We start from the raw sequence: 230,686 nt of genomic DNA, 5'->3' as shown, positions 1-230,686 counted from the left end.
CATTAAATAAAAAATGCGGATGAACCTGTGCCTGCAACGCTTTAATTTCAGCATCCTTTAATAATTTTCGTTGCTGTTCCGCCTCTGCAAATTCTAGTTGCGAGGAAAAAAGCTTTCCTAGTCCCTCTACCAGCTCTTCGTCTACAGCACTTAAACCGTTGGAGCTTTTAAAATAAAGCTTTAAAGTTCCGATTACATGATTATTTGCTTTTAAAGGCAGAACAATGGCAGAGTTCAGCGGACAGTCCTCACGATAACATTGAATTTCCTCCTTTGTTGTCGCCTTTTGAATTTCCCCCTGCTCCAGCACCTTTTGTGTAAGCTTCGTTGCCATGCTTTTTAACGGGATATGATGATCAGAAGCCAGTCCTACATGAGATAATACTTGATTGCGGTCGGTAATCGAAACTGCATCTGCCCCAGTATGTTTTAAGATAATTTCAGCTACTCGTTCACATGATTCTTTGTTTAAGCCCTGCCTAAAATACGGCAAAGTTAGTTGAGCAATATATAATGCCCGGTGAGTTTGAAGGGTTCTAGTACGGTCCTCTTCTAATAATATCGTTTGAATAATGAGCATGAAAATAAACGTCCCGAATCCATTTACCGTAATCATCGGAAATGCAATAATTTTTACAAGCTCCAAGGCAGAGCCAAATGGCTTGGCAATCAACAAGATAATCCCCATCTGAACACATTCCATTAAAATTCCAATAATGACCGCCTTCAAATGAGCATTTTTTTCTCGTATATTAAAACGCTTTCCTAAAAGGCCGGTGATAATCCCTGCAAGAATCGTGGAAATACCACAAGCAATACTCGTATATCCCCCAAAGGAAAGCCTATGCAATCCGGCAACTAGTCCAGCACCTAACCCAACAACAGGACCTCCGAGTAGTCCACCGATTGCAACACCCATAATCCTCGTGTTTGCAATAGCACTGCTTCCGGATAACCCACCTATATGCCACTCTTCTGAAATAGATCGGTGGTGAATCTCTATACCTGTATAATTACTAATAATTCCAAACACACCAAATATCGTGATTAAAATAATCTTTTCCTTCATCACATGCTCATGATCAATAATTCGGCGAAACGACTTCAGCCGTGATAATAGAAACGCGACAATTATCAAAATCCCAGCTCGCTCCAACATAACAGGAAGTAATTGTGCCAATGATGCTCCCACCCTTCGTTACTTCTTATTATACAAAAGATTGGGAGAGACATTTACATTTTGTTGATTGACTAAACGTATTATAAAATAAGTAAATAATATGCTGAAAAAATGAAGGTTTCTGCAGAATTCCAGAAAGAATGGGAAATCCCTCAATTTTTATAGAAAATAGCCCAATTCAATAAGCAATGACCATAAATAGTGGTATAACTCCCAACAATAGATACATTCTTCCTAACTTTCAAAGAAGATCGCTAAACTTCTTAAAAAGTTCTACAACATCAAAAAAAGACACCCCAAAAAGGTGTCTTCAAAATTAAAATTGAACTTTTTCTTCTAAGAACTTTTTCAATTCACTAATTGGAAGTCTTGTTTGTTCCATTGTATCACGGTCCCTTACTGTGACCATTTTATCTTCCACAGAATCAAAGTCATACGTGATACAGAATGGTGTTCCGATTTCATCTTGACGGCGATAACGTTTACCGATAGATCCTGTTTCATCGAAATCAACCATGAAATCCTTAGCAAGCTCAGCAAAAATCTCGCGAGCACCATCAGATAATTTTTTCGATAATGGTAAGATAGCAGCTTTATACGGTGCTAAAGCTGGATGTAAATGCATTACTGTTCTAGATGTACCATCTTCTAATGCTTCCTCTTCATAAGAATCAATTAAGTAAGCAAGCGTAACACGATCTGCACCAAGTGATGGTTCAATACAATATGGAACATAGCGTTCATTTGTTTCTTGCTCATGATAAGTAAAGTCCTCACCTGAGTATTCCATATGTCTCTTTAAATCAAAATCTGTTCTGGATGCGATACCCCAAAGTTCTCCCCAGCCGAATGGGAATTTATATTCAAAGTCTGTTGTTGCATTACTATAATGAGATAACTCTTCTTCTGAGTGATCGCGAAGGCGAAGATTTTCTTCTTTCATCCCTAATGATAAAAGCCACTTCTTCGCATAGTCCTTCCAGTAATCAAACCATTTTAGTTCTTCGCCTGGCTTGCAGAAGAATTCAAGCTCCATTTGTTCAAATTCGCGAGTACGGAATGTGAAATTACCAGGTGTAATTTCATTTCGGAAACTCTTTCCAACTTGGGCAATACCAAACGGAAGCTTCTTGCGCATCGTTCTTTGGACATTTTTAAAGTTAACAAAAATACCTTGTGCTGTTTCTGGACGAAGGAAGATTTCATTTGTGCTTGATTCCGTTACACCTTGGAAAGTTTTAAACATTAAATTAAATTGGCGAATGCCTGTAAAATCTTTGCTGCCGCAATCAGGACAAGCAATGTCATACTCTTTAATAAGCTCTTCCATTTTGGAAAACGGAAGTCCATCCACTACCATCTCGATGCCTTTTTCTTCGAGAGCATTTTCAATCAGTTTATCAGCACGATGTCTTGCCTTACAATTTTTACAGTCAATCATCGGATCGTTGAAATTGCCAATATGTCCGGAAGCTTCCCATGTTCTCGGGTTCATTAACACGGCAGAATCTAAACCTACATTATAAGGAGATTCTTGAATAAACTTTTTCCACCAAGCTTTTTTCACATTATTTTTCAATTCTACGCCTAGCGGACCGTAATCCCATGTATTTGCTAATCCACCGTAGATTTCAGATCCCGGGAAGACAAAACCTCTATGTTTGGCATGGGAAACAACTTGTTCCATGTTTGCACTCATCTTAAATCGCTCCTTTTATTGTAAAAATAATAAAAGCCCTCATCCTCAGACTCTGTTCGAGTCTGGGGACGAGAGCTGTACTCACGCGGTTCCACCCCAGTTGATGCACAATATGTACATCCACTTTCCAATGTATGACTCCAGATTGCCGTTTCACTAAGTATCTTATTGGGCTTACACCATCCCCAATTCGCTTGAAAGATTATTCATTAGCTACTATAAATCCTTCGACGTCACAATATTATTTTTAATGATTATAATACAAGATGGTTTCAAGGAAGTCAATGTCCCAGGAATGATGAAAATGTCTATTTTTATCAAAAAAATGTTATTGACATCTCGGACTCAAGATATTATACTTACTTACATAAAGTTACTTGATGAATATTTCATCGTTATTTATAGAAATAATAGTTAAAATAAATCATTAATAAACGGAGGTAAACCAAAATGACAAAAAGCAAATGGGTAGTAGACACAACACATAGTGGAATCGATTTTTCAGTAAAACATATGATGGTTTCAAAGGTAAAAGGTGCATTTCATTCCTTCAATGCAACAATTGAAGCAGATCCAGCTGACTTAACAACAGCAAATATTGACTTTACCGTAGATGTTGCAAGCATTGATACACGTAATGCTGACCGTGACGGACATCTTAAATCTGGAGATTTCTTTGATGCAGAGAAATACCCTACAATGACATTTAAAGCAACAAACATCGTGAAAAAAGACGAAGATGAGTACGCAGTAACTGGTGATATGAGTATTCATGGCGTAACTCGCCCAGAAACATTTACTGTAACATTCGAAGGTGTTGCAAAGGATCCTATGAGCGGAGCAGAAAAAATCGGCTTCAGCGCTGAAGGAAAAGTAAAACGCAGTGATTATGGTTTAACTTGGAACGCAGCACTTGAAACTGGCGGCGTACTTGTTGGTGATGATATTAAAATCAATATTGAAATCGAAGCTGCAAAAGAAGCTTAATATTTTTTTAAATAATATTAGCTAATTGAAGAATTATTTCGTATAATCAAATAAGTGAAATTATCCATTAGGGAAGGAGTGGATTTGTATGAAAATGAAAAAATCTTTTCAACAGCCATTTCTTTTCAATATTTTAGGAGCAAGGCATTAGCCTTTGCTCCTTTTTATTTGTCTTAAAACGGGGGAGGAATTGGAATGTTAAAATATCAACGCGTTTTACTTAAGCTTAGCGGTGGTGCACTAGCAGACCAAAACGGGAATAATTTTGATTCTAACCGCTTAGAACACATTGCGAATGAAATTTTATCCGTCGTTCAATTAGGGGTGGAAGTATCCATTGTTGTGGGTGGAGGAAATATCTTCAGAGGAAAGCTTGCAGATGAATGGGGTATTGACCGTGTGGAAGCAGATAATATTGGAACACTCGGAACGATTATTAACAGTCTGATGCTAAGAGGTGTCTTAAAAAGCAAGACCGATAAAGAAGTTAGAGTTATGACATCGATCCCAGTGACAACTGTTGCAGAACCGTATATTCGGTTAAAAGCGATGAACCATTTAGACAAGGGGTACGTTGTTATTTTTGCCGGCGGTAACGGGCAGCCCTATGTGACAACGGATTATCCGAGTGTTCAAAGAGCATTGGAAACCAACTGTGAATCCATTCTTGTTGCAAAACAAGGAGTGGATGGAGTTTTCACTGCAGATCCAAAACTAGATCCAAATGCAAAAATGTATGCGAATCTTAACTATAACGATGTCGTACAAAACAATCTGAAAGTGATGGACCAATCTGCTTTATTACTTGCTCGCGACCATCATTTACCTGTTCATGTATTTAATTTTGATGAAATCGGTGTAATGCAGAAAATCTGCATGGGCAAGCATTTCGGGACGTTAATTAGTCATGAAGAATCCAGTTTAAAATAGATCTGTTGAAAAAACAGGTCTTTTTTTATTGACATATTTAGTACCTGGTACTAATATTAGTTATTATTATTAGATAATAAATAGGATGGTGAAATTTTATGAACTCAACTGCTCGTATTACAGCCATTGGTACTTATGTACCGCAGAAAATATTGCAAAATCAAGATTTAGAGAAAATGGTTGATACAAATGATGAATGGATCGTCCAAAGGACAGGGATGAGAGAGAGAAGAATCTCCGGTGAAGAAGAATTTGCTTCTACTCTTGCCTTTAAAGCGATTGAAAATTTAATGGAGACATATAATAAAAGTTTACAAGATGTTGACTGTATCGTTGTTTCCACCACAACACCAGACTATGTATATCCTAGTGTTGCTTGTCAAATCCAGGATTATTTTCAGATTCCTCACACAGGTGCCTTTGATTTAAATGCAACCTGTGCAGGTTTCACGTATGCTTTACATGTTGCAAACAGCTTTATCACATCAGGCTTGCATCAAAAAGTTTTGGTTGTCGCAACCGAGACTTTAACAAAAGTAACCGATTATACGGACCGCTCCACTTGCATCTTATTCGGAGATGGTGCAGGAGCCGTTTTAGTGGAAAAAGATGAAGGAAAGCCAAGTTTTATAGCTACCCATATGGGGACAAATGGAGATGGCGGTATTCATGTTTATCGAAGTAATCTAGCTACTACTATGTTCGGACATTCTATAAAAGCAGATAGAAAAATTGTTCAAAATGGACGCGAAGTTTATAAGTGGGTATCTAGAACGCTTCCTCCATCCATTGACAAGCTGATGCAAAAAGCAGAAATCAATCCTAATGATATTGATTGGTTTGTTCCACACAGCGCCAATCTCCGAATGATTGAGTCGGTTTGCGAACGCTCTGGAATCCCAATGGAGAAAACATTAACAAGTGCAGAGTTCTATGGGAATACCTCTTCTGTTACCATCCCACTTGCTTTGGACCTTGGGATAAGGGAAGGGAAAGTCAAAAATGGAGATATTATGATGGTGTATGGATTTGGCAGCGGTCTTACACATGCAGGTCATATCATCCGCTGGGACTTAGATTAAAATATAAAAGGGGTGCCTCCTTCTACGAGACACCCCAATTCTATTTTTGCAAAGGAATTAATGTGTTTTTTCTTAATAGGTCTAGGAATACTTCTAAAGCCTTTGTCTGAAAAGGTGTTTTCGTAATAACCGAAAATTCACGTTTAATTGGAAGCCCTTTGATATCGATGATTTGTAAGGAATCTAATATAAGCTCTTTTTGAATAGTCCAATTGGAAAGCAAGCTAATCCCTAGCCCCGCTTCCACTGATTCTTTAATTAGCTGTGTACTTCCAAACTCCATTAATTTTTTGGGGGTAATGTTAAACTTTTGAAAAAATGATTCTTGTGCTTCTCTTGTCCCTGAACCCGGTTCACGTACAATCCATGTATCTTTTTCTAAATGGTTTTTATTTATATTAAGAAGCTTAGTTGAAGCCACAATCACCATTGAATCTTCTGCAAGCTTCTCAACGATCAAGTTTTTTTCCTTAAAATGTCCTTCTACAATTCCCACGTCCAACTGATGATTTGCAACTAGCTCCGCAATCTCCTTCGTATTTGCAATCGTTATCGTCGGATCAATATCCGGATACCCAGTCTGTAATTTTGCCATGATATGCGGCAGAACATATTCCCCAAATGTATAGCTTGAACCAATGCTTAAGGCACCGCTCGCTTTATTTGTAAGATCATCTACAATTCTTTGCATCTTCGTATACAGTCCTAATATTTCCTTCGCATGATGATAAACAGCATCACCTGCTTTATTCAACCGCACATACTTATTTGTTCGCTCTAAAAGCCGCGCTCCAACCGTTCTTTCAAGTGTTTGGATGTATTGGCTGACTGCAGGCTGCGTCATATGTAACTCTTCTGCTGCACGAGAGAAGTTCCCTTTTTCCACAACCGTCACAAAAACATGTAAGTATTGATCCATCCCCATTCCCCCTTTTACTTCTATTATATAACTTTACTTATGATTACTATCATAATGATTTATTTTTCTTATTCATAAATCTGTTATATTCTTGAGTTACTAAGAAGTAAACAGGAGTTGATTAGATGAGTTCAGAACATGCAAGAGTACTGCAGGCAGAACCTCAGAAGAAAGGATCGTCCGGTTTTGGGTTATGGATTGGTGGAGTTGCCTTCACTTTTTTTATCGCCCTTCTAGGATATTTTCTTGCAAAGATTCCGGGATTTGATCATATTGGACAACTGGCGTGCTCAATCATTATCGCTATTATTTACAGACAATTTTTTGGTTATCCGGAGATTATTCGAAAAGGAATTACTTTTTCCTCTAAAAGACTTTTAAGAGTAGCAATTATTTTATATGGATTGAAGCTTAACATTGATGTTGTTTTACACGATGGATTAGGCTTACTGCTGCGGGATGCTTGTGTTATAGCTTTTGCAATTTTTCTTACCATTTGGTTAGCAAAAATATTAAAAGCAGACAAAATGATTTCTCTCTTGTTAGGTGTAGGAACTGGAGTTTGCGGTGCCGCGGCAATTGCTGCTGTTGCCCCTATAGTAAAATCAAAGGATGAAGATACCGCTATTGGTGTAGGGATTATCGCTCTTATCGGAACCATTTTTGCTATAGTGTATACGATTTTACGCCCGTTTCTTCCTCTAAGTCCCGTCGAATACGGAGCTTGGACGGGAACAAGTCTTCACGAAATTGCTCAGGTTGCATTAGCGGCAGCACCAGGCGGCCAAGATGCACTCGCAATCGGACTTCTTGCTAAACTGGGTCGTGTATTCCTGCTTGTCCCATTGTGCTTCATTTTTATGTACTGGATGAATCGTAAAAATAAAGGCAAGGGTCAATCGGATACGAAAATTGAATTCCCTTGGTTTTTAGTTGGATTTATTATTTTAAGTATTTTAGGAAGCTATGTGTTTGGTCACTCTATCCCAGTTTCTACTGGTGTCATGAATGGGGTTTCCACCGCAACTACATGGTTGCTGACTGCGGCAATGGTTGGACTTGGTCTGAACGTTAGTCTGAAAGATTTACGGACAAAAGCGTTGAAACCACTGATCGCGATGGTGATTACTTCGATTGTGTTGTCTGTGGTTACGTATTTGATTGCGTTGTAGTGATTAGTAGACTGATATTCACGGAGGGTTCGTGGGTATCGGTTTTTTTGTTTTGAATTGGATTTGGTTTGAAAGCAAGGTTTGCGGTATTCAATGGATTTCCTTGGATTATGTGTTTACTATAACGGTTCCGCGTTTCTACTTTTTAGTTCAGCGTTTTCCTCCCCTATTTCAACGTTAATCTCCAATTTTTCAGCATTCCCCTGGTGGTTCCGCGTTTCCACTCTTTAGTTCAGCACTTTTTCCAAAAAGTTCAGCGTTTTCCTCCCCTATTTCAGCGTTAATCTCCAATTTTTCAGCATTCCTCTGGCGGTTCCGCGTTTCCACTCTTTAGTTCAGCACTTTTTCCAAAAAGTTCAGCGTTTTCTTCTCTTTTTCAGCACTTCCCCAAGAAAGCTCAACACTTTTTACCAAATTATTATAAAAAGTATTTAAAATAAGCAGGAATTCTACATCCCTCTAAGGAAATTTACATAAAAAAGGAGGAATTATAATTGATTAAGAAAGAGCTAACTATTCCAATGAGGGTTCTTCACTACCTAGCTTTGCTGGAACGTCTGCCTCAAACTCATCCACAAAGGAGCAAGGTGGAAAGTGATTTTGCTAGGCTTTTAGCAGGTTACCGAGGAGAAAAGAATTTGCGGTATCACTTAAGTTTTCTTCCGGAAAATGAATATCAAATCTTCTTCGATCTTCATCTCAGCGTCAATAATTTAGAATTTCAAATTGATTGCCTTCTGTTATCACCCCACTTATCCCTTATTATTGAATCTAAAAACATCGCCGGTACTTTAATTTTTGATACCAGGTCTGAACAATGCTTACGAATCTATAACGGGAAAGAAGAAGGATTCCCCAATCCAATTCTTCAAGCTGCTCGCCACCGCATATTATTTCAAAGGTGGTTGAAGCTGCATAAGTTCCCACTAATCCCCATTGAATCTTTTGTTTCCATCGCTTTCCCGACAACCATCATAAAATCCGCAAATGATGATACCTCCATTTATGAAAAAGTGATTCTGGCTGAAAGTGTTATTCATAAAGTGGAAAGTTTAAAACAGCTGTATAAAAAGGAATTTATTAAGTCTAATCAGCTAAAATTTTTATGTAAAGCGCTGCTCGAAAAGCATTCACCATCTGAATTTAATATCCTTGAGAGACTTGAAATAAATAACAAAGATATAATCAAAGGCGTAAAATGCCCTACATGTCCCTCCTCCATTATGAAAAGAAAATACGGTACATGGTTTTGTCCGCGTTGTGAGCTCCATTCTAAAACAGCCCATGAACAAACCCTTCTAGATTACATTCTTTTATTTGGACCCAATATTACAAATAAACAATTCAGGGATTTCACACTTTTATCAAACCGTGGTACTGCGGCCTATTTGTTATCTAAATCAACTTTACTTCCTATCCAAAAGGGAAATAAATTTTTATATCAACCACCTTCCATCGATTGGTTTTATGAAGATCCTCGGATAAAGAAACTCCTATAACATGACATTTGTCACCTGACATTCATGACATCTCATACTAATCATTCAAATCTATCGATAATAAAATAGTCTTATAAGTGATGGAGGTGTCGTGCAAATGACGGAGATTATTCGTGTTCAACATGTTTCGAAAACATTTCATGATAAAAAGGCAGTTAACGATGTTTCTTTTTCGATAAAAAAAGGAGAAGTGGTCGCGATTCTTGGACCGAATGGGGCTGGTAAAACGACAACGATTTCGATGATGCTGGGGTTAATGCACCCGACAAACGGTGATCTTAAATTATTTGGTTTAGATCCATCTGACAAAAAGGTTCGTGAAAAAATTGGGACCATGCTGCAGGAAGTTAGCGTGATGAATGGGTTAAAAGTGAAGGAACTGTTGGAGTTAATCAGAAACTATTATCCGAATCCTCTTTCTCTAAAAGAGTTAATACAACTGACGGGTTTAACGGAGACTGATTTGAAAACTCGTGCGGAAAAATTATCTGGTGGTCAAAAGCGCAGGCTCAGCTTTGCACTCGCTCTTTCTGGAAATCCGGATTTAATTATTTTTGATGAGCCAACTGTTGGGATGGATATCACCTCGAGGAATCGTTTTTGGAAAACGATTAACCAGCTTGCCGATCAAGGGAAAACGATTATTTTCACTACTCACTACTTGCAGGAAGCGGATGATGTTGCGGAGAGAATATTGTTATTTCATAACGGAAGTATTATTGCAGACGGAACTCCGGCTGAAATTAAGGCTAGACTCACAAAGCAAGCCGTTTCTTTTACAACAGACGACCTATTCCTGCCAATCGAAAGGTTAAGCAAACATGACGTCGTAACGAATATTTATCGAAAAAATGACCGGGTAATCGTGCAAACCGAAGATACAGATGCGGTTTTAGCTCTCCTTTTTGAGGAAAAAGTGGGAGCAAGGCAAATTCAAATTGAGAACGGAAAATTAGACGAAGCTTTTGAACAGCTGACAAATAAACATCAGGAGGCGATGTAAAATGAAGATTTTGCGATTGCAATGTAAAGCGGAAATTTTACGCGTGTTGCGAAATCCCTACTTTGTATTTTGGTCCTTATTAATGCCAATCGTATTCTATTTTATTTTTACAAAGGTTGTAAATACAAGTTCACCAGATAAAACTGAATGGCAAGCACATTATCTTATGTCCATGACCTCCTTTAGTGTGATGGGGTCATCGATTATGACGCTTGGTATTAGGATGGTGCAGGAACGTCAGCAAGGCTGGGCAACTTTTATGAGGCTAACCCCACTATCTGATACGGTTTACTTTTTTGCACAAATGATGGGCCAAACGGTTATCCACTTATTTTCGATTATTGTTATTTTTACTGCTGGGGCAATTATTAACGGTGTCACCCTGTCTTTCACACAATGGATATTCAGCGGCCTTTGGATTTTACTTGCTTCGATTCCGTTTCTTGGATTAGGAACACTTATCGGCTTAATGAGAAGAGTGGAAACTGCTGCAGGAGTTAGCAATGTCCTTTACATGGCAATGGCTGTTGCCGGAGGGATGTGGATGCCGCTCGAAATCATGCCGAAAATCATGCAGAATATTGGAAAGTGGCTTCCATCCTACAATTTTGGGAATGGTGCGTGGGAAATTGTGCAAGGCAACGCCCCTGAATGGCGAAATATTTTGATTCTAATAGCTTATCTCGTCTTGTTCATGCTACTATCAAAATATATTAGAAGAAAACAAGAAGCGGTGTGATAAGCAATGAACAAACTGAAGAAAATCCGGATTTTTCCTGAAAGATTCGGATTTTTCCCCTATGTATTTTTATTTTATCTTGTCTTACCTGGATTCTCTTTATTACAAGAAACAGGGATAAAAATGGGCATCGGATACGCTTTACTCATTGTATTCTCCATTACGTATCGTCAGCTTTATTTTTGTATGCAAAAAAACAGTTATACGTATTGGCTTGCAACAGAGTTAGTCATTATTCTTATTTTTGGTTTGTTTTACGATCCTAATTATCTATTTATGGGATTCTTCCCAGCTCATTTTATCGGTTGGTATAGTGACAAAAGGAAATTTAATATTGCTTTAATTGGATTTATCATAGTTGAGGTCCTTCCTATTTTCCTTTCAGGAGTTCTTACAGACCTAAGTAGATACTTATATTTTGTACCATTTATCATCGTTATGCTGATATCGCCATATGGTGTTCGGTCTATGAACAAAAGAATGGAACTGGAAAAACAACTGGATCAGGCAAATGAACAAATTAAAGAGCTGGTGAAACGGGAAGAAAGAGTACGAATCGCCCGTGATCTTCACGATACACTTGGGCACACCCTGTCATTAATTACATTAAAAAGCCAGTTAGTTGGGAAATTAACAACGATTAATCCTGATCGTGCACAATTGGAGGCAAAAGAAATTGAGCAAACTTCCCGCGCAGCATTAAAGCAAGTTCGGGAGCTTGTTTCCCAAATGAGAGCAATAAGAGTAGCCGAGGAGTTAACGGAGGTTCAAGAGATTTTTCAAGCAGCGGGCATAGCCTATCATTTTCAGGGTGATTCCGAATTACAGGATGTCCCTCTCCTTACACAAAACATGATAAGTATGTGTTTAAAGGAAGCAGCGACAAATGTAGTGAAACATAGCCAGGCACGGAATTGTTTTATTACCATCTCTCTTACTCTGGAAAATATAAAAATTATGATAAAAGATGATGGAATTGGACTTGCGAATCGATATACAGGTGGGAATGGCATCAAAGGTATGGAAGAGCGATTAGCCCTCATTGATGGAACGATTACTTTAACGAATGTAAATGGAGCTGTTTTAGAAATGGTTGTTCCACTTGTACAGAAAAAAGAGAAAGAAGGTGCTGCCATATGATTCGTATTTTTATCGCCGAAGACCAGCGAATGCTGCTAGGTGCTCTAGGTTCTTTGCTTGATTTGGAAGAAGATATGGAAGTTGTAGGCCAGGCCTTAAACGGGGAGGAAGCGCTGACCTCTATCATAAAGCATCAGCCCGACATTTGCTTAATGGATATTGAAATGCCTCTTAAAAGCGGACTTGAGGTCGCCGAAGCAATAAAAAAATTGAATCTAGGATGTAAAATCATTATCCTAACAACATTTGCCCGCCCTGGCTACTTTGAACGCGCCGTGAAAATAGGAGTAGATGGTTATTTATTAAAAGATGGCTCCATTGAAGAACTTGCAGAGGCTATTAGGAATGTGATGGTTGGAAAACGTATTTTTTCACCTGAACTTATGTTTGATTTAATTCGCGAGGAGAACCCATTAACTGCGAGAGAACAGCAAATACTAAAATTAGCTGCAGAAGGAAAATCCACAAAGGAAATCACGTCTATTCTCTTTCTTTCATCCGGGACAGTCCGAAACTATATGTCAGAAATTCTGCAAAAGTTAGAGGCAAAAAACCGAATTGAGGCTATTAGTATTGCAGAGGAAAAAGGGTGGATCTAAAAAAGACTGATGAAGGTTAAACTTCATCAGTCACTGTTTTTTTTGAGTCTCCTCAACCTAAACATCGTTAAACAGGCGCTTCCGCTTTTCATTTGTCCAGCTTCAGCGCCTATCGGCTAGTGGATTTCTATTTATGATGCATTTTAAATTCGAGAAACAACTCATTATAATGAGCTAACATCTTCTTCCCAAGGTTTTCATATACCTCAAGATTCTCCGTTTTGGTTAGATCCGGGTAAAAGCGTTTATCATTCGCCACTTCCTTAGGCAAATACTCTAGAGCTTTTTTATTCGGAGTTGAATACCCTACATATTCTGCATTCTTTGCGGCATTTTTAGGATCTAGCATAAAGTTGATAAATTTATGGGCTCCATCTATATTTTTTGCTGTTTTCGGGATGACCATGTTATCAAACCAAAGATTCGATCCTTCCTTAGGGACTACATAATCAAGCTTATCGTTCTGATCCATGATTTCAGATGCATCTCCAGACCAAACAACACCTACCGCTGCCTCTTCATTAGCAAGTAACATTTTAATTTCGTCCCCAACTATCGCTTTAATATTAGGAGTCAACTTTGCCAACTTACGCTTTGCTTGCTGAAGATGGGCTTCATTCGTGTCATTCAAGGAGTAATGCAAGCTATTTAGCCCCATACCCATTACTTCCCTGGCTCCATCGACTAGCAAAATTTGATTGCGAAGATCCTTATCCCATAAGTCATTCCAGCTCGTTAATTTTTTGCCGCCGAGCATGGAAGAATTATAGACAAGACCAACCGTTCCCCAAAAATAAGGAATGGAGTATTTATTATTCGGATCAAACGATAAATTCATAAAATGCGGATCGATATATTTCAAGTTCGGCAGTTTCGATTTATCAATCGGCAATAGCATATGATCCTTTTTCATTTTATCAACAGCATATTCGGAAGGTACAGCTACATCAAATGTGGTACCCCCTTGAGAAATCTTTGTCATCATCGCCTCATTGGAATCGAAGGTTTGATAAATGACTTTTATTCCCGTTTGCTTTTCAAACTTTTTTATTAGTGCCGGGTCAATATAATCTCCCCAGTTATAAATCGTTAACGTATTTCCACCTGAAAATCCTTGTGTCGCATTTAGTCGCGACACCAAAAACATCAAGGCGAACGATACAACAAAAATAATGATAAAAAACCGTGTGAGCGACTTCATTTTTTAACCCCCAATCCACTTGGGCGATTATTCCGTTGATTAATAAAGTAATAGCCTATTACTAGAACAATAGTAAACAAGAATATAAGGGTTGAGAGGGCATTGATCGATAAAGAGATTCCTTGTCTTGCCCGTGAATAAATTTCAACGGAGAGCGTCGAAAAACCATTGCCTGTTACGAAAAAGGTAACCGAGAAATCGTCGAGTGAATACGTAAGAGCCATAAAGAAGCCGGCGAAAATACCTGGTGTAATAAACGGCAGTATGACCTTTGTTAACACCTGCCAGTGGCTTGCACCTAAATCCCTTGCCGCATCAATTAACGTCGAACTCATCTCCTGTAACTTCGGCAGCACCATAATGACGACGATTGGTACGCTGAAAGCAATATGGGAAAGCAATACCGATGCAAAGCCTAATTTTATCCCGACAATCGTAAATAAAATCAAGAAAGATGCACCGATAATAACATCCGGACTTACAATCAATACATTATTCAGAGTCAGCAACGTATTCTTTGTCTGACGTCTTTTTACATAGGAAATAGCAAGGGCCCCCGCAACTCCTAATATAGTAGAAATCGCTGCAGATAAAAGAGCGATAATAATCGTATTGATCACGATAATGATAAGACGGGTGTCTTGAAACACCTCTTTATACCAATCCAGTGTAAATCCCTTGAAGTTATGCATCGTTTCCCCGCTATTAAACGAATAGAACATTAAATAAAATATTGGAGCGTAAAGGATAATAAAAATGATAACCAAATAAATATTGGATAATTTTCTTTTGCTTTTCATTTCTTATATCCCCCGCTTCCGTAAACCTGTTACCGCCATAATAATGGCCATCAAGATGATGAGGAAAACGGCAATGGTGGAACCCATCCCCCAATCCTGTGTAACAAGAAAATGTTCTTCAATCGCTGTACCCAATGTAATAACACGGTTACCCGCGATTAATCGAGTAATCATAAATAGTGAAAGGGCCGGTATAAATACCGCTTGGCACCCGGACTTTACTCCATCAATGGTCAACGGGAAAATAACCCTTTTAAATGTTGTCCAAGCTGAAGCACCAAGATCCCTTGAAGCATCAACCAATGACGGATTCAGTTCTTCCAAAGAATTAAAGATTGGTAATATCATAAATGGAATAAAGATATAGACCGAGACAAAAATAAAGCTAAAATCGGTGAATAGAATTTGTTTTGCCCCAATTCCAAGGAGTTTTAGCAATGAATTGGCCGTTCCATACGTTCCAAAAATACCGATAAACGCATAGGCTTTTAAAAGCAAATTAATCCATGTCGGTAAAATAATTAGTAATAGCCATAGCTGTTTATGTTTCGTTTTTGTTAATAAATACGCAGTCGGATAAGAAATCAGCAAACAAAAAGCTGTAATCAGTAAAGCATACCAGAAGGAGCTCAAGGTCATTCTCATATAAACGACTGTAAAGAAATGTCGATAGTTTCCAAGTGTAAAATGCCCCTCTATATCAAAAAAGGAATAATACACGATTAAGACAATCGGAGCTACCACAAAAAGCACAATCCAAAGTACATAAGGAATCAAATATATATTTCGTGTTCTACTTTTCATGGCCAGCCTCGTTATACGCTTCGAGACGTTTATCAAATTCTTCCTCTGTCTCTCCAAACCTCATGACATGAATAGCTTCAGGGTCAAAATTAAGACCGATTTCGTCTCCTACTACTGCCTTTTTCGTCGAATGTACTAACCATTCATTTCCTGCTTCATCAAAACAGCATATCTCATAATGAACACCGCGGAAAAGTTGAGTATCAACACGAACCTGCAGTTTTCCTTGCTCTTTCTTCGTAATCTCCAAATCCTCAGGACGAATAACGACCTCAACCGCTTCATTTGATGTAAACCCTTGGTCGACACATTCAAATCGTTTGCCTACAAATTCTACTTCGAAGTCCTTGATCATTTTACCAGAGACAATATTGGACTCTCCGATAAAATCGGCCACAAAACGGTTAATCGGTTCATCATAAATATCAATCGGTGTCCCGCTTTGCTGAATTCTCCCTTTATTAATAACGAAAATTTCATCCGACATCGCGAGCGCTTCTTCTTGATCATGTGTTACGAAAATAAAAGTGATTCCTAATCGTTGCTGTAATTCCCTAAGCTCATACTGCATTTCTGTACGAAGCTTCAAATCCAGCGCAGATAATGGCTCATCCAATAAAATCACCTTTGGTTCATTCACTATCGCACGAGCAATTGCAACACGCTGTCTTTGTCCCCCGGACATTTCTCTGATTTCGCGATTTTCGTAGCCTTCAAGATTGACGAAACGAAGCGCTTCTTTCACCTTTGTGGTGATTTCACTATTTTTCATCTTTTTAATTCGCAAACCAAATGCCACATTTTCAAAAACATTTAGATGCGGAAACAGCGCATAATCCTGAAAAACAGTATTTACTTGGCGCTGGTTGGCAGGAAGACGGTTAATGATTTTCCCATCAAAATAGATATTTCCTTTAGATGGCTCTATAAATCCCGCAATCAAGCGTAGAATGGTAGTCTTTCCGCAGCCTGAAGGACCTAGTAACGTATAGAACTTTCCCCGCTCAATTTCAAAGCTTACATCATCTAATACAGCAGGATCATCATCATATTGTTTTGTTACACCTTCAAAACGAATAATCGTTTGTTCTGCCATATAAGACACCCCCTTATAAATATGAATCAGTTGCTACAAGAATCAATTCAGATTCTCCATTGTAATCATTGCTAATTTGATGCTTATCAGAAGCATGGAAGTAAATTACTTCCCCTGCTTTGGCATAATAAATTTTTCTGCCTAGTTGTACTCTTATTTTCCCTTTCAAAACATAAGCAAACGTTTCAGAAAGAGACGGTTCAAACTGCTTGAATTCCCCATTTTCCTGAAAGGTAAGGCGAATTGGCTCCATTTCCTTCTCATTGGATTCAGGAACAAGCCATTGAATATGATAGCCCCGCTCCTCATCAAAATAATCCGTAAAGTCTTCTTCTCCATATACAACCTTTTGCTCTCTTTCTTCATCATCAAAAAATTGTTTAGGAGTACACCCAAGAACCTCTAAAATATTGAAAAAGGTATCAATGGAAGGTGAGCTTAGGTTACGTTCAATTTGCGAAATATACCCTTTACTCAAATCGGTGCGCTCCCCAAGCTCCTCCTGTGTCAAACCCTTTTTTAAACGAAGATTTCGTATCTTTTTACCAAATTGCATCGTATGACCTTCCATCATGTTTATTTATACTAAACTTGGAGTCAATAAAGTTTATAAATAGTAAACTTAGAGTTTACTATTACCAAATGATATTATAACTAATAATCTAAAAATTACAATGACCTTTTGAAAAGATTTTTAGAAAGCCGAAGAACTTTTATATGAAAGTATTTATTGCGTTACATTTTTTATTCTTTGATACCCTTTCCCTACTTTTTCCACACCTTAATTCCGCAACAATAACTTTTTAATTCCCCTATTTTTGGCAGGAAACTTTATTTAGTCAATCGAATACTTTCCATTAAAACACCTAAAGGAATTAATATAACAGATAAAGGAGATATATAATGAACGATAAGGAATTATTTGATTTATTTGTGTTAGAAGCGGAAAAGCCCTTCTCAGGATGGGATTTTTCCTATATAACGGACACCGGAAGAATGGCTAGTGAACCAATGAATTGGAACTATACAAGTGAAATTTTAGCAAGTATCAGAAAGGCGGACTCCCTACTTGATATGGGTACTGGCGGTGGAGAATTTCTATCAAAATTACAGCCATATCCACGCAATACGTTTGCAACGGAAGCGTATGAACCAAATGTTCCGATCGCCAGAAACCGCTTGGAACCATTAGGGATTAAAGTTGCAGAAGTAAAGGATGATAATCAATTGCCTTTTGATAATGAACAATTTGATTTGATTATCAATAAACATGAATCCTATTCAGTTTCTGAGCTTTATAGAATATTGAAACCGGGCAGCCAATTTATTACCCAGCAAGTTGGTGGCCAAGATCATTTGGATTTAAACAAAGCTTTAGGGGCAAACGAAGACAATGGTTACCCGCATTGGAATTTAAATTATGCTGTCCAGGAGTTGGAAAGCGCCGGGTTTAAAGTGATTAAGAACCTGGAGCAGTTCCCATATACAAGGTTTTATGATGTAGGGGCTCTGATTTATTATTTAAGTGCCATCCCTTGGCAAGTTCCAGACTTCACTGTTGAAAAATACTTTGACAAGCTATTACAGATTCATTATCAAATTCAGGAGAAAGGATTTATTGAGTTTAAGGAGCATCGATTTTTTATAAAAGCGGTGAAATAATCGTTCATATTTATAGGAAGTTTACTTGCGAAATTCATAGTCAGAGAAAAGTATCCTTTATAGGTGCGACAACTTTTGTAAGAAAAGTAGTTTCAGTTAAAGTGTCTATTGGATACCTGATTCAGTTTCTGACAAAGTTTTGTCCTTCATCTCCCCTGTGAAGGACACCTTGCCTTTCTTTTCTTTCCATTTTGGTCTTCATCTGCCTTATGAAGGACACCTTGCCTTTCTTCCCTTTCCATTTTGTCCTTCATCTGCCTTATGAAGGACATCTTGCCTTTCTTCCCTTTCCATTTTGGTCTTCATCTGCCTTATGAAGGACATCTTACCTTTCTTTCTAATTCATTTCGTCCTTCATCCCTTGGTTTTGGAAACATTACTTTTTTTCTTAATAAAACTCGTTTTTTATAAATCAAAAAAACACACAAGATCGCAACAAGACCTCGTGTGTATTTATAAATTATTTATGTTTATCCTTTAACCCCATTGCTGTTTTGACCGCTTCAAAAATATGCGTATTTTCATAAGTTCCCGATAATAATTCGGAACCAGCCCCCATTGCTGTCAGTGGTACATTGACACCACCATGTCCGGTTGTTGTCCAATCAATTGTAAATTGGTCGTTACTGTTCGCAACTTTAAATGGTCCATCCTCTTTGGAAATTCCGTCACCGGATTCGTCCTTATCATTTACTTCCTCAATTGTTAAACCGCCGCATTCGTGATCCGCAACAACCAACACTAGTGTATCAGGATGCTTTTTTGCAAAATCCTTTGCAATTTTAACGGACTTATCCAGTTCCTGGCCTGCCTTCAGCATTTTTTCAGCGTTATTTTCATGGGAAAATTCGTCGATTCCCTCTTCCTCCACCATTAAAAAGAAACCTTTTTTATTAGCGGAAAGTGTATCAATTGCTTTCTTTGTCATATCAGGCAATGACACAACTGGATTGTATAGATCGCCTTCTCCCTCTGGCCTTTGTTCGAACATTTCCTCATTCGCAAAAAGTCCCAAAAGCTTTTTACTTTTTGATTTCTTCAGTTCCTCTGTGCTTGTTACATATTGATATCCAAGACTTTTTGCCTTTTCCACAAGATTTCCTTGCGTCCCTTTACTTTGTTCAGATGGATCTTTTGCGGGATGATCTTCAAACGCTCCAGGAATTCCCGCAGGATACCAGAAATCTTCCCCGCCCCCTAGTAGTACATCGACTTTGCTGTTCTCTAAGTATTGTTTGGCAATCTCACTTTGTTTAGACCGATCCGTTACATGCGCCCCAAATGCCGCCGGTGTCGCATCGGTAATTTGACTTGTGGTAACTAATCCTGTTGATTTGCCAGCTTCCTCCGCCATTTCTAAAATGGTTTTGACGGATTTTTTATTTCCGTCTACTCCGACTGCTCCATTATATGTTTTAACCCCGGATGCCATCGCAGTTGCAGCAGCTGCCGAATCGGTAACAGGTGTTAGGGAACTTGTATGTACTAGACCTGCTACTGGCATGCTATTCATTTCGAGCTCACCCTTCAATCCAACCGTAGCCAAGCGGATAGCTTCACGATGAGCTGCTCCCATTCCGTCCCCTACAAAAAGAATGACATTTTTCGCTTTAGGTTGAACGTGACTATTATTAGTTTCCTTGGCACTGGAAAAATGACTGAATCCAACACCAGACAATACTGCTAGAGATAATGCAGCATTCACTAATACTCTCTTTTTCCCCACTAGTACCACTCCCCTAAGTTTTTTCCTTACAATCACAAATATAAAGGAAATTAATTAAGGAAATTTTGAAAAATTGTAAAAATATGATGGTTTTATTGTAAAAAAACTATTCACATTTTGCCTCATAGCGTTGAATTAATTCAAATGGTCTTACTTTAAATACCTCATAAGGTAAATAGTTTGGTTTGATAGCATCTAACAATCTTGTTTTAAAATGTGGCCGTATAATCCATTGATCCACGTTCTCTTTATCCACTTTCTTGGCAGCTTTCCTCATTATTACCTTCAAACAATGAAAGGAGCGGAATTCCGCTCCTTTCATTATTTATTCTAATTTGCAGGGGCATGATGTTGACGATTCACTTTTTTATCATGCATCCAATTTTTTATTCTAGGAATAATAATCCGATCCATTCCGTAATAATATCCGGCTGTACCGGCAGCTAATAACAGAATCTCAATGGTATATAAAATAGGATTGGTGCTTGTTGTTCCTGCAAGCATAAAGTTTAAATTCATAAATGCAGCTGCTATAAGAGCTGGAATAGTAGCGACCCCGAGAATTAATCCGACACCTACTAATAGTTCACCAATTGGGATTAAGTGATTGAACAACTCTACATTAGGGATTGCAAAGTGTTGTAAAAAGTTTGCATACCATCCTTGCACCGCAGGATGATCCCCTTTAGCATTTGCCATTGCACCTTGCAGAAATCCTAATGCATCAAATCCATGTGTTAACTTTTCTATTGCAGCTTCCGTCCATTGTAATCCTAGCCAAATTCGCAGAACTGTCCATACTATTGCCATTTTGGGTCCTCTTAACCATTTCATGACTAACATCTCCTTTTTTGTGAATAATTTCACAAATTAGTGTAAAAAAATATAGACATTTTATACAAGCCAGCTAGCTTTTTGAAGAAAGTTTGTGAAGTATTTCACTAACTTTCTATATCTATAATATATACCCAACCAACTCCTTATACAATACCGTTCACAAAATATTCAACAAGAAAAAATCCTTGCCAGTATCGATATTGAAGGCACTGCCCTTTTATGATAAGATTTCACTATAACAATGGATTTTTAAGCACAGTAACTGACGACAAACGTGGAATCGACCACATGGGAGCTGTGTTTTTTATAGAGTCGGGTCGTCTGGGCAGAGATAAGGGGGTAGTACCATCCTTATCTCTTTTATTATTTTAAGGGGGATTTTGACGTGGAAAACCTTATTTTAGACGGAAGAGTAGTGGCCGGGAATGTAAAGGATCGTTTAAAAGAAAGAGTAGCAACTCTAGTGAACAAAGGGGTAACACCTTGTCTTGCAACGATTTTAGTAGGGGATGATCCCTCTTCGGAAACCTATGTAAGAATGAAGGGAAATGCCTGTGAAAAAATTGGGATTAAATCAATGAGAATTCATCTGCCAAAAGAAACTACTACAGAAGAACTTTTGGAAAAAATTAATGAATTAAATGCGGACGAAACCGTTCATGGCATTCTTCTTCAGCATCCGGTTCCTTCTCATATTGACGAACGTAAAGCGTTTGAAGCCATTGATATTCGCAAAGACGTAGATGGTGTAACAAGCCTTGGGTATGGCCAAACCGCTTTTGGCTTCGGAAAATATCCTTCCTGCACTCCTGCCGCCATTATGGAAATTTTAGATTATTACAATATACCAGTTGAAGGCAAACATGCCGTTGTAATTGGCAGAAGCCCTATTTTAGGAAAACCTGTCTCTGCTTTACTTTTAAATAAAAATGCTACTGTTACAACTTGTCACTCCCGAACTACTAATTTAGCGGACGTTGTTAAATTAGGTGACATTGTGGTGGCAGCGGTTGGAAAACCTAAATTTATTCAAGGAAATTGGATTAAAAAAGGTGCTGTCGTACTAGATGCGGGCTATAACAAAGGCAATATTGGAGATGTTGATTATGATGCCTGTCTGGAAAATGCCAGTGCTATCACACCAGTTCCCGGCGGTGTTGGGCCAGTGACGATTTCAATGTTGCTTAAGCATACGGTCGATGCTGCGGAGGAAATGATAAATAAGTAAGGGGTTCATCTTGTGTTACTGTTTCCTGAAAAATATTAATCGATTTGACATAGGTTTTTACAATTTAAAAAGCAAAACTCGCCAATGGCGAGTTTTCTTATTTGTAATGCTTCTGTAAGAGTCCTCCTAAACTTATTAAACATACCTACCGCGCAAGCAAAAAGGCGTCTCTACTAATGTAGAAACGCCACCATAAAACTAATAAAGATTTAATATAAAAAAGTTACTACTACAGCTGCATTAATATTTATTAAGAAAATTTAGTTGCCATGATACTCCGAACCGATCATTTAACCACCCAAACTTTTTACTAAATCCATAGTCGCCAATTGGCATAAGGGCTTGTCCATCCACAATAAGTTTTTCATAAAGATTGTTAATTTCCTCTTCAGTATCACAGGTAATATAGATTGAGAATGAAGGGGTAAAGGAAAACTGATGTTTCACATTACTGTCAATGCACATAAATTCTTGCCCTTTTAAGGAAAAAGTAGCCTGCATCACTGTTCCTTCATCACCAGATTCATTGGCTCCATATCGAACGATACTTATAATCTCTGAATCATCAATTATGGATGTATAAAAATTCATTGCCTCTTCCGCTTTTCCATCTTGAAACATTAAAAATGGTATAACCTTTCCCATTAAAAATCACTCCTTCAAGTACTTAATTAAAAAATAATTAGCCTTAAGCAATTTAATATGATGAACAGATTATGCAAGATTGATTTCCTTAAGTATGAACTTATCATACAGATAAATCAATCATTGTCATATTTGTTCTTCAATTAACAGGTCATGTGCTTGAAGCCTTCAGTGGCTTTTAAAATTTTCTGGATATACCGAGTGTTTTTTTGTAAATAATAAGAATGTGAAATACTATATTGAGGAGGATCTGTATGCAACAGGATCAACAAGCGAAACAGAATTTGGATTCTACTACGAAATCGGAATTATCCGGAACTAATCCACAAAAAGTTAAACAAGAAATTCAAAAAGATGTGAGCGCAGGACAAGGTGCAATGACTTCCCGAGAGGCAGGAGCAATGCGCGATTAAAATCAGCTCTGAGTGTTTTTAAAGGTATACACTTTCCATCCTTCAATTTGATTGAATGGAACAAACTAATGAAACGATGGGAAATATAGAGTAAAAAGCAAATCCCACTGTTACTGTCCAAATTATCGGCAGCTGGAAAATTCAAATTCAGAAATATATGCTGAAATTTCTAGTTTATCATCCCAACTGACTAAGCGGCGAATAAATTGAAATATGGTCGTAAAAGATTATACAACTGGTGTCCTTCACCTACTACTATCACGAGAAGAATCAGAGGGTGCATTTCATACTGCACCCTTCTTTTATTATTTAAGAAATAGCAATAACTTACTTCGGTCTCAGATTCTGAATATCATCATATCACCACTGCATCATGAGCAATTTATAAAAAGATTGTTAAGAATTTGTGAAAATAAACTGACTATATGGTTTATTTAGATTTTTTATATTATAATAAATTATAGAAAAATAATTTGATTTTTTTATAGATTGGAGAAAGCTATGAAAACAAGACTTCGTAAACTGCACAATACAAAGTTTTTCAACTTACATGATTTAATAGATGAAAATAAAAAAATGATGGTAAAAGATGAGAAATTCATTAGTGAATTAGAAAAGAGATTGGATGAGAAGTTAGCGAAGAAATAAATAATGCTCTTACATTTTAAAGCGGGAGATTTTTCCCGCTTTAAAATGAAGGCAAGTTGTCTAAGTTATTTTCTTCAATCCCATCAGGTTCACTGCGAATGATATCACGACCATATTTATGAAAAACATCAATGTGAGCAATTTTTCCTGCTTTTGCTTCGTCCAAGGCAGTAATATAATCTAGTTCGCGACCAGTATTTGTTTTAAAAGCAATAATATCTCCATCATCATTTTTCCTCACTGCCACGACTTCTTCTTTTCCCATTACATTCTCTCCGCCAGCTTCCATTTTTGCTTGCTGCATGGTTTGCTCACGATACTCCTGATAGATTTTCTCAAAATAATTATCTTCCATAAAAAACACCTCCATGTACACTATTATTCTTCGATAGGGTGTATTTTATGTGAAGTTTTCATATCGCTAAAATCACGATTTTTGTGTGGAAATTTAAAAAGTTCCTGATTCAATGAACGAATGTCCATTCTGTAATCCACTTTCTTTTGAAAATCAAAAAATCGTATTGGAAAACGAGCATAGCATTCAATAATTATAGGTTCTGGACTTATTCTACATTCCTACCTGTACCTCTCTTTTATAAAATTCACCTATTTTAAGGCTATACTTTGATGGAAGTAATTTAAGAAAATAAAAAACCCTAAAGCCATTACTTTAGGGGTGTTCCATTTGTATAGGGGTGAAGGAGTGAATAGATTGCCCGGACGACTGGTACTTGAATTCCATGCTTCGTTGCTTGGTCCAAAATATATCCTTGCAGGCTTTCTACTTCTATAGGCAAGCCTTTTTCAAGGTCACGATGCATAGAGGATGTCATAGCTGGAGGAAGTCCCTCGGCTTTATTTATAATTTTTCTTACCGTATCCTCTGCCAATGGAATGTGAAGTGAAATGGCAATTTGATAGATCTCCTGAATTAAATCTACTAACAATGCCTTAGTTGCCGGATCATTCATAGCTACGCCAATTGGCTGCCTTGTTGCAGAAGTAATTCCACTTAATGTAGCTAAAAAGATAAATTTATTCCACATTTCACTTACGATATTTTCAGTCTGTATAACATTCACGTTCGATTGCTTGAACATATCTTCCATTTGATTCAGAAATGGTGTTTTCCCGTTATTTAAGGCACCAAAAACAATATCATGCATTGGGCTTGTTTGAACAATGTCCCCTTCTTCGTTTAACGTGGATTCTATGTAACAAACTCCTCCCAAGATATTCTCCTCACCGAATTGATTCGTTAATATCTCCATATGTTGAACACCGTTAAGCAGCGGTAATATTTTGGCACCTTTTTTTATCAATGTCTCTAGCTGTGGAAGTGCCCCCTCTAGATGATAGTTTTTCAATGCTAGAATAACTAGTTCCGGATGTTCAATTTCATTACTGCTTACTGCGAGATTAGGAGTGATGGTAAAATCTCCATGAAAGCTTAAGACTCTTAAATTACGTTTTTTCAGTTGCTCAAATCTCTTTTCACGGACTAGAAAGGTAACTGGATAACCAGCACATGCCAATTTCCCTCCAAAATAACCACCGACAGCGCCTGCACCAAATACGACCGTATGCATAATATTCCCCCTTTTTTTGACTCAATTTTATTCTATACCATTTCTAATCAATTTGCTCATTATTCTGACTCTTCCCATTTTGCTATTTCACAAAAATAAAAGTTGGGTTTTTTTACAGATAAAATCAAATTTTCCATTGTAAGCGTTTAAAATATAAATATTCTAATAAAATAATTTCGTGTATTTTTATGATATAATTCTATTAAAACAATTGTACGTGAGGGATGGACATGAGCAATGAAACACATTTAAAGAAAAATGTTGGATTTTTACTTTCTGTATCCATTGTCATCGGGACAGTTATTGGTTCCGGAATTTTTATGAAACCTGGAATTGTTTTATCCGCAACCGGGACAACAAGTAAAGCTCTTCTTGCATGGGTGATTGGCGGAATTATTACACTTGCCAGTGGTTTAACGATTGCGGAAGTTAGTGTAAAAATTCCAAAAACAGGAGGATTATACGCTTACTTAGAGGATGTTTACGGGAAGCTTTGGGGCTTTTTATGCGGGTGGGTTCAATCCATTATTTATGGACCTGCCATTATTGGGGCACTCGGTCTTTATTTTGGTACATTAATTGCCGGTTTTTTTGGATGGCCGGATCATACAAAAATTGTGATTGGGATTATGACCGTTATCCTTCTTTGTGTATTAAATTTACTCGGAACACAATATGGGGGTATCATTCAAAATATTTCTACCATCGCTAAATTGGTGCCAATCGTGCTGGTAGCTGTTTTTGGGATTTGGAAAGGCGGACACCCAATTTTTGCAGGGTCGATCCATTCGGATACCATTAATTTTGGGGCAGCCGTTCTGGCGACACTTTATGCATATGATGGCTGGATGAATGTCGGTTTCATGGCTGGAGAAATGAAGAACCCTGCTAAAACATTGCCGCGTGCAATTATTTTTGGAATTGTTATAGTTATCATCGCGTATTTAACTGTTAACATGGCGATGTTTCACACGTTATCTGCTCAGCAAATTATTGATTTAGGTCCGAATGCTGCTAAAACAGCCGCAACGATTCTGTTTGGAGGTTTGGGAGGAAAACTGATCGCAATTGGGATTATGATCTCCATTTTCGGTTGCCTTAATGGGAAAATCCTTACTTTCCCTAGAATTACGCTTGCTATGGCTAATACAAAACTGCTTCCCGGTTCCAAGGCAATTGCAAAAATTCATCCTAAATACCAAACACCTATTGGTGCAACAGTAATACAAGTTCTAATTGCCATTTTGATGATGCTCTTTGGAAACCCAGACCGATTATCCGATCTTGCTATTTTCACAGTATTTATTTTTTATAGTTTAGCATTTTATGCTGTTTTCCTCTTACGGAAACAAGATAAAGGAAAAGAAACAAAAGGTTTATATAAAGTACCGTTATATCCTATTACTCCAATACTCGCCATCATCGGTTCTGCTTATATTGTCATTAATACCTTAATTAGCAGCCCTTTGGATGCAGTGATTTCTATTGGGATTACGTTAATTGGTTTAGTGGTATATTTGATTAGAAAATCAAAGGTTCAATCATGATGAAATGCAATATTGTTCGCTACTTTTGTCCATGAGATCACTTCTTCTCATGGACATTTTGCTGCCGTAATCACTTGCTTATGTCCTTCACACCGTTTATGAAGGACATTTTGCTCCCGTGCTCACTTGCTTTTGTCCTTCACACCGCTTATGAAGGACGTTTTCCTCCCGTGTTCACTTGTTTTTGTCCTTCAGACCGCTTATGAAGGACATTTTGCTGCTGCACTCACTTGTTTTTGTCCTTCAGACCGCTTAACCAAGGACATTTTCCAATGCCCCAAAATGCTACCCTCCTAGGCCATTACGAAAACATAAATGCTCAATCCAATTTTTTAAAATACTCCACCATGAATTCTCGGAATTCCCGGACAACCTTTGAAGTATACCGCTCCTTTTTCCACGCCATACCGATTGTCCGCTTACAAATTGGCTGGTCAATGTGCAAAGCGACAATTTTATCATGATGGGAATAACGAAGAGTATGTTCTGTTAAAAAGGACACTCCCAACCCTGCTTCCACATAGTTTTGAATGGAGCCCGGTTCCTCCAATTCAAAGGCAATATTCGGAGTAAAACCTGCTTTCTCACAAAAGCGGTCTGTTAACATTCTGAATGGGTTTGTTGGTTCCATATGAATAAATTGTTCATCGGCCACTTCTAATAAATGAATGCTCTCTCTTTTCGCCAAAGGATGACTATCTGGAACGATGATGAAAACCTCGTCCTCCATTAGATTCACCCAACTGATGCCTTCTGTTTCAATCGGAAAATAGGTGACACATAAATCAATTTCCCCTTTCTCTAATTGATCCACAATCCTGAAGGGTGAATGCATTCCTACTTGAAACTTTGCTGATGGATATTCTTGTCGAAATTCGCTAATAATATTCGGCAGTAATGGGGTATGCATGACGGAAAGAGATATTCGGTTCTCACTTTCCCCTGCGAGTTCTTCCATTTCGAGTTTTGCGGAATCTAGTTCTGAAAAGGCTCTGTCCACTCTTTTTAAAAAGATTTTTCCATACTCGTTTAATTTAATATTCCTGCCCTCTCGATCAAATAGAGGAAATCCTAGCTCGTCCTCTAATCGAGAAATGGTTTGGCTCAGAGAAGGTTGGGCAATCGTTAGTTTTTTAGCTGCCTTGGTCATATGTTCAAAATGCGCTACGGTTTGAAAATACCTTAATTGCAATAAGTCCACTTTGTCCACCTCTATTGATAGTTCTAAACCTATAAGCAAATAGTAATACATATATTAGTCATTATCAATTATTTGGAGTATGATAAAGGGTATCAATTATTACGAAAGCCGAAATAAAATGAAACTTCAATCATGTTATTATCCAACTGATTGTTAGGTGAAGTAATCGGGCGTTTACAGGCAGTTAGGTTTTGAAGAGAGGAACTTCCTGTCCCTTAACCCGAGATAAATTTCAAATTATAAGAAAGGTGTTCATATGGAAAACTGGAAACGTAATTTATTTGTTTGTTGGTTTGGATCATTTGTAACGGCCGCGGGAATGAGTCAAATCGCACCAATGTTACCTTTGTATATAGATGAACTAGGAGTACATGCTAATTCAGATATTGAAAGATGGTCCGGATTAATTTTTGGCTCGACCTTTTTACTCTCAGCAATCGTTTCACCTATTTGGGGAAAGCTTGCGGATAAAAAGGGAAGGAAATTAATGCTATTACGCGCCAGCCTTGGAATGGCGATCGTTGTTTTTTTCATGGCATTTGTACAAAATGTTTACGAATTACTTGCATTACGAATGTTAATGGGGGCTGTTTCTGGTTATATATCCGCATCCGTAACATTAGTCGCTACGCAAACACCGAAGGAAAAATCAGGATGGGCACTCGGAACACTTTCAACGGGGTCGGTTAGCGGCGGGCTTTTAGGACCGTTATTAGGAGGATTTATTGCAGAATTCTCAGGGATTAGAAGCTGTTTTATTTTAACAAGTGTTTTACTGTTAATCGCCTTTTTTGCTGTTCTTTTTCTAATAAAAGAAGAATTTACGCCTGTTCATAAAACTCCATTGCCATTTAAACAGGTATGGAAGCTTGTTCCGGATACTAGATTATTAATTTCTTTGTTTGCTAGTACGTTTATTTTACAAATTGCCAATATGTCTATTCAGCCGTTAATTACGGTGTATGTAAAAGAATTGTCGCCGCATATTGCACACTTATCCATGGTTGCTGGAATGGTCGTCGCTGCTTCTGGACTTGCCAATATTATTGCAGCACCTAGATTAGGCAAGCTTGCGGATCGCATTGGATCCCAAAAAATCCTTATCGGTGCATTAATTGTCGCTGGGATTATCTTTATTCCTCAAGCCTTTGTCAAATCACCTTGGGAACTAATGGGGCTCAGGTTCTGTCTCGGACTTGCAACAGCAGGATTGTTGCCATCGATTAACAACCTTGTGAGAAAAAGCGCACCGGATGAAGTAGTGGGTCGTATTTTCGGCTATAATCAATCTGCCCAATACATTGGAACCCTTGGAGGATCTGTCTTAGGAGGGCAAATGGCCGGATTATTTGGCATTCATTATGTGTTCTTCAGCACAAGCGCTTTATTACTGCTTAATGCATTATGGGTGTACAGTATTAATCATATCGGTTCTAAAAGAGGGACGATGTCACATAGTCATTAAAAAATAGCACGCTGAAAATCAGCGTGCTTCTTCTTTTTGTTTTTCAAACAAATAAAATATGTAATCCGTCGAAGCGCCAGAATATCCTAATTGTCTTAACATAGCAGTAATATTCCCTCTGTGATAAGTTCCGTGATTCGAAACATGCTGCACCAACTCAGATACGGTGGACTCTAATTTTCCGAACTGAGGATGCTCCGTCACAACAGGTTGGTCCTTGTAACCTAAGCTAGAAAAGAATTCTTCATATTGATTTGCTAAACTTTGATAGGCATTTTCAAAATCGGCAAGATTCATCGTTTTTATTTTCTCCGTTACCCCACCCATTAATGCCACAATTTCGTCGAAGCTTTTCCCCATCATCACATTTAACCAAACCACATCCACTCTATAAGTATGTCCGACAGCATCTAATATAGTTGGGAATACGCTTTGAATTTCCTTTTGTAATAATTGCTCAGGTACTTCCTTTAGCTTCGCAAATACTCTTTTATTCGCCCAAACATGATAATCATAAATCTTTGTAAATTGTTGGTCCATATATACCCTCCTCAACTTTTATCCTATTATTTTAAAAAAATGGCAGCCTTTCTACACCAATCATCCTTACAATGGTGAATCTCGTGGTCTCTGGCAATAAAATCATTCTATGGTCATCATATCCCATCTCCCCTGACAATTTCAGTCAGTGTAATTTATGATTGATAAAAATTATTTAATTCAGAGGTGATATTTATTAATTTCTCTTTCAAAAAACTTGGCTCCTGCACTTGAATGGATTTTCCAAAGGATAAAATTAGATACGGTAAATAGAAGGTAATCATATCTCTATCAAGCTTAAAATGTACATCATGAACAGATCTTTCTATTAAAACATGTCCTAATAACCAATGCTCACAAAGGTTATCAATCGCTGATTTGTGCCCTCTTATTCGAACAGAGATTAATTCTGCAGGGTCCTGAATACCAGGCAAAATACTATTCATGAAAAATTGCCGTGCGGAAAAATCCAATGGTCTCTCAAACTTTTGATCTGTCTCTGCAATAGTAATAATTCTATCAACCCGAAAACTCCTAACCTCATTACGAAGATGACAGAATCCTACAACATACCATCGATTTTTCCAGAACAATAGCCCATACGGATCAAGTTGTCTGCTTGATTGTTCCTTGCCATTCCCTTTAATGTACTCAATGGAAAGGGTTGTTTCATTTGCAACAGCTTCTTCTAACAGTTGGAGAGTTTTCGTTTTAGGTGTATGAATAGGTGAATGAATTACATCAAATCCTATGGAATGACGATTTATTTTCTCTAGTTGTTCTTCATTTGTATAAAGCTTTAATTTTGATATGGCAGATTCTAAGGCATCACCAAAAGGATAACCTGCTTCTTGTGCATATTTTGCTGCATGAATAAGTGCCTTTTGCTCCTGCAAATCAAAAAATAAGGGAGCCTCATTAAAGTGTTCCAATAAGCTATAACCGCCATTATGACCGGAATCAGCAACAATAGGCACCCCGCTTGCACATAATGAATCGATATAGCGGTATACAGTCCGAATACTAATTTCCAATTCCTCTGCAATCTGTTTTGCCGTCATTTGCTTTCTTGATTTTAACAGCCATAAAATAGATAGCATGTTATCCGATTTGGACATTACTCTTATCTCCTTTTATTAGTTAGTACCCATCTACCCAAACACAAATTAGTATGTACCATGTTTATATTCTCATCTTCCCACTCAATTTCCTCCCACCTGCATTTTAATCAAATGTTTGATTAAATCGCGTAGGCCTTGATACAAAAGAGATTAGCCAATTAATCAAACGTTTGATTAAATTATTTTTTCATCAATCTACCCATCAAAATAAAAAAATTTTTTATACCAAAAACACATTGCAAAATCTCATAAATTTCCACAACACAATTCAAAGTATTTTGCACAGTCAAAAAGGCTTAGAGATGCAAATCTCCAAGCCTTTTTTAATTTTCTTTTATTTGCTAAAGCGCCTGTAGTATACAAGTCATTAGACGCTGAAGCTAGTTTGATAAATAAGCGGAAAAATTCCTCTTAATTAGGAAATAGCACTGAAAATGGCTTAAATAGACGGAAGGATTCCGACTATTGACTAGAAAAACGGAAAAATGGGTAAATTTGCTTTTCTTAATCGGAAAACCTCCGCTTATTTACCCCCCTTTTATAAGATGTTTTTTTAAATCAACATTTTAAGTGTTGTTAGCACCAATCCAATAATAAACCCACAAACCGCACCGTTAACCCGAATCCATTGCAGATCCTTGCCAACATTGGTTTCAACCAATTCCACCAGTTTATCATTATCGAGCTTATCCAAGTTTTCTCTTACAAGGTTACCGATTTTGGAATGATTTTTTTCAACAAGATCCATTACTTGTTTGTGAATCCATTGTTCGATTTGATCCACTTTAGTTTGATCTGCCTTTAAATCCTCTAATAGCCTTGTTAAAAGCGGAAAAATATACGGATCTAATTTATCATCTTCAATAAATGTTATGAGCTTTTCCTGTGTTTCTTTTAAAATACCCGCAATTTGCTTTTTGGCATCCCATTTTTCCAGAAAGCTGATTTTCCAATGATTCAGTTCTGAAATAACCTGTTGGTTTTCTTTTAAGTTTTCCAAAAATGTTCTTGCCTTCGCAAGCAAAACAGCCCGATTTTTACTGTCACTATTCCGAAGATCATCAATGCCTTTTGTAACAAGCTTATAAATAATATTCCCAAGCGTTTCTTCATTAATAAGATTGCGGAATGACTTGATTGCAAATTTAACAAAACCATCTACATCCGCGTTATCGATTAATTCTACAGCTAAGCTTCCCAACTGCTCGCGAGTGCTTTGCTTTGCAATCCATTTCTCCACTTCTGCCAATAGATAATCAAACGTTTTCTCATCGTATTGTCCTGCGAGCGTTTTATCGATGACTAATCCAAGCAGGGCCTTCACATCAATCGAATGAGCTTTATTCTTCACTTCTTTTTCCAGAATGCCAGCTAATTTATCCACGTCTATTTGTGCTACTATTTTTTTCGCAAAGCTGGATATGCCTTTCCGCACTATCCTGGAATCCAAATTCTTTTCAAGCTCCTGCAATAATTTTTCCGTAATTTGAACTTGAGCCACCTTGGATTTAATACTTTCCTTCGAAAGCCAATTGTTCTCTACCAAATTCGTCGCAGCTTCGGTCATACGCTTTCGATTATTCGGCAAAAGTGCGGTGTGTGGAATCGGAATGCCTAGTGGGTGGCGAAATAACGCAGTTACCGCAAACCAGTCTGCCAGTCCTCCTACAACACCGGCCTCAAATGCCCCTTGTAAAAGTCTGCCGATTATATAATCATGAAATGGCATCGTAATAAAAAAACCTAATGCCATCACAATTAGAAAAAGAGTTGCTAAATATCTAGAATTTCTTTTTTGTTTCACCAATCATCGTTCTCCCTTAATCATGAGGATATAATTAACATTATCTCCAATTTTCGAGTTTCTTCTTCATTTATTGTTATGTTATTTTGCAGTTAAAGTCAATCAAAAAACCGCCTAAGTTAACAGACGGTTTTCATATACACTATTATTTTTTTGCTAGTTTCATAAAATAGTACCCGATTAAAAGAAGGATAAACCAAACCGGTGTAACAAATAACGCCACTCTTGTATCAGCGGCAAAGCCAAGTAAAACGAGTACGAAAACAAAGAATGCTAGTACAATCCAGTTTGAAAAAGGTGCCAATGGCATTTTAAAAGGATTTTCTTTTGCATTATCCGGCATTAATTTGCGATAACGCAAATGGGACACGATAATGACTCCCCATACCCAAATAAAACAAATCGTTGAAATACTCGTCACTAATGTAAAGACTTTATCCGGCAATAGATAATTTAGCAATACCCCTACTAATAATACCAATGTCGATCCAATTAATGCCGGTGCAGGTACATTCCGCTCATTTAAATGTTTTAGCATTTTTGGCGCTTTTCCTTCATTGGCAAGAGTATAAAGCATACGGCTTGTACTAAAAATACCGCTATTACATGAAGATGCCGCAGAAGTTAGTACGACAAAGTTTATGATTCCAGCTGCTGCAGGTATCCCAATTAAAGAGAACACCTTTACAAATGGACTGCTGGCAGGATCTACCCCATTCCAAGGATAAATCGACATAATCATGAACAAGGCACCTATATAAAAGATTAAAATCCGAATTGGAATACTATTTATCGCTTTCGGGAGTGTTTTCTCCGGATTCTCTGCTTCACCCGCTGTAACCCCTACAAGCTCAATACCGACAAAGGAGAAGACAGCCATTTGAAAGGCCAGCAGAAATCCAGAGGATCCATTCGGGAAAAATCCGCCATGATTCCAAAGATTCGCAAAGGAGGCTTTTGTTTCGTGACTTTCAAAGCCCATAAAGACTAGGACAAAACCAATGACGATCAAAGCTACAATCGCAATAACTTTAATTAAAGCAAACCAAAATTCAATTTCACCAAAAGCCTTCACTGTCGCTAGATTAATAAGAAGTAATACAAGAACGCATATTAGCGCAGGTATCCATTGCGGAATACTTGGCACCCAAAATTTCACATACATTCCGACAGCTGTGATCTCCGCAATTCCTGTCACGATCCAGCAGAACCAATACGTCCAGCCTGTAATAAAACCAGCCCACGGTCCTATAAATGTTTCTGCAAATTCCGTAAAAGAGCCTGTAGTAGATTTATATAATAATAATTCTCCTAAGGCACGCATGACAAAAAATAGAAAGGCACCAATAATTAAATAAACAAGCATGATGGAAGGACCGGCAAGATGGATTGATTTTCCTGCCCCAAGGAACAATCCGGTTCCTATTGCCCCGCCAATTGCAATTAATTGAATATGTCTGTTCTTCAGTCCTCTTTCTAAATTTCTTTCCTTCGTCAACTGTGTCATTTCATCACCATCTCACCTAATAATTCTTGTACATTTGTGCAATAGTCTAGCTTTTCAGAAAAATATTTTTAGAATTGTTCATTATTATACATTTTTCGATAAAAAAACACAAATGTCCTTTTTATAGGTACAAAATACCTATTTAAATTATTATAAAGGTTGATAAAAAATTTAAGAGGAATTTTCTAGCGAGATATAGAATTAAGAATTATGTATGTTATTGTCGATTAAGGAGAACAGAACATGGATTTTCACTACCAGAACATCTTACTGCAAGTACTAATGGTTCTTTTTCCATTTATTATCTATTTGGTGCTTGTAAAAGAAAAGATAAGTGATATAAAACATAGAGTCATGTTCGGAGTTACGTGCGGTATTGCTATTACGTTGTCGCTTTCATTTGCGATTCAAATCAATAATGGAAGATTACTTGATTTAAGGCTTGTTCCTTGGTATTTGGCATTTATATACGGAGGAAATATAACCGGCGTGGCGGTTACCCTATTTTATGTCCTTATTCGTATTATTCATGGCGGAATGGGCATGTATCCAAGTTTTATTATTTTATTAATTGCCAGCATCATTCTCTTTAAATATAAAAACAAGTTTTCTACTTTTTCATTAAAGAAAAAACTGTCCTTTTCCATTTTATTCATTGGAGTTTCTTCTGCTCTTATTCCCATTCTAGGCTCTATCTTCCTATCGGAAGGTATGACTTTTAACAAATTTATTATTTACACTTTATATGTTTTAGAAAACGTGATTCTAGTTTGGATCGTCATTTACTTAATGGAGTTACATATTGAAAAAATAGATTTATTTAACGAAATTCAACATGCGGAGCAATTTAATGTCATTGGACAGCTGGCAGCAAGTGTTGCTCATGAAATCCGCAACCCTATGACAAGTATTCGTGGGTTTATGCAAATATTGCAATCTTCAAGCAGAATATCCCTATCGGAAAAAGAATACATTAAAATTTGCATCGAAGAAGTGGATCGTGCAAATGCCATTATAGCCGATTATCTTGCGCTAGGGAAAAATCATTCTTCTGAAAAAGATATTCCATTAGATGTAACCATTGAAATAAAGAATGCAATCAGGTCTTTATCCTCGTTTGCAACACTTAATAATGTAAAAATCGATTTTCAACATAAATTACCTGTCCTTGTTAAAGGAAATACCACTCGGGTACAGCAGCTATTTATTAATCTCATCAAAAACGGAATTGAAGCATCTGGCGGAAATGGCGTGATTACGATTCAGGTACAACTCACTCAAAAAAATGTCCAGATTTCGATTGCGGATAACGGAGAAGGGATGAGTCAAGAAACAATCGACCGATTTGGGCTGCCCTTTTATTCTACAAAAGAAAAGGGTACGGGACTTGGCTTAATGGTATGCAGACAAATTACAGAGGAAATGGGCGGAAGAATTAACGTTAGCAGCACAAAAGGCGTAGGAACGATTATTTATTTGACGTTCCCGAGATTCTTAAAATCATAAGGTTGTTTTCTTCTGACGCTGGCAGCGGGTTCTGCCAGCCTTTTTCATACGAGCTACCTAAGCTTTTATATTTTATAAACTTTGTTAGGCCAATGACGAGTAAAACCCGGGTGGTGGAGATGTCTTTTATGAGCATTCAAAATCCTTATAAAATCGGAGTTGAGTTGTCCTTTATAAGCATCCATAAGGCCAACATTTTCATAATTGCAACCCCGATTCTATTTCTCTATCAAAGCCAATGGTCAGATATTATTCATCTTTTAAATTCTTTTCAAGAACAAATAATGTGTATATCCTTCAGGAAAGTCTTCCACCGTACCATATACTTCATAACCCTGTTTTTTATAAAATTCGGGTGCCTGGAAACTAAAAGTATCCACTCTTACCATCTTGCAGCCCTTTTCACTAGCAACTTCCTCTGCTTTTTTTAATAGCTTTGCCCCAATGGCTTGACCTCTTAGCCTTTCATCCACCCATAAGAATTGAATAAATAGACAGTGAAGTTTCGTGTTTCCCGTAATACCTCCTATTATATTTCCTTCTTCATCCTTAACGGTAATGCTAATATCCTCATTATTAAATGCTATTTCTCTGTCTGAAAGGTATTGCATATTATATTCTGATAGTCTTTGTCGAATGTAGGAAGCGTCTTCCTGACTCGAATTAGTATGAAAATATAGCTTCGTCATCTTTGTAATCTCCTTTGGTACAAGTAGTTGCTTTTAAATTATTCGCCAACTATTTAAAATGTCCTTGTTATTAATCGAAAGAGGATAGCGGGTATACTAAAATAGAAGAATTAAATAAGAGGAAATTTCTTGATTAAGGTAATCTATGCGGTTTTAATTTGCCTACGATATCCCAGATTGTTTTATACAAAATAAATTCAGGCATGGAGTGTGCTTTCCCCATGCCTGGATAATATATTAAAACTTAAAACTAACCATGAAAATAATAGATAAGATTAAGATGATAAAAATTGTAAGCCACACAAGATAAGTAGATAATCCTCTTTGAACAACTGCTACATCCACATTTGCAGCTTTTAATGGTTTCTTGATTTTTTTGCTGCTAACAATACTTAACACAATAATGGACAAAAGAATGATGAGTAATCCGCCCTTTTCCATAAAGTGCAGCCATAGTGGCTTTTGTGATTCGGAAATATTCATGCTGATAATCATAAAGACACCGCTTATTAGTACGATAAAACTGCTCGGATGAAGCCATCTGCTGAATAAGCCAGGTATTTTTCGCAATAAATTCTGGATATCCTTTGAACCGGCTTGTTTTTTTAGTACGGAAGTAATAATGGCAAGAGACAATAAAGATCCGAGCCAAATCGATAAACCTGTTAAGTGGAAAAATAACATTGTTGTAAACATTTCGTATCCTCCCCTATTTGAATAAAATTTCAGGGCCGATCCAAAATCGACCCAAAAACAGAATATATAAGTAATATGAACAACAGATGAACATAACGTTACATTTTCAATTGGTTTGACATTACATGCTTCGATTGTTTCGTCTTGAAAAAAGTTAATATCGCTGGTAATAGCATGCCGCGGACAAGGAAAGTGTCCATTAACACACCTATTCCCATAGTCATTCCGAATAGGAAGAGCTCCTGCAATGGTTGCGTCATTAACACACAGAATGTAGCCGCTAATATGATTCCTGCTGATGAAATAACTCCTCCGGTAAGGGAAACGCCACGAGCAACCGCTTCCTTCCACTCATAGTGCTTCGCTTCCTCCCTAATTCTCGAGACCACCATGATATTGTAATCAACACCCAAAGCAACGAGGAACACGAAGGTATACACCGGCAGACGATAACTAATAGCGTCATATCCTAAAATATAATGAAACACCATCCAGCCAATTCCAAGGGTAGCTGTATAAGACAACAGCATCGTTCCAATCATCGTAAAGGCCATTAAGATCGATCTTGATTGAAAAGCAAGCATAATGGTAATAAATACAGCTATTAAAGTGAAAGTTAAAATAGTATCGCGCATGTTTAGATTTTTCACATCCAATTGTTGAGCTGTTTGCCCAGCATAATGGATGGAAAATTCTTTTGTATTGAAGCCGCTATCCTTCAGCATAGACTCGCTATTTTCCCGCAGTTTATTTAATGCCTTTAATGATGATTGGTCATAAGGATTATCATTTAAAATCAATTGCAGTTTTACGGCATGTTTATTTTCTGATAAAAAATTGTTTGATGACATGCCCGGAACGACTTCTGGAGAAATATCACCGACTCCACCTTGGGCTTTTAATGCTTTTTTCAAAGCGTTGATTTTTTCGGCAAAAGTAGAATCCAGCACTATCTCTTTTTCTGATTTTAAAATCACGGAGACCGGCGCTAATTGCCCTTGTGGGAAGTGCCCTTCCAAAATCTCAAATCCTTGTCTGGATGAAATATCATTCGGAAATGATTTCATAATATTAAACGAATATTTCATGGATCCTACATTAAGGGATGATAAAACTAGCAACAGTAATAGAACTCCTGCCGTAATCCCTGGCTTTCTGGTGATAAACTTTCCTACCCTTGACCAAAATCCTGGATGCTTCTTTGTTTCCTTTTCTTCTATTTTTGGGATGAATGGCCAAAATGCTTTTCTGCCAACCAATGCGAAGATGGCAGGTATCAGTGTCACTCCGCCTAGCAAAATAACCACCATTGCCACCGAAAAAACTGGTGCAAAATAATGATAGGCTTTGAAATTCGCAAAAAATAAGACCAGCATCGCAACAAGCACAGTACCGCCGCTGAATAAAATCGGCTCCATGACTTGTGTGAACGCTTTTTTCATGGCCTCGTATTTGGACTCATTTTTCTTAAGCTCCTCGCGATATCTTGCAAGAATAAACAAGCAATAGTCGGTTAAAACGGCAAAAAGTAAGATCATCATAATCGAAAGTGCTTGTTTATCAACAGAAAACCAATCATACTTTGCAGCCAAACCTAAAATCCGGTCAACAACTTGATACACCAATCCTGCAATAATTAATGGAATAATCGCAAGTAATGGCGACCGATAAATAATCATTAAAATAACCAAGATTAATCCAACGGTTGCAAACATTAGAACTAAATCAGCATTTTTAAACAATGCAATCGTATCGGATGAAATTCCCGCCGGACCTGTGATTTCCAGCTTCATGTTCCCAAGATCAGTTTTACTCGCATGATTTTTGATTTTTTGAATCGTGTCGTAGATTTGGTCTGAATCTAATTCTTTCTTTAACGCTATATTTAAAATGAGTGTAGTATTATCTTTGGAAAACATTTTATCCTGAACTTCTTTTGGCAATTGATGAAATGGCAATGCACCGGATACATTTTTCGGTTTCTCGTTGGACGACAGCCATTTGCTGAGTTCCGTGATTTTTGCACGATCTTGTTCAGATATTTTGTTTTTATCATAAAAAACAAGCAGTGCTGTTAACCCATCCTTCGTTGGAAAATATTTATCCATAATTTTAGCAGCCTCTGCAGATGGAGTGTTTTCATGAATACTGCCTTCTCCACTGCTGATGGAATATTGCTTTGCACTTGGCGCCACAATACTTAATAAGATAATGACCGCTAACCAGCCAATAAGAATCGTTTTAGCTCCTTTAGAACTGCTAATGAAATGAGCGATTTTTTTCATGTTCAATCCTCCTGTTCATCCATCTATATGGAGATTGTAAAAAAGGAATATGAACGATAGATGAACAAGAGATTACAATTGGTGGACAGTGGCTTGGGGTATAAAAAATTTGTTGGATGCAGGTTCGGGTGCGAACAATCTCCTATAGGACAGAGATTCCGTTATCTGTGACAAAAGGGGCGATTTCAGAAGTTTATCGGACACTCGTTCCGTTATAATGGCAAATGACGGCTATTTTCGAATGAATTTCATATTATAACGGAATTTGTGTCCTCTAATATGATGAAAATAAGGTTTTTTTAGAGAATAGCGTATCCTGTGTCCTTGTAAAAATGGGAATGCTCAACTTTTCCTTTCTAGCGTTATTACTAGATGATCGTTTTCCTAGTTAATTAAAATATTTCTTTAAGTTAAATGTTGTTAGTATTTTGTATGCTCTTCAATTTAATGTTACAGTTAGGAAGAAAATTTTTAGAGTGGGTAGGCGAATAACATGATTGAGATAAAAACATCTCTCCTAAGTGATGGAGAATTCAATAGAGGGGTATTTGCTACATGCGATATCAAAAAAGGTGAGCTTATACATGAAGCACCTGTCATTGCTTATCCAAACGACCAGCATCAATACATCGAGAAAACCTTACTCGCTGATTACGCCTTTGAGTATGGGATAAATCATTCTGCGATCCTTCTAGGTTATGGAATGTTGTTTAACCATTCTTATGAACCTAATGCGAATTATGAGATTAATTTTAAAAACCACACATTTGACTTCTATGCTTACACAGATATAAAAGCAGGGGATGAGATTCTAATCAATTATAATGGCGATGTTGATGACAAAGATCCACTGTGGTTTAATCAGGACTAAAAAGGATAGTAAAATATTCAAAATAACGCAGGTTAGGACATAATGAAGATGCTCATAATGGAACGGACGCCATAAAAGCTCCGTCTAGCGATAAAATATGGAGGTGTAGAGAATGAATAAACGATGGACAATCGATAAAATTAAAGAATTTGTTGAGAACAATTCAGACAGCAAGTTGCTAACGACGGAATATCATGGCTTTTCTCAAAAGCTATTATTTAAATGTGCATGCGGTAACAATTTTGAAAAAACATTTACGAAGTTTAAAAATAATCACCAACGTAAATGTGACGTTTGCCAACCGCCAAAAGCGTCCCGCTAAACGTATAGCCCCCATACGAGATTGCGTTTATGCTTGATTATTAAAAATCACCTTGCTCCTATTGTCTTATTAGCAGTAAGGTGATTTTTTTGATAGAAGAATACACTTAAGGAAAATCCCAATAAATTGACCTTATATTATTATGCAATATCAACATTAAGTTTTAAGAGAGGCATTATAAATAGCCTGATTTCACCAGGCTTTTATATTGGAAATACAAATTCCTCAACCGGTACATATCATAACAATATTTTTATCAGGATCACTAACAGTAAAAAATGCAAAATCCTCAAAACGAACAATATCCGATTCCATTTTGTATCCTAACTGTTTAATATATTCATATGCCTCATCAATATCATTTGTATGAAAATTAAATAGTGGATTCCCAGAAGGATTGATTTGTTTTGCTGTTCCAGACGGACCTGCATCTAATGTTAGACCAGTATGATGATTGATCTTCATGTTATAAACGGGCCGATGAACCTCTGCTAAATTATATTCCTGATCAAGTAATTTTGAATACCATTCTACAGATCTTCCCAAATCACTAACATGAACAAAAATCGTGTTGATTTGATTTACTATCGGACTTTGCATCACTCATCGCTCCCTTATTAAAAGAAATATTGTCGATAATAATAAAAGGTAATAATAATTGCTACTAGAGTATAAGCAAGTGATGTAAAAAAAGCCGCATTGGGTGAAAATTTATAGGTGTCTGCCTTTAATTTAAAATTCGTTGATTCCATTTGGACGATTCCATCCGTTATACGAGAGGTTAGACCGCCTTTCGATGTGAAAAACCATATGATAATGCTAAAGACTAATCCCACACCAAATGAATAATCTATGAACTTGGTATTTGTATAGTATGCTACAGCATAATTAATGCCCAGCAAAATTAATAATGTAACAAAAATACTTATGATCCGTTTCATGTTCCCCCCAACCCTTCTTTATTTACAATAAGAACTCATCCTTCAAAATAGAATACACCTTTAAATCTTGATGCTCCCCTTTAATGAAGGCCACTTTTCTTAATATCCCTTCGAAAGTCATCCCCGCCTTCTCCATTACGCGGCTGGAACCGATATTTCCTACTAGGCATCTTGCTTGAATACGAACTAAGTCCATATTTTCAAATCCATATTCAATGACTTTCTTTGTGGCTTCGGTACCAATCCCCTTCCCCCAATAATCCGGAGAAATTACGTATCCGAGTTCTGCACTTTTATGTTTTGGCTGCCATGAAATAAAATTGATGGTTCCTATCAATCTTCCATTTTCTTTATATTCGATTCCCCAGGGAGCAACTTGTTTGTTGTATTCATACTGATTAAGAATGAACTGAACAAATTCCATTGTGTCTGATAAAGTACGATGGGGATCCCAAGTCACATATCTTGTTACCTCTTCTATTGAACCATATGCGAAAATATCCTCTACGTCGTCTAACGTTATCCTCCGTAGCAAAAGCCGCTCCGTTTCTAAAACAGGTAAATCTTCATTTAGTTTTTCTGCTCCCATCCAATCACCCCTATCAGTTAATATTGCCATTATATATCATTTTTTCGAACTATAGGGAAAAATGAAACAATTACACCGTTAACTTGTATCTATTTATTCCATTATTTGTTAACATAAACTTAAGAAAAATTTTCTGGAGGGAAATAATGAAGAGAATCCACCATCAACCACAATCTGATTACTATGACGAACGAATTGTTCCTATTGACGAAAAAATTTGTGAATTGTTGAAGCAAAGAAAGGAAATCTCTAACAACCGCCCGGGTATGCCATTTAATGAATACATCTCTGCTTGGGCAACGAAATACGGCTTTTATGAGAATTTTTTACATTCCATATTTTGGTCATTGAAAGTAGAAGAGCATTATCGGCCTATGGTTGAACCAAATGGTTTCCGAAAACTCATACCGGTTCAGAAATCCGTTGAAAAGGATGGGAGATTTTATTCCGTTACTTCTATTCATCAATATACTAATGCCAGTGTTGTAAAATTAATCATTGAATGGGATAGCACAATGGATTCACCAACAGACACTCGTGAACATACCTTTTTTGAATTATCTATTGGAGAAAAATACGATTGCCGTATGAATAACGGGAGTGGTTCAACAGGGTTGAATATCCGTAATTTCGTAGTTTCGCCAGCATTACATGATGATATCTCCGGACTAGACTTTATTTTTAAAGAATTTAACGAACCGTTTATGGAAAATCCGACAGGCCTTGAAATTATGATCCATGTGGATTAACTACCCTGATGGAACTATTGGAAAAATCAATGGAAAAGTGATAAATCTAAGAAAAGGTGAAACCTACGATTTTAGTAAGGATCCGAATTGGGTTTCGGAGTATCATTGAGTACAGGCTAGTGAGATTACAATATGAAAAAGGGATGCTCACTCATCCCTTTTTCATATTAGATACTATTCATCCAAATAATATTTTGCTCAGGAAGCCGCTTTTTCAATCTGTAAAACCATTCTAACTGTTTTAAGGTCATACCCTTCAAAATGATCAACAAACTCAGAAACTACCTCGAATCCCTTCGCATGATAAAAATTTTTTCCGATTATATTATCCTTTTCTACGTTTATATAAATCTCTTTAACACCTTCCAAATATTTGATTCCCTCATTTAATAAGGCTGTTCCTATTCCTTCCCCTTGATATTCCGGGTACAGGTAAATTGCGCCAAGCTCCGCCTCCCCGTTCTCTTTTAAAGGAGAAAAGTTTGCAAACCCAATGACTTTCCCTTCTACTTCTGCAACAAAAATAAAGGACCGCTCGTATCTCCTTTGCATCATTTCATCATTGTAGGCATATTTTAAAAACTTTTCCTGAACATGTATGGGGATAATGCCTTTGTACGTTGCATTCCAGCTTACCTTTGCTACGTTTTGAACATGAGGAATATCCTCTAATTGCATTTTACGGATTGTGTATTGCATGATTATTACTTCTCCAATTTTTATAAATTTCTAATACATTCATTAAAAACTGAAAATCATAACCTGTTTTTCCATGTATTAAATTCGCCCAATCTTCTATTCTTGTAAGTTTGGAATCATGGAATATTCCTTCTGTAGTGCTTAAAAAGCTTTCCCAATTGTAGAATTCCCAATGGGCAATTTCCGATTTATATGGGATTCTGCATTCTAGCAATGGCTGCGGCTTTAATAGATTTTGAGAGAACTCGGCTGCCTGTAAAAATTCAGTTTGGTCAATTGGGGCAGTGTCATAAACCTGTTTTGAAATTTTTCCGTTTGGACGGTGATAGAGAATCTCTACTTCCCTTTCCCTTGGCTTCACTTGTACGTCAGCCGCAGGGAAAAATCCGGGCAGCTTTTCCTCTGTAAACTCATCATGATGTTTGTCGATTAAAATGGGCTGAAGCCATTGGTCCCCAAGATCACATAAGAACCGATTTCCATATGCATCTAAAGCAATAATCGCAACATGGGCATGACTCGTTCCTAAATGATGACCAATTGGATATGCCTCTATCCCGTCTTTATGAAATTCATCCAGAATCCAGATGGCAAGATCAAAGCAATTTCCGGAAATCCCATACTGTTCCCGATGCTCTTTCATCAAGGATACGTCTCTTTGTTTCTTTTTCGTATCCTGATGATAAAACCATGCTTTCGTTAATGTCTCCATTGGGAATTGATCAAATTTCCTCCAAGTGGAAAGGATACTCTGCGATGCAAACATTTTTTCACACCCACCTAAACTAGTTATAACATTGGATTCTACTATTCTGTACGAATATCCTTCTTATGCTGCTTCCCTTTTCTCAACTGATTGATCAAGAAATCGAAAATAAGGCAGCAATATTCCTAGTAAAGATACTGCGGAGATAATGGACCCTATCAATATATATAATGGCCGAATTCCCCAGGCATCACTTAATACACCGCCTAACCCCACACCGATTGGCATGACACCTCTAATAATCAATAGTCTTACGGAAAAAACTTTTCCCATTAAATGATTAGGTACTGTTTGTTGGCAAATGGTGATATTGTATACACTGAAAAATGCCATGACAATTCCTGCTACCGCCTCCGTTATACAAGCAAAATAAATATTATAGTTAAAACCTAATGATACATATGTTAAACCGCCAATCACTAACGAGCCTAACATGAGCACCCTTCGACTTTTTAGTCTTATTTTACCGACAAGCATAGAGCCAATAACATATCCCAATGGGAAACCGGCCATAAAATAACCATACTCCGCATAGCTGCCTGATAATTCATCTGTTATGTAAGGGAGATTTGTCACCATCGTAACCCCTACTCCAAATTGAACAAAAGCAAGAAAGATTCCTAACCAAACAATTACAGGTTGAGTAAAGAAATAAAATAGTCCTTCTTTAAATTGTTCCAGCCAAGTTTTCCGCACATTTTGGTGAACTCTTTTTTCTTTTATAAAAAGGAGCAGTGATCCGCTTAGAATCAGCAGGATACTAACAAATAAAAGTGTTAGTTTTTCCCCTATATATTCGACTACAATACCTCCTAAAATTGGTGCAAGGAACGTCATCAATCTGACAGTTCCATCAATATAGGCATTTGCCTTACTAATTTGTTCTTTCGCTACAATAGTCGGAGTAATAGCCTGGTTCGCCGGAGTGTAAATAGGAGTTATTAAACCAACTATTATTTGGACTGTGTAGATATGCCAGGATTCAAGTTGGCCATTTAATAATGAAACCAGTGGAATCAGAAAAACTATTCCCCTTGTCCATTGTGAGAAAATCATAATTCGCTTTCTGCTCCACCTGTCAATGTACGGTCCGATGATCAATTGTATGACGAGGGATGGGATGAAGTATAAAAGCCACATGCTGCTGAGTGCCATTTTAGAGCCAGTTAGCTGATAGATTAGAATCGAATTGCAAAAGGTTCCAAATGCTCCTCCTATTTCCGAGACGGCATTTCCCATCCAAACAGATAGAAATGAACGATTTTTTAGTAGAATGTTATTCAATTTGAACACACCTTTGAAAGAATTTTTTATTTAGGTGCCACCCTTTAATCAATTCGGTGATTCTCCAATTTTTCGGTACTCCACTTTGAATTTCATCAATTGCGGACACCAGATCCCTTATGTGTGACAAAACTGCCTATTTTCATATGTTAGCGGACACAGATTCCGCTTTTTGGTTAAAATGCGGTGATTTTCATGTGTTTTTATGCAATTAACGGAACCAGTGTCCGCTAATTTATTCCATTCTTGATAATTTATTAAAATAACGGATTCAGTGTCCGCTATTGCTATTACTTCATAAGTTGGGAGATTCTCCCCTATTTTCGGTAACCACCTACCCTTTCAAAAAATACTCCAATTCCTTCGCTAGCATATCAAGTGACTTTCTCTTTAATGAATACTTCGAATCAATGATTTCTACTAATTTTGCAGACCTCAATATTTTTAAGTGATGATGAATAGTAGATTTTCCTACATCTAAATGTTCGGTGATTTCCTGTAGAGTCCGATCTCCTTCATACAACAACTTAACGATTCTTAACCTCGCCTCATCACCGAGAGCTTTATGTTTTAATACTAAAAAGTTATTGGGAGCGTAACGATCGTTTGGATAAATGCTTTCGTTTGCAACTGGATAATAGTACACCTTTGTATCCTCTAAATCTGCAGCAATGTTCCAAGGCCGATAAGTATATTGCGGGATTAAAAGTACATAATTCACACTAGGCTCAGGGTTATAGGTTACTCCACCAGTTGCCCATTCTACCAGTTCCTCCGGCGTTAATTTATCCGCCATCCTTTTTTTCGATTCGTAATCTGTTTTTAAGATGGATTGGATTTTTTCCTCATCTTTTTTTAAAACAAATTGATACCAACCGCTCACCACCGCAATCAAATGTTCTTTTAACAGGTCGCCATCCGCATTACAGATGAATTCTATGTAATCCGGAAAAAATGGATTATCACTCGTTAGATTTTTCATCTCTTTCACAGATGCAGCATCCCCTAATACCGACTGTTGTCTCATTTCCTGAAATTCACTTCCGATAAAAGGGAGACAAATAAATTTCAGCTCTAAATTGGAAAGTTCTTTTATGTAAGAAATAAAGGAAGGTAATTCTGAGAAGTCTTGTTGATGCAGTAATTGAAGCAATGCTTTCCATGTATTATGTTCTTCTACAAAATCTAGTTGTTGTCGCATTTCTTGTGATAACCCACTACGAATCTCCTCCCAAACACTGGCCGGCTTGTCCAAGGTATGCAGTAAACGAGCATTGGTAATAGCCGCAATCCCCAGTGCACATTCCCAGAGAATGGAGTATTTTAATTGAATCTTATATGTCTTTCTTTTTCGGCTTGTCAGATTTAGGACATCCATTTTTGCACCTCATTCGAAATTTTTCATTAATTTTATTCTATATTTATAGAACGAAATATTCAATATTTTTAGAATACAAAATTTCATTAGTGGTAATTAAGGTAAAATTTCCTTGCACCACAGCAACGAATAGTGTAAAATTACACCAATTACCACAAAATGTAACTAAAAAGGATATGATTGTATGAATCGAGATCAAGTCATTGAACTTATTTCTAACAAATTTAGGCTAATTCGTTTGGAAAAGGGGTATTCACAGGAAAAAATGGCGGAAGTAATCGGCATTTCCAAAAAAACTCTGGTGCAAATTGAAAAAGGCAGAACTTTATCGGGATGGACAAATGCAGTGGCAATATGTGCACTGTTCCAAGACAGCGAAGTGTTGCAATCTATTTTGGGAAATGAACCGTTAGAGGTGATGGAAACCATTGCACATAACGGAATTAACCGTCCTAAGGAAAAATCATTGGGCGGAAAAGTTTGGTGGAAGGAAATAGTTACTAAAGGAAGGTTCCGTTTGCAGCAAAATTTAATCAGTCAGCATTATCGTATTTTAGATGACAAACATTATCGTTGGTTTAGCTCATTTGATAAAGAAGAAACTTTAAGACGTTTAAACGAATTAGATAATCAAGGATAATTCGGAGGGGCTACTTATGAAAAATTTCATTATATCTCCATATAGTACCGCTTTAACCTTCATTTTTTCCACAATAGGTTTTATCTTCAGCATGCTTTTCCAAGACATGGCGTATTGGGGAAAGGATACAATGGTCTGGTATAACGTTGGTGCAATAATGTCCTATGTCTCATCCATACTGGCATTAATTTTTTTAGTATTCCTAGTTATAAGGATTAAACATCTTGTTTTATATTTGATTCCTTAAAGTATCGTGATTTTTATAATAAATAGGCGTAATAAAATACAGGAGGTTGTTGTATGAGAAAAAGGCTTATTGCATTATCTTACTTATTTTTTTCTATTTCTGTTATGGCTAAAATGGTAGAATCTCTTTTTTCATCCTCACATTATTTTTATTATCATTATTTAAACCTTACACTGATCATCGTTATGATCTTCCCTCTTATCGGGTTTATTTTAGCTTGTCTTGGAGATGGAGGAAAAGCAAAAAGGAGGGCTATTGCTATAATTTTAAACGGTATCTGCATATTTCTCTTTTTACCCTTAGCATTGCTGAACTTTTGGATTATTAATTTTGGAAAGTAAGTGGTGGGGGGTAGTGTTCTCCTCAAAAAGCAACCTTTTTCGCATTCATATCCTTAAATATAACCTTTAATACTAACGATTCAGTCAATTTAATCAAACGTTTGATTAAAATTGCATGTGTCGAATAAGTGTGGAACGAGTAGAATATCCAAATCAATGAATCATAAAAACGGTTGGAACTTACCCCCAACCGTTAAATTTATTTATCTTTAAGGATGTAATCTTATCTATTAGCTTCTAAAAGATAACCCATTTTCCTCTAAAGCAGATCTAAGTTTGGGCAATGAAGCTGGTCCCATCCCATGAAATTTCAATATCTCTTTTTCTGTATACTTTGCTAGCTCTTGTATAGAGGTTATCCCGTTGTTTTCTAGCGCTCGTCTTGCTGGTGCAGATAGGATGGAAAGAAATCCATTTTCAGGTATTGGTTCCCGCTCACAAATCGGACAAGCCGGGCAATCACTGCTTTTATAATATTTGTGTCCTTTTTCGCAGGTTCTTAAATTTTTATTTGAAGTTGTCATTCTAAAAATACCTCCTTCTCCGTTAAATATATACCTTCATGCCTTCACCTGAATCTCCTGCAAAACATTTCTTGCAAACTGATAATACGCAGTGTGCGGATATTGACGCAGCCTTTTTATAGCCTCCAGAGCATATTCCGTGGCTTTTTCTGGTTGACCAAGTTCCTTATAACATATAGCTTGGTATGATTTATTTATCTCCCGAATCGCAATGTCCATTGGAGAGTACTCAAAAACATGTTTATTGTCTTCTTTTAGTAATTCTCTGAATAAAGGTAATGCTTTTTCCGGTTGTTTCAGCTTTGTATAACATCTGGCTTTCATATCTACTGCGGAATCTCCGTATATGATTTTCCAGTTTTCGTTTAATGACTCCATGTTTTGCAGTTTCTTTTCATACTCCATTGCCATTTCAAGCGCTGTTTCAGGGTCGTTCTCATAAAACTCTGCATAGTGCGTCAAAATGATTTCTTTTTCAAGATACAGGTGATCATTATCAACGATTTCGAAAAACTTATTGATTTTATCCACATATTCTCTTGCAAGCGAAAAATTATTGATATTGTAGTACATTAAAGCTCCGCGGTTATGGATTTCAAAAAAGCGATTTAGCATAACATGTTTATTGGAGAATCGTATAATTTCATCAAGCAGCCGAACCGTTCCTTCAAAATCACCTAATGAATCCAGTATGTCCATTTTCAATAGCATTAGGTCAATTTGAACGGAAATCGTTTCATAATCCGTTCCTGTTACATTGTTAAGGGCCGTATTAATGAGTTCCAATGTTTTTTGGTAGTTCCCATGAAAGGATTCAACATATGCAAAGAAAAAGCGCATTTTCAATACTCTGCTTTCCATTTGCAGATCTTTATATAATTTCTCCGCTTGTGCAGCATGTATTGCCCAATCCCTATCATCTAGCAGATCATATTGCGATTTGTAATACAGATAATAAGAAAATAGACTGCGAGCGTAAATTTCATAAATTCTTGCAGACGCAAAATCACTTCCTAACTGAGGAAGCAACTTTTTAATATGAGTAATAGCTTTTTCTAATTTAACGGAATCAGCCATACCATCCAACATATCCAATAGATAGGTTAACTCATTCCTTAACTCCTCTTTTGTTAGTCCTCCACCTAACAAATCCGAAACGTTTACCCCTAATTGATCAGCAATATGCTTTAAATTTTCAGCTGATGGCTTGGATTTTCCATTTTCTATTAAACTGACCATTGCCGGAGACATTTGGTCTTTTGCCACATCCGCTAAAGTAAGCTTCTTTTCTTTTCTCAGTTTTTTTATTTTTTCCCCTATATGAGTCATTTGTAAACTCCTTTTCGGTTCAATCGATAACCATATTGTATCACATTTTAAATATATTTAATTTTATTTTTAAAAATTTTTAAAAATTTAGTTGCATTTATTTTTAAATATATTTAATATTATTTTTAAATAAATTAAAGAAAGGGACATAAACATGGAAACAGAAATTGCCCAAATTAAACAAGAAGCACCTAACTCGTTTATAAAAAGAAACATGTCTCTAATTGTAAGTACATCCGCAATTGGGAGCATTGCCGAAGCGATTTATACGCTTTGTGTTTCATGGTATGTGCTGGAACGTACTGGGTCTGCCTTTTTAACCTCAGCCATTGCCGCTATTTCCTTTATTGTGAATGTATTTGCGGGGCCATTTATAGGGGTGCTTGTAGATCGAACCAATCCAAAGTCAGCTATGCAAAAAGCGTATATTGCGATGGCGTTGATTGGAGTAGTATTAGCTTTATCATATGTTTTTTTCATTGATTACATAGTCTTTTCTGTTATGGTGATGGTTATCCTTAATGATGTAGCTCAATTATTTATTTTTCCATCACGAAACCGTTTGTTGCCTTCTCTTATAGGGAAAGATCGCATTCCAATAGTGAGTGGATATTTGTCTTCAGCAAACAATACTGCTTCTTTACTAGGCAATGCTATTGCAGGATTTTTGCTCTCGTTAATTGGGTTTATCGGAGTCTTGTTGACACATTCTGTTTTATTCATCCTTGCAGCCGCATTGGTAAAATGGTTGGTACTTCCTAAATATGAATCAAAGAAAATACAGCAAAACCAAAAGAAAAAGGAATTTTGGAAAGAGTTTAAGGAAGGAGTAAAAATTTTACGGGGACATAATGCATTACTTGCACTTACGTTTATGAATATGGGTACAAATATTGTTTCGATTGGATATTTATATATTGTTCTCCTTAAAACACAATATGGAGCTACTTCGTCACAGTATGGCTTTTTTGAGGCTATTGGTGTAGCTGTCTCCATTGTGACTGGCCTTTTTGCTGGTAAAGTAGTAAAAAAAATCAAACCTGTAATTATTCTATCAGGTGCACAAATTATATCTTGCAGTTGCATGGTCTTATTGGGAACCGTAAATGAATTGGTATTTGCTTTTATTTTATTCGCTATACAAACATTTTTTAGTATTTTTCAAGGAGTTGTAGTAGGCACCCTTTTTATTACACTTGTGGATGCAAAATACCGTGCTCGGGTGGATTCTCTTGTTACTAGTATTTCCGCATTCATGATGCCCGCTACCGTCTTTCTCGGCGGCTATTTAGCCGATCATATTCCAATTCGGTATATTTTTTACTTCGCAGGTACATGGGCGATGTTAATGGGATTGGCTCCGTTGTTTAGTAAGGATGTAAGAGGATTGAAAAAGATATAAAGGAAAATTCTTCGTCAATTAATATCATGTTTTTCGATGTAATAAATCGGAAGTCCCTCATAAAACAATGGTTTTCATTGATTTTAATCAAACGTTTTATTAATATACTTTTTTGTCACTATTTGTTGTAATGTGGAAAATGTTACTTTGAAATAAATCAAATTATCTAGAAGGATATATTTTACAAATATAAAAAGAATCCATTTTTGATCAAAATGGATTCTTCAATATGGCGAAAGCTAAATTTACCTTTATTCTTTATTACTCGCAATCGCTTCAATCAATGGTTTCAACCAATCATGTAAATTAGTAAATTGGAAACCACTGTTTGTTGCCTTTTCATTTGTCATATACCAAGAAGCAGGAATCGCATAAGGTGAGCGTATTTCATCGTTTCCAACTAAGGAGATTTTTGCTGATTTTCCAGTAGCTTCTTCGACCAATTTTATTAACTCAGATAATGCAATCTTCCCGCTTGCTGTTGCATTATATGGCCCCTCCACTTCTGAGAAGCCAGCCCATTTTAAAAACCGTGCTGCCTCTGTTGCTTGGATAAAGGACATTTCTGCGTCCATATTTAAAAATCCGATTGGCTCTCCATTTGCTACACGTTCAACGTGGAAATGTAAACGGCGTGTATAATCATTTTCTCCCATTACGATAGGGAAGCGAACTGCTACAACCGGGAATTTCGCATATTTAAAGAAAACAGCTTCCGCTTGACGTTTTCCTTCCCCGTAAGAGAAATCTTCACTATTGCCAAAACGAATTTCATAATGATAAGGATTAAAATCATCCTCATTTTTTACTTTCCCATCCATTTCATATGTAGAAAGTGTAGAGGTGAAAACAAGCTTGCCAATTTTTCCATTGAAAACTTCACAAAACTCATAAGCTTCATTTGGGGAAAAGCAAATATTATCATAAACAATATCAAATGTACGATCTTCTGCTATTTTTGCCAGTTCTTCCTTATTGGAACGATCTCCGACAAGATGTTCTACCTTGTCACCAAATGGATTGCCGGATTTACCCCGAGTCATGATCGCAACATTATGTCCTTCTTCAATCAGTAACTCCACCAATTCACGGCCAAAAAAACGTGTACCACCTAGTACTAAAATATTTTTCATTAATTCGTTCTCCTTTATATTTGCTTTGATAGTTTAATAAGACTTCACATTACCTTTTCGTCTATCACTTTTAGACAATGTATCTTATTAAAAGAGTTACTGTTAAGGTTCTATATTAATAGGCATAATCCTTCTTTCTCCAGAACAGTGCAGACCGAACTTGATTTTCAATTAGGTGTGGCAAGAGACCGGCCCCCTCATTTCGCTTCATCCCCTATACACAACAGCCATTGTTTTATACGGTCTTCAAAGTCTTCCTCTTTCCAGGCTATAATCGCCCCTATTTCTCCCAATCTATCAATCTCTTCTTGAAAAAACATCTCCCCAATAAAATAGGCTAATCTACTATAGCCAAATTTATTACCGCCATTGATGGAGAACCATTCAAGATACAATTCCTCCGTTGTGAGAGATTGATAGTCTTCCGCAAATGCGCTTTTAATTTCATTTGCGTTTTCATTTGCAAAGTCAAGCCATTCCTTCCCTTCGTCGTTATACGAAAAGTAAATAGACGGATGTAAGCCCGGAGCAATTTTCCTCGAAAAATGGGTTGCCACTCCTTCCCGATAAGACCAAATCAGAGGGCTGTTCCACTTTGCTTTTGTCCAATCCATCCCCGCATTATCAGTCAAAATATTTTGGGCAGCGTGTCCAAATTCATGGGCAACTATTACTCTTAAGTGATCTGGATCTGGTGATAATTTTTCTAAAGCGAATGTAATGTTAGGAATGATTTGCCGATAAGTATATGCGTTGGAACCGAATCCTCCAACAATCAAGTGAACATCAATCGGAAACGTAACTTGATACAGTTTAGAATATTCTTCTGTTACTTCCTTTATGATTGGAATAACATTTTGATGAACTTCTTTTATCGTTGAAAAATATTGTGGGTACTTTTCAATCGATGCGGTGTGTCTTTCATCTGTATCTTTACAATGGGAAGAAAAATACACCTCGAAAATATCTGGGTATTCGGCATAATAGCTTCTTAAGAAAGGAATGCTAGGTTCATAGTTATTCAAAAAGAATGGAGTGGTATCAATTAGTTTCATATGTATTTGCCTCCCTTTTCCGCAATTTTTTTTAATTCGTTTGCGCGAGAAATAATGAATTTTCTCATATATTTTTCCAAAATAATTTGTCGGCTAAAACCCCAATGAGACCTAGTGGAGATTTATACTGAAACTGGTCAATCATGATGGTTCCTTCCCCCTGGTCCATAAATTGATGTGTATGAACAAATGAGTGAAAGGCACCCTTTACCATAATATCTACAAATCTATTTGGCTTTTCCATTTCGATTATTTGAGCAGTTAATCTTTGCTTGATTCCGAAATGAACTGCCTCCCAAGTTACTGTATCCCCCAGTTCAAGCAGGCCTGAGGTGATGCCTCCCACTGCTCTTTCGTTTGTTTTACTTGTCGTTTTCGTATGTACCTCTACATCTCTTGCAAGGTCAAAGCATTTTTCAATCGGTGCCTTGATGAAAATTTTATACACAATTAATGGCATTTTGATTTTCTCCCCGAATTAGCACTTATATAGGTAATACTACAATTTTCCGGAAATTCCTTTAATCCGCTTCCTCTATTAAAATATGGAATTTTATGCTAAAATCAATACAAATTGTTTGAATATTCCGTCTTGTAGAGGAGGGTTTTTATGAAGCAAATAAACACAAATATCGTTCAAGGTTACAAAGAAAAAGATATTCCTTTTTCTTTGTATGCGGATGAAAATAAATCTAGTAATTTAGCCATTTTCCTCCCAGGGGGAGGATATTCCGTTGAAAGACCGCTTTTTCATTATGCAACTAAGATTTTTTTAAACAGATCATTTGACATTTTACATATAAATTATCAATACAATGATTCATTTTATGATGATTTCAGTAATGAGGAATTAGCAGAAGCGGTTAAATATGATGTAAGGACCGTTATTGATAAGATTTTTGGAGACTCACCTTACGAAAACTATTATCTAGTCGGTAAGTCCTTAGGAACAATCGCTATGGGCACTGAATTAAAAAGGGAGATTTTTAAGAATGCTAAAGCCGTGTGGTTAACCCCGTTGCTTCATAGGGATGATGTATTTAATGCAATGATCAGTAGTGAAAATAGTGGTTTGTGCTTTATTGGTGACAATGATTACTGCTATATTGAGGACAGATACAATCAATTGCTAAAGAATCCAAATATCCTGTCTACATTATTTCCAAAAGTGAATCATGGCTTAGAATATGAAGATGATACACCGGAGTCAATTGAGGTTTTAAAAAAGATTATGAAAGAAATGGAACAATTTTAAAGCGTGGTAAACGCCACGCCTTTTCCTGTTAATGACTTTTTGCTCACAAGTACTGAGGTGATTCTTCTCACCGGTTTTTCCTTCGTTTTCGTATGTACTTTTTTACACTTTAAAATTATTATTCATAACGAATATCCTCAGAATAAAGATCTAGTTTTGCAAAATCTATTATTTTAATCCCTTCTGTTGTTCGAGTAATAATATCTTGTTCACCCCAAGTTTTGATAATTCGATTTAAGTGTCTTTTGGTTGTTCCGATTAATGAAGCCACCTCATTTAAATTAGATGTAAAAATATAATCTTTTGTAGAAGAATCCGAGTAAATTGTACATAAATAAGCTGCGAAACGAGCTTCAACTGATGCTAGTGCATTCACTCTTGAGGAAATAGTACAAGTTTGCAATTTATATGCAAGTTCTTTTAATAGAAGCTTTGTAAATGTACCATCCATTTGCAAATATGTTATATAAACCGAAAGTGGAATGAAGATAAAAGTACACTTACTTGAGGCGATGCAATCCGATTGAATCGTACAGTCTTGTAAAATTTCAATATCGCCCAAAACAGACAGAGGATTGCAATAACGTAGTAATAATTCTTTGCCGGTTACTTCCCTTGTTGTTACATAATACCGACCTTCTATTAACAAGTATAACCCGTCTATTTCTTTTCCCGATTGAAGAATAATTTCTTTTTCATGGAATGTGCGTAACATCAATAAATGCTGAATAGATAAAGGAATTGGTAGATTAAACTGTTCGCATGCTTGCTTTAAATTTATGCTCATATTTTACCTCCGGGACATCTGTCCTCTACATTCTATCAAAACTTTTGTAACATATGTAAAAAGGGGTGAGCATAATGAATTTTGTATTTGATATAGACGGCACTATTTGCTTTACTGGAAAGAATATAGAGGAAGAAATTTGTTCTGCTTTGGATGAATGCTTGGATAAAGGGCATGAAGTAATCTTTGCTTCCGCCAGACCTATCCGTGATTTATTACCGGTACTGCCCAAGAGATATCATCACGTAAAGATGGTTGGTGGCAATGGCGCATTTACTTTTAAAAACGGGAAAATTGAAGTTATCTATTTCAAACAAGAAATAGTGATAGCATTAAAAAAATTGATAGAATCATATCAATTAAAATATCTAGCAGATAGTGATTGGGATTACAGTTTTACGGGTGAAGAGGATCATACGATTTTTAAAAACCTAGATTCCCATAAAACAGCGATGAATAAACCACTTGAGGGATTAAATGGAATTTCAAAAATGGTGATTTTTTCTCCGCCAGCGGAGGTGAAACAGGCTTTACATAAAATGCCGGTTTCTTTATTTGAACACCATTCAGAGGAGTTAATTGATATAAGTCCCCTTGGCATAGATAAACAAAAGGGGTTGCAGCAATTAGGTATTACAGAATTTATTGCATTTGGGAATGATGCAAATGATAAGCAGCTTTTTCAGCATGCTAAGCATAGTATTTGTGTGGGGAATCATCCAGTTTCTGTGTATGCAAATGAAATTGTTAATAGAGAGAACGTCGCTAAAAAAATCAAAGAACTAGCGAAACGATATGTAAATGAGGAGAGCGTTTATTCATGCAACAACTAAAAAATGTCCTTCAATTGATTAAATTAGGTGAAAAACTAAAAATGGAACTGCGTCATAGCTGGCTTTCAAATGGGAGGCGAGAAAGTGTAGCAGAACACACTTGGCGGGTTGCACTTATGGCCATGGCAATAGAACCTTATCTGCATCAAAAAGTAAATAGTGAGCGATTGTTAAAAATGATCATCATTCATGATCTTGTAGAAGCATATGCAAAAGATATCCCTGCCTTTCATACCATGGATAACGCTGAACAAAAAGCATTAAAAAGACAAAATGAAATAGAAGCAATTGAAAAAATTCGCGATATATTAGGCGATGAAAATGGCCAAGCTTTTTATCATCTGTGGTTTGAATTTGAGGACAAAATAACATATGAAGCTAAAATTGCAAATGCATTAGATAAATTAGAAGCACAAATTCAACATAATGAAGCGAATATTGACACTTGGCTGCCTATAGAGCATGAAATGACCTTTATGCTTCAAAAACATACTGCATTTGATCCTGTGCTGAACGAATTAAAAGATTTAATCGAGCAAGAAGGAGAAAACAAACTGCTCGCAGCAAACATAGATATACAAAGGTTAAAAGAAAATCTTAATTAAAAAATTATGTTTTTTGTGGGCTATTGCATAAGCATAAAAATTGGGAGAGGGGGACCCGCCCCTTCACCCCATTCCAATTTGGTTAGGACAATTTTTCTAAAGCTTTCTTGATATATTTATATAAAGGACCATCTATACCGAATTGAATCGGATTATTAGGGTTTTCCGCATGGAAACGTTCCGCTGCTTCCACAATTTTTGGATCTCCCCCGGAAAATATATTGGTTAGTTCTCTCCAGCGTTTTGCTAATTCCTGCACTTCATCACTCTCAACCGGAGTATTCTTCTCCATAAGTTTCCTTACCCTTTCAATTAATGTTGACCACTCATTTTGCACTTCTTTTATTTTTTCAGGCCCAAATTGTTCGCTTCTTTTCTTTAAATTCGCCAATTGTTCTTCTGTAAAATATTTATTAGTAGTCATCTTCATCACCTCAATTAATTTGATAAAACGCTCAACCGACACATCTCTTTGTTGGTTAAGAAATTCATATAGTTGTTCTAATTCCCTTCGCAGCTCTTCTTGAATACGAATGTCCTCATTCAGCTTTTCTAGTTGGATTTTAATAACCTCCAATGGTCTGAATGTCGGGCTTGTAATAAATTTTTTAATTTCATCCAATCCGAATCCTAATTGCTTCAAGGATAAGATTTGCTGCAGTCTTTCTAAATCAGCATCCGAATATAGCCTATGGCCTGTTTCTGTATGCTTTGAAGGAGAAAACATTCCTATCTGGTCATAATGGTGAAGTGTACGGACCGTAAGACCAGATAGTTTCGCCAGTTCTCCTACTTTCCAATGTTTCTTTTCCATCATCATCTCCTCCTAATTCGTACGAATAGTTTTTACCGGTAATTAAACTATACAACCTAACGTTACGTTGGGTTCAAGAAAAACATTATATTTTTTTAAAGGAGTTTTAGTAATTGGAGAAGAACCATATAATTTAGAAAATACTGGTCTTAAAGGGGGATAAAATGAGGGCACGATCTATACCATTGTTTGCAATGTTATTTCTTTTCCTGTTAACTCCTTTAAAATCATTAGCCGATTGGGCATATCCCTTTGTTGTTTGGAATGGATATATTTACGTTGTAAGTGAGGAGAAGGTAGAAAAGGTAGATAAGGAAATCGGGCATGTAACAAAGTACTCAGATAGGGAAGGAACGTATTCCGGAAACTTTTCAAATGTCTTTAAGAAAGGAACGAAATATTACTCTATAAAAGGAATTAGTACGGACGAGGCAATTGCCGTTCAAGATGGGAAAGGAAAGTTTGTAAAAGCAACAAGAGAAGGAAAATATGAAGGCGATAAAAAGTCATCTGAAATAAACTTTATAAAGTGGGCTGCTGTTTTTTTGGTAATCATTATCATCATTGCGACTGGGGGCAATTTTGTAAAGAGAAAGAAGGAACGGTAGTATTCCTTTTCATTAAAAAAGGGACAAGGATCTGACCCCTTATCCCACTGAAGCCTGACTAACCCATGAAACTAGCTGCTCGGAATCAAATGTGTCCCCTTTTCGCAGCTTTAATGTCTTTCTTTCCGGTGGCCCATCGAACATGCCTTCCCGTAGATCCAGTGAGGAAGCATTAAAAATCGTAAAACTAACAGCCTCTTTCGATGTTGAGATAACAGCAGCATATTTTCCATTTTTCAAAAAATGTGGCTTTTTATATTGGATACGTTCATTTACATCTGGGATAGCTTGATGGACAACTTTACGTAAACTGGTGGCTAATTCTCCTTGCCAGGGTTCTTTTATGGAATGAATAAAATCGGTTACTTCTTGATTCATTTTGACATCATCTCCTTTATTTATAGTTGGTTTTCTTAGTTTGCATTATAATTCTTTCAACATATTGAGCTGATCATGCAAATCAGCTTCTAATGCTTTAATTCCAGGTTCTTGTAAAGATTCTCTTTTCTCTTTAAGCCTTCGCAATTCAATCTCGAACTCACCGTACCCCACTGGAACCGGCATTTGTAGAGCCCAGTTTAGAGCCTCGTCCTCCGATTTCACGTCAATCAAGGTATATTCCGCTATGAAATCCTGATTTAACGGAAACGGACCGACCTGCACCTGTGGTTTTGCTCCACTCATTGGATACCTTACTTTTATCCCATTTGAACTTGGATAAAGTTCCTCATCTGCAAGAAGTGCGCCAATCTTAGCCAAGGACTTCTTATACGCATTCATTGCATCATGGAGTTCCTTGCTGTAAGCCACCCCAGCTTCCGTGTAAGCTGTAGCCTTCACAATCAACAAAAATCTCATTATTTTTCCCTCCTAGTAAGAAAAGCGTAAGTGCCTTGATCATCGGCGTACGGATTTCGTAGTCTTCGACTGAGATAAAGGAAACACCGCGAGGTCGTTCACGAGTGATGTTGACTTATCGTAGGGAGAAGACGGAGAAATCCGCTAGCCGATAGGCGCTGCAGCTAGACAAATACTAAACTTGTGAAATACTTTATATGATACAAAGCTTGTAAATACTAATAGTTTAAGGAATATAGACTCCCAAAACTCCTTCCTTACTATTACGACGAATAGGAAACTATGTAATCGACAAGAAGGTTAAAAGATATTTATATCGATGTTTTTTTCTCACATTCTGCCGCTCTGTTTAGTAAAAGTGTTCGTTCGCGCTCATTTTGAGTTAGAGACGCTGCCCGTTCAAATTCTACCCGGGCTTCATCGTACCTCTCTAGTTTCATAAGGAGATCTCCGCGGACACTTGGCAACAAATGATACCCCTTTAAGGAAGGATTAGTATTCAACTCGTCCACAATCTGAAGTCCAAATGCAGGTCCAAATGCCATAGATATTGCCACCGCCCTGTTTAATTCTACGATTGGCGAAGGCATTACTCTTGAAAGTGCTTCATAAAGTGCAGCGATTCGGACCCAATCTGTCTCTTTGGGAGTCGGTGCCTGTGCATGGCAAGCAGTAATTGCAGCTTGCAAAGAGTATGGTCCAAGTGAATGTCCAAGACTGCGGCTGCGTTCAAGTGCTGCCAAGCCGCGACGAATAAGCAGCTGATCCCACAGTGCACGATTTTGGTCCATGAGAAGAATGGGTTCTCCTTTAGAGTTCACCCTTGTTTTCAGGCGGGAAGATTGAATCTCCATTAGCGCAACTAATCCATGCACTTCCGGTTCATGCGGTGCAATCTCAGCAAGTACCCGTCCAAGTCTTAGCGCCTCCTGACAGAGCAACGGTCGAGTCCAGTTATCCCCGGCTGTTGCTGAATACCCTTCATTGAACATCAGGTATATTACCTCAAGCACCGCTGAGAGACGATCTCTCAGTTCATCCCCGACGGGCACTTCAAAAGGAACATTTTTAGCATTAAGCGTTCTTTTCGCTCGGACAATTCGCTGTGCGATGGTTGATTCCGCGGTGAGAAAGGAACGTGCGATTTCTTCTGTAGTTAGACCACAAAGCAGACGGAGGGTTAAGGCGACTCTAGCATCCTGAGAAAGCACTGGGTGGCACGTCATAAAGATGAGACGAAGGAGATCGTCACCGATCTCCTCATCCAAAGCATGGTCTATGTCCTCTTCTGTATATAAAGTTGTATGTTGGGCGACCTCAGCGTATTTCTGATCACGCACTTTCGTTCTCCGCAAAAGATCGATTGCACGCCGCTTCGCCGTTGTCATTAGCCATGCACCCGGATTTTCTGGTATCCCAATTTCCGGCCATCGTTCAAGCGCAATGACCAAGGCATCTTGAGCCAGGTCTTCTGCAAGCGCAACATCCCGTACCATTCCGGTTAACCTGGCGATAACCTTTGGCGATTCTATTCTCCATATCGCATCAATCGTTCGATGTGTTTGGGACAAACTCACGCCTTTTGCTCCTCTACACGCTTTCGAAGTGCTGCTTCTTTTTCCAGTAATTCAGGATTATCCGTTAAGTCTTCCGCCTCAAATACCTGTCTAAGTTCAATTTCTCCCTGTCCATATCCGTGTGGGTCCGGCATCCTCAGAGCCCATTCAATTGCCTCTTCTCTAGATTTAACTTCGATCAGTGTATATCCCGCAATTATTTCTTTTGCCTCTGTAAAAGGACCATCTATAACCTTTGGTTTACCTCCCGGTTCTGGGTAGGAAATTCTGATTCCAGTTGAACTAGGCTGAAGTCCATCCGCAGCTAGTAAAACACCTGCTTTCACCAATTCCTCATTATATTTTTGCATCGCTTCCATTAGCTCCTTGCTTGGCAGTGCACCTGCCTCTGAATCTGTAGTCGCTTTCACAATCATCATAAATCTCATAGTATTACCTCCTGTTTTTTAATGAAGCTTTGTATCACTTCTACATATACAACGAATAATAAATGGATATATCGACATCAAAATAAAGTTTTTTAAAAAAGAATTACCTTGTAAAGAATGCACAAAGTTCCGATGAAATCATTTTTGAATTAAGTTTCTTGGTGTGGCCAAGACCTTTTTTACTGAGGAGCTGTGCGTTTGGCAGAACACCCGCTAATTCCTTGGCGCTATTGCGAAGAGAGGCAGGGCTTTCCGTTCCTTCCATCACTAGTGTTGGTACTGTAACTTTCCTCCACTGTTCGGAAGGCAGTGCTTTTCCTTCCATAAAACCATCTAACAAAGCGGCGTCATAAGGAAGCGTGTGAGCAACATCCAATAGCTTTGACCATACACCTGGCATTACGCGCATCATCGTTACAACAAACGAAGGTGCACCCATACCTTTTGTCATAAAAAACTTAACTGCTTCCGCTCGGTTATCAGCGGCAATAAGCTCGGTAGTTTGCTTCAGAAAATTTCCCGGTGGCTTTGGGTCTTCAGCGTTAACCACAAAAGGAGGTTCGTGAAGAGCTAATTTCGTAATGTTTGCTCCTTTCTCTGCTGCCTGCAGGGCAAGAGCCGCTCCAGAAGACAATCCCCAAACATATGCCGATCCGCCGGCTTCATCCATTATCGCCTGAAGATCTTCTATTTCACGTACAATGTCATATGGCTGTGTATCTCCGCTGTCACCTCTGCCCCTGCGATCATAGTTATAGACAGTAAAATACTCCGCTAACAAATTTGCCAGTTTTACTTGAGCTGGAAATTTTCTGTAGCTAAACGCTCCTGTTACTAAAATAAGTGCCGGTCCTTGACCCACTTTGTCATATGCAATCTTCGTGCCGTCTTTTGAGATTACGGAATACATACAATGGCCTCCTATTCAAAATCACTTCATTCGGATTTTCATTTCTTAAAATATCCTGCATTTATTAAGACAACGAATGCGCTAATGACAAATCGACACATCTATAAAAATATTTTTTTAAAATTTTATAACCGAATAAAACACATTTTAGATAAGTATAAATACTCTCACTGTATAGTAAATTCCTTTCTATTTTCAGCAAATTTTCCAAGACCGTTCAATAAGAAAAAAAGGGCATCCATCAAAATTGAATGCCTGTGTAGATCTCAAAGTTCAATGACCGTTTTAAAGAAAGTTATGTCGTTAATAAAAAAGTTGCACCGTTATACCCCTTATGGATAATATTGTCTAAAAAGTGTTCTTATGTCTCAGAGGGGAATTTTTAAAGCTGAAAAATTATATATCGTAAAATACCGAATTGGGGGCATTTTGATAAATTTTCATTTTAGATCTACTGCTCGTAAATTAATTTAATAGATACAATATCTTTTCAAAGTTCTCTTCATAAAAAAGGGATAAGGGAATCTTCCCCTTATCCTGCTTAAACAAAATTTCTGACATTGTTGTTACGGCTGATTTTATAGATTGCTATTAAGAAAAACGCTACAGCAAAAGCCAACAGAATCATGAAATTCAATGTTACATGCCCTAATTGTGCGCCTTGCTGTAATTTCTTAATAGTTTCCAATACCCAGTGCTGCGGGAGGAAATCAGATATTTTTTGCAATGCTTTTGGCATAATCTCGGCTGGGAAGAAACAGCCAGATAATAAGCAGGTTGGAACGATGAATAAGTTTTGCATTGCGCCTGATGCGCCTGTACTGTTTGTAAAAGCTACCGTAATTTGTGCAAATCCAATTGCCACTAATCCAAATATCAGCAGGATTAAGCCCAATTGCCAAACCGGCATATTGATGTTGATGTGAAATATCCACTTAAGGCAAAGTAATGTAATAATAATTTGAATTACCATCACAAAAAGATTCACGATGATATTGGCCGAAATATATTTTTTGGCATTAATAGGTGTTGATAGAAGTCTGTAATAGGTTCTATTTCCTTTTTCTTTTAAAATAATTTCCGCAAGGGTGCTTGCACTGATTAGCATAATCATTAATAAATATCCGATCGTTTGGTTGGTCATATCTTTATACTTTGACGTGTCCTTTAATACACTTGCGGACATCTTTACTTGTGGCTGATGGTAATCGGCATACATTTTATCGAATTTGTTTTGATCACCATTAGAAGCCTTACTGATTGCAGAAATATTATCAATATAATTATATTGATAGGATTTGATATAACTTGTAACCGTTGCGCCTTTTATGGAAGAAATGCTGATATGATTTGGATTTCCTGCAAGAACACTCTCAGCAAATCCCTTATCAAGGGTAATAACACAATCGAGTTTTCCTTCCGTAATTTGATCCGATACATCAGATTCCTTAATGTTTTTCACCTTCACATTCTCTAAGCCTTTTATAAACTTAATGGTATCTGTTGTTACAGCTTGATGATCATGATCGACAATTCCAACTTGTAGTGTCGTTCCACCTGAACCCCCATAGGAAAGGAAGGAGATAAATATTCCAATAAGAGGAGTGCATATATATAACAGAATTCCTTTTTTACTTTTAAACGTTACTCTCAGCATATTTTTCACTAACCAAAATATATCCTTCATATTTATAACCCCTCCCGTCTTTGAAAAGATACTACCGCTATCAGCATCATAATAATCGTTATCCCGATATTCAAAGTTATCGAAGGAATGGCTGCCGCAAGATCATTCGCATAAATCACCTTGGTAATTCCTTCAATTGCCCAAGATAACGGTGAAAGTTTTGGAATATTGCCTGCATAGTCGATTTTATAATAAGCACCACCAATGAAGGAGGCTATTTGAATGACAATCATCACAATGGTTCGGGCCGCTCCGCCTGTTTTGGTGATATAGCTTACACCAAGCCCGAAGCTGACAGCCATCAGCACTTCTGTTAACAAAATAAGGAGCACAACCCCCAAATGGTCTCCCCAATTTGCTTTAAAAACAAATTTGCTAAATAAAACAACGATGACAATAAAGATAAAATTTATTGTGATACTTCCAAACACTTTTCCTAAAAATATGTCGCTTTTACGAGCAGGAGATACTAAAAGTCGGTCCCCCGTTTTCCTTGCTATTTCCGTATTCATTAAGGAACTACCATTCAACGCAGCATAAAGAGCAATCATGGTCGTCATGGCAATCGCATAGTAGTCCATCGCTCCAGGAGATTTTGTAGCATGTAAGGAAGTTTCTTTTATATATTGGTTGGAGTGATTTGATGCAAGAACCATATTCACTTTACTCGGATCGACCTTTGCTACCGACATGGCAACATTGTATTTATCTACAAAAGCGGTCAACATTCCTTGAATAATGTTCCCCTCAATACTATTCCGGTCACTTTCATATAATTTGATTCCAGTGTTTGAAATCTCCACATAACCGTCAACATCATTCTGTTTTACTGCTTTCTTTCCATCTACATTCCCTTTTGTCTCTTTAAAGTGAATCCCGGATTTATTTGTTTCTTTTTTAAATGTTTCAAAGGCTTGAGCTAATTGATTATTCCCCTGATTTTTATATAAAACATGAATGTTATCGATTGAAATCTTATTCGTACTGAATGCATTTGATAATGCCATCCCAAGTACCAACATAAACACAATTGGAAATGCAATCATGAACACAAACATCCGGAAATCCCGAAAAGTTTGCTTTAACTCTTTTAAAAAGATGTTCACAATGTTCACTCATTATCCCTCCCTTCTATTAATCACGCAGGTTTCTCCCTGTTAACGTCAAGAACACTGTTTCCAGATTTGGTTCCTGCTCTTCTAATGAACGTATTTCTGCACCGTTCTTCATTAACTGTTCAATGATCTTATTTAAATTGTTCACTCCGGCATCACTATTGATTTTAATTACATTGTCTTCTATTTGAACTGCTTCCACTCCATTGATTGCTTGCAACGTGTTCGGATCAAGACCCTCCGCCGATTTCACTTCAATCCAAATATCCTTTGTATTCGTGATGATGGATTTCAATTGCTCCTTTGTTCCTTCCGCAATGATCTGGCCGTGATCCACAATAGCAATGCGAGTACAGATTTCCTCTACTTCTTCCATGTAATGACTTGTGTAAATGATCGTACTTCCCATTTCATTAAGCTTGCGTACTGAGGTAAGGATATAGTTTCTGGATTGCGGATCAATCCCGACAGTTGGTTCATCCATAATAATCAATTTTGGTCGGTGGGCAATGGCACACGCAATATTCAGGCGCCTTTTCATCCCGCCGGAAAAATTCTTTGGATAGCCTTTATGCTTATCACTTAATCCGACAAACTCGAGCGCCTCCTTTACACGAGCATCTAATTCCGCCCCACGCAGGCCATACAGCCCCGCAAAAAAACGAACATTTTCAAATGCGGTTAAATCCTCGTAAATGGCCAAATCCTGAGGAACAATCCCGATATTCATTTTTGCAAACCGGCTATGTTTTGCGGCGTTTTTCCCAAGGATGTTAATAACCCCTTCGTTGCTTCTTAATAGTCCGGATATCATATTGATAGTCGTGCTCTTACCTGCTCCGTTTGCACCCAGAAATCCGAAGATCTCACCTTCTTCAATTTTTAAAGACATATTATCTACCGCGATAAAGTCACCGAATTTCTTCGTTAAATTTTTTATTTCTAACACATTCATGTTTTTTCTCCTCTCGATTAGAAATCCGCTAGCCGATAGGCGCTGCAGCTAGACATCTATTAATGCGCTTATGATGTTATTATAGAAAAAGGAACACACTTCCATAAGTGCATTCCTTCACTGTTTTCACATGAGAATTTTCATGTTTTTCATATGAGTTTTTTCGCGGGAGTTATTTGCCTAGTTCACAGGCTTTTATAAACTCAGCAAATAGTTGATCCATCTGGTAATTGGTCCCCATTTCCTCCGGATGCCACTGAACTCCCAAAATCCAACCTTCTTCCATATTTATTGCTTCGATAGCTTCTAATATTCCATCATGTGCCCGCGCCGTGACCTTTAATCCGAGAGCAAGGGTGTTCACTGCTTGGTGATGGAAGCTATTCACCCTCACTTCCTGTGTCCCAAGTATAGTGGATAAAAAGCTATTTCCTTCTATTTTAACGGAATGAGAAGGGGTTTTACTGGATGCCTTTTGCGTATGCTGAATACAATTAGGAACAATACTTTCAATATCCTGCAAGATGGTGCCGCCCAGTGCTACATTTACGACATGCACCCCTCTGCAAATCGCCAAAATAGGTACCTTTCGTTTTCTTGCAGCGTGTACTAATCCTATTTCAAACTGATCCCGTTCTATTATGGTTTTTTTCAGCTGCGGATGAGGTTCCTCATGGTAGGTATACGGATCCATATCCTCTCCCCCGCTTAAAATAATTCCATCGCATACATCTAACCATTGTTCTGCCATTTCTTCTGGCGCAACAGCAATAATAACAGGGATGCCACCCGCATTAGTTATTGCATCACAATAACTAATAGGCAGCATTGAGCTTTCATGACCATTATAATGAACGGATGAACTAGTAATGCCGATAACCGGTTTTTTCATCATCTAAGAATATACGCTCCTCTTCACAAAAGTAAATTTATGTACAGTATTTCCTTTAGAAGAGGGAGGTATTTGTTTTAATAAAATATTAAATATAAAAACAAACGGACACTGGTTCCGTTATCTTTATAAAATCACCCTAATTTAATGACTAAGCGGACAGAGATTCCGTTATTTGCGTAAAAAAAGAGAAAATAACCTCCCTATTGCAAAAATAACGGAATCTCTGTCCGCAAACATAAGGATTCAGCCCGTTTTGTCACACATAAAGGAACTGGTGTCCGCTATCCTAAAGCTACTAATTAAATAGGCAGCAATGTCGTCACCGAAAACCCATTCATCCCATCCACTATCACTTTTCCGTTAATAGCGGCAGTCCGTTCTTCCATTCCCCTGATTCCAAGGCCTTTTTTCACCTTTTCAGCGCCTTTGCCATTATCCTTCACTTCGACTCTTATGATTTTATTTAAAACATTAAGTTCTATAGAAACATGTGTAGCATCCGAATATTTTAAGGTGTTCGTCAAAGCCTCGGTAATGTTCTCCTGTATGATTTTCCAATGAATTGGGGCGATAACCTCCAGATTCCCCTTGTAAATAAAGGAAGTGTCCAGCTGATGTTTCGATGAAAATTCATCAATTAATAGCTTCATTCGGTGAATACCCATCTGTTCGGTGGGCGGCTTCATATTTTTCAAGGTAACTCGAATGCTTTCAATTCCCTCCTTCGAGATATTGATGGCATTTTGCAATAATTCCGTCGCTTTTTCCTGATTTATGCCCATCAAACGCTTAGAGGCTTCCATTTGAATAAGAGCGCCAGTCATGGAGTGGCCAATTTTATCATGGATTTCTTGGGAAAGCCTGTTCCGCTCCTCCAGCTTAAAAGTATATTCTGATTGCCTTATGTATTCTTGATTTTCATTCAAACTTTTCGATAGCTTTTGCAGACTTCTTCGCATCGTATCCATCTGATGTTCGTATTTTATCAGTTTGTTGGTAAAAATAACTCCCATTCGAAATACCATATAGCTCAGTAGGGTTACCATTCCGTATGCAGGGTACATATTCCCCTTCATATATATAACCGGAATAAGGGTTATGAGTAACAAATATGGCTTTTTTTCCATAAAGTAATTCCCTAACTCAAAGATACTGATAGGCAGAAGCAGCATAAAGTGCGGATCGATTTGGATACAGAAAATAACTACTAATATAATGGACACTAGCATAAGCAGCTTTTTAACTATATCCCTTTTAAACAAATAGGTCACAATGCTCACACTAAAATAAACAAGCAGGGAAAAAACAACCCAGGGCAAATGAGGGCTGCCTGATTGAACATAGACTGCAGCAATATACCCCATAATAATTAATTTGCTGAAAATCATCCATAATTCCATTTTAATTCCCTCATTGCTCTACTTTGCCTGTTAAATAATAAATGGCAATTTGCGTACGGTGCCCAAGACCCGTTTTATTTAAAATCGACGTAATATAATTCGCAATCGTCCCTTCCGAAATAAAAAGCTGCTTTGAAATTTCTTTATTGGAAAGTCCTTTTGCAATAAGTGACATAATACTAAGCTCTCTTTCCGTAAACAAACTCGTATCAATTTTCGATTCCTGATTTTTAGACTCTGCCAAATTGGACTTTATTTTCTCCAGCACCACATCCTGTATAATACTATTTCCTTTATACACACCCTTGATGGCATCCCGAATGACTTCCGGTTCTGTATTTTTTAGCAAATACCCCTTCGCTCCGTTCTTTATCGCATCCATGATATATTCATCATCATCAAAGGTCGTTAGAATTAAAGGCTTTGTGTTTGTTTGCTCTGTTAGGAGCTTCGTTGCCTCTACGCCATTCATATTCGGCATTCTAACATCTAGTAAAGCAACATCAACTTCATTGTTTTTACAATAATCAACTGCTTCTTTCCCATCATCTACGGTCGCTAAAACCTCGAACTCATCATACGTGCTGAGGATGATTTTCATCCCCTCCCGAATAAAAGAATTATCATCGGCAATAATTAGTTTTATCTTCATTCTATAGAGTGCGCACTTCTCGCACTTTTCACATCCTTTATAAAAAATTACCCTTAAAAACGTATTCTCTTTCTTTCAAACAAAATCCTTTCTAAATTATTCTTACTTAATGTATTACAGGAAAAGCGCAATCGCCTTGCTCATCTGCTAGCGGATAGGCGTTGCAGCTGGACAGTGACTACACTGTTAAATAATTTTTATACTAATAAAGTTTACACATTCTTATACTTACAAATGAAAATAAAATTTCCAAAAAAAGCTTAAAACTTTTTATCCTCACCGCACGTCTATTTTCCGTAACACCAAACAGATACGTATCTTAGAAAAAGGAGCTCTTTTTTCAATGAAAAGCAAGTTGGACCACTATTTTATACAGTTCGTTACAGAAAATAAAGAAGACTTTTATCGACTGGCTTATAGTTATGTCAAAAATTCAGAGGATGCTTTGGATATTGTTCAAGATTCTATAAAAAAGGCGATTCTGGCGAAAGATTCTATACGGGATGCCCAGTCCGTCAAAAGCTGGTTCTACCGAATCGTTGTCAATACATCCTTAGACTTTTTGCGTAAAAAGAAAAAGGTTACCTTCGTCGATGAAGAAACTTTAGATTATTATAGCTCAGGCAAAGAAGATGTTTACAAGCATTTGGATTTGGAAAAATCGCTGGAGGAATTGCCCGTTAAGTATCGCAGTGTCATCATCTTGCGATTTTTCGAGGATTTAAAAATTGAAGAAGTCGCAGAAGTCCTTGGTGAAAAGGAAAGCACGGTCAAAACAAGGTTATACAGAGCACTGGATATGCTGCGAATTAAGTTACAATAACACGTTACTGGAGGAATTTTGGATGGATAAGAAATTGGAGCAATTAAGAAGTGAATATAAAAATATCCCTATTCCGGCTGAACTTGATGAGATTGTGCAAAAGGCACTAAAACAGCCGAAACAACCCACACGCACCTATAAATGGATTTTAGGAGCAGCAGCCGCTGCAGCCATTTTCATTGCCAGCGTAAACACAAGCCCTACATTTGCAAAAACATTATCCGACATACCAGTAGTTGGAAGCGTCGTGAAGGTAATTACGTTTAAGGAATGGAATGTGGACGACAAAACATACAATGCACATATCAAAACACCGGGTATTAAAAATCTGGAAAATAAAAGTCTAGAGAATAGCTTAAATCAAAAATATTTAGAGGAAAACAAAAAATTATATAAGGATTTTAAAACGGAGGTTAGCGAATTAAAAAAACAAGGTGGCGGTCACCTAGGAGTTGATAGCGGTTATGTTGTAAAAACGGATGACGAACAAATCCTCTCCATCGGCCGTTACGTTGTCAACACAGTAGGGTCGTCCTCTACAACATTTAAATACGACACCATTGATAAAAAAAATCAAGTGCTAATCACCTTACCAAGCTTATTCAAGGACGACAGTTATATAAAATTAATCAGTAATAATATTCAGGATCAAATGCGTCATCAAATGAAGGAGGACCCGGATAAAATTTATTGGGTAAGCGGCACAGGAGACAAAGATATTATGCCAGGAGATATGTTTAAGAAGATTTCCGCTAATCAAAACTTCTATATAAACAAGGATCATAAACTGGTCATTTCTTTTGATAAATACGATGTTGCACCTGGATATATGGGAGTAGTGGAATTTGTCATTCCGACTGATGTTATTTCAAAAGTTTTGGTTGGACATGAGTATATTCGATAAACCCACATTTACAGGGATAGATGGAAAAGTTTATCCCTGTAAAAATATGTTGTTACAACTGCCTAACATTACTCTCATCATTTTCAACCCGCATTTGTAAATAATTTTTGTTTGAAATAGAAAACTAGTAAAACTTTAACAAAAACTATTGATACATCAGTAATATAAATGTAATATTTGTAATATACATGTCTTAATTTGAGCAATATTCGTGGAGAGATGGATGAAAGGAATCTATTAATATAGAAAATAAGCATTTTCGGCTTTCGTTGAAAAATGTAAAGTATTTTGAACGGCTTCTTTCATTATCGTTTCCCTTTATTGTCCATACATACAACTTGTTTTACTTCATAAAGGAGGGAACTCATTTAATGAATACTAAACGATACATTCATTCACTTGATGGTTTACGGGCGTTAGCCGTATTCGCCGTCATCTTCTACCATCTCGGTTTTGGATGGGCATCTGGAGGCTTTCTAGGAGTCTGTGTTTTTTTCGTACTTTCCGGATACCTTATTACCGATCTTCTTGTCACAGAAAAAGACAGAAAAGGAACAATCGATTTAAAAAACTTCTGGTATCGCAGAGCGAGGCGTCTACTGCCAGCTATGTTCACCCTTCTTATCGTGATTTCATGCTGGGTCATCTTATTTGACCGCCATTTTTTAGATACTTTGAAGGGAGACATTATTGCAGCGGCTTTGTATTTCAGTAATTGGTGGTATATTTTTCACCATGTTTCTTATTTTGAAAGCTTCGGTTCTCCTTCCCTGCTTACTCACTTTTGGTCATTAGCTGTGGAAGAACAATTTTATTTACTTTGGCCATTATTCATTGTAATCGGGTTAAAGTTTTTATCAAAACGGTCCGTACTAATATTAACTTTACTTGCTGCCGTCCTTTCCGGTATAGCAATGGCCATCCTTTATCAGCCAGGTATGGATCCTAGCAGAGTATACTACGGAACGGATACCCGCGCCTTTTCTTTATTAATTGGATCTGCTCTGGCCCTATGTTGGCCTAGCCAAAAATTAGCTGCAAAAGTACCTTTAGCATCACGCTTTTTTCTCAATTTAGTTGGGGGACTCGGACTTTTTGTTTTACTTTGGATGCTAGTACGAACCAACCAATATGAAAGCTTTTTATATTTAGGCGGAATGGTTCTATTGTCAATCGTAACTGCGTTTTTGCTGGCTGCCCTTGTCCATCCTGCAAGCAGCATCAGCAGAATTTTTGATGTGAAAGCCCTGCGATTTTTAGGAGTGCGATCCTATGGCATTTATTTATGGCATTATCCGGTTATTATGCTAACAACACCTGCCGTCAATACAGAGGGAATATCTATCGTTAGAAGTATATTTCAAATTGGACTTATTATTTTACTTTCATCCCTTTCCTATAAATTTATTGAAAATCCTATCAGAAAAAATGGATTTGGTGTGATGTGGAAAACGCTGGGCAAGATGTCCTTCAGACGTGCGTTTGCTTTTATAGGAGTATCCGCAGTATTGCTTATTTCATTACTCGTGATTTCGAATGAACCGAGTGCGAAAGCGAATAGTAAAACGGTCGCTCCCCCAAAACACACAAAAGTCCATACTGAAAAGAAGAAAATGACTGTTGTTGAAAAACCACGGAATAATCATGATGTAAAACAGAAAGTGGATGTCGCCAGTAAAGAAACTTCTACTTCGCCATCAACGGAAAAGAGAAAAAGTCCTGTACAGATAAAACCAAGTGATAACAAAGTCAATCAACCATCACAAAAAGTTACAGAAAACAAAGTGACTAAGAAAGAAGATCAGAAAGTAAATCAACAAACTGTCCAAAAAAGCAATCAAAATACCCAAGGCACACCGCCTCCAAAATCAAATTCAACCATAACAGCTATTGGGGATTCCATTTTGGTCGACGTAGAACCTTATTTAAAAAAAATGTTTCCATCCATGAAGATAGATGCAGAAATAGGCAGGCAAATGTACCAAGCGTTAGACGTAGTTAAACGAATGAAAAATAACGGGGAATTGGGCAATGTAGTAATTATCGAGCTCGGTACAAATGGTCCTTTTACAAATGGCCAGTTAGAAACCATGATTAAGACCATTGGAGTGAATAAGAAAATCATATTTGTGAATACTCGGGTTCCACGACCTTGGCAAAACGTTGTGAACACTACACTGAACTCGGTAACTGCAAAATATCCTAATACATCTCTTGTAAACTGGTTTTCTGCTAGTGCCAATCATAATGATTACTTTGAGCCTGATGGTGTTCATCTTAATCCAAAAGGTGCAAATGTGTATGCATCTTTAGTGGCTAATACGGTTAAATAAGTAGCTAAAGGGCTGCTGAATGGGGCTGCAATATTGTTCAAATGTCACTTAATTGTTACTCGAACAGATTGAAGGACACATTCAGCATGCTATGAACCATCGAAATTATAAAAAAACCATCGCCAAGAATTCATACCTGCATTCTTGGCGATGGTTCTTAAAATTGCATTGCTTCTTTTACTTCCTTAATTTGCTCTAAATGGCGCTGTTCATGATATCCTATTAATTTAACCCATTGTTTCAAACTTAACATTCCAAATAAACGATGAGCCATTGCTCTATTCGCCAAATCATCCTCAGATGTATGCGAAACAAAATTTATTAAAGCCTCACGAGATTCATCAAGCTTGCTTTTCATTTCTTTTAATGAAGTAAATTCGTTGGAAGGCTTTAAAAATTCTGGCGCATCGATCTTTTTTGATCGATTTAACAACATATTAATAGGTACTTCCGAAGTTGGTTCAGTATTGTACTTCAATTCTTGAGTCATTCTTTGTACAACAACCTTCTCCATCAAATATAGATGCTCCAAATTCTGCATAATAGACCATTTGCCTTCTTCAGGCGTTGTATTTAACTGCTGATCCGATAAGTCACTTACACTTTCCAATAATTCTTTTCTAATCTTATAGTTATGTTCCATGAAAACCCACCCCCACTTATCTCTAAAACTATTTATTTATATAATCTAATGTAGAATAATATGCAATCGGGAACTTTCTTATGGTGAAATAACGTTGAAGAAATTTAACACAGGTGATTTTACTTAACATGTTCTGCAGATGGCATGGCATTTCCATTGTCATCGGTACACCAGGATTGTGATTGGAAAGCTAGAAATATCGCCACCCACCTATTTTCTTGTTCAAAATGCAGGAGAATTCCCCCATCTTGCCATATCCCATTATCCTTTTTCCAATGGCCCTCATTTCCTTGGTTCATATGAATATCATGAATCCCATTTCCAGGTGTAAATCCAAAATACTGATCGGGCTGATTTTGCTCCGGACCCCATCTTTGCCCAAATGCGTAAACAATAGCATTTGTATCAATAGCTTGTTTAAAATAATACTGAAATTTATCGTTTAAATCATTATTAGGACCATCTTCATCAGTTGGCAGAGGGATCATTTGGGATCGATCTAATAAATGACCTCTTATATAATCGAGTCCAATATCAGGATGATTATTTTGTATAGGGGTAAAACCAAACTCTAAATCTGGTAACTTTGTAATTTCTTCCGATCTGAAATTCTCACCTACAAAATATAATACTTCTGAGGGATAATCTTGAGATTTTGTATTAATGGCAATCCGGTACTCTATTCTATTTTCATCCACAATAAGCACTTGAAAATGAGGCTTTTCGTTGCTGCCCAACATCGTTTTGACTGCTTTTCCTTTTAAAACTCCATAGTTTTTTATAGGCAATTTCCATTCCTCCATTTGTTTTAGAATGTTAAGAGGATGAAAACATCCTCTTATTTTACTCTTCATCATTTTCAACAAATTCTTTGAGTGCCGAAAGTCTATCTGCCCAATATTTTTCGAAAAAGCTTAGCCATTTTTGAAGTTCCTTCAATGGTTCAGGTTGGAGCTTGTACCTTATTTCACGCCCTACTTTTTTACTTTGAACAAGACCTGCATCTGCCAGAACATGCAGATGTTTATTGACCGCGGTACGGCTGAGAGGAAATTGTTCGGTAATGGAAGCAATCGGCATTTCCTTATCAGCAAGCAATATCAACATCTTGCGCCGGGTTGGGTCGGCAACCGCTTGAAAGACATCGTGTTTTATAACGGTATCTTTCATTTTAGTGATTCTATATAAGATACAAGTTTACCTTCTTTAATTTTAGCCCAACCTTCATCCATAATGCCACGGATAACCGTATGCGGTTGATTAAATTCGGTAACCTTGTTTTCATCCCAGCCAGAGTGAATAAGTGTAAACTCTGTTTTCCCATCTACCTCTTTTAATTCAAACGTTAGATGCCAATCCTTTCCCCAATCAAATCCAACTTTATAGGGAGGCTCAAGTTCGGTTACTTTACAAGGAGAATCCCCATATGGTCCTGCATGCAAAACAAATTCTTTTCCAAGGACCGGCTCAAATGTATTGTCCATCCACCACGCTGCAATTCCCTCTGAAGTTGCAACTGCTTTCCATACCTTATCAATTGGTGCATTTAAAAGGACAGTGTGTTTAATATCTGGTAATGTCATGAATAAAACCTCCAAAGAAATTATAACACTAAAAGGTGTCACGTTCATTATAACACCTTTTAGTGTTATTTCAATACTACTTATTAATTAGAGTTTGATTTCTTGAAAGTTTTAATGCAATATTTTTCAATCTTGGGTCTTCTTCCATAAGTCCACTCTTCTCTAAAACCGCCATCATAAATTCGAAATGGGCGGATCCTTTACTAGTAATCAGCTTTTCACCGACCACAATGTCGGTATCCGTGTAATTTCCTTCAGTAAAGTACTCTGAAAATATTTCTTTAATAGGAGGCATCGTAGTAAAATCACCTTTCACTAAGCCAGCACCCGCTACGATTGCTGAAGAGGCACAACTTGCAGCAATAAATCCATTAAACTCTTGTAAAAATTGTTTCAGATGTTGATTATCTACCAATTCCTTGGTCACCCTCCCTCCAGGGAACAGTAGGAAGTCATATTCATTCGGATTTTTATGCCCAATACTTTCTGTATGAACCAAAACTCCTCCATCAGTAGATACCAAACCGCCATTATTCGATAGAGTCTCAATCTGATAATCGGCATCTGTTAAAAACTTTAGTAGCAGCGAAACCTGCCATATAGCAAAATCATCATATACGAAAAATCCAACCTTTTTTTGCATTTCTTCACCCTTTACTACGCATATTTTCATTATAGTGGCAATATTTAAAATATACCAGTCTTTAATTATAAATGGAAATATTGTATAGAAATTCCTCATTACTACTCATTCACTTTCCTTTTACAAGGAGTTCCTTATGGAAAAATACATTATTCTTTGTATCTCCTTTTGTATGATTCTGATATCTCTCATTTCTATGTACGAAATGAATAAACCTAGATTGGGACCTGTTGGTAACGGAACCTTTTCCACTCTCTATTGTGTTACTTTTATTTCTATACTCATTGCAGGCATGTGTTACTTTTTCTATTGTATATTGTTGTTTAAAAGGGAGCGAAAATAATTGAAGCAAAACAAAACGAAGATGCTTGTTTTATCATCGGAACCATGGCAATTTTGGCTTTTTTCGTAACGGAGATTTTTCAAATTCGAAGTAATCATCTAGCAAACTTACTTAAAATAAATCAGTGTTTTGATAATGATCGGACAACATTAATAGAAGTAGAGACTTCTTTCGGTTACACCAAAGTTATATGTAGTGAAAATTAAACCTGTTTTTGAATATATTTTATAAAAATATAACTCTTTAAGACAATACCACCGAAATTTTTTTATGATTCATTATTTCACAATTTTAAAATCACCCTCTGCCACTATGTCATCCCAGTCATCTTGTATTCTCATCGTATATTCACCTTCATCAATGGGAGTAAAGAAACCGAAATATACAGCAGGAGCCTTTTGTAAAATTTCATTTAAAATAAGATCAAAGGAATCATATATACTTTTATCCTTTCCTCTGAAAATAGCTACTTTGTAATGTTCTGTTTCCTCCATTTGATCAAAACTAAAATATGATATTTGATTTGTTTTTAAAACATTGGATTCATCCATTAATTGATGTGTTTCATTATCTATATTATTTGCAAAATCAATTTTTTCTGGTGAATTAACCCACCAAATAAACCAAAAGATACAAGCTATTATTAAAACTAATATGATTCTTGCTTTATTCCCCCTAATAAATTTTTTCATTGAATTGATTTTTCCCCTTATTTTATGTTTTACTGCCTAATTATATCTGCTTTTGGAATATTTTAATATGGGAAATAGAGTGGAAAATTATTACCAAAATTCAATTTATATATAAAACAAAAACCTGTTTTTACATTTCAAAAACAGGTTTTTTTATCGGTTAATTCTCCTTTTTAGACAATGATCCTAGCTCCAAATTGTAAGTCACCGTTCCTCCATGCGACATCAGCACTTGATGGTAGGATCGGTCGTTGGAGTCTTTAAAATCAACAACTGCAGTAGTGGCGCCTTGAGCTGTATCCGATTTTGAACGATAAAGTGATGCATATCCTTGTGTGTTTAAATATAGGGTGCTTTCGTATGGAGACTTCCATTCAGGTCCATTTAGGACATTGTATACATGCAAGGATTGTGTTAAATTGGACGGCAATAAGAAGGAAGAACCGTCCTGCGTTGGCATGTAGCCTGAACCACAATCAAGTGTGTACACTTCTTCTGTATGTTTCGTGCTTGCCTTTTGACCTTTCTTTGCAAATGATTCATCCATTGTGACAACTTGTGCGTTGTGAACAATCTGGACCCCGCCCTCATTGTAATTTGTTTGATCACTTGTATTATTGCGTGATGCCTGAATGGTAGATGTATAGTGCTCTCCCTTTGCATCAATTACCCCTTGAATTTCATAACTCTTATTTGCGTTCTCTCCAAATAAATTATTGTCATTACCAAATAGATCCGTTTTTGTTTTATCCGATTCTGTCGGGAATGTTAACGTGTTTTTCACAATTTTTCCGGTTGTAGGCTTTCCATTATTTTGATATAAAAATAACGATCCGCTCATCAACCAGTAATCAATATGCTGATTCACTTTGATACTCAGTGTATGTTTTCCGCCCAGCAGTCCTGCAAATGGTGTTAGATTCACACGGTACGCCGTCATATCTAAAGTATGGATCCCTTGAATAGGACGCCATAAATATGGATTCACCCCGCCTGTATATAATGTCGGCTCAGGCCAAACTGCTCCTGCTGGCTGCCCATCAATATACACCTCAATTTCACGGAAGTCCGGCTGCAACGACCACCAAAATTCATCATTATTTTGTGGTACAGCATATAAATCCAGATAAGCTCCTTTGATGTCTTTCGGTAAATCTAGCGGAACATCCATGGAGGAATTCTTTTCGTACATATAAAAAGGTGCTGCATCCTTTGTGATTGGAATGATTTTATCCGGTGTTTTTATTTTCAACGGATCTGCTTGCTTATTCTTTTTGCCTTTTTCCTCAGGATAGTATTCTAACTGAATAGACATTTCAGGAATTCCAGTGTATGTATCATTTACGTAGTTTTCCAGCTTTGTAGTTAGCACTTGTTTGCCTTGCAGAACCGGCAGATATTCTGTTACATCCTTTTGAATTTTCCACTCTATCCCGTCCTTAGTTGGTTCAGGTGTCACGCCGACAAATATTTGCGAGGAACCCGCCCAAATTTGAAAGAGTCGATCATACTGTCTACCCTTTTGCGTTCCCGTAATCGTTAAGATGACCTTCCCCCACTTACCGGAAGGAAGCTTCACTTCACTCTTCACAGGTGGTTTCGCATTTCCGAACTGTTCCTTATTCAACACTTTTACAACGGTTGGTTTTGTAGAAGGAACCGTAATAGGTACACCAATCGAAATAGGATTATCCGTTTTGCTGAATTGCTCCGTCTTCGCAACAGCTAGTGTGTTAGCGAATGGTTTCTTTTGAATACCCTGCTTTTCTGCAAAAGTAGATTGGCTGCTTCCTAACGTGAGCAACGCTAAGGCAATACCTGTGCACGCAAGCTTCATTCCTGTTTTTTTCATAAAATAACGCGCCTCCTGGATTTTTGACTATTATGATAATTTCGAAGCACAAATGTTATTTCCTTCCAACTTTTGAACCAATTATTTAGTAGTTCAAAAGTTGGATAATTAATGAGGAAGGGGTTGATGAAATAATTCATCAAGTATCGTGACCACGAATGAGGATAAAGTTGCTGAACAGGAACAATTCGCGAAGTATCGTGACCGTAATCGGGAATAGTATTGATGTACGGGAACAATTCACGATGTATCGTGACCGCAATTGTGAATGGTGTTGATGTACGGGAACAATTCATCGAGTATTGTGACCGCTATCGTGGATGATGTTGTGGAACGGGAACAATTCACGAAGTATCGTGACCGTAATTGTGGATGGTATTGATGAATGAGAACAATTCATCGAGTATTGTGACCGCTATCGTGGATGACGTTGTGGAACGGGAACAATTCACGAAGTATCGTGACCATAATTATGGATGACGTTGATAATCGGGAACATTTCACGATGTATCGTGACCGTAATCGGGAATAGTATTGATGTACGGGAACAATTCATCGAGTATTGTGACCGCTATCGTGGATAATGTTGTGGAACGGGAACAATTCACGATGTATTGTGACCATGACTTGACTTTTATATCAGTTTAGTTATAAACTGATTCAACAAGAGGTGATGTTATGCAAGAAAAACTCAGTTTAATGATTTGGTTCCGATTATCGCGAATTTATAACAAAAGCATCCGGGAATCAAACCAATACCTGAAAAAATGGAATTTATCTATCGCCCAATTTGATGTGTTAGCACAAATTGGATCACACAAACGTTTATCCCAACAAGAGCTGGCAGATAAACTCTTGGTTACAAAGGGAAACATCACACAACTTTTATCGAAATTAGAAGATCTTGACCTTATAAAAAGAGAACAGGAATGGAAAACAAAATATTTATCCTTAACGGAAAAAGGAAAAACACTTTTTAATGAGGTAGTCCCAAAACAAGAACAATTCCAGGCATCACAGTTTAGTAAATTAAATCAGGAAGAGAAAAAGCAACTATTAGAGTTACTTAGAAAAATACAAAATTAATGGAGGAAAATCATATGGAATTAAAAGGGATTCATCATGTTTCAGCCTTAACAGCGAAAGCCCCTGATAATTTTGACTTTTATACAAAAGTACTAGGCCTTCGTTTAGTAAAAAAGACGGTTAATCAAGATGATATTTCCGTTTATCATTTATTTTATGGCGATGAAAAGGGAAATCCGGGTACAGAACTAACGTTTTTTGAAATTCCTCATGCTGCGCGCACACATGAAGGGGTGAACAGTATTTCTGCACTTTCTTTACGTGTCCCAGATGATCAGGCACTTGTATTTTGGAAAAAACGCTTTGAGGAATTGCATATTGAGCATGAAGAAATTAAAAATCGTGCCGGCCGCTCCACTCTTGCATTTAAAGATCATGAGGGGCAGCGTCTAATTTTAGTATCGGATGAGAATAATGTTGGAGTAAAAGGCGGAAAACCTTGGGATAAAAGCCCGATTCCGCAAGAGTACGGAATGCTGGGATTAGGTCCTGTAAAGCTAACTGTTCGGTATGCTCCAGCTACTGTTAATGTATTAACAGATATATTAGGATTTCGCATGAAGGGACAATATTCTTCCGAAGTCGAAGGTCAACCCGATATTCTTGTGTTTGAAACAGGTGAAGGTGGTACGGGTGCAGAAATCCATGTCGAAGAAAGAAACGACCTGCCACCGGAACGTCTTGGACGCGGCGGGGTTCACCATGTTGCATTTCGGGTAGAGGATGAAGAAGAGTTACGGGAATGGATTGCCAAAATTCGAGCAGCAAGATTCCCGAATTCCGGATTTGTTGATCGTTTTTATTTCCGATCTCTTTATTTCAGAGAGCCAAATGGTATTCTTTTTGAGCTTGCGACAGATGGACCTGGGTTTGATACAGATGAAGATTTGGCTACTCTTGGCGAATCGCTTGCCCTCCCGCCATTTTTAGAAGAGAAGCGCGAACAAATTGAAGCTAAATTAAAACCATTAGATACAAAGCAATAGAAAGGTGAAGAATGATGAGACATATTTTTGAAAAAGGGCAAAATCCTGATGCCCCTACCCTCCTTCTTCTGCACGGAACAGGAGGAACCGAACACGATTTAATTAATGTAGGAAAAATGATTTCCGCAGAATCTTCTTTATTAGGTGTGAAGGGAAATGTATCCGAGTTTGGAATGGCTCGTTTTTTCCGACGTCTATCTGAAGGGGTTTTTGATGAAGAGGATCTTATAATTCGCACAAAAGAACTAAATGAGTTTTTAGATGAAAGTGCGAAAGCATATGAATTCGATCGGAATAATATTGTTGCAGTTGGCTATTCGAATGGAGCAAATATTGCAGCAAGCTTGCTATTTCATTATCAAAATGCGTTAGCAGGAGCTGTCCTTTTCCACCCTATGGTGCCAAGACGCGGGATTGAATTACCTGATTTGAGCGGAACTTCCGTTTTTATTGGAGCTGGTGAAAATGACCCATTGGTTCCGCTTCAGGAAACAAAAGAGCTTGCGGAGCTCTTGAAAGATGCGAAGGCAAATGTAGAAGTGCTTTTTGAGCAGAATGGACATCAATTATCCGGCAATGAAGTGTATGCTGCTCGGGATTGGTTGCAGAAGAAGTTTTTGAAAGATAAATAAGGTATTGCATTGACCCTGCTATGGTTTTAGCGGGGCTTTTATTTTGGGGAAATTGGATGGTTGAGGTTTTGGATTACTTTTGGTATTTGTTGATAGACTCAGCGGTTTTTCCATCTTTATTAGAGTTTCAAACCTGATTAATTTACCAGATTTTCTGCCTAATTCAAACACCATTTGGGTTTCATTATCTTTTTCCACACTCTATTTTATTTTCCACAGTTTTCTCATTTTTCACAGGGTTTATATCCATTATTTCAGAGAGTTATATCTTTCATGTTCAGCAGTAGCTTTGCTGTGTTCTTACCCATTCAACGTGAAGCTCCGTTTTCCAAAGCAAACCATTCCACATGATTTTCCCTCGCTAAATGTATTATGATGAACATGTAAGTCAATGATAAATAGGATAATAATCAAGGAGGAATAAGAATGTTTCAATCTATTGAAGAATTTTTGAATCTGTGGGAGCATGAGAGCAACTCTACTCAAAAAGTTCTAGAAGCATTAACCGATGCATCGCTTAAACAGGAAGTATCCCCTGAAGGACGTAATTTAGGAAGAATCGCTTGGCATCTTGTGACTTCACTTGAGGAGTTCGTTTCACAAACAGGTTTGCAATTCGAGGGAGCAAAATCTGACCAAGATGTGCCGACTTCTGCAACAGAAATTGCCAATCATTATCGGAAATCTAATGAGGCAATGGTTGCTGCTATCAAGGAGCAATGGACAGATGCGTCTCTAAAGGAAGTTCACAACATGTTTGGTCAACAGTGGCCAAATGGTTTCACTCTATTAAACTTAATTTTGCATCAAACTCATCATCGCGGACAAATGACGGTGCTTATGAGACAAGCAGGCCTTAAGGTTCCAGGTGTATACGGTCCTGCTCGAGAAGAGTGGAGTGCAGTTGGCATGGAGCCCCCTAAACTTTAATATCAAAAAGCCCTTAGCTCTCTATTCAAGCTAAGGGTTTTCTCATTTAGTTAATCTTTTGTATTCTATTTTGAATCTCCATCGTAATCGGGCCAGTTTGCTTTTTCACATAATCCACTAATGCATCTAAATCAACTGGTCCATTTACTTGATTCTTACCATTAGCAAATTCCGTGAACCCATCTCCACCACTTGCCAAGAAATTATTCATAGCAACTTTATAAGTTTGATTTGGTTCAATTGGTGTACCATCTTCTAAAGTTAACGAAACGATTTTATCATTCGCTTTTGTACTATCCCAAGTATATTTCATACCGGAGATTTGCAGCATTTTGGAAGAACCGTCTGTACGCCATTGTTGATTCAATGCTTTACGAATTTGATCACCAGTTAAGTCCATCGTAATCATAGTATTTCCAAATGGTTGAACAGTGTAAAGATTTCCCCAAGTAATGTCTCCGCTGTTAATGTCCGCACGTATTCCACCAGGGTTCGTAATAGCAATTTGGGACTTTGTAATATCACGCTGTGCATCCGTGATAAAATCACCTAAATTGGATTCGCCACTTTCATTTTGTTTGCCAGTTAATGCAGTCGTTGTCTTTCCAAGTACTTGATTAATTAATGGGGCAACCCTCTTCTCATCCTCGTCAATCATCGCTTTAATTTGCGGATCTGGAGTGATTGAATCTTGATAGGTTGTTACAATTTCTGCGCTGTCTTTTACAACATCTTTTGTTCTCGGATCGATCCAAAGATGGACATCGGCAAACGCTGTTCCATATGAATAGGCTTGTACAACTCGCTTCCCGGCTACTTTCGTATTAATATACGCATGGTTATGACCGCCGAAAACCACATCCACTTCAGGATCAATATTCTTTGCTATATCAATCACTTTACCAGTTGCATTTTTTCCGTCATAATCGGAGTTTCCTGGATCATGCGCCAAAACAATAATGGTTCTAACCCCTTTTTTCTTTAACACCTTTGCATATTTATTGATTGCTTCGGTTTCGTCTGTAAATTCAACATCCTTCACATTTTCTGGCATCGTAATACTTGGTGTTTCGGTTGTATCAACACCAATAAATCCAATGTTTACTCCATGAACCTTTTTGATTACATAAGGTGGTAACAACGGTTTCTTTGTCTTTTTATCTATTACATTGGCACAAACATACGGGAAGTTTAATCCTTTAAAATATTCCCCAGTGGTAGGATTCTTCCCTCCATAAATTTGCCGCATCATTTCTTTTACACCGTGATCAAATTCATGATTACCAAGTGTTCCAACATCAAAATGAAGTGTATTTAAGATGTTTAAAGTAGGTTCATCTTGAAATAATGCCGATACCGGTGCAGAAGCGCCTACTGCATCACCACTTGTAACTAACAGGGTATCTTTCACTTGTGCTTTTCTTTGTTTTAAATAGGCTGCGAGTACATCCGCTCGTCCAACATTTCGTCCACTAACAGTACGAGTGACATCCAACTGTCCATGTAGGTCATTTATCCCTAGGATCTGTACCTCAATTGGATGTGGATGGTCTTTTTTTATATTCTTTGCTGCCGCATCTACTGATGAGAACGGTAAGGTCAATAAAGATGCCAAACCTACTGATAATAATAGATTTCTTTTACGCAAAATCTCCCACTCCCCCAAGTTTAATAGTTTACAAGATTCAGTATAAATAACGGACATTGGACACACAACGAGCAATAATATGCGTATTTTTTACAAAAATTGTGTTGCAAATTTATCCAATATCGTTAATTTGAACCATAAAATGAATAATCAAAATTACCTACTCGGACAATCACCATGTCTATAAAAATCATAATACTTGAATGTTAATTTCATATTTTGGGAGTGTGAACCTCTCCAACTAAATCATAGATTTTGATGGAGCATCCCTTATCTTAAATACGGTACAAAATTTGCGGTTAAGACACCTTTAGTGTCTCTAGTGCATCATTAAGACTAATGAATGAAGACAAGGTTTGTTCTGTTCTTTTTGACAATTCAGGTACTTTCGCCTGAAGAGCCAACCATTTCTTTTCAGAAATGGATTTTTGAATGCCACGTATAAAATAGCGAGCACCAATATTATAGGTCGCCGATAAATCGGCATGATACACCTTTCCTGTCCGAAACGTTGCGAGGTCTTTTTTATGATTTCGTTTCACTTTCCCAGAGCCATCAAAAGCCAAAGCACTTGTATTTCGTGCATTTACTTTCGACATTCGCATACCTAGATAATGTGCCATTTCTTCCACTTTATTTTGGATCCCTTTTTTTCGCCAATATCGTAATTTGAAACGAAGCTTCTTGGCACCCCAAAATCCTTTTGGCACTTTCATTTGATCAAGGTACTCAAATACAATAACATCACACCTATGTTCTTTTGCGAATGTTACTATTTCATGCGAAGTATGATGGACAATATGCATTTGTAGCCCATTTATTCTTCTCCAAAAATTTGGTGCTGTAATGGTACCGGAAACAGATTGCGCTTTTCTTAATTTGTTTGTGATGGTATACAATTGGTCTTTTTCTATTGGCTGATGGATAAACTTTCGAGCCAAGACAGTTCCTTTTGCATTCATCACAGAACAAACGGCAGAGTTATGGATTCCTAGATCTACTGCACAAATTTTCTGATCCTGTATTTTTGTATCGTTTACTTTCACTTTTGATTCGTAACTTATGTGTAGAAAAAACTTTTTCCCCACTTTCACAAGCTTAGGATTATTTTCCTTCCAATTCCAAACACCACGTTTGTATTGGTCTTGCGGTTTAAATTGGATATCGATCCAGACCCAATCATTTCGATGAAATACTTTTATTCTAGCAGTTTTTTCAGATGTTTTTTCGAACATGTTTCCTTGATAGAATACCGGAAACTCTTTATGTTCCAATTGCAGTCTAGGAGGTTTTTTCTTAAAGGTCTTGCCTTCTAAAAGAGCCATTTCCTTCTCCTTTTCCCAATTTTTTAGATTGGAGCGATAACTTTTGACCTTTCCAAAAGCGGAAGCAATGGCACTTCTTCTGAAGTAAGAAGGGAATTTAAAAAAATGAGAATCGAATTCTTTGTATTTCGGTTGAGGATTTGATTTTGTGATATGAATTAGCTTTTCCACTGCGGGAACGATTGTTTTCACCTGAAACGTATCCATATCATCAAACTCTTTATCTATGACATTCATAATAAATGATAATGCTTCATTAAAAATATCTAGAGTGCGATGAAAGACAGTGGAATGGTTGGTAATTTTATGACGTAATGTTTTCATCATCTTCATCATCAAATCCCCCTACCGAAAGTATGTTCCCATCTATTATTAAGCATATCATATAAATTGTTCATTGTATAAAATAATGAAAGAAATACTCGAATTTAATGAAAATTAGATATACTACTTTTACATTAAAACTTCCGTTTAGTTGAGGTTACAACCGGTGGACAAAAATGTATGACAAACGAAATCTTACAGAGACTAAAAATTTATTCCCTTTTAAAAAAACGGAATTACAAAGTAATGGAAATGAATGAGGAAGAAGATCATACACCACCGAAAATTAATTTATCCAACACCATGAATGGTTATAAAACAGTAACTTCTATACATATCAGAAAATGATTTATGGAGAAACCAAAATAAAATTATTGGAAACCTTATTTTTGAAGTAGAAGTTATATGGTTTTAACTACCGGAGGATCAACAGTAGAAATAATAAAAAAGTATATAGGAAAGTAGGGAAAGAAAAAGAAATAAGAGCCTAACCCCCACTAAATTATAGATTTTGAAGGGGAATGCGGCTCTAGTATTTGTTCAATTTATGGTTAATTTAACGTAAAAAAAGAGCATTCCTACCCAGATAGAAATGACCCTTGATTTTTTGATTAAGGAATTAATAATACCTTTCCAGTACTTTTTCTGCTTTCAATGAATTCGTGTGCTTTTGCACCTTCCCTTAATGGAAACAAGGTGGGTTCAGAAATCTTTAGTTGACCGCTTTGAATCCATTTAAATAGTTCTCCGGATCGCGCAACACGTTCTGCACGTGATGTCAGCACATTCCAAAGATCTCCCCCTGTCAACGTTTTGGAAGTATCCATCAGCATTCTAGGATCCACTGGTGCTGGATCCCCGCCTGCCATTCCAAAAAATACAACTGTTCCACCGATACGTGTTACATCAAAGCTATCTATTAGTGTTGCTCCTACCGATTCATATACAACATCTACGCCACAATCATTTGTTACATCTTTCACTTGTGCTTTCCAATCCTTAGCATATAAAAACACATTATCTGCCCCTGCTGCTATTGCTGCTTGACGTTTTCCCTCCGAGGACGTTAAACCAATAACTTTTCCCCTAAGCAATTTGATGATTTGAACCAACAGCTGTCCAACTCCTCCGGCAGCGGCGTGTACTAAAGCTACATCTCCATTTTTAATGGAATAGCTATCTTTCGTTAAATAATGTGCGGTTAAACCCTGCAATAACAAAGAAGCCGCTGTTTCATACGTAATACCAGCAGGAATAGGAATCGCTTTATCCTGAGGTACTGCTACTAGCTCTGCATTAGCGAATGGAACGTCAGCGAAAGCTATCCTATCTCCTACCTTAATACCTTCAACCTTACTGCCGACTTGTTGCACAATACCAGCACCCTCGTATCCCAAAATATAAGGGGGCTGACCGACTAAATGATAATTGCCTTTTCTTCGGTAAACATCTGCAAAGTTCAATCCAATTGCTTTCATTTCTAATAAAACTTCTTCAGAACCAATTTGCGGATCTTTTATATCTCGATATTGGAGAACTTCGGGTCCGCCAAACGATTCAAATATGAGTGCTTTCATAATGTTCGCTCCATCTCTTTAATAAAATCCTGTTTTAAAAAATAAATCCATTTTTGTTATTTTATCAACCATTTTTTCCTTTATTATAGACTATTGTGATTTTACAATGAATAAGTCGAACAGCTCCAATGTTTGGTACCAGACCTTTTATGCCCCTTCCAGCCCAGCTTATGCAGCTCCTTTGCTATGAATAAATTAAAAACCCTATGTCCTACTAGCTACATAGGTAATAGCATTCGTCCTTAACATAACATCTTTGCCATCTCTACTAATTATATATTCTAGAGGCTTAACCACCTTCGTTAAAATATCCCATCCTCTATAATGTTCCTCCAGTTTTTGCAGCATTTTATTCGTGGATAAATTAACTTCCATATATGCTTCCAGCGATTCATTCGAAGTCCTGTCTATTTCCTGGACCTCCGAATTAACAACTAAACAATGAAGTCCGTATCTCTTTGTTCCTTTCGTCATTCTTTCTAAAAGATGATCAAGTACTTCCTCCGACCGAACATGCTCTAAACTCGAAACTGCTACTATTAAATCATACTCCTCCAGCTTAATATTAAACTCTCCAATATCTGCGTGAACCGTTCCGATTACCTCACTAACATCATATTGCAGGCTATATTGTTCTAAATGTTTTAAAGCAGACTCTAGCAAGTCTACACAAATAACCTTGCCAGCCTTGTTTTTTATTTTTTTCGCGATAGGAATACTGTTTCGGCCAACTCCGCACCCTAAATCCAGAACCTTTACATTTTCTTTTTCTTCTAGCACAGGTATTAGGTCCATAACGGTTTTTACTGGTTTATACAGCCACGAGCCTTCCTCAAATAATCTATAATTGTCATAGCAATAGTCGTGGTATTTTTTCTCTCCTATCCGAATAGAATTAATTCTTTCCACAAAATCTTCTTCTCCTTCTTTTACTACAATTTTTTTATTCCTTTTAGCTATGTAAGTAGCAAAGGTATTTATATATATAAATGTGATAATAAGTTTATATAAATTTTATCTTAAGGAGGTGTTTAATATTGGGGTTGTTGATTATTATCATGATTGCTTATTTACCTTTATTTTACAACATCCATAAAAGATTAAAAAATATCGAAGAGCGTATTAGAGACATAGATCACCCAAATTAATAATGTTATGAGAATAGTTCCGTCCTTAATGGAACAAATTCATTATCCTGCCTCTCATTATCAGTTCAAAATTATGATACGTTTTAGTTTTGAGCAAAATTAAACTTAAATAGAAATAACCCTAAATTTAATATTTCCACTTAGGGTTATTTATCGTTGATAAATATACTTTCCAAATACATTTTGTAGTTAATAAAAGACAACAGGGCCAATTTTTCTTAAGCTAAAAATGCTATTATAGGTCTTGAGACAATCTCACCATATCAATTACTTGGATTCCATTCTCGTATATTTCTTCATCATAATGTCTGATAAAAAAATCCCTATCTACGCCAACAATCCGAAAGCCACATTTTTGATAGAGTGCCAGCTGACCTACACTTGAGTTTCCGGTTCCAATTTCGATAGTTTTATAGCCTCTTTCCTTTGCCCGCTTTATTGCATCGTTTACTAATTTTTTGCCGATTCCTTTGCCATGGCAATGTTCAGCAACTGCAATATTTACAATCTCTATTGTTTCTGGCCGTGTTGGAAGCAAGACATATTCTCCAAGGATACTTCCTTCTTCCTCGGCAACAAAGCATTCGCCCCGACCAATGTAATCCTCCACTAGTTTTTGATTAGGGTCTGCTAATAAAAACAATTCCAGTGGGTACTGTTCCTCCGGTCTTAATTCTCGTATTTTCATGGTTTCACTCCTCACAGTATTTTATTATTCGTCATTTATATTCCCATTACCTTTAATTTTACATTTTTATTATGATATGTTATATTACCCAATGAACCAATCATCCTACAAATTTAGAGGTGCCATATGGATATTGCAAAAACAAACCGATTATCGCTTGTCGAACAAATCGTTTCACAAATAGAATCTCTTATTGAATCTGGGGCATGGTCTGTTGGGAGCCGAATTCCTCCAGAATTAGAATTAATGCAGCAGCTGGATGTAAGCCGCAATACTTTACGTGAGGCAATTCGTGCTCTTGTTCATGCAGGACTTCTGCAGACTAGACAAGGAAGTGGTACATATGTATGTTCCTCTAGTACTCTTGGAGCAGCACTGCAAAAACGGATCCAAAAGGCAAATCTTATAGAAATACTGGAGGTTCGCCATGCATTAGAAAAAGAAGCAGCACGGTTGGCAGCAATAAGAAGAAACCAAAACGATCTTGAAAATATACAAACCTATCTAGAGGCTTGTCTAGCAGCTGCAGAGCATAATGACAGTGAAGCATATGTGGAAGCGGATATTCAATTACACAAAGCGATTGCTGTGGCAGCCCACAATAGTATGCTGATGGATCTTTATGAGCAAATGTCCGTGCCCTTGCACGAATCTGTTCATAATTTATCCGAAATGACCTGTCATACCGACTTTCACCATCATGTACATTGGAAATTAGTAGACGCTATAAAGGAACAAAATCCCGAGCAAGCCATAGAAGCGGTTACCGAGTATATTGAACAATTTATGGAAATTTTATAATTAGAGCGGAGGAAGAAAGTTGAATTTACAACCGGGAACGTTACAACAAGAACAAACAAAGTTGGACGTAAAACCAAAAGTACTTTTATTAATTATCGGAATAATATTTATCGGAGCGAATTTAAGAGCTCCTTTAACATCAGTTGGACCATTGGTGCCTTCCATCCGTGAGAGTTTAGGAATATCAAGTACACTTGCAGGAGCATTAACAACGGTTCCTCTCCTTGCTTTTGCGCTAGTGTCACCATTTGCACCAAAATTAGCGCGCCGCTTTGGAATGGAATCCGTTCTTTTTCTCTCCTTAATCCTTTTAACCATCGGAATTATTCTGCGTCCTCTCTCTGGAGTAGGAACGCTTTTTACCGGTACGATTTTTCTTGGTTTGGCCATTGCTATTGGCAATGTATTAGTACCAAGCATTATTAAGCAAAACTTTCCACAAAGTGTAGGGACTATGACGGGAATTTACTCTGTTTCTATGAATCTATGTGGCGCTATTGCATCTGGACTAAGTATTCCAATTTCCTCTAACTCAGGATTTGGGTGGCAAGGCTCCCTGGGATACTGGGGAATTATTTCGATCGTTGCGATACTTTTTTGGATTCCGCAAATTCGTGCAAAACGCAAGCAAGACGTACGGGTATCTGAAAAAACGCAATCGGTAAACATTTGGAAATCTGGCCTGGCTTGGCAAGTAACAGTCTTTATGGGACTGCAATCCTTAATCTTTTATACGATTGTCGCTTGGCTGCCAGAAATTTTGCAACAGCAAGGATTAAGCTCCAGCACAGCCGGTTGGATGCTATCCTTAATGCAGTTTGCGGTTCTACCCTTTACTTTTATCGTCCCAATAATAGCGGGACGCATGAAAAACCAATATCTACTCGTCACCATTACGGCTCTTTTATTTATTATTGGTATGATTGGTATTCTGTATGGAAATCTTTCGCTCATACCATTGTCAGTAATATTTTTAGGTATTGGGGGAGGCTGTGCTTTTAGCTTAGCGATGATGTTCTTTAGCCTCCGTACCAAAAACTCTTATCAAGCAGCGGAATTATCCGGTATGGCTCAGTCCATTGGATATCTTCTTGCAGCCGTTGGTCCAACTTTATTTGGAGTGCTGCATGATATCACGCACAATTGGGCAATTCCTTTATGGATGCTTGTTATAACTTCTGTGCTTATTTTTATATCTGGTATTGGTGCTGGGAGAAATAAATATATTGAGGGAAAATAAAATGGGATGGCTTATTGGCCATCCTTTTTTTATCCCCTAAATTATTCCAAAGAACGCTCTCGGGGCAAAGCGTTGTTAATAAACCACACTTAAGGACAACTTGTTCGCCTTCTTATACAAAGGTATCCTTTACAATCCCAATACAGGACATCTAACTAAAGAAAATCCTATAGCTTGTCCTTCATTTCATTGATGAAGGACATCTGACAGTAGAAAACCTTGTAAATTGGCCTTCATTTCACTGATGAAGGACATCTGACTGAAGAAAATCCTATAGCTTGGCCTTCATTTCATTGATGAAGGACATCTGACAGTAGAAAACCCTATAACTTGGCCTTCATTTCATTGATGAAGGACATCTGACAGTAGAAAACCCTATAACTTGGCCTTCATTTCATTGATGAAGGACATCTGACAGTAGAAAACCCTATAGCTTGTCCTTCATTTCATTGATGAAGGACATCTCGCTATGGTTTATCATGCCACAATGGCCTTTATAACCTTTCTTAAGGACATCTCACTCTCATTCTCAAGCCACAATGGTCTTTATAACACCATTCTAATCTCAATCTAAAAAAAGTGGTAAAACCATAAAAAAGCGAAATGACTCATATTTCTTGAATACCAGTCACCCCGCTTCTATTTCATTTATTATCCAAACTAAGTTCGGTCGATATTTTCACTTTTGCTAGTTTACTAGCAAAAGGCACGAATACAACAATAGCCATTCCAATTAGGATTGCCATAATAATCCCTATAAATGGAAAATTAAAATGCAGCCTACTGCCTGTATCAATTAGACTGATGACATACGTTAATGCTGTTCCGGCAAGGGATCCTAAAGCTATTCCAATTAGGATATAAAGAATAACTTGTGTCATAATGACGATAATGACCCCTCTTTTGTTAATGGACAAGGTGCGTAAGATCGCAAACTCCTTCCGTTTGGAGTGAATATTATTGATTAGCGTATTAAATACTCCAACCATCACGCATACTACCATAATCGCGATTACGGCATAGAAGATGTACAATCTTTGATCAATCATTTTATTTGCCTTTTTCAATGATTGTTGATAGCTATTGATTTCTAATTCAGGATATTTCATTTTTAATGCTTCTAATTGTTTCAACGTATGTTTTTCGTTATCGCTGCTAATAAAAACTCGATCCAATGCTGTATGTTGGTTTCTATATTTGCTGCTCCAATCCATCATTACATCAAATGAAAGCGGCAGCTTATCGACAATTGCCGCTATCCTTGCCTTACCAATTGGTTTTTGCTTTTGTTCTGCTTCAAAGAAATTTCCTAGACGGATTGTATCTCCAGCTTTCACTTTAAACTTTTTCGCAAAATTTCTGCTAACGATAAGTTGATTCTTTCTAAACTTAATGTTCTTTGATATCAACCCCTGGCTTGCCATTTCTTTTAAATCACCTAAAAAATAATCAAACGAATAATAATTATCTGCTTTTATCAGATCCAATTGCGTAGGCGTGCTGACAGTACTTGCCCCTTTAATACCAGATAATTTCACTATCTGTTTTTTTATTTCCATAGGATCTAATTTCGAATCATAATTCAATCGGCTTGTGACAACGATATTAGTTTGATACTCATTTTTTAAATACTGTTCTTGATTTTTCTTGATTGTTTCCATTAACGTGGAGCCAAAAATAGTTATAATCATTAATGTACTGATGGTCAGCATCACAAAGGTGTTCTTTCTCACCTGCGGAATCACATTTTTTATAGATACAAAAGAGGTCCTACCTAATATACTCCTTATAAGAGGCAATAACTTATGTAAAAAAGGAGCCAGGTAAACCGGAAACAATACAAAAATTCCAAAGGTTATAAGGATGCCTGCAAAAAGGAAGGAAAATACTTGGTATGTATCCCCTTGAACAACAAGCTTTCCGAACAAGATAAAGAATAAGCCACCAATGATCATGCTATATCCTATTACTTTACGGAATTTTGAATTGGCAAAATCGTTCCGCTCATTTTCTTGCATGATTTTAAGCGGCAGTACTTTTGAGCTCCGATAAGCAGGAATTAGCATGAAAATCTCAATTAAAACAAAGCAACTAAATGCCAGCAAAAGGGCGAGTTTTGGATGGAAATCCATTGTATCCACGTGGATCGCAAACCATTTTTGTATACAATTTTGGATAAACTGATTGCTAAGAAAAGCTAGAAGGAATCCTAATACAGCACCAACCATCACCATCAAGCTAGATTGAATAAACACAATATTAAACATTTGCTTGGACGTTGCACCTAATGACCGCATGATGGCGAATTGATTTTTATACTTATATAAAAAGACTTCAAAGTTGGCGATGATTAATAAAGAAGAAACAAATAACATTAGAACCGAAAGAACCGTCATAAAAATTTGATGTGATGTGAGATTGGTCTTTAGATATACATTCTCCTCTGCTAGATCAATACGTAAGCCTTGGTCCACTTTCCGTATTTCATTTGCCAACACAATTGGATTATCACTTTTTTTAGCCTTTATTAAGATATAAGTCGCCTCTATTTGTTTACCCGTTTCTGCCGCAATAAATTTCTTCGCATCGTCACGAGAGATAAGAAGAATATCGGGTGCTACCCCGGACGCATCTAAGTTATCTAATAGCTCTTTTATTTTAAAAGTTTCATTTTCAATCGTTATCTTTTCCCCAGCACGGACCTTTAAGGCTGCCGCTAACGATTTATTGATCATCGCTTCGTTGGCAGAAAGGTCCTGATGAAAATGATATTTACTTTTAACAAGCGAATCATTCTCAACTCCAACTGTATAAATATCGTTATATGTATGGTTGATGTTTAAATGTGTAAGCACCACATTGGAGTAGCTTTGTATACCTGGTTGATCCGTTATCCTCTGTAAAAGTACTCTATCAATAATCTTATTCTGTTCAGGATTGTATCCTACTGACAAATCCATATTTCCGTACATTTTCTTTACTTCATTATGCAGTGTTTGTTTGGCATTAATCGAGAATATGGCTAATGTGATGATGAGTGAGACGGACAATATAACACTAATAATGGACGAAATAGCAATAAATTTATTCCGGTAAAAGAAACGCAGCGATACCCCTTTAATAGACTTTATCATTAGACATCTCCATTATTTCTTGAAAGGTATGTAAAATATTCGCCATATTATCTTGATTGCTGGCACATTTATATTCGTTCACTATTTGTCCATCGTGAAAGAAAAGCACTCTGTCTGCATAGGTTGCCACCTTTGGATCGTGGGTTACCATGATAATACTTTGTTCAAATGTTTTTTTCATATCGATTAATACATGTAAAATCTCTGTAGAGGTATTGAAATCCAAATTTCCCGTTAGCTCATCCGCTAGTATAATCGGAGGAGCAGTAATTAGGGCTCGTCCAATTGCAACTCTTTGCTGCTGCCCTCCGGAAAGCTGAAATGGCCGATGTCGTCTCCAGTTAGATAGTCCGACGAGTTCCAGCATGCCATCCACTTTTTGTTCCAGTGTTTCTTTTTCCACCCCTTTGAGGATTAGCGGAAGAGCAATATTTTCTTCCACCGTTAAATCCTTTAAAAGGTTAAAAGATTGAAAAATGAACCCAATATTATCCCTTCTAAACTGAGCAGCATAGGGCTCTATAAACATATTGCGATCATGCTTTCCGTTCAGCCAGATTTTCCCCTTATCAGGCTCATCCAACGTACCAAGAATATTAAGGAGTGTACTCTTACCTGAACCGCTTGTTCCCATCACGGCAAGCAATTCGCCCTTTTGAAGATCAAAGGAGACATTTTTAAGTGCCTGGACTTCATACCCGATTCCTTTATACGTTTTCCAAAGACGCTCTACGGTTAACACGATTTGGTCGTTTGCCATCTTACACCTCGATTGTATTGGATAATAGTTTCTTAGAATACACTTCCGGTGCTGCTATACATCGGCCATCTGTTAAAATCGTTTCTATCAACGCAACCTCTGTTATCCTTGCGTCGATTGTGCTTAGTTTTTTAGAACAGTTCTTAAATGCTTCACATAATTTGTCGTGGGATAACCGATTGGCTAATGTACAATGCGGAACCCATTTTCCCGGCAAGTAAAGAGAATCAGGATTATCATTAAACCTTTTGAAAAAATCGTGATGTGTTCGATGAAGATTGGACAGAGATGTCGACATGGTTGGGGATAAAAACAATGTTCCTGAGTTTAAGAATGTTCCTAATGAATTAAAAGTTATTTCTACTTGAAAAGTAGAATCGTAAAATTGATCCATCGATTGGATCATTTCATCTTTATCAAGATGATTATAGCTTGCGATGGTGATATGCGGTTTTCGGTCCTCAACCTCCTCCGCATAAAAAGAAATGGATTGTTTCCTTAGGTCTTGCCATATTTCTTTTATTAGGTTTTCCGTTTTCTTGTCCAACAGTGCGATAATTGCGAACATATACCTCTCACTCTCCATGAATTAGAAAATCAATCCTCATCCGTTTCAATCCAATCCCCTTAGCTATGTGGTTGTGAGATGACCAAAAACTCTATGTCATTGGGGATTCATTCTTCATTTGGTGAGGATTGCAAGGAGAAACCTCCACTCCTTCACCTGTATGTAAGATAATTCTCTCACCATCTTGTTCTAATATCGCAGTTCCGGATAAAACATAGAAAAACTGCCGAGAATGCTGATGGTAATGGCGAACCTCTGATGTATACGGAGGCATTCTTTCATGAATGACACTTAGGTCTTTATTCTTCACTAGGTGCCATCCGTCACATTGCTCTCCCCATGTATAATGTTCTGAGTTATGTTTACTTACCTTCATTCATACTTCCTTTTTCTCTTTGGAATACCTCTTTTTAAGATTTATAGGATATAGATGTCATATACTCATTCGAACCCTACAATCATCCATATTTTACAAGAACATGCCAAAGCTGTTTTAAATGCTGGAATGTTTCCTCCGGCGTTCCCCAATCCTCCCAATATTCTGGTTTATGATAGAAAGATGCAGCTGCATTGCCTATCGTAACTGCATCGAGCAGACCGGAAGTATGTGCATAATTTTCATCCACTCGCTTAGCAAGAGGCGGCATCGCTGGACCTCGAAAATCATCGGGTACAGCGGAAATAGCTAATTGAAATCCAGGATGCCACAAAAGTGTGATGGAATACTTTTCACAGAGTTTTTCCATTAAAACACCCAGTTGTGTATCCTTAAAGGATGGGTCGGCTACCAATGCCTCAACATCTTTAGATAGGTCTATATCGCCATGGATTTGTGCTTCGATATAATCATCTAGAGAGCGTCCCAATTTACTTAGCTGTCCGCTGCATGATGGAAGGGTAAGAAGTTGCTTTACCACATCGGCAACATCCATATCAGACTTACCAAGGGCCTCTCGATTTATTTCAGCCACTTCTAATAATGCAGCCATGATTGGTTCAAATGTGTCAATTGTTCCCATCACATCAGGTCCTGTATGACTGTCCCCAAAAGTAAAGGTGCAACACTCCAACATATGTGGTTTTAATCGAAAATGACATGAACCAAAACGTGGTGAAGCACCATCTGCATAATTCATTAAGTTCAATCCGCCATACTTAGGACGTTCCACATTTCTTACGGAGGGATTTTGATAAGCCGCGCCAAACAAAATCTTTTCCCACTGATCCCGATCGCCACCCGCAAAAGCTGTCTTACTTCCGTTTGTAACCTGGGTGACAAATTGACTGTAGTACATTCCATCTTCTATAAAGCACTCCATAATGGTATGTCCATTTGAAAGAATTCGATCAGGATGAAAATTGAGCGTTACTCTCCCATAAGTGCGAATAATGGACAGCAGTTCCTTGATCGAAACAGATATTCTGTTCCGGTTAAAAATATCTATAATCTTTTCAATCGATTGACTTTGAGACTCTTTCGCTTTCAACCTCACATGGTCGATTGCAACGGATTGAGCATGAGTCAATTCCATCTAGTACACCTCCATCCACTATTATCTCAGTGGTTTTCCAAACACAATATGCCAATGCAGATGTTTGGAATCCTGATAGTTTCCTATATTCGTAATGACTCTGCACGCACCGTTTTCTTCGGTTACCGTTGCGGCAACTTTTCTAATAACATCGAATAACTCCATAAGTAATTCGTTATCTTCATCTTGAAGGGTGATAAGCGACGAAATATGCTTTTTCGGTATCGCTACGATATGAACTGGATAAAAAGGTTTTGTATGATAATAAGCTAAAACATTCTCTGTTTCCATTACCTTGTTTACGGCTGTCTTGCCGCTTAGTACCTCTTCACAGTAAAAATCCTCCGTCATAATGTCACCCCTTTTTTAGATAAACGCGGACTCAGAATCCGTTATTTTTAATAAATGCCCTAAATTTGAGGACTAATCGGACACTGAGTACGTTAATTGTGTAAAAACACAATGAAATCACTGCTTTTTTCTTAAATAACGGCTCCTATGTCCGCAAACAGAAGGAATAAGCCCATTTTGTCACAGATAACGGAACTGTTGTCCGATAACGGGGAGATTTGGTTATCATAGATTCCTATCTTTTACCCAATCAGTCTTTAGAATTGAAAAAACAAAAGTATCGTATGAAACCCCACCTTGATAGATATAACCTCTTAGCAGTCCCTCTTTTTGAAATCCCAATTTTAACAATAGATTGGAAGACGGGTCGTTTTCCGGAAAGGTAACGGCACCGATTCGATATAAATCCAATTCCTCAAAGCTGTATTGCAGAACTGCTTTTACCGCTTCCGAAACGATTCCCCTCCTCCAGAAATCCGGATGCAGCTCATATCCAACTTCTGCACGTTTGCTCGTGATAACAAGATTATTTAATCCGACACTTCCTATGTATTCACCTGTTTCTTTTAAAATCATTCCCCAGCGAATCCCACGCTTTTCTTCAAAATTCCTTGAAAAGGAATGTACCATCTTTTGAGCCTGTTCCTCTTCCTGAAAAGGTATCATTCCATAATAACGAGTTACCTCTTCCCGTGAAAAAATATCATAGATTGCCCCTGTATATTCTTCGGTGATTTCCTTAAGCATTAATCGTTCTGTTTCTAAAATAGGAAATGACATAAATAACACCTCTTTTCTTAAACTTTGTTGCATTTGTATAGGGAAGTCCTTGGTTATAAATGGAGAAACTTTATAAGAAAAGATTCCCTAAATCCTGACCAGCTTAGAATTTATATTGTGAAAACAGCTTTTATTTAAGATACCGTTTCAAACGCAGGTGGATATTTCACCTTCCCCTTGATTCCCTGTAAAGAATCTTCCTTCAACTCGATCGCCATAAAATATGGGTCCTCCACATTATAAGGACATTCAATTCCGAACGAGGTTTGCGAAGGAACAAACCCAAATTTAGGATAGAAATCCGGATGTCCGAGTACAAATACATGACAATAGCCTAGCTCACCGCAAGCCCGCAACCCCGCCTTAACAAGTTCCAACCCAATTCCGATTCCTTGGTATTCCGGTTTTACCGACATTGGCGCAAGCCCAATAGTCGGAATCTCCCCTTCATTTGTTTCTATGAAAATTTTGCTAAACAAAATATGTCCAATGACGTCTCCGTCTTTCACCGCAACGAGAGATAATTCTGGTATAAATAGTTCACTTTTCCGGATAGCTTGAACTAAATTTGCTTCATTTAGTTTATTTCCGAACGCAAAATAATGTAGTAAGCGAATTTTTTCATAATCAGCTGGCGTTTCCGAGCGAATGATATATTCAAAATCCAATTTCGCTCCCTCCTTTGATGGTAAAATTTTACTACAATTGTTTTTGTATGTATAGTGAATATTATAAACAAAAAATATTTTATAAATTTTACGATTTTAATTTGAACAATTGGAAAATAAATGAAATAATAAGACAAAATAATGAGGAAGGATCCCTGCGTCGAAGAGGGAAAGCGAAGCAACTACAAATCATTTTTTCAAGCAGTATAAGAAGGATTTTGCAGATGGATTTCGAGTGGTAAAGAGGCAGAAAATGTCTAGATACATTAAAGTTGACTACTTTACATTAAAGTTCGCTACTTTACATTAAAGTAAGTTACTAATGTACACCCAAAATTAATGTACTGAAACATCTATGTAAATCCTTAATTAAAAAAGTTTGAACTAGGTCGAAGGAAAATCAGGTGAATCCTGGTTGCCCTTCGGTCTTTTTTTTATGGACAGTAGATTGTGAAGAAATGCACTTAAACTCCAATGAAAATAAAAAGTGAAAAAAGGCATACAACCCAGAAAAACATTTTTTTAAAAATGCTACTGAGCCTCCTGAAGATCATTATAAAGTTGAAAAAACGCTTAGAATAATCCACCTTTCTATATATATTAAACATTAAGGTTCAGCTAGCGCAACGATCAGAAAAGGATTAATCTCCCATGAGTGCTACCCATCTAGGGCGCGACAGTCGGTGGTACACCGTGATCGTTGGAGTCAGACTAACGGATGGGCTCAAAGGCACCATAGTGTATCGACCTTCTTCGCCAGCCATTAAACATTATGGACTTGGAACCCCATTTTCATCCTCTGTGGTGCAGCGCTGATTTATGTGCTGCATGGGTGACTAACGGGGCAGATTAGCATTCCTGTAGATAGTTAAATATCAGGTTTGAAAAAATAAGAGCTCCTCCTTAGATTTGAGTTTTAGAGTGGTGTCTATACTCTTATCTTACTGAGGGGCTCTATTTTTTTCAAAGTCGAGATTAACGCACTACAGGAATGCTATAGGTGCAAGAGTTAAAGATCCAGCTGCCATATCGGCGGCTTTTCTTATTGAACAAAAGGGGCGGATTAGTAAAATAAGGAAGGAATTATGGGTGGGGTGTCGAATTACATTTTTATCCGATATTGGATAGGGTGATTGAAACGTGTTAAAGGGCAAAAATTTGAAGAAAGAAGTTTTTAGCATTTTACTTTTACTTATTATTTGTTTTGCATATGCATACCAAAAGCCAATATTGACAGCTGGGAAAGCCACAGATTATGCAGCTTTGTGTTTGCAATTTCCACCAAAAAGATTGGGAATAAAAGCCGTGGATATTAATTGGGATGACATTACCCCAAAGAAATTTTCCATTGATAAAAAGAGTGGCTTTTTAAATCAAATCACTAATCAACGTGAGTTAAGTGTAACGCTGAAAGCTAAAAATGGAGAAGAGCTAAACGTTAGGATGGACGCATATAATGGAAGGTGCCTTGAAGTGACTGGTCCATTAAATTAACGGGAAGTCCTGCGGCTTATTGAACTAATGGGTGCAAGAGTTAAAGATCCAGCTGCCAATTAGGTGGCTTGTTCTTATTTGACTAAAGGGGCAGGTTTGTAAAATAAGACTTGCCTTACCAGATTATGTTAAAATAAAGCTATTATTACCTTGGAGGAGAAAAATATGAAGAGAATGCCATTTGAACCACCAACAGAACACTATGATGAGCATATTGAAGCAATTGATGAACAAATATGCCATTTAATTAAGCAACGGAAAGAACTTTCAAAAAATAATCCTGGTTTTCCAACTAAACAACTTATAGCTGATTGGTCTATAAAATATAATTTTTATGAGGATTTTCTAAATAGTGTTTTTGGACATCTCTTAAATGAAGAGATATATAAACCTGTTGTAGAGCCAAAAGGTTTTCTGAAAAATATACCAATATTAAAGTCATTTGAGAAAGATGATGTATTTTATTCGGTAACATATGTAGGTCAATATGAAAATGCCAGTGTTGTTCATTTTAATATTGATAGAGAAGATGTTGATGATGAAATGCCCAGAAGTTTTCGAGAGCCTACCTTTTTTAACCTTTCCATAGAAGGTAATGAAGTTGATTATGACTGCCGAAATGAAGGAGGTGGCGGCTCAAGAGGGCATGTATCCTATACTTTCATCGTATCACCAGCTTTACCCGACGATTTTTCCGAACTAAAATTAGTCTTTAAACAATGTAAAGTACCATTTCAAAAACCAACGGGTTTTGAATTTGTAATTTAAGGGGGCAAAATTTACTTAATTAACCCGTAACCTTATTCAACTAAAGGGTGCAAGAGTTTAAGATCCAGCTGCCAATTAGGTGGCTTTTTTCTGTGAAAATAAAATGGGCGAGCACTGGCAAAGGGTTTTGAATAGATACGACACATGTGCAATTTAAATTGGCGAACATGAGATTTGGGGCTTGTAAACGTGATTTTTTAGAAAAAAGACAACACTAAATAGAGGGTAGGATCTCTACTTTTTTTAAAAGATCATAACCTTGAGGAGTATTGTATTGTTGGATGACTAACTGGCTATAGATGGTTCAGAGAAGTGTTGCTTATTGAGAAATAAGGTATAAATAATTCTTAGAATTTTGTGTGCTATTGCCTGTAAAGCTTTTTTCTTACCCCGCCTTGCAGAAAGAGACCAAAAAACATTTGCCATTGAAGTATTTTTCGACCTTGATATTGCCCATGCGACCTCACATAAGGCTGATTTTATATGTGGATTTCCCGGCACACTTTTAGAACTTTTTTTTTACCAGCACTTTCATTATTTCCGGGTGAAACACCAGCCCAAGAAGCTAAATGTCTAGACGAAGGAAATTGGCTCATGTCTGTTCCAATTTCAGCAATAATACAAGCTGCCGTATGGTCTTTAACTCCAGGTATAGATAATAGAATTTCTTTTTCTCCTTGGTAAGAACTTAGAATTTTCTCCATGCGGGTTTCCAGTTCTTGTATAGATTTTTCCATGTACTCTATATGACTCCATGAGCTTTTGATCATAAACATTTGATGTTCATTTAGCGTTCCAAAAAGGGATTCAGATATAGTATCTGCTTTTTTTCGAAGTGAATGATGTATATTATTATCGATATCTGTTTTATCAAGATACCCTTTTTCCACCAGCTGATTTAAAAGTTTACGACCTGAGACTCCAAAGATATCAGAGATAACGGAGCCAAGTTTTATGTTAGAACACTCAAGTACTTTCGAGATTCTATTTTTTTCCGCAGTTAAGTTACCAATCCATTTCTTTCGTAATCGAGTTAAATCACGTAACTCTCTAAGATCTTGTGAGGGAACAAAACTTTTCTCAATTAAACCATGACGAAGAAGTTTGGCAATCCATTCTGCATCGGAAACATCAGTCTTACGACCAGGAACATTTTTGATTCGTTGGGCATTGGCAATGGTAATGTCAAAATATCCTTCAAGGATATTAAAGACAGGTTTCCAATAGATGCCCGTACTTTCCATAGCAATGTGAGTGATTTCTCTTTCCTCTAACCATTTCAATAATTCAAAAAGACTTTTGGTTAGGGTTGAAAAGGTCTTGATTTCTTTTTGGATGACTTCATCATTAGAGCCTGTTAAGGCACAAACAACAATTTCTTTTTGATGAACATCCATTCCAGCACAATGAGTTAATAAAATGTCCATAAGGAAAAACCTCCAAAATAATGTCTATGGAAAGTGGAATAAGCTTGGTCAAACAGCATTTTTCTGTACGTGATCATCTTCAAGAGTTGAAGAGTCGACATAGGGGTGTACACAAGGCAAATTCCAAACAGTTTCTTATACAGGGTTGAACCACCACAAAAAGCCACGTAAAGATTACTTTCCATAGCATTAACCAGTATGGAAAAATGGACAAAAATAAAAACCCCAGCATTGAAATAATTTTCATGCCGGGGTGTGAGTGTAAAATCATGTATGTTTCTTATTTAAGCCCTTATGTTACAGCTCATGTTAATCGGTTTGGTAAATACCGCATTGATCTTAACCGTATACCACCTAAACTTCCGTTTGAGGTACCAGTAGCAAGGGAAAAAAGTATGGCTTTATCAAAGTGAAGGAGTGACCTTACGTGCTAGATATTGATAAGATTCGCTGGATGATGAACAGGAGGGATTCAAGGTGGTGGGAAGAAGACTCGTGGGAAGTTTATACGAAGCTTCGTTACGATATGTATGAGACGATGGATTTTTTAATCACCTGTTCTACCTATAAATGTCAACACAAATATGTACACTTTCGCTTGTATAAGAATGTACAAAATTACTCATTTTCTTTCGCTAAATGATTCTTTAAACGATACGATTCTCCCACGATTGTAACGACAGTCGCGTGATGTAAAATTCGATCTAGAATCGCGTTTGCTAACTTCGGCTCTTGAAAGATTTCATCCCATGATTTAAAGTTCACATTCGTTGTCAATATGGTACTTCGTTTTTCATAACGCATGTCTATGAGCTGGAAAAAGAGCTTCGCATCTTCGGCATCAATAGGTAAATAACCTATTTCATCAATTATAAGCAGCTTGTATTTTGTATAATGCTTTAAACGGGCTTCTAATCGATTTTCTAGGCGTGCTCTCTTTAGATTTTGAATAAGGTCATGACACTTTATAAAATAAGTACTAGTTCGTTTCTTTGCTGCCGTAATTCCGATGGAAGTGGCCAAATGGGTTTTCCCCACGCCACTTGGACCTAGAAAAACGATATTCTCATTCTTTTCAATAAAGCGAAGCGTTAAAAAGTCTAAAATCTGTTGCTGATTGACGGACGTTTGAAAACTAAAATCAAAATCCTTTATTTCTTTTAAGTGCGGAAACGCACCCACTTTGACCATCGATTGAATCATATTTTGCTCGCGTACATCGATCTCATAATTCGTTAATTTGATAAGTGTATCAATGAACGACATTTGATTATTCACGCTGAAATCGATGACTTCGTTTAAATGCAATGTCATTTGCTTTAACTTTAAATACTCTAAATTTTGTAGGAGTCGTTGGTAATTCGTTGTCATTGGATTCATTTTTTATACACCTCTCCAATCGCTGCTAAATTTCGTTTGGCCAAATCATTTATATCTGGAAAATAAGGCATAGATACACCAAGTGCTTCTTGATAATGAGCCTCCTGATAATTTAGCTTCTTGTTACTTATAGGGTGTTGGGCGATCAGCTCTGTGTTATAATAAATCCATAATTGATCATCATACACTTGTAAGCCTACTTTCTTTCCTTGGTACTTTGCGGGTACCGAGTATTGATTCGATTTGTAGGAAATCATGTTTGAGGCATTGACTTTGACAAGCGTATGTTTGATGCGATAAGAATCTCTTACTTTCTCAGTTGGTAGCTGGTGTAAGAGGTTCTTTTCTTTTTTAAATTCAAAAATAGGAATCTTCCCCGTACCTTGATGCATTTCATGATTTATCCGATTACTTAAATCTTGCACAAACTGATGTAACTCTTCGAGGGTTAGCTGTCCCTGATAAGCATGGATTTCATCCAGTAGCTTCATTGTTGTTTCTACTTTTCCTTTTGTTCTTGGTCGACCAGCTATACATGGTCTCACTTTAAAGCCAAAGTCTTTCGCAAATTGAGCGAACTTAGGATTTACTTTTCCAGCGAAATACTCTGTTCGTGCTTCATCCATTACGGTTTTCATGTTATCCGTCACAATTTCATCAGGTACTCCCCCAAATGTTTCAAATGCATCCGTTAGAAAGGATAGAAGCACACGTTGAGATTTTGAGACACTTAAATGAAAAGCACGGAATCGCGAATAAGAGAGAAGAAAAACTGCCACATTCACCTCTACTTGTTCCCCATCCTTTGTTTCAAATAGGATACTTTCTTTCCAATCCAACTGGGCTTGTTTTCCTGGTGGTGTTTCATATCGAACCACTCCTTTAGGTGAGGCAATCCGTTTATCTTCCTCAAAATAAGCTTTAAATTCTGGTGTACGTGCAATATAAGCACGAAATGCAGAGTCTGAACATTGTAATCCATGATTATCTTTTAAATACTGCCAAAGTACCCGTCGGTAATAGAAAACTTGTTTAGAATCCTCGGAGAGGAGAGCTGCAATGATCTCATAATACTCATCTATTTTGGATGGCTTTTCTCTCTTCCGTTTCGGCACAAATCCCTTTAGGTATTTGTCAATTGTCCTACGATCTACACCTAACTCTTCTGCTAATTTACTCTTATTGATTTTCATTTTTAAATGCTCCATTAGTTGTTTGAATTTTGGTAAGTCTGAAAGACTAGTAATCTCAAAATTGGTTTCAACATTTAGCGCCATATACATACTAATCACCCCAAGATTAGTATGAAATGAGCAATCCATTTTGTACATCTTTATTCAAGCACGATTGTACATATTTAAATTAGCATTTCTATTCTACCCAAGAATTAGAAATTATTGAATGGGAACTTAATGACTTAATGAACGATTTTAGTGATAAAAATGGCGAGGGAGAATTTATTTACTTTCTTGAAGATCTTGGAGAAAGAAGGTCAGAAAGTTTGCTAGAATCAGTTAGGGAGTTCAAAGATAATAAAAAGGGAGATGTCGTTGATTAACAGAAACGTATTTATGGCCTTGTTCAGCAATCAGGAGACCAGATTGTTGAGGAGGTAGTTTAGCATTAAAAGTGGGGAACCGTATCATAAGTAACAGTAAACTTTATCCTAATAGATTATTTAAAGTTAGTTAGATTATAAGGAAAAGGGAAATCATCTGTTGTTGATTTCCCTTTTCCTTTTTTGATGGATTTTAAATATAAGCTATTTTGTCACAATTGCTGTATATCATACATGGGTGGCCTTTCTTTCGGTTTATCCAAAGACTCAGCCCTAAGCATCAAAAGATCTTTCTTCCATCCTTTTATATTCTTTAGCAAAATTTTATGTTTATAATGCGTTGATAGTCCAAATTACCCAAATTGATAAAATTGTGTAAAAATTTGCAGAATTGCATGGATAAAAATTGAAAAAAATGTTATTATTTGTATTGCAACAAAAAAAGGGGGAATTAAAATGAAGATTGGAAAGAAATTAGGATTAGGAATTGCTAGTTCAATGATGTTAATTGGGCTTGCGGCTACAAACACATTTGCAGCTACTGGAAATACGACAGACAAAAACTATTATGGGGAATTTGATAGATCAGTTCTATTGCCACCAGAGATGGACCTTGATGTAGTTGATTGGAAATATAACGATTCATCTGTCTATCAAAAGAATGAGTTTATTGGAAATGATTATAAAATGAAGCTTAATGTGTTTTCTACCTACGGTAATGATTCAGGGGGAAATTATGTATGGGTATCTTCCGGAGAACATAAAAATGTTCCTAGTGTAGCTTATGAAAAGCATGGAGCTTGTGAGGTTAGCTTGCATGCTGAATTAAGTACTGCATCGCTAGTACACGTTGCTACTAAGGGTGTTTGGAGTCCGGATTCTAGGAAATAAAACAATAAGGAAGGAATATCCTTTTAAAAAGGATATTCTTTCTTATTTTTAAAATGGAGGATGCCAATGTTTATACGTTTTTTAGGGATTGAGTTAAAGAAGGCACTGTTTAATAGAGTATTCGCTTCAATTATATTATTACTAAGTATCTGTTTTTTTATAGATTTTTATTTTAATTTTTTAAAAGTAATAAATGATCCGTGGTATGATAAAAAGGCTATGTATTTTTCCTTTAATTATTATATAGGTACCGGTCCTAGTCAGTTTAGAATAATTTTTTTATTATTGCTACCATTAATTGTATGTATGCCTTATGCTTTAAGCCACCTAAATGATCGAAAAATAAACTACCAATTATTCTTGCTAACAAGAATATCCTTTTGGAAGTATTATTTAGGGAAAATGATTGCAGTTTTTTGTTCCGGAATATTAATAACTGTCTATCCATTTATTCTATCTTTCATTATTATAAATATATTAATGCCTATACGTATAACAAATCTAACAAATGTAGAAGGCCTAGTGGTACTTCGTTCTTTGTTACCTGAACATCCTTTAAAATATATGGTCATTTATATGGTAATAACAGGATTGTTTGGAGGAATTATAGCTGTATTTACAATGTGTACATCTATGTTAATAAATCATAAATTTATTGCAATGATTTTTCCATTTCTTTTAAGCTTAATTTATGGTTTTATAGTAGAGACATTTGGAAAACCAAATTATGAACCTCATATATTAGCTGATCCATCTCAACCAATTGTAACGATTACATGGAATTGCATAATAGGTGTCGGAGTCGTAATGTTTATAATATCTATAATTGGGAACTATGTAGGGATGAAAAAGCATGCACGTATTTAATAAGTTTTCCGCTTATAACAGATTAAGATTAAGTTTCCAAATTATCCAAATTAGAATAATAATATGTATTATTACTATTGTTTTTTGTACTGGTTTCACTTCTTTTGAATCTATAAAATACTTTGATTCGACTAGGAATGTAGTTCCTAACTTTTGGGAGTTTTTTATTATTACTTTTGTTTCTAATGCTACGATTATATATATTCTTCCGTTTTTTTTCTTGTTTATCAATAAAAAGATAAACCATTACGAAATATTAAGATTAAGCAGTAGAGAATCTATATTTTCCTTATATATCAAACGTGGTATTAAAATCTCAGCATTTTACGTCTGTACTTTATTCCTTTCAGGATTATTTTGGTTATTAACGTTTCACTCTAGTAGTTTCCATTTTTCAACGCATAATAGTATTCTTAGTGAAATAAGAACACCTATGAATTTAGATATATATATAATTGTGCGCTTTTTCTGGGTATTTATAGGCTTTTTTCTATATTTGATTATTTGCTACCTAATTTGCTTAGTAGCATCATTCATAGTAAATAAGGTCGGCGAAGGAATAGGGATTTTTCTCGTCTTATCAATATATACTATAGATGTTTTTGTTACTAATTTTTCATTGATTACTAAACAAACCTTTTTCCAACTAGAGCAATTAGTAAGCCTTAAAGGACTTGCAATTGATTTTATTTATCTAATTGCGTGGATTGCTGTATTGTTATTTATTTTATTTAAACGAATAAAAGAAGCGAATTTTTTAGAGTAGGGGATTGTATGATAAGGTATGATCTTTTAAATGTATGGAGAAAGAATAATATAAAATGGTTTTTTTTAATTTTCATCTATTTGATTCTAACCAGTATAACATCTTGGAAATTAAAAGGTGAAAATACTACATTCTTAGATATAGGGGGGGGGGGTTTTTGGAAAGGGAAATTCTGCAATACCTTTATCATGGTTGGCAATCATTGTTATGCTTTTAATGATAAATGGAAATTATGCTTCCGGGGAACTTAAAAATTCATGTGCTGTCATGCTTAGAAGGGGGAATAAACATGAGTGGTTAATAGGAAAAATTCTATATTCTTTTGTGGTTTCGGTTCTTCATGTAACTCTTTTGTGTGTAACCCTAATGATTTTTAGCGAAAAATCATATAATGGATCCTCTATTTATATACTTGGTAATCTTATAATAACAAGTATTTATATTACGCTTTTTCAAACTTTTATTCAAATCTTGTTAACTTCTGCGCTAAGTTTTATTTTTTGTTTTATATTGTTGATACTATCACTCTATTTGAACACTCCTTATCTTCCGGGAAGGCATTTAATGATTGATCAAATACATGAACCATTTTTAATAAGCGACCTAACATTTATCTTATGCTATGGAGTAATTCTTTTTATTTTATATATTATTACGACGGAATATATAAAGAAAAAGGATTACATTTAAAGGGGGATTCATTATGATTGAAGTTCGAGAAGTCTCTAAGAGCCTAAAAAACTCAAACATTTTAAAAGATATCAATTTATCTTTATATAAAGGAAAAATTTATGGGATTAAAGGAATTAATGGTTCGGGGAAAACTATGTTATTAAGAGTAATTTGTGGATTATTGATACCTGACAAAGGAAGTGTAATGATAGATAGTAAGGAGTTGCATAAAGTTATTTCATTTCCTCCTAGCGTTGGAGCTGTAATTGAAATGCCGGAATTTCTACCCCAATTTACTGGAAGGAAAAACCTGGAAATACTAGCAGGCATAAATAATAAAATAGATGACAATGCAATAATTCAATCCTTAAAGGTTGTAGGGTTGGATCCGAATGATCGAAGGAAGTATAGAAAGTATTCATTGGGTATGAAACAACGTTTATCTATAGCTCAGGCAATCATGGAATCACCAGACTTATTAATTTTGGATGAGCCTACAAATGCTTTAGACCAAAATACTATAACAGGGTTGACTCAGTTTTTGTTAGATTATAAAACAAAGGGGAAATGTATTATTGTATCTAGTCATGACTTTCAATTTTTAGAAACAATAAGTGATGAGATTTTCCATATAGAGAATGGAAAGATTATTAATCATTCGATTATCAAATTTAACACAAAAACAGTACTAAAATAAAATGCCAGCAAATATTGTGTAGAAAGCTTTAGTTGATAATTGGGGTACTGTCCTAACTTTGAACTTAAAATATTTATTTTTTTAATTGACTATTAGATTGAATTTAATATGCAGGAAAAGGAAAACAAATTAAGAATAGGAATGGGTTATTCTAAGCATACCTTAAAACAAGCTTCGGTGTACAACGATAATTTAAAGGTGAACGATGTTATTTTCTGCTAGGACCCCAATATTAGAGTCATTCTTTTTATTGATATAACAACCATATTTATTGGAACACCTATTTATAAAGGGAATAAAGTAACGGAAATAATCATATATAAATAAACAAAATTCTTTTTAAATCTTTAAACCACACAAAAGCCTTTGTTCTAATACCAGTGGCAACTGATATTTTGGAGGATAAAATGATACTCCCTCTAAAGACGAACAATATACTTTATATCAAGTTGGCAAGAATGCAATTCCTTTAATAAAATAATGAAGAAAGCCGAATTTTCCTATTCTAAGGAACTTCGGCTTTCTTCATGTCGAATTTTGCGATCGAGCACTTTAATGGCGCAATCAATTATTTATTCACTGATTGATTTTTATCGTTCAGTCTATTTTTTATCAATAAGGTCACCCTATTGATAAGAATTTACCCTCTTGATATTATTAGGTTTGTAGACTCTCAATAACACCTATCAAAAATATATACTAAAAGAGGACAAAATATGATTTATGGATATGCCCGAGTAAGTACACAAGATCAAAACCTTGATACCCAAATCGAACAACTTACAAAGTTTGGAGTAGACGACATTGTAAAGGAGAAAATCAGTGGTGTTTCTAAACAGAAGCAACAATTGGACGAACTTCTTTCCAAGATTACAACTGGTGATACCTTAGTTGTAACTCGAATGGATCGCCTTGGTCGAAACACTGTTCAGTTGCTACAGCTAGTTGAACAGCTTCGAGAAAGGAACATCCACTTTGTTATCCTTAATTTAGGAATTGATACAAGGACACCTACTGGTAAATTCTTTTTAACTGTGATGGCAGCATTTAGTGAACTAGATCGAGAAATGATTAAAGAAAAGCAACGTTCCGGGATTAAATTGGCCAAGCAAAAGGGCAAATATCGAGGAAGAGTAAAAAAATATACGGATAAACATCCAGGAATGAACCACGCAATTGAATTACGAAATACAACGGATAAAACGGTAAAGGAGATATGTGCCATTACAAAGGTTAGTCAGGCTGCGTTTTATCGCAAGCTAAAGGAAATAGAGGAAAAAGAGGGGATACAATAGAATGTAAATTATTCCCTGTGTGGCCCCTCAATCCTCGAATCGTTTCCGTACCCCTTCAAGGCTTCTACTCCTAACTCAGAGTCACTATTCGATAATACTTTTTCAATGGTTCCCTCTTTCGGAGTTGAACTTATTAAAGTCAGTTTTTAGCATTCCGAATACAATACTATCGGTCCACTCATTTTTATTCCAAAAGTCTTGTATAAAGTGAGCTTCTTTTCTCATCCCACCCTTCTACATAATTTTTCTTATGCTGTATTTCGTGCATCTAGATTCGCTTGAATACGGTGGACTTTTACAGCTTTAAATAAATGGTTTATTAGTGCAATAAATGCCTCTGTTGCATATCCTTGTCCAGACACAGATTTTGACAATGTATAACCAATTTCAACAGTATCTTTCATATCTGTGTACCAAATAGATAAATCGCCAATTACTTTATCGTCGATTAAGACCGCTAAGCTCAAGGCATTTTCTTTTGTTAATTGATTATTATTTAACTTCTTATTAAATTCCCTTTCTTTATTTTCATGGGTCCATTTAGCATGCAAAAGATATTGACATGTTGAGTCATCATTATAGATTTCATAAACGTCATTCAGATGATGTTTTTCAAATGTTTTAATCAGTCGCCGGTTAGTTTCAATTTTCATTAAATCACCTCTTTAAGACAGGAATATCCATATGAGTAAACGGCACAACTTTTATATTCAATTATGCAACAATCTGGAATTTATTGGAATAAAACATTTGAAGTTTTTAAACAACTTTATTGTAATTAAACAACTTTATTGTCATTCAACAGAAAGAACAGTGCTTTTTAAAATAAGTCTTATACGCAAGCTTAAAAGCTATTATCTACAATACATGCTCAAACAACATAGAAAACCGGAGAAAAAAGAAGAAAACAAGAGATTGGGATTCTTATTATTCCACCGATTTTTGGACTATTTCCCAAAACGAAAACCCCCGAATTTGACCAAATTTGGCCGAATTCAGGGGTTTGTTTGTAAGACTGCTTCCTGGATTGGATGTTATGTTAATTTGGAAAGTTTGCCCTCATTATAAACAGCTTTTACTATCATTAATTTTTATTTTTTCTAAAAGCAAGAGCAGTCAGAATTAATGCAATTAATATTAGAAGATAAACAGGAATCATCCATAAATGATAGATTGAACCAGGATCACCTTGTTGAAACCCCGTGTTAATATCTATGTAACTCCAATGAAAACTTACAGGATTGTCAGCTTTTATAGAAAACTTAGGAAGGTATAACAATTTTTTTGTAACCTGAACAATTACGTAAATTAAACTAATTAATAACAGTAAAACCGCAACTAATAATTTTTTCATATTTATTCAACTTCCTTATATTGTGTTATTATCGCATTCTACCACCAGATGAAGTTGCAATAAATTTTCCTTCAGATTTAGTTTTTACTCCGGCAACAATATCTTCAGGTGCAGCATAACCTGAAGTATAACTACGAATACGTACCTTTTTACCATTGGATATTGAATCGGCTATTTTATCCGATACAACAGAATCACCATACGATTTCCAATCCGTTCCATCCACTCGGCCACGATAATTATTTTCTATATCCATCTTAATATCTAGATCAATAGTTTTTTGTCCTGGATTTAAGTTTTCATGAGCATACCCTACTTGATAAGCCCAATCTCTATTAATATTTTTCGTCATTAAAGCGTTCCAAAACGAATGTCTAAAAGCATCTCCATTTCCTTGCCATAACGTATATCTACTAAAACGTTTTTCGGCTTCTGCACTTGCTACATTTGCAATATTTTTCGTTTTTGCAGCCCAAACGGGATGATCGGAAAAAAGCTTAATTTCCTTCGAATTTAATCCAAGTTTACCTAATCCATATTCTACAGGAGGATAAGTACTTTGTATCATCATTACAGTACTATCCGATTTTTGTTCACTTATTACAAAAGCCATTTGTTGTTCTTCGGTTGCTAAATTTGGAGAAATATTATTTTGAATTAGATCTGCAAGTTCCTGTTCTGTAATCTCTCCATTATCAAATTGATCAAAGTAATTTACCATTTTATTTCTAATACCATCAAAAAATTTACCATCTGAAGCTTTTTGTTGTGCATCGAAAGTTTTAAGTTTACTAGGATCTGGTGATGGTGTTATAGGGATATTTGCTATTCCCCCTACATCACTATCAAGTTCACCGGCATCTTCCGCTGGTGAAACCGGATCAAGTTCCTCTGCTAGTGCAGGAGAACAGATAGCGAAAATAACGATTCTTAAAATTGATAGTATTGCAAGTTTCATTTTCTTCATTTAATCACCGCGATTATATTTTATAAAATCATAACATTTAGATATTTGGGAAACTACCTTTTTTTGAAAATATATCTATAATCATAGTTCGATTGTCTCGGTAGAATTGCTATTAAAAATAGAGTGAGATAGAGAACTTACTAGAATATTGATATATCAAGGTTTTTTAACATTACCAAAAACATAATAGATGTTATGTAAACAATAAAGAATTATAACTTTCACTTCAAAAATTGCATTTCGAGCGTTATAACGTATCAATTAATGAAATTTGTAGGTAATTTTGAAATGAAAAATAAGGAGGATACGTTTCTTTTTGTAGGGGAAATCAAACATTTTAACATTTTTATACGCTAAGAATGCAAGAATGATAAAACATTAGTTTTTCAAAAAGTAAGCTTTATGACATTACTGAAATTGTTCAAAATTGCCGTGTCAAATAGTTCCTTTTTTTAATATGACATATAACACTTTAGAATTATACATTTTGAAACAGTGATGTTCGGCTTAGAGTATGGAAAATGTACTTTTTATGCTTCTAAAGATGCTTAGCGTATATTTTCGTCAAAATGTTGGCGGTTCCCCGTAAATTGTGGATTATGTTTATTAATACATAATAAATTTTTCATATTAATGAAAAATCACCCAAATATGGATGTAAAAATCTGTATTTCATACTTTGGACATAATTTATAATCAAAATGCAAGGCTTGGTGGTCTTAGCAAACAATGGAAGGAAGAAAGGAATGAAAACAAAACTGAAAAATGGGTTAATTGTATTATTAACCTTATTAGTCGTATTCGGTAGTATACCTATATCGGGGTTAGCGGAAACAACCGATGGGGATTCTCCGAGTAAAGATGTTCAAGGAGTCACCACTACCCAATCAACTCCTCCTGAACTAGAAAAAGGGGAGGTGGTGAGTGAAAGAACGGCCAATACAAGAGTCTTTTATGATGGTAATGGTAAGTTTACTAAGCAAATTTTCTTTGAGCCAATTTATAAAAAAAATAAGGCGAAGAAATGGGAAGAAATTTCATCAACTATTGATGAAACAACAAATAATCAACTTCAAACCGAAAATGCTTTACTTACCTCTACCTTTAATGAAAAAATGACAAATGGCGAGTATGCCACGTTTAATTTCGATGGGAATGTAGTTCATTATTCCCTTCTCGATGCCTCAGGTGAAAACGGGAGTATATCTCCTAATGATGTATCAGCAGAATTTACTGAAAATACAAATAAAATTGTACATCCAAATGTATTTCCGGGTATCGACCTTAGAAATATAACATTCAATCAAAATATTAAAGAAGATCTGATACTACATAAATATAATGGGTATCATCTTTTCAAATTTAAACTGCAAACGAATTTACAAGCAGAACCACAAAAGGACAGAACCATTAGGTTTATTGACTCTGAACAAAAAACAGTATTTGAATTGCCAAAACCTTTTATGACCGATTCCAATTATGATGAACATTCTGGGGAAGCAGCACGTTCAGATGATGTGTCATATGATATTCAAAAGGTGGATGATGGTTACATATTAACAGTAGATGCAAATGATGATTGGCTTAAATCTTCCGATAGGGTATACCCTGTTTATCTAGATCCAACTACATCTATTAACACAGCCTCTGACACCTTTGTCATGAGTGCTTATCCTACTACGAATTACAGTTCTACTTCCAGTAAGTGGGATGAAGGGTTAGGGAAATATATTTTAAAAGTAGGCTATTATGATAGTACTACGGGAACAAACTATGCTTTCTTAAAACAAGAACTATCAAGCTTAAATAATATGAATATTAGTAGTGCTAGCTTTAATGTATATGTGGCACATTCTTATTCAAGTACTGCAACTGGCTTATGGTTGGATAAGAATAATTCCTCTTGGTCACCCAGTTCCGTAACATGGAACGATAAACCATCCTCTACTAACCTTGATAAGGTGGATGTAGCCAAAGGACAATGGGCTAAGTTTGATGTCACTAGTACAGTGTCCAGTTGGATAAAAGGAACCAGTCCAAATTATGGTTTTAAACTACATACGAATGGAAATGGGCAAACCTACTGGAAGAAGGTAGTATCCGCTAGCAACTCTACGGATAAACCTTATTTATCTATAGATTATACGATTCCAACACCAAATGCACCTACAGGAAAAGCATATAGTAATGGTGATGGAACAGGTTATGTCGATTTGCATTGGGAGCAAGCTACTGGTGCAACTGGGTACAAAGTTTGGATTTATGATGGAAAGAATTATCGTTCTATTAATGTTGGGAAAGTAACATCCTGGTCAACTAAAGACCAAAAAATATGGCCCACCCCGGATGAAGTGAAAAATGGTCAATATACTTTATATACGGATGATAAGTTAGCTAATAGATTAGGGGGAGATTTAGCAATTGATCCTTCGCCTGTCTATGCGAAGTCCGGAGGAGATTATCCAACTAATACTAATTATTGGTTTAGGGTAAGTGCAACATACCCGCAAGGGGAAAGTGATCCTTCTTCCTATTATAAGCCAACATTACCGAATTTGAAGGTCCCAGATGCACTATCCGGTAAAAGTTTTTCTAACGGGGACGGAACTGGTTATGTGGATTTAAGTTGGTCACCTGTTACAGGAGCAAAAGGGTATAAGGTCTGGATATTTAACGGGAGCGATTATCAATCTGTTGATGTTGATAACGTGACTTCATGGTCGACAAAAGGGCAAAAAATATGGCCTGCTGACTCAGAAATCAAAAACGGTGGTTTCACCCTTCATACTGAAAAAAATCAAAGTGATAGAACAGGGACGGAATTTCCAGTTAATCCATCCTCCGTATACAAAAATGCAAAAGGAGGATACGAAACCGCCACGAATTATTGGTTCAAAGTAAGTGCTTATAATGATCTGGGCGAGACCATTAACTCCACTTTTGTGAAACCAAGAATTCCAGATTTAATGATTCCAACACATTTTTCAGGAACTGCTGAAAGTAATTTAGAGGGTAAGAATACAGGCTATATTAGTGTCCACTGGGACGCAGTAACAGGTGCTAAAGGCTATAAAGTCTGGATTTTTAATGGACAAAACTATCAATCGTTTGATGCAAAGGATTCCTTAACATGGACAACGCAAAACAAAGGTATTTGGCCAACCCAATCGGAGATTATTAATAAGAGATATCAACTCCATGATGATGGAAAAGGAGCAGATTTGCCGCTGGATCCATCTCCAGTGTATCGAAATTCCGGAGGAGCATACACAACCAATACGAATTATTGGGTAAAAGTAAGTGCATATAATGATCAGGGAGAAACTATCCAATCTTCTTTTATTAAACCTACCATTGGTGCTCCGTCTGCGTTGTTAGGAAAGGAAGATTATTGGTCTATTATTGATGTTCCTTATGGTAGTGTTAACGCGGCAAATTGTAATTTAATCATCGATGAAGATGATATTTCCATAAGTGGATTAGGCGCAGGTCTAAGCTTATCCAGAACCTATAATAGTTTATCCACCACGGATGGTATTTTTGGATTAGGTTGGCATTCGGATGCCGAGATGAGTGTAACGGCTGACCCTGATGGAAAACATATAAATTACATGGATGAGGACGGTACGTTACATGCTTTTACATTGAACAGTGATAAAACGTATGATCCTCCAGCCGGCGTTTATCTTTCGCTTGAAAAAACGACGGACTATTATAGTTTAACCAGTACCGATCAAACGAAATATTACTTTGATGTAAATACTGGTAAACTATTAAAAATAGAAGATGGATATCAAACTAAAACAAGCTATGATTATAATGACCAGAATCAGTTAACCACTATAACGGATGCATCAGGTCGAAAGTTAGTCTTTCATTATAATAATGATGGTAGAGTAAGTTCGATTGATTTAGAAAATAGTGAAAAACATAATCGAACCATTTCTTACCATTATAAGGAAGATTTACTTACCAGCGTTGTTCAAACAGATGGTTCTGTTACAACCTATGACTATAATACAGATTACAAATTAGAAAAAGTATATGAACCCAATCATACAGATAAAAATCCAGTAGTAGACCAATTTTTCTATTATCCTGATAATAATAAACTAAAAGAAGTAATCGATGCTCAAAATCATAAGTACGAACTTTCGTATGATAAGGCACAGAATCAATTATTATTTACGACACCTACTGGCAAAAAAACATTATACACTTATAATGATGCAGCCAATCCTTCCGCCATGATCGTGGATCCGGATCATTTGAAAATTACCTCCAGTTACGTGTATGAAGGAAATAATCTAATTGAATCATACGATCCTGAAGATCAAGGAAATTCTGCGACTGAAAGTTATCAATACGATAAAAATGGTAATGTACTAACAGCGAAAGATAGTTATGGTTCTGAATCGTTTAGTTATAATGATAACAACGATGTAAAAAGTTCCATAGATACAGAAAATCAAAAGACAACCTATGCATATGACGGTTTGAATCCCGTATCGGAAACAGATGGTAAAGATAATAGCTCCTTGGTATCTCAATTTGATACACATGGGAATGAAACGGAATCAAGCGATTCTTTAGGGGCAGCGACCAATCTTATTTTAAATAGGGGCATTTCTGGGTATATCAAAAGATCCGTAAATGATAATGGATCCATTAGTGAAACAAATTTTACTCAAGAGTCCGATCGTGCTGATGCAATCTCAGGCTCTATTGCCATAAACTTAAATAGTGAATCCTCGTCGGGAGATTCGACTCTTGGATATATTGCAGCAACCCAAGATATTGATGTGAAGCCGAATACTCCTTATACATTAAGTAGTAAAATTACAACAAAGTTGAGTCAATCTAGTGCTTTCTTAAATATCAGGTATTTAGATTCAAATAATAATCCTATCACTTATGTAGATTCAAAAGGGAATACCACCAGTTGGTTTGATAATCGCTTTAGTGAATTATCTGGTTCAACCCCCTGGACTCAAAGGCAGCTAACCTTCATTACGCCGAGTAATACAGCAAAGGTAAGAATCTATTTAGAAGTGGATCATCATGATCCCACCGCAAAAGGGGAAGCATGGTTTGATTCGGTTCAATTAGAACAATCCAATGTATCGTCAAGCTATAACCCGATCATAAATAGTAGCTTTGAAGCTTCCTTGGATAGTTGGACCGGAACAGGAGGTACGATTGATTCAGAGCCGTTTGATGGGGAACATTCACTTAAGATGACTAGTTCTTCTACCTACACGCAAAGTATCTCTCTTAACCAAAGGTTAAACGATACTCCGGTTCCCTTTACCTTAACAGGGCTCTCGAAGGCAGAGGATGTGAGTGGAACGGGAAAATATTCGATATCCGCGTTCATTCATTATACGGACGGTAGTACGGATACAAAAGAAGCGAAATTCCCAACGGGTACACAAGAGTGGAATCGTTCTGCGGTCACCATTCCTGCCACAAAGCCAATAAAAAGTATAGATGTTACATTATCCTTCAGCGGTTATAAAGGAACGGTTTGGTTTGACGCCATTCGTTTCATTCAAGGTAGTATTATTACAAAATATGAGTATGATCCGTATGGAAATAATACAAAACAAGTGGATGAAATGGGGAATATAACCAAGAGAGAGTATGATTCGTTTAATAACCTATTGAGTGAAACAGATGCAAAAGGAAATGTAAAATCTTATCGTTATGATGAGGCTGATCGTCTTAAGTCGGTAACCTTAGTAAACGGTACGGTTATATCCTATGACTATGATAAAAACGGTAATATTACTTCTAAAGAGGTAAAAGATCCGCGGGATGTACTAGAGGCCTATTCCTATCATTACAGTCCTACGGGTAAAGTAGAAAAAACGACTGGACCTTTACAAGATGTAATGCAAAATGATTACGATGAGGATGGAAATTTAGTCAAGACCACTCTTCCGAATGGCAATATCATGGAATCTAAGTACGATGAAGCTGGGCGAGTGAGTTCCGTTTCCTATAACGGCAAAGAAAGCTTTGCACATATGATTTGAATGGAAATGAGAAGACAGTTACAAATAAGGAAACAGGAGAAGTAAAATCAAAGACTTTCGATAAAGCTAATCGTATGACATCTCTAGTCGATCGTGGAGGAACACAAAGCTGGAAATATCCACTAAACTCAGATAAATTAACTTCCTTCACCTTTACACAAGGAGATTTTTCTCAAAGTAATACATTCGAATATAATCCATCTGATGAAAATACCAATGTTAAAGACGGAAGCAATACCTATAAATTTGATTACGATGAAAGAGGCCATATCAGAACCTTTACTTCTGGGGACAATTCAGGAGCCACTTACAACTATGATGACCGAGGTTTACTGAAGGATCTCACCATTGGTATTTCTAATGGAGATACTATTTTGTCAGAGTCTTATGATTATGACGCGAATGGAAATAGAATAGCCATACATTACCCAGATAAGCAAACGGTAATGTATGACTATGATGGTCTAAACGAATTGACAAATGTAGTCTTAAAAGACGGAACCACCTTTACGTATGGTTATGATGGATTTGGAAACCGAACACAAGTAAAGAAAGTCACAGCAGATGGACAAACTTCCATTATTGACGCGAAATACAATAGCGAAAATGAAATAACTCAATACGGAGATGAATCCATTAAGTATGATGCGAATGGAAATCGTATAGAAGATGGAAAGTATAGTTATGAGTGGAATGAAAAGGACCAGCTTGTATCCATCATCAAAAAAGGAGAGAACACTCCATTTGTAACATATAGCTATGATGAAGATGGAAAGAGAATCCAAAAAAATGTCAATGGAACCGTTACGAATTATCATTATGATGGAGATGGCATTAACGTTCTATATGAAACGGATGCCCAAAACAATGTTGTGCGATCCTATACGTATTCAGCAAATGGACAGCTCCTTTCCATGAAAAAAGGAAGTAAAACATACTTCTATCATTTTAATGCGCATGGTGATGTCGTTTCCATTACTGATTCTTCCGGCTCTATCGTCGCAACTTATGATTATGATGCTTGGGGAAATCCAACAAAGGTGGAAGAAAAAGATGAAGTAAAAGACAATCCTTTCCGTTATGCAGGGTATCAATATGATCAAGAAACTGGCTTGTATTATCTACTTGCCCGTTACTATCAGCCACAACAGGGAGTATTCTTATCATTAGATCCAAGCCCTGGACAAGATAATGATTTTATTACCCAAAATGGTTATACTTATGCAGGTAATAATCCAATAAAATATATTGATCCCGATGGAAGCATGTTTAGGTCTATAGAAGAGGAAGGTCTTGAATCTGGATCGATTGCTGACGGACAATACCGAATGGGTAGGGGGGGAGCTGCTGCTGGAGGAAGGTCATATTCGAGTAGGACTACTCCTAAGGGTATAAATAAAACTAATCCATTAGCAAAAATCAAATATACTGATAAAGTAAAAAGTCAAATGTCAAAAGGCGATTATCATAGTTTCCCGCGAAGTGTAGAAGCATTCGGTAAGAATGGAAAAACAACCAAATTTAAGGGTGGAGATGGTGTAACTAGGACAAAAGTAGAGATAAAGGGAAGTTATAAAGGGAAAAAAGGAGTATTTGAATTTATTATTGAACCGGATTGTTTTTTGCAAGCAGAAAGTGCAGAAAAATGCAGCGAAATTTACATAGGCTTGCAGCGGTTTGTTTTACATTAAATTTCATCCAATGTTTTTACCGATGAAAGAGCATTTTTTAACCTATAACTTTCTCCCGTAAACGCTATTACGTGGGCATGATGTACTAATCGGTCCACAAGGGCTGATGTTAGGCGGTTATCTCCAAAAACCCGGTTCCATTGACCGAATTCTAGGTTAGAGGTTACTATCACGCTCTTGTGTTCATAACAGTCTGCGATAATATGAAACAATAATTCAGAGCCTTCTTTTTGAAAAGGGACGTATCCCAATTCGTCCAATATAAGTAGGTCGCACTTTTCGATTTGACGTTTTAACCTGTGTAAAGTGCCTAATTTCATTGCTTCTTCTAATTGTCCTACTAAATCAGCTACCCGAAAGAAACGGACTTCATATCCCATTTCACAGGCCTTAACACCTAAAGCCGTTGCTAAATGTGTTTTCCCCGTACCCGGTGTCCCCATAAGTAGTAGGTTCTGTTTTTCCTTAATAAAACGAAGGTCACAAATTTCCTCTTTCGAGGTTGTGGCTGGTAAATGTAGCTGCTCATCCCATTCATAGCCATTAAGCCATTTAAGTTCCCTAAATTTAGCCTTTTTTATTAGTCTAGCTATCTTTGTTGTCTGCCTAGAATTGACTTCAATTAATAGAACATCACGTAAATACTGTTCTTTACTTTCAAAAGGGATATCCTCAAACTCTTCGATAATATGGGCTAAGTGAAGTGTTTTGCAAATTGCCTTCAAGTCGGCCATCAGGAAACACCTCCTTCCAGAGAAGGACAAAGCATTTTATCATAAGTATTCAAATCGGTTTCATAGTTAAGCAAAATCTTAGGCGTATGTACCTCGTTTAATTTTTCCGGATAGGATGCTTTTTTTGCTTCTAAAATAAAATCAAGTTCATGTGGATCCCTCTCAAAACGTTCTTCTTTTTCCAAAGCCATATGAATATCATTCAGAGTATGTTTTTCTAATAATTTTTTTACCCCCTTGACCCGGGATCTGGTCTCTTCTGATCGTATCGTCAAATACGTTTGAACTCTTTCCGGCAAATACTTAAAAAAGCGTGAATACCTCACGGACCGCGGTTTCTTCTCCCAATCTATTAAAATATCATTCCATGGAATCGCTCTTGTGGCATTCATATAAGGGCGGTTTTCTTGATAAACAATTTCTCCGTCATTCGTAAAACAGGTAAATCGATCCCATTCCATTTTAAGGACTAACGCCTGTTTCATTCTCGCTTTGTGGAGAACAAATTTCTCACCGTCAACTTCAATTTCCCCGTATTTATTAACCTTAGCGGATTTTACCGAATAAATCGGAAAATCAGTTAAAGGAAGGGCTTTCAATTGCTTTTTATCCTCTTCCCAAAGCTCATCAATCATCACATTTTTTTCATAGTGGGGACGTTGCCGGTCCTTTTCCATTTCTTCCTTCATCCAGTCTGCTAATTGTGGAAAACTCTCCATAATCGGTGCTGTTGTAAACAGGTTATTCCTTGTATATCCGACCTTCTTTTCTACATTTCCTTTCTCATGTCCACTTGCCGGATTACAAGGCTGTACTTCAAAGCCGTAATGGCATTTAAATCTCAGAAAGGCGTCAGTATAGGTCCTTCTGTCCCCTTTGCCAATAGAAACAACCACCGCGGCTAGGTTATCTATACGCAAATATGTAGGTACTCCTCCTGATTGATGGAACAGCTGCTTTAACCCCTCTAAGAAACACTCGGTATTTTCGCCAGGAAGAGGATAACCAAATCCAGCATTACTGTGTGGAAAGCTCAGGATTAGAGCTTTGATATCTTTATAGGCTCCATCTTTTACTACAGTCATGTTTCCAAAGTCCACCTGCGCTTCACCTGGAGGGTGTTCTAAACGTTCATGTCTTTCAATCCTAGCTGCTTTGAGTTGTGGCTTTCGGTTCTGGATATATTCGCATACGGTCCGATAGGACCCTTTAAAACTATGGTTATCTCTAAGATCTTCATAGATCTTCTTGCTAGTTCTCCGTTCTTTTCTTTTGAGTTTCATGTCCTCCTCTAGCCAATCATCAACAATTTCCCCGAAACCTTCTTCGTACATCATTCCTTTTTTACTGAACTTTAGTGTCTCTTCAAATCTTTCTCCATCAGCGTATTTCTTAACCGTCCTCCAATTACAACCAGTTTTTCTTGTAATTTCATTTATTGATAAGTCTTCTTCTTCTCTTAAGTGTTTGATATAATCTACTTTAGGCATTGCTAGCATCCTTTCATTTCCTCCCCACTGTTGTGATCTCTCAATCAATACAGTAGGGGATAATTTTGGGGCTGGCAAGCCTATTTTTATGCAGTTAAGTTCTGCATAAATTCCCTGCAAACCTCTGTACTTTTATTTTGCAATAAACACCGGATGGAGTTACCTGTAACCATAGGCTATTTAAACCTTTCAAATAGGAGTGAAAAAATGAGTTATTTAATTCAGTTACCTAATACCATCAAAAGTTTAGCAATATCTCTCGATGAACTTGGAATTACTGACTTAGCATGGAAGTGGGGGGATGTACAACATGTAATTGAATTTTTAAAGCAAAATGATTTTGCAATCCTTGGAGGTGATGTATACATTATTGAAAATAACCAAATAAATACTACTTATGATAGTTGGTATATTAATAGAGGACCAGGGGAATCATGGTACGATTATATAAATGAATGTGAAAAAAAAACTATAGAGTATATTAATGAATATCATTTTAAAAACGGTGATAATTACTGTTATTCCCTTGTATATAATAAAGAGGTAGGGTCTTTTAATTAATAAAACTTCTTATCTTAGGATAATCAATATAAAGGCACTTCCATTAAAAATTTAAAGGTTTAAATTATAATACCCTTGATTGGCTATATGCCTTTCAAGGTTTTTTAGTTTTGAAAATTTGGTAAAGTAAGCCCAAAAATAGCTGATGTTATTGCTATATGTACTAAAAAAATTATTTGGAGTCATACAATGCAAAAATATTAAGGAAACTATCTAATCGTGGTATAAAAGGAAATAGAAATTGAGGTACTTAAACTAAAATAAGTTTTTTGACGGTTTTATCTTTTCGAAAATGATTTAATTGGTGTGAGATAGTGGATAGAATAAAACCGAAAACATGAAACAAAAGTAAAAAATATGGATAATGCAATTAAACAGCTAGGAAATATTTTGCCAAACTAAACACCTCCACCAATGATCATTGGGAAACGGAAAACTGGGAATATCATAACCCCGAAACAAAAAATAAGCAGAAGATTACGGTACGTATGACAAATAACCGTATTTCATGATGTGGTAATGGCCAATTCCTATCATTACAGTCCTACGGGTAAAGTAGAAAAAACGACTGGACCTTTACAAGATGTAACGTAAAATGATTACGATGAGGATGGAAATTTAGTCAAGACCACTCTTCCGAATGGCAATATAATGGAATCTAAGTACGATGAAGCTGGGCGAGTGAGTTCCGTTTCCTATAACGGCAAAGAAAGCTTTGAATTTTCATATGATTTGAATGGAAATGAAGAGAAAGTCACAAATATCGGAACAGGAGAAGTAAAATCAAGGACTTTCGATAAAGCAAAAAATAGGATGACTTCTCTAGTGGATCGTGGAGGAACACAAAGCTGGGAATATCCACCAAACTCGGATAAATTAACTTCCTTCACCTTTACACAAGGAGATTTTTCTCAAAAGAATACATTCGAATATAATCCATCTGATGAAAATACCAATGTTAAAGACGGAAGCAATACCTATAAATTTGATTACGATGAAAGAGGCCATATCAGAACCTTTACTTCTGGGGACAATTCAGGAGCCACTTACAACTATGATGACCGAGGTTTACTGAAGGATCTCACCATTGGTATTTCTAATGGAGATACTATTTTGTCAGAGTCTTATGATTATGACGCGAATGGAAATAGAATAGCCATACATTACCCAGATAAGCAAACGGTAATGTATGACTATGATGGTCTAAACGAATTGACAAATGTAGTCTTAAAAGACGGAACCACCTTTACGTATGGTTATGATGGATTTGGAAACCGAACACAAGTAAAGAAAGTCACAGCAGATGGACAAACTTCCATTATTGACGCGAAATACAATAGCGAAAATGAAATAACTCAATACGGAGATGAATCCATTAAGTATGATGCGAATGGAAATCGGATAGAAGATGGAAAGTTTAGTTATGAGTGGAATGAAAAAGACCAACTTGTATCCATTACCAAAAAAGGGGAGAACACTCCATTTGTAACATATAGCTATGATGAGGATGGAAAGAGAATCCAAAAAAGTGTCAATGGAACCGTTACGAATTATCATTATGATGGTGACGGAATAAATGTCCTTTATGAAACAGACCAGCAAAACCATGTGATTCGTTCCTATACCTATTCGGCAGATGGACAGCTGCTTTCTATGAAAAAAGACGGAAAATCCTATTTCTACCACTTCAATGGTCACGGAGATGTCATTGCTTTAACGGACTCAGAGGGTGCTGTCGTTACGAAATATGAATACGATGAATGGGGAAATTCAATCAATATTGAAGAAAAGGATGAAGTAAAAGACAATCCCTTCCGTTATGCAGGGTATCAATATGATCAAGAAACTGGTTTGTATTATCTAATTGCTCGTTATTATCAGCCACAACAAGGTGTGTTTTTATCTGTCGATCCTGATTCTGGCGATTTAGATAATCCTCTTTCACAAAACGGTTATAGTTATGTTGAAAATAATCCGATTCACTTTTCAGACCCAAGTGGAGATGTGAAAAGAAACATAGAACAATTAGGTGAAGACTCTGGAAGTGGTAATATAGGTATTGGTGGAGGAGCAGGAATTGCATTCGGTATAGGAAGAGGCATAGGAAAAGGCATATCTCTGGCTAAAAAAGAGTTCAAAGCTATTAAGAGGGCAATTAAGGGTACGGGTAAAGGTGGTAATAAAACTAAACATGGAGAACAAAGAGCAGCACAACGAGGATTTAGTGAAGGGAAAATAAATGATATAAAACATAATTATTCTCACAAAGTATATCAACCTGGTGGAAGAACAGTTTATGCTAAGAAAAATGGTAATTATTATGACGTGGTAATTACAAATTCAAAAGGAAAAGTAATAACAACGGTCGGAGGTAATACAAGATCATTGAAGACATGGAAAGATGTTACTAAAATGTTAAATAACAATGGTGGTTATAGTTCATTACCATGATTAGAGGTGTATAAATGGCTAATTTGATAAATGAAGAAAAAAATATTTTATTCTCTCTTAGTATTAGGAAAAGTAAATATTTAGACTTTTCCTATGATAGGGAGGATTTCGAGAATTCGATACCGTTTACATTTTCTTTTGATGTTGAAAACGAAAGCTTTTGCTATCCAGAAGAGAAAGGGGCTACACTTACACTTTATGAAATTAGAAAATTACTGTCCTCAATAGAAGATATTGTTAATAAAAAGGGGGCAAATTCTGAAATAGAACGTTTTGAGTTTTCAAGTTCTGAGTGTTACTTTGATTTAATATTCTACGACACGTATGAGCCAAATCTAGTTTATATAGAAGTTTGGATTAATATTGGCTCTTATTCTGATGGTGCTTCATATGGATATGACAAGGGATTTAGATTTGTTGTAAATGTAGATAGATTAAAGAGTTTCAAAAATGAATTGACGCAGCAACTCAATTTACTTGTTAATGATTAAAGTTTAATTAAGAGGATTCTATAAAGAATACTAAGAGTAATGTAATCGATTAACCCTGTTTAAGGAAGCCAGTATATAAATAAACAAGCCACATGTAAATGATGCATACCTTTAGAAAAGTAGCATCGGGCTAATTTTGCCCGATGTCTTGTAACTATATTTTATAGATTACGTCTTTCTCGAAATAATGAATAGACAAAATCCTGAATGTCTCGATAAATTATATTTTGAGGATTATATGCTAAACCAAGAACATGATGCGTGACTTTTTTGCGACTTCCATTTATAAGTGGAGTGGAAAAAGCATTTAGGTTATCCCGGCAACTAAGCAAGACCTTCAACAAAATGGAATAAATATATAATCATATTAACCTTGATTGGCTACATGCCTTTCAAGGTTTTTCTATTAAAGGGGAAAACGAATTGAAAGATAAATCAGACTGAGGATGCAAACATATTTACGATAGAATAAGTTGAGTATTTGGAGTATTCAGAGAAGAGTCAATGGAACCGTTACGAATTATCATTATGATGGAGATGGCATTAAAGTTCTATATGAAACGGATTCCCAACACAATGTTGTCCAATCCTACACGTATTCAGCAAATGGACAGCTTCTTTCCATGAAAAAAGGAAGTGAAACATACTTCTATCATTTTAATGCGCATGGTGATGTTGTTTGCATAACTGATTCTTCTGGCTCTATCGTCGCAACCTATGATTATGATGCATGGGGAAATCCAATAAATGTTGAAGAAAAGGATGAAGTAAAAGACAATCCTTTCCGTTATGCAGTGTATCAATATGATCAAGAAACTGGATTGTATTATCTAATTGCCCGTTATTATCAGCCACAACAGGGCGTATTTTTATCATTAGATCCAGTGGCTGGTCAAATTAATGATTTACTTGATCAAAATGGATATAATTATGTAAATAACAATCCTATTATGAAGGTTGACACTAACGGGAAAAAGCAAGAGGATATAGGATTCGCTGGAGGACCGGTTAGTTTTGAATTGGGTGAAGGTTTATCCGGAGGTGGTTCTACACGCTATAGAGGCACAGGAAAAGTACCTACGCAACTTACTAGAGGGATGAGATTCGAAGCAGAGGTTCTTAAGCAACGGGGATTGGATAAGAATAGTAAAAAGGTAGGGAAAAGCATTCCAGATAGTTTAACAGGCGGTAGAATAACGGAAATAAAGGATGTAAAATATGTATATAAAAGTAAACAGTTTAGAGACTATATAAGAGATGGGCGACCTATTGACTTAATTGTAAATAAGCATACAAAAATTTCAAAGCCCTTAAGAAGAGCAATTATTAATAGTGGTGGTAGAATTATTCGACATTAAAGGAGAGGAAAATATGTCAAATATGACAGCAATAATCTATACTATTGATCCTATCGGAGAAAAAGATGTTGCTCAAGAATTTTTAAAAATTCTAGAAAAAAATCAGCTGGCTCCTCAAAAAATTGGCTTATACGAACCACTAAAAATAGATTATTCTTTTGAACAAGCTGTTGCGATGTGGACTCAAGAGGAAGATGGTTGTTATGTTGAGGGTATAGGTAAGTCAGGTAAGGCAGGAGGATTATTGGGTAAAAGTAAAAATCCTTTAATTAGTTTTAATATGAATTGGTGGAGGAGCACAAGAAAAGTTTATGTGAATTATATAGATTTATATTTCCCTATAAAAACCTTTAAGGTCTATAAAGAAAATATAGAAAATATCTTTCGCGAAACAATAATTTTAATAAATGGCATTTATGGTTATATAACACATAGCATACCTGAGGAAAGGCAACATGTAACGGGAACAATTGAAAGCAGAATCCCAGGTATATTTTGGTGTAATTATTTTGGAAAGAAGTATATCGATTTTTTTGGTAAAGAAAGAATAACTTCATTTTCGTGGTTTAAAATTGAAACGTTGGAAAACGGGGGAATTATATCTTATTTAGCAAAAGAACCTAATAAAGAACTAATAAAATCAGATGACCTAGAAATGCAGGCAAAAATCCATCTTGGCATTAATTCGTTTGGAGATATTGATGCATTTAAAGCCAACCCTGAAGAAATTCAAATAAAAAATGTTCCAAAGCTGTAGAGATAAATAACAAGGTGGATAATGTTATGAATTTTTGAAATTTGACAATTAATGGAGTGAAAACTAGTTCGGTATAAAAAGGTTAATTGTATAAGGTTATCTGAATACAATTTCAAATACACTTCAATGTGTATACCTAGTTTATGAACGGTTATCTTTTGAGATAGCCGTTATTTTTATCCCCTGTCAAGGGATCGTTCTCAAAGGAATAAACTTTCTGATGAAGAAATAGCAAAAATCGCTGGATTAGGAACGGAAGCATTTAATCAATTAAGGCAGGAAATCGCAATCCGATTATATGGCGAAAATTAATGAATAAATAAAAATGCAATATCTTATTGCTTCATAAATCGTTGTTTTGATAAAATAATAATATATATACTTTTATAAGTATCTCAGCCTATGCAGGATGAGAATTTTTTGAATTAATATGCACTTTACCCAAAGTGATTGAGTTTAATCTGTAATTATTAATGAATTTGAAAAGGAAAATCATTTTTTAAATTCGTTAAAAAAGCAGTAATCAATTATTTTGAGTAGGGTGCATTTTTTAATTCATTACTACTAAAAAAACTAGAAGGGGTGAAAAAATATAAATTATTTAAGAACATAAGTACTCAACTTTAATGTAAATCATCATTTAGTTGTATTTAATGAGTATCCAACTTTAATGTAAATGAAAGTATAATGCATAACCATCCTAAATATTGCTATTTAAGCATTTTTGGGTATCAAACTTTAATGTGAATGAACAGAAAACATTATTAAGTATTTTGTTTGGTGTGATTGGGATTAATGTTTTGGCAACAATGGGATTAGCGATGTTGCCGGTGATTTCCAACACATCCGTAAAATATGGTTTCTGGCTGACTTCCATGTCCATCGTTGGGACGATTTTATCGAGCAGGTTGGAGAAAATGCCTTTAAACCGGGTTCTGCCTTTAACCTCACTGATTTCCGGTACTTCATGGTTACTGGCAATGGTTACCGTCAATCAGTTTATTGTTCCTTATATTTTCTTCGGTCTGGCTTGGTTAGGGATTGGAATCATGGGGATCTACATTCAAACTTTAATTCAAGTCAACTTGCCGGAAGAATACTTAGGAACAGGATTTGCCTTCTTATCATCACTGCTCGGTTCCTTAAGCCCAATTGGATTCTTTTTAGGAGGACTGCTGGGGCAATTAACATCAAGTTATCTCGTACTCTACTTGGCTTGTCTTGGGTACTTCGGTTTCGCCGTTTACTTTTGGGTTCATCCGAAGTTGAGCAGACTAGAGAATGAGTTAAGCAGTCGATTTGAGGAATCAATATAATAACTTATCATCAGAAAGGAATATTATGCACTGGAAAAAGTATTTTATTCTAATGCCTCCCGCTCTCTTGATTGGTTTGATTTTCATACTTTATTTTCACCAGTCAAGTTTGGCTTTTTTAACCATAATAGTTTTTTGGGGAATCTATTATTTATGGGTGTATATAGAAAACAAGAAAAAGTCTAAGGGGAAAATCAAATAAAAAATTTATGAGCTCAGGGATATCCCTGAGCTCATTTTGAACACAAATCAAAATTTCTTGGTCACATCATCCAATTTGAGATGAAAAACAGTATCCTCTTGATAGAAAGAACCCTCGAATTCCCCCACGTCCTTAAGTAAAAGGAAACCGTCCTTTACTACCGGCTTTTCATCCAGTATGACATGGAGTTTCGATATTCCCCGGCTATTTTCGTTAGTATAAGCGACCACCGGCTGTTGAAATAGATATTCTTTATCATTCACTTTTACTTTCAAAAAGTTTTTGTGTAATAGTTTATTTTCACTTTTTACGATATTCATTGGATCAATCAAAGCGGATTTCATATCGCCTTCCAAAACAAGATGATACCCCTTTTTTGCTTCGAATTCTTTAAATTTCGCTTCTTTGCTGTTTTTAACCATTTCCACAATGGTTTTCGTTTCGTCCGAAATGGAAACCTCCTCTATTTGAAGGATTTCGTGACCCACGTGCTTTTTTAATAAATCATATAACGTGTGATTCGACTCAAAAAAACTTTCCTTCCATTCAGGTGAAAGTTCATCCAATAGCAGGCTGAGAAATAAACCAGAACCACAGCAGCTTTTTCTGAGATGTATGCTAGCATCTTCTTTGTTTAATAGATAACCACTATATTTTTCTAGTACTTTCTCATATGGAAGCGAGCTTTTCTCAGCATAAGTTTTTAATTCTATATAATAAGCAGGTCCCTCCACTGTTTCCAGCTTGGTTTCATATTGAATATACTCCCCAATAAGACTTTTTCTTTTTTCCCTCAGTCCAACGAAATTCTGAAGATGTTTTATCCGATCTTCCTCAGTCCCTACTAACGCCTGATAAAGATGAAATCTTTCCTGATTCCTTAATTCCACATTTTCCTCTATCAATAGATAGGATACCCCTAACATTTCGTCCGGAAATCGCTTTTCCCCTTTGACATATTGGAAGCCATGAAATAATTCGTGGGCAAGGATGGAGTATAAGCCTTCTATAGTATCATAGTGTTCTACACAAGCAATGGCGGTTGGATAATCTTCAAATAGTATAATGGTGTCCCCCAGAAATTGTTCATTCCATGGAAAAACCTGTTCTGTGAATGTTGGGTGACGATACAGATAAACTTTTTCTTGATCATAAAAAGCAAAGGCAACTGCTTCAAATGCTGGCCAGTGCTGGGACAAATTTGTTATATCCTCTGCTAATTTATCGTAGGTATCTTTCGTTTTCAAGGAGTCGTCCTTCCATTGAAAATAAGTTTCTTCATGATTTTTCAGTAAAAATATAGATTTAGGATAAGGTAAAGCAAGCTCCGGAATTTGTTCTGCATCAAAGTACTGTAATTCAGCCGTTTCTCCATCAACCGGGTTTAGCTCGCCATCTTTAACATCACACTCAAACAGAAATACATTATATTCTACTTTATGGCCATTCGGATACTGGTATCGAAAATCCTTCCCGCCAAACACTCCTAAAAGCTTTTTAGGAACTACATGCAGCCCTGTTTCCTCCCACACTTCACGAACAACTGCTTCTGCAGGTGCTTCACCAGGCTCGATTGCTCCTGCAGGGAGACTCCACTTTTCTCCATTCCCTTTGTTTTGGAATAAAATCTCCCCTGCTTCATTTCGAATAATTGCCGCTACACTTGGCATAAAAATCAATTCGTTCCCCACTTTTTCCCTTAGCTTCTGATAATAATCGGACATTCCTATTTTCCACACCCCATTAAAAATATTTATAGTAAGATTCCATCTCTGATTTCAGACGACAGCCATTACTTTTGAAAATATGTTGCATTTTTATATTTGTTGAATGAGTTCCTCCAACATAATATGTGGCACCGATTTCTTTTAGAAACCGTAATGACTGTTTATGCAGAATAGAACCTAGCCCTTTCCCCCGCTCTTCCGGAATGATTCCAAAGTAAAATAACCTGCCTTCATCTGTGGTGCCAGGTTCAATATGAGGGATAACAACCGCAATCGGATTTTCTTCATTTATAAAAACACGGCAGGAATTTCTCCAATTATCCCCTAATTCGCTTTTTACTGAATCTAGGTGCTGATTGATCGAAAAAGTGGAAGGCTTGTTATCCGAAAAAAGCATGCACCGCTCCCAAATATTCTTAAATTCATCTTCAGAAAACTCGCCATCCAAAGACTTCCACTGAAAATCAGATGGATATTTTTCTAAGCTCCCTAATTCTTTTGTATATTCCAAAATGGATGATTTATGTTGAAATCCATTGTTTACGAGGATACTCATGTAGTCATGGTTCGATTTTTGAATTAACACACTTATATAATGTAATTTATTGACTTCCCCAGCTTCTACCAGATGACTTATTTTTTCTTTAAAATCGGGATCCGGTTGCACCCCGTTTTCTTCTAAAGCAACATATCGAGGTAGTCCGTTCAACACTTTAAATGTTACTTGGAAAAATTTTTCTATATTAGATATATCAAACAATGCTAATCTGCCTTTCAATGTATTCCTTTTAAACTATTCTATTTTCTTACAAGATATCCTTTTTAAATTTTTCTACATTTCTATCTAATAGTTCAGCACTTTAATCCAAAAGTTCAGCGTTTTCCCCTCATTTTTCAGCACTCTCATCATTTTTTTCCACAATCCTCTTCGACTTCAGCATTCTTACCTATTTTTTTAGCGTTTCAATCCAAAAGTTCTGCGTTTTCCTCTCTTTTTTCAGCACTCTCATCATTTTTTTCCACAATCCTCTTCGACTTCAGCATTCTTACCTTTTTTTTCAGCGTTTCAATTAAAAAGTTCTGCGTTTTCCTCTCTTTTTTCAGCACTCTCATCATTTTTTTCCACAATCCTCTTCAACTTCAGCATTCTTACCTATTTTTTCAGCGTTTCAATCAAAAAGTTCTGCGTTTTCTCCTTATTTTTCAGCACCATACTCCAATTCCTACCCAAACCTTTTACCCAAAATTTCAAATTCATGTTTACCGCCAAAAATATTAGGGTAAAAAATACTGGAGGTGAGTGTGAGCATTGATAAAATTTAAAAATGTTTCCAAACAATACGATGGTGGCTATTTGGCCATTAAGAATTTGAATTTCACGATCAAGGACAATGAGTTGCTTGTTCTGATTGGTCCGAGTGGGTGTGGGAAAACCACCACGATGAAGATGATTAATCGAATTATCGAACCGACCAGTGGCGAAATAACCATCAACGGAGAAAGCATTAAACAGCAAAACCCCGTCGAGCTTAGACGGAATATCGGTTACGTTATTCAACAAATTGGGTTAATGCCGCATATGACAATCAGGGAAAATGTTGCGTTAGTTCCAAAGCTGAAAAAATGGGATGAGGCAAAGTACAAGGACAAAGTGGATGAACTTATGAAAATGGTAGGGCTTGATCCGAACATCTTAGGGGATCGATTCCCGGATGAATTATCCGGTGGGCAGCAGCAGCGAATTGGCGTAATTAGAGCTTTAGCAGCAGATCCAGACATTATATTAATGGATGAACCCTTCAGTGCACTAGATCCGATCAGTCGTGAACAATTACAGGAAGAGTTAATCAGACTTCAGCAGGAAATCAAGAAAACCATTGTCTTTGTTACACATGATATGGATGAGGCATTAAAGATTGCTGATCGAATTTGTATTATGAAAGATGGAGAAATTGTTCAAATTGACAAACCTGAAACGATTTTAAGACATCCTGCTAATGAATTTGTTCGTCAATTTATTGGTGAAGATCGCCTGCAGAACTCCACTAGCCTTCCTGAAATAGAACAACTCATGGTTCCCCCGATCACTGCTTATCCTTCACGCGGACTTGCTGAAGCAGTAAAAATCATGCGTCAAAAACGAGTGGATAATTTAATTATTGTGGATAAAGATCACCACTATTTTGGAGTCGTCAATATATGGGATATGCGACGTGCATACGGAAATGAACAATTAACATTGATGGATCTCATCCAAAAGGACATTCCCACTATTACACCGAATGAAAATCCCGAAAAGGCTATTCAATTAGTCAATGACTCTCCATATGGTTTTGTACCTGTCATCGACCATAACCAAAAGGTAAAAGGAATTATCAATCGTTCCAGCATCGTAAAATTTGTCACGGATCGTTTTGACGATTCAATGGGAGGGATCTAGATATTAATAGTTTATGGAATGAGTTAAAAGATGTTTTTATCAATCGTTTACCGGAAGTTGGTAGTTTACTAGTTGAGCATATTTATTTATCCCTAGTTTCTATTATTATCGCTATTGTCATTGCCGTTCCGCTTGGAATCTTCCTTACCCGCCATAAAAAGGTTGCAGATATTGTTATTGGAATCACCGCAGCACTGCAAACCATCCCAAGTCTTGCCCTGCTTGTTTTTCTAGTTCCCTTTATCGGAACAGGTAAACCGCCCGCCATTATTGCTTTAACCATCTATGGTTTATTGCCAATCCTTCGTAATACGTATTTAGGTATTATGAACGTGAACAGCAGTACGGTTGAAGCAGGTATCGGGATGGGAATGACTAGCAGACAGGTTCTTTGGAAAATTGAGCTTCCCCTCGCTTTAAACGTTATTATGGGTGGTATTCGCACTGCCGCCGTTATGGTTGTCGGGGTGGCTACTATTGCAGGTTTAATCGGAGCCGGCGGTTTAGGAGATTTAATTTTCCGTGGTTTGCAAACCTATAACTCCGGACTGATTATTACTGGGGCACTCCCATCTGCATTAATCGCTATATTATTCGATATGATTCTGAAACGATTTGAGAATGCAGCGAAACCTGGTACGAAAAAAAAGATATCAAAAGCAAAGAAATGGGTTGCCGCTTCTGTAGCTGCTGCCGTCCTTATTACCGGAATTACGATTGGGGTCGTAAAAGCAGTCAATAGTAAAAATTCTATTACCATTACCGGAAAAAGCTTTACGGAACAAGAGATTTTAGTCAATATCTATAAAGAACTAATCGAAAATCGAACGGATCTAAAAGTCGATAAACAATCGTTCATCAGCGGCTCAGCAGCTGTATTCCAAGGGTTGAAAAAAGGCGACTATGATATCAGTGTCGAGTATACAGGTACAGGATTAATGAATTATTTAAAGGAAGATATTGATTCAACTGACCCTGACAAAGTATACAATTATGTAAAAAAGCGTTTTAAAGAAAAATACAACCTCATTTGGTTAGACCCAATTGGATTTAATAACACCTATTCTCTTACGATTCGCAAAGAAGATGCAAAAAAATGGAATGTCAAAACCATTTCTGATTTAGCAGAAAAGGCACCCGAATTAATACTTGCTTCTGAACCGGAATTTCTGGAACGCGATGATGGATATCCGGGCTTGAAAAAAGCCTATGGAATCGAGTTCGGGAAAACTCAAGCAATGGATTCCGGCATCATTTATAGTGCAGCCAAAAATCATAAGGCAGACGTCATTGATGCTTATACAACGGATGGCCGAATACCAGCTTTCAACCTGCAGGTATTAGAAGATGATAAACATGTATTTCCTCCATATAATGCGGTACCATTAGTAAGAGGTGAGGTTCTTAAGGAACATCCAGAACTGAAAAAAGTACTGAATTTACTCGCTGGAAAAATCTCTGACAAAAAAATGCAGGAATTAAACGCAGAAGTAGATATTCATAAGAAAACGTATAAAGAGGTAGCCCATCAATTTTTAATGGATGAGGGATTGCTGAAAAAATAAAGGTCAGTGAAGGATTTCACTGATCCTTTTTTATATTTCCAATACATTATCAAGAATTAGAACAATAATTGCTACTACAAGAAAGTCTCCTGCTAAAATATGCCTTCCAGTTGCATATACCGCTACAGAAGCTAAACCAAATACTATCAGTTTTAGAAAAATTCTTAATGGGACATTTACAGGAATCGTTGCCTTCGGTGCGAGAAATAGCCCCCAAAAGAAGGCAACTAGCAGAGGTGTTCCAATTCCAAGTACCATCTTCATTCCTATTCCTTTCCCTATGTGGAAACCCCAATAACCATACGCAACCAAAGCAACTATCTCGACAAGAAAAATGATTGCCATTAGGATATAGGAAAACATTTTACACCCCTATCGAACCAAATTAAGATTTTGACTCATCTGTTGAATATAGATCTGTATTTGACCCGCAGGTTGAAGGACCGAATTTCCATGACATACTTCTAATCGTTTTATTTGCAGCTGCTCAATAATCCTACTGCTGTTTACGGCTTCCTCCATATCAGCAGTAAACATTGCCATCGGTTTTTGAAGCTGACCTTTTTTGGATGTAAATAAATCACCCGCTAACAATACTTGATCTTCTTCATGATAATATGCAATATGTCCAGGTGAATGACCCGGAGTATGATAAGGAGTTAAGCCAGCAAAACTTTGAAGATTCCCCTGTTTATCTACCGGTAACGCTTTGGTTATCCCCTTACTAACAGACTGTGCAGCCTTTTTTCTTCTCGGATAAGGAAGATCACCTTCCATATAAGGAATTTCTACTGAATGTGCATACACGGGGACATTTTTTTCCTTTAAAATAACGTTTAAAGCACCTACATGATCCGAATGACCATGAGTTAACAAAACGGTTTGGAGTGGCCCTCTTTGGATTCTTTCGATATTTTTTAGAATGCCTTTTGCCATCGAGGGAATCCCTGCATCGACGAGCGTCACTCCATTTTCATCAGCAACAAGCCACACGTGAATAGGAATAATCATCCATGTTTTCAAACTCCAAATATGCTCAGAAATTTGTTCCACTTTCATTTTTTATCGCCCCTTTGTTTTAATTTTTCTTTAAATCCTAAAAGAAGAATTTCCACTGCTTCATCAAAAGTAGGGGTTAATCTTTCCATTAATACCTCTATTGGTTCGTGCGGATAGGAATAAGTGGCAACAATACCTTGGATGTTAAAGAAAAAAATGCGTGAAAATGCTAAAACTTGCTCACCGTCATCCATGGAAAGACATTTTTGGATTCCCCCTCTGATGATCTTAAATATTTCCAATCGTAGTTTGTTAATTTCCGAATCTGTTTCTTCCACATCCACTCTTGAAGATTTTGCTGAAATAAAAATAGTGTACATACTCCGATTGAGTAGACAAAAATGGATAAATTCTCTGCTAATCTCCTTCAACTTTTCTTCAGAAGTTATGTTGGCAGTTGAAGAAATAGTCTCCATTTTCTCCTTCAAATCCTGCAATACAGGCATGGAAAGCTTGTGAAGCAAGGCTTCTTTATCCTTGAAATAAATATAGATGGTGGTATGAGAGCATCCTGCTTCTTTGGCGATTTCCCGCATGGTCACATGATCATAACCATTTTTCGCGAAAAGCTTGCTTGCAGCATGTAAAATACTATTTTTCGTCTCCTCCGATCGTTGATCCTGTTTACTGGGCATTTTAATTCCTCACTATTCTTCGTCACTTTTTCAAAAAACTAACCATTGGTTACTAACCGTTGGTTATAATATAACCGATGGTTAGTTTTTCTGTCAAATAATTTTTAAATTTTTCTAAAATCTTTCAAAAGCTTATGAGGTTAAATCAATATATTTTCCATTTTTCTTCGGTATGTGTATCATAAAGGTAATTTAAAAATCCGAAAGAAGGCAATCATAATGAGAGATCATTCTATCTTTCAAAGAGATATAAAAAACCATTGGAATGTTCAATATAATCAAAACGGATATCCGCATGTTCAGCAGGGATGGGTATTACACCCTGAAAAACAAAAGGAATTTGATCCATTTATATTAATGGCAGAGGATTGGTTTAAACGAGGAACCTTTTCCGATCATCCGCACCGCGGTTTTCAAACAATTACTTATGTGGTGGATGGACGACTCGAACATATTGATAATCATGGCGGACATTCGATATTGGAGTCAGGCGATGTTCAGTATATGAACGCAGGCTGGGCAGCAAGACATGCAGAGGAAGCGGTTGATGATGACCTAATCCATACCCTCCAATTATGGTTGAATCTCCCTAAATCATTGAAAAACACGAAAACATCTTATCAAAATATTTATGTGGAGAATGCTCCAGAGGTACCCTTTGACGGCGGTCGTATAAAGGTGTATTCCGGGGATTTAGCAGGTGTAAAAGGTCCTATGGAAAGTTTAGTCCCGATAACGATGGCCGAAATTAGTTTTTCTGCGGGAGCATCCTACTCACATGTTTTACCGGAAAACCATAATGCTTTCCTCTATGTTCTTTCAGGAGAGCTTGAATTTGGAAAAAGCAAAACTACTTTAGAAAAAACAAGTGCAGCTACCCTTACCTATAATGAAAAGGGATCCGGAAGCAGTGAACTTGTCATCAAAGCCAACACACGGTCAAAAGTATTAATTTATTCAGGAGTTCCTATTAATGAAGAAGTAGTTGCCTATGGACCATTTGTCATGAATACGATGGAAGAAATCCAGCAAGCATTCCGTGACTACCATGCAGGAAAATTTGGTCCTCCGGCAGTTTGATTGATTTTTTAAAAATCGATGATATAATATTAACAGTTAGTTACTTTTTGTAATCGAATCAACAGGAGGGAATTTCAAATGAAAATAGTAGCATTAGTTGGAAGTAATCGTAAAGAATCCTATAATAAAAAGCTTGCTTTATATATGCAAAAGCGCTATCAAGGTAAACTGGATATTGAAATTTTGCCAATTGAAGAGCTTCCTATGTACAATCAGGACGATGAGCTTGAACCACCTGCAATTGTAAAAGACATCAAAGCTAAAGTGCTTGAAAGTGATGGTGTTCTCATTGTTACACCTGAATACAATCATTCTATTCCGGCTGTATTAAAAAATGCGATTGATTGGTTCTCAAGGGTAGATAGAGTATTGGTACACAAACCAGTAATGATTGCTGGCGGATCAGGCGGAGTATTAGGTACAGTGCGCGCTCAAATGCATCTTCGCCAAATTATGAATTCACCTGGTGTCTCTGCTCTCACTTTACCTGGAAACGAAGTATTTATCGGTGCGATTCAAAGCAAAATAGATGAAACAGGAGAACTGGTAGATGAGGCTACAATCCAATTCATCGATTCCGTTGTGGAAAATTATATTAATTGGATTGAGCAAACAAAAGGTTACTAAGATACAAGGATCAAGCCTTGATGGTTTGGTCTTTTTTATTTGACTTTTTTAACTTCTTACAAATGTGTATCAAATCTTTCAAAAGGCAACTATTTATCAGAACATTTAGAATCGGTGTCAAACTCTGTCACATTATGTAATATAACTGTAAACCCCCTGTGAAGACGCAGTTATGCAAATACTTGTATAGTAGAGATAACAAACAACATCAGGAGGTTCAACAGCATGATAAAAAAGGTCATCTCTACTGTAGTAATAGCAGCCGCGCTTACTTTTGGATTTTCAGCAAAAGGTCTAAACGCGGAAGCTGCGTCTTACAACACTAAGGCGATTTCTGTTGCAAAAAGTAATCTTGGTGTTCCATATCGTTGGGGCGGCACAAGTCCATCAGGATTTGATTGTTCAGGTCTTGTAAAATATTCTTACGGAAAAGCTGGCGTAGCACTCCCAAGAACAGCAGCGGATATGTTTCATAAGGGAACTCGTTCAAAAACTTTACAAGCTGGAGATTTAGTATTTTTCGCTCAAAGTAAAGCAGCAAAACCATCACATGTCGGAATCTATCTTGGCAGCGGAAAGTTTATTAACGCTTCTTCTTCAAAGGGTGTTTCTATTACGACATTGAGCAATCCATATTGGAAACCGCTTTATGTCGGTGCAAAGCACATATAATATAGAGAAATTAAGCTTCGGTGTGCAACCGAAGCTTTTTGTTTTGACACTTCTACCCTAAAAAATACTTCCTGACATCTTGCCAATTATTTACTCGAACGTAACCTGTGACATTGATATTGTGCGGAGCAGTAAATAGTATTCCTTGTCCCATAAAACGGTTAAAATGCCTTGCATTGTCATCAATCAGATAATCCGCATGTATGATGCTTTTATCCCCGCAAAACACAAAATTCATATCATTTAAAAAGCCAAAATGCTCCTTCAACCATTCATACTTGGCAGTAAAAGATGCCGGAACCTCCATTGCTGCGGTTGTAATAAAAATTTCGTATGATTCACTTAGTTCTTTTATCACTTCTTGACTATCCTTCATAACCTCTAAATCCCGAAAAAAAGTAGGATCCAGAAAATACTTTCTGAGTTCTTCTTTTATATGAGGGCGCAACTCTCTCAACTTTTTTCCCTGTAAATCATCAATAGTTAGATTTTCGTTATAATCCCGATTATAGATTTTTAGTTGTTTAGGGATGAAATCAGCCATTACCTCATCCATATCAATCGCTATTCTTTTCAAAGAAATACCCCTCCAATCTCTTTTATATTTTATTATATATAAAAATAAGCTCAGCTTCCTAAAAGCTGAGCAGCAAACTTATTTCCTTAATCTAACACTATAATGATGCATCGATTTCGGTATCCCTTTTAAATCAAACTTTCCGCTGTAGATTAAATGGCGAATTCTATACTCCAAAAAAGAGTCGCCAATTGGTTCTTCTAATTCTCCCAGCATATACCCAATCAGTCTATTAGTCTTGATAAATTCGTCTTCCCCTTTTTCGCGATGAAGTTCCTTCAAAGAATTTAATATGAATGTATCAAAATAATCTTCAGGCACCGTTTGTACTTTTTCATCTATCCAGACACGTAAAACTCCCGTTGTTTTCGAAAGCTCTTCCCATTCTTGGTGAAACTTCTCTCTTTCTTCTAAGGATAAAGGGGCTGCTGTTTTTTCTTTTTGAAAAATAAACTTAAAATGTTCAGGTGAAATACCACCTGAATGTATGGAATAGTACTCCACATTTTCTGGGGGGATTTTATAAGCAAGATACAATTCAAAAGAGTTATGAAGGAAAACATCATTTTGTTTATTCTTCAATAAATACAGGACAAAACGAAGGAAAGTTTGTTCCTCAGCATTATTGGCATACCAGATGTGAATAGGGGCATGCTCCGGAATATCCTCTATCTCATAAAGAGTATTGGAAAAATGATTTTCGTACCAAGCATCCTCGAAGGGAAAATTTATGTTTTCCAAAAACCATTCATATCGATTGGTACGACCTGTTTTTCCTTCCAAATTCAAAATCGGGCCAATGTTAGCAAAACCAGGAAACCCAATAACCGTTTTTGGCCTTTCCAACCCTACTCTTAGGGATCCAGCAGCAGATTCTGAGCTAATAAGGTGGTAAGCACCTGTGTTTCTATTTAATGTTTTGCTGCGGAGAATGTGAATTTGTTCATTTATTTTTTCCACCATCATCTGGATGCCTTCTTGATTGATAAAATAACCTCGGCCTTCCAACGGTTTACGTTCTTCATGGTGGAACGTCTCGAATGCTTCCCCATCGGCTAATTCAAATGTTTCCCATCCCCCATTGTGTAAAAGGTTACTTGCAGTTACATATCGAGGAGATCTAATTCTATAAACAAATACAACATTCGGTTCCTCAAAAAAATATACAAATAATTCATTTACCCTAGTTTTCACCAAACTACACCCTTTGTCAAAATTGTCTTACAGTTACCTTAACATAAAATACAATAACTGTAAAAAATCTTCTTAATTCTCCACCTCTACAATTGTACTTTCGCCTAAAACGGAAATCTTCCACTTTCCGGGTTTATCAAGTTTAAGTTTTCCCAAGTATCCTGTATAGGTGTCTCCAGTTGTATAATTGAAGGGAGCATATCGAATATAAGGAAAATTTAGCAGATGATTTTTATCCTTTATATAGGTAGCTTCCACATTGATGATGGATTCCCTTTTCTCCCCTTTCACTTCTAAGCTAATTTCCTCCGATAATCCAACTTTCACATCATCTCTTGATAAATTAAATCGTGTAGTTTTTGTTGAAATATTAGGTGCTTTCACATTCACTACGATGGATCCGTATGAGTGACCATCAATGGAAACATCGATTTTCCATAAACCTTTTTTAGGGAAGGGCTTAAAGATAGTCAATGCACTTGCATTTTCGCCATAAACCGGCCCTTGAAGCTCCGTTTCGTTGACGACGAATTTTTCACCTGTTGCCTCATGTGTAGCCGTTGCCTTTAATTTCTTGGATACCAATTCATTCGGATCTCCCCAGACATACCAAAACATTTTGGCAACGGTTCGCGGATCCTTGGCGATAATTTCAGTGTCAAGAATTCCAATTTTCCCCTTTATTCCACGCACATCATTTTTGGATACAATCTTTCCCTTTTTGTCCAAACGATCAAAAGTTGGACTCACTTTCCAATGTTCCTTTTGGATTGGTTTCGGTGTATGAGCGGGCTTAGTCGGGTGGTGGGACATTATTAACAAAATAGGGATGAAAACAACTAGACATATTGCAACTGCAACGGTTAACTTTTTGAAATAGCTATTATAATCAGGGGTTCTTTTATTATCTCTAGCAGCAAGACGCAATTGATGGAGGATTTTTTCTTGTTGGACAGGCTGTAATTGCTGCTTTGGCATGGATCGTAATAGGGAGAGCTTATATTCCTCCTCCTTATTGAATTCCATAATCCCGCTCCTCCTTCCATTCTTTTGATTGCAGTTGAAGCTTTTTTAATGCGCGGTGTAATGTCAAATTTACTTTATTCTTCGTCCAGCCCAATACTTCAGCTGTTTCTGATACCGATAGATCCATGATTCCTCTTAAAATCAGAACGTCTCGGTCCTTCTTTTTCAATTCGTTTATTGCCTTGTAGATTAGTTGGATTTCTTCTTGACGGATTAAATACTCCTCTAGGTGCAGTTGATTAGATGGGATAAGTTGTAACATGTTATCTGGTAGGTGAGGTAGCTTTTGCTTTCTGCGGTGATGATCAATGGCAACACGGCGGGCAATGGAAACAAGCCATGTTTTCGGATCTGCCCTGCCTTCAAATTGTTGAATACCTTTTAACGCTTTTAAAAAACTCTCCTGAACAAGGTCCTCAACATCTGTGCTTTGCGTGTAATAAACTAGGAAATGATAAATATAGGAGTTGTACTTTCGGAATAAATCTTCTATTATTCGTTCCTTATCCACTGAAGGTCCTCCCTTCCAAAAACACTATTTATAATTAGACGGTCTTGAGCGTTGGAGATTTCATTTTTATTATAACTTTTTGTAAAAGAGGAAAAATCAATGAATAAAGCAATAAGCAAATAAAAGAACAATACAGCAATTAATAATTTCATTTCGCGCTTGGCGGACACCAGTTCCGTTATTATGGACTAAACGAGGTAATTCTTACTGTTCGCGGACATAGGTTCCGTTATTCTACTAAAAAACAGTGATTTTCCTGTGTATTTTATTAAATAACGGAATCTGTGTCCGCTTAACCCTTAAATTAGCGGCATTTTAATAAAATAACGGATCCATTGTCCGCTTACCGATTTTCTTCACGTACTTCAGTACCTACCATGCGGAAATAACAAAAGAATTCCAAGCGCGATAATGATGATAAATAAAGAGTTTTCAAATTTCCCCGCTGGGATCTTTTTATTAAAATATCTTCCTATTATGATAGCTAACAATATTGCCGGAATAGAGAAGGCATAAAGAGTTAACAAATCCTTCGTCCATAAGCCCCCTAAAGCATGCCCGGATACAACCAGAACGCCAGATATCAAAAAATGAGCCTGCAATGTTCCTCTGAAACGCTCCGGATTCCAACGTCGTAATGTTCCATATATAACAACCGGAACACCATTGAAGTTATAGGCACTGCCAAGGGCACCAGAAGCAAATCCAAATGGTAAAACCCAGCCTCCCGCATTTAGTAATGGACGATCCAGCCCTTTTAAAAGCTTTTTCTTTAATATGGAGTAACATCCGTAAACTATTAAGAAAATACCTAGTCCGGTTGTAATGACATTTGCCGGTGTAAACCTAAGCATGAGTAGACCTATCGGGATTCCAACCACCGTGGTAATTGCGAGTCTAATTAGGATTGGCCGTTCTATATGCCGCCATCCGCTGGCAACGGTTAAAGCAGCAACAGTAAGGCCAGCCAATCCAATCAGAGAAACAGATGTATTTAATGAAATTGGCAGTAGTGCAAGCAGTGGCATACTAACGATTGCTTCCCCGAACCCGAACATCGTTCTCATCAACGCACCAATAAAAACAGCAGCGATAATTAAAATCATAATATTTAATGACATAGCTCAACCTCACTTATTATCAAAATTCCATACATTTGAATTATTTACTTTTTATGGTAACACAAGAATGCAAAAATCCCCCTTCATCCCTTATTATTAATGTTGTTTAATAAAGGAACTACTATTATCGATCCTTATCATTCATTGATGTATCCCTTCTATTATTATAGCATATTTTTACACCAAAAAACCGCTATTTAATAAGGTTTTTTGACGTTTTTCAGCGCGTTTTAAGGTACTATACAGGCTTTAAAAATCTGTTTTAATAGGAATCTATCAATTCCCTCTAAAACGGCTTAAACAGAAAAATAAGGCCCTTTTACAAGATGGCCCCATTCTAAAAATCCCTCTTTCTATATATCTATATAAAACAGCAGTAAAAAGGCCTAAATCCGTATTGGAATTAGACCTTTCCATTGTTTTATATGTCCTATTTCTTTCGCATAGCCAATCCAGTCATAAACGACAAAAACACATGTGTTCCAGCCTTAACAGTAGGTTGTACGACTCCGTCCCGCATTGGATCCAAGCAAACAATATCCATAGCTCCAACTTTTGGATGAAGACCAGCAGTATAGACTGCCTCAAACAGTTCATCTGTCCTCATTCCACCGGGTGTGGAGGCTGGGACACCCGGTGCATAAGCAATATCTAAGACATCCATATCACAAGTCAGATAAATGCGGTCTACTTTCCCCGCTAAAGTATGCAGCGCTTGCTCAACCGTTTCTTTCACACCATTTTTTCGCGCTTTCTTTAATGTAATGTAATTCACGCCATATTCCTTTGCACATTCCACTAATGATGGTGCATTAAAGAAACCGTGCAAACCAATATTAAATACATTTTCTCCCTTGATTGTTCCGCTTTCAATCAAGTTACGGATTGGTGTCCCGTTTGTTGGACCATGGTCCTTTAAATCACGTAAATCAAAATGAGTATCAAACTGTAAGATCCCGATTTCCTCATTAGGATAGGTTTCCTTCCAGCCTTTCACAAGCATCGCGGTAATCGAGTGATCTCCACCGATACTAACTGGGATGGAACCTGAAAATTCCTTTGTTAGCCCATGGAAAGCGTCTTTAATATTTTGGTGGCTTAATAGGATATCTGTGAAGTGCATTTTCACATCACCGACATCGACAACGGACAAATCCCTTAAATCCACTTCTTCATCAAGATTATACGTATTGAACCCTTTCCAAGCGCGTCTAAAACTCTCCGGAAATTCAGATGCACCGGATGCACTAATCGATGATCTGGAAATTGGAACTCCCATCATTACTGCATCCCAGTGCTTTCCCCCTTCCTCTTCATTTAAATGGTGAATAGATTGAATCCATTCATTCACCTTTAAATCCTGCCCCCAAACGGCCTTTTTCCAAGAAAAAGCTGGAGTTTCGATCGGTAATTCACTTATTTTATTTAACATAGCTGACCACTCTCTACCACGATTTTTCCGGACTTAATAACGGTATCTGTATGATTCATTCCATAATGATATTGCAGCTGCATATAATTTGGCACATTCATAATGACAACATCCGCTTTCTTGCCAACTTCTAAACTGCCAATTTCTTTCGAGCGATTGATTGCATGCGCAGCATTTATAGTAGTTGCCGTAATAGCTTCTGCAGGAGTCATTCCCATTTTCATGCATGCCAGATTCATAATAAAAGGCAAAGAAGTGGTTGGGGATGAACCAGGGTTACAATCTGTTGATAGCGCAACCGGAACACCTTCATCAATCATTTTCCGTCCCCGTGCAGAATCCGCCATTAAGAAGAACGCCGTACCCGGCAGTAATACCCCAATTACCCCTTGTTCCGCCATTCTTTTAATGCCTTGGTCAGATGCCCTTAACAAATGATCAGCAGAAATAGCTCCTACCTCTGCCGCTAATTCTGCCCCTTCGTATGGCTCAATTTCATCGGCATGAATCTTCGGAATAAGCCCGTGCTTTTTACCAGCTTCCAATATCAAACGGCTTTGTTCAGGTGTAAAAACGCCTCTTTCGCAAAAAACGTCATTAAACTCTGCTAAACTATCAGCAGCAACTAGAGGAAGCATCTCTTCGATTACGATTCTCACAAATTCATCCGGGTTTTCCTTATATTCTCCTGGAACTGCATGAGCTCCCATAAATGTGCGAACAACATCGATCACGTGATCATCATTTAAACGTTTTGCTACTTCCAGCTGTTTTTTCTCTGTTTCCCAATCAAGCCCGTATCCGCTTTTTGCCTCAACTGTTGTTACGCCGTGCTTTAAAAAGGAATCCAGGCGCTTCATACTTTCCGAATAAAGCTCCTCTGGTGAAGCCGAACGAGTCCTCGATGTAGTAGCATGAATACCACCGCCATTATTCATGATTTCCATATAGGTCGCACCATTTAAGCGCATATTAAATTCATTTTCACGACTTCCCGCATAAACAAGATGTGTATGCGGGTCAACAAGACCCGGCATCACAATTTTTCCACTCGCATCAACTACTGTTGCTTCCGAAATACGACTGGAGTACTTCTCGTTCAGTTCTTCCGTCTTCCCAACAGCTTGAATCTTCCCATCCTCTAACCAAAGTGCTCCATCCTGGAGTATATGAAGCTCGTTCATCGCCTCTTTTGTTAAAGGCTTTTCCGAACCGCCTTTTACCGTAATCAATTCATTTGCATGTTGGATAAAAATTGGTTTTTCAGACATTTGTGGTACCTCCGCTAAAATTATTTCGAACGCAGCATTGGAATATGGATACCTTTTTCCTCCGCTGTTTTAATCGCTAAGTCATAACCTGCATCCACATGACGGACAACACCCATTCCAGGGTCTGTTGTTAGCACGCGTTCAAGACGTTTTTCCGCTTCCTTTGTACCATCTGCAACGATAACCATCCCTGCATGTAACGAATATCCCATACCAACACCGCCGCCATGGTGTACAGATACCCAGCTTGCACCACCAACCGCATTGATCATCGCATTCAAAATCGGCCAATCTGCTACTGCATCACTGCCATCCTTCATGCCTTCCGTTTCACGGTTTGGTGAAGCAACAGAACCAGAGTCTAGATGGTCGCGGCCGATTACGATAGGAGCTTTTAACTCTCCGCTTGCCACCATATCATTTATGATTTTTCCGAAACGAGCACGTTCTCCGTAGCCTAACCAGCAAATACGTGCCGGAAATCCTTGAAATTGAATCTTTTCACGGGCCATCTTAATCCAGTTACATAAATGGGTGTTGTTGCTGAATTCACGAAGGATAACCTCATCTGTTTTATAGATATCTTCAGGATCTCCTGATAATGCTACCCAACGGAAAGGACCTTTTCCTTCGCAAAATTGCGGACGAATATATGCTGGAACAAAGCCTGGGAAGTTAAAAGCGTTTTCTACTCCTTCATCCTTTGCTACTTGGCGAATATTGTTTCCATAATCAAATGTAACAGCACCTTTTTCTTGCATGACAAGCATTGCCTTCACATGCTCTGCCATGCTAGCTTTGGATTTTTTCACATATTCAACTGGATTTTCCTTACGTAATTCAGCTGCCGCTTCTAAGCTATAACCAACTGGAACATAGCCATTTAATGGATCGTGTGCAGAGGTTTGATCGGTTAGCACATCTGGAATGAACCCAATCTCAATCATCTTTGGTAAAATTTCAGCTGCATTCCCTAATAATCCAATAGACAATGCTTTCCCTTCCGTTTTCGCTTCTTTCGCTAGACGGATGGCTTCTTCTAAGGAATCCGTTTTGGTATCTAGATAACGTGTTTCTATACGGCGATCAATTCTTGTTTCATCTACCTCTATCGCAATACATACTCCTTCTGCCATTGTTACAGCAAGTGGTTGTGCTCCGCCCATGCCGCCGAGTCCCGCTGTAACCGTAATAGTTTGCTTTAACGATCCGCCGAAATGTTGTTTTCCTGCTTCAGCAAATGTTTCATATGTTCCTTGAACAATTCCTTGGCTGCCAATATAAATCCAGCTACCAGCTGTCATCTGGCCATACATCATTAAGCCTTTTTTGTCCAACTCATGAAAGGTATCCCAATTTGCCCATGCCGGTACAATGTTGGAGTTTGCAATTAATACTCGCGGTGCATCTGTGTGTGTTTTAAATACAGCAACAGGCTTACCCGATTGAACTAAAAGCGTTTCATCCGATTCCAACTCATGTAATGTTTTCACAATCGCATCATAGCAATCCCAGTTGCGGGCAGCTTTTCCGATCCCGCCATACACAACTAAATCTTCAGGACGCTCCGCCACATCCTTATTTAAATTGTTCATTAGCATACGTAATGCCGCTTCTTGAACCCAACCTTTTGCATGTAATTCAGTGCCTGAGTAATTAATAACCTCTCTCTTTGTATCCGTTTTCATTTCTATGCCCTCCAAATCTACTTTTGATTGTTTCCTACTCTTATTATATAAATAAAATATTCAGGAAAGTTTTTAAAAAATATTTGATTTCTTATATTTATTCAACATTTTTAGGCTATCTTTATAATAAATTGCTCATTTATTTATACTTAATCTATATTTTTATACTTATTCAATCTAACAACGAATTTTTACTTTCTTGGAATGAGCAATCAATTAAATATTGACAAATAAATATTTTTATGTTATGATAGAATATTTACCCGTTGATCACTAGCTTACTATATGATAAATTTCTTTTAACTTGTTTTTTTGGGAGGAGATAGTGTGGATACATTACCTTGCAAAGGATGCAGAGGGCTTTGTTGTGGACCTGTCCCAATCACGGGAAAAGAATTAACAAGAATAAAACGAAAGGTTAAAAACATGCCAAAAAAGCTGCGATCGAATCTTGAAAATCAAACCAGACTTTTGGGAACATGTATATTTTATGATTTAGATAATGATAAATGCGGTATTCATGATGTAAGGCCAGAAATTTGCAGAATGTTCGGTTACTATGAGCAACTTGCTTGTTTTCGTAAACCGGAGCTTGCAACTAAACCTTTACCTGCTATAATAGAAGACCCCGTTGGAATATTATCGGTAGATTTTACGTGGGACTATTTTTAAATATTTCCTGGGCTGTTAGCAACAGCCCTGTTTTTCTTATCAGTGTTCCATCCGATATTCCTTAGGTGCTTTTCCTACCACTTTTTTAAAAACTCTTGAAAAGTAATGCTGATTTTGAAAGCCAGTTAACGACGCAATCTCTTTAATGGCTAATTCCGTTTCTTCCAGTAATCTTTTCGCCTCTTTAATTCTTAATTGTGTTAAGCTTTCGCGGAATGTGCTCGATGTTTTTTCCACAAACAGATGACTTAAATAAGTAGAATTTCTTCCTACATAACGAGACAATTCATTTAAATCAAACTCAGGTTTCCAAAAGTGAAGTTCCATATAATGGAGGCATTTATCAATAAGCTCCAGATGGTCACTTTTACTTTTTTCGCGAACAGCATCAACCAGTTTCGAAGTGAAAATAATGAGCTTTTGTACAATACGATAAATTAAAGGATTATATAGAATGGTATCAAATATATCCAGGTACTCCTTCTCGTATGAATTGGAATCTAGATTTGCAGATTTCATATGACGGCGAATTTGTGCAAGAATACTTGTTAAGCGAATCCGCAGTAACCCCGGGTCGGGATACGGTTCATGAAACTGTAAAAATTCACTCGTTAAAAATTGAGATATTCCCTCTTTATTACCTTCGTTTAAAAAGCTTATCCATTGCTTCTGTTCACTCGGTGTCAAAAAGGGATCAATAAAAGCCCATTTCAATGGACTTTCAAATTCCAGTACTTGCCGATATCCAATAAAAAAGGTTACCTCGGTCATCTTTTTTGTTTGACTATATCTTTCATGAATGGATCTCCCCGAGTATTGATCATGATTGATAATAATAGAGACAGGCTCTTTTTGTTCCTGTTCCCAATCAAGCATAAATCGTTTACATCTTTCACTCCAATTCACATCTGCTGCATCCTTAAATAAACAAAGCAGCATATCACTCAACGGAAATATAATAGGAGAAACCGGAAAGATGTAATCCTTTAAAAATTGATTCAAGGTGGGTATGGTACTGGTATTTTCCGGCTGAAAAGCAATAAACACATATGATTTTGCTTGCTTTTTTACCGTCATAAACAATTCTTCGTACATAACCTCTTGTTTTATTTCCGGATGAGGATGAATAGCATTTCTTTGTCGTTTACGATGCTGCTCTCGTATTAAATTATTTATATAATTTAATAACTCTTGAGGGGAAAAGGGCTTTAATAATAAGTATTTTGTTCCAATATCGATTGCTTTTTTAGCAGTCTCATAGGTTGCTTCCATCGTCAAACAAATCATAGCTGGCTCATGAATTTTCAATAGTCTTGTCAAGGATTCTGAACTTCCAATATTCATATCATATACCAATATGGCAGGGGGATCTTGTTCAAGTGCCAATATCGTTTCGCTTAAACTTGTAGCCACTTTTATACTTACATTGGAAACAGAAGACTCCACCAGCCACTGTATTCCCTTTGCCTCAAAGTCATCATGATCGGCAATGACTATTTTTATCATACGATTTCCCCTTCTTCCAATCCCTATTATCCATCATTATTTCAAAGATAATTTAAGAGGTAAAGCTTTTATATTATTAACGATTAATCCAGATATTTTTATAATTCACTTTTCGCCAAGAGTCAACACCACCTCCATTAATTGGGGAAATCAGCGGAATTACCAGGTCAATGTTTAAACTAGGTATGCATGGAGCCGGCTGGATATCGGCACTGGCGCATTCGGAAATCGTATTTCTTCTCGCGTGTATCGGGGATGTTCTTATATTTCTATTTTGTCGCTATAGTTTACTATGGAAAAAGTAAAAAACTGTGTGAGTTCACACAGTTTTTCTGTATATTAAATTGTTTCCACTTTTAGATCACCCGCACATACTTTCCGAAATTTAACGAAGCTGCCAATTCTCCAAACTGCTATATAAATAAAGGCTAGTTCCATCGTTAAGACGGTAAACTCAATATAATCCAAGGTTTTAAAATATTGGCTTAAAGCAATACGAATCGCAATCAGAGCTATAATTACATATTTAAAATTTTTATTTCGTTTTGAATATACGAGTCCATCTTCTCTTATCTCATAGGATGTTTGAGTTAGCATTATTACTCCGAACAAAATACCAAGAATGCCGGCAATTAGCATTTCCCAAACTGCAGGTAAGTGAAATGGTTTTCCTGGTATATGCATTAGCTGACTAATACTTAACGTAAATACAATACTTAAAAACAACATGGGAGCAAGAATGCTAAATCCATTCCCTTTAATCGGACGGCCCCCTCTTTTCACTTTTATCAAAATGATTAATCCTATAATAATAACCATGATTCCAAATGTTATAATTGTTTGCATTTGAACCTCAACCTTTCATTTTTATTTCTGCTCTTCTTTATATTGCTATTATAGTCAAGGAACGTATACAAATATCAGTGCAATCCTTCACGTTTTCCATATGAAAAATTTCATGATTTAGAGATGAAAAAGCTTCGAATGAAGCAAATGATCTTTAAAAAGGATTCAACCAAAGGACGAGAAGAATGATGACTTATGGAGAAGTTATTATTCTTTCTTATTGCACACAAAAACCTTAAAACAGCAAACCACGAAGAGAGAATAGAAAATGAGTGAAGCTAAAAGCTTCACTCGCACTAGAACACAGGCTATTTTACAAACGGATTATAAAAACGATTACCATCATGAAAGGTAATAAACAAAGCAGCACCTAAGATACATGCACCCGAAACGATAGTAATATAATCCGCACGTTTAAAAGGCTTCCTACTATACCAGGTACGTCTTTTATTTTTTCCAAAGCCTCGCAATTCCATTGCATTCGTAATCACTTCGATACGATCCAAGCTCGATAAAATTAACGGGATAATAATCGAAGATGCATTTTTTATCCGCTTGAAAAGCTTTTCCTTCTTTGATAAGTCAATCCCGCGTGCTTGTTGAGATTGCGCGATATTCCGAAAATCCCTCTGAATATCCGGAATATATCGCAGTGCAATGGAAACGGCATACGCAATTTTATACGGAACGCCAATTCTATTTAAAGAAGCTGCAAACTCACTCGGATGTGTTGTTACAATAAATAGCAATGCCGCTGGAATGACCACAAACGCGCAGCAAAACAGGAAGTCTGACAAAAGATATGTAATGAAATAGAGATAGTATTATAGGGAGTACATTAATGAAAAAAGGTATTATTTCTTTTAAAAACTTTACTTTTAAATACAGAAGTCAAGCAGAACCTACTCTTCATGATATTAATTTAACGATATTTGAAGGGGAAAAAATATTAATTGTCGGTCCTTCAGGTTCTGGAAAAAGTACACTGGCTCATTGCATCAATGGGCTTGTTCCCTTTTCTCCTAATTTTTTTATTTTTCAAACATTTGATTCCTAATTATAGCTGATTTTCGGGACTTTGCGAATAGTAATTTTCCAATTCACACCTGTGGAAATATGATACGCTTTAGCAAATGATCCTTGATTAATCGCCACCCCTAAATTATCGAGTGAATTTACATAAAGCAGTGGTTCACCTAAATGGGTATCAGCGAAACAACGGCCAAAGGTCATAATATTTTTATAAACTTGGCGAGTATTATTATCGATGGTTACTTGTAAGGAATCGCCATATGATATTCCTGCTTTTTCAAATAATTCTCTGCTTATATTTGTCCAAAGGTTGCCAAAGCGAACATCTAAAATATCGATAGTACCAGAAATGAGATCTTCCGTAAGGGTAGGATCAGTTAAAGGCAATTCAACAAGGTCATCCACATTTACAACGGGGCCAACTTCCTCAAAAGAAATAATATTTGCCGCCAAGCGGGCACCCGTGTATGCATAGACATCTCGGCCATGAAATGTGTACGATTCTCCTGAGTTTGGCAAACGGTTAACCGTTTCATCTATTTCACGTGCCTCAACAATCCCAATATTCTGTTTGATATGCGTAATGCTTCCATTATCCGGTGTAACAATATAATGGTTGTCAGCGGTTTTGACTACAATACTTAATCTGTCCGAACCTACCCCAGGATCGACGACAGAAACAAAGACTGTATCTTCCGGCCAATACGAAATCGTTTGATAGAGACGATAAGAACCCTCCCATATATTGTATTGCGGAATTTCATGTGTTAAGTCAAAAATACTAATGCTTGAATCTACGGATAGCGCAACGCCGTACATTGCACTGACTGCACCATCACATGTACCAAAGTCTGTTTGAAGAACTAAATGTTTTGCCATTGTCGCATTCCTCCATTTACGTTTAGATATTTGTATAAAAATAAAAAACCACGCCATTATCAATAAATGATAAGGACGTGGTTGGAATCAACGTGGTACCACCTTACTTCACTGCATGCTCACACATACAGTCTCAACAAGTACATAAGCCAGCAAAAAATATGACTCTTTATACTGTGGTTTTGATAACGAGTACCAAATCTCGTCGGAACCTACTGATATCAAAGATACGTTCAGCACGAAACTCAGAGGCCATTGTTCAGATTTCTATTCTTTGCTTCTTTTCAGCTACCGAAGCTCTCTGTGTAAAAATATTGAAATCTTACTTTTCTCTTCATCGTTTTTAAAAGGGTGTTTTTCCTATTCTATTGAAATATTAACGTTATTATACGGAACAATATTTGGCAATGCAAGCATAAATTTCGAAAAAGTATGAATTCAATATCGACAAATAACGACTAGTCCAATGACTTGTAAATATCAAAAAAAATAAACCACCTTCTCTTTTTTATTCATTAAGGGAAGATGACTAATTTTTTACATTGATTTTAGGTATTTATCGGGACTTCTTTTACATTGTTCCTGCTTTTGCTTTTCTCTTTTTTACGAACATCCTTGAAAATCTTTGTTTCTGATACGATAACACCTGAAAGCATAAGGAGAGCGATTAGATTCGTAATAGCCATTAAAACGTTGAAAACATCGGATATTCCCCATACGATACTCAAGCTTGAAACAGAGCCTACCAGGACTGCTAATGTAAAAATAACACGATAGACAAATACTGAACGATCACCAAATAGGTAACTTACACATTTTTCCCCATAGTATGACCAGCCAATAACGGTGGAATATGCAAAGAAGATAAGTCCAAAGGTCAAAATGTAGCCTCCGACATGCGGGAAGAACCGTCGAATGCAGATTCCCTATATTTTTTTGGCATTTTCATTAAATAGTCATATAATCCGTTATATGAAATTAATGTGTCAGTATGATGTATTCACTTGATTACATTTATAGGAAAAATTAACATTAGGTTAGTTGTATAAATAGTACGGGAAGGTGATGAAATGATTAAAAGATATTTTGTGAGTATTCTAGTTTTACTTTTATTCATTTTCGCAGCGGGCTGCTCGAATTCGAATCATAAAAAAAGTGCGGTAAGTGATGACCATAAGGCATCAACGGGAGATTTGGCGGAGGAAACCTCTTCCATGAATGAACTGCCTACCTTTTTAAACGGCCAAACAGATACTATTAAATCTATTTATAAAGCCTCTGCTGCAAGTAAGGAATTGCTTGAAAAGATTCCATGTTACTGCGGATGCGGTAAAAGTGTGGGACATAAAAATAATTATGATTGTTTTGTTAGGGAAAATAAGAAAAATGGCGGTATAGTTTGGGATTCCCATGGGTTGAATTGCGATGTATGCCTTGAAATCGCGGCACAATCTATTACAGATTATCATAACGGAAAATCCATTAAAGAAATCCGAAAAGAAATTGATCAAAAATATAAGGAAGGATATGCTAACCCAACTCCAACACCACAAGTATAATGAAAAAGTGTCCGCTGCACGCGGACACTTTTTCATTTTGTATACGAGTCATTAATGGTGGTGATGGTGTCCAGCATGACCTTTTTTGGGATTGGTGATGACGAATTCTTCTTGAGGAACGAAGAAGAATTGGATCCAAACACCATCAAGGTATTCTTCGTCACGTTTGTCCAACAGGATATCGATGCCTTTATCCGTTTTGACAATTTCATCATGCTCCGTTGGGTGATCAAATTGTAAAGCGTAGTGTGCATGATCTCCGTGAACCTCGGTAATGATAACACGGAGCATTTTGCCTTCTGATTCTTCGTCATTTAACATTTTATTCATGATTTTTGCGGCATTTCGGTTTATTTTAACTTGCATTTTAATAGGACCTCGATTCACATAATGTCTATTTCATTATTCTATCACAATAATGGAAAAGACAAACATCAGAAGCCTCATACAAAAACAAACTGGTTCTGAAAATACAGTGAAAAAACGCTGGGACAATGAGCTTCGGAGATTGTAGACGAAAACAAAAGAGGAAAGCCCAGGGCTAAGCGGACAGAGGTTCCCTTATCTGTGACAAAAGTGGTATTTATAAGAGTTTACAGGACAGACGTTCCGCTATTCACGGAAAAACGCATGAAAATCACTGCATTTATACCGAATAACGGATTTTGTGTCCTCTAACATCGAAAATAAGCCCATTTTGTCACAGATAGCGGAACTGGTGTCCGCCTCAAGATCAAAAAAAAGCAAATACCCTTTGTTTATACAAAGAGTATTTGCTGCTCGTATCCCTATTTTACCGGAATCCAAATTTCAGAATAATAATCATCCTGATATGCATCATCATCCGGATACACTTCTAATTCTGGTGTTCCCGCATGGCGGTATCCGCTTGAAGGGAACCATTCGGAAAAAATTCGCTCCCATGTTTTTTGCATTGCTTCAGGCATTGGACCGTTTACTTCAAAAACAGCCCATTTAGAGGCAGGGATCTCGAGATGAAGTAATTTCTCCGGTTGCTCGCCTTCATGTGCTGCAGCAATCCAGTAATCAATCTTACGTGAATCTGTATCACTCTTATCTACACAAACACCAAGCACACCTTTAACTGGACCATTATTCAATTGGTTCAATAACCGCGCTGTTCCATTTGAATTTACTTCTTCCCATAACTTAGGAATTTCAATAAGATTTTCATTGTTCATCACCGAATACTCACGTTTGATTCCGACTACTTGAAACGCTTCTTTTTCTACAATACTGTACTTCACTGGTTCTACCCCTTTCAGACTCACCTGAATAGTCAGGCGGTTATAAGATTGCAGCTTCCCCTTCCCCTTTCGCACTTCGCTTGGCGAGATACCATGCTGTCTACGGAAAGCTTTCGTGAAAGCCTCGGGAGTGTCGTAGCCATATTTATAGGCTAAATCAATTACTTTCTCATCTGTTCTGGACAATTCTTCAGCTGCAAGGGTCAGACGACGTCGCCGTATATACTCTCCTACCGTTGTATCCGTCAAGATAGCAAATGTTCGTTGAAAATGAAACACGGATACATTTGCTTGTTTGGCAATATTATCGATAGATAGGGAATCAAGTAAATGTTCTTCCATATAATCGATCGCCTTCTGCAATGATTCAACCCAAGTCATATTGCTCACTCCTTACATTTATCTTAACGGCCGAAAATTTTTTCTTCCTGTCATTTTGTGCTTTGTGATGACATGTTCCAATTATGTAAATTCTGCATAGATCCCGATTTCCCCTTCCAGTGTTAAACAACATAAAAATAAAGGCTTTACAGGTGTTCTTTAAAGAAATATCAATCAGAAGAAACAATATAACTAACCACAACAAAAAACAGGTGTAAAAAAATACACCTGCTAAATATATATCGTTTATACAATGCTATTTTTAACAGAAGGGCTATCGCTTACATCTGGATCAACTAGGTAATCAATCGGTATATTTATCGGCGACAAATCGCCGTTTAGTTCTCCAAATCCTTGATTACGCTTATAGGAAGTAAATTGATCAATAAATTGAACCGGCCCAACATTAATAACCGAATTATTATCAACTGAATTAATTTTAAATGCAAGCAGATTGAGTGCGAAAGGGGTAAAAAACACCATTTAAATACCTCCCTTTTGACCATAAGCTATAGTATGCTATTTTTTACCGTTGGGGTATCGATAAAATCACAATCAATAGCCGTCGTAATAGGAAAAAAAACAGGTGAGAAATCACCATTCAGTTCTCCGGTTCCTTGATTTCTCTTATAAGAAACGAATAAATCAATGTGTTGACTAGAACCCATATTCACAGTAGCGGCATGGTCAACTGCATTTAATTTAAAAACTTGAAGGTTTATCTCCACTGGAGCAAAATTCATGTTATACCTCCTATTTTCAAAACGGAGCCGTTTTTTCCTTAGCTATAATACTAAATTTTTTTGTTAAGTACCTGATGAACGAATCTTAGTCAATATCCCCAGATACAAATTCCTTTACTCCATATCCGTTTGCTTTTCACTGGAAAAATCAGTCATATCATCATCAATAAGTTCACTAACGGTAAAAAACCGGGGACTTCCATCTGATAAAAACTGTCCAATCGCCTGATTTTTTTTAGCACTTGCAGCCTTATTTACCTGGACTGTTGACCCTAAAGAAATAGTACTGGAATGATCCGCGTTAACAATAATGAGATCACTAAGATTGATTCGTGTAGAGTCAAACTTCATATTTCATTTCCCTTTCTCAAAATCTAAGAATTATTTAATCCTATGCATAGGTTAGATACATTATTCAGTGGATATTAATTTCATGCGTGTATCACTTTGATTTTCCGTCTACCCTTAACTTTCCATTATTCCATGAACCCACTTCCTGAACATTTTCTAGGTAACCCCCTGGATTTCTGCCCATACCAATTATTTTTTATTGAATACCAATAGATTAATGGGATGTAAAGGAGGGGAAATATGTCTAAGCAAAAACACGAAAAAGTCATTCATGTCGATAAGCTTGTCATACATGCAAAGGAAGTTGAAATTATTCAAGAAAGGCCGGCCCACACTGAACCAGAAAGAAGAAACCCATGGGATTTCTTCTGGAGAGGGCAGCCAAGAACTCAGGAGAACATGGCACCAACAACGGCTGAAAATATGCCGGTTGAGGAGAGCGAATAAAAGGAGACAAAAAAAGGCCAGTTTTGGCCTTTTTCTTCTGCAATAAAAATTTGATAGTATCGTAACCTTAGTCCTTATCTAGCTATAGCGCCTTTTCTTCTTAATGAAATTCCACATCAATTTTTCGGTTGTTTTCCTTCATTAATTTTGGCATTCGGACTTCCAGCACTCCACTTTTATAAGAAGCTTTTACACCTTCTGTCGAAACAGGGCTTGGCAATGAAACGGAACGATGGAAACGCCCAACATACCTTTCTTTCCTGTGCATATTTTCCTCTTTTACTTCATTTGTTCGATTAATCGATCCACTAATCATCAAAATATTGTTTTCTATCTCGATGTTTACATCTTCCTTCTTCACCAATCCCGGAATATCACAAGTGGCAACCACTTCACTATCCGTTTCATGTACGTCTACTCGTATCCTTCCCAGATTAGGCTCTCTATCAAAGTTCATTGGAAAATCTGAAAACAACCGATCAAAATCCTTTCTCATGTTAGATAAATGTCTAAACGGATCATACGGAGTTAAATCCATCTTTTCTCCTCCTTATAAGTAGTACTGTTCTATTTTTTGAAGTATGGATAAGATTATACAAATTACAAATGAGAGAGTGATTCCTTTTCATTTGTAATTCCTACATAACAAACCTTTTTTTGGAGACAATAATATTAGAATAATGAAACTCCGTTTATTCGAATTATATTTTTTTCATAATCCATTGGCATTAATAAGTGCCTACAACCTGGGGGTTAATGATGCAGCCGCCAATAATTCCAGAAAGCAAAAAATTCTCCCCTTATCTAGTTTTTTTTACTGTTGCTGGTATGCAAATCGGGATAGGGATATTAGGGTTTCAACGAATAATCGCCAAACTAGCGGGATATGATGCATGGGTATCTGTTATTTTGGCAGGGTTAAGTACGCATGTTATTATTTGGTTTTTATACAAACAATTGGAGACAGTGAAAGGTGATCTTTCCGACATTCACACGGCTGTTTTCGGAAAATGGATCGGAGCCTTATTTAATATCTTTTTTGTGTTATATTTTTCTTTGTTTGTAGTAACAGCTCTTCGCACGTACATTGAGGTTATTCAAGTGTGGATGTTCCCTGATATGAGTACTGCTTGGTTTGCCTTAATATATTTAGTTCTATGTATTTATAGTATTAATGGAGGAATTCGAACAGTAGTCGGTCTTTTCTTTTTTGGGTCAGCCCTTCCTTATTATATTATTTTCTTCTACGGATTTGCGATGCAGTATGCCGATTTCCGGCACTTTCTGCCTATCTTTAATCATTCTTTTAATGATTTTTTACAGGCAGCTCAAGGCATGTCCTTAACCAATCTTGGCTATGAACTTATTTGGGTTTACTACCCTTTTATAAAGGAGCCAACTAAATCAAAAAAATGGGCTCATCTTGCATTGGTTTTTACAACTATTGTGAATTTATTTGTCACTTTAATAACCTTTGCATTTTATTCCCAGCCTCAATTACAAAAAAATATATGGGCAACTTTGACTACTTTTAAAATTATTCATTTTCCAGTTGTAGAACGCTTTGAATTTATCGGGATAGCTAACTGGTGTTTAGTGATTCTCCCAATTGTTTGTCTTTCCTTATGGAGTGCAAGTAGAATTTTAAAAAGAACCGTGAAAGTCAAACAAAAATATGGGGTTGTCCTAATAAGCTTTTTTGTATTTTTAGTATGCCTGCAATTAGAAACAAGGTTACATATTGACTTGATCAATGCTATCATCTCCGATATTGGATTTTTCATTAACTACGTTTATATCCCTTTATTGTTTGTTTTACTGATAATTGTAAATAAAGTGAAGAAGATGATGAAAAAGCAAAAGAAGAGTTCCGCTTCGTCTTAGTACACGAGATCTTAGGAAAAGGGATCTCGTTTTTTTGTGGGTTAATGGAGTAAGTTAAAAACAAAACGGGGAAAGGAAGGATATTTTAGCCTTTAGGTGAATATAACAAACTTAATAGCCTATAGGAAGCAGGTGTCAATTTATGATGCTAAAATTATTTATCTGTTCATTTATTTTACTCTTCCTGTCATTTGTCTTCTGGCTTTATGCACATCTTTCTCCGGTGTATATGGACAAAATGGCTTCCCCGACATCCCATGATCATCTAAAAACATGGAGCAATTTAGGCACAGGAATTTTTCTTATCAGCACCGTTATCCTGCTAATCATTCTCATCATGCGAAAAAAAGCGGATTAATAAAAGGATTCGTTAATTAGATTATTCTTGGATGGAATCGAACTCCTTTCATTGTGATACAAATAAAGTCAAAAATATGTGGTTCGAACCTTCATTTTCTTATTGATTATTCATTTCTATTTCATTAATATAGGACTGTTACAGAATGATTTTAAAAAAGAGGATTGGTTACGCTGACTAGGGCATCCACATTAAAACGTAGAAGGGCCATAAGAAAGAGGAGAATTATCGGAACCCTAATGGTTTTTTGTCTTCTCATTTTACTTCTATTTGGCGCCATCTACAGTTTATTTCACAAAAAAGGAATAACGAAAGCAACAGAACAAAAGCATCAAACGGAAAGTTTAATTCGTGATGATAAACCAAATATAACAGCAAAGAAAAATGCAAAAACAAATCACTCTCCAAAAAATATCGTGAAGAGCAAAGAAATTGATGATTATTTAAAAAGCATTCATTTTAACGGAACGGCAGTCGTTGTAAAAAATGGCCAGTTCGTTATAAATAAAGGATACGGTTTTGCAAATAGGGAAAAACAAGCGCCAGACAATCCCAATACCATTTATTATATTGGCTCCATTACGAAATCCTTTGTATCTGCATCATTCATGCAGTTACAGGAAAAAGGTTTGGTAAATACGAATGATTTATTGTCAAAATACCTGCCATCATTTCCACATGCTAACGAAATAAAAATCTATAACTTGTTGACACATACTTCGGGAATTCGGGAGCATATGGAAACGAGTGAAAAACTTTCGAGAGAACAATTGATGAAAAAAATCGGTAAAGGCGCACAAACCTTGCTATTTAAGCCCGGAACTCAATGGAACTATTCTGATTCCAATTATGCGATATTAGGCTACATCATTGAAAAGGTTACAGGAGAATCCCTACATGACTATATTCGTGGACACATATTCAAGCCAGCACAAATGAAAGATTCCGGTTTTGGAGAGGCCTTATACCATTCGCCTAATCAATCCATTGGCTACAAGCTAAAAGATAACTCTATCTACACACCTGGTATGCCTGATTTTTCCCAGTTATTTGGATGTGGGGATATCTATACAACTGCTTCCGATTTATATAAGTTCGATTTAGCAATAGAATCTGGAAAGCTGTTCTCAAAGGATAGCTTCAACCAAATCTATACTCCCAACAAATCGAATTACGGCTTTGGCTGGTATGTAGATCCAGGAAGCTACTCATCCCATGGAGTTATGCCTGGTTGGAATACACTAAATAGTTATTCAAAGAGCGGAAATATTTATGTAGTTTTGCTCTCTAATATCCAAAATAATATTCAATCTATGGGTGTTGTAAACAATAATATATATATGAAACTGGCAAATTTTCAAGGAAGTTAATCTTTTGTCCAAAAATAAAGAAGCACCCTATCAAAATAGGGTGTTTCCTTTTATATAAGTATTAAGTTAGCAAACACTGTCCAAGCATGAGATCAAAACAATTCTATGATGTTACTTGAGTTGGATCGACAATGGTTTGCTCATTCGTTCCGTCAATAGTCTCGAGGGATCTTCCCCTTGTTGGCGGTGCAAGTAATGCTATATCAAGGATAACGATAATCATTGCTGCTGCAACAATCGAATACATTGCAGTAGCACCGCTTTTATTTAACACAGGAAGCAAGATAAAAGGCATTAGTCCGCTCATGATACGGCTAATACTATACGCCACCCCTGTAGCAGTTGCTCGAATATCTGTCGGGAATATTTCTGCTTGTAAAATATGATAAGCATTGGAAAAGACATTGCTGCAGAGGGTGTAAATAAATCCAAATAGAACAATCATCGCTGCTGAATTTCCCATCCCAAATAAGATTCCGAATACGCCCATGCAAAATGCCGATAAACATACCAGCCATTTACGGTCGATGCGTTCAATTAACGGCACAGAAAGCAATGAACCTAGAGGATATCCAATAAAGGATAAGGCAACAAACTCAAGAGAATGAGTAATGGTATATCCTTTTGCTGCTAAAACAAGAGGGGCAAGGGTACCAAATCCATAGTATCCGAGTGTTTGGAATATTTGGAAAATATAAAGCATAATGGTCCGTTTCCTATATCGTTTTTGAAAAACATCCGCATATAATTTTGAATTAGAAACTTGTGTACTCTTGTTTGCCTTCTGAACATGCTTTACATTAGGAACCTGGCTGTTTCCTGATAAACTTTTCACAATTTCTTCCGCTTCTTTCGTTCTTCCAACAGATTCTAGCCATCTAGGTGATTCCGGTAAATGGCGTAATTGCATAAATACAATTACCGCTCCAATCGACCCGATTAAGAACATCCATCTCCATCCTTCAAGACCAAGAGGAGTTAAAGGCACCAATCCCCTGGCTAAAAACCCCTCAATCGGAACAGCGAGGAAAGCAAGGGTGTATGCCCATGCAATGTATTTCCCACGTTTTGCAGATGGAATAATTTCACTTAAATACGTATCACAAAGTGCTGGCTGCGCTCCTAAACCCATCCCTGCTAAAAAGCGAAATAGAATGATAAGACCAACATTAGGACTTAATACGATTAAAAACGTAAACACACTGTAAATCCCGAGATTAAGTAAGAACGCATTTTTCCTCCCGTATCGATCGGCAATACCGCTTAATAGAATTGCTCCCACAAACATTCCTAAAAAACTTGATCCAAGTAACAAAGGCATAAGCGAAGAGCTAACATGGAACTTTTCTCCTAAAACACTCGACAACACACTTGCCAAAAACAGCTCAAAGAATTCAAAGAATAACCCAATACTTATTAACACAACAGCCTTTTTATGCCCTTTCCCAATAGAGAGCAAATCCAATCGCTTTCCGATCGTTCCTTCCATTCCATAACCCCCTCATTTTCATATCCGAAATACAGAATGCCTTCACCAACACCTAATACTCCCCATCATTGCTTCTGCCACCACCCCCTACTGATTGGTTAATTGGTTTCACCGTTTTATTCTTTCTTTAAGAAGTGACGAAATGTTTGCAAATCATGAAGAATATGTTCACTCATCCGCTGCTGCGCCTTAAATGGATCTTTTTCTTTCAAAGCCAAAAATATAAGTTCATGGTCTTCAATATAGCTTGTATCTCTAGATGAATAGTAATAGTCCCTGGTGATATTGGATCGCATAAATAACGTTTTCGTTCGAATGGTTTCAAGCAGAGCAATGAGCTGGTGATTATGCGAAGCTTTGATAATGGTTTCATGAAATTTTGTGTTTAATTCTACGGATTCTGATATTCTTCCGTCCAAAAATGCATTTTTGGATTCTACGATTAATCGCCATAATTCATGCTCAATTTCTTCCGTCATATGACCTGCGGCTAATTGTGCAGCAAGAGACTCCAATCTTTCACGGCACTGGTAAATTTCAATAACATCCTGAACACTCGGCTTATAAATATGAATAGCTCCGGATCGTTGTACAAGTAAACCGTCTTTTAATAGCATTCGCACCGCTTCCCGTAGTGTTCCTCTTCCTACCCCCAACTTTTTAGCCAAATTAGTTTCCACCACTAATTCACCTGGCTGCAAATCCATTTGTATAATTTGTTTCAGTAAAATATCGTAAATTTGTTCATGTAATGGTGTAGATCGAACAATTTCTATTTTTCTCAACCCCTCATTATTTTTTGATCGTTATGTTGTTTGAAGCGCCTTTACTTTATGAATATGCCCTGTAAATTCACGCTTGGTAAAGGCTTGAATCTGCTTTACACAGGAAAGAAGCGCGGATACATCAATACCAGTTTCAATCCCCATTTCATGGAGCATAAAAACAACATCCTCTGTTGCAACATTTCCAGCTGCACCTGGAGCAAATGGACAACCCCCTAATCCTCCAACGGAAGCATCAAAACGGGTAACTCCCGCCTGAAGGGCAGCCATAACATTCGCTAAAGCAAGCCCATAAGTATCATGAAAATGAGCGGAGATAACTGCCTGTGTGTTGAGAGCCATGACTTTTTCAAATATATCAAATACTTGTTTTGGATTTGCACGACCGATCGTATCACAAATGGCAATTTCATCGACCCCCAATGCCTCTGCTCTTTTGACCATTTCTAACACGATTGCTGGATCTACCTTTCCTTCAAATGGACACCAAAATGACGTTGCAATGCAATATCGAATAAAGGAATCGTTTCCCTTTGCTTTTGCAATGATTCTATCTAACACTCGGATGGATTCTTCTCTGCCCATTCTTACATTATGAAGATTAAAAGTTTCACTTGCTCCTACTACCAAGGAAAAGGCTTGAACATTACTCGCTAATGCACGCTCATATCCTTTTTCGTTTGGAATTAAAGCAATATATTGAATGCTCGGGTCCTGGTGTATTCCAGCAAACACTTCTTGAGCGTCCCTCATTTGCGGCACGAATTCCGGATGAACAAATGAAGTCGTTTCTACTCTTTTAATGCCTGTTTTGCTTATAGCATTAATAAAGGCTATTTTTTCATCTGTGGGAATAAAATTCGCTTCATTTTGCAGCCCATCTCTTGGACCCACTTCAACAATTTCGACTTTTTTTGGTAAACTCATATGATAGCCACCTTTACTCTACATATCACTAGTTTTATAGGTTTTTTTAAACTATACCCTTTTCTTGCAATTCTTTAATTTCTTCCTCTGATAAATGTACCTTATCGGATAAAATTTCCTTCGTATGTTGGCCTAATCTAGGACCTGCCCACTCAATATCACCCGGCGTTTCACTCATCTTTGGCACGATTCCAGGCATTTTTAATATTCCTATGTCCTCCACTTCTACATCACGTATCATGTCCCTTGCTTGATAATGCGGATCGTTTACTATATCTTCAATGGAGTAAATCGATCCTGCAGGAACCTGGGCTTCATCTAGAAACTTCATTATCTCCATAAAAGGATGGCTCAGCGTCCATTCTTCTATTAATCGATCCAAGTAATCAGCATGCTCTGATCGTTTTGCATTATTTGCAAAGCGCGGGTCTTCCGCAATATCGGGGCGCCCCATCACATTCATTAGGCGTTTAAAAATGGTATCACCGTTTGCGCCAATAACGATATATTTCCCATCCTTACAAGGATAAGTATTAGATGGTGTCACACCAGGCAAAGAACTCCCAGTCCGTTCCCTAATCAAACCCGTTCTTCCGTATTCTGGTAAAGTGCTCTCCATTAAGCTGAAAACAGATTCATAAAGGGCCACATCAATAATTTGTCCCTCATGGGTTCCTTTAACATCCCTATGATAAACCGCCATCAATGCTCCAATGACTGCATAAAGTGCTGATACGGTATCCCCAATACTGATACCCACACGTGTAGGAGGACGATCTGGATAACCGGTTATGTACCGCATTCCTCCCATCGCTTCACCTATGGAACCGAACCCAGGTTTCTCTCGGTAAGGTCCATCTTGACCATATCCGGATACACGGACCATAATTAGGGATGGATTAATAGATTTAAGTACATCATACCCCAGCCCCCATTTTTCCAATGTACCCGGACGAAAATTTTCAATAACAACATCTATGTCTTCAATTAGTTTGCGAACTAGCTGCTGCCCTTCCGATTTCCTTAAATCGATGGTGATCGACTTTTTATTCCTGGACTGCAAATACCACCAAAGACTAGTGCCATTTTCAACCGTTCTCCAGGTCCGAATCGGATCGCCTTTTTTTGGCGCTTCGATTTTTATTACTTCAGCACCAAACTCAGCTAGTAAGCGGGCGGCAAATGGTCCAGCAATCAATTGCCCCATCTCTAGCACACGTAGACCTTCCAACGCTTTTTTCCCCAAGTCAAACATCCCCTTAATTCAAATAACACATTTTTAAAACGCTTTCATTAATGTTTAAATAATAAATGTTTTCAAACAATTCGTCAACCGTTGGCGGTCGACACATTACTACAATTATTGCTTTATAGAAACCATGAATAAATTCACGCTGTTTTTTATTCTATTAGGATATTTTTAAAAAATATACAGCTTTTCTAAACAGAGGTAGGGGAGGAAACTACGAGGGGTTTATCCATATTACTAAATATAAGAAGAAAAGAATAACCTCACAATATTCTGTTCGCATTTATTTCTATTTGAAATTATATTCATATATCATTTATTAATAGAATTAACCCTATTCTTTTATAGATTTTTAAGAGAAACCTACCGAACTTTTACTGATCAAGTAATTTCTCTAAATTTTTATCTAAAATAAATACCTCAATTCGCTCACCCATTCTAGTACTTATATCACTATGACTGGAAAGAACTGTGCAATCTGTGTATTGTTCCACAATTTTTTCAAAGTCTTGACTGTACATTTCGCGAAGCACTTGTCTCATCTGTTTAACAAGCTTCTTTCCGTATTGGTGGTTGACCAAATGTTTCTCTTCAATGGTTAAAACTCCTTTAAACCGAGCAATAATCATATCCTGGACGATATACGTCTTAATCTCCTGAGGACCGCGTCCAATTAAATCTCGATGGAGTTTAATAAAAGCCTCGTTTAATTCTGATTCAAGTTTTTTCTTTGATTTGGTCATTTTTCCAATCCCCCTAATCATTCATGAAAAATATATTACGCAGAGGAGATTTCAATTGTCAACCATATTTTTATAAAATTTGAAATCGGTAGAAAATGAATAAATTAATTAGATATCGATAGTTTTCATTTGATTTCCTTCCTAAATTGCCGAATATCAGACGTAAAAGGCAAAATACCGAATTTTACAAACAAATCATATCTGCGTAGAATATGCCACATATAGTTTTGAAATGAATATGATCGGCCTAATCTCAGAAATGAGAGCGGAGGAACCACCTTTTATTGGGGTTAATTCTACAGATTGTAGAAGGGATGAGATTTTCTCTTTCGCCATCCTACCCGTCAGCTAACTTCGTCGGCTAAAGCGAGGGAGGTCTTAAGACCGCCTTTTAACAAGAGGCTTTTTTTATTGCATCTTAATGATGCAGTAAAGGATGCAGCTTGAAAATAAGTAGGTCTTTTTTGTATGCCTATTTTTAGGAAAAGTGTCAGAGAAGACAGAATGCAAAGAGGGCAATAGCCAGCTGGGCATTAGGTAGACTACTGTGTACTTTTTCTCCCAAATGTTAGAGGAACATGAATTTAGTAATTATCATTCCAAGTCAGGGATGATCTTTCCTTCATGTTCTGAATTTGCGGGGAGAGTATGCAGTAGTCTTTTTTATTCTCGATTCTTTGAATAAAAAAGACTACTGATAAGGCTCTCCAAGGAATGTAAAAAATAAGGAGGGCATCATGCATGGTACATTTTTAGCTTATATAGGGTTTATCGTTCCCTTTTTAGGATTTTCCATATTAATACTGTTCGCAAATAAGAAAAAAAGGTGATATGAGTGATTACATTTATTATGATTCTGCTCCTATGCGGGAGTTTTACTTGTTTGCATTTTTTTATCAATTGGTGTGAACGAATACTTGAGGAAAAAGGTGGAGCTTGACCATGATCATCGTTTCAATATTTACACTATTTGTGTTCATCTATTTAGTCTACGCCCTTGTTCATCCTGAGAAATTTTAAAAAAGGAGTATTTGATGATGGATATAGTACAAATGCTGGTTGTTATTCTTATCCTAGTATTACTGGTTAAACCGTTAGGAACCTATATTTACCACGTGTTCTCAAATAAACAAAACCGTACAGATAAATGGTTTAACTGGTTAGAAAGGATTATTTATACCTTTTCAGGGTTAAAAACTAGACCGTCGATGTCCTGGAAACGCTATGCACTATCGTTAGTATTGTTAAATGCAGGCTTTGTGGCCATTGGATTTTTGATATTGCTCCTTCAAGGGTATTTACCCCTTAATTCAAGCAAGATTAAAGGGATGGAACCTACTCTTGCATTTAACACGATTATCAGCTTTATGACGAATACCAACCTGCAGCATTATAGCGGTGAAACAGGTTTATCCTATTTTTCACAAATGGCCGTCATTATTATGATGATGTTCACATCCGCAGCAACAGGTATATGTGTGGCAATAGCCTTTATTCGAGGAATTACCTCAAAGGGAGAAACGCTTGGAAATTTCTTTGAGGATTTCACTAAATCGATTACGCGATTGTTACTTCCTCTCGCTTTGGTTATGGCAATTATCCTGGTTGGGCTGAAAGTACCACAAACATTGCAGCCAACGATCCATGCCACGACGGTAGAAGGAAAAGTACAAAATATCGCGATTGGACCAATTGCCTCCTTAGAATCGATCAAGCACATTGGGACAAACGGCGGGGGGCATACAGGAGCAAATTCGGCGCATCCATTTGAAAATCCTAGTCCGCTGACAAATGTATTAGAAATTCTAATGATGTGGTGTATACCAGCATCCTTAACGTATACATTCGGTAAATTTGCACGCAATCAAAAACAGGGTTGGGTAATTTTCAGCACGATGCTACTTATATTTCTTAGTTTTCTCTCCCTTGTTTACTTTTCAGAGAGCATGGGGAATCCAACATTAAATGCTCTGGGATTAAACCATGAAGAAGGAAGCATGGAGGGAAAAGAAGTTCGATTTGGAATTGCACAGTCTTCCCTTTTCACAACGGTTACGACTTCTGCTACTACAGGAAGCGTTGATAATATGCACGATACATTAACACCTCTAGGAGGTTTAGTACCACTTTCCTTGATGATGTTAAATGTCGTCTTTGGCGGTGACGGAGTAGGATTAGTGAACATGCTTATGTATGCCATCTTGGCAGTCTTTCTATGCGGATTGTTAGTGGGAAGAACACCGGAATTCTTAGGCAGAAAGATTGAACCAAAGGAAATGAAGCTTATTACGATTGCTCTATTGGCTCATCCGCTTATTATTCTATTCCCATCCGCTCTCGCATTTATAACAGATTTAGGAAAAGGAGCCATAAGCAATCCGAGCTTCCATGGCATTTCACAAGTAATATATGAATTTACCTCTTCAGCAGCCAATAACGGATCTGGTTTTGAGGGGCTGGGAGATAACACTCCATTTTGGAATATTTCTACTGGAATTGTTATGTTCCTTGGACGCTATATATCTATTATTGCTTTATTAGGAGTGGCAGGCTCCCTTGCCAAAAAACAATTTGTCCCTGAAACGACAGGTACATTTCGGACAGATAATGGACTGTTTATCGGCATTTTACTAGGAATTGTCCTCATTGTCGGGGCTCTTACTTTTCTTCCTGTTTTAGCATTGGGACCGATAGCAGAATATGTTTCGATTCGATAGGAAAGGATGTTAGGAATGTCAAAATCCACTGATGCAATAAATAAGAAGCTAGTGATGGAAGCCACGAAACAAAGCTTTATAAAATTGAATCCTATTATCATGATAAAAAACCCTGTCATGTTTGTGGTGGAGGTAGGAACCATTATTGTATTACTTATGCTGTGCATGCCTTCTTATTTTCATACGGAAGGTGCATTTGGATACAATCTGGCGGTTCTCCTCATTCTGCTTTTTACCATTTTATTTGCTAATTTTGCAGAAAGCTTGGCAGAAGGCAGAGGGAAGGCACAATCGGAAAGTTTAAAAAAGACAAAGCAAGAGACACTTGCTAAGCTCATACTGAAGGATGGGGATATTAAATCTGTCTCATCTTCTAACTTAAGAAAAGGAGATATCGTACTCGTGGAAACGGGTGACCTCATTCCGGGCGACGGGGAAATTATCGATGGCCTTGCTTCGATCGACGAATCAGCCATTACTGGTGAATCAGCTCCCGTTATTAAAGAAGCCGGCGGTGATTTTAGCTCTGTCACAGGCGGTACAAGAGTAATAAGCGATTGGATAAAAGTCAAAATTCAAGCGGATCCAGGTGAATCATTCTTAGATAAGATGATTGCACTTGTGGAAGGGGCTAAGCGCCAAAAAACACCAAACGAGATTGCTCTAAATATTCTTTTGATTACTTTAACGATTATTTTCTTAATCGTTGTCGTTACCTTATATCCGATTGCCCAATATGTTGGAGTCACTCTTTCCATCTCAACATTAGTGGCATTGCTCGTTTGTCTCATTCCTACTACTATCGGCGGCTTACTCTCAGCTATTGGAATCGCAGGCATGGATCGGGTGACCCGCTTCAATGTCCTTGCCATGTCCGGTAAAGCAGTGGAAGCAGCGGGCGATATCAATACGATTATCTTAGATAAAACAGGAACTATTACATTCGGAAATCGGATGGCCAGCAACTTTATTCCGGTTGAAAATACATCCATGGAGGACTTGGCTCAGGCGGCGGTATTAAGTTCTATTCAGGATGATACACCGGAAGGAAAATCTGTCATTCAACTTATGAAGAAGTTAAATATAACGCCGCAATCAATCCCAATTGAGAATGCTTCATTTATCGAATTTAAAGCAGAAACAAGAATGAGTGGCCTGAACTTGGCTACCGGAGAAAAAATTAGAAAAGGTTCTATTGACGCAATCAAGAATTGGGTCTTAACTCAAGGCGGACAGATTCCAAAGGATTTAGACGATAAAAGCAATCAAATTGCCTCTAAAGGCGGAACCCCATTGGCGGTTGCAAAGGGCAATCAAATTCTTGGCCTAATTTATTTGAAGGATACAGTAAAGCCCGGAATGAAGGAACGTTTTGCAGAGCTGCGGAAAATGGGGATTAAGACCATTATGTGCACTGGAGATAACCCTATCACCGCTAAAACCATTGCTGAGGAAGCCGGAGTCGATGATTTTATTGCTGAATCCATGCCTGAAGATAAAATTTGCGTCATAAAAGACGAACAAAAACAAGGGAAATTAGTTGCCATGACGGGGGACGGAACCAATGATGCTCCAGCACTTGCTCAAGCAGATGTCGGATTAGCGATGAATAGCGGCACGATTGCAGCAAAAGAGGCCGCAAATATGGTGGATTTAGATTCTGATCCAACCAAAATTATCGAAGTGGTTTCTATCGGGAAACAGCTGCTAATGACACGCGGAGCATTAACCACCTTTAGTATTGCAAACGACATCGCTAAATATTTCGCAATCATTCCAGCGATGTTCACGATTGCTATTCCGAAGATGGAAATCTTAAACATTATGAAATTAACATCGCCAACTTCAGCTATATTGTCTGCGTTAATCTTTAATGCAATTATCATCCCATTGCTCATTCCTTTAGCAATGAAGGGTGTGAAATACATTCCGATGAAAGCGAGTAAACTTCTGTCCCGAAATCTAATGATTTATGGCGTCGGGGGGATACTTGTTCCTTTTATTGGAATTAAAGTTATCGATATGATCATCAGCCTCATATTATAGGCAAAGGAGTATAATCAATGAAAATAATACGTTTATGTATAGTATTTATCCTTGTTTGCGGGATTATCTATCCATTGGTGACTACTGGAATCTCCCAATTAATATTTCCGAAACAGGCTGACGGAAGTCTCATTTATAAAAATCATAAAGTAATAGGTTCCGAGCTAATTGGTCAAACCTTCACGTCACCAAAGTATTTTCATGGCAGAGTTTCTTCTATTAATAATGATGCTTCTGCGAGCGGGTCCAATAATTATGGTCCATCGAATAAAGAAATGTTGGAGAGAGTAGAAAAATCGATCAACACATTAAAAAAGGAGAATCCCGGACTTGATGTAAACGACATCCCTCTGGACCTGATTACAAATTCCGGATCAGGACTGGATCCCAATATTTCCATTAAGGCAGCAGAATTTCAGATACCGAGAATTGCAAAAGCTACAGGAGTTTCCAAAGCAAAACTCAAACAACTAATTACTGATTATAAGGAAGGAAGGTCATTAGGAATCTTTGGAGAACCGCGCATCAATGTTTTGAAGTTAAATCTTGCACTAACGAAACTAGAAAATTAATCTTCATGCCGGCCCATTTGAAATGGGCTGGCATTTCCTACTTATGAAAAAGGGTGAATGGAATGTTTACAGGTGATCATTTTGATTTTAAGCGGAAATCTCCCGAAGAGATTCTGCGTGAAATGGAGATATTAAAACATGGAAAGTTGAAGCTTTACATTGGATCTGCTCCAGGAGTTGGGAAAACCTATCGAATGCTCCTGGAAGCACATGAATTAAAACAAGAAGGAATTGATGTTGTCGTTGGATTAATTGAAACCCATAACCGGCCGGACACCATGAATCTTTTTACAGACTTAGAGACTGTTCCTCTCAAGGATATCCAATATAAGGGAAAATCCTTTAAGGAATTGAATGTAGAAGAGATAATTGCTAGGAACCCAGACGTAGTTATTATCGACGAACTTGCACATACAAATGTGCCAGGTTCCCCAAATGAGAAACGATATTCCGATGTACAGGATATTCTGGCAAATGGAATACATGTCATCTCCGCCGTTAATATTCAGCATTTGGAAAGCTTACATGATATTGTCCAGCAAATCACTGGTGTACATGTGAGAGAGAGAATACCAGACAGTATTCTAAATTTCGCCCAAGAGGTTATTTTAGTCGATGTCACCCCTGAAATCCTGCAAAAAAGGCTTAAGGACGGAAAAATTTATTCCTCCAATAAAATTGAGCAAGCTTTGCAATACTTTTTTACCAAAAGCAATCTTTTAGCACTCAGGGAACTGTCCCTTCGCGAAGTCGCAAATGATGTAGATGAAAAAGCGGAGAAGGAAAATGAAAAGAATGGTTTTGAAACTACTCCAGCAGGTACTTGTGAAAAAATATTGGTATGCATCCAAAATGATCAAAATGCCGAAAAACTGATAAGACGCGGTTGGAGAATTGCAAGCAGACTAAAAGCACAGCTATACATCTTTCATGGGTCACGAAAAGAAATAAGGGAAATGACTCAAAAGGAAATGAAAAAAATCGAAGGCTGGGAGCAGTTAAGTATTGAATTTAATGCAAAATTTATTCTCAAAAACCTGACAAATAAAAAGGTAGCAAAAGCAATTACAGAAGTGACAAAGGAATACCATATTACTCAAATTATCTTAGGGCAATCCGCAAAATCCCAGCTGGAGGAGTTAACAAAAGGCTCGATTGTAAATGATATTATGCGCTTAACTTCGGGAATTGATATTCATATTGTGGCGGAACAATCATGAGAGCTCGTACCAGTAAGGAATTGAAAAGGTGATTCCTTATTGGTAGACTAGTTTATTATTATATGGTCATATAGTAAACCTATAATATAGCTCATCGCTTTATTTGATCCAATCATTGAAATCTTTATCTTTTAGACCTCATCGCTTTTACCTTTTTAATAGTATCGCTATTCTCTAGCATCTGGTACCTATCCGATTCCACAGGAACCAATTCCGCTTTCCCTTGTGCATCAAAATAGATACCCCATCCATAACGCTTGGGAAGAGCAGAAGTTCGCATGCAGGCCCGTTTTTTCGCAAAGAAACGCTTCCTTTCTTCTTCACGGTTCGTTTCTGGAATCTCCCTGTGATTCATATACGCTTCAAATTGCAGCTCATCGTGAGTATAAAAACCCGGATTTTCATTAAGTAGCTGATACTCGATTTCAGCCAATGTTTTCTTGTTTCGATTGGATATCGGTACTCGGCTTTCTTGCGCCGGGCAATCATCCGAAATTAGTATCAGAGTATTATAATAGACCATGGAATTTTCATCCTCCCTCAAAAGAGCAATAAACATATTTTGTTCTTAACTATAAAACAACTTAACTGTCAGTTACAGTCAGTCAACTTTAATGGTTATTAGAACCATAACCATTGTTCCCTAAAATGGATTTGCAAAGTCTATAATAATAGAATTGAATTATACTAAAAAAGGATGGTTAAGTTATAGTTCGTTGATGTACCTGAAGAGATCGTTCGAAGAGAAAAATGGATTTTTTAAGTAATAGAAGCCAAGCTCCCGTTATTTAAAGCATTACCATACCGGAACCTAGGCTTCCTCTACATATACTTGTATGAAAATAATTGTATTGTTCTTGCTTTAATGAATCATGATTAAAATAACCGACCAGAGGAACACATTACGATGAAATCACTTCTTTAAAGATACATTTATACTTCCATTATCGGTTGTAAGATGAATAACATGCTCCCCATTGCCAATAACAGCATTATCCTTGTATTTATTAAAAATATTAATTCTCCCATTATCTACATGAACATCAAATCGTACATTGGTTGGCTCTTTTTCCGTTTGAACATCAATTCTTCCGTTATTAGACGTTAAATCAATCGAACGGTTCATATCCCTAGTTACCACAGAAATTTTACCATTGTCTGTTTCCCCTTTTAGTTGACCCTCCACATGGTATAATGACACTCTGCCGTTGTTCGCTTTTACTTTAACCTTTTTACCCGTAATATTCTTTAATTCCATCATATCATTATCTGTTGATGCAAAGACATCCGTACTAGTAATCCCCTCTAAATAGACTTTCCCATTATTACTCACGGTGTCTATAGATTCATATTGTTTTTCTGGCAAATGCACCTTTAAATGAAGGGATCGGTCTGTAAATTCAAAATTAAAGAAGGTGGACTGTTTATCGATTAATTCTACCTTTAGTGTCTTCCCTTCCACATTTGTGTTGAAAATTACATTTGTATTTTTTGCTTTTTTTCTCGACAGTTCTATTTTTGCTGCCTTATCTTTCGTAGGAAGTATCTCAACCTGAGCACCAGAAATTACCTTCACTTTAGAAAATTCTTCATTTATCACTTTTTCCTTAGATATCGTTTCTGATTGATTCATGGAACGATATGTTAAGAGGCCTCCCACTACCCCAACAATCACTAATCCTAAAGCAATGAACATTATTCCTTTTAACTTATTCATGCTTCAACCCCCCTCTAACAAGTGAGACATTGAATTTCAAATAACGAATGAAACCCTTGTTCAATACTTTTGTAACAAAAAACATACTTATACCAAGCAAAATCCCAAGACCGCATAATGCAATGGATACAAACAAATGAAAGAATTCAAAAGTGCCTGGATGAACGAGAAAATCAAATATCACGAGCAGTGGAGCCAATGTAAATCCTAAGCTAGCCACCCAAAGTCCGCATATGACCCCAACTAATGCTACGAAAGGTCCCAAGACAATGATTAAATTGAAGAAGCTTAACCCAATCACAGCCCAAATCGCTCGTATAATATTACCTGCTGTAACAGACTGTTCCACTCTATCAATATGGTAGGAGGCCAATAAATCCTTCCCAATTGAACTTGGTGAACCAAGCCTCTCCGCAATCTCCGCTTCCGTCTTTCCTTCTTCCAAACCAATCACAAAATGTTCTTCATAGTCCTGTAAAATATCCCGTCGTTCATTTAAGGACAAACCCCTAAGAGCTTCATTCAATTTATTTAAAAATTCGTCTTTAGTCACTGCTTACACCTTCCTTTATTAATTCATTGACAGCATTTGAAAATTCTCGCCATTCATTCACCAGTTCGTTCAAATACCTTTTACCTTTCTCTGTTAACCTATAATATTTACGTGATGGCCCTTCCGTTGATTCCTTTAAATATGTGGTGAAATATTCTTCCTTTGTCAGTCTTCTTAAGAGCGGATAGACAGTTCCTTCAGATATTTCAATCCGATCTGAAATTTTCTGTACTAGCTCATACCCGTATCGATCCTGTTTATCCAGCAAAACCAGCACACACAGCTCTAAAACTCCTTTTTTAAATTGTACATTCAATTTTTTAGCCACCTTATTATTATTTAGTACTATACAATAAACAGTACCAATTTTTAATTAATACTCGATAGGAATAATATATCACTTAGTATTGTTCATTGCAAGGTACTGTTTTAAAAAAAATATCCAAAATGGGCTGAGAAAATCTTTGTTTTGAGGGAGAAGCTGAAATTTATTAAAAAGAGACACCGTTTCATTAGAACTGTGCCCCATTTCATTGCTTAATGTACCCAATGTTAAACCTGCAGCTTCTTTGCCATCATTTTTTTGATAATCCTAATCTGGCCCCTATGATTTAATTCATCTTCGAATACATGAAACCATTTAAAATAATTATTTGCCTGCTGATTAAACCAAAATGGAGTTTGTTGAAACAACCATTCATCCGGAAGTGTTTTGAATGTTTCGATGGTTTTATTTCTTGTGTCCGTTAATTCTTTTACATAAAAATCGATGGTGTTCCCTTTAATTTGCTGACGGGCGTTTTCTCCTAACTCTAACGCTGGATTTAATTCATTAATTTCCTCATCTGTAACCTCACGATTTTGGAACGATTCAATTTGATACGCCTTTTCTACCGCTGCCATATGCGCCAATAACATCCCAATCGAATTGGCATCCTCATTATAAAGGAAATCCAGTTCCTCTACAGTTAAATCCTTTACCTCTTCCAGCGTCAACACTCTCGTATAATTCATCATCGAAACTAATTTACTGAACTCTAAGCTTAGTCCGTCCTTTTGATCAATAATAAATAACGTTTTTAATTTCTCTGACATTTTTACACCTACTTTTTTTAAAAGTTTACTTATTATTAATTCTGGTAGAAGTATGGAAATTCCTTCAATTTTTATTAATTTCGCACCTTATTTGCTACAAGAATGTATTTATTACTTATGAACTTTGCTTGAATAGGAAAATCCGTATATGAAACTTATCGTTTTTTACTATTCCTAAAAGATCCTCCCAAAAATAGATTACTTATGAAAATCCATTTATATAACGGTTAAAGGAAATTTAGAGTCAAAGTAGAATTACTATATTTAAAAATAAAGGCAAAAAATCAAAAATATTAAAGGAGTACACAGATGGAATTACAAACAGAAAGATTAATAATTGTTCCTTGCACAGATGAACTAGTTTCAACAATTTCAACGGAAAGATACGAAATGGGTCCTCATATAAAGAGGTATGTAGAGAAACTTAGAGAGGATTCAACCCAATTAGGTTGGGGTGTATGGCTGGTGATCACGAAAGAAACCAATACGATTATTGGTGATATTGGATTTAAAGGGAAACCTGATTCAGAGAATACAGTCGAAGTGGGATATGGAATTATACCTTCAGCGCAAAATAAAGGGTATGCAACGGAAGCTGTGAAAGAAATTATTCATTGGGCATTTACACATGATCAAGTAGATAAAGTTGTTGCTGAGTGCTTACATGATAATATTCCTTCCATTAAAGTATTGGAAAAGTTGAATATGAATAAAATCGGAGTAGAGAACGAAATGTTAAAATGGGAATTAAAAAAAGGTTGAGATGAATTCTTTCTTCATAACAGTACCTGAAGGCTGCCGGAAAGAACCTTCGGATTGAAAATGTTTACTGAATACTGAATTCTGTTAATAAATCAGTACCTCATAAAATGGATGGCCAGACATATTAGTCAAAAATACGTCTGGCCATCCTGTCTATAACTTCACTTTTTGCAATCGAAGAGCGTTCAATACAACGGAAACGGAGCTGAAAGCCATTGCTGCGCCTGCCAGCCAAGGAGCTAGAAATCCCGCTGCGGCAATCGGAATACCGATTGTATTATAAGCAAGAGCCCAAAACAAATTTTGCTTAATGTTTCGAATGGTTTTCTTACTCATAAAAATGGCATCTGCAATACTATTTAAATCCCCTCGGATCAGGGTAATATCAGCTGCTTCCATTGCAACATCCGTTCCTGTTCCAATCGCCATCCCAATATCGGCAGTTACTAAAGCTGGTGCGTCATTAATTCCGTCCCCAACCATTGCCACTTTCTTTCCTTGTTCCTGTAATTTTTTCACTTCTTCTGCTTTTCCATTTGGTAAAACTTCTGCAATAACGCGGTCAATTCCTACCTGCTTTCCAATAGATGCAGCTGTTCTTTGATTATCACCTGTCATCATGATCACTTCGATACCGATATTTTTTAATCGGCTGATTGCCGTTTTCGACGTTTCCTTTACCGTATCAGCAACGGCAATCATTCCTGCATATTTTTGATTGACCCCAACAAGCATCACGGTTTTTCCATCGGACTCTAATTTATTCATCGTCTCAAATGCAGATTCTATGTTGATATTATGTTGTTTCAACAGCTTTTGAGTCCCAACCAATATAGAATTTCCCTTTACGATTGCTTGGATTCCGTATCCTGGAATAGCGTTAAATTCACTTGCGTCCGTCAACAGTATTTCTTTCTCTTTTACACCGTTCACAATAGCTTGTGCTACAGGATGTTCTGATTGTTTTTCGGCAGAACCAACAATCTCTAATAAGAAGGTTTCATTAAATCCATCATTTACAACTACATCCGTTAATACAGGTTCTCCATTGGTTACGGTCCCCGTTTTATCTAAAACAACGGTGTTGATAAGATGCGTTTTTTCAAGATGTTCCCCACCTTTAAATAACACACCTATTTCTGCTGCTCGCCCTGAACCAGCCATAATAGAGGTTGGGGTTGCAAGACCCAATGCACACGGACAAGCAATAACTAGCACTGCAATAAATTTTTGAAGTGCAGCGGGAAAATCACCTGGATTTATCCAAATAAACCATATAATAAAGGTAAGAACAGCTATCCCTACGACAATCGGGACGAAAATACCTGATATTTGATCAGCAAGACGTTGAATAGGTGCTTTTGAGCCTTGTGCATCTTCTACAATTTTAATAATTTGGGCTAGGGCAGTTTCTTTCCCGACTTTTGTGGCCTTGATCTTTAAAAATCCATTTTTATTTATCGTAGAACCGATCACAGTATCACCGACCGCTTTATCCACTGGTACGCTTTCTCCTGTAATCATCGATTCATCAAGTGCGGAATTTCCCTCCAAAATAATCCCATCCACAGGCACTTTCTCTCCTGGTTTTACAAAAACGATATCATTTATCACAACTTGGTCTAAAGGTACCTCTTGTTCCACCCCATCCCGTTCAATGATCGCAGTTTTCGCCTGTAAACCCATCAATTTTTTAATGGCTTCGGAAGATCTTCCTTTTGCTTTTGCTTCAAATAATTTTCCAAGGAGAATCAAAGTAATCAGAATCGAACTCGTTTCATAATACAGTTCTACCTTTCCATGAGAACTTACAGATAGAATGGTTAAATATAAACTGTAAAAGAAGGCAGCTGATGTTCCAAGTGCTACTAGCACATCCATATTGGCACTTCTGTTTCTTAAAGCTTTATAGGCACCGACATAAAATTGCTTACCAATAATAAATTGTACAGGTGCTGATAAAGCAAGTTGTACCCATGGATTCATGAAAGCCTCTGGAACATAGATAAAAGAAGTAAAACTAAAATGGCCAACCATTGCCCATAGTAACGGAATGGATAAAATAGCTGAAAAGATAAGCTTTCCTTTTTGACGCTCTATTTCTTTTTCTTTATAATTAGCAGCCTTTTCGCTGTTATTGTCATCCTTTAAAATAGCCCCATAACCTAACTTTTCAACCGTTTTAATGACATCTTGTGTGGACACTTCAATCGGATTCAATTCCACAGTTGCACTTTCTAGCGCAAGATTGACCGATGCTTTCGAAACTCCATTTAATTTATTTAGTCCTTTTTCAATTCGATTGGCACATGCTGCACACGTCATTCCTGTAATGGCAAACTCATTTTTTTCCGTTACAACATCATACCCTAAGTTTTTCACCTTTGCTTGAAACTCTCCAATGCTGGTGATCTCTGGATTATATTTAATCGAGGCATTTTCTAAAGCAAAATTAACATTGGCGGATTCTACACCATTTACTTTATTAAGGCCCTTTTCAATTCTGTTAGCACATGCTGCACACGTCATTCCAGCAATTTGAAGATGGACCTCTTTTTGATTTCCACTCATCGTTATCAACTCCTCCCGCATACCCAACAGGGGTATATTTCACTGAAAAAGAAAGTGCTCATCAAACGTGAGCACGTTCTCCCTTTACTTCATACCCTTGATCATCAATTGTTTCCTTAATTTGTTCTAGGGTTACTCTTTCAGGATTGAATTCAACATCCACTAATCCTTCTGCCAAATTTACTTTGACCATTTCCACTCCATTTAATGCACCAACATTATTTTCCACAGCATTAACACAATGGCCGCATGACATTCCAATTACCTCTAAAGTTACTTTATTCACTTAAAACACTCCTTTTATTTTTTCATTAATTTTTGAACGGTTAATAACAGTTCATCTAAAACATCCATATCCCCTTCTTGGAGTCGATCGACTACACAACCTTTTAAATGACCTTCCAGAAGAATTTTTGCTACACCATTAAGTGCTGACTGAGTTGCGGCAATTTGGGTAATGACATCATCACAATATGTGTCTTTTTCAATTAACCCTTTTATTCCCCTTATTTGTCCTTCAATTCTATTTAGACGTGTAACTAAGTTCTTTTTTACTGTATCAGAATGATGGCTTTTTCTATCACAATGTTCAAGTTGACCTTCCATTACTTCTTGAATTTGATCCATACGAATAGCTCCTTTCGGTTTGCTATACCCCCCTACTGTATCTGTGGTATGATTTTATCATACAATACCCCCCCACCCTATGTCAAGCGATAAAAAAAATTAGGCGTCACACTTTCCATAATAAAGACAAGGACAAAAAAGCCCCCTAAATATGACAGGTAGCCGTAATGTCCTAAACGAAGTCCACCATCAATGTATTAAACTAAAGCAGAATGTTTATTCTTTTTCTTGATAGGCGTTAAGTTAGTAGGAGTCCTGTATACGTTTCGAATGACGATCTCCGCTAAAATAAAATTTAATAGTATCGTCCCTAAAACAGCTGAAGTATAGCTTATATCATAAGTAATACCAAATCCATCATTGAGAACAAAAGTAAGGATCTTGATAAACATGTTCGTAAAGCAGAATACATAGCTCCGGACCATCCATTTCCGATGTTGATTAACTTGTTTTTGTTTGATTTGAACAAGCGCTGTGATTGTCACGACCATCCAAATCATATTCATAAGATTGAACGCTATACTGTTTATTCTTCCACCTGTTGCATAAGGCGCCATAAAACCGGATGTTCCACAAACAACAAAGATGGAAACGATATACATATACCCATTGATTCTGTGTAGCATTCTATGTTTTCGCAAAATCCTGTTTGAGAAATTAATCGCTCCCGTTCCCATAGCCAAACAGGCGAAAACAATATGAATATACAGTACATTTAACCAAACTGGAACATTCATCGGATGATTCAGCTTGGTCTTGTGACTCAAAAAGTGAGTGGCATGTGGATCAAAATACAAATTAGTGAGCGTAACATAAACCATGTAGGCAACAGAAATAGCAATCATAGTGAAATATAGATATCTACCTTTAATAATCTTCATTAACTTCTCCATCCTTCATGCATTCGAATAGCCTTGTTAAATAAAAAACTTCGGGGGGATCATCCCTCTAAAATATGGTTCCGTTTCTCAACTAATACGTTCTCCTGTTAGCTTTGAAGATGGTAAAACACCAGCTTTAGCGACCCCTTCCATTTTATTTCCATCCACAGTTGCTTCAAATTTAAGTTTCCAAGACATCGGTTTGGTGATGTGTTGTGTCCAGGTTATCCGATTTCCGGTAATCACAGGATCAATAAACTCACTTATCTCACCGTTTTGTTCAGCTGAACCTTGTACTATTCCATCTTTTGACGAAATCTGGGCTATAATGAACTGCTTGCCGATCGGCGTGGCAATGGTGATGTCCCATTTCCCATCAAAAATAGTACTGTCATTATAGTTTGAGGTTTCCTTAGTTGGTTTAGGCAATGACACATCGAGTGTTGACTCTATTTCAGAATTAGTGTGCTGATCCATCTCAATTGGGGCAAGGCCTTTTGCACACCACACCGTCCCGCGGCGTTCATACTCGAACAACTTTTCCACCTCATGTGCTATACGTGGACCAAGCTCCCGTTCGACGACGTATAAGGCTACATCAAGACCCGACGTTACCCCTCCACCAGTAATAAGATTCCCATCATCTACAACTCTTGCGCTCACAGGTACTGCGCCCGTTGCTCCGAGAACATCCATGCCAAGATGATGAGTCACGGCATGTCGCCCGTCGAGTAAACCTCCCATCGCCAGCAACAATGACCCTCCACAAACAGTAACAGTGACAAGGTCTTGCTTGTTAAGTCCCGAACGAACTAAATTTGTTAATTCGGTTTCCGCTGCTCTTCCAAGTATGGCAGGGATTGTGTTTGGTCCCTCTCCACTGACTTCTCCGGCTGCTCCGGGAACTATAATGATGTGGGCATGTTCCGGATTGAGTTTGCCACTGGCGCGTATCTCAAGCCCGCTGATTCCGCTTTGTACCGATCTCGCTCCTTCAGCGGTTACCAATTCTACATTTAATGCAACTTTTGCAATATTTCCTGCCGCATTTAATACCTCATAAGGTGCTATCGCATCAAGAAGATCAAAACCATCGAATAAAACAATTTGTGCTAACATGAAATGTCCTCCTATAGTTTAAATCCGTTTCAGTTGTGCCATCCCGTCCATGAAATGGCATCTAAACCTTGTGGTGATAGTGAGCTTTTTTTATATATTGATATCTTTCAACTATTGATATTAATGATCGCCATGATCCTCTTTGTCCACTTTGCTTTTAAGTAATCGGTCATGTTGATATCTATCCCTATATCGATAGCGAATTTCAAATACTCTAACCGCTACAAAACATAGAAGGGTAAAACAAAACAAAGCACCAAATGGAAAGAACGAAAAATAATGACCCATTTGAAAATCCTCCTTCAAGGTAGTTAAAGTAGAAACGAATCATTACACTCAACTGCACAAAAATCCGTCTCTTTGTACCACATTGAAAGATTAACATTTAAAAGTCTCAAACCAAGGCGCAAAAATGTCTCAAAACAATCACAAAACGTACGGTAATCTTGTTCCTTGTTACAAACTTAATTTGATTAATTATTGGTAGAATAGGAGAAGAAAAAAATAAACAGGTCACTTATTGGTATTTTATTACCATTAAGTGACCTGTTTTAACATTTTGCTGACTGATTTCCTGACGTAAATGGGAATATGAAATAGAAAATATGTTAAAAAATAGTCGGAACCATTCCGCCATCCATACGGATTGGGGAACCTTTAAATGCTGATGCATAAGGGCTGCATACAAATGTAGTTAGTCTACCTATTTCGATTGGCTTGATAAAGCGCTGTATTTCTGATTGAGGTAGGTTTGTAGTCATAAATTTTTTCTCTTTTTCCGAAAAGGACATGTCTTCATTAGGATACATTCCTTCTATGATTTGATGCACGTTTTCAGAGAGTGTCGGTCCTGGCATGATAGTATTGACTGTAACTTCTGTTCCTATTGTTAATTTAGATAAGCTTTTTGACAATGATAACAGCATTGATTTTGTCATACAATACTGAGGCATTTGTCCAGAAGGCATGACTGCTTCTTCACTCGCAATAAAAATAATACGACCATAATCATTTTTCAACATTTTAGGTAAATAAAATTTAGATAATCCATTTGCAGCAAGAACATTCGTACGGAAGTATTTTTCCCATACTTCATCGTCAATGTCCTCATATTGCATAATTTCATAAATACCCATATTGTTAACTAAAATATCAATATTAGGGTATTTTTCAAATAAAGCTTCTCTTTGTTTTATATCCACAATATCGGCTGTAGCATTTTGAGGAGAAGTAGTTGGGAAATCTGACTTAATTTCATGTACAACTCGTTCTACCTCTTCATCATTCCGCCCATTAATTAATACATTAACACCTTCTTTGGCAAGTTCAATGGCAATTGCTTTCCCTATACCTTTCGTTGATCCTGTAACTAGAGCTGTTTTATTGTTTAATCCCATATCCATAATACTTTCTCCCTTTCATTTACTTATAATAAGGTTAATTTAAAAAGCGTTCCTACTCCGTTGTATAGTTATTATCCCTTCGTATAACGGAGTGTAAAAAATTTACTTTTAAGACAAAGTCAATTTATTGGGTTTGTCCCTAAATGTTCAGTACGCCAATTTGAAGGAGAATCCCCTTCCCAAAGGCGAAAAGCGCGGTAGAACGAATTTTGGTCTTCATATCCAATCAGAAAAGCAACTTCTTTAATATCAAGCGAGGGGTCTGCTAAGTACTCCCTTGCCTGTTCGTTTCGGACTTGTGACAACAAAAGATTGAAGCTTGTACCTTCCTCAGCAAGTCTTCGCTGCAAGGTACGATCACTCATCCCCAATTCGCTCGCGACTGCACGAATATCGGGACGCCCTCCTGTTAGACTGCGTTTCATGATCCACTTGGCCATCTCGGTGATGGAACGTCTGCTATGCTGTACATCTAATGATTGGTCCAGAACGGGAGTTAGAATCTGCAGCAACTCTGCGTTGTACGAGACAAAAGGGCGATCCAGATCTCTGCGATGCAGCGTGAGCCGGTTACAATCTGCACCGATCTGGATGCGGCAGCCGAAGTAAGCTTCAAGTGCCTGTACATCGCCCATTGAGTGCGAAAATTCGACGAACTTCGCCGTCAAAGGTTGACCTGTGCCGCGCCGCCCTAGCTCCAGTAGAAATGCCAGTGTAACTCCAACCAGAATTGGTGGACCTGGTTGGTCGGAATGCAACCATTTCAGTTCGATTGTACAGTGCTCGCCTTCCTCAGTAATACGTAAGCTTTCAGGAGGACATAGTTGTTTGTACCGGACCATTCGATTTAACGCATCACGGTAGTCCCGAGCATGGTAAGTCGCTAAGACGCTCGGTGGGTATTGAGCGGCTTCAAAAACCGTCGGAAGTTTGATAATTCCTTTGGCAGTGTCACCAATGAGATCAGAATAAGCCTGCCAAATTGCGAAATATTGGGCGGTGGTGACAGCTGGTTCAGTAATAATAGTGAGCGGCAGACGTGCTTTTCGAATGACGTCGTGGGCAGCGATTCCCAATTGACGTAATCCTGCCCAAAATCCTGCCGGGATTTTAATACGATTGTGAGAAGTCATACATATGTCCCCTCCTTTTGCTAATCTATACATTTACTAGTTTTTGTTATGATTTCGTCCTTTATATTAAACATAAATAAAACTTTTCTTTATTAATAGATTACCTTTCTTATGTAGCTCTGTAACTAGCAAAAAGCGACAATTTACTTGCAAATTACGCCGAGCCCGTTAGTAATAAGTGCCTTTAAGCGTTTGTACAGGTATCAATACTCCCTAAACACTGTGTCCTATAAACAAAAATTCGTTTTTTGTGTTTATTCATCTTTAAGCCATTCAGTAAATTTCAAAGCGGCATTCGTGAAACCAGTAAAAGGAAAACGATTATTAAAATCAAAGCACGATAATATCAATATCGAATAAATGAATTTTATGTAAAGGAAAGCGAAGAAGGAAAACCCTTCAGATTCGCACATAGTACTTTGGTATAGAGTTATCAAACTCTTTAAAACGTCAATAAATTCAATATATATGACTTTAAAGAATGCCTATTCCCTATTATTTTCTCCATAGCCAATTTACTCTTTTTATGACGAAAAAGGACAACTTGAGCCATACCCAGGAGTACACAGTCGAAAAAATTAGGATTATCAAAATGGTGTTGACATCAATTTTGGTGGAGATTGTCGGACCTAATACCGGGAATCGGATGATGTAGAGGATAATTAAGATTCCTAGGGTAAGTGTTAGCCCTGAAAACAATGTGGCAAAGATTCCTTTCTTAAAAAAGCGAATAGAAAAGCCCATGCTAATTCCCAATAGCCCCGTAGTAAAGGGGTAGACAAAAAATTCGCTCGGTTGGATAAACAAAATTAACAAAAAGGCGCTAATATAAGATAAACTCCCCATCCGGTAGGAGAGAAATGTACCTAAAAGTATTGGTAGTGTACTAAGGGCGCTAATCAAAAAACCAATGCCGCCAAACATTCCAGCTGACTGGAGAATCGTTGTAAAACAAGCTAATAATGAACCAACAACAATGATTCTAGTCTGATTAGAATGCTCCCCTCCAGAAGGATGCTTCAATCCTATATCTTTACGTATATATTTTCCAATAAAGCCTTTCATTTCAATAACCTTTCAACTCCTTTTTAATCAATCCCAAGACCCTTCATTATCATATTCGTTTCTGAGAAAAGAGTGCGAATGAATAGATTTCAATAATCAATGTCTGAGAGAAACGGTTATCCTACTGGTAGAAATGAATCTATTTTTATCAACCTTATGATGAAAAGGAATGAAAATTATCTCTTTCCATAAACATCGGCTATTAAAAATCCTCGATTAATTTCAATAAAACAAGTAAATAGCATAAAAGAATATCTGAAATATTAATTGGATGGAAGTGGACAATTATCTCATTTAAAAGAAGTATTTAGGAATCGAGAATATTGTGTAGTTTTTTATCGGTTAGTAATGGGGCTTATAAATAAGTCTCAGTCAAGCTGTCAAAACGATTTTAGACACATCTAACATTTAATGTGTCCTACGATTTTATTAGTACTAAAAGAAAAAAAGGCGAATATGTTGTATTTGAGAAAAATGAATAGCAACTACCGTTTAAAATAACAAGGAAAGGTGGAATAGTTTGATGGAAATTCCGGTTACAGGTATTATTGTTCATTCACCAAATTCTAATTTGGATTCTGACCATTCACACCTTTTATATCTGACTTCTTGGGATGGGAGACCACTTACCTTACCACAGTAACTGCGGATTTAGTTTGAGTATAACAATTCCTCAGCACATTTCATTATTCTACTGTTTGTATATATTACATGTTCCAAGTGGATTTACTCCTACTTTTACTTCCCTCCATAATCCACTAGCTCATTTTAAAATTTCCATATAAAGCCGATTCTAGAATACTGAGCATTAAGTAAAATAGCGCATCCGCTTATTGCAGATACGCCACCGATAGTTTTAAAAAAGTTATTAAAGCTTCAGCTTTAAACCTTCATGCGTTGCTTTAAAACCTAACCGTTCATAAAACCTTAACGCATCTGGTCTTTTTTTATCAGTTGTCAGTTGTACTAAATGACACCCCCGTTCCTCCGCACGTTGAATTGCCCATTTTATAAGTTCAGTACCTACACCCTTACCTCTTACAGAAGCGGATGTTCTCACTCCTTCGATAGTAGCTCTCCATCCACCTTGATGTGTTATATAAGGTGTAAAAGTAATTTGTTGTACCCCAATCACTTCATTGCCTTCACAAGCAACTACTAATTCGTTATTAGGGTCAGATGTAATAGCCTTAAATGCTTTTATGTAACTATCAGGAAGCGGATGCTCATAACGCTCACGTTTACTTCCCAAAACATCATCAGCAAGCATTGCAACAATACTATCTAAATCTTTTTCAGTAGCTATTCTAAACCTTATTTCTGTCTTCAATCCAATCCCTCCTCTTATTTGTAAACCTTTTATTAGTTTCTATGCTAACTGAATTCACGCCATAAATTAATTGCAATTATTTTATGATATTTAATAAGTTTTACTTAATGATTGATATCTGATCCCACTTTTCTTCCTGTTTGCTCAGTAAGAAATGCAATAAAAGTGCGTTAATCCTGCTTGGATATAGGCAAAAAACACCATGGAAACCTACCAATAGCAGACCAATATTAAAAGGAATTTCACCTGCTCTAATTTACATACTAATAGAACAGTTCTAATCATATTCTTATAAAAGAAAACAATAAGATGGGGTGTGAAATTAGTTGATAAAAGTGAAGGTTAGTTTACGGCCCATTGTTAGTAAGATAAATTTACCCACTGTTTTGAAAACCACCATACTTCCAGGGGACTCAATGGAAAGTTTATTTATTGCAACCCAGGTAGGAGAAATCTTTTACATACGAAACCGGGGGATAAGGACTTTTTTAGATATTCGTCCGCGAATCATAAAACTAGGTGCTTCTGAACCAGGTGTTTCAGGTCGTGGCTATGATGAACGCGGTTTGCTGGGGCTAGCGTTTCATCCACAATTTTATTATAACGGTTTGTTTTATCTTCATTATTCGGTAGCCGGGACACAAGGTCCAGGTGCTCTTCCTAAACCCTTTAAGCCTAACCCGTGTGATCCCAATACTTTAAACCTAAAGTGGATTAATAGAGAGACTCAGTATGATCATATCGATACTATTGAAGAATGGATTTTACAAGCGAACGGGCAACCTCAAATACGACGGACATTACTTAACTTAAGAAGACCATTTTTTAATCATAATGGTGTCAATAGCCTAAACTTTTCACCTGAAACAGGAAAACTTGTTTTAACAACCGGAGATGGTGGAGCAGGCTATGATCCATTTAATTTAAGTCAGGATGATATGGAGATATTCGGTAAAATAATCGAAATTGATGTAGCTAAGAATACATTTATCTATACTCCTCCCGCAGTCACACGTTTTAATGAACTTCCCGCTCCTATTCAGGAAACGCTGACGGTAATTGCCAAAGGTGTCCGCAATATACCAGGCATATCATTTCAACGGTTTGGTAATCAATATATCAAATATATGGGAAATGTCGGACAAGATTTGGAAGAGGCGATTTTTTCATTTGTTTATTATAAACCAATACCGGTTACACAGCTTATTCAAGCTTCTTTAATGAAATCTAAACCTGACCAAGAAGGATTTATTAACATTGGATGGCGAGGGTGGGAAGGTGCTTTTCCTACTTCGATTATAAGGGGCTGCTCTGCAAATCCAACTTTAAATGAGAAAACGATTGCTTATTACAATGAAGCGGTAAATACTTCAGTGAGTCGTCTTCAGCCTCTAACAAGTTATTATCATAAAGATCAAAGGCCCGGTAAATTTGGAGGAACTGCACTTACAGGAGTCCAACCGTATATGGGGAATAGAATTCCCCATTTAACGGGAAGTGTAGTATTTACCGATCTTGCCCGGAATGAAGAAGCGGGGCCTCCTGTAAGAGGGGTCTTAGCTTATACTAGGGGCAGAACAGATTGTAAACTAAATGATTTTAGTGTTATGGAAACCGATTATAATTTTGGGTCCGGATCAGCTTATTATGTTAGTTTAGGAACGAACCTGGATCAAACCAGACTATATTTAGGAGTATATGGCTCTATGAAAGTAACTGATTTTTACCAAGGCAGTGTATTGGAAATTGTTCCATGATTTATAGTTAAGAGGCCACTTTATTTATACTTTGCACTGGATGTCATTACGACGATGGGATATGACAGAAAAATAACTAAAGAGTTGTTTTTCGAAAAAAAGATACATAAGCTTTTTAAAATAGTAACACTAATATACTGTACGAATGAACTTATATATATTTTTTGTTTATCAAGATGGATTCTCAAATACGGTGTAGAGGCATACCGTCTTGATATTATGTTGGATAATACCCTAAATATCATCTTGTCAGGTACTTCTTTGGTTGCCTTTATATTAATTCATGAAAGACTGAACGAAATAACTCCCGTAAAAAATATCTCTTTTAAAAAGACAAGAAAAAGAAATGGAGATTCCATTCAAGTATATTCGTCATCCATAAATTTCGAACGAGTTTTCCTTTACTTTAGTAACCATTAATGATATTTGTATTTTTTGCACTTGTAGAAAATTGGAGTAACCTACCCGATAGCTATCCATGAAGTACACGCATTTTTTATATATCACCTATTAACAAAACTTCTTGAATACTAAAGCCCACAAAAGCATAATTTTTAAAGAAAATATGCATCTAGGAGGGACTTTTATGAAAAGGGTGGCAAAGGATGACTTTGTGGAGGGTTTTGTCCCGCATCATAATCATGGATCCGTTGACTATACGTCCGTAGATAACGGGCATGTCCATCAATGTCTTGATGTTACATCCCCACCGATTCAGACGCAGGAAGGAAGTCATATTCATTATACGGAGGGTTATGTTTTATACGAGGACGGACACACACATTACTATAAAGCTTATTCAGGTCCGGCTATTCCTGTCGGTAATGGCATGCATGTTCATTATTATGACTTTTATACAAGTGAAGCGAATCATCATCGCCACCATGTAAAAGGTGTTGACCAACCCGCTCCCGGTACAAAATAATACAATAAAAATGGATGAAGTCCCTTTTTTAAGAAAGATTTCATCCATTTTTTTATTACTCGATTCCCGCTCAAAAGGGTAATTTCCTTTATAGTTCACCCATCAATTTCGGATCTCAAAATCCTCCACCCCTGTTTAGACAGAATCCCTGAAAATGTCCATGTATTATTAGGTTTCACAAAAGAAATTAAGGTATTGGACTGGGTTTAAAGTCAAGGGGTTATGCATGTAGGAAATAAAATCGATGAATTAGTAGAGATCCCCAAGTATCATGATATTTACAAAATTACTATCCAGATAGATGGGTTACTATTAAAAGTACTATTCAGCCCACCTTATAAGTACAATTATAAAATTATTCACCTGATCAACTTCTAATTCACCTGGCATTATAAAGACTTGACACTTTTAAGAGTACAGAAAATATTCACTCATTTGACAAAGGAGGTTCTTTTTTTCAACATTAGGTTATCTTATTTAGGTGGTTCTAAATTAGCTAATCGATACAAAACTCCCATAGGAATTGATATTCCAGGATTATTTTCTAGTTTAGACCAAACTAAAGCCCCGCTTTTTTAATACACGATAAATTTCTTTAAATGCCTGTTTCACGTTTGGAACAAACATTAATCCATGTCTTGATATGACACTATCGAATGTATTTTCAGCCCTTGCATCCATTACTTATGTTGAACCATTCGTAAAGCCATTCTTCTTTTGCTAGCTCTAATGCCACATTCAACATCTGAAATGATAAAGAGGATCCAAATGCAGGAAATAAACCTGGGTAAATGCAAAAACAAGGGAGTAGTACTCCCTTGTTTTTGTGTAACACATTAATTATTATTTAAATAATTTAATTATTAGAATCCCTAGAAATGGACCTTGGTTCGTATACTGATAATTAAGATTTTCATATAAAAAAACTTATGCCCTTCTTTTCTGCTTCTTTCTTAAAAAAAGATCGAAGGGTAACCAGGATCCACCTGACTTTCCTTCGATCTAATTCAAACTTTTTTACTTAAGGATTTACATAGATGTTTCAGTACATTAATCTTTGGTGTACATTAGTAACTTCTTTAATGTATCTAGACATGAACAACATCTGTTGCTTTGAAATAAAGTTTGATCAAAAATATCACACAAACCCTAATTTTACAACGAATATAAAGAATCCATTTTGAAAAAAGATTGATTAAAATGGATTCTTTATCAGCAGATTCAAGTATCGTTTTTATAAAAAAGTTTGATCATTTCGTAGTGGTGTTAATCTAGTAAGCATATACAACTAATTTAATTACATAACTCAAATTCACTGCCCTTTTTGCTTCAGCGTAGGCGTTTAATTTCCTGAATTCAGATTGATGGTCTTCTAATCCTCTTAGAACATCTATTTCAAGAGATATCCTTGGAGTTACACCCTTATTATTAATATCCAAGTTAGCCTCGAATTCTTTCATTGACTTCGCTAGAATATCCCATTCAGATTCTGAATAATGTTTTGTAGCAATGTATGCTTTCTCTATCACACTTCCCACAGTAATATTTAAAGTTAAATTCAAACTAATACCTTCTAATTCTCTATAAAAATCTTGAAGTAGTTTTTCTTCCAACCTATCTATTAAACCTTGTCTAATTTCTTCGTTTAATTTTGCTTGTTCATTCTCCCAACAAAAAATAATGGAGAACCCAAATAAAGCAACATCCACGCCTAAGCATTTTACCTCTTGAAATTTATATGGACCCTCTATAATGGTGTAAATCATGATGTTAAACATCGACTAAAGCCATCCAATTATGGATGGCTCGGATATTTTCTCTTAATTAAGGTGGGCTTGTTCCTTTTTTTTCCAGCATCTATTATTTTTAAATTAATGTCAATATTATTAATAGAGTGATTATTCAACGGTATTTTTCCATCATGTTGTATTCTTTTCCAAGTGGAATAATTCTTTATGTAAAGTACGTTTGAAAGACGATATATATCAGAATCCAGTTTCAGACCTTCTAAATAAGTATCCATTATTTCTTTTTTAATTTTCCTTTTAGCCTCAGAGCTTATTTCCTCTAATGAATTAGTTCGTCTTACTTTATTTAAATGTACTTTAGCTTTAATTTTAACATTAAATTTAACCTCATTATGTTTTATGACCGGAGTTACCTTTACATGTAAGTTCCTTAATAGAAGACCCATACCTTCCTTGCCTTTTATAGTTATTTCTGATCTCTGAAAATCCTTATTCATCCATCTATATCCTTTAGCTTTACTGTTACTTAGATACCCTTTCAAATTGTCATTAGTGATAATACCTAATCCGTTTAATATTGCTGCATCCATGTGTTTGGAATCAGCTTCCCATAATTGGTGATTTCCTGAAATACTTGGTAATACTATTTCATTTGGTGGACGGTTATTTAAAATAATTAATCTTCTTAAATCAATAGGTCGGATATAGGAAAATTGTTTAAAACTAGGTTCTGGATCACTAAGGCGTGAAAGATCTGTAGACATCCCAATATTCGGCATGGCATGAAGTATATTAGGAATGGAATCTTCCGTTAGATATATCCATATTTGATAATAAGTTTCAACATACCGATCTAATATATCTGTAATGGCTTGTAAGCCTCCTTGTTTCAAAACATTTTCTGTGAAAACAATGTATGCAATATGCCCCCAGAAAAGTCTTCTTTGAGTTGTCTGATAGATATTAAAGATGGCTTCTTCCACGGTATTTCCTGATGCATGACCAAGTTCTGCTGTAACTTGGTTATTGCTACCTCCTGCCTCGCTTTTTGCAAGTAGTCCTAAATTAATGATTTGTAAATATGCTATATATTTACCGTCTTTATAGTCAAGACCTATAGAATGTATGTAAATCATTCTTTCCGTTTGTTTCACATCCCAGCATCCAGAAAGAAATACTGTAGTTAAAATGCTCAATAAAAGAAAAAATTGATTAGCTTTTCTTTTTATTTTCATTTTCTTCACCTGTTCTAGTAACGTCATTTAATTCGAGCGCTTTTGGCCTTTTTGTATATTTTGTGCTAGGTATTTTAATAATTGTTTTAATAAAATCAGATATATTTAGTAGGCTAATTCCCTCCAAATAAGGAACACCAAATGTATTTATTCTGCCGATATATGCACAAATAAAAAATATTGCTGTAAACATGCCAAAAAAACCGAATAAAGAAGAGAATATAATAATAAAAAGACGTGTAAGAGAGAGTGTTCCAATTAAAGATTGGTCATTTAGATTAAACGTGGATAATGTGGAAAGAGCTATTACAACGACGGTCACCGGACTAGCCAATCCAGCATTTATTGCAGCATCTCCAATTATTAATCCACCAACTACACTAAGAATTTGACCAATGGACATAGGTAATCGTAATCCCGCCTCTTTAAAAAGTTCAAATAAAAGTACCATAAGAATAACTTCAATGGATAATGGTAATGGAACTCCTTTTCTTGATTCGACAACGGTTGCTAATAATGAGAGTGGGAGTTGATCTTGATGAAATGAGGTTAAAGAGACCCATATGCCTGGTAGTATAGCTGACAAGAAAAGTCCAGATATTCTTATCAATCGTTGAAATGAACTGAAGATGTATGATATTTCTTTATCTTCACTTCCTTTAAGTAGCAAAAAAAAGTTAATAGGAGTAATTAAGGCAATAGTGACACCATCAATTAGGATAACAAACCTTCCATTTAATAATGTTTGCACAGCGAAATCTGGCTTACCAGTATACTGGTGTCTTGGAAATATTGCATAAGGAGTGTTATTGAACGTTTCTTCTAATTGTTGGGTAGTTACAAGTCCGTCGATATCAATGGTAGAAAGTCTATTTTTTATTTCTTTAAGTACATTCATATTTGCGATATCATCCATATAAAGAATAGCAACTTTCGTTTGGGAACGTTTACCTATCGTTGTTTGTTCAAATGCAAGTGAAGATGTGCGTAATCTTTTCCTAATTAAAGAAATGTTAACATTGATATCCTCAATAAAGTTATCTCTAGGACCTTTTACAGTTACTTCAGTGGCAGTCTCTTCAGGCTTTCTTTGAGGGCGCTCTGATATATCAATCGTAAAAAGTTTTCCATTGATTCCAAAATCGATTAATAATTTTCCTGCGAATATATCCGTTATTGCAGCCTCTAAATTATCAATTACATCCAAGGTTGGGATATGTAGATAGTTGCGTATCTGTTCCTCAGTGATTTCGCCTTTATGTACGAAAAAAAAATGATCGATTGACTGAGGAACAGTATTGTATAATATTTCAGTATTGACTAATCCCGAACAATATATATAGGTAATTTGATGATGTATATAAGTAGTTGAGGAAAATTGTATATCCGGACATTTTTTTAGAACATTTCTTAATACTCGTTCACTAATTACGGTGCTCTTTTTATTATTATCATTACTTATTGATAAATTTTTTTGTAGGGATTTTTTTTTGAAAAACTTCATACATTTATTCTCCTTTTATGTAGTACTAAAATAAATAAGGATAATAGAAGTAAAAAACTGATTAAAAAGTAAGTCGTAAAAGGTAGTAGGATATTCCATAAAACATTCGAATAATGAATATCACTGATGGGATAAACGGCATATCCAATTACGATAAATAAAATTACAAATAGACACCATTTTGAATATAAATTAATTTCTAATAAAACTTCTTTTATCGTATAAAAGAATAAGGAAATGCGAATAAATGCACCTGCTAACCATTGATACAAAGCTAAAAAACTCACATGTTCAATAAAATCCCCTATAGAAACTAATCCCCATTCTTCAAATGCTGGGAAACGTTGATAGGATGCTTCAACCTCATCAAATTCCGTTATTGCTCCTATTAATGGTCCTAATGTAAGCCCCATTAATATGAAAGACGTTATAAAGAGATGTCGAAATTTAACTGGAGTATTAATTCTCTTTTTTAAAAATAAAAAAAGCATAAGTTCAGTCATTCCGGAATAGGGAAAAATAATACTTTTTAATATGGGGCTATATCCATTTTCAAAAATAGGAAGTAATAGTGAATAATCTTTGTGTTCCATATTTGTAAAAGCAACGAAAAACCCAAGACAGACAACGAAAATGAGTAATAAGATATTAATGATACTTATCGTTCCTAGTTTTGATCCTCCAAAATATAGGCAAACAATACTGAAAATACATGCTACTATCCATTTTGGGGTTTCAGGAAGATATCCAACATTAATTAACGCAATAGTTTCTCTTAATGTGATAGCACTTAAATTTATTAAAAAGAGAATAAAGATTATTCCCAAAATAATAATAATTTTTTTGTTTACTTTAAATCGTAGCCACTCAAAAATTCCCTCATTATTAATTGACTTTTGCAAAACTAAAAGAAGTATAATCCAGACTATGGATAATAAAAATGATAGAATTACACTGATCCATGAATCTTTACCTGCATGTTGCACAAGTGGAGATATTACAAATACATGATTGTTTAGACCTATCACTGTTATTAGAATAAGCATCATTTGCTTATTTGTAATGGAATCAAGTGTATTAATACTAGCACTTCCTTTTTTTAGAATATTATTTTTAAAAAAGGAGAAATTTATTCGTTTTTTTATATAAAATCATAGGTAGACTCAGGAAAATACATAAACTTAATTCTTAGGAACATTTCAATATTAATTTTAATAGGCATAATTTTTTACAATATTTTTGAGAACCACAGCTTTTTTCATTGTTCCATTAAAGCAAATGTTAGTTATCTTATTTATTTTGCGTGGTAGAATAAAAAAATAAAGCCCAGTATTCCAAGCTTTATCTATCTTAAATACTTATGAAGTTAGGTAGCATTTTTTACATAATGTTTTCCATCTATTTTCAGCATTTAACCATCTTTTTTTATGACATGATTCTCTTGAAAATCGATCTATTGGGACTTGCAGCAATTGATAAGCCTTCTTTGCCAAAGCAATTTGAATAGCTTCGAACTCTTTTGGTTCAACTTCTTGAATCATTGATAAGTTAAGTGACCTTTTATCGAATCGAATAAATTCTATTCGACTCTGCTTTGAAGGATCTACAGGATACTTCTTTAATTTCAATTCATGATGCGCACAGAAATCAATTCCTTGTAGCTGATGCTCACGATGAATATAGGGTTCTCCATACTGATCAATATCATTAGCAGCACATTCTGGACAATAACAGAGCCAGTCTTTTTTACAAATACCTCCTGCGACCATCCCAAGTCTTATATAAAGTCCTTTTCCATCTCCTTGAACATCATGTAGAAGTTCTTTCTGGCGGTTCTTAGAAAGAAAAGGAGCATAGAAAGGATAAATTGTATGCTTGGCTAATAGGCTCTCAACAGAATAGTTAGAGCCAAATTGCTCAACTAGTACAGAAAAATGGCTGCCAATCTCTACACTTGGTATCACAGTACGACTTTGAAATACTTCTTCCAATGTGTCCTTACAATCGATATTGCCACTATAAAAGTGATAACGAGCAATCGCTGAATACATCAATTCATCAGGATATGGGTTCGTAAAGAACGGTAGCATCCAAAATCCCCCTAGTTTTATTCGACATACTTCTATCATGTCGATCAATCTAGGTTTTTAGACACCTCATAACTTAATTTCTAAATTACTTATAGAATTCTTGTAGTGGACTTTTAATAAATCCTTTTAATTTCAACAATTCATAAGGGTGTTGTTTTTTTTCAATTGCTGCTGTTCTTAATGTTAACAATGGCAATAATTCTCCCTTTTGCATCTTTGATTCTTTATTTTTTTTCTTTTGTTGATTTATTGTAATAGCTTGTTGAATTGAATCTGTTTTTAATACATTTAAATCTGTATCAATCGGGTTATTTTCAACAATTTTGATTATAATTCGCTTAATATCACTCAATTCCAGATTATCAAAAATTCCTAGTGAGGCTACCTCCACAGTTAAATTTTCTATCGTATCCTGTCGCTTATATCCCAAAGTATTTTGTCGTTCTTTCATCGCCTTTTTGATTTTACCTTCATACTCTGTGTTTTGCTTATGGTTAATCATCAGATCATCTAGATTAATCATAATATCCTCGTACTTATACATCGCTTTTAAATCGCTTTTACGAATTGCATTAAGCATTGGTTGGATAATTTTCATATCTTCTTTTGCTGTTTTCTTCAGAACACGTGGAGTAATTCTTTCTTCTTCATTTGATTCATCAAATAAAGCTCGCTCCTGTGCTAAAATAAACAAGTTTACTGCAACCGAAGTTATCCCCTGACATTCCTCATAAAAAGTCTTTTTCACATCTTCAGTAAGTTCTGAGCGTGTTTTAAGACATTGTAATTCCCATAAAGTTTCTAAAAAGAAATCCCATTCCTCACTGTCCTCAGCCATACGATCCCAAATAATCGCACCGTCACTTGCTGCACGACGAGCTTGTCTGAAGTTACCTTTAAATAATTGCTGTGCCTTTGAAGTACCAATTAATACTGTGGGGATACCAACTGTATTTGATAGTGTAACAAAGAAATTCAGCATTTCCTCTTGGTCGTTCTTGGAATGTAAAAGGTGCTGAATTTCATCGATGACTAGCATACCAATACCATACATACTTGCTAATGAAGTCATATGTAAAAGCATTGTTGATGTAATACGATTTAAGTAGCCGTACTTCTCTAGATAACGAGTTCCTAATAAGTCATCAATCGCTTTGAAAAAGCTTTTACAAAGTGTTGATAAGCTGCCATCATATGGACAATCAATTTTAAGCCAAACAATTTGTGTACGGTTAAAAGGCTGGCCTTTATACGTCTCATGCTTAATAACTTGAGGATACATAAGTAACAATCGTTCAATTGCTGTTGTTTTACCAATACCAGATATACCGATAATTGATAAACTATCTGCTGTAGAACGAATATAATTCAAGCGCTCATCAATATATTTATGAGCTTCTTCCTCATCTTCACGTAATTGGTGTAATACTCGAATACGTTCAAAAAACGTTTTCTCTAAAGGATTTCGAGCTAAGTAACCTCTACGTATTAGCGTAGAAAGTCTCCGTTCTACTTCAAAATGAATTGGTAAAGGCTGAATAAAGTTTTTCACACGTTTTAGCACATGATATCGGATATTCGTTTCACTTTGCTTTTCTTGCTGTGTAATACGTGGGGTCACCATAAATCGCTCTAGTACATTGTCTTCATCGAAAATACATGGAAGAGCTTCGATGAATGGATTGTTACTATACTCAGATAAAGCTTGTTCCCTATATGTTGCTTTCTCAAAATCATCTTTAAGGACAAGATTATTCGTCTTTTCCAAACTTCTCATCTCGCTTCTTCTTTAGTTTTTCCATTAGACGCGAACTGGATTTTTTAGGTATGTCATCTTGCACTTTTTCTTTTGTTACAAAATCAATAACATCTGGTTTATCACTGACTACAGCTAGCGATAAATCAAATTTCTCCTCTACACGATTTAACTGTTTTTCCGTATGTTTGTTATCTCTTATCGAAACAATTTTTTCTTTCTTACTTGTCGGTTGATTGAATGATTGCTTTTTCTTCTTCTCTGCTTTTTTTATTATTTCATTCATCATGGCATCCGTATTAATTGTTAGCTGTACTTGATGAGATCGTTCGATTTCTTCCAATTCACTACGTAGCTGTTGATAAAAAACGATTTCCTCTAAAAAGTCGTTTCGATACTGTTGGCTTGGCTCAAGTAATATACACGCTTCATAATCCATACCATTATCATGAGGAATATATATCTTCTCGACATTACGAGGATCATAAACAATTTCAATACTGCGATTTTTTAACTTCAAGTACCACTGTTCTTCAATTGCTTGTCGTGAACCATATAACAAGTTTTTAAACTTAATACCGGCTCTAGAAATTGTTGCCTTGCCACGTGGTAACACATTTAAGCGTAGAATATTACGATCGATTGTTCTTAATCGCCCTTTACTATTTTGAATGCCCCAGTTCCATAAATTAACTGGTGTTGGTACTAAACCGTCTGTAATCATTTCTTTTTCCATTGGATATTTATCAATGATTTTATGATTATGATGAAGGACTAGCGTAATAATTAATGTTGTGAACTCTTTAAGATTTAACGTAGCATCTAAACGATAATCTTGATCTCCACGTTCTCGATATTCCTTTTGAATTGCACCAGGAGCCTTCTGTTTTATCTTGCCGTTAAACGTACGAAATTTGCGCTCAACAATTCCTTTTAAATCTCCTCGGTATGCTGTCGTATTTTCTATTTTTATATTTAAGTTATTGATTAAATTTTCGACAGAATATCCTTCAAACTCTCCACGATCTGCAATAATAATTTCAGGTAAATGTTTTGTTGGCCATTGTTCCTCAGTAATCTCGATTCCATATTTCTTACAAAACTCCACCTTGTCTGCTACCATATTATCTAAAGCCATCATCGCTCCAATCCATGAAGGTCCTTCTAATCCAACATATAGTCCTGTTATTATTCGTGAATACACATCAATGACAGCATAAATAACAGGGCGACCAATGACTTTATTTACATCCAACGAGCTCACTAAATAAATATCTGCAATTGTAGCATCAATTTGAAAGCGAGTACCTGGACCATTCGTTTCCGATTTTGAATCACTTAAAATAGGACGATGCTTCAGTTCATATTCTTTAGCACTTTTACGGAACTGAATATCTTTCTTTGGATCTTCTATTTTCTTAAACCAATAGTAAAACTGATTGTAAGACGGTATTCTGTTTACTTCCCATACTCTATATTTCATTTCACCATTTTCTTTATAACGGTCGGAATAAAAATCACGCAATATGAAATGATAGACATCTTTTAATGAGCAGTTGTTCGTTTTTCGGTAAAATTTATTAATGGCATGCTCAAACTGAAGCTTCACTTCGTCTGTTATATTAATGCCAGTTTGATAATCTCCACTAATTTGCACTCTACGTGGACGACCTGTTTTGGCTTCTTTCAAAGACTTTGCTTTACCCTTGCCACCAGAATTTGCATAGTCTGGTAACATGGAATTTTTATTCATACCACGCTGCCAATAACGGCTAAGTAATTTTTTTATTTTCGTTTTTCCAACTCCACTTGTCTTAACGATTTCAGTAATTTTCTTTTCTCTTCCTTTTTTTCGTAGTAACTCACTTATATTAGGGAGGATATATTCTTCTACTGTTCGCCAATCTTCTTCACGTTTACGAATTTGAACTTCTGTGAGCTCATTATCTGGGATAGCTTTTGCATAAGGATCACTTACAACAAGCAGTTCATCTTGATTCATCTCTGTTTGTAAGTTTAAATAAAGTTCCCTTTGGGGCATAGCACTTGTCGTATCAATATTGACTATATATACATAAGATTCTTCTATCTCAATAACACGTAATCTTCTTGAATCAGATACATATTGAAGCACTTGGTTAATCAACATCATCCGTATTTCACCTTCTTCAGATTGCTATCATCAATCGACTTAATGGTGATTGGCTTTTCCAAATTTAAAGGCTCAATCATATCTATGATGATGATTTTTCGAGATAATAAATGATAAAACAACGTTACACCACTACCAAAAGGCAAATGCGTATCTGTATCAAATTCATTTGTGATTTTACGAATGCTTTCTGTAGTTCCTAATAACCTTTGCATTAAAGAAATAGATAAGTCTTCAATATGCTGTGCACTCATTTCTCGAAATACATCATAATCTCGAATGTCATAGTAATCGTGGATAAAACTGATGTTTCTTGCCATTGTTTTAAGTATTTCTTCTTCTGTTACAATGCCCCAATCAATTCCTTTTCGATGCCAATACTCACGTTCAATCTCAAACTTTTCAAGTATACGCTCTTTTAATAATTCATCCTTCATTTTAATTGTATGAGCTACTTCAAATACGCTTTGTCCATTATTAATCGTTAATAAAAAATCCGTTGTCATCACAATCGGTTCTCCCGTTCTAGGATCGGTAGGATGTTTAATACCTAACTCATCTGCAATGACAATTGTTTCTTCCAATGGAAGTAAAGGAAATTGTTCACGAATATCAAGAACCAAATCCGAATATTCAGTAATATAAAAGTAGTTTCGTTCTAAATCTGATAAAAACTCATGCTGCCTTTTTGTCTTAATTCCTTTCAAGCGAGTAGATCTACCTAACGAAGATACATCTTGGATCTTTAACCATGGTTTATATTCTGAACCAATTCCTGAGCCACGACCTTCCTTAATCCACTTCTCAATTTTAGATGTTCTTTTTCTTTTAGACATAAAAACACCCCTTTAGACAATCATATCTAAAGGGGAAAAGCTTCGCAACTTTCTTTAAAACATCGTGACTTTCTTCAAAACATCGCATCTTTTTTATAAACATCGCGACTTTATTTCAAATCCACAACATCATCTATTCTTCAACTAACCATTACTCCACTGTGACACTTTTCGCCAAGTTACGTGGTTTATCCACATCACAGTCGCGATGAAGGGCAGCGTAGTATGCGATTAGTTGTAATGGTACTACAGAGATAAGAGGTGTTAATAATTCGTGTACTTCCGGTATGATGAAACGGTCTTCATCTGTTTCTAAGCCTTTCATGGAAATGATACAAGGGTTTGCACCACGAGCCGTTACTTCTTTGACATTACCACGAATGCTTAAGTTGACATTCTTTTGTGTTGCCAACGCGATGACAGGTGTTCCTTCTTCGATTAAAGCGATGGTACCATGCTTTAATTCTCCACCAGCAAAGCCTTCTGCTTGAATATATGAAATTTCTTTTAACTTTAGTGCCCCTTCAAGTCCTACATAATTGTCAAGAGAACGTCCGATAAAGAAGCAGTTACGAGTTACAGTTAAATACTCATAAGCAATTTTTTCGATTTCTTCCTTCGAATCACACAATACTTCCATTGCATTTGCGACAATTCCAAGTTCATGAATAAGGTCGAATTCTTCTGCGATTCCTTTTACTTTTGCCGTAACAGTTGCAAGGATGGAAAGCACGGCAATCTGTGCTGTATATGCTTTTGTCGAAGCAACTGCAATCTCTGGTCCTGCATGTAATAATAAAGTATAGTCTGCTTCACGTGAAAGTGTAGAGCCAGCAACATTCGTGATCGTTAATGCCTTATAGCCTAAATTCTTCACATTTACAAGTACAGAACGGCTGTCTGCTGTTTCACCGCTTTGGGAGATGAAAATAAATAAAGGCTTTTCGCTTAAAAGCGGCATATTGTAACTGAACTCACTTGCTACATGCACTTCTACTGGAATTTTTGCGAGCTTTTCGATTAGCTGCTTCCCTACAAGTCCAGCATGGTAACTCGTTCCACACGCTACGATGTAAACACGGTCGGCTTCTTTTAGAGCAGCAGTAATATCGGAATCAATTGCTAGTTCCCCATTAATATCCTGATACGCCTGAATGATTTTTCTCATTACAAGAGGCTGTTCATCGATTTCCTTCAACATGTAGTGAGGATAGGTTCCCTTTTCAATATCACTTGCATCAATTGAAGCGGTATATGGATCACGTTTAACTTGGTTGCCTTGGAGATCCTCAATGACAATTGCATTATTCGTAACGATGACCATCTCTTTATCCATTAGTTCGATATATTGATTCGTTACCTGAATCATTGCCATCGCATCACTAGCAACTACATTAAAGCCTTCTCCAACCCCGACTAGGAGCGGACTCTTGTTTTTCGCAACATAAATAGTGCTATTATCTTCCGTATCTAATAATGCAAGTGCATAGGAACCAATAAGTAGAGTAAGAGTTTTGCGGAATGCTTCCTTCGTAGAAAGCCCCTCACCTGCAAACTTTTCAACTAGTTGAACAATGATTTCCGTGTCCGTTTCACTTCTTAGTTCAACATCCTTTAAATACTCCTGTTGCAAGTGGGAATAGTTTTCAATTACTCCATTATGAACAAGCGTAAAACGGCCTGATGCACTCTGATGGGGATGAGCATTTCCTTTGCTCGGAACACCGTGAGTTGCCCAGCGTGTATGTCCAATTCCCTTTGGAGCTTGAACTTCCTCCGAAACAATTGCACGAAGATCTGCAATTCTTCCCTTTTCTTTGAAAACATGAACCATATTTCCGTTCTGCAACGCAATACCTGCAGAGTCATATCCTCTATATTCAAGCTTTTCTAAGCCTTTTAGTAAAATTTCCTTCGCATCTTTTTGTCCAATATAACCTACAATACCACACATTTTGTATCTTCCTCCCTAATAATAGGGGCAAGAATACTAGGAGCATTCCTGCCCCTTATCTCTGCTTTTTAGTTGGTAGTTTTCCTGTTCATATAAATCATCTAATCTTTTCCTGATTTCGTATCTGCTGTGAAATAGAAACATAGATTCATTAATGAAATAGGATCTTTTCCACTTTTCTTTTTCCTTTGTGCACCAAGTCACCTCAGTGTTTTAAGAAAAAGACATCGACTGTGTGTGGCAGCCGGGAGGTATCCGCCGAAATCCTCGATACTCCTCCACCTCGTCAACTAAACCTCTACGTTTAGTTCTGGCGCTTTTAAATAAAATATTGTGACACTATCCTCCTTTTCCCTTTGATGTTAACTCCAATTAAAAAGCACCATTATCTTACCTTACTTTAGTGCTTTTCGTCAATAAAAAACTTTTTTTCGTTTCAATTGTTGCTTTTCATCATTTGTTTTTAGTCTAAAAATAGGTAATTTTTGAGGTTCTTAATTTAAAAAAGCAACAAAGAAAAAGAGCTATAAAAAACATTACATAAATAAAATATGCATACGGGATTGGAAGGTGACCCGTATGCATATCCATTTTATTTTTCCACTTTTAATCCCATTTCTTTTTCCACAACTTCTACAATTCGACGCACGTATTCTTCACATTTTTCTTCAGTCGGCGCTTCTGCCATTACACGAACTAATGGTTCTGTTCCGGAAGGGCGGACGAGAATTCGACCATTACCTCCCATTTCTGATTCTACTTCTTGGATAATGGCTTTTACACTTTCATTATCCGTCACATGATATTTATCTGAAACCATTACATTCACAAGTTTTTGTGGATATTTTTTCATTTCCTTTGCAAGCTCGGATAATGGCTTTTTCGTCGCCTTCATAATATTAACAAGCTGAATACCGGATAACAGGCCATCCCCTGTTGTATTATAATCTAAAAAGATAACATGTCCGGATTGTTCACCGCCAAGGTTATAACCGTCATTTTTCATTTCTTCCACTACATAACGATCCCCGACAGCGGTTTGAATACTCTTAATGCCGAGTTCCTCCAGACCTTTATGAAATCCTAAGTTACTCATAACAGTAGATACCACCGTAGAATGCTTTAAACGGCCTTCACTCTTAAGGTATTTTGCACAGATATACATGATCTGATCGCCATCCACGATTTCACCATTTTCATCCACTGCAATCATGCGGTCGCCATCACCATCGAAGGCAAGACCTACATCCGCTCCTTTTTCTTTTACAAAAGCGGCTAGATTTTCGGGATGTGTAGAACCGACACCTTCATTAATATTCAATCCATCCGGAGATGCTCCCATAGTAGATACATCCGCATCAAGATCAGCGAATAGATGCGTTGCTAAAGAAGAGGTTGCGCCATTAGCACAATCTAATGCAATATGAATGCCTGAGAAATCTTCTTCAACCGTTTGCTTCAAAAATTGTAAATATTTTTGACCACCTTCAAAGTAATCGTTTACCATACCAAGATCTTTCCCAACTGGACGCGGTAGATGATCCTCTTGCTGGTCAAGTAATTCTTCAATTTCCAGCTCCTGTTGGTCCACTAGCTTAAAGCCGTCAGATCCGAAAAACTTAATTCCATTATCGGCAACCGGATTATGGGATGCAGAAATCATAACTCCAGCCTGAGCACCTAACGCTTTTGTTAAAAAAGCAACACCAGGTGTTGAAATAACACCTAAACGCATGACCTCTGCTCCTATGGAAAGCAAGCCGGCAACTAGTGCACCTTCCAGCATATGACCGGAAATACGAGTATCACGACCAATTATAACCTTAGGTCGCTCCGAATTTTTTGTTAATACATATCCACCATAACGTCCGAGTTTAAATGCCAGTTCGGGTGTTAATTCTGTATTAGCAATCCCTCTTACTCCGTCAGTACCAAAATATTTACCCATAAAATCTTTCTCTCCTTCTTTAAATCCATTGTCTATACATTACTTTGATTTTTTTCAGTTAAACGAATTTTTGCCTTCTTACTGGATAATTCCCACGATAAGTCGTTTGGCCCGTTAACTTCTATGTTCACATTATGATCACCAGGTTTTAACCCCGATAAGTCCAGAAACACATCAAAATTATGATCGTCTATGTTCTTAAGCTCTTGACTTGGACCCGTCACATTTAGGTCCACAAGACCATCAGAAGGGGATAGGAATTCTAAATCATAATTATCATCCAAACCTTTACTGCTCAACTTAATATTCGAAAAGGTTTTTTGTTCCACCTTATCCCGCACCTTTACCTTTACCTTCACCGCTCCTGGATCCAGTTTATTAACGCCTTTAGGACTCTTCAATGGAACAGTAAGATCCGTATCTTTAGCAATTTTGCTAATATCAACATCTAAGGTTAGGGCATCAATGGTTTTTAATACATCACTTTTTCCGTAAATAGTCACATTCTTTGGATCTGTCGAGATACTGTCAATGACCACCCCATCTTGCTCTTTTCCTGTAGGGTTAATGGTAATTGGCACCGTCTTACTTGGATTCTTTACTGGTATGTTAACCTGCACAGTACCGGGATTCACTGACACATCTAATTTGTTAAAATTACGGTCGAGTACTTGTACCCATGCATCTTTCGTTATATCAGCATCAATGTTCTTATTGACATTTAATGCCGCTCTTACATAGCTAATTTTATCAATAACATCTTTTGCACCGGTGATTTTAACGGTTTTCGGACTAACAGTTGGCTGTTCCGCCTCAAATCCTTCCGCCAGTAAATCCGAATTAAATTCTGCGGTAACTGGCTTTTCAACGGTGACCTTTTCTTGTACAGATACTTCTACCGCTGCAGGGGAAATTTTTGCTGTTAATTTATCCGAAAGACCCTTTGTCTTTAGTTTCACTCTTTGACGCCCAATTTTGGCATTGCTTAAATCAACAAACACACTGAAATCTCTGGAGCTTTTTGCAAACTCAACAAGATTATTAGGGCCGGAGAGTGTTACCTCCACCGTTTTAGGAACTCCCGAAACAACGGTATTTTCCTCATCATAATAAAGTACAACCGGCATTTGTACGGTTGCTTCCCCTTTATTTGATTTAATGTTTTTAAAGAGACTTTGATTATCATGTACGGAAGTAAATAATAAAAGGGCTAGGAGCAGTGCAAGAATTCTAATAAACCATTTACTTTCCATAAATTTATCCATGCTTCTTCACCCTCCAATTCCACTTTGATGAGGAAGCCTGTTTATCATGATCTACGTCAAAAAGTTCTTTTTCCAATAAGTGTTTAAATTGCTCTATCGTAAGGTCACGATGTAATTCACCATTTTTCGTTAAGGAAATACCACCTGTTTCCTCGGAAACAACAATCGTCACACTATCTGTTACCTCACTGATTCCGATTGCTGCCCGATGCCTTGTACCAAGTTCTTTTGAAATAAAAGGACTTTCAGATAATGGCAAATAGCATGCTGCCGCGGCAATTTGGTTTTTTTGAAGAATAACAGCACCATCATGCAAAGGAGTGTTTGGAATGAAAATGTTGATTAAAAGTTCCGAGGATATCGCCGAATTTAGCGGTATACCCGTTTCTATGTAATCACTCAATCCGGTTTCCCTTTCAAATGAGATTAATGCACCAATTCTCCGTTTTGCCATATAGCTGGTCGCTTTAACCAGAGATTCAATAATCCGGTTGCGTTCCTCATCCTCATGGACATTTCCGCGTGAGAAGAGTTTCCCTCGACCTAATTGTTCGAGCGCCCTTCTCAATTCCGGCTGGAAGATGATGATAACTCCTAAAAATCCCCATGTAATTACTTTGTCAATCATCCAACCTAACGTATTAAATCCTAGAACGCCACTTAGTGCTCTGGCAAGAACAATGACGATGATTCCCTTTAACAGCTGAACCGCTTTTGTACCGCGAATCACCATTAATAGCTTATATATCACGTACCAAACGAGGAGTATGTCTACTATACTGGATAGATAATCTAAGACAGTGAAATTAGCAAACGACATCTTTTGTCCTCCATTAGTTTTTAATCAGAGACTCTTTTCTTAACTTTATTCATTCAAAAACCAGATCAATTTAAATGATGCAATTTTTAAGATAAGATGCCCCTAAACAATACTTGTTTTATTATTATTTTACACATAATGCGAATAGCAATATTTTACGAAAACAGCTTAATTAAAAAATTGCTTAGTTATTATTATACCATATTATAAGAAAACAAAATAAAAGGAAACAATCCTGCATAAATTGCTTCCTTAGTAACATTTATTTAAAATAATTTACTATCTTCTTTCCCGTATCCTTCATTTCGAACCATAGCCAATCGTATATTTCATTAATTTCCTTTACATTTCCGGTGACATTTCCTGCTGATGCCATGTATTTCTTTCCGTTAATTACGGTGACATCCCCTTCTACTTTGCCATCTACTCGCAGGTCGCCATTCTTCACCACGAGATCACCTTTAATTACCTCTCCCTTTGGTACTATCACTGTGTGGTCCTTTACTATTAAGTGCGGGTTTTTCGTAAAGGAAAACTCATGATCATCATTCCACACTGAGAAGACAGTGCCTCCCATCAAAATAATAAATACAGAAACTGCAACTAATAGTGGATGGACTCTGATCCAGCGTTTTATTCCTGCTTGAAGCTGCTCCTTAGGCAATTGTGCCATTACTTTTTTTGTAAAATCATGCGGAGCAAATATATGTGAACCACTTTTAACATAGGCAACAGTTTTCTTGAGCTCTTGAAAATGCTTTCCACAATCAGGACAATGTTGTATATGTTCTTTAAGCACTTGTTCCTCATTCGCTGTTAGTTCACCATCTAGATATTTGTGCATATAGAGAATAATTTCTTCAGAACAAGTATTCAATTTCGTTCTCATCCTCTCTATAAATTTCGAAGTTGCTTTCGAAGTGCTTCTCGTCCTCGATGTATCCTTGTCTTTACCGTTCCAAGGGGTAAATTCATTATTTCACTTATCTCATTTAATGATAAGTCTTCTACATATTTCAATACAATGACCGAACGATATTTTTCGGGTAAATGGTAAATGGCCTGCTGAATATTTTCTTGCAGCTCTATATTTTCAACTTCCACATCAGGTAATCGGTCATTGGAAGGAATTTGTGAATATAAAGTAAGCCCGTCAGTTCCTGACACTTCAGCATCTAAATAATAATCAGGCTTCTTCCTGCGTAATCGGTCGATACATAAATTTGTTGCTATGCGATAAAGCCAAGTAGAAAATTTTCGTTCCTGCTTAAAGCTTTCAATATTTAAATACGCACGAATAAAAGCTTCCTGTGCCACTTCCTCCGCATCATGACGATTCCCCAACATACGATAACATATTTGAAAAACCTTGTCTTTAAATAGCTCTACTATGTCTTCATAAGCATTACGATCACCTTTTATAACTTGCTTAATTCTCTTTTTTACAAGCATTTCCATCTAGTTTCCCTCCGCCCTAGCGGCTATACATTGTTACGAATGAATAGCAAAAAGGTTTCAAAAAAATCTATACTTCTATATTATCAAATATTTACCAATGAATGTTTTATTTTTTACAAAAATGGATAAACAGTAAATAATAAACGCAAATACAAGCATTAGGAAATTTTTCGGAAGACCATGCTGTAAGGATAGTCTTCATTAGAAAAGAGGAGGTTTTTATATGAAGATGCAAAAGATAATATCTAATATTGAAGAAAAACGAAAAGAAATGATTGAACTTGCATTAAAATCCTCTTTTAACAATGAAAAAGTTATTGAAGCGAGTGACAAATTAGATCAGCTACTTAATCAATATGAAGTGTTAAAAAGAAGTATGAAAGAATAAAAAAGAGGCTGGGACAAAACCCGCCTCTGAGATGAAAAAGCCGGTGAAATTTTACGACAAGTAAAATTTCACCGGCTTTGATTATTTTTTGAATAAAAATAAGGACCGCTTCTGATAAAATTAAGTCACCACAACAAAATTATACAGAAAGAAGGATCCTTATGTTTAAAAATTATACCATGAATCAATTAGTTTTGCCTTTAGATTTAGAAGTAAAATTACAAAAAAATGATATTGCCTTCCATGTCCATCATTTAGTTGAAAGCATCCCTCTTGAAGCGTTCGAACCATTTCTGCGAAATAATGGCTGCCCTGCCTACCATCCACGCATGATGCTTAAAATTATCTTATGTGCTTACACGCAATCTATCTTTTCAGGACGCAAAATGGAAGCCCTATTAAAAGACAGTATCCGTATGATGTGGTTAGCTCAAGGTTATCAACCAAGCTACCGCACCATCAACCGATTCCGTGTTCAATCAGAAGTGAAAGATTTAATTCGCCAATGTTTCGTCCAATTTCGTTGCCAATTGATCGAAGAAAAACTTATCGATCAAGAAGCGGTTTTTATCGATGGTACAAAGATTGAAGCGAATGCGAATAAATTTACGTTTGTCTGGAAGAAATCGATTGAGAAATATCATCAAAGTTTAATTGAAAAGTCAAACCAGCTATACAATGAACTGCTTGAAAATGAAATTATACCTGAAATGGAACGTGAAAGCGATGAACAGTTATCATTGGAAGAACTCGCTCAATTGGTTCAAAAAGTGGACGATGTCGTAACCGAGTATGATAAACAAATAGAAGCATCATCAGACGTTCCAGAACGAAAAGCTTTAAGAAATGAACGGAAATACCCAAAACAAGTGCGAAAACAGTTGATTGATTTTGTCCTGCGAAAACAGAAATACCAACAAGACATTGAAATCTTTGGCACGCGTAATAGCTATTCTAAAACAGATCCAGATGCGACATTTATGCGAATGAAAGATGATTATATGCAAAACGGACAATTGAAAGCTGGTTACAATGTACAAATCGCAACGGAGGGCCAATACGCGCTTGCCTATAGTTTATTTTCAAACCCAACAGATACGCGTACGTTAATTCCATTTTTAGATGAGATCGAGCAGCATTATTTCGAGTTACCGAAACACATTGCCGCAGATGCAGGTTATGGTAGTGAACAAAACTTTAATGATATCCTTTTGAAAAGAAAACGAGAAGCACTTATTACATATAATATGTATTTGAAGGAACAAAAGAAAAAGTACAAACAAAACACTTTTAATCCCGACAACTGGAAGTATGATAAAGAAACAGATACCTATACATGCCCTAATCAGAAACGTCTTGAATATCAATATCATTCAGTCCGAAATGACCGTACAGGCTTCCAACGGAAGTTCAAAATCTACGAGTGCGAAGACTGTTCGGGATGCCCATTCCGTTCATCCTGTACAAAAGCAAAAGAAGGCAACAATCGAAAACTAATGGTGAATGAAAAATGGGAACAGCAAAAAGAATATGTAAGAGCGAAGCTTTCAGAAGAGAAAACGAGTGCCATCTATCGAAAACGCAAAATCGATGTGGAACCAGTTTTTGGATTCTTGAAGGCTAATTTGCGTTTCGCTCGATTTTCTGTACGAGGAAAATCGAAGGTAGAAAACGAAATGGGCCTTGCGTTAATGGCAGTGAATTTAAGAAAATTCACTGCCAAACAACTAAGGTAATAGAAAATTTAAACGCAAAAATAGAGAAAGGTGAATTTGAGTTCCCTCAAATTCACCTTTCTCACTATTTGAAGCTAGTTATGTCCCAGCCTCTAGATTATGATTATAATAGCTTTTCCCCAAATAATGAACACATTAAACCTACAGCAACATCTGCTGTTTTATTCTTGTCATCGAGAATTGGATTGACTTCAACAAATTCTGCTGATGTGATGATACCCGATTCAGCAAGCATCTCCATTGCTAAATGACTTTCGCGGTAGCTTATTCCTCCCATTACAGGGGTTCCCACACCTGGACAGTCGTTTGGATCTAATCCGTCTAAATCTAATGATAGGTGAACACCATCCGTACGATCCTTTAAGTATTCAATCGTTTCCTCTATTACTCTTGTCATACCCATACGATCAATTTCATGCATGGTATACACTTTAATGCCCTTTTCCTTAATTAACTCTCTTTCTCCTTCATCTAGATCTCTAGCTCCGATCAGAACGATATTTTCATATTTTACTTTCGGGCAATAACCGCCAATATTCGTTAATGTTTCATTCCCAAGCCCTAAACTTGCAGCAAGCGGCATTCCGTGAATATTGCCTGAAGGAGAGGTTTCTGGAATATTTAAATCTCCATGAGCATCATACCAAATTACACCTAGGTTTTTATAATGTTTAGATACTCCTGCTAAAGTACCAATAGCAATACTATGATCTCCTCCTAAAATTAGAGGAAAATCACCTTTTTCAACAATCTCATTAACTTTAGAAGCTAATATTTCACTCGCATCTGCAACCGCTTTCAAATTCCTTAAATTTAATTCTGCATCATGCAATCTTTCTGCTTTGCCAATTTCTATATCATCCATATCATGAACTTCGTATCCAAGCTTTTCAATACGCTCTACAACATCCGCATACCGAATCGCACTCGGTCCCATATTAACCCCTCTGCGAGTCTGTCCTAAATCCATCGGGACACCAAGAATCGAAATATTCTTTTTCATATAAAACCCTCCTTTTCCCTTATACGCTTATTGTATACAGGAAAAAGAAATGACTCAACTCGACAACTTTCTGTATATATATTCAATTAAAAAAGCTGTGAAAATTTCTCACAGCCAGTCAGTATTGTTCACTCTTTTTCCTTATCTTCTTTCCAATTAGTTACCCCATCATCTTCATCAAACTCAATTAAAACATCTACTACTCCGTTTTCCTCCATAATTCTTTGTTCCAATCGATCTTTTATGTCATCTGCCTCTGCCACGGTTAAAGTTGGATCTACCTCAATTTCAAGTTCTACATGGAGATCCTCACCTTCTTTGATTACGGTAACATCCTGAATATCTTTTACAGAAGGATCATTCATAACAATCTTGCCGATTCTATCTTCCATTTCTTCATCTGCTTCACCTAATGCTCCAGCAGCATTATCTAGAAAAACTTTACCAACGACAATAAACATCATCACACCAATTAAGATAGACGCTATTCCTTCTGCCTGATGAAAAGAAGTAAAATGAGAAATAACCACGGCTATAATGGCAAGCAAGCCTCCGCCTGTAGCAACCGTATCTTCCAAAAACACTAATTTCGTCGCAGGTTTTGCTTTCGAAAAACCTCTCATACTTTGTATAACAATTCCGAATCCTTTTGCCTCGACACCTACACTGTGTACGATTTCCTTCATCGCCTTAAAAAGAACAAAAGATTCTAGTATTACACCTGCACCTAACACAACGATATTAATAATAAACCCATGTGAAACGGTAGGATGGATGATATGATGAAATCCTTCCTTTATTGTTTCGAATGACATAATCCCCACTATTAAAACTGCTCCGAGTAATACAAGGTTTACCAGTCTTCCAAATCCATTTGGGAAACGATCAGTAGGAGCCTTTTTACTTAAAGCCGATCCAATAAATACAAATAGCTGATTTGCTGCATCCCCTAAACTATGCATCGTCTCCGCAAACATCGCAACATTGCCTGTGAGAAAAAAGGCAATACCTTTTATTATAGAAATAATTGTATTTACTATAGCGGCTAATAAAGCTGATTTATTACCGCCTTTTAAAAGCCTAAATAACTCTGTCATCCATGACCTCCAATGAAATTTATTCTTTCATTATACATTAGGATTTTGTTGTTTTCGTAATTTTATGGTGGATATTTTTTGAAATTTGAAGGAAGGGGTTTTCTGGAATAAGGTTTTAAAATAGCATGTGGAGAAGCATTGTAAATAAACAAACACTAGCAAATCAAAAGCATATGAAGTTCCATCGTTATAATATTTTTCGTCTTGTACAAAGTTTATCGGACACTAGTTCCTTTATCTGTGACAAAACACGATAATTCCTTGAGTTTGCGGACATAGGTTCCGCTATTTTACAAAAAAGCAGTGATTTCGATGTGATTTTTCTTAAATAACGGAATCTATGTCCGCTAAACGTTTAAAATATGGGCATTTAATAAGAATAACGGATTCAGTGTCCGCTTAAGAGATATAACTGCTTATTAAAACAAAAAAAGGCCTGATTTTTTCAATCAAGACCTTAAAGGATGGATGAGCCATGAAGGACTCGAACCTTCGACCCTCTGATTAAAAGTCAGATGCTCTACCGACTGAGCTAATGGCTCGTAATATAGATTGTAGAAAAGATTTTATGCTTCTTTCCTAAGAACATCTACGTCGTCAAGCTTTCAGTATGCCTATTCAAGTAGCAGCTCAAGCTGTACGCTGATGTTTCGCTTCGTAGATTACTCGTGCGAGCTAATGGCTCGCATATCTATGCCTCTTTATTATGTACTAAAGTTCAATATATATGAATCAAAAAAGGGCAAAAAAAAATGGCTGGGCTAGCTGGATTCGAACCAACGAGTGACGGAGTCAAAGTCCGTTGCCTTACCGCTTGGCTATAGCCCATTGAAAAGAAAAAAGACATTTATATTATGTCCACAGTTTTAAAAAAATATAACTTTAAAATGGTGGAGGGGGACGGATTCGAACCGCCGAACCCGAAGGAGCGGATTTACAGTCCGCCGCGTTTAGCCACTTCGCTACCCCTCCGATAAGGAATGGTGCCGGCCAGAGGACTTGAACCCCCAACCTACTGATTACAAGTCAGTTGCTCTACCAATTGAGCTAGGCCGGCTTATTAAAAGATGTTAACTGCTGATAAATTATCGCAAATAATTGTCGTCCAGCTCTCAGAAAGCTTATCCAAGTAGCAACTCGAGCTATACGCTGAAGCGTCGCTTCGTAGCATATTCGATCGTGCTCTACCAATTGAGCTAGGCCGGCATTTTTTTTAAAATATGGTGGAGGATGACGGGATCGAACCGCCGACCCCCTGCTTGTAAGGCAGGTGCTCTCCCAGCTGAGCTAATCCTCCGAAATATATTAAAGTGGTGACCCGTACGGGATTCGAACCCGTGTTACCGCCGTGAAAGGGCGGTGTCTTAACCGCTTGACCAACGGGCCAATCTAGATGCTGTTTAGGTAAGCTTCCAACCGGGCTCGAACCGGTGACCTCTTCCTTACCATGGAAGTGCTCTACCTGCTGAGCTATGGAAGCAATGGCTCCGCAGGTAGGATTCGAACCTACGACCGATCGGTTAACAGCCGATAGCTCTACCACTGAGCTACTGCGGAATAATCTAAACCCGGCAACGTCCTACTCTTGCAGGGGGAGAGCCCCCAACTACCATCGGCGCTGAGAAGCTTAACTTCCGTGTTCGGGATGGGAACGGGTGTGACCTTCTCGCCATAATTACCGGATATTGTTTCTTTTGCTTCACTGCTTATAAGCAGTTCATTTCATTAAGACAAACTTAATTATAATGATTTTCAGCTAAATTTCAAGGGTTTTTTTAGAATTTCTTCATTTTATTCCCTCAAAACTAAATACTGCAGAAGAAGAAGTAAAACTGAGTTTCGCTTTTTTCAATCCAGCTCCAGCGCCTATCGGCTAGTGAATTTCTCCGTCTCCTCCCTACGATAAGTCAACATCAGTTCGTGAACTACCTCACTGTGTTTCCTTTATCTCGAGCCTGCGACTACGAAATTCATACGCCGATGAGCAAGGCGCTTCCACTTTATATTTTGGTTAAGTCCTCGATCGATTAGTATTCGTCAGCTCCATGTGTCGCCACACTTCCACCTCGAACCTATCAACCTGATCATCTTTCAGGGATCTTACTAGCTTGCGCTATGGGAAATCTCATCTTGAGGGGGGCTTCATGCTTAGATGCTTTCAGCACTTATCCCTTCCGCACATAGCTACCCAGCGATGCCTTTGGCAAGACAACTGGTACACCAGCGGTGCGTCCATCCCGGTCCTCTCGTACTAAGGACAGCTCCTCTCAAATTTCCTACGCCCACGACGGATAGGGACCGAACTGTCTCACGACGTTCTGAACCCAGCTCGCGTACCGCTTTAATGGGCGAACAGCCCAACCCTTGGGACCGACTACAGCCCCAGGATGCGATGAGCCGACATCGAGGTGCCAAACCTCCCCGTCGATGTGGACTCTTGGGGGAGATAAGCCTGTTATCCCCGGGGTAGCTTTTATCCGTTGAGCGATGGCCCTTCCATGCGGAACCACCGGATCACTAAGCCCGACTTTCGTCCCTGCTCGACTTGTAGGTCTCGCAGTCAAGCTCCCTTGTGCCTTTACACTCTACGAATGATTTCCAACCATTCTGAGGGAACCTTTGGGCGCCTCCGTTACTCTTTAGGAGGCGACCGCCCCAGTCAAACTGCCTGCCTGACACTGTCTCCCACCCCGATCAGGGGTGCGGGTTAGAATTTCAATACAGCCAGGGTAGTATCCCACCGACGCCTCCACCGAAGCTGGCGCTCCGGCTTCAAAGGCTCCTACCTATCCTGTACAAGCTGTACCAAAATTCAATATCAGGCTGCAGTAAAGCTCCACGGGGTCTTTCCGTCCTGTCGCGGGTAACCTGCATCTTCACAGGTACTATAATTTCACCGAGTCTCTCGTTGAGACAGTGCCCAGATCGTTACGCCTTTCGTGCGGGTCAGAACTTACCTGACAAGGAATTTCGCTACCTTAGGACCGTTATAGTTACGGCCGCCGTTTACTGGGGCTTCAATTCAGAGCTTCGCTTACGCTAACCCCTCCTCTTAACCTTCCAGCACCGGGCAGGCGTCAGCCCCTATACTTCGCCTTGCGGCTTCGCAGAGACCTGTGTTTTTGCTAAACAGTCGCCTGGGCCTATTCACTGCGGCTCTCTCGGGCTTGCACCCTACCAGAGCACCCCTTCTCCCGAAGTTACGGGGTCATTTTGCCGAGTTCCTTAACGAGAGTTCTCTCGCTCACCTTAGGATTCTCTCCTCGCCTACCTGTGTCGGTTTGCGGTACGGGCACCTTTCACCTCACTAGAGGATTTTCTTGGCAGTGTGGAATCAGGAACTTCGGTACTATATTTCCCTCGCTATCACAGCTCCGCCTTCACGGTTACGGGATTTGCCTCGTAACCAGCCTAACTGCTTAGACGCACATAACCAGCAGTGCGCTTACCCTATCCTCCTGCGTCCCCCCATCGTTCAAACGGTGAAGAGGTGGTACAGGAATATCAACCTGTTGTCCATCGCCTACGCCTTTCGGCCTCGGCTTAGGTCCCGACTAACCCTGAGCGGACGAGCCTTCCTCAGGAAACCTTAGGCATTCGGTGGAAGGGATTCTCACCCTTCTTTCGCTACTCATACCGGCATTCTCACTTCTAAGCGCTCCACTAGTCCTTCCGGTCTAGCTTCACCGCCCTTAGAACGCTCTCCTACCACGGACACCTGTCAGGTGTCCATCCACAGCTTCGGTGATACGTTTAGCCCCGGTACATTTTCGGCGCAGAGTCACTCGACCAGTGAGCTATTACGCACTCTTTAAATGGTGGCTGCTTCTAAGCCAACATCCTGGTTGTCTAAGCAACTCCACATCCTTTTCCACTTAACGTATACTTTGGGACCTTAGCTGGTGGTCTGGGCTGTTTCCCTTTTGACTACGGATCTTATCACTCGCAGTCTGACTCCCAAGCATAAGTATTTGGCATTCGGAGTTTGTCTGAATTCGGTAACCCGATGAGGGCCCCTAGTCCAAACAGTGCTCTACCTCCAATACTCTTCATCTTGAGGCTAGCCCTAAAGCTATTTCGGAGAGAACCAGCTATCTCCAAGTTCGATTGGAATTTCTCCGCTACCCACACCTCATCCCCGCACTTTTCAACGTGCGTGGGTTCGGGCCTCCAGTAAGTGTTACCTTACCTTCACCCTGGACATGGGTAGATCACCTGGTTTCGGGTCTACGACCTCATACTTATTCGCCCTATTCAGACTCGCTTTCGCTGCGGCTCCGCTTCATCAGCTTAACCTTGCATGAAATCGTAACTCGCCGGTTCATTCTACAAAAGGCACGCTATCACCCATTAACGGGCTCTAACTACTTGTAGGCACACGGTTTCAGGTTCTCTTTCACTCCCCTCCCGGGGTGCTTTTCACCTTTCCCTCACGGTACTGGTTCACTATCGGTCACTAGGGAGTATTTAGCCTTGGGAGATGGTCCTCCCTGCTTCCGACGGGATTTCACGTGTCCCGCCGTACTCAGGATCCACTCTGGAGGGAACGAAGTTTCAACTACAGGGTTGTTACCTTCTTTGACGGGCCTTTCCAGACCTCTTCATCTACTCCGTTCCTTTGTAACTCCGTATAGAGTGTCCTACAACCCCAAGAGGCAAGCCTCTTGGTTTGGGCTTCTTCCGTTTCGCTCGCCGCTACTCAGGAAATCGCGTTTGCTTTCTCTTCCTCCGGGTACTTAGATGTTTCAGTTCCCCGGGTCTGCCTTCATTACCCTATGTATTCAGGTAAAGATACTGCTCCATTACGAGCAGTGGGTTCCCCCATTCGGAAATCTCCGGATCAAAGCTTGCTTACAGCTCCCCGAAGCATATCGGTGTTAGTCCCGTCCTTCATCGGCTCCTAGTGCCAAGGCATCCACCGTGCGCCCTTACTAACTTAACCTATAAGGTTATTACTACTTTAAATTGGATTAAATCCATAAAGTGGCGATTCTCGGTTTTACTTGGTTTCTTCTATCAGTATCTAGTTTTCAAGGAACAAATTATCCTGGATGAATTGATCATCCAAAACTGAACAGAACTTAAAAACGTCTTCTTATAACCACGTAAGTGGTTTTCCATTATCCTTAGAAAGGAGGTGATCCAGCCGCACCTTCCGATACGGCTACCTTGTTACGACTTCACCCCAATCATCTGTCCCACCTTCGGCGGCTGGCTCCAAAAGGTTACCTCACCGACTTCGGGTGTTACAAACTCTCGTGGTGTGACGGGCGGTGTGTACAAGGCCCGGGAACGTATTCACCGCGGCATGCTGATCCGCGATTACTAGCGATTCCGGCTTCATGCAGGCGAGTTGCAGCCTGCAATCCGAACTGAGAATGGTTTTATGGGATTGGCTTAACCTCGCGGTCTCGCAGCCCTTTGTACCATCCATTGTAGCACGTGTGTAGCCCAGGTCATAAGGGGCATGATGATTTGACGTCATCCCCACCTTCCTCCGGTTTGTCACCGGCAGTCACCTTAGAGTGCCCAACTGAATGCTGGCAACTAAGGTCAAGGGTTGCGCTCGTTGCGGGACTTAACCCAACATCTCACGACACGAGCTGACGACAACCATGCACCACCTGTCACTCTGTCCCCCGAAGGGGAACGCCCTATCTCTAGGGTTGTCAGAGGATGTCAAGACCTGGTAAGGTTCTTCGCGTTGCTTCGAATTAAACCACATGCTCCACCGCTTGTGCGGGCCCCCGTCAATTCCTTTGAGTTTCAGCCTTGCGGCCGTACTCCCCAGGCGGAGTGCTTAATGCGTTAGCTGCAGCACTAAAGGGCGGAAACCCTCTAACACTTAGCACTCATCGTTTACGGCGTGGACTACCAGGGTATCTAATCCTGTTCGCTCCCCACGCTTTCGCGCCTCAGCGTCAGTTACAGACCAGAGAGTCGCCTTCGCCACTGGTGTTCCTCCACATCTCTACGCATTTCACCGCTACACGTGGAATTCCACTCTCCTCTTCTGCACTCAAGTCTCCCAGTTTCCAATGACCCTCCACGGTTGAGCCGTGGGCTTTCACATCAGACTTAAGAAACCGCCTGCGCGCGCTTTACGCCCAATAATTCCGGACAACGCTTGCCACCTACGTATTACCGCGGCTGCTGGCACGTAGTTAGCCGTGGCTTTCTGGTTAGGTACCGTCAAGGTACCGCCCTATTCGAACGATACTTGTTCTTCCCTAACAACAGAGTTTTACGATCCGAAAACCTTCATCACTCACGCGGCGTTGCTCCGTCAGACTTTCGTCCATTGCGGAAGATTCCCTACTGCTGCCTCCCGTAGGAGTCTGGGCCGTGTCTCAGTCCCAGTGTGGCCGATCACCCTCTCAGGTCGGCTACGCATCGTCGCCTTGGTGAGCCGTTACCTCACCAACTAGCTAATGCGCCGCGGGTCCATCTGTAAGTGATAGCCGAAGCCATCTTTCAATCTTTCCTCATGCGAGGAAAGAAGTTATCCGGTATTAGCCCCGGTTTCCCGGAGTTATCCCAGTCTTACAGGCAGGTTACCCACGTGTTACTCACCCGTCCGCCGCTAACTTTTAAAAGCAAGCTTTTAAAAGTCCGCTCGACTTGCATGTATTAGGCACGCCGCCAGCGTTCGTCCTGAGCCAGGATCAAACTCTCCAAAAAAGTGTTTGATATAGCTCATTATTTAAAACATTGACGTTTTGTTCTGTTCAGTTTTCAAAGATCAATATCCAACTGCTTAAAATCAGCAACTTTTATACTTTATCATTGTTGTGTTTTCTTGTCAACAACTTTTTTGTCGCCATCAGCGACATTTATTAATATACCAGGATTATTATTAACTGTCAACATATCTCTTGCATTTTTATCAATAAAAAAATAGTTTCTCTTATTTCATTACAAATATGTTGATAGATGCTTAATCAAATACTTCAATTATGTTTCAATTTATTAATGACTTTTTTGTTCCATGTAAAAAAGGGCCCTTTTAACACTTTCATTATCTACTCTAGTTTTTTATTTTTGTCGGTATAATGTAGTTTACACACTCACTATGCGGAGCAACCCTTGTAAAAAGGGAAAACAAAATTTTATACCTTTCCTTCATTGCTCTTTTCACAATGTGATCGATTCTTGAATCTTTTAAGTCATGTAGTATCTCGTCCATCTCTCTTTTCAATAAATATTGAATTTCTAGTTTTTCTTTTTCATGAATGATCAGACCGAGCATTCTGTCCACCCCTTCTTAGTAGTAAGTGTAGTTTTTTCCAAATTAACCAAAATTATAAGAAGAAAATCTTTTTGGACATATTTTTTATACAGGCAAGCATAAGATTCTTATAAAAGAACTTGTCTTATTTATGTATGGTCAAAAAAGAAATAGAAAACAAAAGGGGGATCGATATGAACTTTTTTATGGTATTAAATGGACGTAAAGTGAAGCAGCTCGTGTTCATTTTAGTAGTTTCCTTCTTTACAGCACTTTTTCTTTATTCTCAGTCTGCTGCTAATGTTTCGGTTTTCTCCACTAAAGAAGGACCAAAAGCTGTGTATAAAGGGGAAAAGGGAATTGCATTAACTTTTGATATTGGGTGGGGGGATGAAAAGGCCGCACCGATTATTGAGGCGTTAGATAAAAAAGGGGTAAAATCCGCTACATTTTTCCTATCGGGATCTTGGGCGGAAAGCCATCCGGATATTGTAGATAAAATTGTAAAACAAGGTTACGAAATAGGAAGCCTAGGCTACGCATACGAAGATTATACAGATCTCGAAACAAGTAAAATTAAAAGCGATATTTTAAAAGCGCAAGAAGTATTCAAAAAACTAAATATTAAGAATGTAAAAATTTTGCGATCCCCTACCGGACATTTTGATGAAAAAACTTTAAAAGTTGCTGAAAACCTAGGGTTAACGGTCGTTCATTGGAGTGTAAATTCGGATGATTGGAAGAATCCTGGGGTGGATAAGATTGTGAAGAACACGGCAAAGGCTAAAAATGGCGATATAGTTTTATTACATGCCTCCGATTCTGCACGGCAGACAGCAAAAGCAATACCTGCTATAGTAGATGAATTGTCTAAAAAGGGAAATTTTATTAAAGTATCCGATATGATCGCAAATGGAAAAGTGAAGACGACTCTTATTCAATAAAGTATCTTCCGAAAAAATACGATTATTAGGTATGATTACAATAGTGTTCAGTTACAGCGCCTATCGGCAAACGTATTTCTGCGGATAGGGACATCGGCTCCCGAAAAACTTCGCCGTGTTTCCTTTATCTCGCCTGTGACTACGAAATCCGTACGCCGATGAGCAAGGCGCTTCCACTTTTCTTATTCTCGTGGTTTTTTCCCTTTTTCTGCTTTTCGAGCTTCTATTCTCTGTCTTGCCTGTTCCCGCTCTGCCTCAGATCTTTTAAGATATTTCGGCAATATTAAAATTTGGTATGCATTACAAATGATTAAAGGATAAATCATAAGGAAAATCCAGCTTTTTTCGTTTACACGTAAAACTGGCACCCATTCCACTATCGTTACAACCACCATAAAAAATAATGCAGAGATAAATGTATTTTTATGAGACTGTTTCGCCTTTAAATACGCAATTATTAAACCAACAACTAAAATGAATACAGCGAGTGCAATATACGGCAAAATACTTTCGTTATTCTTAGCAAATTTTTCAAAACGGAAATACACTAAATCAAATAATGCGAATAGAATCAACACAACTTGTACAGGATTCCATAAAGAGCGGAAAATGCCGAGACCGAATTGATGAATGGTTAAGTATGCAAAATACCCAACCTGACTGATAACACTGAAAATGAAGCCAACCCCTACAAGCCAAACAAATGTGGAAAGAATACTGGATATATTAACATGAATAAAATACTCTTGAAATTCACTCCAGCGGATTACAAAGCCTAATATTCCGGTTGTTAATCCACCAACAATTAAAGTGGAAAAAAACAAGCGTACCCAATTTCGACTCGTCAATTGAGAAATCCTCCAATACCAAATTTATCATCCTTTTGATTTTACCAACCACGTTATAAAAAATCTAGAAATTCCTCTTCATATGCATAATTCTTTTGTAAAATCCCATATTAACATTAAAAGTCCAATCAAAGGTTCTTTTCTTAAACTTTTTTGCATTTTTATTGAAAATCTTATATCTTTCTTACTTTAAGAAAAGATGCCTGAAGTGTTTTATACGAAATACAAAATAATGACGACAACAGCCATTCAAATGAAAGGAGCTATTCTTATGAAAAAGATCGCTACATTGCTCCTAATTCCAATGATGATATTTCTGTTAGCTTCCTGTTCAGGTAGTGAAACAAAAGCAGGGCAAATGGATTACGATCAAACGAAAAAAATGATTGTCGATATATTGAAAACGGATGATGGTAAAAAAGCGATTCAAGATATCATGACTGATGATAAAATGAAAAACCAATTAATTATGGACCAAACAACTGTGAAGAATACCATTGAAAAAACGTTAGCGTCCGATAAAGGCAGCGAATTTTGGAAGAAGTCATTTAGTGATCCCCAATTTGCTAAGGCTTATGCAAAAGGCATGAAAAAGGAAAATGAAAATTTACTGAAGAGTTTAATGAAAGACCCTGATTATCAAAGCATGATGCTTTCCATCTTAAAAGATCCCGAATATCAAAAAGAAGTAATTGACTTGATGAAAAGTAAAGAGATGCGGAAACATTTTCAAAACACCATGATCGAAACATTCGACAGTCCATTGTTTAAAGCAAAGATGCAAACAATATTACTTAAAGCTGCTCAAGAAATGAATAATCAAAAAGGCGGACAGCAAAATCAAGGGCAGCAGCAAGGCGGAACATCGGGAGGCCAGCAGCAAGGCGGTTCATCAGGAGGAAGTTAATTAGTATGAATGTTAATATTATAGTAAAACCTGCTGCTGCGCAGCAGGTTTCTTTTATTTATCCAATAAGGTAATAACCTTTTTAGCAATGTCTTTATAAATAACACCTAATTTATGATCTTCTGCATAAATAGAAGGTGCAAAGTCCTCTTCATTCCAATCCGGCTGTTGTAGTGGAAGTTGTCCTAAAAGCTCGGTTTGCAGTTCTTCTGCAAGCCTTTGGCCACCGCCTTGTCCAAAAACATATTCCCGTTCACCCGTTACTTTGCTTTCAAAGTATGACATATTCTCAATCACACCAAGAATTTCATGTTCCGTTCTTAACGCCATAGCACCTGCACGTGCCGCTACAAAGGCTGCAGTTGGGTGTGGTGTTGTTACGATAATCTCTTTACAATGTGGAAGCATCGTATGAACATCAAGGGCTACATCACCAGTTCCCGGAGGTAGGTCTAGTAGTAAGTAATCTAATTCGTCCCATTCCACTTCGGTAAAGAAGTTATTAAGCATTTTCCCAAGCATTGGCCCACGCCAAATAACCGGTGCATTATCTTCCACAAAAAATCCCATCGAAATAACTTTTACACCAAATCTTTCGACTGGAATAATTCTTTCACCGCGAACAACAGGTCGTTGTGTTACACCCATCATATCCGGAACACTAAATCCATAAATATCAGCATCTACCAATCCAACTTTTTTTCCAAGTCTAGCAAGGGAAACAGCTAAATTGACGGAAACAGTAGATTTACCTACCCCGCCTTTACCACTGGCGATAGCAATGAAGGTAGTTTTGCTTTTTGGTGATAAAAGATTATTTCCCTGATCTTCTGGCTCAGACCCGCGAAATTGTTCCAGAACCTCATCCGAAAGCTGTGCAAAACGAATTCCTACCGTCTTTGCTCCTGCTCCTTTAAGTGTATTAACAATTAAAGTTTGTAATTGCAGCTGTTCACTTGTTCCTGTCTTGGCAACCGCAATCTTTACGCTAACATGTTCCTTTTCCTCTTTAATGTTTATTTCAAGAATACCATTTGTTTCTTCCAATGTTTTATGTAAAAAAGGATCTTTCATTACTTTTAATAAATCAAAGACTTGTTGCTCTGTTAACAATTTTGATACACCTTCCTTTTACCCATATTCTCTAATTCCACCCCAAGTATATCACAATTTAGGAGAAGGGAAGAAATTGAAGTATATGGGGAATAAATAGAAGGTAACCGGAGAACGATTACCCTCATTTTAAATCCTTTTCATTTGTAAAATATCTCATAATTCCATTATAAATAGATGCAGAGACCTTTTCCTGATATTTGTCTGATTTTAAATTTTGCCTTTCTTGCGCATTGGAGAGAAATCCGACCTCCACTAGTGCACCCGGTTTTTTGGAATTTTTCACAATATATACGTTTTGCAGCATTTTAGCTTGTCTATCTGTGTTTCCTAAATTTTTTATTAATTCATCCTGGATAAACTTCGCAACTCGTTTATTTTCAATGAGATGTGGGGAATAAAAGGTTTGAGCACCGCTCCATCTTGGTGATGGGATCGAATTTAAATGAATGCTTATATAAAGATCTGCATCAGAGTCATTAATCAACTCCAGCCTTTTCTTAAGGTCCACCACTTTTCTTCTACTATAGCCTCTTACATCAGATCCAGCTAAATCCTTGTCTGTTTCCCTTGTCATTAACACTAATGCGCCCTGTTCTTGCAGAAAATCCCGCAACTTTAGAGATATTTTTAAGGCTATTTCTTTTTCTAAGGCATCATCATCCCCTGCACCACCATCCGGCCCCCCATGACCAGGATCTAAATAGATTATTTTTCCAGAAAGGGGAAGATTCCATGAATCCCAGGTATCCTTTTGAAAAAATTGAAATTGAAAAAGCAGAAATAACAAAATGGCCCCAAAAATAAAACTAAACGTTTTTATCCTTCGCTTCATCTGATTCTTTCCCTTCCTTGTCTCTATTCAAAACATATGGGACAAGGAACATTTTTAGAACAGAAAAAAGGGGACAAAATGTCCCGATTTCATCGTTATGGAAGATGATGTTAGTGAAGCCTTAACTTTCTTCTTTGTTCACCTTTCTTAAATCCCTCCATCCACCATTTATCCACGAACTGTTCACATGCATAGTAGGTGGATTCTTGCATAAGGCTTTCATCTCCACATTTCCAATAGAGCCAAAAATTATAGAGTGTATCTGTTAAATGCTTTAATTCCTTTTCACAACGTAATTTTATATGTTCAACTGGCTCCCCGCCGTAACCTAAGCGGCTATACTGTCCACCTAATAAATAGGCTTCAATGGCAACATCGTAGCATCCTTCCTCTACACCTTGCTGAACCCAAATCCCGCCTTGTACTCTTTCAGAGCTAAACGAATTCTGTACACTTTTCTTTAAGCTTTCAATCGAAAGCTCCCGCAGCAGCTTCCGTTCATTTTTTATTTGTCTTTCTCGTCTTTTAGCTGATAAAGTTGTGATAACATTCATATCCCATCCTCCTACCGATATTTTTCAACGAATGTTATCTTCTAATACAGAAACAAGACACTAAAACTTTACCAATCAATACGAAAAGTGGAAGTGCTTTGCTCATCGACGTACTTCCTTTCGTGCTTCGACTGAGATAAAGGAAACCGTGCTGAGGCAGTTCAGGAGCTGAGGGACTTATCACAGTGAGTAGAACCGGAAGTCCGCCAGCCGATTATCCGGATGAAGCATGTGATTTCATGCGAACTTCGTAAGCGCGAAATATTCTTCCATAGAAATAGGCAAAACTTAATTGTAACCCGGAGGCTATGTAAAAAGGTAGGGAAAGTGAACCTAATCCAAATAGATAGCCTGATATATAAGGTCCGATTGAGGTTGGTAAGCGCATGGAAAGAATATTAACACTGGATGCAAACCCTCTCCTTCTATCACGGGTCAAACTTACACTCAACGCTTGCTGTGCCCCTTGTGTACCCCTATTTAAAGCAGTTCGAATCATATACACAAAGGAAACAAGTGCATATGAGGGGAGCAGAGGCATCAGAATTAAAAGGAAGCTTGCCATAAAACGTACCAACACAATGGAGCGAATATTCCCATGTTTATGCGATAATCTAGCCTGAAAAAGCGACATAATACCTGTCGCAAAAAAAGTAATGGCCAGTGTGCTTCCAATTTGCGTATTGCTTGCCCCAAATTTAGCCGCGAGCCAATAAGACATCATCGGCCCTGTCAAACCGATTGCCATTCCGTTAAGGATATTAATGGCAGCCAGCTTAAAAACCGCAGTATTCTCTTCACGCAGGATTTTCTTATCCTGTTTCTCTATACTTTCTTCCTTATGCCCTTTCTGTCTTTCGGGCTTTTCTTCCTTTACGGTTAGAATAATCGAAGAGGTAACTAGTGATAAAACGAAAACAAAGACAAAAATGGGTCGAAAGGTTAAGACTTCAGGAAGGTTTTTTTGCCACAAGGCTATAATTCCAGCGAGCACCGCACCAACAGCCATACCAAAAAAACTAAGAGAATTGTTCAAACTATACACTTTTCCACGCTCAGCTGGTGGAATAAATGTTGCTAGCCATGCATGCTCTGCAGGGGCGCATGGACTGGGCGAGCCGGCATCCGCTTTACCGAATCCGGAAAGGGTGATGGCAATAAACAACAACATAAAGTTCGTTGAAATAACTCCAATCAATGCACATGCCGCTATTAATAGTTCATAAAAAAGAATAAACGGCTTTCTGCCAACACGATCACTATAAATTCCTATACATGGTGCAAGTCCTACACCTAGCAACCCGCCAGCAGCAAGTACACCGCCAATCGCGGCAGTACTCCATCCCAATGTATCCAAATATAAAGTCAAATCCACCACCATCATTCCTTGACCTATACTCCGTAATGCATTCACTAACATAAGCCTGCGAGCCCCATGATGAATTTGTCCGGTAACCTTATTCTTTAAAAATGTCACTTCCATCACTTCTTTTCCATTTTTTGAACTTTATAAAGGGAATATTTGGCTTTATTTATGGTTCCTAACCTCATTGTCATTTATGCACAATAAAGAGAGACACTCTAATAAGAATCACAACAAGTATGTCTGGGCATATTATAAAAAGACATCACATGAGGCAAAATAAAGCAAAATGAAGGAAAATGCTGCCCGAAATAAAGCAGCAGGAGAGGGAAGTAAGCGATATGAAGAACCAACTTAACAAATGGAAGAAACTCATACAAAGTGTAAAACGTAATATTCATATCCTTTACCTGGCATATCGCCATCAGGATACACCATGGTATGCAAAAGCATTTTCTCTATTTATTGTTGCTTATGCACTAAGTCCAATTGATTTTATTCCAGATGTAATCCCGGTATTGGGGTATTTGGACGAGGCTATTTTGCTGCCATTGGGTATATTAGGTGCGTTCACCATGATTCCAAATCATGTACTGCAAGAATGTCGGGAAATTGCGGAGAAAGCCCCGAAAAGATTACGGAAAAATTGGGCTGCGGCCGTTGTTATTCTTCTTATTTGGATTAGTCTTGCTACCTCCATTCTGTTTAAATGGATTATTTAACCATTGCCTGAATTATTATGAAAATCGGACGAATTTTAGTGTAAACCGCTGGATTATAGTAAAATTTGGACGAATAAGTCCTAGTAGTCCTTTATAACTAAGTGGTTATTTGAAACAAAAAAGGTGCCAAGCTAATTTGGCACCAAAACCATTATTTTTTTAAAGCCTTTGGTTTGTCAGATAGGTATTTCCGATAAATCAATTGTGATGATATAGGTATTAATGACTTACTTTTTGTTTCCTGTATCGCTTCTTCAATCAAGTGATGCTTAGGTGCCCACCTGCATGCAGGATCTGTTGCATAAGCATCTCCCGTTAAAGCATAAGCTTGACAACGGCACCCCCCGCCATCCTCATGTCTAAGATCACATGAAAGGCAAGGTTCAGGCATCCATTCATCCCCGCGGAAACGATTAAAGGCTGCTGAGTCGTACCAAATACTTTTTAAAGACGAATAACGTATGTTTTCAAAGGATAAGGCTTTAATCATACCAGCAGTCGGGCAAGGAAGAGCAACTCCATCGGGGGCAACAGTAAGGCCAATGGCTCCCCATCCCCCCATACAGGGTTTTGGTGTCGAAGCATAATAATCAGGGATAACCCAAATGATTTCCATTTTCTTTTCAAGGCGTGCTTTTGCTTCATTATAGATTTCAGTTGCTCGTTCAATCTGCTCCTTGTTCGGTAACAGCCGCTCTCGATTGAGTAATGCCCAATTATAATACTGGGTGTTTGCTAGTTCTAAACGTTCCGCTCCCATTTCCTCCGCTAACTTAATAATCTCATCCAGATGATCGATATTCATCTGGTGCAGCACAACATTTAATGACAAATGCATCTCAGCTATTTTTACAGATTTTACTGCTTCTTTCTTCTTTTCAAAGGCCTTATACCCGCCAATGATATCCGAAAGCTTTGAATCGGCGGCTTGAAAACTTATTTGAACATTTACCAAACCTGCTTTTCTTAGACGAATAGCCTTTTCAGTCGTTAACCCAATACCGCTTGTAATGAGATTGGTGTACATCTCTAATGAATCCGCATGGCGGATTAAGTTCTCTAGGTCATCCCGTAAGAGCGGTTCACCACCTGAAAAGTGAACTTCTACTACTCCTAAATCTGCGGCCTCCGACAAAACACGGTGCCACTCCTCCGTAGAAAGCTCTGATTCCTGTAATGCCATTTCCAATGGGTTTGAACAATAGGGACAATGTAAAGGACAACGGTGAGTCAACTCCGCAAGCAGCGAATAAGGCGGCTCAATTGTATTACTTCTTTTTATCATGATAATCAACCACCACCCATCCTAAATCCACCATTTCCTGAAGAAAGTCAGAAATATCCTCCTCCATCGTTTTTAAATCCGGCAAGGCATCTGCTTCATCTTCCGTGCTTTCCTTAAGCGAATTTCTCATCCTTTCTACGAGTCCAGTCACCGTTTGACTTCCGTCACATAGAATAAGGATAGATGCGGCAGTTTCGTTCAAGACGACAACTTTTTCCGGTAACAAAAGGAGATGCTTCTCTCTCACCTTATCAAATTTTAGGCGTGCCTTTGCTGCGAGTTTTGGATAGCAATTTGCTAAAATATGCTCCACCACCAATCCTATATTCTTTTGGGCCCATTATGAGCCTTTCGATCAAGCATTAGGGGAAAAAGCTTTTTCGATGGCATCAAGCTGTACCCATAGTACATCACACTTAAAACGTAAAGCGGCAACTGCCCGTTGTTGAGCTTCCGGTGTTTG

General features: G+C 37.1%; 215 protein-coding genes, 8 tRNA genes, 3 rRNA genes, 7 pseudogenes, 2 riboswitches and 1 other annotated feature (2 of these 236 running past the window's edge). Of the genes and pseudogenes, 77 read left to right on the top strand and 156 right to left on the bottom strand.

What is annotated here, in order from left to right:
• Both NSQ59_RS02075 and NSQ59_RS02070 read right to left on the bottom strand, forming a co-directional pair.
• Window positions 1-1,180 carry the 5' portion of a sensor histidine kinase gene (locus tag NSQ59_RS02075; RefSeq protein WP_340828857.1) on the bottom strand. 608 nt of this gene lie to the left of the window's left edge, so only the first 1,180 of its 1,788 coding nucleotides appear in the window; the start codon lies at window positions 1,178-1,180; its stop codon lies beyond the left edge, outside the window.
• A 316-nt stretch (window positions 1,181-1,496) separates the two neighbouring features.
• Window positions 1,497-2,879 carry a glycine--tRNA ligase gene (locus NSQ59_RS02070; RefSeq protein WP_055738026.1) on the bottom strand — a complete coding sequence of 461 codons (1,383 nt, stop codon included), beginning with the start codon at window positions 2,877-2,879 and terminating at the stop codon, window positions 1,497-1,499.
• 450 nt (window positions 2,880-3,329) lie between these two features.
• Here NSQ59_RS02070 and NSQ59_RS02065 point away from each other — a divergent pair, with 450 nt between their 5' ends.
• The 3 genes from NSQ59_RS02065 to NSQ59_RS02055 all read left to right on the top strand — a co-directional run bounded on the left by NSQ59_RS02065 (window position 3,330) and on the right by NSQ59_RS02055 (window position 5,878).
• A complete protein-coding gene (locus NSQ59_RS02065) occupies window positions 3,330-3,866 on the top strand; it encodes a YceI family protein (protein WP_055738025.1) in 537 nt (178 codons plus the stop codon).
• Between the two features lie 195 nt (window positions 3,867-4,061).
• Window positions 4,062-4,796 (top strand): UMP kinase, encoded by a 735-nt coding sequence (pyrH, locus tag NSQ59_RS02060; protein WP_126649367.1) that lies wholly within the window; start codon window positions 4,062-4,064, stop codon window positions 4,794-4,796.
• Between the two features lie 98 nt (window positions 4,797-4,894).
• On the top strand, window positions 4,895-5,878 hold the full coding sequence (locus NSQ59_RS02055) for a ketoacyl-ACP synthase III (protein WP_340828854.1): 984 nt from the start codon (window positions 4,895-4,897) through the stop codon (window positions 5,876-5,878).
• Window positions 5,879-5,918: 40 nt separating this feature from the next.
• On the opposite strand, the gene NSQ59_RS02050 is transcribed toward NSQ59_RS02055, so the two are convergent.
• Entirely contained in the window at window positions 5,919-6,797 is an 879-nt protein-coding gene (locus NSQ59_RS02050) for a LysR family transcriptional regulator (protein ID WP_340828853.1), read from the bottom strand.
• Window positions 6,798-6,922: 125 nt separating this feature from the next.
• On the opposite strand from NSQ59_RS02050, the gene NSQ59_RS02045 reads away from it, so the two are divergent.
• From NSQ59_RS02045 to NSQ59_RS02020, 6 genes are all read left to right on the top strand, one after another.
• Window positions 6,923-7,969, top strand: coding sequence for a YeiH family protein (locus NSQ59_RS02045; RefSeq protein ID WP_126649370.1), 1,047 nt, complete (start codon window positions 6,923-6,925; stop codon window positions 7,967-7,969).
• A 494-nt stretch (window positions 7,970-8,463) separates the two neighbouring features.
• Entirely contained in the window at window positions 8,464-9,468 is a 1,005-nt protein-coding gene (locus NSQ59_RS02040) for a nuclease-related domain-containing protein (protein WP_340828851.1), read from the top strand.
• A 97-nt stretch (window positions 9,469-9,565) separates the two neighbouring features.
• Window positions 9,566-10,471, top strand: coding sequence for an ABC transporter ATP-binding protein (locus NSQ59_RS02035; protein ID WP_340828850.1), 906 nt, complete (start codon window positions 9,566-9,568; stop codon window positions 10,469-10,471).
• 1 nt (window position 10,472) lies between these two features.
• Window positions 10,473-11,210 carry an ABC transporter permease gene (locus NSQ59_RS02030; RefSeq protein ID WP_340828848.1) on the top strand — a complete coding sequence of 246 codons (738 nt, stop codon included), beginning with the start codon at window positions 10,473-10,475 and terminating at the stop codon, window positions 11,208-11,210.
• Between the two features lie 6 nt (window positions 11,211-11,216).
• A complete protein-coding gene (locus NSQ59_RS02025; protein WP_340828846.1) occupies window positions 11,217-12,350 on the top strand; it encodes a sensor histidine kinase in 1,134 nt (377 codons plus the stop codon).
• Window positions 12,347-12,949 (top strand): response regulator transcription factor, encoded by a 603-nt coding sequence (locus NSQ59_RS02020; RefSeq protein WP_126649373.1) that lies wholly within the window; start codon window positions 12,347-12,349, stop codon window positions 12,947-12,949. The genes NSQ59_RS02025 and NSQ59_RS02020 overlap by 4 nt, the downstream gene beginning before the upstream one ends.
• A gap of 127 nt (window positions 12,950-13,076) precedes the next feature.
• Here NSQ59_RS02020 and NSQ59_RS02015 read toward each other — a convergent pair whose 3' ends face one another.
• Genes NSQ59_RS02015 through NSQ59_RS01995 form a run of 5 tightly spaced genes read right to left on the bottom strand, consistent with a single transcriptional unit; the run spans window position 13,077 to window position 17,406 of the window.
• The gene (locus NSQ59_RS02015) at window positions 13,077-14,150 is read right to left on the bottom strand and encodes an ABC transporter substrate-binding protein (RefSeq protein WP_055738016.1); all 1,074 of its coding nucleotides are present in this window, start codon (window positions 14,148-14,150) and stop codon (window positions 13,077-13,079) included.
• A complete protein-coding gene (locus NSQ59_RS02010) occupies window positions 14,147-14,950 on the bottom strand; it encodes an ABC transporter permease (RefSeq protein WP_055738015.1) in 804 nt (267 codons plus the stop codon). The genes NSQ59_RS02015 and NSQ59_RS02010 overlap by 4 nt, the downstream gene beginning before the upstream one ends.
• 3 nt (window positions 14,951-14,953) lie before the next feature.
• The gene (locus NSQ59_RS02005) at window positions 14,954-15,754 is read right to left on the bottom strand and encodes an ABC transporter permease (RefSeq protein ID WP_055738014.1); all 801 of its coding nucleotides are present in this window, start codon (window positions 15,752-15,754) and stop codon (window positions 14,954-14,956) included.
• Window positions 15,744-16,850: an ABC transporter ATP-binding protein gene (locus NSQ59_RS02000; RefSeq protein WP_055738013.1), complete on the bottom strand. Its 1,107-nt coding sequence runs from the start codon at window positions 16,848-16,850 to the stop codon at window positions 15,744-15,746. Before NSQ59_RS02000 ends, NSQ59_RS02005 begins: the two co-directional genes overlap by 11 nt.
• A 13-nt stretch (window positions 16,851-16,863) precedes the next feature.
• Window positions 16,864-17,406, bottom strand: a complete 543-nt coding sequence (locus NSQ59_RS01995) for a helix-turn-helix domain-containing protein (RefSeq protein WP_055738012.1) — start codon at window positions 17,404-17,406, stop codon at window positions 16,864-16,866.
• Window positions 17,407-17,753: 347 nt separating this feature from the next.
• Here NSQ59_RS01995 and NSQ59_RS01990 point away from each other — a divergent pair, with 347 nt between their 5' ends.
• Window positions 17,754-18,512, top strand: coding sequence for a class I SAM-dependent methyltransferase (locus NSQ59_RS01990; protein WP_340828845.1), 759 nt, complete (start codon window positions 17,754-17,756; stop codon window positions 18,510-18,512).
• A gap of 460 nt (window positions 18,513-18,972) precedes the next feature.
• On the opposite strand, the gene NSQ59_RS01985 is transcribed toward NSQ59_RS01990, so the two are convergent.
• From NSQ59_RS01985 to NSQ59_RS01975, 3 genes are all read right to left on the bottom strand, one after another.
• Window positions 18,973-20,238, bottom strand: coding sequence for an alkaline phosphatase (locus tag NSQ59_RS01985; RefSeq protein WP_340828843.1), 1,266 nt, complete (start codon window positions 20,236-20,238; stop codon window positions 18,973-18,975).
• Between the two features lie 106 nt (window positions 20,239-20,344).
• The gene (locus NSQ59_RS01980; protein WP_340828842.1) at window positions 20,345-20,515 is read right to left on the bottom strand and encodes a hypothetical protein; all 171 of its coding nucleotides are present in this window, start codon (window positions 20,513-20,515) and stop codon (window positions 20,345-20,347) included.
• A gap of 53 nt (window positions 20,516-20,568) precedes the next feature.
• Complete coding sequence (locus NSQ59_RS01975; protein ID WP_126649375.1) at window positions 20,569-21,072, bottom strand: DoxX family protein; 504 nt, start codon at window positions 21,070-21,072, stop codon at window positions 20,569-20,571.
• A 251-nt stretch (window positions 21,073-21,323) separates the two neighbouring features.
• Window positions 21,324-21,409, top strand: a riboswitch (ZMP/ZTP riboswitch).
• A gap of 51 nt (window positions 21,410-21,460) precedes the next feature.
• Between NSQ59_RS01975 and NSQ59_RS01970 the strand changes: the two genes are divergently transcribed.
• Window positions 21,461-22,303, top strand: coding sequence for a bifunctional 5,10-methylenetetrahydrofolate dehydrogenase/5,10-methenyltetrahydrofolate cyclohydrolase (locus tag NSQ59_RS01970; RefSeq protein ID WP_126649376.1), 843 nt, complete (start codon window positions 21,461-21,463; stop codon window positions 22,301-22,303).
• Window positions 22,304-22,543: 240 nt separating this feature from the next.
• Here NSQ59_RS01970 and NSQ59_RS01965 read toward each other — a convergent pair whose 3' ends face one another.
• On the bottom strand, window positions 22,544-22,948 hold the full coding sequence (locus NSQ59_RS01965; RefSeq protein ID WP_340828841.1) for a VOC family protein: 405 nt from the start codon (window positions 22,946-22,948) through the stop codon (window positions 22,544-22,546).
• Between the two features lie 254 nt (window positions 22,949-23,202).
• Between NSQ59_RS01965 and NSQ59_RS01960 the strand changes: the two genes are divergently transcribed.
• Entirely contained in the window at window positions 23,203-23,361 is a 159-nt protein-coding gene (locus NSQ59_RS01960) for a hypothetical protein (protein ID WP_340828840.1), read from the top strand.
• Between the two features lie 501 nt (window positions 23,362-23,862).
• Complete coding sequence (locus tag NSQ59_RS01955; RefSeq protein WP_126648062.1) at window positions 23,863-24,009, top strand: FbpB family small basic protein; 147 nt, start codon at window positions 23,863-23,865, stop codon at window positions 24,007-24,009.
• 40 nt (window positions 24,010-24,049) lie between these two features.
• Here NSQ59_RS01955 and NSQ59_RS01950 read toward each other — a convergent pair whose 3' ends face one another.
• The gene (locus NSQ59_RS01950; protein ID WP_437177104.1) at window positions 24,050-24,313 is read right to left on the bottom strand and encodes a DUF3892 domain-containing protein; all 264 of its coding nucleotides are present in this window, start codon (window positions 24,311-24,313) and stop codon (window positions 24,050-24,052) included.
• 361 nt (window positions 24,314-24,674) lie between these two features.
• Window positions 24,675-25,598 carry a ketopantoate reductase family protein gene (locus NSQ59_RS01945; protein ID WP_340828836.1) on the bottom strand — a complete coding sequence of 308 codons (924 nt, stop codon included), beginning with the start codon at window positions 25,596-25,598 and terminating at the stop codon, window positions 24,675-24,677.
• Window positions 25,599-25,828: 230 nt separating this feature from the next.
• Between NSQ59_RS01945 and NSQ59_RS01940 the strand changes: the two genes are divergently transcribed.
• Window positions 25,829-27,145, top strand: coding sequence for an APC family permease (locus NSQ59_RS01940; RefSeq protein WP_055738004.1), 1,317 nt, complete (start codon window positions 25,829-25,831; stop codon window positions 27,143-27,145).
• Window positions 27,146-27,464: 319 nt separating this feature from the next.
• On the opposite strand, the gene NSQ59_RS01935 is transcribed toward NSQ59_RS01940, so the two are convergent.
• Window positions 27,465-28,346 (bottom strand): LysR family transcriptional regulator, encoded by an 882-nt coding sequence (locus NSQ59_RS01935; RefSeq protein ID WP_340828835.1) that lies wholly within the window; start codon window positions 28,344-28,346, stop codon window positions 27,465-27,467.
• A gap of 256 nt (window positions 28,347-28,602) precedes the next feature.
• On the opposite strand from NSQ59_RS01935, the gene NSQ59_RS01930 reads away from it, so the two are divergent.
• Complete coding sequence (locus NSQ59_RS01930; protein ID WP_055738002.1) at window positions 28,603-29,811, top strand: multidrug efflux MFS transporter; 1,209 nt, start codon at window positions 28,603-28,605, stop codon at window positions 29,809-29,811.
• 18 nt (window positions 29,812-29,829) lie between these two features.
• Here the strand turns inward: NSQ59_RS01930 and NSQ59_RS01925 are convergent, their stop codons facing one another.
• From NSQ59_RS01925 to NSQ59_RS01910, 4 genes are all read right to left on the bottom strand, one after another.
• Window positions 29,830-30,351, bottom strand: a complete 522-nt coding sequence (locus NSQ59_RS01925; RefSeq protein ID WP_055738001.1) for a DinB family protein — start codon at window positions 30,349-30,351, stop codon at window positions 29,830-29,832.
• Window positions 30,352-30,506: 155 nt separating this feature from the next.
• Window positions 30,507-31,469: a helix-turn-helix transcriptional regulator gene (locus NSQ59_RS01920; RefSeq protein ID WP_340828834.1), complete on the bottom strand. Its 963-nt coding sequence runs from the start codon at window positions 31,467-31,469 to the stop codon at window positions 30,507-30,509.
• A gap of 556 nt (window positions 31,470-32,025) precedes the next feature.
• Window positions 32,026-33,276 (bottom strand): DUF445 domain-containing protein, encoded by a 1,251-nt coding sequence (locus NSQ59_RS01915; RefSeq protein WP_340833121.1) that lies wholly within the window; start codon window positions 33,274-33,276, stop codon window positions 32,026-32,028.
• Window positions 33,277-33,421: 145 nt separating this feature from the next.
• A complete protein-coding gene (locus tag NSQ59_RS01910; protein ID WP_126648069.1) occupies window positions 33,422-34,783 on the bottom strand; it encodes an amino acid permease in 1,362 nt (453 codons plus the stop codon).
• 243 nt (window positions 34,784-35,026) lie between these two features.
• Here NSQ59_RS01910 and NSQ59_RS01905 point away from each other — a divergent pair, with 243 nt between their 5' ends.
• Entirely contained in the window at window positions 35,027-36,289 is a 1,263-nt protein-coding gene (locus tag NSQ59_RS01905) for a sensor histidine kinase (RefSeq protein ID WP_055737998.1), read from the top strand.
• A gap of 260 nt (window positions 36,290-36,549) precedes the next feature.
• On the opposite strand, the gene NSQ59_RS01900 is transcribed toward NSQ59_RS01905, so the two are convergent.
• The 3 genes from NSQ59_RS01900 to NSQ59_RS01890 form a co-directional block, all read right to left on the bottom strand.
• Entirely contained in the window at window positions 36,550-36,978 is a 429-nt protein-coding gene (locus NSQ59_RS01900; protein WP_055737997.1) for a GNAT family N-acetyltransferase, read from the bottom strand.
• Window positions 36,979-37,215: 237 nt separating this feature from the next.
• Window positions 37,216-37,674, bottom strand: coding sequence for a hypothetical protein (locus tag NSQ59_RS01895; RefSeq protein ID WP_055737996.1), 459 nt, complete (start codon window positions 37,672-37,674; stop codon window positions 37,216-37,218).
• A gap of 98 nt (window positions 37,675-37,772) precedes the next feature.
• Window positions 37,773-39,959, bottom strand: coding sequence for an MMPL family transporter (locus NSQ59_RS01890; RefSeq protein WP_055737995.1), 2,187 nt, complete (start codon window positions 39,957-39,959; stop codon window positions 37,773-37,775).
• A gap of 493 nt (window positions 39,960-40,452) precedes the next feature.
• On the opposite strand from NSQ59_RS01890, the gene NSQ59_RS01885 reads away from it, so the two are divergent.
• Both NSQ59_RS01885 and NSQ59_RS01880 read left to right on the top strand, forming a co-directional pair.
• Window positions 40,453-40,830: an SET domain-containing protein gene (locus tag NSQ59_RS01885; RefSeq protein ID WP_055737994.1), complete on the top strand. Its 378-nt coding sequence runs from the start codon at window positions 40,453-40,455 to the stop codon at window positions 40,828-40,830.
• Between the two features lie 112 nt (window positions 40,831-40,942).
• Window positions 40,943-41,152 carry a hypothetical protein gene (locus NSQ59_RS01880; RefSeq protein WP_055737993.1) on the top strand — a complete coding sequence of 70 codons (210 nt, stop codon included), beginning with the start codon at window positions 40,943-40,945 and terminating at the stop codon, window positions 41,150-41,152.
• Window positions 41,153-41,377: 225 nt separating this feature from the next.
• On the opposite strand, the gene NSQ59_RS01875 is transcribed toward NSQ59_RS01880, so the two are convergent.
• From NSQ59_RS01875 to NSQ59_RS01865, 3 genes are read right to left on the bottom strand one after another with little or no spacing between them, the layout of a single operon-like run.
• Complete coding sequence (locus tag NSQ59_RS01875; RefSeq protein ID WP_055737992.1) at window positions 41,378-41,752, bottom strand: VOC family protein; 375 nt, start codon at window positions 41,750-41,752, stop codon at window positions 41,378-41,380.
• A 17-nt stretch (window positions 41,753-41,769) separates the two neighbouring features.
• A complete protein-coding gene (locus NSQ59_RS01870) occupies window positions 41,770-42,093 on the bottom strand; it encodes a hypothetical protein (RefSeq protein WP_055737991.1) in 324 nt (107 codons plus the stop codon).
• A gap of 22 nt (window positions 42,094-42,115) precedes the next feature.
• Window positions 42,116-42,682 carry a GNAT family N-acetyltransferase gene (locus NSQ59_RS01865; protein ID WP_055737990.1) on the bottom strand — a complete coding sequence of 189 codons (567 nt, stop codon included), beginning with the start codon at window positions 42,680-42,682 and terminating at the stop codon, window positions 42,116-42,118.
• Between the two features lie 146 nt (window positions 42,683-42,828).
• On the opposite strand from NSQ59_RS01865, the gene NSQ59_RS01860 reads away from it, so the two are divergent.
• The gene (locus NSQ59_RS01860; protein WP_055737989.1) at window positions 42,829-43,431 is read left to right on the top strand and encodes a hypothetical protein; all 603 of its coding nucleotides are present in this window, start codon (window positions 42,829-42,831) and stop codon (window positions 43,429-43,431) included.
• A 198-nt stretch (window positions 43,432-43,629) separates the two neighbouring features.
• Here the strand turns inward: NSQ59_RS01860 and NSQ59_RS01855 are convergent, their stop codons facing one another.
• From NSQ59_RS01855 to NSQ59_RS01840, 4 genes are all read right to left on the bottom strand, one after another.
• Entirely contained in the window at window positions 43,630-44,130 is a 501-nt protein-coding gene (locus NSQ59_RS01855) for a GNAT family N-acetyltransferase (protein WP_055737988.1), read from the bottom strand.
• Window positions 44,111-44,896 carry a hypothetical protein gene (locus NSQ59_RS01850; RefSeq protein ID WP_055737987.1) on the bottom strand — a complete coding sequence of 262 codons (786 nt, stop codon included), beginning with the start codon at window positions 44,894-44,896 and terminating at the stop codon, window positions 44,111-44,113. The genes NSQ59_RS01855 and NSQ59_RS01850 overlap by 20 nt, the downstream gene beginning before the upstream one ends.
• Before the next feature lie 63 nt (window positions 44,897-44,959).
• Window positions 44,960-46,180, bottom strand: coding sequence for an MFS transporter (locus tag NSQ59_RS01845; protein ID WP_083489175.1), 1,221 nt, complete (start codon window positions 46,178-46,180; stop codon window positions 44,960-44,962).
• A 334-nt stretch (window positions 46,181-46,514) separates the two neighbouring features.
• Window positions 46,515-47,558 carry an ArsR/SmtB family transcription factor gene (locus NSQ59_RS01840; protein WP_340828833.1) on the bottom strand — a complete coding sequence of 348 codons (1,044 nt, stop codon included), beginning with the start codon at window positions 47,556-47,558 and terminating at the stop codon, window positions 46,515-46,517.
• A gap of 184 nt (window positions 47,559-47,742) precedes the next feature.
• On the opposite strand from NSQ59_RS01840, the gene NSQ59_RS01835 reads away from it, so the two are divergent.
• Window positions 47,743-48,198: a helix-turn-helix transcriptional regulator gene (locus NSQ59_RS01835; RefSeq protein ID WP_055737984.1), complete on the top strand. Its 456-nt coding sequence runs from the start codon at window positions 47,743-47,745 to the stop codon at window positions 48,196-48,198.
• Between the two features lie 300 nt (window positions 48,199-48,498).
• Window positions 48,499-48,786: a hypothetical protein gene (locus NSQ59_RS01830; RefSeq protein ID WP_055737982.1), complete on the top strand. Its 288-nt coding sequence runs from the start codon at window positions 48,499-48,501 to the stop codon at window positions 48,784-48,786.
• Window positions 48,787-49,016: 230 nt separating this feature from the next.
• Here the strand turns inward: NSQ59_RS01830 and NSQ59_RS01825 are convergent, their stop codons facing one another.
• Together NSQ59_RS01825 and NSQ59_RS01820 are read right to left on the bottom strand one after the other, a co-directional pair.
• Window positions 49,017-49,310, bottom strand: a complete 294-nt coding sequence (locus tag NSQ59_RS01825) for an RNA polymerase alpha subunit C-terminal domain-containing protein (RefSeq protein WP_055737981.1) — start codon at window positions 49,308-49,310, stop codon at window positions 49,017-49,019.
• Window positions 49,311-49,346: 36 nt separating this feature from the next.
• Window positions 49,347-50,639 carry a helix-turn-helix domain-containing protein gene (locus NSQ59_RS01820; RefSeq protein ID WP_055737980.1) on the bottom strand — a complete coding sequence of 431 codons (1,293 nt, stop codon included), beginning with the start codon at window positions 50,637-50,639 and terminating at the stop codon, window positions 49,347-49,349.
• A 154-nt stretch (window positions 50,640-50,793) separates the two neighbouring features.
• On the opposite strand from NSQ59_RS01820, the gene NSQ59_RS01815 reads away from it, so the two are divergent.
• The gene (locus NSQ59_RS01815) at window positions 50,794-52,041 is read left to right on the top strand and encodes an MFS transporter (protein WP_235950665.1); all 1,248 of its coding nucleotides are present in this window, start codon (window positions 50,794-50,796) and stop codon (window positions 52,039-52,041) included.
• A 251-nt stretch (window positions 52,042-52,292) separates the two neighbouring features.
• Here NSQ59_RS01815 and NSQ59_RS01810 read toward each other — a convergent pair whose 3' ends face one another.
• From NSQ59_RS01810 to NSQ59_RS01800, 3 genes and pseudogenes are all read right to left on the bottom strand, one after another.
• Window positions 52,293-53,174, bottom strand: a complete 882-nt coding sequence (locus tag NSQ59_RS01810; protein ID WP_055737979.1) for an NAD-dependent epimerase/dehydratase family protein — start codon at window positions 53,172-53,174, stop codon at window positions 52,293-52,295.
• 197 nt (window positions 53,175-53,371) lie between these two features.
• Entirely contained in the window at window positions 53,372-54,229 is an 858-nt protein-coding gene (locus NSQ59_RS01805; protein WP_340828827.1) for a hypothetical protein, read from the bottom strand.
• Window positions 54,226-54,689: pseudogene (locus NSQ59_RS01800) on the bottom strand (SRPBCC family protein). The gene NSQ59_RS01805 and the pseudogene NSQ59_RS01800 overlap by 4 nt, the downstream one beginning before the upstream one ends.
• A gap of 150 nt (window positions 54,690-54,839) precedes the next feature.
• Here NSQ59_RS01800 and NSQ59_RS01795 point away from each other — a divergent pair.
• A complete protein-coding gene (locus NSQ59_RS01795) occupies window positions 54,840-55,484 on the top strand; it encodes an alpha/beta hydrolase (protein ID WP_340828825.1) in 645 nt (214 codons plus the stop codon).
• A 118-nt stretch (window positions 55,485-55,602) separates the two neighbouring features.
• On the opposite strand, the gene NSQ59_RS01790 is transcribed toward NSQ59_RS01795, so the two are convergent.
• Entirely contained in the window at window positions 55,603-56,271 is a 669-nt protein-coding gene (locus tag NSQ59_RS01790; protein WP_055737976.1) for a Crp/Fnr family transcriptional regulator, read from the bottom strand.
• 74 nt (window positions 56,272-56,345) lie between these two features.
• On the opposite strand from NSQ59_RS01790, the gene NSQ59_RS01785 reads away from it, so the two are divergent.
• Together NSQ59_RS01785 and NSQ59_RS01780 are read left to right on the top strand one after the other, a co-directional pair.
• Window positions 56,346-57,104 (top strand): HAD-IIB family hydrolase, encoded by a 759-nt coding sequence (locus tag NSQ59_RS01785; RefSeq protein WP_340828823.1) that lies wholly within the window; start codon window positions 56,346-56,348, stop codon window positions 57,102-57,104.
• Window positions 57,092-57,709, top strand: coding sequence for an HD domain-containing protein (locus NSQ59_RS01780; RefSeq protein WP_055737974.1), 618 nt, complete (start codon window positions 57,092-57,094; stop codon window positions 57,707-57,709). Before NSQ59_RS01785 ends, NSQ59_RS01780 begins: the two co-directional genes overlap by 13 nt.
• Before the next feature lie 82 nt (window positions 57,710-57,791).
• Here NSQ59_RS01780 and NSQ59_RS01775 read toward each other — a convergent pair whose 3' ends face one another.
• Complete coding sequence (locus NSQ59_RS01775; protein ID WP_340828822.1) at window positions 57,792-58,523, bottom strand: MerR family transcriptional regulator; 732 nt, start codon at window positions 58,521-58,523, stop codon at window positions 57,792-57,794.
• Between the two features lie 164 nt (window positions 58,524-58,687).
• Here NSQ59_RS01775 and NSQ59_RS01770 point away from each other — a divergent pair, with 164 nt between their 5' ends.
• The gene (locus tag NSQ59_RS01770) at window positions 58,688-59,131 is read left to right on the top strand and encodes a hypothetical protein (protein ID WP_340828821.1); all 444 of its coding nucleotides are present in this window, start codon (window positions 58,688-58,690) and stop codon (window positions 59,129-59,131) included.
• A gap of 39 nt (window positions 59,132-59,170) precedes the next feature.
• On the opposite strand, the gene NSQ59_RS01765 is transcribed toward NSQ59_RS01770, so the two are convergent.
• From NSQ59_RS01765 to NSQ59_RS01715, 11 genes are all read right to left on the bottom strand, one after another.
• The gene (locus NSQ59_RS01765; RefSeq protein WP_340828820.1) at window positions 59,171-59,509 is read right to left on the bottom strand and encodes a DUF1801 domain-containing protein; all 339 of its coding nucleotides are present in this window, start codon (window positions 59,507-59,509) and stop codon (window positions 59,171-59,173) included.
• Window positions 59,510-59,554: 45 nt separating this feature from the next.
• Window positions 59,555-59,989: a YciI family protein gene (locus tag NSQ59_RS01760; protein ID WP_340828819.1), complete on the bottom strand. Its 435-nt coding sequence runs from the start codon at window positions 59,987-59,989 to the stop codon at window positions 59,555-59,557.
• A gap of 311 nt (window positions 59,990-60,300) precedes the next feature.
• The gene (locus tag NSQ59_RS01755; protein ID WP_340828818.1) at window positions 60,301-61,566 is read right to left on the bottom strand and encodes an RNA polymerase sigma factor; all 1,266 of its coding nucleotides are present in this window, start codon (window positions 61,564-61,566) and stop codon (window positions 60,301-60,303) included.
• A complete protein-coding gene (locus tag NSQ59_RS01750; RefSeq protein ID WP_126648095.1) occupies window positions 61,563-61,994 on the bottom strand; it encodes a YciI family protein in 432 nt (143 codons plus the stop codon). Before NSQ59_RS01750 ends, NSQ59_RS01755 begins: the two co-directional genes overlap by 4 nt.
• 103 nt (window positions 61,995-62,097) lie before the next feature.
• Window positions 62,098-62,904 (bottom strand): alpha/beta fold hydrolase, encoded by an 807-nt coding sequence (locus tag NSQ59_RS01745; RefSeq protein WP_340828815.1) that lies wholly within the window; start codon window positions 62,902-62,904, stop codon window positions 62,098-62,100.
• A 541-nt stretch (window positions 62,905-63,445) separates the two neighbouring features.
• Window positions 63,446-64,591: an ABC transporter permease gene (locus NSQ59_RS01740; protein WP_340828813.1), complete on the bottom strand. Its 1,146-nt coding sequence runs from the start codon at window positions 64,589-64,591 to the stop codon at window positions 63,446-63,448.
• A gap of 2 nt (window positions 64,592-64,593) precedes the next feature.
• Entirely contained in the window at window positions 64,594-65,706 is a 1,113-nt protein-coding gene (locus NSQ59_RS01735; RefSeq protein WP_340828811.1) for an ABC transporter permease, read from the bottom strand.
• A 19-nt stretch (window positions 65,707-65,725) separates the two neighbouring features.
• A complete protein-coding gene (locus tag NSQ59_RS01730; RefSeq protein WP_340828808.1) occupies window positions 65,726-66,661 on the bottom strand; it encodes an ABC transporter ATP-binding protein in 936 nt (311 codons plus the stop codon).
• 172 nt (window positions 66,662-66,833) lie between these two features.
• Window positions 66,834-67,556, bottom strand: coding sequence for a gamma-glutamyl-gamma-aminobutyrate hydrolase family protein (locus tag NSQ59_RS01725; protein WP_340828806.1), 723 nt, complete (start codon window positions 67,554-67,556; stop codon window positions 66,834-66,836).
• A gap of 299 nt (window positions 67,557-67,855) precedes the next feature.
• The gene (locus NSQ59_RS01720) at window positions 67,856-68,956 is read right to left on the bottom strand and encodes a sensor histidine kinase (protein ID WP_055737962.1); all 1,101 of its coding nucleotides are present in this window, start codon (window positions 68,954-68,956) and stop codon (window positions 67,856-67,858) included.
• A gap of 10 nt (window positions 68,957-68,966) precedes the next feature.
• Window positions 68,967-69,608, bottom strand: coding sequence for a response regulator transcription factor (locus tag NSQ59_RS01715; RefSeq protein ID WP_055737961.1), 642 nt, complete (start codon window positions 69,606-69,608; stop codon window positions 68,967-68,969).
• Window positions 69,609-69,951: 343 nt separating this feature from the next.
• On the opposite strand from NSQ59_RS01715, the gene NSQ59_RS01710 reads away from it, so the two are divergent.
• The 3 genes from NSQ59_RS01710 (at window position 69,952) to NSQ59_RS01700 (ending at window position 73,668) form a co-directional block, all read left to right on the top strand.
• Window positions 69,952-70,431, top strand: coding sequence for an RNA polymerase sigma factor (locus tag NSQ59_RS01710; protein WP_055737960.1), 480 nt, complete (start codon window positions 69,952-69,954; stop codon window positions 70,429-70,431).
• A 22-nt stretch (window positions 70,432-70,453) separates the two neighbouring features.
• A complete protein-coding gene (locus NSQ59_RS01705; protein WP_055737959.1) occupies window positions 70,454-71,335 on the top strand; it encodes an RsiV family protein in 882 nt (293 codons plus the stop codon).
• Window positions 71,336-71,706: 371 nt separating this feature from the next.
• Window positions 71,707-73,668 carry an acyltransferase family protein gene (locus NSQ59_RS01700; RefSeq protein WP_340828803.1) on the top strand — a complete coding sequence of 654 codons (1,962 nt, stop codon included), beginning with the start codon at window positions 71,707-71,709 and terminating at the stop codon, window positions 73,666-73,668.
• Window positions 73,669-73,825: 157 nt separating this feature from the next.
• Here the strand turns inward: NSQ59_RS01700 and NSQ59_RS01695 are convergent, their stop codons facing one another.
• The 7 genes from NSQ59_RS01695 to NSQ59_RS01665 all read right to left on the bottom strand — a co-directional run bounded on the left by NSQ59_RS01695 (window position 73,826) and on the right by NSQ59_RS01665 (window position 79,424).
• Window positions 73,826-74,311: a DinB family protein gene (locus tag NSQ59_RS01695; protein WP_340828801.1), complete on the bottom strand. Its 486-nt coding sequence runs from the start codon at window positions 74,309-74,311 to the stop codon at window positions 73,826-73,828.
• A 119-nt stretch (window positions 74,312-74,430) separates the two neighbouring features.
• Window positions 74,431-75,099, bottom strand: a complete 669-nt coding sequence (locus NSQ59_RS01690; protein ID WP_340828799.1) for a YukJ family protein — start codon at window positions 75,097-75,099, stop codon at window positions 74,431-74,433.
• Window positions 75,100-75,154: 55 nt separating this feature from the next.
• The gene (locus tag NSQ59_RS01685; RefSeq protein WP_340828796.1) at window positions 75,155-75,481 is read right to left on the bottom strand and encodes an ArsR/SmtB family transcription factor; all 327 of its coding nucleotides are present in this window, start codon (window positions 75,479-75,481) and stop codon (window positions 75,155-75,157) included.
• A complete protein-coding gene (locus NSQ59_RS01680) occupies window positions 75,478-75,894 on the bottom strand; it encodes an SRPBCC family protein (protein ID WP_055737954.1) in 417 nt (138 codons plus the stop codon). The genes NSQ59_RS01685 and NSQ59_RS01680 overlap by 4 nt, the downstream gene beginning before the upstream one ends.
• 76 nt (window positions 75,895-75,970) lie before the next feature.
• Window positions 75,971-76,537, bottom strand: coding sequence for a DJ-1/PfpI family protein (locus NSQ59_RS01675; protein WP_340828793.1), 567 nt, complete (start codon window positions 76,535-76,537; stop codon window positions 75,971-75,973).
• Window positions 76,538-77,158: 621 nt separating this feature from the next.
• The gene (locus tag NSQ59_RS01670; RefSeq protein WP_340828791.1) at window positions 77,159-77,572 is read right to left on the bottom strand and encodes a hypothetical protein; all 414 of its coding nucleotides are present in this window, start codon (window positions 77,570-77,572) and stop codon (window positions 77,159-77,161) included.
• 160 nt (window positions 77,573-77,732) lie between these two features.
• On the bottom strand, window positions 77,733-79,424 hold the full coding sequence (locus NSQ59_RS01665) for a peptide-N4-asparagine amidase (RefSeq protein ID WP_340828789.1): 1,692 nt from the start codon (window positions 79,422-79,424) through the stop codon (window positions 77,733-77,735).
• A 678-nt stretch (window positions 79,425-80,102) separates the two neighbouring features.
• On the opposite strand from NSQ59_RS01665, the gene NSQ59_RS01660 reads away from it, so the two are divergent.
• The 4 genes from NSQ59_RS01660 (at window position 80,103) to NSQ59_RS01645 (ending at window position 83,058) form a co-directional block, all read left to right on the top strand.
• Window positions 80,103-80,510, top strand: a complete 408-nt coding sequence (locus NSQ59_RS01660; RefSeq protein WP_055737950.1) for a MarR family winged helix-turn-helix transcriptional regulator — start codon at window positions 80,103-80,105, stop codon at window positions 80,508-80,510.
• A 14-nt stretch (window positions 80,511-80,524) separates the two neighbouring features.
• On the top strand, window positions 80,525-81,496 hold the full coding sequence (locus tag NSQ59_RS01655) for a ring-cleaving dioxygenase (protein WP_340828787.1): 972 nt from the start codon (window positions 80,525-80,527) through the stop codon (window positions 81,494-81,496).
• Between the two features lie 11 nt (window positions 81,497-81,507).
• Window positions 81,508-82,128: an alpha/beta hydrolase gene (locus tag NSQ59_RS01650; protein ID WP_340828785.1), complete on the top strand. Its 621-nt coding sequence runs from the start codon at window positions 81,508-81,510 to the stop codon at window positions 82,126-82,128.
• A 426-nt stretch (window positions 82,129-82,554) separates the two neighbouring features.
• Complete coding sequence (locus tag NSQ59_RS01645; protein ID WP_055737947.1) at window positions 82,555-83,058, top strand: DinB family protein; 504 nt, start codon at window positions 82,555-82,557, stop codon at window positions 83,056-83,058.
• A gap of 46 nt (window positions 83,059-83,104) precedes the next feature.
• Here the strand turns inward: NSQ59_RS01645 and NSQ59_RS01640 are convergent, their stop codons facing one another.
• A complete protein-coding gene (locus tag NSQ59_RS01640) occupies window positions 83,105-84,706 on the bottom strand; it encodes a bifunctional metallophosphatase/5'-nucleotidase (RefSeq protein WP_163258598.1) in 1,602 nt (533 codons plus the stop codon).
• A gap of 299 nt (window positions 84,707-85,005) precedes the next feature.
• Window positions 85,006-86,364, bottom strand: a complete 1,359-nt coding sequence (locus tag NSQ59_RS01635; protein ID WP_340828781.1) for a transposase — start codon at window positions 86,362-86,364, stop codon at window positions 85,006-85,008.
• Between the two features lie 171 nt (window positions 86,365-86,535).
• Here NSQ59_RS01635 and NSQ59_RS01630 point away from each other — a divergent pair, with 171 nt between their 5' ends.
• Window positions 86,536-86,703, top strand: coding sequence for a hypothetical protein (locus NSQ59_RS01630; protein WP_340828779.1), 168 nt, complete (start codon window positions 86,536-86,538; stop codon window positions 86,701-86,703).
• 263 nt (window positions 86,704-86,966) lie between these two features.
• Here the strand turns inward: NSQ59_RS01630 and NSQ59_RS01625 are convergent, their stop codons facing one another.
• The 3 genes from NSQ59_RS01625 to NSQ59_RS01615 form a co-directional block, all read right to left on the bottom strand.
• Complete coding sequence (locus NSQ59_RS01625; RefSeq protein WP_340828778.1) at window positions 86,967-87,932, bottom strand: quinone oxidoreductase family protein; 966 nt, start codon at window positions 87,930-87,932, stop codon at window positions 86,967-86,969.
• A 204-nt stretch (window positions 87,933-88,136) separates the two neighbouring features.
• Window positions 88,137-88,841 (bottom strand): class I SAM-dependent methyltransferase, encoded by a 705-nt coding sequence (locus tag NSQ59_RS01620; protein ID WP_340828775.1) that lies wholly within the window; start codon window positions 88,839-88,841, stop codon window positions 88,137-88,139.
• Between the two features lie 474 nt (window positions 88,842-89,315).
• Complete coding sequence (locus NSQ59_RS01615) at window positions 89,316-89,768, bottom strand: GNAT family N-acetyltransferase (protein WP_340828773.1); 453 nt, start codon at window positions 89,766-89,768, stop codon at window positions 89,316-89,318.
• Between the two features lie 126 nt (window positions 89,769-89,894).
• On the opposite strand from NSQ59_RS01615, the gene NSQ59_RS01610 reads away from it, so the two are divergent.
• Together NSQ59_RS01610 and NSQ59_RS01605 are read left to right on the top strand one after the other, a co-directional pair.
• A complete protein-coding gene (locus tag NSQ59_RS01610; protein WP_055737942.1) occupies window positions 89,895-90,569 on the top strand; it encodes a FadR/GntR family transcriptional regulator in 675 nt (224 codons plus the stop codon).
• A 19-nt stretch (window positions 90,570-90,588) separates the two neighbouring features.
• The gene (locus tag NSQ59_RS01605) at window positions 90,589-91,809 is read left to right on the top strand and encodes a CynX/NimT family MFS transporter (RefSeq protein WP_340828772.1); all 1,221 of its coding nucleotides are present in this window, start codon (window positions 90,589-90,591) and stop codon (window positions 91,807-91,809) included.
• Between the two features lie 644 nt (window positions 91,810-92,453).
• Here NSQ59_RS01605 and NSQ59_RS01600 read toward each other — a convergent pair.
• The 8 genes and pseudogenes from NSQ59_RS01600 to NSQ59_RS01565 all read right to left on the bottom strand — a co-directional run bounded on the left by NSQ59_RS01600 (window position 92,454) and on the right by NSQ59_RS01565 (window position 99,602).
• Window positions 92,454-94,943 carry an FtsX-like permease family protein gene (locus tag NSQ59_RS01600; RefSeq protein ID WP_340828770.1) on the bottom strand — a complete coding sequence of 830 codons (2,490 nt, stop codon included), beginning with the start codon at window positions 94,941-94,943 and terminating at the stop codon, window positions 92,454-92,456.
• Window positions 94,927-95,703, bottom strand: coding sequence for an ABC transporter ATP-binding protein (locus NSQ59_RS01595; RefSeq protein WP_340828768.1), 777 nt, complete (start codon window positions 95,701-95,703; stop codon window positions 94,927-94,929). The genes NSQ59_RS01600 and NSQ59_RS01595 overlap by 17 nt, the downstream gene beginning before the upstream one ends.
• A gap of 1 nt (window position 95,704) precedes the next feature.
• Window positions 95,705-96,271 carry a 2'-5' RNA ligase family protein gene (locus NSQ59_RS01590; protein WP_340828767.1) on the bottom strand — a complete coding sequence of 189 codons (567 nt, stop codon included), beginning with the start codon at window positions 96,269-96,271 and terminating at the stop codon, window positions 95,705-95,707.
• 59 nt (window positions 96,272-96,330) lie between these two features.
• Window positions 96,331-96,647, bottom strand: a pseudogene (locus tag NSQ59_RS01585) (cupin domain-containing protein).
• Window positions 96,648-96,729: 82 nt separating this feature from the next.
• Complete coding sequence (locus NSQ59_RS01580; protein WP_340828765.1) at window positions 96,730-97,803, bottom strand: DUF3626 domain-containing protein; 1,074 nt, start codon at window positions 97,801-97,803, stop codon at window positions 96,730-96,732.
• Between the two features lie 21 nt (window positions 97,804-97,824).
• Window positions 97,825-98,154: an HIT domain-containing protein gene (locus tag NSQ59_RS01575; protein WP_340828763.1), complete on the bottom strand. Its 330-nt coding sequence runs from the start codon at window positions 98,152-98,154 to the stop codon at window positions 97,825-97,827.
• A gap of 225 nt (window positions 98,155-98,379) precedes the next feature.
• Window positions 98,380-98,934: a GNAT family N-acetyltransferase gene (locus tag NSQ59_RS01570; RefSeq protein WP_055737935.1), complete on the bottom strand. Its 555-nt coding sequence runs from the start codon at window positions 98,932-98,934 to the stop codon at window positions 98,380-98,382.
• A gap of 134 nt (window positions 98,935-99,068) precedes the next feature.
• Window positions 99,069-99,602 carry a GNAT family N-acetyltransferase gene (locus NSQ59_RS01565; RefSeq protein WP_340828761.1) on the bottom strand — a complete coding sequence of 178 codons (534 nt, stop codon included), beginning with the start codon at window positions 99,600-99,602 and terminating at the stop codon, window positions 99,069-99,071.
• A gap of 1,140 nt (window positions 99,603-100,742) precedes the next feature.
• On the opposite strand from NSQ59_RS01565, the gene NSQ59_RS01560 reads away from it, so the two are divergent.
• Both NSQ59_RS01560 and NSQ59_RS01555 read left to right on the top strand, forming a co-directional pair.
• Complete coding sequence (locus NSQ59_RS01560; RefSeq protein WP_340828760.1) at window positions 100,743-101,096, top strand: hypothetical protein; 354 nt, start codon at window positions 100,743-100,745, stop codon at window positions 101,094-101,096.
• 165 nt (window positions 101,097-101,261) lie between these two features.
• Window positions 101,262-101,864, top strand: coding sequence for a hypothetical protein (locus NSQ59_RS01555; protein WP_340828759.1), 603 nt, complete (start codon window positions 101,262-101,264; stop codon window positions 101,862-101,864).
• A gap of 285 nt (window positions 101,865-102,149) precedes the next feature.
• Here NSQ59_RS01555 and NSQ59_RS01550 read toward each other — a convergent pair.
• From NSQ59_RS01550 to istA (NSQ59_RS01540), 3 genes and pseudogenes are all read right to left on the bottom strand, one after another.
• Window positions 102,150-103,291: pseudogene (locus NSQ59_RS01550) on the bottom strand (IS110 family transposase).
• 618 nt (window positions 103,292-103,909) lie between these two features.
• Window positions 103,910-104,662: an IS21-like element helper ATPase IstB gene (gene istB / locus NSQ59_RS01545; protein ID WP_055741121.1), complete on the bottom strand. Its 753-nt coding sequence runs from the start codon at window positions 104,660-104,662 to the stop codon at window positions 103,910-103,912.
• 5 nt (window positions 104,663-104,667) lie between these two features.
• Window positions 104,668-105,954, bottom strand: a complete 1,287-nt coding sequence (gene istA, locus NSQ59_RS01540; protein ID WP_055738371.1) for an IS21 family transposase — start codon at window positions 105,952-105,954, stop codon at window positions 104,668-104,670.
• 731 nt (window positions 105,955-106,685) lie between these two features.
• Between istA (NSQ59_RS01540) and NSQ59_RS01535 the strand changes: the two genes are divergently transcribed.
• From NSQ59_RS01535 to NSQ59_RS01515, 5 genes are all read left to right on the top strand, one after another.
• Complete coding sequence (locus NSQ59_RS01535; protein ID WP_340828756.1) at window positions 106,686-107,120, top strand: hypothetical protein; 435 nt, start codon at window positions 106,686-106,688, stop codon at window positions 107,118-107,120.
• A 66-nt stretch (window positions 107,121-107,186) separates the two neighbouring features.
• Window positions 107,187-107,987 carry a hypothetical protein gene (locus NSQ59_RS01530; protein ID WP_340828754.1) on the top strand — a complete coding sequence of 267 codons (801 nt, stop codon included), beginning with the start codon at window positions 107,187-107,189 and terminating at the stop codon, window positions 107,985-107,987.
• Window positions 107,988-109,317: 1,330 nt separating this feature from the next.
• Window positions 109,318-109,443 carry a hypothetical protein gene (locus NSQ59_RS01525; RefSeq protein WP_340828753.1) on the top strand — a complete coding sequence of 42 codons (126 nt, stop codon included), beginning with the start codon at window positions 109,318-109,320 and terminating at the stop codon, window positions 109,441-109,443.
• 13 nt (window positions 109,444-109,456) lie between these two features.
• Window positions 109,457-110,122: an ATP-binding cassette domain-containing protein gene (locus NSQ59_RS01520; protein ID WP_340828752.1), complete on the top strand. Its 666-nt coding sequence runs from the start codon at window positions 109,457-109,459 to the stop codon at window positions 110,120-110,122.
• 716 nt (window positions 110,123-110,838) lie between these two features.
• On the top strand, window positions 110,839-111,417 hold the full coding sequence (locus tag NSQ59_RS01515) for a recombinase family protein (RefSeq protein WP_340828750.1): 579 nt from the start codon (window positions 110,839-110,841) through the stop codon (window positions 111,415-111,417).
• 102 nt (window positions 111,418-111,519) lie between these two features.
• On the opposite strand, the pseudogene NSQ59_RS01510 reads toward NSQ59_RS01515, so the two are convergent.
• The 3 genes and pseudogenes from NSQ59_RS01510 to NSQ59_RS01500 form a co-directional block, all read right to left on the bottom strand.
• Window positions 111,520-112,070, bottom strand: a pseudogene (locus NSQ59_RS01510) (GNAT family N-acetyltransferase).
• Window positions 112,071-112,501: 431 nt separating this feature from the next.
• A complete protein-coding gene (locus NSQ59_RS01505; RefSeq protein ID WP_340828749.1) occupies window positions 112,502-112,771 on the bottom strand; it encodes a hypothetical protein in 270 nt (89 codons plus the stop codon).
• A gap of 28 nt (window positions 112,772-112,799) precedes the next feature.
• Entirely contained in the window at window positions 112,800-113,738 is a 939-nt protein-coding gene (locus NSQ59_RS01500) for a DUF6973 domain-containing protein (protein ID WP_340828747.1), read from the bottom strand.
• Between the two features lie 746 nt (window positions 113,739-114,484).
• Between NSQ59_RS01500 and NSQ59_RS01495 the strand changes: the two genes are divergently transcribed.
• Both NSQ59_RS01495 and NSQ59_RS01490 read left to right on the top strand, forming a co-directional pair.
• The gene (locus NSQ59_RS01495) at window positions 114,485-119,776 is read left to right on the top strand and encodes a DNRLRE domain-containing protein (RefSeq protein WP_340828745.1); all 5,292 of its coding nucleotides are present in this window, start codon (window positions 114,485-114,487) and stop codon (window positions 119,774-119,776) included.
• A complete protein-coding gene (locus tag NSQ59_RS01490) occupies window positions 119,773-121,467 on the top strand; it encodes an RHS repeat domain-containing protein (RefSeq protein WP_340828743.1) in 1,695 nt (564 codons plus the stop codon). Before NSQ59_RS01495 ends, NSQ59_RS01490 begins: the two co-directional genes overlap by 4 nt.
• Here NSQ59_RS01490 and istB (NSQ59_RS01485) read toward each other — a convergent pair.
• Window positions 121,464-122,201 carry an IS21-like element helper ATPase IstB gene (gene istB / locus NSQ59_RS01485; protein ID WP_445669191.1) on the bottom strand — a complete coding sequence of 246 codons (738 nt, stop codon included), beginning with the start codon at window positions 122,199-122,201 and terminating at the stop codon, window positions 121,464-121,466. The two genes, NSQ59_RS01490 and istB (NSQ59_RS01485), sit on opposite strands and share 4 nt — an antisense overlap.
• The gene (gene istA / locus NSQ59_RS01480) at window positions 122,201-123,700 is read right to left on the bottom strand and encodes an IS21 family transposase (RefSeq protein WP_340828741.1); all 1,500 of its coding nucleotides are present in this window, start codon (window positions 123,698-123,700) and stop codon (window positions 122,201-122,203) included. The genes istB (NSQ59_RS01485) and istA (NSQ59_RS01480) overlap by 1 nt, the downstream gene beginning before the upstream one ends.
• A gap of 198 nt (window positions 123,701-123,898) precedes the next feature.
• Between istA (NSQ59_RS01480) and imm40 the strand changes: the two genes are divergently transcribed.
• From imm40 to NSQ59_RS01440, 7 genes and pseudogenes are all read left to right on the top strand, one after another.
• Window positions 123,899-124,252, top strand: a complete 354-nt coding sequence (gene imm40 / locus NSQ59_RS01475) for an Imm40 family immunity protein (RefSeq protein ID WP_340828740.1) — start codon at window positions 123,899-123,901, stop codon at window positions 124,250-124,252.
• Between the two features lie 651 nt (window positions 124,253-124,903).
• The gene (locus NSQ59_RS01465) at window positions 124,904-126,703 is read left to right on the top strand and encodes an RHS repeat domain-containing protein (RefSeq protein WP_445669190.1); all 1,800 of its coding nucleotides are present in this window, start codon (window positions 124,904-124,906) and stop codon (window positions 126,701-126,703) included.
• Between the two features lie 14 nt (window positions 126,704-126,717).
• Window positions 126,718-127,194 (top strand): WapI family immunity protein, encoded by a 477-nt coding sequence (locus NSQ59_RS01460; RefSeq protein ID WP_340828738.1) that lies wholly within the window; start codon window positions 126,718-126,720, stop codon window positions 127,192-127,194.
• A gap of 488 nt (window positions 127,195-127,682) precedes the next feature.
• Window positions 127,683-128,234 (top strand): annotated as a pseudogene (locus NSQ59_RS01455) (RHS repeat domain-containing protein); the annotation flags it as partial.
• A 57-nt stretch (window positions 128,235-128,291) separates the two neighbouring features.
• Window positions 128,292-128,552, top strand: coding sequence for a putative toxin (locus tag NSQ59_RS27870; protein ID WP_445669226.1), 261 nt, complete (start codon window positions 128,292-128,294; stop codon window positions 128,550-128,552).
• Between the two features lie 13 nt (window positions 128,553-128,565).
• Window positions 128,566-129,309 (top strand): hypothetical protein, encoded by a 744-nt coding sequence (locus tag NSQ59_RS01445; protein WP_340828737.1) that lies wholly within the window; start codon window positions 128,566-128,568, stop codon window positions 129,307-129,309.
• A gap of 743 nt (window positions 129,310-130,052) precedes the next feature.
• Window positions 130,053-130,625 carry a hypothetical protein gene (locus NSQ59_RS01440; RefSeq protein WP_340828736.1) on the top strand — a complete coding sequence of 191 codons (573 nt, stop codon included), beginning with the start codon at window positions 130,053-130,055 and terminating at the stop codon, window positions 130,623-130,625.
• Window positions 130,626-132,119: 1,494 nt separating this feature from the next.
• Here NSQ59_RS01440 and NSQ59_RS01435 read toward each other — a convergent pair.
• Together NSQ59_RS01435 and NSQ59_RS01430 are read right to left on the bottom strand one after the other, a co-directional pair.
• Window positions 132,120-132,557: pseudogene (locus NSQ59_RS01435) on the bottom strand (NUDIX hydrolase); the annotation flags it as partial.
• A gap of 13 nt (window positions 132,558-132,570) precedes the next feature.
• Window positions 132,571-133,332 carry a GNAT family N-acetyltransferase gene (locus NSQ59_RS01430; RefSeq protein ID WP_340828734.1) on the bottom strand — a complete coding sequence of 254 codons (762 nt, stop codon included), beginning with the start codon at window positions 133,330-133,332 and terminating at the stop codon, window positions 132,571-132,573.
• 531 nt (window positions 133,333-133,863) lie between these two features.
• Between NSQ59_RS01430 and NSQ59_RS01425 the strand changes: the two genes are divergently transcribed.
• Window positions 133,864-134,994, top strand: coding sequence for an ABC transporter ATP-binding protein (locus NSQ59_RS01425; RefSeq protein ID WP_055737931.1), 1,131 nt, complete (start codon window positions 133,864-133,866; stop codon window positions 134,992-134,994).
• Between the two features lie 2 nt (window positions 134,995-134,996).
• Window positions 134,997-136,559 (top strand): glycine betaine ABC transporter substrate-binding protein, encoded by a 1,563-nt coding sequence (locus NSQ59_RS01420; RefSeq protein WP_055737930.1) that lies wholly within the window; start codon window positions 134,997-134,999, stop codon window positions 136,557-136,559.
• A 30-nt stretch (window positions 136,560-136,589) separates the two neighbouring features.
• Here the strand turns inward: NSQ59_RS01420 and NSQ59_RS01415 are convergent, their stop codons facing one another.
• From NSQ59_RS01415 to NSQ59_RS01405, 3 genes are read right to left on the bottom strand one after another with little or no spacing between them, the layout of a single operon-like run.
• Entirely contained in the window at window positions 136,590-136,922 is a 333-nt protein-coding gene (locus NSQ59_RS01415; protein ID WP_055737929.1) for a YrdB family protein, read from the bottom strand.
• A gap of 9 nt (window positions 136,923-136,931) precedes the next feature.
• Window positions 136,932-137,618, bottom strand: a complete 687-nt coding sequence (locus tag NSQ59_RS01410) for an MBL fold metallo-hydrolase (RefSeq protein WP_340828730.1) — start codon at window positions 137,616-137,618, stop codon at window positions 136,932-136,934.
• On the bottom strand, window positions 137,615-138,253 hold the full coding sequence (locus tag NSQ59_RS01405) for a TetR/AcrR family transcriptional regulator (RefSeq protein WP_126648135.1): 639 nt from the start codon (window positions 138,251-138,253) through the stop codon (window positions 137,615-137,617). Before NSQ59_RS01405 ends, NSQ59_RS01410 begins: the two co-directional genes overlap by 4 nt.
• A gap of 219 nt (window positions 138,254-138,472) precedes the next feature.
• On the opposite strand from NSQ59_RS01405, the gene NSQ59_RS01400 reads away from it, so the two are divergent.
• From NSQ59_RS01400 to NSQ59_RS01390, 3 genes are all read left to right on the top strand, one after another.
• Window positions 138,473-139,333 (top strand): pirin family protein, encoded by an 861-nt coding sequence (locus NSQ59_RS01400; RefSeq protein WP_055737926.1) that lies wholly within the window; start codon window positions 138,473-138,475, stop codon window positions 139,331-139,333.
• A 78-nt stretch (window positions 139,334-139,411) separates the two neighbouring features.
• Window positions 139,412-139,960: an NADPH-dependent FMN reductase gene (locus NSQ59_RS01395; RefSeq protein WP_055737925.1), complete on the top strand. Its 549-nt coding sequence runs from the start codon at window positions 139,412-139,414 to the stop codon at window positions 139,958-139,960.
• A gap of 225 nt (window positions 139,961-140,185) precedes the next feature.
• Window positions 140,186-140,632: a C40 family peptidase gene (locus NSQ59_RS01390; RefSeq protein WP_055737924.1), complete on the top strand. Its 447-nt coding sequence runs from the start codon at window positions 140,186-140,188 to the stop codon at window positions 140,630-140,632.
• Between the two features lie 52 nt (window positions 140,633-140,684).
• On the opposite strand, the gene NSQ59_RS01385 is transcribed toward NSQ59_RS01390, so the two are convergent.
• The 8 genes from NSQ59_RS01385 to hutU form a co-directional block, all read right to left on the bottom strand.
• Window positions 140,685-141,209 carry a 5' nucleotidase, NT5C type gene (locus tag NSQ59_RS01385; protein ID WP_340828725.1) on the bottom strand — a complete coding sequence of 175 codons (525 nt, stop codon included), beginning with the start codon at window positions 141,207-141,209 and terminating at the stop codon, window positions 140,685-140,687.
• A 78-nt stretch (window positions 141,210-141,287) separates the two neighbouring features.
• Window positions 141,288-142,403, bottom strand: a complete 1,116-nt coding sequence (locus tag NSQ59_RS01380; protein WP_340828724.1) for a DUF1835 domain-containing protein — start codon at window positions 142,401-142,403, stop codon at window positions 141,288-141,290.
• Between the two features lie 72 nt (window positions 142,404-142,475).
• The gene (locus NSQ59_RS01375; protein ID WP_340828722.1) at window positions 142,476-143,429 is read right to left on the bottom strand and encodes a hypothetical protein; all 954 of its coding nucleotides are present in this window, start codon (window positions 143,427-143,429) and stop codon (window positions 142,476-142,478) included.
• Entirely contained in the window at window positions 143,416-143,940 is a 525-nt protein-coding gene (locus tag NSQ59_RS01370; RefSeq protein WP_055737920.1) for an RNA polymerase sigma factor, read from the bottom strand. Before NSQ59_RS01370 ends, NSQ59_RS01375 begins: the two co-directional genes overlap by 14 nt.
• A 365-nt stretch (window positions 143,941-144,305) precedes the next feature.
• Entirely contained in the window at window positions 144,306-145,061 is a 756-nt protein-coding gene (locus tag NSQ59_RS01365; RefSeq protein WP_340828719.1) for a sulfite exporter TauE/SafE family protein, read from the bottom strand.
• 430 nt (window positions 145,062-145,491) lie between these two features.
• Window positions 145,492-146,493 carry an agmatinase family protein gene (locus tag NSQ59_RS01360; RefSeq protein ID WP_340828718.1) on the bottom strand — a complete coding sequence of 334 codons (1,002 nt, stop codon included), beginning with the start codon at window positions 146,491-146,493 and terminating at the stop codon, window positions 145,492-145,494.
• Window positions 146,487-147,764 carry an imidazolonepropionase gene (gene hutI / locus NSQ59_RS01355; RefSeq protein WP_055737917.1) on the bottom strand — a complete coding sequence of 426 codons (1,278 nt, stop codon included), beginning with the start codon at window positions 147,762-147,764 and terminating at the stop codon, window positions 146,487-146,489. The genes NSQ59_RS01360 and hutI overlap by 7 nt, the downstream gene beginning before the upstream one ends.
• Window positions 147,765-147,784: 20 nt before the next feature.
• Window positions 147,785-149,452 (bottom strand): urocanate hydratase, encoded by a 1,668-nt coding sequence (gene hutU, locus NSQ59_RS01350; RefSeq protein WP_340828716.1) that lies wholly within the window; start codon window positions 149,450-149,452, stop codon window positions 147,785-147,787.
• Between the two features lie 327 nt (window positions 149,453-149,779).
• Between hutU and NSQ59_RS01345 the strand changes: the two genes are divergently transcribed.
• On the top strand, window positions 149,780-150,124 hold the full coding sequence (locus NSQ59_RS01345; protein WP_340828715.1) for a YkgJ family cysteine cluster protein: 345 nt from the start codon (window positions 149,780-149,782) through the stop codon (window positions 150,122-150,124).
• A 39-nt stretch (window positions 150,125-150,163) separates the two neighbouring features.
• Here NSQ59_RS01345 and NSQ59_RS01340 read toward each other — a convergent pair whose 3' ends face one another.
• The 3 genes from NSQ59_RS01340 to NSQ59_RS01330 all read right to left on the bottom strand — a co-directional run bounded on the left by NSQ59_RS01340 (window position 150,164) and on the right by NSQ59_RS01330 (window position 153,285).
• A complete protein-coding gene (locus tag NSQ59_RS01340; protein WP_340828714.1) occupies window positions 150,164-151,630 on the bottom strand; it encodes an AraC family transcriptional regulator in 1,467 nt (488 codons plus the stop codon).
• A 339-nt stretch (window positions 151,631-151,969) separates the two neighbouring features.
• On the bottom strand, window positions 151,970-152,476 hold the full coding sequence (locus tag NSQ59_RS01335; RefSeq protein WP_340828712.1) for a CcdC protein domain-containing protein: 507 nt from the start codon (window positions 152,474-152,476) through the stop codon (window positions 151,970-151,972).
• A 308-nt stretch (window positions 152,477-152,784) separates the two neighbouring features.
• A complete protein-coding gene (locus NSQ59_RS01330) occupies window positions 152,785-153,285 on the bottom strand; it encodes an energy-coupling factor transporter transmembrane component T family protein (protein ID WP_126648143.1) in 501 nt (166 codons plus the stop codon).
• Window positions 153,286-153,317: 32 nt separating this feature from the next.
• On the opposite strand from NSQ59_RS01330, the pseudogene NSQ59_RS01325 reads away from it, so the two are divergent.
• Window positions 153,318-153,497, top strand: a pseudogene (locus NSQ59_RS01325) (ATP-binding cassette domain-containing protein); the annotation flags it as partial.
• A gap of 32 nt (window positions 153,498-153,529) precedes the next feature.
• Here the strand turns inward: NSQ59_RS01325 and NSQ59_RS01320 are convergent.
• On the bottom strand, window positions 153,530-154,387 hold the full coding sequence (locus NSQ59_RS01320) for an SAM hydrolase/SAM-dependent halogenase family protein (protein WP_340828710.1): 858 nt from the start codon (window positions 154,385-154,387) through the stop codon (window positions 153,530-153,532).
• Window positions 154,388-154,455: 68 nt separating this feature from the next.
• Window positions 154,456-154,734: a binding site (T-box leader), on the bottom strand.
• A 201-nt stretch (window positions 154,735-154,935) separates the two neighbouring features.
• Window positions 154,936-155,304, bottom strand: a complete 369-nt coding sequence (locus tag NSQ59_RS01315) for an alanine:cation symporter family protein (RefSeq protein ID WP_340833116.1) — start codon at window positions 155,302-155,304, stop codon at window positions 154,936-154,938.
• 153 nt (window positions 155,305-155,457) lie between these two features.
• On the opposite strand from NSQ59_RS01315, the gene NSQ59_RS01310 reads away from it, so the two are divergent.
• Window positions 155,458-155,946 (top strand): PCYCGC motif-containing (lipo)protein, encoded by a 489-nt coding sequence (locus NSQ59_RS01310; RefSeq protein WP_340828708.1) that lies wholly within the window; start codon window positions 155,458-155,460, stop codon window positions 155,944-155,946.
• Window positions 155,947-155,997: 51 nt separating this feature from the next.
• Here the strand turns inward: NSQ59_RS01310 and NSQ59_RS01305 are convergent, their stop codons facing one another.
• The 5 genes from NSQ59_RS01305 to NSQ59_RS01285 form a co-directional block, all read right to left on the bottom strand.
• On the bottom strand, window positions 155,998-156,312 hold the full coding sequence (locus NSQ59_RS01305; protein WP_055737906.1) for a hypothetical protein: 315 nt from the start codon (window positions 156,310-156,312) through the stop codon (window positions 155,998-156,000).
• 422 nt (window positions 156,313-156,734) lie between these two features.
• Window positions 156,735-157,595, bottom strand: coding sequence for an AraC family transcriptional regulator (locus NSQ59_RS01300; protein ID WP_055737905.1), 861 nt, complete (start codon window positions 157,593-157,595; stop codon window positions 156,735-156,737).
• 246 nt (window positions 157,596-157,841) lie between these two features.
• Window positions 157,842-158,078, bottom strand: coding sequence for a spore germination protein (locus NSQ59_RS01295; protein ID WP_187356703.1), 237 nt, complete (start codon window positions 158,076-158,078; stop codon window positions 157,842-157,844).
• A 26-nt stretch (window positions 158,079-158,104) separates the two neighbouring features.
• On the bottom strand, window positions 158,105-158,338 hold the full coding sequence (locus tag NSQ59_RS01290; RefSeq protein WP_055737904.1) for a hypothetical protein: 234 nt from the start codon (window positions 158,336-158,338) through the stop codon (window positions 158,105-158,107).
• Between the two features lie 114 nt (window positions 158,339-158,452).
• Window positions 158,453-158,689 (bottom strand): hypothetical protein, encoded by a 237-nt coding sequence (locus NSQ59_RS01285; protein ID WP_055737903.1) that lies wholly within the window; start codon window positions 158,687-158,689, stop codon window positions 158,453-158,455.
• Window positions 158,690-158,929: 240 nt separating this feature from the next.
• Here NSQ59_RS01285 and NSQ59_RS01280 point away from each other — a divergent pair, with 240 nt between their 5' ends.
• Window positions 158,930-159,136, top strand: coding sequence for a hypothetical protein (locus NSQ59_RS01280; RefSeq protein WP_055737902.1), 207 nt, complete (start codon window positions 158,930-158,932; stop codon window positions 159,134-159,136).
• A gap of 100 nt (window positions 159,137-159,236) precedes the next feature.
• Here the strand turns inward: NSQ59_RS01280 and NSQ59_RS01275 are convergent, their stop codons facing one another.
• On the bottom strand, window positions 159,237-159,674 hold the full coding sequence (locus NSQ59_RS01275) for an Hsp20/alpha crystallin family protein (RefSeq protein WP_340828703.1): 438 nt from the start codon (window positions 159,672-159,674) through the stop codon (window positions 159,237-159,239).
• Between the two features lie 221 nt (window positions 159,675-159,895).
• Between NSQ59_RS01275 and NSQ59_RS01270 the strand changes: the two genes are divergently transcribed.
• The 3 genes from NSQ59_RS01270 (at window position 159,896) to NSQ59_RS01260 (ending at window position 162,748) form a co-directional block, all read left to right on the top strand.
• Window positions 159,896-161,020: a GerAB/ArcD/ProY family transporter gene (locus NSQ59_RS01270; RefSeq protein ID WP_126648147.1), complete on the top strand. Its 1,125-nt coding sequence runs from the start codon at window positions 159,896-159,898 to the stop codon at window positions 161,018-161,020.
• A gap of 142 nt (window positions 161,021-161,162) precedes the next feature.
• On the top strand, window positions 161,163-161,378 hold the full coding sequence (locus NSQ59_RS01265) for a hypothetical protein (protein WP_055737899.1): 216 nt from the start codon (window positions 161,163-161,165) through the stop codon (window positions 161,376-161,378).
• Between the two features lie 239 nt (window positions 161,379-161,617).
• Window positions 161,618-162,748, top strand: a complete 1,131-nt coding sequence (locus NSQ59_RS01260; protein WP_055737898.1) for a serine hydrolase domain-containing protein — start codon at window positions 161,618-161,620, stop codon at window positions 162,746-162,748.
• A 103-nt stretch (window positions 162,749-162,851) separates the two neighbouring features.
• Here the strand turns inward: NSQ59_RS01260 and NSQ59_RS01255 are convergent, their stop codons facing one another.
• From NSQ59_RS01255 to NSQ59_RS01235, 5 genes are all read right to left on the bottom strand, one after another.
• Window positions 162,852-164,237, bottom strand: coding sequence for an MFS transporter (locus tag NSQ59_RS01255; protein WP_340828698.1), 1,386 nt, complete (start codon window positions 164,235-164,237; stop codon window positions 162,852-162,854).
• Between the two features lie 116 nt (window positions 164,238-164,353).
• Window positions 164,354-165,022, bottom strand: coding sequence for a GntR family transcriptional regulator (locus tag NSQ59_RS01250; RefSeq protein WP_340828696.1), 669 nt, complete (start codon window positions 165,020-165,022; stop codon window positions 164,354-164,356).
• A 21-nt stretch (window positions 165,023-165,043) separates the two neighbouring features.
• Window positions 165,044-165,949, bottom strand: a complete 906-nt coding sequence (locus NSQ59_RS01245) for a hydroxymethylglutaryl-CoA lyase (RefSeq protein ID WP_340828695.1) — start codon at window positions 165,947-165,949, stop codon at window positions 165,044-165,046.
• Between the two features lie 46 nt (window positions 165,950-165,995).
• Window positions 165,996-167,195 (bottom strand): CaiB/BaiF CoA transferase family protein, encoded by a 1,200-nt coding sequence (locus NSQ59_RS01240; protein ID WP_445669189.1) that lies wholly within the window; start codon window positions 167,193-167,195, stop codon window positions 165,996-165,998.
• Between the two features lie 377 nt (window positions 167,196-167,572).
• Complete coding sequence (locus NSQ59_RS01235; protein WP_340828691.1) at window positions 167,573-167,941, bottom strand: DUF2294 domain-containing protein; 369 nt, start codon at window positions 167,939-167,941, stop codon at window positions 167,573-167,575.
• A gap of 234 nt (window positions 167,942-168,175) precedes the next feature.
• Window positions 168,176-168,319, top strand: a riboswitch (cyclic di-AMP (ydaO/yuaA leader).
• Window positions 168,320-168,883: 564 nt separating this feature from the next.
• Here NSQ59_RS01235 and NSQ59_RS27865 point away from each other — a divergent pair.
• The 5 genes from NSQ59_RS27865 to kdpDN all read left to right on the top strand — a co-directional run bounded on the left by NSQ59_RS27865 (window position 168,884) and on the right by kdpDN (window position 174,496).
• A complete protein-coding gene (locus NSQ59_RS27865; RefSeq protein WP_126648161.1) occupies window positions 168,884-168,961 on the top strand; it encodes a potassium-transporting ATPase subunit F in 78 nt (25 codons plus the stop codon).
• Window positions 168,962-168,978: 17 nt separating this feature from the next.
• Window positions 168,979-170,658, top strand: coding sequence for a potassium-transporting ATPase subunit KdpA (gene kdpA, locus NSQ59_RS01230; protein WP_340828689.1), 1,680 nt, complete (start codon window positions 168,979-168,981; stop codon window positions 170,656-170,658).
• Between the two features lie 15 nt (window positions 170,659-170,673).
• Entirely contained in the window at window positions 170,674-172,704 is a 2,031-nt protein-coding gene (kdpB, locus tag NSQ59_RS01225) for a potassium-transporting ATPase subunit KdpB (protein WP_340828687.1), read from the top strand.
• A 17-nt stretch (window positions 172,705-172,721) separates the two neighbouring features.
• Window positions 172,722-173,276 (top strand): potassium-transporting ATPase subunit KdpC, encoded by a 555-nt coding sequence (kdpC, locus tag NSQ59_RS01220; RefSeq protein WP_340828686.1) that lies wholly within the window; start codon window positions 172,722-172,724, stop codon window positions 173,274-173,276.
• 62 nt (window positions 173,277-173,338) lie between these two features.
• Window positions 173,339-174,496, top strand: coding sequence for a KdpD-like non-kinase potassium sensor (gene kdpDN, locus NSQ59_RS01215; protein ID WP_340828685.1), 1,158 nt, complete (start codon window positions 173,339-173,341; stop codon window positions 174,494-174,496).
• Between the two features lie 124 nt (window positions 174,497-174,620).
• Here kdpDN and NSQ59_RS01210 read toward each other — a convergent pair whose 3' ends face one another.
• The 5 genes from NSQ59_RS01210 to NSQ59_RS01190 form a co-directional block, all read right to left on the bottom strand.
• Window positions 174,621-175,019 (bottom strand): DUF6157 family protein, encoded by a 399-nt coding sequence (locus tag NSQ59_RS01210; protein WP_055737888.1) that lies wholly within the window; start codon window positions 175,017-175,019, stop codon window positions 174,621-174,623.
• 390 nt (window positions 175,020-175,409) lie between these two features.
• On the bottom strand, window positions 175,410-176,213 hold the full coding sequence (locus NSQ59_RS01205) for a DUF4097 family beta strand repeat-containing protein (RefSeq protein ID WP_340828682.1): 804 nt from the start codon (window positions 176,211-176,213) through the stop codon (window positions 175,410-175,412).
• Window positions 176,206-176,766 (bottom strand): HAAS signaling domain-containing protein, encoded by a 561-nt coding sequence (locus NSQ59_RS01200; RefSeq protein WP_340828680.1) that lies wholly within the window; start codon window positions 176,764-176,766, stop codon window positions 176,206-176,208. Before NSQ59_RS01200 ends, NSQ59_RS01205 begins: the two co-directional genes overlap by 8 nt.
• Window positions 176,759-177,082, bottom strand: coding sequence for a PadR family transcriptional regulator (locus NSQ59_RS01195; protein WP_055737885.1), 324 nt, complete (start codon window positions 177,080-177,082; stop codon window positions 176,759-176,761). Before NSQ59_RS01195 ends, NSQ59_RS01200 begins: the two co-directional genes overlap by 8 nt.
• 236 nt (window positions 177,083-177,318) lie before the next feature.
• Window positions 177,319-177,861 (bottom strand): DinB family protein, encoded by a 543-nt coding sequence (locus NSQ59_RS01190; RefSeq protein WP_055737884.1) that lies wholly within the window; start codon window positions 177,859-177,861, stop codon window positions 177,319-177,321.
• A gap of 309 nt (window positions 177,862-178,170) precedes the next feature.
• Here NSQ59_RS01190 and NSQ59_RS01185 point away from each other — a divergent pair, with 309 nt between their 5' ends.
• Window positions 178,171-178,623 (top strand): GNAT family N-acetyltransferase, encoded by a 453-nt coding sequence (locus tag NSQ59_RS01185; RefSeq protein ID WP_055737883.1) that lies wholly within the window; start codon window positions 178,171-178,173, stop codon window positions 178,621-178,623.
• A 153-nt stretch (window positions 178,624-178,776) separates the two neighbouring features.
• Here NSQ59_RS01185 and NSQ59_RS01180 read toward each other — a convergent pair whose 3' ends face one another.
• From NSQ59_RS01180 to NSQ59_RS01135, 10 genes are all read right to left on the bottom strand, one after another.
• On the bottom strand, window positions 178,777-181,194 hold the full coding sequence (locus NSQ59_RS01180) for a heavy metal translocating P-type ATPase (RefSeq protein WP_340828675.1): 2,418 nt from the start codon (window positions 181,192-181,194) through the stop codon (window positions 178,777-178,779).
• Between the two features lie 61 nt (window positions 181,195-181,255).
• Window positions 181,256-181,480 (bottom strand): copper chaperone CopZ, encoded by a 225-nt coding sequence (gene copZ / locus NSQ59_RS01175; RefSeq protein WP_340828672.1) that lies wholly within the window; start codon window positions 181,478-181,480, stop codon window positions 181,256-181,258.
• Window positions 181,481-181,494: 14 nt separating this feature from the next.
• A complete protein-coding gene (locus NSQ59_RS01170) occupies window positions 181,495-181,821 on the bottom strand; it encodes a metal-sensitive transcriptional regulator (RefSeq protein WP_055737881.1) in 327 nt (108 codons plus the stop codon).
• A gap of 197 nt (window positions 181,822-182,018) precedes the next feature.
• The gene (locus NSQ59_RS01165; RefSeq protein ID WP_340828669.1) at window positions 182,019-182,702 is read right to left on the bottom strand and encodes a DUF2306 domain-containing protein; all 684 of its coding nucleotides are present in this window, start codon (window positions 182,700-182,702) and stop codon (window positions 182,019-182,021) included.
• A gap of 87 nt (window positions 182,703-182,789) precedes the next feature.
• Window positions 182,790-183,821 carry a DJ-1/PfpI family protein gene (locus NSQ59_RS01160; RefSeq protein WP_126649631.1) on the bottom strand — a complete coding sequence of 344 codons (1,032 nt, stop codon included), beginning with the start codon at window positions 183,819-183,821 and terminating at the stop codon, window positions 182,790-182,792.
• A 120-nt stretch (window positions 183,822-183,941) separates the two neighbouring features.
• Window positions 183,942-184,109, bottom strand: a complete 168-nt coding sequence (locus tag NSQ59_RS01155; protein WP_163258631.1) for a hypothetical protein — start codon at window positions 184,107-184,109, stop codon at window positions 183,942-183,944.
• Window positions 184,110-184,429: 320 nt separating this feature from the next.
• A complete protein-coding gene (locus tag NSQ59_RS01150; RefSeq protein ID WP_126649629.1) occupies window positions 184,430-185,224 on the bottom strand; it encodes an SDR family NAD(P)-dependent oxidoreductase in 795 nt (264 codons plus the stop codon).
• A 119-nt stretch (window positions 185,225-185,343) separates the two neighbouring features.
• Complete coding sequence (locus tag NSQ59_RS01145; protein ID WP_340828663.1) at window positions 185,344-186,357, bottom strand: helix-turn-helix transcriptional regulator; 1,014 nt, start codon at window positions 186,355-186,357, stop codon at window positions 185,344-185,346.
• 495 nt (window positions 186,358-186,852) lie between these two features.
• Entirely contained in the window at window positions 186,853-187,422 is a 570-nt protein-coding gene (locus NSQ59_RS01140) for a hypothetical protein (RefSeq protein ID WP_340828661.1), read from the bottom strand.
• Window positions 187,423-188,290: 868 nt separating this feature from the next.
• The gene (locus NSQ59_RS01135; RefSeq protein ID WP_055737875.1) at window positions 188,291-188,752 is read right to left on the bottom strand and encodes a GNAT family N-acetyltransferase; all 462 of its coding nucleotides are present in this window, start codon (window positions 188,750-188,752) and stop codon (window positions 188,291-188,293) included.
• 326 nt (window positions 188,753-189,078) lie between these two features.
• Between NSQ59_RS01135 and NSQ59_RS01130 the strand changes: the two genes are divergently transcribed.
• Window positions 189,079-190,509 carry a PQQ-dependent sugar dehydrogenase gene (locus tag NSQ59_RS01130; protein ID WP_055737874.1) on the top strand — a complete coding sequence of 477 codons (1,431 nt, stop codon included), beginning with the start codon at window positions 189,079-189,081 and terminating at the stop codon, window positions 190,507-190,509.
• Between the two features lie 586 nt (window positions 190,510-191,095).
• A complete protein-coding gene (locus NSQ59_RS01125; protein ID WP_126649621.1) occupies window positions 191,096-191,434 on the top strand; it encodes a YmaF family protein in 339 nt (112 codons plus the stop codon).
• 549 nt (window positions 191,435-191,983) lie between these two features.
• Here NSQ59_RS01125 and NSQ59_RS27860 read toward each other — a convergent pair.
• The 15 genes from NSQ59_RS27860 to sigW all read right to left on the bottom strand — a co-directional run bounded on the left by NSQ59_RS27860 (window position 191,984) and on the right by sigW (window position 210,200).
• Complete coding sequence (locus NSQ59_RS27860) at window positions 191,984-192,115, bottom strand: methyltransferase domain-containing protein (protein WP_083489168.1); 132 nt, start codon at window positions 192,113-192,115, stop codon at window positions 191,984-191,986.
• A gap of 590 nt (window positions 192,116-192,705) precedes the next feature.
• On the bottom strand, window positions 192,706-193,212 hold the full coding sequence (locus NSQ59_RS01120; RefSeq protein WP_340828656.1) for a hypothetical protein: 507 nt from the start codon (window positions 193,210-193,212) through the stop codon (window positions 192,706-192,708).
• Window positions 193,213-193,229: 17 nt separating this feature from the next.
• The gene (locus tag NSQ59_RS01115) at window positions 193,230-194,417 is read right to left on the bottom strand and encodes a Ger(x)C family spore germination protein (RefSeq protein ID WP_340828654.1); all 1,188 of its coding nucleotides are present in this window, start codon (window positions 194,415-194,417) and stop codon (window positions 193,230-193,232) included.
• Complete coding sequence (locus tag NSQ59_RS01110; RefSeq protein ID WP_340828652.1) at window positions 194,395-195,921, bottom strand: spore germination protein; 1,527 nt, start codon at window positions 195,919-195,921, stop codon at window positions 194,395-194,397. The genes NSQ59_RS01115 and NSQ59_RS01110 overlap by 23 nt, the downstream gene beginning before the upstream one ends.
• The gene (locus NSQ59_RS01105) at window positions 195,918-196,985 is read right to left on the bottom strand and encodes an endospore germination permease (protein ID WP_340833115.1); all 1,068 of its coding nucleotides are present in this window, start codon (window positions 196,983-196,985) and stop codon (window positions 195,918-195,920) included. The genes NSQ59_RS01110 and NSQ59_RS01105 overlap by 4 nt, the downstream gene beginning before the upstream one ends.
• Before the next feature lie 294 nt (window positions 196,986-197,279).
• On the bottom strand, window positions 197,280-198,011 hold the full coding sequence (locus NSQ59_RS01100) for a TniQ family protein (protein WP_340828650.1): 732 nt from the start codon (window positions 198,009-198,011) through the stop codon (window positions 197,280-197,282).
• A gap of 85 nt (window positions 198,012-198,096) precedes the next feature.
• Window positions 198,097-199,788: an ATP-binding protein gene (locus tag NSQ59_RS01095; protein WP_340828646.1), complete on the bottom strand. Its 1,692-nt coding sequence runs from the start codon at window positions 199,786-199,788 to the stop codon at window positions 198,097-198,099.
• The gene (locus NSQ59_RS01090; protein ID WP_340828644.1) at window positions 199,763-201,919 is read right to left on the bottom strand and encodes a Mu transposase C-terminal domain-containing protein; all 2,157 of its coding nucleotides are present in this window, start codon (window positions 201,917-201,919) and stop codon (window positions 199,763-199,765) included. The genes NSQ59_RS01095 and NSQ59_RS01090 overlap by 26 nt, the downstream gene beginning before the upstream one ends.
• Window positions 201,916-202,755, bottom strand: coding sequence for a heteromeric transposase endonuclease subunit TnsA (locus tag NSQ59_RS01085; protein WP_055737857.1), 840 nt, complete (start codon window positions 202,753-202,755; stop codon window positions 201,916-201,918). Before NSQ59_RS01085 ends, NSQ59_RS01090 begins: the two co-directional genes overlap by 4 nt.
• Before the next feature lie 151 nt (window positions 202,756-202,906).
• Window positions 202,907-204,709, bottom strand: coding sequence for a glutamine--fructose-6-phosphate transaminase (isomerizing) (gene glmS / locus NSQ59_RS01080; RefSeq protein WP_340828643.1), 1,803 nt, complete (start codon window positions 204,707-204,709; stop codon window positions 202,907-202,909).
• 592 nt (window positions 204,710-205,301) lie between these two features.
• A complete protein-coding gene (glmM, locus tag NSQ59_RS01075; RefSeq protein WP_055737855.1) occupies window positions 205,302-206,657 on the bottom strand; it encodes a phosphoglucosamine mutase in 1,356 nt (451 codons plus the stop codon).
• A gap of 32 nt (window positions 206,658-206,689) precedes the next feature.
• The gene (locus tag NSQ59_RS01070; RefSeq protein ID WP_340828642.1) at window positions 206,690-207,922 is read right to left on the bottom strand and encodes a CdaR family protein; all 1,233 of its coding nucleotides are present in this window, start codon (window positions 207,920-207,922) and stop codon (window positions 206,690-206,692) included.
• Window positions 207,915-208,742, bottom strand: coding sequence for a diadenylate cyclase CdaA (gene cdaA / locus NSQ59_RS01065; protein WP_055737853.1), 828 nt, complete (start codon window positions 208,740-208,742; stop codon window positions 207,915-207,917). Before cdaA ends, NSQ59_RS01070 begins: the two co-directional genes overlap by 8 nt.
• A 262-nt stretch (window positions 208,743-209,004) precedes the next feature.
• The gene (locus tag NSQ59_RS01060; RefSeq protein ID WP_055737852.1) at window positions 209,005-209,631 is read right to left on the bottom strand and encodes an anti-sigma factor family protein; all 627 of its coding nucleotides are present in this window, start codon (window positions 209,629-209,631) and stop codon (window positions 209,005-209,007) included.
• Between the two features lie 5 nt (window positions 209,632-209,636).
• On the bottom strand, window positions 209,637-210,200 hold the full coding sequence (gene sigW, locus NSQ59_RS01055; protein WP_055737851.1) for an RNA polymerase sigma factor SigW: 564 nt from the start codon (window positions 210,198-210,200) through the stop codon (window positions 209,637-209,639).
• 223 nt (window positions 210,201-210,423) lie between these two features.
• Here sigW and NSQ59_RS01050 point away from each other — a divergent pair, with 223 nt between their 5' ends.
• Window positions 210,424-210,588, top strand: coding sequence for an aspartyl-phosphate phosphatase Spo0E family protein (locus NSQ59_RS01050; RefSeq protein WP_083489166.1), 165 nt, complete (start codon window positions 210,424-210,426; stop codon window positions 210,586-210,588).
• A 161-nt stretch (window positions 210,589-210,749) separates the two neighbouring features.
• A complete protein-coding gene (locus NSQ59_RS01045; RefSeq protein WP_055737850.1) occupies window positions 210,750-212,324 on the top strand; it encodes an IS1182 family transposase in 1,575 nt (524 codons plus the stop codon).
• Window positions 212,325-212,427: 103 nt separating this feature from the next.
• Here NSQ59_RS01045 and rocF read toward each other — a convergent pair whose 3' ends face one another.
• The 14 genes from rocF to NSQ59_RS00975 form a co-directional block, all read right to left on the bottom strand.
• On the bottom strand, window positions 212,428-213,327 hold the full coding sequence (gene rocF, locus NSQ59_RS01040) for an arginase (RefSeq protein ID WP_055737849.1): 900 nt from the start codon (window positions 213,325-213,327) through the stop codon (window positions 212,428-212,430).
• 128 nt (window positions 213,328-213,455) lie between these two features.
• Entirely contained in the window at window positions 213,456-214,424 is a 969-nt protein-coding gene (locus NSQ59_RS01035; RefSeq protein WP_055737848.1) for a cation diffusion facilitator family transporter, read from the bottom strand.
• A gap of 469 nt (window positions 214,425-214,893) precedes the next feature.
• Window positions 214,894-214,966 (bottom strand) — tRNA-Lys (locus NSQ59_RS01030).
• 211 nt (window positions 214,967-215,177) lie between these two features.
• Window positions 215,178-215,252 (bottom strand) — tRNA-Gln (locus NSQ59_RS01025).
• Window positions 215,253-215,312: 60 nt separating this feature from the next.
• A tRNA-Tyr gene (locus NSQ59_RS01020) sits at window positions 215,313-215,396 on the bottom strand.
• Between the two features lie 9 nt (window positions 215,397-215,405).
• Window positions 215,406-215,481, bottom strand: a tRNA-Thr gene (locus NSQ59_RS01015).
• A gap of 164 nt (window positions 215,482-215,645) precedes the next feature.
• Window positions 215,646-215,721: transfer RNA gene (locus NSQ59_RS01010), tRNA-Val, on the bottom strand.
• A 14-nt stretch (window positions 215,722-215,735) separates the two neighbouring features.
• Window positions 215,736-215,810 (bottom strand) — tRNA-Glu (locus tag NSQ59_RS01005).
• Window positions 215,811-215,831: 21 nt separating this feature from the next.
• A tRNA-Thr gene (locus NSQ59_RS01000) sits at window positions 215,832-215,904 on the bottom strand.
• A 2-nt stretch (window positions 215,905-215,906) separates the two neighbouring features.
• A tRNA-Asn gene (locus tag NSQ59_RS00995) sits at window positions 215,907-215,981 on the bottom strand.
• 9 nt (window positions 215,982-215,990) lie between these two features.
• Window positions 215,991-216,107: ribosomal RNA gene (rrf, locus tag NSQ59_RS00990) — 5S ribosomal RNA — on the bottom strand.
• A 324-nt stretch (window positions 216,108-216,431) separates the two neighbouring features.
• Window positions 216,432-219,366: ribosomal RNA gene (locus tag NSQ59_RS00985) — 23S ribosomal RNA — on the bottom strand.
• Between the two features lie 188 nt (window positions 219,367-219,554).
• Window positions 219,555-221,105 (bottom strand): 16S ribosomal RNA (locus tag NSQ59_RS00980).
• Together the 16S, 23S and 5S rRNA genes with 8 tRNA genes alongside form the textbook arrangement of a ribosomal RNA operon.
• A gap of 346 nt (window positions 221,106-221,451) precedes the next feature.
• Entirely contained in the window at window positions 221,452-221,673 is a 222-nt protein-coding gene (locus tag NSQ59_RS00975) for a hypothetical protein (RefSeq protein ID WP_055737847.1), read from the bottom strand.
• 173 nt (window positions 221,674-221,846) lie between these two features.
• Here NSQ59_RS00975 and pdaB point away from each other — a divergent pair, with 173 nt between their 5' ends.
• Window positions 221,847-222,596 (top strand): polysaccharide deacetylase family sporulation protein PdaB, encoded by a 750-nt coding sequence (pdaB, locus tag NSQ59_RS00970; protein ID WP_055737846.1) that lies wholly within the window; start codon window positions 221,847-221,849, stop codon window positions 222,594-222,596.
• A 182-nt stretch (window positions 222,597-222,778) separates the two neighbouring features.
• Here pdaB and NSQ59_RS00965 read toward each other — a convergent pair whose 3' ends face one another.
• Complete coding sequence (locus NSQ59_RS00965) at window positions 222,779-223,444, bottom strand: KinB-signaling pathway activation protein (RefSeq protein WP_055737845.1); 666 nt, start codon at window positions 223,442-223,444, stop codon at window positions 222,779-222,781.
• A 271-nt stretch (window positions 223,445-223,715) separates the two neighbouring features.
• Between NSQ59_RS00965 and gerD the strand changes: the two genes are divergently transcribed.
• A complete protein-coding gene (gene gerD / locus NSQ59_RS00960) occupies window positions 223,716-224,351 on the top strand; it encodes a spore germination lipoprotein GerD (protein WP_055737844.1) in 636 nt (211 codons plus the stop codon).
• A gap of 54 nt (window positions 224,352-224,405) precedes the next feature.
• Here gerD and NSQ59_RS00955 read toward each other — a convergent pair whose 3' ends face one another.
• From NSQ59_RS00955 to NSQ59_RS00940, 4 genes are all read right to left on the bottom strand, one after another.
• Window positions 224,406-225,464 carry an Mrp/NBP35 family ATP-binding protein gene (locus tag NSQ59_RS00955; protein ID WP_055737843.1) on the bottom strand — a complete coding sequence of 353 codons (1,059 nt, stop codon included), beginning with the start codon at window positions 225,462-225,464 and terminating at the stop codon, window positions 224,406-224,408.
• A 124-nt stretch (window positions 225,465-225,588) separates the two neighbouring features.
• Window positions 225,589-226,299 (bottom strand): N-acetylmuramoyl-L-alanine amidase CwlD, encoded by a 711-nt coding sequence (cwlD, locus tag NSQ59_RS00950; protein ID WP_055737842.1) that lies wholly within the window; start codon window positions 226,297-226,299, stop codon window positions 225,589-225,591.
• A 110-nt stretch (window positions 226,300-226,409) separates the two neighbouring features.
• A complete protein-coding gene (locus NSQ59_RS00945) occupies window positions 226,410-226,853 on the bottom strand; it encodes a YbaK family protein (protein ID WP_340828631.1) in 444 nt (147 codons plus the stop codon).
• A 214-nt stretch (window positions 226,854-227,067) separates the two neighbouring features.
• Window positions 227,068-228,336 (bottom strand): MFS transporter, encoded by a 1,269-nt coding sequence (locus NSQ59_RS00940; RefSeq protein WP_055737840.1) that lies wholly within the window; start codon window positions 228,334-228,336, stop codon window positions 227,068-227,070.
• Window positions 228,337-228,557: 221 nt separating this feature from the next.
• Between NSQ59_RS00940 and NSQ59_RS00935 the strand changes: the two genes are divergently transcribed.
• Entirely contained in the window at window positions 228,558-228,938 is a 381-nt protein-coding gene (locus NSQ59_RS00935; RefSeq protein WP_055737839.1) for a YkvA family protein, read from the top strand.
• Between the two features lie 151 nt (window positions 228,939-229,089).
• On the opposite strand, the gene pqqE is transcribed toward NSQ59_RS00935, so the two are convergent.
• The 3 genes in view from pqqE to pqqC are tightly spaced (at most 42 nt apart) and all read right to left on the bottom strand, a layout consistent with a single transcriptional unit that may run on beyond the window.
• A complete protein-coding gene (pqqE, locus tag NSQ59_RS00930) occupies window positions 229,090-230,223 on the bottom strand; it encodes a pyrroloquinoline quinone biosynthesis protein PqqE (RefSeq protein ID WP_340828628.1) in 1,134 nt (377 codons plus the stop codon).
• The gene (gene pqqD, locus NSQ59_RS00925) at window positions 230,207-230,536 is read right to left on the bottom strand and encodes a pyrroloquinoline quinone biosynthesis peptide chaperone PqqD (RefSeq protein ID WP_055737837.1); all 330 of its coding nucleotides are present in this window, start codon (window positions 230,534-230,536) and stop codon (window positions 230,207-230,209) included. The genes pqqE and pqqD overlap by 17 nt, the downstream gene beginning before the upstream one ends.
• A gap of 42 nt (window positions 230,537-230,578) precedes the next feature.
• On the bottom strand, window positions 230,579-230,686 hold the 3' end of the coding sequence (gene pqqC / locus NSQ59_RS00920; RefSeq protein WP_126649846.1) for a pyrroloquinoline-quinone synthase PqqC. 642 nt of this gene lie beyond the right edge of the window; the window shows 108 of its 750 coding nt (coding positions 643-750); its start codon lies beyond the right edge, outside the window; the stop codon is at window positions 230,579-230,581.

The organism is Margalitia sp. FSL K6-0131, from assembly GCF_038008735.1.
In the GTDB taxonomy this organism is placed as follows: domain Bacteria; phylum Bacillota; class Bacilli; order Bacillales; family Bacillaceae_C; genus Margalitia; species Margalitia shackletonii.
The sequence above is the reverse complement of the archived record's forward strand: the minus strand, read 5'-3'. Positions and strand labels throughout refer to the sequence as shown.

Excerpts from the sequence above, each read along its gene's own strand:
- NSQ59_RS01525 (WP_340828753.1), top strand. The coding sequence starts at position 109,318 with ATGATTGATCAAATACATGAACCATTTTTAATAAGCGACCTAACATTT.
- NSQ59_RS01245 (WP_340828695.1), bottom strand. The coding sequence starts at position 165,949 with ATGAGTTTACCAAAAAAAGTCGAAATTGTTGAAGTGGGTCCAAGAGAT.
- NSQ59_RS01165 (WP_340828669.1), bottom strand. The coding sequence starts at position 182,702 with ATGAAGATTATTAAAGGTAGATATCTATATTTCACTATGATTGCTATT.
- NSQ59_RS01210 (WP_055737888.1), bottom strand. The coding sequence starts at position 175,019 with ATGGTCTATTATAATACTCTGATACTAATTTCGGATGATTGCCCGGCG.
- NSQ59_RS01855 (WP_055737988.1), bottom strand. The coding sequence starts at position 44,130 with ATGCAATACACAATCCGTAAAATGCAATTAGAGGATATTCCTCATGTT.
- NSQ59_RS01395 (WP_055737925.1), top strand. The coding sequence starts at position 139,412 with ATGAAAATAGTAGCATTAGTTGGAAGTAATCGTAAAGAATCCTATAAT.
- NSQ59_RS02045 (WP_126649370.1), top strand. The coding sequence starts at position 6,923 with ATGAGTTCAGAACATGCAAGAGTACTGCAGGCAGAACCTCAGAAGAAA.
- NSQ59_RS01340 (WP_340828714.1), bottom strand. The coding sequence starts at position 151,630 with ATGATAAAAATAGTCATTGCCGATCATGATGACTTTGAGGCAAAGGGA.
- NSQ59_RS01745 (WP_340828815.1), bottom strand. The coding sequence starts at position 62,904 with ATGTATTCCGTAATCTCAAAAGACGGCACGAAGATTGCATATGACAAA.
- NSQ59_RS01965 (WP_340828841.1), bottom strand. The coding sequence starts at position 22,948 with ATGGGAAAGGTTATACCATTTTTAATGTTTCAAGATGGAAAAGCGGAA.
- NSQ59_RS01765 (WP_340828820.1), bottom strand. The coding sequence starts at position 59,509 with ATGAATCAAGAAGTAACCGATTTTATTCATTCCATAAAAGAACCCTGG.
- NSQ59_RS01625 (WP_340828778.1), bottom strand. The coding sequence starts at position 87,932 with ATGAAAGCACTCATATTTGAATCGTTTGGCGGACCCGAAGTTCTCCAA.
- NSQ59_RS01035 (WP_055737848.1), bottom strand. The coding sequence starts at position 214,424 with ATGACAGAGTTATTTAGGCTTTTAAAAGGCGGTAATAAATCAGCTTTA.
- NSQ59_RS01170 (WP_055737881.1), bottom strand. The coding sequence starts at position 181,821 with ATGGATCAAATTCAAGAAGTAATGGAAGGTCAACTTGAACATTGTGAT.
- NSQ59_RS01365 (WP_340828719.1), bottom strand. The coding sequence starts at position 145,061 with ATGTCATTAAATATTATGATTTTAATTATCGCTGCTGTTTTTATTGGT.
- NSQ59_RS02015 (WP_055738016.1), bottom strand. The coding sequence starts at position 14,150 with ATGAAGTCGCTCACACGGTTTTTTATCATTATTTTTGTTGTATCGTTC.
- pyrH (WP_126649367.1), top strand. The coding sequence starts at position 4,062 with ATGTTAAAATATCAACGCGTTTTACTTAAGCTTAGCGGTGGTGCACTA.
- NSQ59_RS01870 (WP_055737991.1), bottom strand. The coding sequence starts at position 42,093 with ATGAAACGGATCATAAGTATTTTTGTTACATTATTAATTTTGCTGGGC.
- NSQ59_RS01260 (WP_055737898.1), top strand. The coding sequence starts at position 161,618 with ATGGTTTTTTGTCTTCTCATTTTACTTCTATTTGGCGCCATCTACAGT.
- kdpC (WP_340828686.1), top strand. The coding sequence starts at position 172,722 with ATGAAAATAATACGTTTATGTATAGTATTTATCCTTGTTTGCGGGATT.
- NSQ59_RS01835 (WP_055737984.1), top strand. The coding sequence starts at position 47,743 with ATGAATCGAGATCAAGTCATTGAACTTATTTCTAACAAATTTAGGCTA.
- NSQ59_RS01810 (WP_055737979.1), bottom strand. The coding sequence starts at position 53,174 with ATGAAAAATATTTTAGTACTAGGTGGTACACGTTTTTTTGGCCGTGAA.
- NSQ59_RS01660 (WP_055737950.1), top strand. The coding sequence starts at position 80,103 with ATGCAAGAAAAACTCAGTTTAATGATTTGGTTCCGATTATCGCGAATT.
- istA (WP_340828741.1), bottom strand. The coding sequence starts at position 123,700 with ATGCTAGCAATGCCTAAAGTAGATTATATCAAACACTTAAGAGAAGAA.
- NSQ59_RS02030 (WP_340828848.1), top strand. The coding sequence starts at position 10,473 with ATGAAGATTTTGCGATTGCAATGTAAAGCGGAAATTTTACGCGTGTTG.
- NSQ59_RS01805 (WP_340828827.1), bottom strand. The coding sequence starts at position 54,229 with ATGAAACTAATTGATACCACTCCATTCTTTTTGAATAACTATGAACCT.
- NSQ59_RS01280 (WP_055737902.1), top strand. The coding sequence starts at position 158,930 with ATGTCTAAGCAAAAACACGAAAAAGTCATTCATGTCGATAAGCTTGTC.
- NSQ59_RS01705 (WP_055737959.1), top strand. The coding sequence starts at position 70,454 with ATGGATAAGAAATTGGAGCAATTAAGAAGTGAATATAAAAATATCCCT.
- NSQ59_RS01910 (WP_126648069.1), bottom strand. The coding sequence starts at position 34,783 with ATGACACAGTTGACGAAGGAAAGAAATTTAGAAAGAGGACTGAAGAAC.
- NSQ59_RS01900 (WP_055737997.1), bottom strand. The coding sequence starts at position 36,978 with ATGACGAAGCTATATTTTCATACTAATTCGAGTCAGGAAGACGCTTCC.
- NSQ59_RS01155 (WP_163258631.1), bottom strand. The coding sequence starts at position 184,109 with ATGGGTCATTATTTTTCGTTCTTTCCATTTGGTGCTTTGTTTTGTTTT.
- NSQ59_RS01275 (WP_340828703.1), bottom strand. The coding sequence starts at position 159,674 with ATGGATTTAACTCCGTATGATCCGTTTAGACATTTATCTAACATGAGA.
- NSQ59_RS01360 (WP_340828718.1), bottom strand. The coding sequence starts at position 146,493 with ATGTTAAATAAAATAAGTGAATTACCGATCGAAACTCCAGCTTTTTCT.
- NSQ59_RS02010 (WP_055738015.1), bottom strand. The coding sequence starts at position 14,950 with ATGAAAAGCAAAAGAAAATTATCCAATATTTATTTGGTTATCATTTTT.
- NSQ59_RS01530 (WP_340828754.1), top strand. The coding sequence starts at position 107,187 with ATGTTTATACGTTTTTTAGGGATTGAGTTAAAGAAGGCACTGTTTAAT.
- NSQ59_RS01535 (WP_340828756.1), top strand. The coding sequence starts at position 106,686 with ATGAAGATTGGAAAGAAATTAGGATTAGGAATTGCTAGTTCAATGATG.
- NSQ59_RS01725 (WP_340828806.1), bottom strand. The coding sequence starts at position 67,556 with ATGATGAAAAAACCGGTTATCGGCATTACTAGTTCATCCGTTCATTAT.
- NSQ59_RS01775 (WP_340828822.1), bottom strand. The coding sequence starts at position 58,523 with ATGGAAAAGAAACATTGGAAAGTAGGAGAACTGGCGAAACTATCTGGT.
- hutU (WP_340828716.1), bottom strand. The coding sequence starts at position 149,452 with ATGAAAACGGATACAAAGAGAGAGGTTATTAATTACTCAGGCACTGAA.
- NSQ59_RS01930 (WP_055738002.1), top strand. The coding sequence starts at position 28,603 with ATGGAAAACTGGAAACGTAATTTATTTGTTTGTTGGTTTGGATCATTT.
- NSQ59_RS01290 (WP_055737904.1), bottom strand. The coding sequence starts at position 158,338 with ATGAATTTTGCTCCAGTGGAGATAAACCTTCAAGTTTTTAAATTAAAT.
- NSQ59_RS01500 (WP_340828747.1), bottom strand. The coding sequence starts at position 113,738 with ATGAAGAAAATGAAACTTGCAATACTATCAATTTTAAGAATCGTTATT.
- NSQ59_RS01760 (WP_340828819.1), bottom strand. The coding sequence starts at position 59,989 with ATGAGATTTTTGTTGATTGTGAAGGCTACAGCTTACACGGAAGCTGGG.
- NSQ59_RS01820 (WP_055737980.1), bottom strand. The coding sequence starts at position 50,639 with ATGACTCATATAGGGGAAAAAATAAAAAAACTGAGAAAAGAAAAGAAG.
- NSQ59_RS01790 (WP_055737976.1), bottom strand. The coding sequence starts at position 56,271 with ATGAGCATAAATTTAAAGCAAGCATGCGAACAGTTTAATCTACCAATT.
- kdpB (WP_340828687.1), top strand. The coding sequence starts at position 170,674 with ATGTCAAAATCCACTGATGCAATAAATAAGAAGCTAGTGATGGAAGCC.
- NSQ59_RS01320 (WP_340828710.1), bottom strand. The coding sequence starts at position 154,387 with ATGGCAAAACATTTAGTTCTTCAAACAGACTTTGGTACATGTGATGGT.
- NSQ59_RS02020 (WP_126649373.1), top strand. The coding sequence starts at position 12,347 with ATGATTCGTATTTTTATCGCCGAAGACCAGCGAATGCTGCTAGGTGCT.
- NSQ59_RS01515 (WP_340828750.1), top strand. The coding sequence starts at position 110,839 with ATGATTTATGGATATGCCCGAGTAAGTACACAAGATCAAAACCTTGAT.
- NSQ59_RS01090 (WP_340828644.1), bottom strand. The coding sequence starts at position 201,919 with ATGATGTTGATTAACCAAGTGCTTCAATATGTATCTGATTCAAGAAGA.
- NSQ59_RS02035 (WP_340828850.1), top strand. The coding sequence starts at position 9,566 with ATGACGGAGATTATTCGTGTTCAACATGTTTCGAAAACATTTCATGAT.
- NSQ59_RS01310 (WP_340828708.1), top strand. The coding sequence starts at position 155,458 with ATGATTAAAAGATATTTTGTGAGTATTCTAGTTTTACTTTTATTCATT.
- NSQ59_RS02070 (WP_055738026.1), bottom strand. The coding sequence starts at position 2,879 with ATGAGTGCAAACATGGAACAAGTTGTTTCCCATGCCAAACATAGAGGT.
- NSQ59_RS01445 (WP_340828737.1), top strand. The coding sequence starts at position 128,566 with ATGTCAAATATGACAGCAATAATCTATACTATTGATCCTATCGGAGAA.
- NSQ59_RS01060 (WP_055737852.1), bottom strand. The coding sequence starts at position 209,631 with ATGAGAACGAAATTGAATACTTGTTCTGAAGAAATTATTCTCTATATG.
- NSQ59_RS01920 (WP_340828834.1), bottom strand. The coding sequence starts at position 31,469 with ATGTCCAAATCGGATAACATGCTATCTATTTTATGGCTGTTAAAATCA.
- NSQ59_RS01390 (WP_055737924.1), top strand. The coding sequence starts at position 140,186 with ATGATAAAAAAGGTCATCTCTACTGTAGTAATAGCAGCCGCGCTTACT.
- NSQ59_RS01975 (WP_126649375.1), bottom strand. The coding sequence starts at position 21,072 with ATGAAATGGTTAAGAGGACCCAAAATGGCAATAGTATGGACAGTTCTG.
- NSQ59_RS27870 (WP_445669226.1), top strand. The coding sequence starts at position 128,292 with ATGAGATTCGAAGCAGAGGTTCTTAAGCAACGGGGATTGGATAAGAAT.
- glmS (WP_340828643.1), bottom strand. The coding sequence starts at position 204,709 with ATGTGTGGTATTGTAGGTTATATTGGACAAAAAGATGCGAAGGAAATT.
- NSQ59_RS02000 (WP_055738013.1), bottom strand. The coding sequence starts at position 16,850 with ATGGCAGAACAAACGATTATTCGTTTTGAAGGTGTAACAAAACAATAT.
- NSQ59_RS01925 (WP_055738001.1), bottom strand. The coding sequence starts at position 30,351 with ATGGACCAACAATTTACAAAGATTTATGATTATCATGTTTGGGCGAAT.
- NSQ59_RS01995 (WP_055738012.1), bottom strand. The coding sequence starts at position 17,406 with ATGCAATTTGGTAAAAAGATACGAAATCTTCGTTTAAAAAAGGGTTTG.
- cdaA (WP_055737853.1), bottom strand. The coding sequence starts at position 208,742 with ATGTCGTTTGCTAATTTCACTGTCTTAGATTATCTATCCAGTATAGTA.
- NSQ59_RS01185 (WP_055737883.1), top strand. The coding sequence starts at position 178,171 with ATGGAATTACAAACAGAAAGATTAATAATTGTTCCTTGCACAGATGAA.
- istB (WP_445669191.1), bottom strand. The coding sequence starts at position 122,201 with ATGGCCGACTTGAAGGCAATTTGCAAAACACTTCACTTAGCCCATATT.
- NSQ59_RS01110 (WP_340828652.1), bottom strand. The coding sequence starts at position 195,921 with ATGAAGTTTTTCAAAAAAAAATCCCTACAAAAAAATTTATCAATAAGT.
- NSQ59_RS02005 (WP_055738014.1), bottom strand. The coding sequence starts at position 15,754 with ATGAAAAGTAGAACACGAAATATATATTTGATTCCTTATGTACTTTGG.
- NSQ59_RS01595 (WP_340828768.1), bottom strand. The coding sequence starts at position 95,703 with ATGGCAAACGACCAAATCGTGTTAACCGTAGAGCGTCTTTGGAAAACG.
- kdpA (WP_340828689.1), top strand. The coding sequence starts at position 168,979 with ATGGATATAGTACAAATGCTGGTTGTTATTCTTATCCTAGTATTACTG.
- NSQ59_RS01235 (WP_340828691.1), bottom strand. The coding sequence starts at position 167,941 with ATGACCAAATCAAAGAAAAAACTTGAATCAGAATTAAACGAGGCTTTT.
- NSQ59_RS00975 (WP_055737847.1), bottom strand. The coding sequence starts at position 221,673 with ATGCTCGGTCTGATCATTCATGAAAAAGAAAAACTAGAAATTCAATAT.
- NSQ59_RS02065 (WP_055738025.1), top strand. The coding sequence starts at position 3,330 with ATGACAAAAAGCAAATGGGTAGTAGACACAACACATAGTGGAATCGAT.
- imm40 (WP_340828740.1), top strand. The coding sequence starts at position 123,899 with ATGAGTTATTTAATTCAGTTACCTAATACCATCAAAAGTTTAGCAATA.
- NSQ59_RS01685 (WP_340828796.1), bottom strand. The coding sequence starts at position 75,481 with ATGAAAGATACCGTTATAAAACACGATGTCTTTCAAGCGGTTGCCGAC.
- NSQ59_RS01890 (WP_055737995.1), bottom strand. The coding sequence starts at position 39,959 with ATGAAAAAAATCGCTCATTTCATTAGCAGTTCTAAAGGAGCTAAAACG.
- NSQ59_RS00935 (WP_055737839.1), top strand. The coding sequence starts at position 228,558 with ATGAAGAACCAACTTAACAAATGGAAGAAACTCATACAAAGTGTAAAA.
- NSQ59_RS00945 (WP_340828631.1), bottom strand. The coding sequence starts at position 226,853 with ATGAATGTTATCACAACTTTATCAGCTAAAAGACGAGAAAGACAAATA.
- NSQ59_RS01710 (WP_055737960.1), top strand. The coding sequence starts at position 69,952 with ATGAAAAGCAAGTTGGACCACTATTTTATACAGTTCGTTACAGAAAAT.
- NSQ59_RS27865 (WP_126648161.1), top strand. The coding sequence starts at position 168,884 with ATGATCATCGTTTCAATATTTACACTATTTGTGTTCATCTATTTAGTC.
- NSQ59_RS01650 (WP_340828785.1), top strand. The coding sequence starts at position 81,508 with ATGATGAGACATATTTTTGAAAAAGGGCAAAATCCTGATGCCCCTACC.
- NSQ59_RS01095 (WP_340828646.1), bottom strand. The coding sequence starts at position 199,788 with ATGAGAAGTTTGGAAAAGACGAATAATCTTGTCCTTAAAGATGATTTT.
- NSQ59_RS01285 (WP_055737903.1), bottom strand. The coding sequence starts at position 158,689 with ATGAAGTTTGACTCTACACGAATCAATCTTAGTGATCTCATTATTGTT.
- NSQ59_RS01085 (WP_055737857.1), bottom strand. The coding sequence starts at position 202,755 with ATGTCTAAAAGAAAAAGAACATCTAAAATTGAGAAGTGGATTAAGGAA.
- NSQ59_RS01305 (WP_055737906.1), bottom strand. The coding sequence starts at position 156,312 with ATGCAAGTTAAAATAAACCGAAATGCCGCAAAAATCATGAATAAAATG.
- NSQ59_RS01495 (WP_340828745.1), top strand. The coding sequence starts at position 114,485 with ATGAAAACAAAACTGAAAAATGGGTTAATTGTATTATTAACCTTATTA.
- NSQ59_RS00940 (WP_055737840.1), bottom strand. The coding sequence starts at position 228,336 with ATGGAAGTGACATTTTTAAAGAATAAGGTTACCGGACAAATTCATCAT.
- NSQ59_RS01940 (WP_055738004.1), top strand. The coding sequence starts at position 25,829 with ATGAGCAATGAAACACATTTAAAGAAAAATGTTGGATTTTTACTTTCT.
- NSQ59_RS01335 (WP_340828712.1), bottom strand. The coding sequence starts at position 152,476 with ATGCAAACAATTATAACATTTGGAATCATGGTTATTATTATAGGATTA.
- NSQ59_RS01730 (WP_340828808.1), bottom strand. The coding sequence starts at position 66,661 with ATGAATGTGTTAGAAATAAAAAATTTAACGAAGAAATTCGGTGACTTT.
- NSQ59_RS01120 (WP_340828656.1), bottom strand. The coding sequence starts at position 193,212 with ATGTTTAACATCATGATTTACACCATTATAGAGGGTCCATATAAATTT.
- NSQ59_RS01785 (WP_340828823.1), top strand. The coding sequence starts at position 56,346 with ATGAATTTTGTATTTGATATAGACGGCACTATTTGCTTTACTGGAAAG.
- NSQ59_RS01600 (WP_340828770.1), bottom strand. The coding sequence starts at position 94,943 with ATGATAAAGTCTATTAAAGGGGTATCGCTGCGTTTCTTTTACCGGAAT.
- NSQ59_RS01635 (WP_340828781.1), bottom strand. The coding sequence starts at position 86,364 with ATGAAGATGATGAAAACATTACGTCATAAAATTACCAACCATTCCACT.
- NSQ59_RS01945 (WP_340828836.1), bottom strand. The coding sequence starts at position 25,598 with ATGCATACGGTCGTATTTGGTGCAGGCGCTGTCGGTGGTTATTTTGGA.
- NSQ59_RS01680 (WP_055737954.1), bottom strand. The coding sequence starts at position 75,894 with ATGACATTACCAGATATTAAACACACTGTCCTTTTAAATGCACCAATT.
- NSQ59_RS01205 (WP_340828682.1), bottom strand. The coding sequence starts at position 176,213 with ATGAATAAGTTAAAAGGAATAATGTTCATTGCTTTAGGATTAGTGATT.
- NSQ59_RS01885 (WP_055737994.1), top strand. The coding sequence starts at position 40,453 with ATGATTGAGATAAAAACATCTCTCCTAAGTGATGGAGAATTCAATAGA.
- NSQ59_RS02050 (WP_340828853.1), bottom strand. The coding sequence starts at position 6,797 with ATGGATCAATACTTACATGTTTTTGTGACGGTTGTGGAAAAAGGGAAC.
- NSQ59_RS01505 (WP_340828749.1), bottom strand. The coding sequence starts at position 112,771 with ATGAAAAAATTATTAGTTGCGGTTTTACTGTTATTAATTAGTTTAATT.
- NSQ59_RS01460 (WP_340828738.1), top strand. The coding sequence starts at position 126,718 with ATGGCTAATTTGATAAATGAAGAAAAAAATATTTTATTCTCTCTTAGT.
- NSQ59_RS01720 (WP_055737962.1), bottom strand. The coding sequence starts at position 68,956 with ATGGAATTATGGATGATTTTCAGCAAATTAATTATTATGGGGTATATT.
- NSQ59_RS01590 (WP_340828767.1), bottom strand. The coding sequence starts at position 96,271 with ATGTTCGCAATTATCGCACTGTTGGACAAGAAAACGGAAAACCTAATA.
- NSQ59_RS01115 (WP_340828654.1), bottom strand. The coding sequence starts at position 194,417 with ATGAAAATAAAAAGAAAAGCTAATCAATTTTTTCTTTTATTGAGCATT.
- NSQ59_RS01980 (WP_340828842.1), bottom strand. The coding sequence starts at position 20,515 with ATGAGGAAAGCTGCCAAGAAAGTGGATAAAGAGAACGTGGATCAATGG.
- NSQ59_RS01950 (WP_437177104.1), bottom strand. The coding sequence starts at position 24,313 with ATGCAGCAAGCAAAAATGGAAGCTGGCGGAGAGAATGTAATGGGAAAA.
- NSQ59_RS01575 (WP_340828763.1), bottom strand. The coding sequence starts at position 98,154 with ATGACGGAGGATTTTTACTGTGAAGAGGTACTAAGCGGCAAGACAGCC.
- NSQ59_RS01815 (WP_235950665.1), top strand. The coding sequence starts at position 50,794 with ATGGAAACAGAAATTGCCCAAATTAAACAAGAAGCACCTAACTCGTTT.
- NSQ59_RS02025 (WP_340828846.1), top strand. The coding sequence starts at position 11,217 with ATGAACAAACTGAAGAAAATCCGGATTTTTCCTGAAAGATTCGGATTT.
- NSQ59_RS01150 (WP_126649629.1), bottom strand. The coding sequence starts at position 185,224 with ATGGATATGGGATTAAACAATAAAACAGCTCTAGTTACAGGATCAACG.
- NSQ59_RS01715 (WP_055737961.1), bottom strand. The coding sequence starts at position 69,608 with ATGAAGATAAAACTAATTATTGCCGATGATAATTCTTTTATTCGGGAG.
- pqqE (WP_340828628.1), bottom strand. The coding sequence starts at position 230,223 with ATGATAAAAAGAAGTAATACAATTGAGCCGCCTTATTCGCTGCTTGCG.
- sigW (WP_055737851.1), bottom strand. The coding sequence starts at position 210,200 with ATGGAAATGCTTGTAAAAAAGAGAATTAAGCAAGTTATAAAAGGTGAT.
- NSQ59_RS01615 (WP_340828773.1), bottom strand. The coding sequence starts at position 89,768 with ATGAAAATACGAGAATTAAGACCGGAGGAACAGTACCCACTGGAATTG.
- NSQ59_RS01865 (WP_055737990.1), bottom strand. The coding sequence starts at position 42,682 with ATGGGAGCAGAAAAACTAAATGAAGATTTACCTGTTTTAGAAACGGAG.
- NSQ59_RS01665 (WP_340828789.1), bottom strand. The coding sequence starts at position 79,424 with ATGAAAAAAACAGGAATGAAGCTTGCGTGCACAGGTATTGCCTTAGCG.
- NSQ59_RS01180 (WP_340828675.1), bottom strand. The coding sequence starts at position 181,194 with ATGAGTGGAAATCAAAAAGAGGTCCATCTTCAAATTGCTGGAATGACG.
- glmM (WP_055737855.1), bottom strand. The coding sequence starts at position 206,657 with ATGGGTAAATATTTTGGTACTGACGGAGTAAGAGGGATTGCTAATACA.
- NSQ59_RS01630 (WP_340828779.1), top strand. The coding sequence starts at position 86,536 with ATGACAAACGAAATCTTACAGAGACTAAAAATTTATTCCCTTTTAAAA.
- NSQ59_RS01580 (WP_340828765.1), bottom strand. The coding sequence starts at position 97,803 with ATGGAATTGACTCATGCTCAATCCGTTGCAATCGACCATGTGAGGTTG.
- NSQ59_RS01410 (WP_340828730.1), bottom strand. The coding sequence starts at position 137,618 with ATGAAAGTGGAACAAATTTCTGAGCATATTTGGAGTTTGAAAACATGG.
- istB (WP_055741121.1), bottom strand. The coding sequence starts at position 104,662 with ATGACAACGAATTACCAACGACTCCTACAAAATTTAGAGTATTTAAAG.
- gerD (WP_055737844.1), top strand. The coding sequence starts at position 223,716 with ATGAAAAAGATCGCTACATTGCTCCTAATTCCAATGATGATATTTCTG.
- NSQ59_RS01880 (WP_055737993.1), top strand. The coding sequence starts at position 40,943 with ATGAATAAACGATGGACAATCGATAAAATTAAAGAATTTGTTGAGAAC.
- NSQ59_RS01140 (WP_340828661.1), bottom strand. The coding sequence starts at position 187,422 with ATGAAAGGCTTTATTGGAAAATATATACGTAAAGATATAGGATTGAAG.
- NSQ59_RS01695 (WP_340828801.1), bottom strand. The coding sequence starts at position 74,311 with ATGGAACATAACTATAAGATTAGAAAAGAATTATTGGAAAGTGTAAGT.
- NSQ59_RS01555 (WP_340828759.1), top strand. The coding sequence starts at position 101,262 with ATGAAGAGAATGCCATTTGAACCACCAACAGAACACTATGATGAGCAT.
- rocF (WP_055737849.1), bottom strand. The coding sequence starts at position 213,327 with ATGAAAAAGAATATTTCGATTCTTGGTGTCCCGATGGATTTAGGACAG.
- NSQ59_RS01190 (WP_055737884.1), bottom strand. The coding sequence starts at position 177,861 with ATGTCAGAGAAATTAAAAACGTTATTTATTATTGATCAAAAGGACGGA.
- NSQ59_RS01740 (WP_340828813.1), bottom strand. The coding sequence starts at position 64,591 with ATGAAGGATATATTTTGGTTAGTGAAAAATATGCTGAGAGTAACGTTT.
- kdpDN (WP_340828685.1), top strand. The coding sequence starts at position 173,339 with ATGTTTACAGGTGATCATTTTGATTTTAAGCGGAAATCTCCCGAAGAG.
- NSQ59_RS01955 (WP_126648062.1), top strand. The coding sequence starts at position 23,863 with ATGAAAACAAGACTTCGTAAACTGCACAATACAAAGTTTTTCAACTTA.
- NSQ59_RS01700 (WP_340828803.1), top strand. The coding sequence starts at position 71,707 with ATGAATACTAAACGATACATTCATTCACTTGATGGTTTACGGGCGTTA.
- NSQ59_RS02055 (WP_340828854.1), top strand. The coding sequence starts at position 4,895 with ATGAACTCAACTGCTCGTATTACAGCCATTGGTACTTATGTACCGCAG.
- NSQ59_RS01125 (WP_126649621.1), top strand. The coding sequence starts at position 191,096 with ATGAAAAGGGTGGCAAAGGATGACTTTGTGGAGGGTTTTGTCCCGCAT.
- NSQ59_RS01295 (WP_187356703.1), bottom strand. The coding sequence starts at position 158,078 with ATGGTGTTTTTTACCCCTTTCGCACTCAATCTGCTTGCATTTAAAATT.
- pdaB (WP_055737846.1), top strand. The coding sequence starts at position 221,847 with ATGAACTTTTTTATGGTATTAAATGGACGTAAAGTGAAGCAGCTCGTG.
- NSQ59_RS01570 (WP_055737935.1), bottom strand. The coding sequence starts at position 98,934 with ATGTCATTTCCTATTTTAGAAACAGAACGATTAATGCTTAAGGAAATC.
- istA (WP_055738371.1), bottom strand. The coding sequence starts at position 105,954 with ATGTATATGGCGCTAAATGTTGAAACCAATTTTGAGATTACTAGTCTT.
- NSQ59_RS01780 (WP_055737974.1), top strand. The coding sequence starts at position 57,092 with ATGCAACAACTAAAAAATGTCCTTCAATTGATTAAATTAGGTGAAAAA.
- NSQ59_RS01265 (WP_055737899.1), top strand. The coding sequence starts at position 161,163 with ATGATGCTAAAATTATTTATCTGTTCATTTATTTTACTCTTCCTGTCA.
- NSQ59_RS01670 (WP_340828791.1), bottom strand. The coding sequence starts at position 77,572 with ATGAAAAAATTTATTAGGGGGAATAAAGCAAGAATCATATTAGTTTTA.
- NSQ59_RS01270 (WP_126648147.1), top strand. The coding sequence starts at position 159,896 with ATGCAGCCGCCAATAATTCCAGAAAGCAAAAAATTCTCCCCTTATCTA.
- NSQ59_RS01675 (WP_340828793.1), bottom strand. The coding sequence starts at position 76,537 with ATGCAAAAAAAGGTTGGATTTTTCGTATATGATGATTTTGCTATATGG.
- NSQ59_RS01255 (WP_340828698.1), bottom strand. The coding sequence starts at position 164,237 with ATGGAAGGAACGATCGGAAAGCGATTGGATTTGCTCTCTATTGGGAAA.
- NSQ59_RS01610 (WP_055737942.1), top strand. The coding sequence starts at position 89,895 with ATGGATATTGCAAAAACAAACCGATTATCGCTTGTCGAACAAATCGTT.
- NSQ59_RS01160 (WP_126649631.1), bottom strand. The coding sequence starts at position 183,821 with ATGTTAGCACAAATTGTTTTATTCGATGGTTTTGATCTTCTTGATGCG.
- NSQ59_RS01875 (WP_055737992.1), bottom strand. The coding sequence starts at position 41,752 with ATGCAAAGTCCGATAGTAAATCAAATCAACACGATTTTTGTTCATGTT.
- NSQ59_RS01145 (WP_340828663.1), bottom strand. The coding sequence starts at position 186,357 with ATGACTTCTCACAATCGTATTAAAATCCCGGCAGGATTTTGGGCAGGA.
- NSQ59_RS01655 (WP_340828787.1), top strand. The coding sequence starts at position 80,525 with ATGGAATTAAAAGGGATTCATCATGTTTCAGCCTTAACAGCGAAAGCC.
- NSQ59_RS01375 (WP_340828722.1), bottom strand. The coding sequence starts at position 143,429 with ATGGAATTCAATAAGGAGGAGGAATATAAGCTCTCCCTATTACGATCC.
- NSQ59_RS01415 (WP_055737929.1), bottom strand. The coding sequence starts at position 136,922 with ATGTTTTCCTATATCCTAATGGCAATCATTTTTCTTGTCGAGATAGTT.
- NSQ59_RS01860 (WP_055737989.1), top strand. The coding sequence starts at position 42,829 with ATGAAGAGAATCCACCATCAACCACAATCTGATTACTATGACGAACGA.
- NSQ59_RS01045 (WP_055737850.1), top strand. The coding sequence starts at position 210,750 with ATGTTTAAAAATTATACCATGAATCAATTAGTTTTGCCTTTAGATTTA.
- NSQ59_RS01990 (WP_340828845.1), top strand. The coding sequence starts at position 17,754 with ATGAACGATAAGGAATTATTTGATTTATTTGTGTTAGAAGCGGAAAAG.
- NSQ59_RS01070 (WP_340828642.1), bottom strand. The coding sequence starts at position 207,922 with ATGGATAAATTTATGGAAAGTAAATGGTTTATTAGAATTCTTGCACTG.
- hutI (WP_055737917.1), bottom strand. The coding sequence starts at position 147,764 with ATGTCTGAAAAACCAATTTTTATCCAACATGCAAATGAATTGATTACG.
- cwlD (WP_055737842.1), bottom strand. The coding sequence starts at position 226,299 with ATGAAGCGAAGGATAAAAACGTTTAGTTTTATTTTTGGGGCCATTTTG.
- NSQ59_RS01465 (WP_445669190.1), top strand. The coding sequence starts at position 124,904 with ATGGAATCTAAGTACGATGAAGCTGGGCGAGTGAGTTCCGTTTCCTAT.
- NSQ59_RS01795 (WP_340828825.1), top strand. The coding sequence starts at position 54,840 with ATGAAGCAAATAAACACAAATATCGTTCAAGGTTACAAAGAAAAAGAT.
- NSQ59_RS01960 (WP_340828840.1), top strand. The coding sequence starts at position 23,203 with ATGCAACAGGATCAACAAGCGAAACAGAATTTGGATTCTACTACGAAA.
- NSQ59_RS27860 (WP_083489168.1), bottom strand. The coding sequence starts at position 192,115 with ATGGATGCAAGGGCTGAAAATACATTCGATAGTGTCATATCAAGACAT.
- NSQ59_RS01300 (WP_055737905.1), bottom strand. The coding sequence starts at position 157,595 with ATGACTTGGGTTGAATCATTGCAGAAGGCGATCGATTATATGGAAGAA.
- NSQ59_RS01830 (WP_055737982.1), top strand. The coding sequence starts at position 48,499 with ATGAGAAAAAGGCTTATTGCATTATCTTACTTATTTTTTTCTATTTCT.
- NSQ59_RS01645 (WP_055737947.1), top strand. The coding sequence starts at position 82,555 with ATGTTTCAATCTATTGAAGAATTTTTGAATCTGTGGGAGCATGAGAGC.
- NSQ59_RS01825 (WP_055737981.1), bottom strand. The coding sequence starts at position 49,310 with ATGACAACTTCAAATAAAAATTTAAGAACCTGCGAAAAAGGACACAAA.
- NSQ59_RS01850 (WP_055737987.1), bottom strand. The coding sequence starts at position 44,896 with ATGTTTGCATCGCAGAGTATCCTTTCCACTTGGAGGAAATTTGATCAA.
- NSQ59_RS01400 (WP_055737926.1), top strand. The coding sequence starts at position 138,473 with ATGAGAGATCATTCTATCTTTCAAAGAGATATAAAAAACCATTGGAAT.
- NSQ59_RS01520 (WP_340828752.1), top strand. The coding sequence starts at position 109,457 with ATGATTGAAGTTCGAGAAGTCTCTAAGAGCCTAAAAAACTCAAACATT.
- NSQ59_RS01405 (WP_126648135.1), bottom strand. The coding sequence starts at position 138,253 with ATGCCCAGTAAACAGGATCAACGATCGGAGGAGACGAAAAATAGTATT.
- NSQ59_RS01905 (WP_055737998.1), top strand. The coding sequence starts at position 35,027 with ATGGATTTTCACTACCAGAACATCTTACTGCAAGTACTAATGGTTCTT.
- NSQ59_RS01895 (WP_055737996.1), bottom strand. The coding sequence starts at position 37,674 with ATGTTTACAACAATGTTATTTTTCCACTTAACAGGTTTATCGATTTGG.
- NSQ59_RS01050 (WP_083489166.1), top strand. The coding sequence starts at position 210,424 with ATGAAGATGCAAAAGATAATATCTAATATTGAAGAAAAACGAAAAGAA.
- NSQ59_RS01770 (WP_340828821.1), top strand. The coding sequence starts at position 58,688 with ATGAGGGCACGATCTATACCATTGTTTGCAATGTTATTTCTTTTCCTG.
- NSQ59_RS01750 (WP_126648095.1), bottom strand. The coding sequence starts at position 61,994 with ATGAGATTTATGATGATTGTGAAAGCGACTACAGATTCAGAGGCAGGT.
- NSQ59_RS01100 (WP_340828650.1), bottom strand. The coding sequence starts at position 198,011 with ATGCTACCGTTCTTTACGAACCCATATCCTGATGAATTGATGTATTCA.
- NSQ59_RS01840 (WP_340828833.1), bottom strand. The coding sequence starts at position 47,558 with ATGGATGTCCTAAATCTGACAAGCCGAAAAAGAAAGACATATAAGATT.